The 185290-nt window shown below is 65.6% G+C and carries 158 protein-coding genes and 4 tRNA genes; 83 read left to right on the top strand and 79 right to left on the bottom strand.

Annotated features, from left to right (window positions below; genetic code table 11):
• The first annotated feature begins 888 nt into the window (after positions 1-888).
• On the top strand, positions 889-2115 hold the full coding sequence (locus tag IT430_16000) for a cell division protein FtsW (GenBank protein ID MCC6909444.1): 1227 nt from the start codon (positions 889-891) through the stop codon (positions 2113-2115).
• Between the two features lie 5 nt (positions 2116-2120).
• On the opposite strand, the gene IT430_16005 is transcribed toward IT430_16000, so the two are convergent.
• The 16 genes from IT430_16005 to IT430_16080 all read right to left on the bottom strand — a co-directional run bounded on the left by IT430_16005 (position 2121) and on the right by IT430_16080 (position 22152).
• On the bottom strand, positions 2121-3284 hold the full coding sequence (locus IT430_16005; GenBank protein MCC6909445.1) for a hypothetical protein: 1164 nt from the start codon (positions 3282-3284) through the stop codon (positions 2121-2123).
• Positions 3285-3317: 33 nt separating this feature from the next.
• Positions 3318-4475, bottom strand: coding sequence for a phospho-N-acetylmuramoyl-pentapeptide-transferase (gene mraY, locus IT430_16010; protein MCC6909446.1), 1158 nt, complete (start codon positions 4473-4475; stop codon positions 3318-3320).
• Positions 4476-4568: 93 nt separating this feature from the next.
• Entirely contained in the window at positions 4569-6050 is a 1482-nt protein-coding gene (locus IT430_16015) for a UDP-N-acetylmuramoyl-tripeptide--D-alanyl-D-alanine ligase (GenBank protein ID MCC6909447.1), read from the bottom strand.
• Entirely contained in the window at positions 6047-7585 is a 1539-nt protein-coding gene (locus tag IT430_16020) for a UDP-N-acetylmuramoyl-L-alanyl-D-glutamate--2,6-diaminopimelate ligase (GenBank protein ID MCC6909448.1), read from the bottom strand. Before IT430_16020 ends, IT430_16015 begins: the two co-directional genes overlap by 4 nt.
• An 88-nt stretch (positions 7586-7673) precedes the next feature.
• Entirely contained in the window at positions 7674-9761 is a 2088-nt protein-coding gene (gene thrS, locus IT430_16025) for a threonine--tRNA ligase (protein MCC6909449.1), read from the bottom strand.
• 234 nt (positions 9762-9995) lie between these two features.
• Positions 9996-10709, bottom strand: coding sequence for a signal peptidase II (locus IT430_16030; protein MCC6909450.1), 714 nt, complete (start codon positions 10707-10709; stop codon positions 9996-9998).
• An 83-nt stretch (positions 10710-10792) separates the two neighbouring features.
• Positions 10793-11650: a TraR/DksA family transcriptional regulator gene (locus IT430_16035; GenBank protein ID MCC6909451.1), complete on the bottom strand. Its 858-nt coding sequence runs from the start codon at positions 11648-11650 to the stop codon at positions 10793-10795.
• A gap of 144 nt (positions 11651-11794) precedes the next feature.
• On the bottom strand, positions 11795-12772 hold the full coding sequence (locus IT430_16040; protein MCC6909452.1) for an acetyl-CoA carboxylase carboxyltransferase subunit alpha: 978 nt from the start codon (positions 12770-12772) through the stop codon (positions 11795-11797).
• Positions 12773-12945: 173 nt separating this feature from the next.
• Positions 12946-13878, bottom strand: a complete 933-nt coding sequence (locus tag IT430_16045; protein ID MCC6909453.1) for a prepilin-type N-terminal cleavage/methylation domain-containing protein — start codon at positions 13876-13878, stop codon at positions 12946-12948.
• Positions 13879-14343: 465 nt separating this feature from the next.
• Positions 14344-15276, bottom strand: a complete 933-nt coding sequence (locus IT430_16050) for a prepilin-type N-terminal cleavage/methylation domain-containing protein (GenBank protein MCC6909454.1) — start codon at positions 15274-15276, stop codon at positions 14344-14346.
• Between the two features lie 471 nt (positions 15277-15747).
• Positions 15748-16911 (bottom strand): UDP-N-acetylglucosamine--N-acetylmuramyl-(pentapeptide) pyrophosphoryl-undecaprenol N-acetylglucosamine transferase, encoded by a 1164-nt coding sequence (locus IT430_16055; protein ID MCC6909455.1) that lies wholly within the window; start codon positions 16909-16911, stop codon positions 15748-15750.
• Complete coding sequence (locus tag IT430_16060) at positions 16908-17834, bottom strand: hydroxymethylglutaryl-CoA lyase (GenBank protein ID MCC6909456.1); 927 nt, start codon at positions 17832-17834, stop codon at positions 16908-16910. The genes IT430_16055 and IT430_16060 overlap by 4 nt, the downstream gene beginning before the upstream one ends.
• 27 nt (positions 17835-17861) lie before the next feature.
• A complete protein-coding gene (locus IT430_16065) occupies positions 17862-18749 on the bottom strand; it encodes a hypothetical protein (GenBank protein MCC6909457.1) in 888 nt (295 codons plus the stop codon).
• Entirely contained in the window at positions 18749-19315 is a 567-nt protein-coding gene (locus tag IT430_16070; protein MCC6909458.1) for a hypothetical protein, read from the bottom strand. Before IT430_16070 ends, IT430_16065 begins: the two co-directional genes overlap by 1 nt.
• A 7-nt stretch (positions 19316-19322) precedes the next feature.
• Positions 19323-20966: an FAD-dependent oxidoreductase gene (locus IT430_16075; GenBank protein ID MCC6909459.1), complete on the bottom strand. Its 1644-nt coding sequence runs from the start codon at positions 20964-20966 to the stop codon at positions 19323-19325.
• A gap of 34 nt (positions 20967-21000) precedes the next feature.
• On the bottom strand, positions 21001-22152 hold the full coding sequence (locus IT430_16080; GenBank protein ID MCC6909460.1) for a hypothetical protein: 1152 nt from the start codon (positions 22150-22152) through the stop codon (positions 21001-21003).
• 276 nt (positions 22153-22428) lie between these two features.
• On the opposite strand from IT430_16080, the gene IT430_16085 reads away from it, so the two are divergent.
• Genes IT430_16085 through IT430_16100 form a run of 4 tightly spaced genes read left to right on the top strand, consistent with a single transcriptional unit; the run spans position 22429 to position 26483 of the window.
• Positions 22429-24048, top strand: coding sequence for a cyclic nucleotide-binding domain-containing protein (locus IT430_16085; GenBank protein ID MCC6909461.1), 1620 nt, complete (start codon positions 22429-22431; stop codon positions 24046-24048).
• A gap of 2 nt (positions 24049-24050) precedes the next feature.
• Complete coding sequence (locus IT430_16090; protein MCC6909462.1) at positions 24051-24923, top strand: hypothetical protein; 873 nt, start codon at positions 24051-24053, stop codon at positions 24921-24923.
• A gap of 10 nt (positions 24924-24933) precedes the next feature.
• The gene (locus tag IT430_16095) at positions 24934-25482 is read left to right on the top strand and encodes a cytochrome c3 family protein (protein ID MCC6909463.1); all 549 of its coding nucleotides are present in this window, start codon (positions 24934-24936) and stop codon (positions 25480-25482) included.
• Positions 25479-26483 (top strand): hypothetical protein, encoded by a 1005-nt coding sequence (locus IT430_16100; protein ID MCC6909464.1) that lies wholly within the window; start codon positions 25479-25481, stop codon positions 26481-26483. Before IT430_16095 ends, IT430_16100 begins: the two co-directional genes overlap by 4 nt.
• Here the strand turns inward: IT430_16100 and IT430_16105 are convergent.
• Positions 26440-27594 carry an aminotransferase class I/II-fold pyridoxal phosphate-dependent enzyme gene (locus IT430_16105; protein MCC6909465.1) on the bottom strand — a complete coding sequence of 385 codons (1155 nt, stop codon included), beginning with the start codon at positions 27592-27594 and terminating at the stop codon, positions 26440-26442. The two genes, IT430_16100 and IT430_16105, sit on opposite strands and share 44 nt — an antisense overlap.
• 57 nt (positions 27595-27651) lie before the next feature.
• Here IT430_16105 and IT430_16110 point away from each other — a divergent pair, with 57 nt between their 5' ends.
• Positions 27652-29250, top strand: a complete 1599-nt coding sequence (locus IT430_16110; GenBank protein ID MCC6909466.1) for an N-6 DNA methylase — start codon at positions 27652-27654, stop codon at positions 29248-29250.
• Between the two features lie 20 nt (positions 29251-29270).
• Here IT430_16110 and rho read toward each other — a convergent pair whose 3' ends face one another.
• The 3 genes from rho to IT430_16125 form a co-directional block, all read right to left on the bottom strand.
• Positions 29271-30416, bottom strand: a complete 1146-nt coding sequence (gene rho, locus IT430_16115) for a transcription termination factor Rho (GenBank protein ID MCC6909467.1) — start codon at positions 30414-30416, stop codon at positions 29271-29273.
• A gap of 143 nt (positions 30417-30559) precedes the next feature.
• Positions 30560-34057: a hypothetical protein gene (locus IT430_16120; GenBank protein ID MCC6909468.1), complete on the bottom strand. Its 3498-nt coding sequence runs from the start codon at positions 34055-34057 to the stop codon at positions 30560-30562.
• A gap of 60 nt (positions 34058-34117) precedes the next feature.
• The gene (locus tag IT430_16125; GenBank protein MCC6909469.1) at positions 34118-34951 is read right to left on the bottom strand and encodes a hypothetical protein; all 834 of its coding nucleotides are present in this window, start codon (positions 34949-34951) and stop codon (positions 34118-34120) included.
• Between the two features lie 92 nt (positions 34952-35043).
• Here IT430_16125 and IT430_16130 point away from each other — a divergent pair, with 92 nt between their 5' ends.
• The 3 genes from IT430_16130 (at position 35044) to IT430_16140 (ending at position 37538) form a co-directional block, all read left to right on the top strand.
• Entirely contained in the window at positions 35044-35586 is a 543-nt protein-coding gene (locus IT430_16130; GenBank protein ID MCC6909470.1) for a UvrB/UvrC motif-containing protein, read from the top strand.
• Entirely contained in the window at positions 35583-36629 is a 1047-nt protein-coding gene (locus tag IT430_16135; GenBank protein MCC6909471.1) for a protein arginine kinase, read from the top strand. Before IT430_16130 ends, IT430_16135 begins: the two co-directional genes overlap by 4 nt.
• A 78-nt stretch (positions 36630-36707) precedes the next feature.
• On the top strand, positions 36708-37538 hold the full coding sequence (locus IT430_16140; protein ID MCC6909472.1) for a sugar phosphate isomerase/epimerase: 831 nt from the start codon (positions 36708-36710) through the stop codon (positions 37536-37538).
• Between the two features lie 91 nt (positions 37539-37629).
• Here IT430_16140 and IT430_16145 read toward each other — a convergent pair whose 3' ends face one another.
• From IT430_16145 to IT430_16155, 3 genes are all read right to left on the bottom strand, one after another.
• Positions 37630-38739, bottom strand: coding sequence for a hypothetical protein (locus IT430_16145; protein MCC6909473.1), 1110 nt, complete (start codon positions 38737-38739; stop codon positions 37630-37632).
• 354 nt (positions 38740-39093) lie between these two features.
• The gene (purE, locus tag IT430_16150) at positions 39094-39588 is read right to left on the bottom strand and encodes a 5-(carboxyamino)imidazole ribonucleotide mutase (protein MCC6909474.1); all 495 of its coding nucleotides are present in this window, start codon (positions 39586-39588) and stop codon (positions 39094-39096) included.
• 61 nt (positions 39589-39649) lie between these two features.
• Positions 39650-41068: a M28 family metallopeptidase gene (locus IT430_16155; protein ID MCC6909475.1), complete on the bottom strand. Its 1419-nt coding sequence runs from the start codon at positions 41066-41068 to the stop codon at positions 39650-39652.
• Between the two features lie 218 nt (positions 41069-41286).
• Between IT430_16155 and IT430_16160 the strand changes: the two genes are divergently transcribed.
• Complete coding sequence (locus tag IT430_16160) at positions 41287-42174, top strand: fatty acid desaturase (protein ID MCC6909476.1); 888 nt, start codon at positions 41287-41289, stop codon at positions 42172-42174.
• A gap of 54 nt (positions 42175-42228) precedes the next feature.
• Positions 42229-43077: a TVP38/TMEM64 family protein gene (locus IT430_16165; GenBank protein ID MCC6909477.1), complete on the top strand. Its 849-nt coding sequence runs from the start codon at positions 42229-42231 to the stop codon at positions 43075-43077.
• 28 nt (positions 43078-43105) lie between these two features.
• On the opposite strand, the gene IT430_16170 is transcribed toward IT430_16165, so the two are convergent.
• A complete protein-coding gene (locus IT430_16170; protein MCC6909478.1) occupies positions 43106-43429 on the bottom strand; it encodes a hypothetical protein in 324 nt (107 codons plus the stop codon).
• Between the two features lie 312 nt (positions 43430-43741).
• Between IT430_16170 and IT430_16175 the strand changes: the two genes are divergently transcribed.
• A complete protein-coding gene (locus IT430_16175) occupies positions 43742-44404 on the top strand; it encodes a PEP-CTERM sorting domain-containing protein (protein ID MCC6909479.1) in 663 nt (220 codons plus the stop codon).
• 100 nt (positions 44405-44504) lie between these two features.
• Complete coding sequence (locus IT430_16180; GenBank protein ID MCC6909480.1) at positions 44505-44999, top strand: DUF4920 domain-containing protein; 495 nt, start codon at positions 44505-44507, stop codon at positions 44997-44999.
• Between the two features lie 63 nt (positions 45000-45062).
• Here the strand turns inward: IT430_16180 and IT430_16185 are convergent.
• Positions 45063-45149 (bottom strand) — tRNA-Ser (locus tag IT430_16185).
• 199 nt (positions 45150-45348) lie between these two features.
• On the opposite strand from IT430_16185, the gene IT430_16190 reads away from it, so the two are divergent.
• A complete protein-coding gene (locus IT430_16190) occupies positions 45349-46380 on the top strand; it encodes a WD40 repeat domain-containing protein (GenBank protein MCC6909481.1) in 1032 nt (343 codons plus the stop codon).
• A gap of 39 nt (positions 46381-46419) precedes the next feature.
• Here the strand turns inward: IT430_16190 and IT430_16195 are convergent.
• Positions 46420-46493, bottom strand: a tRNA-Arg gene (locus IT430_16195).
• Positions 46494-46554: 61 nt separating this feature from the next.
• Here IT430_16195 and IT430_16200 point away from each other — a divergent pair.
• Complete coding sequence (locus IT430_16200; protein ID MCC6909482.1) at positions 46555-47757, top strand: MFS transporter; 1203 nt, start codon at positions 46555-46557, stop codon at positions 47755-47757.
• Positions 47758-47783: 26 nt separating this feature from the next.
• Here the strand turns inward: IT430_16200 and IT430_16205 are convergent, their stop codons facing one another.
• The 3 genes from IT430_16205 to IT430_16215 form a co-directional block, all read right to left on the bottom strand.
• Positions 47784-49121 (bottom strand): transglutaminase domain-containing protein, encoded by a 1338-nt coding sequence (locus IT430_16205; protein MCC6909483.1) that lies wholly within the window; start codon positions 49119-49121, stop codon positions 47784-47786.
• 105 nt (positions 49122-49226) lie between these two features.
• Positions 49227-49439 carry a hypothetical protein gene (locus IT430_16210; GenBank protein MCC6909484.1) on the bottom strand — a complete coding sequence of 71 codons (213 nt, stop codon included), beginning with the start codon at positions 49437-49439 and terminating at the stop codon, positions 49227-49229.
• Positions 49440-49536: 97 nt separating this feature from the next.
• Positions 49537-50325: an enoyl-ACP reductase gene (locus IT430_16215; protein MCC6909485.1), complete on the bottom strand. Its 789-nt coding sequence runs from the start codon at positions 50323-50325 to the stop codon at positions 49537-49539.
• Positions 50326-50550: 225 nt separating this feature from the next.
• On the opposite strand from IT430_16215, the gene IT430_16220 reads away from it, so the two are divergent.
• The 20 genes from IT430_16220 to IT430_16315 all read left to right on the top strand — a co-directional run bounded on the left by IT430_16220 (position 50551) and on the right by IT430_16315 (position 69241).
• A complete protein-coding gene (locus IT430_16220) occupies positions 50551-51525 on the top strand; it encodes a hypothetical protein (protein ID MCC6909486.1) in 975 nt (324 codons plus the stop codon).
• Between the two features lie 43 nt (positions 51526-51568).
• Positions 51569-52141, top strand: coding sequence for an RNA polymerase sigma factor (locus tag IT430_16225; GenBank protein MCC6909487.1), 573 nt, complete (start codon positions 51569-51571; stop codon positions 52139-52141).
• Entirely contained in the window at positions 52128-52649 is a 522-nt protein-coding gene (locus IT430_16230; GenBank protein ID MCC6909488.1) for a hypothetical protein, read from the top strand. The genes IT430_16225 and IT430_16230 overlap by 14 nt, the downstream gene beginning before the upstream one ends.
• 130 nt (positions 52650-52779) lie before the next feature.
• Positions 52780-53397: a YceI family protein gene (locus IT430_16235; protein MCC6909489.1), complete on the top strand. Its 618-nt coding sequence runs from the start codon at positions 52780-52782 to the stop codon at positions 53395-53397.
• Positions 53398-53421: 24 nt separating this feature from the next.
• Entirely contained in the window at positions 53422-54288 is an 867-nt protein-coding gene (locus IT430_16240; GenBank protein MCC6909490.1) for a hypothetical protein, read from the top strand.
• A gap of 85 nt (positions 54289-54373) precedes the next feature.
• Positions 54374-55261, top strand: a complete 888-nt coding sequence (locus tag IT430_16245) for a hypothetical protein (protein MCC6909491.1) — start codon at positions 54374-54376, stop codon at positions 55259-55261.
• A 104-nt stretch (positions 55262-55365) separates the two neighbouring features.
• Positions 55366-56508 carry a pyridoxal phosphate-dependent aminotransferase gene (locus IT430_16250; protein MCC6909492.1) on the top strand — a complete coding sequence of 381 codons (1143 nt, stop codon included), beginning with the start codon at positions 55366-55368 and terminating at the stop codon, positions 56506-56508.
• A gap of 46 nt (positions 56509-56554) precedes the next feature.
• Positions 56555-56962: a hypothetical protein gene (locus IT430_16255; GenBank protein ID MCC6909493.1), complete on the top strand. Its 408-nt coding sequence runs from the start codon at positions 56555-56557 to the stop codon at positions 56960-56962.
• 24 nt (positions 56963-56986) lie between these two features.
• Positions 56987-57766, top strand: coding sequence for an enoyl-CoA hydratase/isomerase family protein (locus tag IT430_16260; protein ID MCC6909494.1), 780 nt, complete (start codon positions 56987-56989; stop codon positions 57764-57766).
• A 30-nt stretch (positions 57767-57796) separates the two neighbouring features.
• Positions 57797-58609: an enoyl-CoA hydratase/isomerase family protein gene (locus IT430_16265; protein MCC6909495.1), complete on the top strand. Its 813-nt coding sequence runs from the start codon at positions 57797-57799 to the stop codon at positions 58607-58609.
• Complete coding sequence (locus IT430_16270) at positions 58609-59829, top strand: hypothetical protein (protein ID MCC6909496.1); 1221 nt, start codon at positions 58609-58611, stop codon at positions 59827-59829. The genes IT430_16265 and IT430_16270 overlap by 1 nt, the downstream gene beginning before the upstream one ends.
• 48 nt (positions 59830-59877) lie before the next feature.
• Positions 59878-61083, top strand: a complete 1206-nt coding sequence (locus tag IT430_16275; protein MCC6909497.1) for an acetyl-CoA C-acyltransferase — start codon at positions 59878-59880, stop codon at positions 61081-61083.
• A gap of 38 nt (positions 61084-61121) precedes the next feature.
• Positions 61122-62144 (top strand): 1,2-phenylacetyl-CoA epoxidase subunit A, encoded by a 1023-nt coding sequence (paaA, locus tag IT430_16280; GenBank protein MCC6909498.1) that lies wholly within the window; start codon positions 61122-61124, stop codon positions 62142-62144.
• Between the two features lie 16 nt (positions 62145-62160).
• The gene (locus IT430_16285) at positions 62161-62760 is read left to right on the top strand and encodes a hypothetical protein (protein MCC6909499.1); all 600 of its coding nucleotides are present in this window, start codon (positions 62161-62163) and stop codon (positions 62758-62760) included.
• An 8-nt stretch (positions 62761-62768) separates the two neighbouring features.
• On the top strand, positions 62769-63548 hold the full coding sequence (gene paaC / locus IT430_16290) for a phenylacetate-CoA oxygenase subunit PaaC (protein MCC6909500.1): 780 nt from the start codon (positions 62769-62771) through the stop codon (positions 63546-63548).
• Positions 63548-64060 carry a phenylacetate-CoA oxygenase subunit PaaJ gene (gene paaJ / locus IT430_16295; GenBank protein ID MCC6909501.1) on the top strand — a complete coding sequence of 171 codons (513 nt, stop codon included), beginning with the start codon at positions 63548-63550 and terminating at the stop codon, positions 64058-64060. Before paaC ends, paaJ begins: the two co-directional genes overlap by 1 nt.
• An 82-nt stretch (positions 64061-64142) precedes the next feature.
• Entirely contained in the window at positions 64143-65303 is a 1161-nt protein-coding gene (gene pdhA, locus IT430_16300; protein MCC6909502.1) for a pyruvate dehydrogenase (acetyl-transferring) E1 component subunit alpha, read from the top strand.
• A 61-nt stretch (positions 65304-65364) separates the two neighbouring features.
• Entirely contained in the window at positions 65365-66348 is a 984-nt protein-coding gene (locus tag IT430_16305; protein MCC6909503.1) for an alpha-ketoacid dehydrogenase subunit beta, read from the top strand.
• Between the two features lie 164 nt (positions 66349-66512).
• On the top strand, positions 66513-67817 hold the full coding sequence (locus IT430_16310; GenBank protein MCC6909504.1) for a 2-oxo acid dehydrogenase subunit E2: 1305 nt from the start codon (positions 66513-66515) through the stop codon (positions 67815-67817).
• Positions 67818-67861: 44 nt separating this feature from the next.
• A complete protein-coding gene (locus IT430_16315; GenBank protein ID MCC6909505.1) occupies positions 67862-69241 on the top strand; it encodes an NAD(P)/FAD-dependent oxidoreductase in 1380 nt (459 codons plus the stop codon).
• A 33-nt stretch (positions 69242-69274) separates the two neighbouring features.
• Here IT430_16315 and IT430_16320 read toward each other — a convergent pair whose 3' ends face one another.
• From IT430_16320 to IT430_16330, 3 genes are all read right to left on the bottom strand, one after another.
• Positions 69275-69871: a transferase hexapeptide repeat family protein gene (locus IT430_16320; GenBank protein MCC6909506.1), complete on the bottom strand. Its 597-nt coding sequence runs from the start codon at positions 69869-69871 to the stop codon at positions 69275-69277.
• 177 nt (positions 69872-70048) lie between these two features.
• Complete coding sequence (paaN, locus tag IT430_16325) at positions 70049-71722, bottom strand: phenylacetic acid degradation protein PaaN (GenBank protein MCC6909507.1); 1674 nt, start codon at positions 71720-71722, stop codon at positions 70049-70051.
• Positions 71723-71751: 29 nt separating this feature from the next.
• A tRNA-Arg gene (locus tag IT430_16330) sits at positions 71752-71825 on the bottom strand.
• A gap of 135 nt (positions 71826-71960) precedes the next feature.
• On the opposite strand from IT430_16330, the gene IT430_16335 reads away from it, so the two are divergent.
• The 4 genes from IT430_16335 (at position 71961) to IT430_16350 (ending at position 78467) form a co-directional block, all read left to right on the top strand.
• Positions 71961-72034 (top strand) — tRNA-Arg (locus IT430_16335).
• A gap of 65 nt (positions 72035-72099) precedes the next feature.
• Positions 72100-73293, top strand: a complete 1194-nt coding sequence (gene corA, locus IT430_16340) for a magnesium/cobalt transporter CorA (GenBank protein MCC6909508.1) — start codon at positions 72100-72102, stop codon at positions 73291-73293.
• Positions 73294-73326: 33 nt separating this feature from the next.
• Positions 73327-77007 (top strand): mechanosensitive ion channel, encoded by a 3681-nt coding sequence (locus IT430_16345; GenBank protein ID MCC6909509.1) that lies wholly within the window; start codon positions 73327-73329, stop codon positions 77005-77007.
• On the top strand, positions 77007-78467 hold the full coding sequence (locus IT430_16350; GenBank protein ID MCC6909510.1) for an NAD-dependent succinate-semialdehyde dehydrogenase: 1461 nt from the start codon (positions 77007-77009) through the stop codon (positions 78465-78467). Before IT430_16345 ends, IT430_16350 begins: the two co-directional genes overlap by 1 nt.
• Before the next feature lie 3 nt (positions 78468-78470).
• Here the strand turns inward: IT430_16350 and IT430_16355 are convergent, their stop codons facing one another.
• Together IT430_16355 and IT430_16360 are read right to left on the bottom strand one after the other, a co-directional pair.
• On the bottom strand, positions 78471-79979 hold the full coding sequence (locus tag IT430_16355) for a hypothetical protein (protein MCC6909511.1): 1509 nt from the start codon (positions 79977-79979) through the stop codon (positions 78471-78473).
• Complete coding sequence (locus tag IT430_16360; protein MCC6909512.1) at positions 79928-80740, bottom strand: glycosyltransferase family 2 protein; 813 nt, start codon at positions 80738-80740, stop codon at positions 79928-79930. The genes IT430_16355 and IT430_16360 overlap by 52 nt, the downstream gene beginning before the upstream one ends.
• Positions 80741-80837: 97 nt before the next feature.
• On the opposite strand from IT430_16360, the gene IT430_16365 reads away from it, so the two are divergent.
• Both IT430_16365 and IT430_16370 read left to right on the top strand, forming a co-directional pair.
• Positions 80838-81338, top strand: coding sequence for a transcriptional repressor (locus IT430_16365; protein MCC6909513.1), 501 nt, complete (start codon positions 80838-80840; stop codon positions 81336-81338).
• Between the two features lie 262 nt (positions 81339-81600).
• On the top strand, positions 81601-82251 hold the full coding sequence (locus tag IT430_16370) for a 3D domain-containing protein (protein MCC6909514.1): 651 nt from the start codon (positions 81601-81603) through the stop codon (positions 82249-82251).
• 35 nt (positions 82252-82286) lie between these two features.
• On the opposite strand, the gene IT430_16375 is transcribed toward IT430_16370, so the two are convergent.
• From IT430_16375 to rny, 4 genes are all read right to left on the bottom strand, one after another.
• Positions 82287-83609, bottom strand: coding sequence for a hypothetical protein (locus tag IT430_16375; protein MCC6909515.1), 1323 nt, complete (start codon positions 83607-83609; stop codon positions 82287-82289).
• A 206-nt stretch (positions 83610-83815) separates the two neighbouring features.
• Entirely contained in the window at positions 83816-84367 is a 552-nt protein-coding gene (locus IT430_16380) for a DinB family protein (protein MCC6909516.1), read from the bottom strand.
• Between the two features lie 24 nt (positions 84368-84391).
• Positions 84392-84784: a DUF1294 domain-containing protein gene (locus IT430_16385; GenBank protein ID MCC6909517.1), complete on the bottom strand. Its 393-nt coding sequence runs from the start codon at positions 84782-84784 to the stop codon at positions 84392-84394.
• A gap of 33 nt (positions 84785-84817) precedes the next feature.
• Complete coding sequence (gene rny, locus IT430_16390; protein MCC6909518.1) at positions 84818-86392, bottom strand: ribonuclease Y; 1575 nt, start codon at positions 86390-86392, stop codon at positions 84818-84820.
• Positions 86393-86924: 532 nt separating this feature from the next.
• Here rny and IT430_16395 point away from each other — a divergent pair.
• Positions 86925-87938, top strand: coding sequence for a membrane dipeptidase (locus IT430_16395; GenBank protein ID MCC6909519.1), 1014 nt, complete (start codon positions 86925-86927; stop codon positions 87936-87938).
• Positions 87939-87942: 4 nt separating this feature from the next.
• Here the strand turns inward: IT430_16395 and IT430_16400 are convergent, their stop codons facing one another.
• Complete coding sequence (locus tag IT430_16400) at positions 87943-88905, bottom strand: M48 family metalloprotease (GenBank protein MCC6909520.1); 963 nt, start codon at positions 88903-88905, stop codon at positions 87943-87945.
• A gap of 89 nt (positions 88906-88994) precedes the next feature.
• Here IT430_16400 and ubiE point away from each other — a divergent pair, with 89 nt between their 5' ends.
• Complete coding sequence (ubiE, locus tag IT430_16405) at positions 88995-89783, top strand: bifunctional demethylmenaquinone methyltransferase/2-methoxy-6-polyprenyl-1,4-benzoquinol methylase UbiE (GenBank protein ID MCC6909521.1); 789 nt, start codon at positions 88995-88997, stop codon at positions 89781-89783.
• Positions 89784-89957: 174 nt separating this feature from the next.
• Positions 89958-90659 carry a cobalamin-dependent protein gene (locus IT430_16410; protein MCC6909522.1) on the top strand — a complete coding sequence of 234 codons (702 nt, stop codon included), beginning with the start codon at positions 89958-89960 and terminating at the stop codon, positions 90657-90659.
• A gap of 63 nt (positions 90660-90722) precedes the next feature.
• Here the strand turns inward: IT430_16410 and IT430_16415 are convergent, their stop codons facing one another.
• Both IT430_16415 and IT430_16420 read right to left on the bottom strand, forming a co-directional pair.
• The gene (locus IT430_16415; GenBank protein MCC6909523.1) at positions 90723-91919 is read right to left on the bottom strand and encodes a hypothetical protein; all 1197 of its coding nucleotides are present in this window, start codon (positions 91917-91919) and stop codon (positions 90723-90725) included.
• Positions 91920-91993: 74 nt separating this feature from the next.
• A complete protein-coding gene (locus tag IT430_16420; GenBank protein ID MCC6909524.1) occupies positions 91994-94069 on the bottom strand; it encodes a hypothetical protein in 2076 nt (691 codons plus the stop codon).
• A 358-nt stretch (positions 94070-94427) separates the two neighbouring features.
• Between IT430_16420 and IT430_16425 the strand changes: the two genes are divergently transcribed.
• Both IT430_16425 and trmB read left to right on the top strand, forming a co-directional pair.
• Positions 94428-94958, top strand: a complete 531-nt coding sequence (locus IT430_16425) for a hypothetical protein (protein MCC6909525.1) — start codon at positions 94428-94430, stop codon at positions 94956-94958.
• A 58-nt stretch (positions 94959-95016) separates the two neighbouring features.
• Positions 95017-95688, top strand: a complete 672-nt coding sequence (gene trmB / locus IT430_16430; protein MCC6909526.1) for a tRNA (guanosine(46)-N7)-methyltransferase TrmB — start codon at positions 95017-95019, stop codon at positions 95686-95688.
• 10 nt (positions 95689-95698) lie between these two features.
• Here trmB and IT430_16435 read toward each other — a convergent pair whose 3' ends face one another.
• Complete coding sequence (locus IT430_16435; protein MCC6909527.1) at positions 95699-96361, bottom strand: hypothetical protein; 663 nt, start codon at positions 96359-96361, stop codon at positions 95699-95701.
• A gap of 246 nt (positions 96362-96607) precedes the next feature.
• On the opposite strand from IT430_16435, the gene IT430_16440 reads away from it, so the two are divergent.
• From IT430_16440 to IT430_16450, 3 genes are all read left to right on the top strand, one after another.
• Positions 96608-97591 (top strand): peptidylprolyl isomerase, encoded by a 984-nt coding sequence (locus IT430_16440; protein ID MCC6909528.1) that lies wholly within the window; start codon positions 96608-96610, stop codon positions 97589-97591.
• Positions 97592-97843: 252 nt separating this feature from the next.
• Positions 97844-99358, top strand: coding sequence for a hypothetical protein (locus tag IT430_16445; GenBank protein ID MCC6909529.1), 1515 nt, complete (start codon positions 97844-97846; stop codon positions 99356-99358).
• A gap of 227 nt (positions 99359-99585) precedes the next feature.
• Positions 99586-101106, top strand: coding sequence for a hypothetical protein (locus IT430_16450; protein ID MCC6909530.1), 1521 nt, complete (start codon positions 99586-99588; stop codon positions 101104-101106).
• Between the two features lie 596 nt (positions 101107-101702).
• Here the strand turns inward: IT430_16450 and IT430_16455 are convergent.
• Positions 101703-102584 (bottom strand): bifunctional 5,10-methylenetetrahydrofolate dehydrogenase/5,10-methenyltetrahydrofolate cyclohydrolase, encoded by an 882-nt coding sequence (locus IT430_16455; protein ID MCC6909531.1) that lies wholly within the window; start codon positions 102582-102584, stop codon positions 101703-101705.
• A 35-nt stretch (positions 102585-102619) separates the two neighbouring features.
• Between IT430_16455 and IT430_16460 the strand changes: the two genes are divergently transcribed.
• Positions 102620-103468, top strand: a complete 849-nt coding sequence (locus tag IT430_16460; protein ID MCC6909532.1) for an aminotransferase class IV — start codon at positions 102620-102622, stop codon at positions 103466-103468.
• A gap of 20 nt (positions 103469-103488) precedes the next feature.
• Here IT430_16460 and IT430_16465 read toward each other — a convergent pair whose 3' ends face one another.
• Positions 103489-106671, bottom strand: coding sequence for a response regulator (locus IT430_16465; protein MCC6909533.1), 3183 nt, complete (start codon positions 106669-106671; stop codon positions 103489-103491).
• Between the two features lie 223 nt (positions 106672-106894).
• On the opposite strand from IT430_16465, the gene IT430_16470 reads away from it, so the two are divergent.
• The 5 genes from IT430_16470 (at position 106895) to cls (ending at position 112407) form a co-directional block, all read left to right on the top strand.
• The gene (locus IT430_16470) at positions 106895-107653 is read left to right on the top strand and encodes a type III pantothenate kinase (GenBank protein ID MCC6909534.1); all 759 of its coding nucleotides are present in this window, start codon (positions 106895-106897) and stop codon (positions 107651-107653) included.
• A 68-nt stretch (positions 107654-107721) separates the two neighbouring features.
• Positions 107722-108645, top strand: a complete 924-nt coding sequence (locus IT430_16475) for a GTP-binding protein (GenBank protein MCC6909535.1) — start codon at positions 107722-107724, stop codon at positions 108643-108645.
• A gap of 82 nt (positions 108646-108727) precedes the next feature.
• Positions 108728-109639 (top strand): hypothetical protein, encoded by a 912-nt coding sequence (locus tag IT430_16480; protein ID MCC6909536.1) that lies wholly within the window; start codon positions 108728-108730, stop codon positions 109637-109639.
• A gap of 5 nt (positions 109640-109644) precedes the next feature.
• On the top strand, positions 109645-110892 hold the full coding sequence (locus IT430_16485) for an RluA family pseudouridine synthase (protein ID MCC6909537.1): 1248 nt from the start codon (positions 109645-109647) through the stop codon (positions 110890-110892).
• 66 nt (positions 110893-110958) lie between these two features.
• Positions 110959-112407 (top strand): cardiolipin synthase, encoded by a 1449-nt coding sequence (gene cls / locus IT430_16490; protein MCC6909538.1) that lies wholly within the window; start codon positions 110959-110961, stop codon positions 112405-112407.
• 15 nt (positions 112408-112422) lie between these two features.
• Here cls and IT430_16495 read toward each other — a convergent pair whose 3' ends face one another.
• Genes IT430_16495 through IT430_16505 form a run of 3 tightly spaced genes read right to left on the bottom strand, consistent with a single transcriptional unit; the run spans position 112423 to position 114530 of the window.
• Positions 112423-113379, bottom strand: coding sequence for an MBL fold metallo-hydrolase (locus IT430_16495; protein MCC6909539.1), 957 nt, complete (start codon positions 113377-113379; stop codon positions 112423-112425).
• Between the two features lie 40 nt (positions 113380-113419).
• On the bottom strand, positions 113420-113956 hold the full coding sequence (locus tag IT430_16500) for a class IV adenylate cyclase (GenBank protein MCC6909540.1): 537 nt from the start codon (positions 113954-113956) through the stop codon (positions 113420-113422).
• A 13-nt stretch (positions 113957-113969) separates the two neighbouring features.
• The gene (locus IT430_16505) at positions 113970-114530 is read right to left on the bottom strand and encodes a hypothetical protein (protein MCC6909541.1); all 561 of its coding nucleotides are present in this window, start codon (positions 114528-114530) and stop codon (positions 113970-113972) included.
• Positions 114531-114807: 277 nt separating this feature from the next.
• Here IT430_16505 and IT430_16510 point away from each other — a divergent pair, with 277 nt between their 5' ends.
• The 5 genes from IT430_16510 to IT430_16530 are packed head-to-tail and all read left to right on the top strand — an operon-like array spanning position 114808 to position 122433.
• Positions 114808-115761 carry an efflux RND transporter periplasmic adaptor subunit gene (locus IT430_16510; GenBank protein MCC6909542.1) on the top strand — a complete coding sequence of 318 codons (954 nt, stop codon included), beginning with the start codon at positions 114808-114810 and terminating at the stop codon, positions 115759-115761.
• Between the two features lie 46 nt (positions 115762-115807).
• The gene (locus IT430_16515) at positions 115808-116158 is read left to right on the top strand and encodes a DUF3467 domain-containing protein (GenBank protein ID MCC6909543.1); all 351 of its coding nucleotides are present in this window, start codon (positions 115808-115810) and stop codon (positions 116156-116158) included.
• Between the two features lie 41 nt (positions 116159-116199).
• Positions 116200-118083 (top strand): efflux RND transporter periplasmic adaptor subunit, encoded by a 1884-nt coding sequence (locus IT430_16520; GenBank protein ID MCC6909544.1) that lies wholly within the window; start codon positions 116200-116202, stop codon positions 118081-118083.
• Positions 118084-118141: 58 nt separating this feature from the next.
• Positions 118142-120367: a PqqD family peptide modification chaperone gene (locus IT430_16525; protein ID MCC6909545.1), complete on the top strand. Its 2226-nt coding sequence runs from the start codon at positions 118142-118144 to the stop codon at positions 120365-120367.
• Entirely contained in the window at positions 120367-122433 is a 2067-nt protein-coding gene (locus IT430_16530; protein MCC6909546.1) for a hypothetical protein, read from the top strand. The genes IT430_16525 and IT430_16530 overlap by 1 nt, the downstream gene beginning before the upstream one ends.
• Before the next feature lie 2 nt (positions 122434-122435).
• On the opposite strand, the gene IT430_16535 is transcribed toward IT430_16530, so the two are convergent.
• From IT430_16535 to IT430_16545, 3 genes are all read right to left on the bottom strand, one after another.
• Positions 122436-123680 (bottom strand): TlpA family protein disulfide reductase, encoded by a 1245-nt coding sequence (locus tag IT430_16535; GenBank protein MCC6909547.1) that lies wholly within the window; start codon positions 123678-123680, stop codon positions 122436-122438.
• A gap of 114 nt (positions 123681-123794) precedes the next feature.
• Positions 123795-124439, bottom strand: a complete 645-nt coding sequence (gene fsa / locus IT430_16540; GenBank protein ID MCC6909548.1) for a fructose-6-phosphate aldolase — start codon at positions 124437-124439, stop codon at positions 123795-123797.
• Positions 124440-124539: 100 nt separating this feature from the next.
• A complete protein-coding gene (locus IT430_16545; GenBank protein MCC6909549.1) occupies positions 124540-125424 on the bottom strand; it encodes an HAD-IIB family hydrolase in 885 nt (294 codons plus the stop codon).
• Positions 125425-125527: 103 nt separating this feature from the next.
• Here IT430_16545 and IT430_16550 point away from each other — a divergent pair, with 103 nt between their 5' ends.
• Entirely contained in the window at positions 125528-126310 is a 783-nt protein-coding gene (locus IT430_16550; GenBank protein ID MCC6909550.1) for a hypothetical protein, read from the top strand.
• Between the two features lie 11 nt (positions 126311-126321).
• On the opposite strand, the gene IT430_16555 is transcribed toward IT430_16550, so the two are convergent.
• Positions 126322-127611: a DUF1501 domain-containing protein gene (locus tag IT430_16555; GenBank protein ID MCC6909551.1), complete on the bottom strand. Its 1290-nt coding sequence runs from the start codon at positions 127609-127611 to the stop codon at positions 126322-126324.
• 12 nt (positions 127612-127623) lie between these two features.
• On the bottom strand, positions 127624-129123 hold the full coding sequence (locus IT430_16560) for a DUF1800 domain-containing protein (GenBank protein MCC6909552.1): 1500 nt from the start codon (positions 129121-129123) through the stop codon (positions 127624-127626).
• Between the two features lie 260 nt (positions 129124-129383).
• On the opposite strand from IT430_16560, the gene IT430_16565 reads away from it, so the two are divergent.
• The gene (locus IT430_16565; GenBank protein MCC6909553.1) at positions 129384-130355 is read left to right on the top strand and encodes an ROK family protein; all 972 of its coding nucleotides are present in this window, start codon (positions 129384-129386) and stop codon (positions 130353-130355) included.
• Positions 130352-132412, top strand: coding sequence for a glycogen debranching enzyme family protein (locus IT430_16570; protein MCC6909554.1), 2061 nt, complete (start codon positions 130352-130354; stop codon positions 132410-132412). The genes IT430_16565 and IT430_16570 overlap by 4 nt, the downstream gene beginning before the upstream one ends.
• Before the next feature lie 80 nt (positions 132413-132492).
• On the opposite strand, the gene IT430_16575 is transcribed toward IT430_16570, so the two are convergent.
• A complete protein-coding gene (locus IT430_16575) occupies positions 132493-133533 on the bottom strand; it encodes a MoxR family ATPase (protein ID MCC6909555.1) in 1041 nt (346 codons plus the stop codon).
• Positions 133534-133642: 109 nt separating this feature from the next.
• Here IT430_16575 and IT430_16580 point away from each other — a divergent pair, with 109 nt between their 5' ends.
• The 6 genes from IT430_16580 (at position 133643) to erpA (ending at position 137842) form a co-directional block, all read left to right on the top strand.
• Positions 133643-134029, top strand: coding sequence for an ATP-dependent Clp protease adaptor ClpS (locus IT430_16580; GenBank protein MCC6909556.1), 387 nt, complete (start codon positions 133643-133645; stop codon positions 134027-134029).
• 209 nt (positions 134030-134238) lie between these two features.
• Complete coding sequence (locus IT430_16585; protein MCC6909557.1) at positions 134239-134550, top strand: hypothetical protein; 312 nt, start codon at positions 134239-134241, stop codon at positions 134548-134550.
• A gap of 53 nt (positions 134551-134603) precedes the next feature.
• Entirely contained in the window at positions 134604-135494 is an 891-nt protein-coding gene (locus tag IT430_16590) for a hypothetical protein (protein MCC6909558.1), read from the top strand.
• Between the two features lie 166 nt (positions 135495-135660).
• On the top strand, positions 135661-136902 hold the full coding sequence (locus IT430_16595) for an IscS subfamily cysteine desulfurase (GenBank protein ID MCC6909559.1): 1242 nt from the start codon (positions 135661-135663) through the stop codon (positions 136900-136902).
• Between the two features lie 60 nt (positions 136903-136962).
• A complete protein-coding gene (gene iscU / locus IT430_16600; protein ID MCC6909560.1) occupies positions 136963-137427 on the top strand; it encodes a Fe-S cluster assembly scaffold IscU in 465 nt (154 codons plus the stop codon).
• 82 nt (positions 137428-137509) lie between these two features.
• Positions 137510-137842, top strand: coding sequence for an iron-sulfur cluster insertion protein ErpA (gene erpA, locus IT430_16605; protein MCC6909561.1), 333 nt, complete (start codon positions 137510-137512; stop codon positions 137840-137842).
• A gap of 592 nt (positions 137843-138434) precedes the next feature.
• Here erpA and IT430_16610 read toward each other — a convergent pair.
• The gene (locus tag IT430_16610; protein MCC6909562.1) at positions 138435-138911 is read right to left on the bottom strand and encodes a hypothetical protein; all 477 of its coding nucleotides are present in this window, start codon (positions 138909-138911) and stop codon (positions 138435-138437) included.
• A gap of 340 nt (positions 138912-139251) precedes the next feature.
• Positions 139252-140394, bottom strand: coding sequence for an aminopeptidase P family protein (locus IT430_16615; protein MCC6909563.1), 1143 nt, complete (start codon positions 140392-140394; stop codon positions 139252-139254).
• Positions 140395-140627: 233 nt separating this feature from the next.
• Here IT430_16615 and IT430_16620 point away from each other — a divergent pair, with 233 nt between their 5' ends.
• On the top strand, positions 140628-141086 hold the full coding sequence (locus tag IT430_16620; GenBank protein ID MCC6909564.1) for an STAS domain-containing protein: 459 nt from the start codon (positions 140628-140630) through the stop codon (positions 141084-141086).
• Between the two features lie 53 nt (positions 141087-141139).
• Here the strand turns inward: IT430_16620 and IT430_16625 are convergent, their stop codons facing one another.
• Positions 141140-141739 (bottom strand): hypothetical protein, encoded by a 600-nt coding sequence (locus IT430_16625; GenBank protein MCC6909565.1) that lies wholly within the window; start codon positions 141737-141739, stop codon positions 141140-141142.
• Between the two features lie 118 nt (positions 141740-141857).
• Entirely contained in the window at positions 141858-143087 is a 1230-nt protein-coding gene (locus IT430_16630) for a rhomboid family intramembrane serine protease (protein MCC6909566.1), read from the bottom strand.
• Between the two features lie 205 nt (positions 143088-143292).
• On the opposite strand from IT430_16630, the gene IT430_16635 reads away from it, so the two are divergent.
• On the top strand, positions 143293-144441 hold the full coding sequence (locus tag IT430_16635) for a citrate synthase (GenBank protein MCC6909567.1): 1149 nt from the start codon (positions 143293-143295) through the stop codon (positions 144439-144441).
• Positions 144442-145664: 1223 nt separating this feature from the next.
• Complete coding sequence (locus IT430_16640) at positions 145665-146195, top strand: hypothetical protein (GenBank protein ID MCC6909568.1); 531 nt, start codon at positions 145665-145667, stop codon at positions 146193-146195.
• Here IT430_16640 and IT430_16645 read toward each other — a convergent pair.
• From IT430_16645 to IT430_16725, 17 genes are all read right to left on the bottom strand, one after another.
• Entirely contained in the window at positions 146188-146922 is a 735-nt protein-coding gene (locus IT430_16645) for a prolipoprotein diacylglyceryl transferase (GenBank protein MCC6909569.1), read from the bottom strand. The two genes, IT430_16640 and IT430_16645, sit on opposite strands and share 8 nt — an antisense overlap.
• Complete coding sequence (locus IT430_16650; protein ID MCC6909570.1) at positions 146919-148298, bottom strand: radical SAM protein; 1380 nt, start codon at positions 148296-148298, stop codon at positions 146919-146921. The genes IT430_16645 and IT430_16650 overlap by 4 nt, the downstream gene beginning before the upstream one ends.
• On the bottom strand, positions 148295-148777 hold the full coding sequence (locus tag IT430_16655; GenBank protein MCC6909571.1) for a hypothetical protein: 483 nt from the start codon (positions 148775-148777) through the stop codon (positions 148295-148297). Before IT430_16655 ends, IT430_16650 begins: the two co-directional genes overlap by 4 nt.
• Positions 148778-148953: 176 nt before the next feature.
• Positions 148954-149424, bottom strand: a complete 471-nt coding sequence (locus tag IT430_16660) for a redoxin domain-containing protein (GenBank protein ID MCC6909572.1) — start codon at positions 149422-149424, stop codon at positions 148954-148956.
• A 171-nt stretch (positions 149425-149595) separates the two neighbouring features.
• Positions 149596-150516 (bottom strand): hypothetical protein, encoded by a 921-nt coding sequence (locus tag IT430_16665; GenBank protein ID MCC6909573.1) that lies wholly within the window; start codon positions 150514-150516, stop codon positions 149596-149598.
• A 298-nt stretch (positions 150517-150814) separates the two neighbouring features.
• Complete coding sequence (locus IT430_16670) at positions 150815-151729, bottom strand: hypothetical protein (protein MCC6909574.1); 915 nt, start codon at positions 151727-151729, stop codon at positions 150815-150817.
• 255 nt (positions 151730-151984) lie between these two features.
• Positions 151985-152788, bottom strand: a complete 804-nt coding sequence (locus IT430_16675) for a sulfite exporter TauE/SafE family protein (protein ID MCC6909575.1) — start codon at positions 152786-152788, stop codon at positions 151985-151987.
• On the bottom strand, positions 152785-154995 hold the full coding sequence (locus IT430_16680) for a heavy metal translocating P-type ATPase (protein ID MCC6909576.1): 2211 nt from the start codon (positions 154993-154995) through the stop codon (positions 152785-152787). Before IT430_16680 ends, IT430_16675 begins: the two co-directional genes overlap by 4 nt.
• A gap of 28 nt (positions 154996-155023) precedes the next feature.
• Complete coding sequence (locus IT430_16685) at positions 155024-155164, bottom strand: hypothetical protein (GenBank protein ID MCC6909577.1); 141 nt, start codon at positions 155162-155164, stop codon at positions 155024-155026.
• Entirely contained in the window at positions 155161-155499 is a 339-nt protein-coding gene (locus IT430_16690; GenBank protein ID MCC6909578.1) for a cbb3-type cytochrome oxidase assembly protein, read from the bottom strand. Before IT430_16690 ends, IT430_16685 begins: the two co-directional genes overlap by 4 nt.
• Positions 155499-156284, bottom strand: a complete 786-nt coding sequence (locus IT430_16695) for a cbb3-type cytochrome c oxidase subunit II (protein MCC6909579.1) — start codon at positions 156282-156284, stop codon at positions 155499-155501. The genes IT430_16690 and IT430_16695 overlap by 1 nt, the downstream gene beginning before the upstream one ends.
• Positions 156285-157742: a cbb3-type cytochrome c oxidase subunit I gene (locus IT430_16700; protein MCC6909580.1), complete on the bottom strand. Its 1458-nt coding sequence runs from the start codon at positions 157740-157742 to the stop codon at positions 156285-156287.
• Positions 157743-157784: 42 nt separating this feature from the next.
• Positions 157785-158891 (bottom strand): cytochrome c, encoded by a 1107-nt coding sequence (locus IT430_16705; GenBank protein MCC6909581.1) that lies wholly within the window; start codon positions 158889-158891, stop codon positions 157785-157787.
• A gap of 50 nt (positions 158892-158941) precedes the next feature.
• Complete coding sequence (locus tag IT430_16710) at positions 158942-159607, bottom strand: hypothetical protein (GenBank protein ID MCC6909582.1); 666 nt, start codon at positions 159605-159607, stop codon at positions 158942-158944.
• A gap of 177 nt (positions 159608-159784) precedes the next feature.
• The gene (locus tag IT430_16715; protein MCC6909583.1) at positions 159785-161146 is read right to left on the bottom strand and encodes a hypothetical protein; all 1362 of its coding nucleotides are present in this window, start codon (positions 161144-161146) and stop codon (positions 159785-159787) included.
• A gap of 9 nt (positions 161147-161155) precedes the next feature.
• On the bottom strand, positions 161156-162544 hold the full coding sequence (locus IT430_16720) for an MBOAT family protein (GenBank protein ID MCC6909584.1): 1389 nt from the start codon (positions 162542-162544) through the stop codon (positions 161156-161158).
• 86 nt (positions 162545-162630) lie between these two features.
• Positions 162631-163584, bottom strand: a complete 954-nt coding sequence (locus tag IT430_16725; GenBank protein ID MCC6909585.1) for a 4Fe-4S dicluster domain-containing protein — start codon at positions 163582-163584, stop codon at positions 162631-162633.
• Between the two features lie 243 nt (positions 163585-163827).
• Here IT430_16725 and IT430_16730 point away from each other — a divergent pair, with 243 nt between their 5' ends.
• Complete coding sequence (locus IT430_16730; GenBank protein MCC6909586.1) at positions 163828-164307, top strand: Rrf2 family transcriptional regulator; 480 nt, start codon at positions 163828-163830, stop codon at positions 164305-164307.
• Positions 164308-164330: 23 nt separating this feature from the next.
• On the opposite strand, the gene IT430_16735 is transcribed toward IT430_16730, so the two are convergent.
• Complete coding sequence (locus tag IT430_16735) at positions 164331-165203, bottom strand: alpha/beta fold hydrolase (protein ID MCC6909587.1); 873 nt, start codon at positions 165201-165203, stop codon at positions 164331-164333.
• Between the two features lie 114 nt (positions 165204-165317).
• On the opposite strand from IT430_16735, the gene IT430_16740 reads away from it, so the two are divergent.
• Positions 165318-166091, top strand: a complete 774-nt coding sequence (locus IT430_16740) for a hypothetical protein (GenBank protein MCC6909588.1) — start codon at positions 165318-165320, stop codon at positions 166089-166091.
• On the top strand, positions 166088-167086 hold the full coding sequence (locus IT430_16745) for an endonuclease/exonuclease/phosphatase family protein (protein ID MCC6909589.1): 999 nt from the start codon (positions 166088-166090) through the stop codon (positions 167084-167086). The genes IT430_16740 and IT430_16745 overlap by 4 nt, the downstream gene beginning before the upstream one ends.
• A gap of 146 nt (positions 167087-167232) precedes the next feature.
• On the opposite strand, the gene IT430_16750 is transcribed toward IT430_16745, so the two are convergent.
• Positions 167233-168138 carry a hypothetical protein gene (locus tag IT430_16750; protein MCC6909590.1) on the bottom strand — a complete coding sequence of 302 codons (906 nt, stop codon included), beginning with the start codon at positions 168136-168138 and terminating at the stop codon, positions 167233-167235.
• Positions 168139-168637: 499 nt separating this feature from the next.
• Here IT430_16750 and IT430_16755 point away from each other — a divergent pair, with 499 nt between their 5' ends.
• The 4 genes from IT430_16755 (at position 168638) to IT430_16770 (ending at position 173983) form a co-directional block, all read left to right on the top strand.
• Positions 168638-169351 (top strand): hypothetical protein, encoded by a 714-nt coding sequence (locus tag IT430_16755; protein ID MCC6909591.1) that lies wholly within the window; start codon positions 168638-168640, stop codon positions 169349-169351.
• A 413-nt stretch (positions 169352-169764) separates the two neighbouring features.
• Positions 169765-170931 (top strand): hybrid sensor histidine kinase/response regulator, encoded by a 1167-nt coding sequence (locus tag IT430_16760; protein ID MCC6909592.1) that lies wholly within the window; start codon positions 169765-169767, stop codon positions 170929-170931.
• Positions 170928-172736, top strand: coding sequence for an HDOD domain-containing protein (locus IT430_16765; protein ID MCC6909593.1), 1809 nt, complete (start codon positions 170928-170930; stop codon positions 172734-172736). The genes IT430_16760 and IT430_16765 overlap by 4 nt, the downstream gene beginning before the upstream one ends.
• 527 nt (positions 172737-173263) lie before the next feature.
• Positions 173264-173983 (top strand): hypothetical protein, encoded by a 720-nt coding sequence (locus tag IT430_16770; protein MCC6909594.1) that lies wholly within the window; start codon positions 173264-173266, stop codon positions 173981-173983.
• Positions 173984-174123: 140 nt separating this feature from the next.
• Here IT430_16770 and IT430_16775 read toward each other — a convergent pair whose 3' ends face one another.
• Entirely contained in the window at positions 174124-175959 is a 1836-nt protein-coding gene (locus tag IT430_16775) for an SLC13 family permease (GenBank protein MCC6909595.1), read from the bottom strand.
• Positions 175960-176128: 169 nt separating this feature from the next.
• Here IT430_16775 and IT430_16780 point away from each other — a divergent pair, with 169 nt between their 5' ends.
• The 4 genes from IT430_16780 (at position 176129) to truA (ending at position 182433) form a co-directional block, all read left to right on the top strand.
• Complete coding sequence (locus IT430_16780) at positions 176129-177352, top strand: amidohydrolase (protein MCC6909596.1); 1224 nt, start codon at positions 176129-176131, stop codon at positions 177350-177352.
• A gap of 30 nt (positions 177353-177382) precedes the next feature.
• Entirely contained in the window at positions 177383-179455 is a 2073-nt protein-coding gene (locus IT430_16785; GenBank protein ID MCC6909597.1) for a hypothetical protein, read from the top strand.
• A 57-nt stretch (positions 179456-179512) separates the two neighbouring features.
• On the top strand, positions 179513-181519 hold the full coding sequence (locus IT430_16790) for a hypothetical protein (GenBank protein MCC6909598.1): 2007 nt from the start codon (positions 179513-179515) through the stop codon (positions 181517-181519).
• 74 nt (positions 181520-181593) lie between these two features.
• A complete protein-coding gene (gene truA, locus IT430_16795) occupies positions 181594-182433 on the top strand; it encodes a tRNA pseudouridine(38-40) synthase TruA (GenBank protein ID MCC6909599.1) in 840 nt (279 codons plus the stop codon).
• Here truA and IT430_16800 read toward each other — a convergent pair.
• Together IT430_16800 and uvrB are read right to left on the bottom strand one after the other, a co-directional pair.
• Positions 182374-183018, bottom strand: a complete 645-nt coding sequence (locus IT430_16800) for a class I SAM-dependent methyltransferase (protein MCC6909600.1) — start codon at positions 183016-183018, stop codon at positions 182374-182376. The two genes, truA and IT430_16800, sit on opposite strands and share 60 nt — an antisense overlap.
• Before the next feature lie 66 nt (positions 183019-183084).
• On the bottom strand, positions 183085-185196 hold the full coding sequence (uvrB, locus tag IT430_16805) for an excinuclease ABC subunit UvrB (GenBank protein MCC6909601.1): 2112 nt from the start codon (positions 185194-185196) through the stop codon (positions 183085-183087).
• Positions 185197-185290: the final 94 nt, after the last annotated feature.

The raw sequence follows: 185290 nt of genomic DNA on the forward strand, positions 1-185290 counted from the left end.
ATCAGGTCTGCTCATGCCGTTGCCGCCTTCCGCGGCCGGCCGCGCCGCCGAAACGTGTGTTCCAAGAGCCAGCGCCGCCGTCCGCTTGACCAACGACGAATGGTAGCCGCCACCACCGGCGAAGGTGGCCCATGCGATCGATGCCTCGGTCCCTCCCTGCCTCGGTGCCTTTCCTCCTCACCCCTTCTGCCCGTCGCCCCTTCACCCCCTCATCCCCTCACTCTTCGTGCCCCTTCGTGCTCTTCGTGCCCTTTGTGGTGAGAGAATTCGCCCCCCGCGCGCCAGCGCACCGGGTCAGGAGCGACTTGTGCGCGACATCGCCAGAAACGCAAAAAAACGGATTAAAACTCACCTGCACCCCCTCCAGAAAAATGAAAATCGACGAAAATCGCCCAAAAGCCGCGAGCATTTGGCGCTCTGGGCAAAATGAGCGTCATGGCGCGCACAGCGCTGCTCGAAAACCAGCGCACAGAATCGCTCCCGTGCGCACGGCGCGCGCTTAACCCGGTGCGCGCCCGTGTTGGCACGCGATTTGCCTCGCACATTTCTGAAAATCGCGCCTGCCGCCCGCGCCACCCGGCACAATTCTTGAATGGCCGTCCACTGCGCCGCGCCTCGCCCCCGCACTCACATCGCAAAATCAAGCCCCGCCGCGCACGCCAGCGCACGCGTATCGGTATCAGGTGATGACGCGCTCCAACGCCCCAACCCGCCGCGACGGCGCCCCAGGCATGGCCATGCCCCGGCGTTGTTCATCCCCTCGCTGCCTCGATCACTCGATCTCTCGATCCCTTCCCCATCACCCACTCACCCCATCACCCACTCACCCGTCACCCCCTCACCCCTTCAGCCACCTCCACTCTTGCAGTCGCCCAAGCCGCCTTTCCGATGAACAGAGCAATGCTGCGCCCGGGTCAGACGATCATCATCTGCGTCATCGCGCTGCTCACGCTGGGCATCGTCATGGTGACCAGTGCCGGCCTGACCATCGACGCTGAGCGGGCCGTGTCCTTCGAGGGCATGCTCACCGGCCGGTCGATGATCTACGCCCTCGCGGCGGTGGGGCTCATGTTCGCCGCATCGTGCTTTCCCGTCCAGTGGCTGCGCGGGCCGACGAGCCGGGGCATCAGCCCGGCCAATCGCATCATCGCGACGCCCGCCACGTGGCTGCTGCTGCTCTCGATCGTCTGCCTCTGTCTCGTCTACGTCGGCGGCATCGGCAAGGAAGTCAACGGCGCCCGCCGCTGGGTCTATCTCGGCCCGGCGTCGTGGCGGCTGTCGTTCCAGCCGAGCGAACTGGCCAAGTGGGCGATGGTCATCGTCGTTGCGTCGTACGTCGTTCATCTCGGCGCCGAACGCATGCGGCAGTTCTGGTCCGGCCTGGTGCCGGCGCTGGTCATCACCATGCTCGTGTGCGGGTTGATCGTGCTCGAAGATCTCGGCACGGCGGTTCTCATCGGCGCGGTCGCCCTGTTTCTGCTGTTCGCCGGCGGGGCGAGGTGGTGGCACATCGGCATTCTCTTTCCGCTGCCGGTGGCCGGCGTCGCGGCCGCGGTGCTCACGAGCGAGTACCGCATGAACCGCATCGAGTCGTTCCTCAACCCGTACGCCGACCCGCAGGACACGGGCTATCACATGATCCAGTCGATGGTCGCCGTCGCCGAAGGGCACATCACCGGCCGCGGCCTCGGGCACGGCGTGTACAAGTTCGGCTACCTGCCCGAAGACACGACGGACTTTCTCTTTGCGGTGATCTGCGAGGAACTCGGCATCTTCGGCGCGGCGCTGGTCGTGTTCCTCTATCTCACCTTGCTGCTCGCTGCGGCGCAGGTCATTCGCAGGCAGAGCGATGCGCTGTGCCGATTCGTCGGCCTTGGCATCGCGGCGACCATCGGCATGCAGGCGGTGATCAACCTGATGGTCGTCACCGGCCTGGCGCCGACCAAGGGCATCGCGCTGCCGCTGCTCTCTTCGGGCGGCACGGGCTGGATGCTCACCGCTGCGTGTCTCGGTCTGCTCGTGGGCATGGACCGGCGGACGGCGCCGGACACCCAGCCGCAAGCATCGCGAGAGGATGTGCCGGCGGGGCTGCCTGCCCTCGGCTCGCCGGTGTGACTGAATCACTCGCCCGCGGCCGGGCCGCACCACCAGCGCCACGGCCACGCGTCGATGCGAGGCGGCTGAATGAGTTGCACCATGCCCGCGTGCTCATCGAAACGGATCTCCCGCGCAGCGCTTTCGACGCGGATGCTGCACCGGCTGATCGCCGTGATGCGACAAGGCGAGGCGTCGGCGAGGCGGTTGACGTGGTGCTCGACGGTTGCGGCCTGGCTCTCGCTGATCCAGCCCAGCAACAGCGGATAGCCCAGCAACCACGCCGAGCGCTGGAAGTCGGCGCGGGGCGTCCGGTCGCCGCGGATGATGCGCGGCGGCTGCCCGTCGGCGAAGATCATCAGCGTCGGAGCCAGTTGAATGTACTTGCGAATGATGACCAGTTCGCCCAGTGCCGCTCCGCCGGGCCACGCGGTTCGAGCGATGAAGTAGCGGCGGATGCCCTCGCCGATCGGACCCGAGCCGCGGAAGTGGTCGAGCGATCCGCCGGCGTTTTGCAGATCGAGCGAGCCGTTCTCGGTGCCGGACCATCGGATGTTTCCGCTGACGGCGGCGGAGGGGCAGGCGGGCAGCCACTCGTGCACGGCGCCGCTTGGAGAATCGGGCAGCAGGCCGCGCCAGAACGTCGAGGTGTGAAAGCGCGGCTGCAAGGAGATGTCGGCGGTGATGCGGCCGGCGGTGCGGGCCGGCCCGCCGAGCAGGAGGCGCCAGGCGGAGGTCGTCCGCGGGACGTCAAGGTGCAGGCGCCAGCCGTCTCCATCTGCGGCGAGCAGAGTGCCGCCCAGGCGCAGCGTCCAGCCGCGGGCGACGGGCGTCTCGCGCACGCCGGCTGGGTCGACGGCGACGTGGGATCGCGCGACGCGGCGGCCGTTTTGAAACACGGCGACGGATATCGCCGCCGTCGCGCTCTTGCGGCCGAGCGAGGCATCGATGAACCGGCCCGCGCGGAGTTGCCGCACGTGCCGGCGATACACAGGATCGAAGGCGTTGCCCAGGTGCAGCGTGCACAGCAGGCCCGATCCCTTCGCATCGATGGCGCTGATTTCCCACCACTCGTACGCGCCGGGTTCTTCGGTCCACGTCACGCCGTTATGCGCGTGGATCTCCTGCGTCGCGATCGGACGGAGCCGGAGTTCCGGATGCTGCTCGACGAGTTCGGCAACTTCGGGCACGGGTCAAAGGATAGGGGATGGCGATGCGCGAGTTCAGCGCAGTCGGATGGTCGCCAGCGCCAACGCAGCGAGAATCGCCGAAAGCAGCCAGAAGCGCACGACGACCTGCTGTTCGGTCCAGCCGCCGAGGTGGAAGTGGTGGTGGATCGGCGAGCAGCGGAAGATGCGCTTGCCGCCGGTCATCTTGAAGTAGCCGACCTGGAGCACGACGCTGAAGATCTCAAGGTAGAAGATGCCGCCGATAATGAGCAGCAGGAACTCCTGGCGGATGACGACGGCGATGTAGGCCATGAGCCCGCCCAGCGCCAGCGATCCGGTGTCGCCCATGAACACTTGGGCCGGCGAGCAGTTGTACCAGAGGAAGCCGAGGCAGGCGCCCGCCATGGCGCCGGCCATGACGGCCAGTTCATTGCTGAAGGGGATGTAGGGCATGAGCAGCTGCTTGGCGACGGGTTCCGAGCCCGCCACGCCGCAGAGGATCATGAGCGAGAAGGCACAGATGATCGAGATGCCGCTGGCCAGGCCGTCCATGCCGTCAGTGAGATTCACAGCGTTGGACGAGCCGGCGATCATCATCATCGCCAGCAGCGTGAAGCCCAGCGCGTTCATCTGAAAGAGCATCTCGGGCTGGTTCGTGCCGGGCGTGTAGGAACGCACCAGCGGCAGAGCCGGGAAACTGTGCGCCAGGGGCTCGGCACCGTTGCGGTAGACGAAGAATCCGGCGAGGAAGGCGAAGCCGAGCTGGAAGAGCAGTTTTTCCCACGCGTGCAGGCCTTCGCGGGCGCCCTGGCCGCGGCGGGCGTTGGTGAGTTTGAGCCAGTCGTCGATACCGCCGAGCACGGCCAGGCCGACGAGCAGCATGAGGCCGAGATTGATGTAGACGCTCAGATCAGCCAGCAGGACGGTGGAGATGAAGATGGAGCCGGCGATGAGCACGCCGCCCATGGTGGGCGTGTTGGCTTTCTGAGCCATGAGGCGGTTCAGATCGGCGTTGTAAAACTCGGGCGCGTCGCCAACCTTTTGGCGCAGCAGCCAGCGGATGACCGGCCGGCCGAGCAGGACGACGAGCAGGAAGGACACGATGACTGCGGCGATGGCGCGAAAGTCCACGCGATCGAAAATGCGCACGTAGCCGTAGAGGCCGTGCTCTTCGAGCCACTTTCGAATCAGGTTGAGCAGGGCGACGATCATGTTGAAGCGAATGGGCCTCGGTGGCGATCAGTGCTGATCGGGGTCGGCCGCAGGGGGTTTATCGACGAGGCGGGGCGACAGCCGTTGGGAATCTCACAATCGGCCGGCTCTGGCTGGAGCGCCCGGCCGGGGCACGAGCGGCGAGAACCGCTCGCGAATGGCCGCGGCGACGCGTTCGAGCCGCATGGCGCGCGAGCCCTTAACCAGCACGCGATCGCCCGGCTCGATGAGTTGCACGATTTCGCCAAGGCTCTGAGCGTCGATCTGTTCCACGTGGACGGCGGCAACGGCGGGGGCGTGCTCGCCGAGCCAGTCGAACGCGCCTCGCATGCGCGTCCCCACGAGAACCGCCAGATCAGGCAGCGCCAGGCCCTGCGACTCGTCGGCGATTTCTTCGGCCACCTGCACATGGGCCTGCTTGCTCAGCGCGCCGAGTTCGAACATGTCGCCCAGAACCACCACGGTGCGGCCGCCTGACGCGGCGGCGAGCGAGCGGAACGTCCGGATGGAGGCCCGCATCGAGTCGGGGTTGGCGTTGTATGAGTCGTCGAAGAGTTCGACGCGCTGGGCGAGTCGGTGGCGCGTGAATCGCATGTCGGGGGGCTCGAGCCTGAGCAGGCCGGACTGGATCTGCGCGTCGGCAAGTCCGCAGCGGCGGCCCACGGCGATCGCCGCCGTGGCGTTCGATGCGTGGTGCAGGCCGTAGAGCGTGATGTTCCATCGGCTGCGATCGTTGAGTGCGAACTCCGTGCCGTCTTGCCCGACGGAGCATTCGGCGATGCGCAGGTCGGCGTCGGTGGAGAAGCCGAAGGTGATGCCGCGCTGCATGTTCTCGACGTGGGGGAGGATGGCGGGCTCGTCGATGTTGACGGCCGCCCAGCCGCCGTGCGCGAGTGCCTGGAGCAGCGCTGCTTTCTCGTTGGCCACGCCTTCGATCGAGCCGAGCCCTTCGAGGTGCACGCGGCCGATGCCGGTGATCACGCCGATGTCCGGTTCGACGATGGCGGCGAGAGCGGCGATCTCGCCGGGGTGGTTCGTGCCGATCTCGCAGATGACGCACTGGTCCCGGGGCGCGGCGGCGAGCACGGTGAGCGGCACGCCGATGTGGTTGTTGAAACTCTTGGGGCTGGAGGTCACGCGGAACTTTTCGCCGAGCACTGCGCTGAGCATCTGCTTAGTCGTCGTCTTGCCGCTCGAGCCGGTCACGCCGATGAAGCGCGTGGACTTGAGGCTGCGGCGATACGAAGCCGCGAGGCGCGACAGGGCCTTGAGCGTGTCATCGACGAGCAGGACGTACGAATCCGCCGGCGCCATCGCGAGACTGGCCGGCGATTTTTCGATGATCGCCATGGCGGCGCCGCGGGCCAGAGCGTCGGCGAGGAACGCATGGCCGTCGAAGTTGTCGCCGCACAGCGCCAGAAAGACCTGCCGCGGCCCGATGGTGCGCGAGTCGGTCGAGAGGCCGGCGAGACTCGGCGGCTCGGCCGGACTGTTGACAGGTCGATGCAGCCAGCGCCCGCCGCCGGCGGCCACGCGAATGGCTTCGGGCGACCAGAAGGATTCGGCGGCGCTCATGGCACGGCCTCTTGCGGCTGCGCCGGCTCGCCGAAGCGGGCCTGCAGCGTGGCCCGCGCCACAAGCCGGTCATCGAATGGATGCTTGGTGCGCCCGATGATCTGGTAGTCCTCGTGTCCCTTGCCGGCGATGATGATCAGATCGTTGGCCTGCGCTTCGGCGAGGCAGCGCACGATCGCCTTGCGCCGATCGACTTCGGTGATCGTCTTCCCGGCCGCGTTCTCAGGGACGCCAGCGAGGATTTCGCGCACGATCGCCTCTGGATCTTCCGTGCGCGGGTTGTCACTGGTTATAACGACGCGGTCGGCCAGCCGGCAGGCTGCGGCGGCCATGCGCGGCCGCTTGGTGCGGTCGCGATCGCCGCCGCAGCCAAACACAACCGTGAGGCGGCCGCCATCGGGCACGATGGGCCTGGCCGCATTCAGGACGTTCTCGATCGCGTCGTCGGTGTGGGCGTAATCGACGAAGACGGTAAAAGGCGATCGAGGATGGCGCACCGGTTCGAGGCGGCCGGGCGGGGCCGAGCAGTGCGCGAGCGCCTCGCGGATGCAATCGACCGACACGCCGCACCACGCCGCCACGCAGGTGGCCTGAAGCGCGTTGGACACGTTGTGCCTGCCGATGAGCGGGAGGTCGATTTCAAAGGCGCCCCACGGCCCGTGAAACTCGGCGCTGGTGTGCGTGGGGTGCAGGGCCATCACTCGCGCCACGGCATCGCGGCCGGCCGGCGTCTCGGATTTGTCCGTCACGCGGGTTCGCCGGATGTCCGCACGACAGCCCTCGATCATCGCATCGGCCGCGGGATCGTCGGCATTGATGACCGCCAGGCCGCCAGGCGGCAGAGCGCGGAAGAGTCTGGCCTTGGCCTGCGCGTAGGCCTCCATCGAGCCGTGGTAGTCGAGATGATCGCCGGTGAGATTCGTGAAGACGCCCACGTCGAAGTGCAGCGCGGCAGCGCGACCCTGGTCGAGCGCGTGGCTCGAGACTTCCATCACCGCCTGCGAGCAGCGGTTGGCGACCATGCGGCTGAGCAGGCGACTCAGGTCGATCGACGATGGTGTGGTGAGCGTCGCCGGCTCGCGGGCGGCGCCGTCGTCGGTGATGACGGTTCCGATGAGGCCGCAGTGCCAGCCGGCGCTGGCCATGAGCTGCTGCAGGAGATGTGCCGTGGTGGTCTTGCCGTTGGTGCCGGTAACGCCGACGAGCGTCAGATGCGAAGAGGGCGACCCGAAGAAGCACTCCGCGGTGGTGGCGATGACTTCGCGGTAGGGGCGGCCGGAGTCGGCGGGCGCAAGCAGCGTGGCGGAGCCGACGTCGATGGACTCGTCTTCGCTGAGCACGGCCGTGGCGCCTTTGGCCAGGGCGTCGGCGACGAACTTGCGGCCGTCGGCCGCAGCGCCGCTGCGGGCGACGAACAGACACGAAGGGCTGGCGGCGCGGCTGTCTTCAGTGACGTCGGCCAGTTCCCGGTCGGCAGCGCCGCGGACGATGCGCAGCCCTGCCGCGCTGACAAGTTGATCGATCTTCACGCGCATGGCAATCCCGTCCGTGCAGACGGCAAAGGATATCGGGCAGCGGCGCAAGGGCGATGCACAAATGCAGCCGGTTCGTGCGCGGCGGCATTCACGCCCCGGCGCTGCGCGCCGCGGCGGCGATGGTGCTTCGCCCGTGGCTGGCGACTTCCTCGGCGAGCATGGCGACGAAGCGGTCCAGCGGCACGCTGCCGAGGTCACCTTCGGTGCGGTGGCGGATGCTCACGGTGCCGGCCTCGGCGTCTTTGCCGCCGACGACGAGCATGTAGGGCGTTTTCTCCTCGGTCGCCCGGCGGATCTTTGCCTGGAGGCGCTCGGGAGATTCGTCGAGGTGGACGCGGAACGCGCCGGCCGCGTCGATGGCGGCCTTGACCTTCCCGGCGTAGTCGGAGAACTTTTCGGAGATGCTGAGGATGCGCACCTGCTCGGGGCTGAGCCAGAGCGGGAAGTCGCCGGCGAAGTGCTCGATGAGAATGCCGATGAAGCGCTCGAGCGAGCCGAAGGGCGCGCAGTGGATCATGATCGGGCGGTGCCTTTCGTTGTCGGCGCCGATGTAGTTGAGCCCGAAGCGCTCGGGGAGGTTGTAATCGACCTGCACAGTGCCGAGTTGCCACTCGCGGCCGATCGAGTCTTTGGCGACAAAGTCGATCTTGGGTCCGTAGAACGCCGCTTCGCCGGGCTCGATGGTCATCGGAACGCCCATGCCCCTGGCCGCTTCGATGCAGATTTTCTCGGCCAGTGCCCAGTTCTCGGCGCTACCCACGTACTTGCTGCTGGCCGGATCGCGCAGTCCGACGCGCACGCGATAGTCGTTCAGGCCGATTTCGGCCAGAACCATTCGGGCGAGTTCGAGATCGATGTCGATCTCGCGGCTCAACTGCTCCGGAGTGCAGAAGATGTGCGAGTCGTCCTGGGTGAAGCCGCGCACGCGGGTCATGCCGTGGCACTCGCCGGACTGCTCATAGCGGTAGACGGTGCCGAACTCGGCGAGGCGGACGGGCAGATCGCGGTAACTGTGCTGGGTCGCCTCGTAGACTTTGATGTGGTGCGGGCAGTTCATCGGCTTGAGCAGGAAGCCGTCCACGTCGGGCGAGGCCATGGCGTTGGCAACGTCGGCGCAGCCGCAACCGCCACCGTGCGCCATGAGCGAACCGCTCAGCGCCTCGGCGTCTACGAGCGGCGGGAACTGCGAGTCGGCGTAGTAGGGGAAGTGGCCGCTGGTGCGATAGAGATTGAGTTTGCCGATGTGCGGCGTATTGACCCAGACAAAGCCGCGCTCGGTGCGAGCCTTGCGGAGGAACTCCTCGAGTTCGCGTCTGATGATGGCGCCGTTGGGCAGCCAGAGGACGAGGCCGGTGCCGACGTCTTCGCTGAGACTGATGAGGCGCAGCTGCTTGCCGATGACGCGATGGTCGCGCTTGCGGGCCTCTTCGAGCATCTTGAGGTGATGATCGAGGTCCTTCTGATTGGCGAAGGCGGTGCCGTACACGCGGGTGAGGCGGTCGCTGTTCTCGTCGCCGTGCCAGTAGGACGAGGCGAGGGACATGATCTTGAACGCGCCGATCCGGCCGGTGCTGGGCACGTGCGGTCCGCGGCAGAGGTCTTCCCAGTCCTGGCCGGGTTGGCCCGTGGCGTAGAAGGAGAGGCAGTCGGAGCCGGCTTGCACTGCTTTCTGGGCGTTGTCGATCTTGTATTTCGAGCCTTCGGCGTTGAGTTTGCTCATCCCGCGGTCAAGCGGCATCTCGTAGCGCGAGAACGGGCGGTTCTGCTTGATGATCTCGGCCATGATCTCTTCGACCCGCGCGAAGTCGTCGCTGCTGAGGCTCTGGCCGTCAGGAAAGCGCATGTCGTAGTAGAAGCCGTTCTCGACGGGCGGGCCGTAGACGAGTTGGGTGCCGGGCTTGAGGCGCTGAATCGCTTCGGCCATGACGTGTGCGGCCGAGTGGCGCAGCAGGTAGAGCGCATCAGGGTCGGGCTGACCATCGCGTGATTTCTCGGTCACGATCGAGACTTTGGCGTCGCGCTCGATGACGAAGCCGAGGTCGTGAAGTTCTCCGTCCACCTTGACGCCCAGGGCTGCCTTGGCCAGGCCCGGACCGATGGATGCGGCGATCTGCGCGCCGCTGACGGGCTCGGGGTATTCTCGAACGCTTCCATCGGGCAGTGTGATGCGAGGCATGGTCAAGGTCCTTCTTCAGTCTTCAGTGACCAGGCATGGCCATGCCTGGGCTTTGGGGCGTCGGGAGTGTGAGCGGGCGTCAAAACAAACAACGCACGGCTGGTATCGGCCGTGCGTCGCAAAAACTCTTCTTCGTGCGCACCAGCCGATTACCGCCGCGAAGGAGTCGCGGTCGTCGTGGCAGTCGTGGCGGTGGTGCGGCTGTCGAGCATGATGTACAAGCCTAGTCCGTCGTTACGTCCGGTCAATCGGTTCATCGGTCGCTGCGCTGGGGGAATTGAGCGCCGCTGCTGCGGCGGCGTCCTTGTCGGCAGGTGCGGCCTGGCGGTTCATTCGCAGCATGAGCAGGCCGATGCCCGTCAGCAGCAGCACATCGGCGATGTTGAACACCCATGGGAAGATCTCGGAGTTGCCGCCCGGCCAGCGCCAGCCCAGCGGCAGGTGGGTGTCGGGAAAGATCTTGAGGAAGTCGCGCACGGCGCCGAACATGATGCGGTCGAAGAGGTTGCCCCCCGCTCCGGCGAGGATGCAGCCGATGGCGATGTGGGCCAGCCAGTCGCCTCGACGGGTTCGCGCGGCGAAAGCGTAAAGCCCGATCGCGACGGCCAGCACCGTGAACACGACAAAGAACGCCCGCTGGCCTGGTCCGATTCCGAAGACCGCGCCGCGATTGAGTACGAGGTGCAGGTCAAGCAGGCGCGGCAGCACCTTGTAGTGCGCATCAGGCGGTGGATTCCAATGCGGGTTCGAGAGAATCACCTCGCGGTCCAGCACGACGGGTTCATCACCCACCAGCGCGAACGCGAGCTGCTTGGAGGCCAGATCGATCGAGAGTCCCAGCGCCACGACGATGATCAGCGCCAGCCAGCACGCCAGCGAACGCCCGGCCGGTGGCCGCGATGTGTCGGGGCACTGCGCCGCCGGGGATTGATCTCTGGAAGTGGCCATGTGAGACAGATGGTAGGGACGAAGGCTTGTCGGCATCGCCCGTCGAATTCCTGCAGCGATGCTTGCAGCGCGGGCGGCGGCAATCAGCGGCGGAAGCGATGGAAGCGGTCGCGCTCGCGAGCCACCTCGATGCACACCTTCGCCCACGGTTTGGCCTCGAGGCGCGGCAGACTGATCGGCTTGCCGGTGACCTCGCAGATGCCATACGTCCCGTCCTGGATGTTCTCAAGTGATTTGTCGATCTCTTCGAGCAGTTCGCGCTCGGTGGCGGCCAGTTGGAGAGCAAACTCCTGGTCGTAGGTGTCCGAGCCGGCGTCGGCCATGTGCATTGGAGCGTGGCCGGAGTCGCCCGATCCTCCGCCGCGCAGCGCGCCCGACTCCATGGCCTGCACGTCGCCGATCAGTTCGGCGCGGCGTTTGAGCAGCAACTCGCGAAAGTGATTCAGCTGCTTGCGGGTGAGCCGGGCGGGGGTGTTGCGGGCATTGACCTCGTCATTGGGATGGGTCGGCGTCGGGTCGAGCATCCCGGGCTTGCGCTCGCCGGTGGTCGCGGTGCGCGGCTTGGCCGACGCCGGGGCCGGCTTGTCGGCGCGGCTGACCTTGGCGCCGGGAGCCGTCTTTGGCGCTGCGGCCGGCTTGGCCTCCGCCGAACGCTTGCGGGGGGTCTTGGCTGCGGCGGGCGCCTTCGCCTTTGCGGCGGGCTTGCTGGACCGCTTTGTAGGAGCGCCGGCGGTCTTCTTGCGGGCGCCCGCCTTGCCCTTGGATCGCTTCGGGGCCTTTGCAGCCGATCGCGGCTTGCTGGAGGGTCGTCTTGACGCTTTGGCCTTCTTTTTCGTTGCGCTGGTCTTGGTGCGCTTGGTCGCAGACGCGGTCCGGCGGGATTTGGACTTGCTGGCTGGAGTGCGAGCCGTCTTTTTGCGAGTGGTCTTCTTCTTCGCCACGGCTGCCGCTCTCCAAGAGGTGGAAAAGCCCGCACTTCTGTGGATAAGAGCCGGGAAACCGGCCCCCGTTCCAGGCGGAGGCCGCAAAGAATAGACGCAGCGAAATCAGGGGTCAAACCAGCGCTACACCGGGCCGGGGCAGCCTCACGCGGCTCCGCCGGTTTCCTGCACCGAGCCGATCTGTCTGAGACGCTCGTAGCGGCGTCGGATCAGGTTCTCGATCTTGAACCGCTTCAGTTCGGTGATCTTGTCGATGATCCAGCGCTGCAGGATCTCCGCGGCCGCCTCGTGGTCGCGGTGGGCTCCGCCGACCGGCTCATCGACGATCTCGTCGATGGTGCCCAGCCGCAGATTCTCCTCGGCCGTGAGGTGCAGGGCGGTGGCGGCGGCGGCATTGGTGTCCGGCCGGGCCTGCTTCCACAGGATCGCCGCGCAGCCTTCGGGGCTGATCACCGAATACCACGAATACCGCAACATCCCCACCCGGTCGGCCACGGCGATGCCCAGCGCGCCGCCGGAACCGCCCTCGCCGATGATCACGCTCACGATCGGGGTGCGCAGGCGGCTCATCTCCCGCAGGTTCACGGCGATCGCCTCCGCCTGCCCACGTTCCTCGGCTCCGAGGCCGGGATAGGCCCCCGGCGTGTCTACAAGCGTGACTACCGGCAGGCCGAACTTCTCAGCCAACTGCATGTTTTTGAGCGCCTTGCGGTAGCCTTCCGGATGGGCGCAGCCGAAGTTGCAGAGCATGCGCTCATTGGTGTCGCGGCCTTTGCGGTGGGCCACCACCATGACTTTGAACTTGCCGATGCGGGCGAATCCAGTGAGAATGGCGGGGTCATCGCCGAAACATCGATCGCCGTGCAACTGGCAAAAGTCAGAGCAGATGCGGCGGAGGTAATCCGTTGACTGCGGACGCCTGGGGTGGCGGGCGACCCTGCTGACGATGTCCCAGGGCTCGAGCGCGGCGTAGATGGCGGAGAGCGAATCGCGGTGCTCGAGGCGCAGCGCCGCCAGGCGCTGGGCGCCCTGTTCGGACGTATCGCCTTCGAGTCGCTCGATTTCGGCTTCGAGCGGCAGCAGCGGCTGTTCGAATGGGGGGCGGTTTGGATCGTTGGCCATCAGACTCGGTCCGCCGGTGGTCCTGTGTTGGTGATGCAATCGTAGCGCGGCGCGGGGCGTCCTGAAGCTCCGGCGGCGGGAATGGAAAAAGACAGGCCCGGCGACGGATCGCCGGGCCTGGTGGTTTTCGCCTGCGCTTGAGTCCGCAGTCGGATCTCAAGACAAGTGAGGGATTACTGAATGGGATCCCAGAACTGGGTCGGGCTGGTGGTGCCGTCAGCGGACGTGCCCCACATGCACAGCCAGATGTCCTTGCCGCCACCGGTGCTGATGATCGGGTCCTGCTGCTTGAAGAGATTGTCAAGCAGGTCCTTCTGCACGTTGGTGTTGCGATAGGTCACGCCCGGAGGTGCGAAGGCCTTGTAGGTCTGGTCTTCGGTCTGGCCGGGACCGCCGTTGTCCAGGCCGGTCTGCTCCTGGGTGTTGGAGACGTGGCCGTCGTTGTAGCCGACGTTGCCGGTCCAGGTCGTGCGAGCGCCGTGGAAGAGATAGGTCGGGCTCTTCTTGTCCGGGATGCCGTCGCGCGGGCCGCGGTCGGAAACGACGGCGTAGTTCGCGTTAAGGCTGTCGGCCCACTCGGCGTTGTACCGGCTGCCGGCGGGGGCGAGAGTTGCGTAGCTCGCGTTGGCAGGCTTGCCGGTCGTCTGAACGTCACAACCGAACACCGGGTCCCAGAGCCACTGGTCGTTCCAACCCGGATCGTCCTGCGTGCCGTAGCGGTAGTCGGTCTTCAACTGAGTGTTGGCGCTGGAGTCGCCGGGGCAGAGCACGACTTCCGGCGAGTAGTACGTGTTGAAGATCATGTACGAGTAGAAGTTGGCCGACGAGTTGCCGGTTTGAGGCGTCCCGTTCAGCCCGCCAGTGTTCGCATTTGCCGTGATGAGGCTGATCTTCGCGGGTTTGGGATAGGTGCCGCCGAAGTCATTGGCGAACAACACCATTCCCTTGTGGACCTGGTTGACACGAGTCGAGCAGGTCAGGGTCTTGGCATTGTTGCGGGCACGGGCCAGTGCCGGCAAGAGAATGCCGATGAGCAGAGCGATGATGGCAATGACCACCAGCAGCTCGATGAGGGTAAACCCTCTGGAACGGAAAACACGATGCATGGCTTGCTCCTTTGAATGATGAATGGATGGAATCCAAAGCCAATGCCTGAACACGATGCTCCGGACCATCCGGTGCATCAGAAAACTCGAGGGATGAGGTGCTCATCGAGCCTCTCAGACTGCGGCACAGCAGAATCAGCGGAAAACACGCCGAGGCATGCCGAATCGCGGCAGCGAGTCAGAGAGAACGGCGGATTGTCGACGGCGGGGGTCAGGGAAGGGCGTGAATGTGTCCCTGAATGATGAAGAATGAATGCGGATGCTGCTGAGCCCCTGAACCGTCCAAACCGTTCGGATTGGGTCGTCCGAACAGATAACCATACGTCAAATATAGCGAATCTGTTGCGTGCGTCAAGGGAAAAACCTGTGCCGACGCTCAAACGAGGCCAGAAACGAGGCAGGCCGGGCGTCATAGCCCGGCCTGCCGTTGGTTGCATGAAAATCGACGTCGATGCGCCTTAGGGCTTACGGCTCCACGAGCGGATCGAAGATTTCACGAACGCGGAAGCGGTTGACAACTTCCTGGTCGATCCAGTAGCCGAGTTTGATGTCGAGATCCTCGTCGGTCTGGTCGAGCTTGAAGATGTTGTCCGGGACCTGCGCGCCTGCCGGGGGCGTGCCGCCGCCGAGGTTCGGGTCGAAGTAGTAGACGCCTTCCGGCACGAACGCCATATCCGCCTGGTGGTCGATGGTCTGGTTGTCGTTCTCGAAGCGCTCGCTCATGCGATCGACGTGATTGTCGTTGTAGGCGACATTTCCGGTCCATCGGCGATTGGTGCCGTGGACGAGGTGGGCGAGCGTGGGTTCGGAGTGCTTGCCGTCGCGGACGCCGCGATCGCTCAGAACCGCGTAATTGCCGTCCAGGCTGGAGGCCTTCCACTGGGTGCGGAGGCGCCTGCCGGTGAGCTGCATCATCGCATAGGAGTTGTTGCACTCGCGGAGGGCGGCCCAGTCGTCGAGATAATTGCCGCCGAAGGTCCGGTCCCACGCGCCCTTGGTTTCGGGGTCGTTCTTGTCGGTGGCGAAGTCGTAGCCCACCTTGGCGCGGATGTTCGGGTTGACTTCAGCGGGATCCACGGCGAACTTGGGATCGAACAGCTTGTTGAAGATCAGCACCGACATGATGTTGCCCACGGAGTTGTTCCCGTGGCCGAATTCGGCGGTGCTCTGCGCGTGCGCGAGGTTGATCTTCTCGGGCACGGGGTACTCATCGTTGTGGGCGTCGCCGTAGAAGACCATGCCCTTCTGGATGTCGCGCTGCTGCGAGGAGCACTGCATTGCGCGGGCGGTCTTGCGGGCACGCGCCAGAGCGGGCAGCAGCAGGCCGATGAGCAGCGCGATGATCGCGATGACCACCAGCAGCTCGATGAGTGTAAAGCCAAGTCGTTTCTTTGACATGCCCGGGTCTCCTTTGTCTTTGGTTGGGCGAAAGATCCGTGTCCATCTCTCCAGCAGCGTGCGCCTCGATGGAGCGGGGGCTTCCGATCGCGCAGGAACTGCATTGGTCCCGTACGGGCCACGATGGCCCGCAATCAAGCATGGAAAGAAGCGGCCGTCTTCGGAACCGCCATTCGCAGAGCTGAAAGCCGGTGCAAATCGGGTTCCGATGACGCACTGGTAATGCAGCGCGAAGACGGCACGAGTCGGATTGTCGGCGGGGGCTGGAGGGGTGACCGGGGAACCGGTCGATGATGGCGTCAGATCACAGGCGGAATAATCGAGGTATGCTCAGCCAGCGCCAAGTCGAATTGTCACGGACAAGAGTAATCGAATCTGAACCTCTTGTCAAGATAATTCTTCGTCCGCGGCCGAAGTTCGGTTGCCCCTTTTTTCAGTTCCGGCGCAGTTCGAGCCCCGCCCGGGCGCCCCTCATGGCCGTCCAACGGACTTGGCCGCCGCACAGAGCAGCGCCGCAATTTGCGCTGCAGCATCCGATGCGGGCTCGCTTCGGAGCCGCCAAACGACCTGCTCGCGCTGGGACGCGGCCGACATCAGTTCGAGGAGCCGGTTGCCCATGATCTCGAGATTGCGCGCCGGATCGATCGCATCGCCAACCAGCCAGGCCCGACCGGCTCGAACGTGCTCGATCGCGTTCAGTCGCTGGTGCTGGTCGCGGTGCCAGGGGTAGGGTGAAAAAAGGGTCGGTACGCAATTGGCGAGGGCTTCGGCCACGCTCGACGCGCCGCAACGCGACAAAGCAAGGTCCGCCGCGCCCCACGCCGACGCCATGTCGGTGGAGAACGGCAGCACGCGCGCCGGCACGCCAGCATGGGCGTACGCCTCTCTGACCTCGGCCTCGTCGGAGGCGCCGGTCAGATGGAGGACCTGCCAACCGTCAAAGGCGGACCGCCGGTGAGTAAGCAGGTCGATCAGAAGTCGGTTAAATGTTCCTGCTCCTTGACTGGCGCCGGTCACCAGCAGCGTGGGCGTGTCCGGGTGGAGCCCGAAGCGCGCCCGGCACTCAGCGCGGCTGTGCGTTGCCACAGCACCGCGGCGGATGGGCATTCCCATCACTGACTTGTTGAACTCCGGATAGTCCGGGCAAGGCACAGCGGAGATGATGCGGCTGGAGAAGCGAGCCATGAGCCGGTTGGCTTTGCCCGGCGCGACGTCGAGATTGACGAGGATCGACGGCACGCCGACCTTTGCTGCGGCTCGCGCGACCGGCGCCGCGACAAACCCACCCATCAGCGCGACTGCGACCGGGCGCGTTCGCGCCCGCTCTGTCAGTTCCGTCGCGGCCAGGCGGACGGACTGCCGCCAGCCGCGGATGAAGCGCAGCGGGCCGGCGGGAAAGGGCCGGAGCAGCATCGGCGCTGCCGGCAGGGGACGAAACGCGGCGCCCGCCTGCTCGAGGATGTCGCGGTCGATGGCCCGCTGCGAGCAGTAGAACTCCGCGCTCGCGCCGGGCGCAACGTCCATCAACCGCTCGGCGATCGCCAGCGACGGGAAGAGGTGCCCGCCGGAGCCCCCGCCTGCAAAGATGACCAGTGGTGCGGTTTGCGGAGCCGTGGTGTTGCGGGCCGGGTTCACGATGCGGCATTGCATCGGCTGGATGTCTCGGCCTGGAACACTCGTCCCGGCAGACGCCGCCCGAGAGGCCGCTCGATGATGAGGCCGGCTTCGATGAGTTGGTCGAGTCGAACGCCGGTTTCGAAACCCATCCGGTTGAGGCAGTAGACCACGTCTTCAGTCGCGGCGTTTCCGGCCGCGCCCGGAGCATACGGGCACCCGCCGAGTCCCCCCGTGGACGTGTCGAACGACATGACGCCGCGCTCGATGGCGCGAAGCAGGCAGGCCAGCGCCGTGCCGCGCGTGTCGTGGAGGTGCAGGGTGGTGTTGCTCGCGGGCACAAGCGATTCGATCGCGTCGTAGAGCGCATCGATGTCGGTGGGGGTTGCTACGCCGATCGTGTCGCCGAGATCGAGTTCATCCACGCCGAGATCGAGCAGGCGCTGCGCCACCTGCGCGACTGCCGCCGGCGCCACCGGCCCCTCGTAGGGACAGGCGACGGCGCAGGAGATGTAGGCGCGGACCTGCACGGATGCGGCGCGCGCGGTCTGCACGACCGGCTCGAATCGGGCGATGGACTCCGCAATGCCCGCGTTGGTGTTGCGCTGATTGAACGTCTCAGACGCGGCGGTGAAGACGGCGATCTTCCTCACGCCGCAGGCGAGCGCCGCCTCCATGCCCTTCATGTTCGGGACGAGCGCGCTGTACACGACTCCCGGGAGGCGCTCGATCGCGGCAAAAACCTCTGACGCGTCACCAAGTTGAGGAATCCACTTGCGACTGACGAAACTCGAGACTTCGATCTCAGCCACGCCGGAGCGCGAGAGCGCGTTGATAAAGGCGATCTTGTTGCGCGTGGAGACTGGCTGCTTTTCGTTCTGAAGACCATCGCGCGGCCCGACGTCGGTGATGCGGATGCGGCGCGGTGCGGCTGGTGCAGTCATCGCGAGCATGATAGTCCGCCGACGCCATCAGCCGGTCGCGGTGCGGCTCTGGCGGCGGTAGAGCAGCAGGCTCACCAGCAGCCAGAGGCCGACCCAGAACAGCAGCAGCGCAACCATGGCGCCCCGCGTCGGGCCGGTCATGGACATCGATCCCGATTGCGCGACACTCAGCGAAGCCAGCGACGGCGCCTGCACGGCTACCGCGATCGCAGGCCTGCCCAGCGGGTCGTGGCGAATGGAGTCGATCAGGCTCAGCAGCGGGGGAGCCAGTTGTCCGGCGAGACTGCCCGAGGCGGCGTCGAGCCACGCGCCCAGACGCGATTCATCGAGTTCGCTCAGGGGTCGAGCCTGCGAGTCGGCGGCGGTGCGCCAGGTGTCGGTGTCAAGATTAACGATCAGTTCCGCCACGGCCGGCGCGCCCGCGTTCGCCGGTGTGAAGAGCGCAAACCGGAGGGTGTCTGGCTTGTCGTTCCACGCGGTGGTGCCGGGCTGGCTCCATGGCCAACGCCAACTCGACGCAGAAGCCGTGAACTCAATGTGATCGACGCCGGCGCCCGCTGCCGGAGTGAGGCGCCACGCATCCTCGTACTCGTACCTTTCGGGCATGAGAAATGAGGCGAACACGCCGCTGATGACCAGCGCGGGCACCGGCAGCGCCAGCGTCCAGAGGATGATGGCGAGCCAGGGCCCGATGGGGCGGCGCATCGCCGGGGTGAGAATGCCCACTGTGCGCAGATCCGAACCGCACTCGGGGCAGGACAGCGAGGTCAGTCCCGCGACGGGGTAGAGGCAATTCGCGCAGCACGGCTGTGCTACGGAGCGCACGCGCGACCGGCGGCCGATCATGAACGCGACGAACCCGATGACCGCCACGAGCACCAGGACCAGGATGAGCAGGAGTCCTCCGGCCGCCATTATGCCTGCCCCTCCTGCGGCGGGAGCGCTCGCGTGGGAACGGGAGGCGCGATCGGCGCCGGCAGCGGCGCGCCGCACTCGGGACAGACGTCGGAGGCGAAGCCGCCGATGTTGTAGCCGCAATTGAAGCAGCGATCGCGGCGACCGAGGGCCACATCGGGCAGCAGGGTCGCCGCGAGTGCGAGCAGGGGAGGAACAACCGTCAGCGCGACCAGGCCCCAGATGAGTTCGCCGGATTGCATGGCTGCGATGGCCGCGACGGCGCCGCCGACGTAGACCGCGGGCAGCGCGATGGAGAACCGCTTGCCCGCGATGCATCGCGCCACGATGGGCGCCTGGGCCAGGCCGATGAACGTGCCGAACGCCAGGGAGAGCAGCACGGCGGGCCACAGGTCGATCGACGGCGACCATGAAATGCTGCCGAATTTGGCTGCGACAAACAGCGAACCGGTGCTCGCGGCGAGCGTCCAGAGCACGAGCCGGCCGCGCCGCTGCTCGAGTTCCACGGCGGCGGTCTGCGGATCGATCTCGACGGCGGAGGCGGGTGACGTGGTGGCGCTGGACATGGGACTTTCAGATCTTTGGGAGCGCGGTCGGTAATTTTGCAGGCGGCATCGGCTCGCGCCGGGCCTGGGCCGTCTGCTCGAACTGCTGGCGCAGGACATCGAGGTGGGTAATGAGCGAACCGAACTCGCCTTTTTCGATGCTGAGCACATCCATCGGCTCGACGCAGCGCACGGTGGCGTTGCGCGGGGCGCGGTTGAGCAGCGCCATCTCGCCGAAGTAGTGGCCCGCTTCGAGCGAGGCGAGAACCTGCGCTTGGCCGGATTGCTCATCGCGCCGCTCCACGTCCGCGCGGCCGCGGATGATGATGTAGACGCGATCGCCGAGGTCGCCCTGTTCGAACACGGCCTGGCCGGGTTCGAAGTGCTCGTGATTGATTCCGCTGCTGCGGCCGACGCGCAGCTGCACGATGTCGGGCGGCAGGAATAGATCGAGCAGCCAGGACAAGCCGACGCGCACCTTGCTCTGGATGCCCGGCAGTTTGCTCCAGTAGACGGTTCTCCAGAGGAACCACGCCGGAAAGCCGGCCAGACGCACGCCCATGACCTGAGCGACGCCGCGGCGATGACCCAGCGCGCACAGCGAGCCCAGACCTTTGAAGGCGAAAGGCTGCAGCGGGCGCTTGTTCTCGGCGGCCAGGATGTTGGCGGCCGCGACTCTTGCTTCGCGAATCGCGTGCTGGGCCGTGGGCGGCGCGTACGCCCGCTCGCCGACGGCGCCGGGCAGCGGTACCAGCGCGCAGTCGCCCAGCGCCCACACGCTGCCCTGCCCCTGCACGCGCAGGTGCTCATCGACGATGATGCGCCCGCGATCGCTGGGGAGATCGAGCGCTTCGCACAGCGGATTGGGATGGCTCGGCACCGTGGCCACGAGCGTCGCGCAGGCGAGCTTCGTGCCGTCTGCCAGCGCCGCGTGCTCGGATGTGGCGGCGGCAAGTCGCGCGCCGAGCATGATCTCGATGCCGCGCCGGCGCAGCAGGTTCTGCGCGTAGAGGGCCAGCTTCTCATCGACTTCGGGAAGGATGCGCTCGCGCGAATGGAGCAGGACGAAGCGGCACATCGCGCGCGTGATGGTGGGATAACTGCGCAGCGCGCGGCGGACGAAGTCGTGCAGTTCCGCCACGACTTCCACGCCGGAGAACCCGCCGCCGGCGACGACGAACGTCAGCAGCCTCGCTCGCCAGTCCGCACGCGTCTCCGCGTCGGCCTCTTCGAGGATGCGAATGACGTGATTGCGCAGGGCCAGTGCGTCGCCGTGCGTCTTGAAGGGCATGGCGTGTTCGGCGAGACCGGGCAGCCCGCGGAAGTCCGTCACGTTGCCCAGCGCGATGACGAGGTGGTCATAAGGCAGAACAAGCGGGCGCGGCTGAAAGCCGGGCGAGCAGATGACGTGCCGCTCGGCGAGGTCCACTCCCTCGACGTCGCGCATGTGCAGATGAGCGCGCGGGATGAGACGTCGGATGGGCGTGGTGGTGTCGGCAATGCCCACGCTGCCTGAAATGACTTCCGGCAGCATCGGCTGGAAGACGAGGTAGTTCTCGCGATTGACGAGATGCACCTGCACGCGGTCGCCGCCCAGACGCAGCAGGTGCCTGGCGGTGTAAACACCGGCAAATCCGCCGCCGAGGATGACGATGCGCGTGGGATGAGCCATGCCGGTCAACGCCTCGCGTGCTCGATGGCTTGCGTCACTTGCCGATGAGATCGGCCATCTCCTTGATCGCCTTCGTCCAGTCGTCGCCTTCCTGCCCGGCGGTTGCCGCTTTGCTGGCGGTGCGGAAGGCGGCGGGAACTTCACCTCCGGCCGCCTTGAAGCACGCCTCACCCAGCGCGACCAGGCCGAAGGCCAGGTTCTTGCGCTGCACCTGGCTGCTGGCGTTGGCAGCGAGCGCGGCGAGATCGGCCGCGGCGGCCTTGCACGCCTCGGCGCTGTACGTCGCTGCGGCGAGCGCGGCGGGGGTGTTGGCGCCGAAGTGCTTGGCCGCGATCTTCGCGCCGGCCTCGTAGATGGCGACCAGTTCGTCGGCCGCGGCGGTGTCCCAGCCCTTGCTCTTCCATGCGGCGGACTGAGCCTGCGCCGCCTCGAGCGACGCCGCCTGGCCGATCGCCCAGAGTTTGGCGTTGATCCACGGCACACTGGAGTCGTCCCAGTGAATCCTGCCGTGCTCATCGCCGTAGATGTAATGGTTGTACGAGTACAACTCGAACTGCAGCGCCGGGTGGCCCGCGTCGAGCAGGTCCTTATCGATCTGAAGATGGCACGAGACGCACATCTGGGCCCGAGCGGCGAGATCGGTCGTGTCGATCAGGCCGTACTCAGTCCGGAGCCCGGCGGCGCCGATCTTGCCGCGCTGCTCGTTGGTCCAGCCCTCCGTCGCGTGCGGCTCGAGGTACTTCTCGCCGGCGCCGTGGCAGGTTTCACAGCCGACGCCCTGCTCGACATCAAACGTCTCATCGCGTTGCGGCTCGGGCGGGTACGTGGTGTGACAGGAAAGACAGCGCTCGCTGGCGGCGGGGTCGGCGAGGCTGAGTTTCTCGGCGATCTCCGTCGACGCATCGTCGAAAAGCGTCTCGCACGCGTCCTTGTGCGGATCGTGGTCGAACCAGATGTTGTACTCGTCGCCGATGAGTTTGCCCGAGTGCTCGGTGGGCTTCTCATCATCGTGGCAGCCGCTGCCCATGCACCCGGATACGCCGATGTACGTAAAGCCGGGGAGGATCGGCGGCGCTGCGGCATCGGCCCGGCACAGGGCCTCGGGCGCGCCTTCGCTCAAGATCGCACATGACAAAGCCGTCTCGCCGCGCGTGCCCAGCGTGGCCGCGATGAGCGCTGCGCTCATGCCGCAGATCACGCAGCCTGACAGTCCGAACAGATGAGATTCCCGGCGTCTTGACGTCATTGCGCACCTCACTGAATACCTGAGTCACGTTACACAGCCCGGACAGGATACCAGCGCCGGCCGCGCCGGTCAGTCGCTGCGATCCGCGGCGGCGCGGGTTGCGGCGGTCAAGAACGCGCCCTCAACCAGCCGATGAGACCGACTGTCGGGCGGCGCCGCGGCGCTGTCGCCGATGGTCGCACGCGCTCTCCCACGCGCACACCAGGAGCCCTTCGGATGGCCAAGCGAATGCTCACGGCGAGACTCTCCGGAGATCGCAGCGCCATCCTCAGGGCGCCCGACCTGGTCGGCATCGACATTTTCGCCGATCTCGACCGCAAAGTGATCGACAAGTTTCCCGGCACGGTGGTGCGCCGCGAGTTTGCCGCCGGCGAGGTCATCTGCCGCGAGGGCGAAGGCGGCACCACGGCGTTCTATCTGCTCGAAGGTACGGTGAAGGTCTTCATCGCCCGGCGGCTGGGCGCGGCTGCATCCCGGCCGCGGCAAGGCTGGCGCGCCGCCATCGGCCGGTGGTTCGGCCAGAAGCCCCTCCATCCGCCCCGCCACAGCAGCGACGCCATCATCCCCATCGACGCCAACGTCGATCTGACGTACGGCCAGCCGCGGACGACGCTGGGCGCCGGAGAAGTCTTCGGCGAGATGAGTTGCCTCAACCTCGCTCCGCGCTCGGCCACGGTGGTGGCCGAGACTGACTGCGTCATGCTCGAAATCCTGCGCAACATGTACGAACAGTTGCAGCGCTCGCCCACCTTTCGCGAGAAGATGGATGCGAACTACCGCGCCCGGGCGCTGCAGGGGCACCTGCGCAACGTGCCGATCTTCCGCGACCTGCCCGACGACGTGCTCGAACGCCTGCAGAGCCGTGCTCAGTTGATCGCCGTCGATGCCGGCACGACCATCTTCCGCGAAAGCGACGAAGCCGACGGCGTCTATGTCATCCGCCTCGGGCAGGTGCGCGTGAGCCAGAAGTTTCCCGGCGGCGAGCGGACGCTGGCGTACCTCACGCGCGGCGATTTTTTCGGCGAGACCGGACTGCTTCGCCGCACCACGCGCAACGCCACCTGCCAGGCGGTCGATCACCCCATCATGGAGGGCGGGCGCAAGCGCAAGCCCGCGCGGGTGGAACTCGTGAAGATCGCGGCCGACGACTTCGCCGCCGTACTCGACGAGTTTCCGCGCATCAAGGGTCGGCTCGAGACCGTCACCCAGGAGCGCATCCGCCAGGGGCAGAGGGCGCGGGTGACGCTGACGGTCTCGGCGCCGTCGAGGCGGGTCGAAGAACTCGGCCTGCTGCAGGGGCAGAACCTCATGCTCATCGACCTCGAGCGCTGCACGCGCTGCGACCAGTGCGTCGATGCGTGCGTGTCGGCGCACGAGGACGGCATCAGCCGGCTGTTTCGCACCGGGCCGCGCTACGACAAGTACCTCGTGCCGTCGAGTTGCCGCATGTGTCTCGATCCCGTGTGCATGATCGGCTGCCCGGTTGGATCGATCCGCCGCAGCGAAGACCTGAGCATCATCATCGAAGACTGGTGCGTGGGCTGCGGCATCTGCGCCAAGCAGTGTCCGTACGAGTCCATCGTGATGCACGAACTCGAGGAGTACGGCGAGGACGTGAGCGAGCGGCTCATGCGCATCGCGGAATCCGGCGAAGTCATGGCCGTCACCGAGCGCGCGGCCGTGTGCGACCAGTGCGAAGATCTGCCCTCGGGCCCGGCGTGCGTCTACTCGTGCCCGCACGACGCGGCCCATCGCGTGAACGCGGCAGAGTTCCTCAGCGCGGTCGGGCTGTTCGCCGCGGCCGCCGATCGAGAAGAGCAAGGCGGGGCCTCCTGAGCATGCTCGTGGATCGAAAGCACATCCCGTGGGCGGGGGCGACCATCGCAATCGGCGCGGCGGCGAGCGCGTGGTATCTTTCCGATGCGCCGCGCCACCTCAACGGGCCGTCTGGATCGACGGTGGTGGGGCTGACGCTCGGTTCGGCCGCCCTGGCCATCATGCTCTTCTGCACGGCACTCTCGCTCAAGCGCAAGGTACCGCACTGGCGACTGGGCCGGGCGTCCACGTGGCTGCGCGGCCACATCTGGCTGGGGCTGCTCACGTGCCTGCTCGTGGGTCTGCATGCGGCGTTCCGTCTCGGCGGTCCGATGACGACGCTGCTGTGGATCGTACTGGCGCTGGTCACGCTCAGCGGGCTGCTGGGCCTGCTGATTCAGCAGTTCGTGCCGCGCCTGCTGCTGCACAGCGTGCCCGGCGAGACGATCGCGCAGCAGTTGAGGCGGCGGCTGAACGATCTGCCAATGCTGGCCGAGCGCGTGGTGGTGCAATACGCCGGCGCGATCGATACCGCCGCGCCGCCCTGGAACGATGGTGGGGACGTCGCCGGGCAGCCGCCGGCCGGGGGCGAGCCGATCCGCCGCTTTTACCTCGATCACTTGCGCGGGTACCTCGCCGGCGAGAATGGCGGCGATGTGCGCGACCCACACCGCGCCGAAAATCTTTTCAGCGCGCTGCACACGATGACGCCGGCTCACGCGCACGCCGGCATCGCCGAACTGAGTTCGATCTATCACCTGCACCGCGACCTGCTGCGCCAACGGCGTCTCATGCGCGTGCTGTTCGCCTGGCTGCTGTTTCACGTGCCGCTGAGTTGGGCGCTGCTGGTGCTCGTGGCGGCGCACGCGGTGATGGCGCTGCGCTTCTGGACCTGAGGAACCGTCGATGCCCGACAGCCGACCGATTGAAGAGCGATTCGACGTGACCTACGTCCGCCGCACGCACGGGCCGGACCTGGCCAATCGCTGGCTCGCGTGGCTGGTCGTGCTCGGCGGCGGAGGCTTGCTTGCCATGCTGGTGGCGCGCGGCGACAACCGCGCGTATTCGTCGGGCAGCCTGAGCACGGTGCACGCGAGCTTCGGCAATGACTGCGCACAGTGTCACCAGCCTGCCGCGGATGGCGCTTCCAATTTCTTCCTGCCCGTTGCCGATGACGCCTGCCTGCGCTGCCACGCCGCGGTTGAGCACGCGCCAAACCAGACGCAATTCAGCGCGGCGGATGCTGTCGTCATCCCCGGCCACCGCGGGCCGGTGCGGATGGCGGCGGGTTGTGCCGTGTGCCACGTTGAGCACCGCGGCCGCGATGCCGACCTCAACCTCATTCCCGATCGCCTGTGCGTGCAGTGCCATGCGAACCTGAGCCGCGACGGCCTGCACCCGGCCGAGGCGCCGCCGGCAATACCGGATGAATCAGTCGGGGAGGACCGGCCATGACGGCCCGCGGCGTTGCACTCATCCTCGCCGGCGGCTGCATGGCGCTGCTCGGCGCGTCGCTGCTCATCGCCCAGCCGCGCACCAGCCCGTCCGTTGAGCCGACGATCGTGAACATGATCTTCGACTTCGGGCAGAGCCATCCGGACTGGGCGGTGCTCCGCGGCGACCGCGAGGATGCCGCAACTGTGAAGTTCAACCACGCTCGGCACATGGACGCCGGGAACGCGAACGTGCAGGAGGCGCTGCAGGCGCATGGCCAGCAGGCCCGGGCGATCGAGCGGCTGGCCGACGGCCAGCTGTCGCTCACGTGCGCTTCGTGTCACCAACCGGATGCGCAGGGTCGGTACATGAAGCCGATTTCGTTCGAGCAGCACTGCGTCGCCTGCCACGAGCAGAACCTCATCCAGATCGGCCCGAGGCGAGCGGTGCACGGCAACGTGTCGGAACTCATCGAGCAAGTGAATCGAGAACTTCTGGCCAGCGTGCTCAAAGAGAATCTCCTGCATCCGCCGGACAAAGCCGTTGAGGAATCGGAGATCGACATCGACGGCGAGATCTCGCGCGATCGGCACAAGGAGTTCGACCGGGTTCTCAACGGGTGCGGCAAGTGCCATTACAGCGCGGCCATTGAGCGGCCCAAGCGGCCGCGCGGCGCGCCGTTTGAACTGGCGTCACCGGAGATTCCCCAGCGCTGGCTGGAGCGTTCGGTCTTCTCGCACGAAGCGCACCGCGCGCTGACGTGCCTGGAGTGTCACGCGCAGGCGACCACGGGGACGGAGACGTCCGACATCATGCTGCCGTCGATCGACTCGTGCCGCGCGTGCCACGCGCCCGAGGTGGGCGTGCGCTCGGATTGTGTGCTGTGCCATGTGTACCACCCGCCGCTGGAGCCGGCCCCGACGGGGACGCTGACGATCGAGGAGTACGCCGCAGCGGGCGGAGACGCTCCGGAGGCGACTACCGGGGCCGCAACTTCCTCAGCCGATCAATCGCGGCGTTGAGCGTTTCGAGCCGCTTGCAGAACGCAAAGCGCACCAGCGGCTTGCCGAACTCGACGTGGTCGTAGAACGGCGTGGGCGGGATGGCGGCGACGCCGATCTCGTCGATGAGGTGCGCGCAGAAGGCGCGGTCGTCGGCGAAGCCGAAGGGCGTGTGGTCGGCGAGGACGAAATAGGTGCCGGCCGGCCGGTACACGACAAAGCCGATTTCTTCCAGCGCTTCGCAGAGCAGGTCGCGGCGCTGCCGATACTCGCGCAGGAATGCGTCGAGGTATTCGCTTCCGGCGCTGACGGCAGCCGCGGCGGCGTGCTGAAGTGGCGTGGCCACCGAGTAACTCAGAAACTGCCGCCCCGAACGCACGCACCGGCTCAGGTCCGGCGAGGCGATCGCCCAGCCGATCTTCCAGCCGGTGAGCGAGAACGTCTTGCCGACGGAGGAGAGCGTGATGGTGCGCTCGGCCATGCCCGGCAGCGTAGCCAGGCGCACGTGCTGGCCTTCGAACACGAGATGCTCGTACACCTCGTCGGTGATGGCGATGAGATTGTGGCGGATGCACATCTCGGCGACGAAGGTGAGTTCGTCGCGGCTGAAGACCTTGCCCGTCGGGTTGTGAGGCGTGTTGATGATGACCGCGCGCGTGCGCGGCGTGATGGCGGCCTCGAACGCGTCGCGGTTGAGGCTAAACATCGGCGCCGCGAGCGTAAGCACGACCGGCACGCCGCCGGAGATCTCGATGCAGGGTCTGTAGGAGTCGTAGTAGGGCTCGAAAGTGATGACTTCATCGCCCGGATTGAGCAGGCCGAGGCAGGTGGCGGCGATGGCCTCCGTGCAGCCGTTGGTTACGCTCACCTGCGTGTCGGGGTCGATCGCTTGACCGGTGAGTCGCTGCCAGCGGCTGGCCAGCGCATTGTTCAGCGGCGGCACTCCGGACATGCGGGCGTATTGATTGTGCCCGGCGCGGATGGCGTCGATCGCGGCGTTGCGGACGAACTCCGGTCCGTCGAAATCGGGGAACCCCTGCGAGAGGTTGATGGCGCCCTTCTCATTTGCCAGGCGCGTCATCTCCGTGAAGATCGAAGTGCCGTAGGACGCGAGTCGGTGCGAAACGGGCATGGAGCAATCCGGGGAAGAATCGTGGTCGGGCGGCGCTTGTGACGATGACGACAGGGCATGATAGCGAAGCGGGCGCCAAACTCGCAGCGGACGGTTGGTGAGAGCGCTGCGGCTCGCCGCAAGCGGCTTGGCGCGTTCTACACGCCGCCTGATCTCGTGGGGGCCATTCTCGACGAGGCGATGGCGCCGATTCTTGAGCCCATGGTCGATGCGGCGTCGTGCCGGGCGCGCCTGGCGAGGCTGCGCATCATCGACCCGGCGTGCGGCAGCGGCCATTTTCTCCTCGGCGCCTGGCGGCGGCTGGCGGACCTCATTGAGCGCATCGCGGCCGTGGAGTCGCGTCGCGACTGTCTGCAACTTGCGGCGGCGAGCCTGCACGGCATTGACATCGACCCGCAGGCGCGTGCCGCGGGCCGGCCGCTGCTTGAAATGGAGTGTGAGCGGTGGGGGATGGAGCCGGGCGATTTTGCTCACTGGTGCCGACTCGGCGATGCGCTGCTGGGGGAGCTGATCGAGCCGGGCACATTTGGTCTGGTCGTGGGCAATCCGCCGTTCGTGGATTCCGAGTCGATGTGTGCCGGGAATCTGTCGCGCCGGCGTGGGCTGGCGGGCCGATACGCCACGGCGCGCGGCAACTGGGATCTGGCATCGCTCTTCGTCGAACTGGCGCTGCGGCTCGCGCGGCCGGGTGGGCGCGTCGGCCTCGTCCTGCCACGGAGGCTGCTGGCCTCCGACCATGCCCGGCACGTGCAGGCGCTCCTTCTAAAACAGACGATCGAATCAATTCGCGTCAACCGGCTTGATGCCTTCGAGGAAGCCGCGGTCGAGACGGTGAGCGTGGTCATGCGTCGCGGTCGCGGCGGGGACGGTCAACTGATTCGAATCATCGACGGACCAAGTTGCTGGTCCTTTGCTCAGCGTGATCTGGCGCCCCTGCCGCCGGGGCACTGGTCGGCAGCGCTGGCCGGCCGCGGGAGCGCCCTGTCGACTGCGATCAATCCGGCGGCGCTGCGCGAGCGGCCGCGCCTCCGGGAGTGCGCCTTCGTGGGCGATGGGGCGACCACGGCCGAGGCATACCGCCTGCGCGAGGCGATCGTCGAGCGGCGCGATGCGACAGACGCCTTTGTGCAACTGATCAATACCGGCACGATCGATCCGTACCAGTCGCACTGGGGCACGCGGCCGACGCGCTATCTCAAGACGGCGTGGATCGAGCCGGTCGTGCCGCTCGGTTGGCTCGAGAGCCATATGCCGCGCCGCGCTGCGCAGGCGTGCTCCGCCAAGGTGCTGGTGGCCGGGCTGGCGGGCCGCATCGAAGCCGTGGTCGATGACGGTTCAGCGCTGTGCGGCAAGTCGGCGGTGCAGGTGATCCCGCTTGAGCCGGTGCTGTGTCACGCGCTGTGCGCCTGGCTCAATTCAACGCCCGTCAATGATTTCTACCGCGTGCTGTTCGGCTCGCGCGGCTTCGGTGTCAGGTCCATGCACATCGGCCCGCGGCAGCTCGAGCAGTTGCCTACGTGGCGGCTCAATGATCGTGCAATCGCGGAGGAACTTGCTGAATTGAGCAGGGCGCTGCATTCCCGAGAAGTTCATTCCAACCAGAGCCGACGCCTGCACGCGCGCATCGACGCAATCGTCTCAGAATTGCTCGCGTGAGCCGCTGGCGCCTTCGCCTCTCACTCGCCGACCAGTTGCGCGTTCGTCGGCACGCGCTCGATGGCGGCGAGCAGTCGCTCGATCTGCATGTCGGGACGCATGTTGAGCAGTGAGCGGCGCAGGGCGGTGATGGTCGTGAGTTCCTTGGGGGTGAGCAGCAGGTGCTCTTTGCGCGTGCCCGAGGCGGCGAGGTTCATCGCGGGGAAGATGCGCTTTTCGGACACGGAGCGGTCGAGGATGAGCTCCATGTTGCCCGTGCCCTTGAACTCTTCGAAGATGATCTGGTCCGCCTGCGACCCGGTATCGACCAGGCACGAGGCGATGATCGTCAGCGAGCCGCCCTCTTCGGCCTTGCGGGCGGCGCCGAAGAGCCGCTTGGGCACTTCGAGGGCTCGCGAGTCGAGGCCGCCGGACATCGTGCGGCCCGAACTGGCGTGCTGGCGCGAGGCGTTGAACGCCCGGCCCATGCGCGTGAGCGAGTCGAGCAGCACCACGACGTCTTTGCCGGCCTCGAGCATGCGCTTGGCGCGCTCGATGGCGAAGATGGCGAGATTGACGTGCCGCTCGGTGTCCTGGTCGTTGCTGGACGCGAGGCAGAGGCAGGGCACGTTGCGGCGGAAATCCGTCACTTCCTCGGGTCGCTCGTCGATGAGCAGGGCGACGATGTGAACCTCGGGATGATTGCGCTTGATGCCGTGGCAGATCTGCTGGAGCAGCGTGGTCTTGCCGGCTTTGGGAGGCGACACGACGAGCCCGCGCGTGCCATAGCCGATCGGGCAGAACAGGTCGATGAGCCGGTTGGCCGGCGGGCAGCCGGGGTATTCGAGCGTGAGGCGCGGCTGCGGGTCGATCGAGGTGAGTTGGTCGAACGGCAGGCGCTTGGCGTAACTGTCGGGATCGAGGCCGTCGATGGTGAGGACATTCTCGACGATCGGCCGGGCTTCGCGCGGCGGAGCGTTGGGCCCGCGGTTGCGGCCGCGGCGGCGGCGGGGTCGGCGCAGCGAGACTTCGACGGTCAATTCCTGCGCCGCGCGCAGTGGGAAGCGCTGCGCAAGAACGTTCGGAACGATCGGATCGTCCGGCCGCTCCAGCAACATCCCGTTGAGTTGACGGATTCTTCCATCACCTCGCTGGGGCCATTCAAGAATGCCCGTCAGGGTCGTCATGAAACCGCTTGCCGATTTGACATGAAAGCCGATCGTCATCTGCGGATTCGGCGCCCTCGCGGGCGTCATCCGTCAAACCGATGCGATCAGAACTCTGCCCTTTTCGAAGAGCAGATCGCCAGATGATAGCCGCCCGGAGCCGGTCAAGTGTGAAGACCCGCTTCATCTTCCGCTTCATCGGCGGGCGGCAGGGGAGCGAGCGGGCCGGCCTCGGCCGCGGCGGGGCGCGGTCCGGCGAGTTCGAGCATCGACTGGACGGCGGTGCGCACGCGACGGATGCGCACATCGCGCCGCACGCCATAGCCGCGCACCCGCGTCAACTGGCGGAAGATTTCCAGCCAGAGCGAGGAGCGCTCGGGCAGGTCCTCGGCGCAGTTTCGCGCCAGGTTGATGATCCAGGCGCGGTACTCGCGGTCCCGCCGGTGCCAGGTGCTGATGAGGCGCGCGTGGCGCAGCAGCGCGAGCAGGCGCAGCCCGGCCCCGCCGAGCGACCAGTAGCCCCCGATGACGGATCGAAGCGGCGCCTGGCGCACCTGGCCGCGAACGCGCAGCGTCATGGTGTCGCCGCCGGCGCGGTCGGCGCCGAGTTCGCGCATGATGCGCCGCTGCCGATCGACGCGCAACGCGGTGCGGGCGACAAAGGGGGTATCGGCGATGAGCAGGCCGCGGGCGACTTCGTCGATGGCCAGACGCGTGAGGGGGTAATTCGCCGCGGAGCGTTCCGCGGCGTAGATGCGGCTGATGAGTTCGGCGTAGGTGCGCGCCAGCGGCAGGCCGCCCCAGTATTCGCAGTCGATCAGCCGCGCGATGAAGCGGCGTTCGGCCAGGCGCGAACCGTCGCCGCGGCGCAGGCCGGTTACGGCGTCGAGGGTTCCGAGGGCCAGCTGACGGAACAGCGCCGCCTGGGGCTTTTGCCTCCAGCGCTGGCGCGACATCACCGCCGCGTGCAAGCGCACGAGCGACTCCGGGCTCATCGGCGCGGGCTCTTCGAGCGGCATCTGATCGGGCGCGGTCGAGGCGAGCGACCGGCCGAAGGTGACGGCGTCCGGGTGCCGGCCAAGACCGTGGTCGTCCAGCGCTGCGGCGGCGTCGTCGAGTGAGGTGGCGCTCACGGGGATCAGGCCGCGCTGAAACGCCGCCCCGACCAGCACCGACGCCACGTGCTGGCGCGACTTGAGCCGACGCTCGCACAACTCGCTGGCGCGCAGCACCAGCCGCTCGACGGGCGGGATGATGGCGTTGAGTTCGCCCGGCACGATGTAGCGCGGCTCGAAGGATCGGTCGTCGAACGAGGACGCGACCGCCGGCGAAAGGTCGAGGACCAGTGAAGTCTGCTCGGGCGACGCCACGGCCAGGCGGCTCTCGGCGTCGATGGAATCGACCAGCGATTCGAGGTCCATGGCGATGATGACGTGCGCAGCGCCGTACGGGATGCGCGGCGTGATCGGCTGGACCGGCTCGGTCGGGCGCGGGTGTGTGAAGGCGATCTGTCCGATCCACGAAGCGCCGGCCCGGCCAAGCAGCGCCTGTACGCGATAGCCCATGCGCCGTCCTGCGGAATCAATCAGGCGCAGCGCCTGGAGGACGTCGGACTCGGTGCGGCCGCAGAGGTGGGCGTTCCAGATGGGTACGTGGGGGTGGCGAAGTGTCGGTTCGGGCAGCGCCGCCGCCTGTGCGCCGTCGCGCCGCGGCGCCGAGCGCCGCTGAAGGCGATACTCCTCGAAACCCGGCCAGCCGTCCAGCGGTGTGGTCAGCGGATCGGCGGGGTGCGCCATGAGCAGGCGCGGGCCGTGCACCCCATTGAGCATCGGCGTGCGCGTCCAGCCCCGGCGCACGAGCCACGCGTACGCGATCGCGGCCAGGGGTGACGAGGGCACCACCGTCGCCTCGACGGGTGCAAAGCCGCGCTCGGACCAGACGCGCGGCGGGCCGGCGACGTGCTCGGGCTCCGATTCGGTTCGCGCATCGATGATCACGACGGCCACGCCCGGCCCGAGCAAGGCGCTGCGCAGATCGTGGGCGAAGGTGGTCAGGTCCGTCGGGTCGGTGCGGATGATCCGAAGTTGCCGGATCTCGCGCTCGCTGACCATGCTCCGCGCGAGGCGATCCACGTCGGCGGGCTCGATGCCGCTGAGTCGATCCGGCGGATCGGGCAGCACGAGAAAGGTCGTGTCGTGCCGGCGCAAAATGGCGTGGGTGATGGCGCTGCGGCCGACGGTCGGCACGCGTCGCCGCTCCATTTCGATGATCTGTCGCTCGCCCTCCTGGCGTTCAAGCGTGGCAGTCTCAAGGGACTCGACGCGCAGTTCGCTCGCCGGGCGATCGGGCGCCGGCAGACTGAGTTCATCGCGCAACTGCTCGATCATCGCGTCGATGAGGGGTCGGATGAGGCTCTGTTCGCGCGGCTCGCGGCGATGTCGCTCGAGGGAAATGCGCGCGCCGATGGCGCGCGCGGCGGGAAGTGACGCGAGGCGCTGCGCCACGGTCTCGTGCCCTGTCGTCGTGCGCCGTTCGGCCAGGAGTTCGCCCAGTGCGGCCGCCAGTTCCGACGGGTGCAGTTCGGGATCGCTCGACACGCCCGGCTGATCCGGCTTGTGCCCCGGAAGCACTTTGCCGAACACTTCCGCAGCGCGCTGGCCCGAGCGCCGCAAACCGTCGGCCAGCACTCGAATCGACTGCTCGATGAATGGTCGGCCGTTCTCGACGACGATCATCTGTTCGCAGCGGCTGAGCATCTGCTCGACGGGCCGGGGATCGAACGGATTGATGCACCCGAGGCGAAGAATCGGCAGCCGGCCGGTAAGTCCGAGCAGCGCCAGCGCGTGTCGTAAAGACGCGTGCGCCGAGCCGAAGGTGATGAAGCCCATCGGCACGACCTCGCCGGGCAGCGGCGCGTTGAAGACCTGGTCAAGCCGCCGACGGCGCAGTTCGGTCTGCAGGGGGGTGCCGCGATCTTCGGTGCGCGGGTCACCGCTCGAGGGCGCGCCGCGCACGGCGGGATCTTCGGCGTGCAGTTCTGTCTCGCCGCCGCCCATGATCATCGGCGTGAGATAGACCATCACCAGGGTGCCCGCGGCCCGCGAGAGGCGCATCGCCTCGTTGAGCAGGCGGGTTCCTTCGTAAGGCGTCGAGGGCGCGAGGATGGGGACGTCGAGATAGGCCGCCAGGTCGCGCGGGTCGGCGAGCGTCGGCCGGTGCACCGTCTGCCAGCCTGCGCTGATGCTGTCGGTCTCGGTGGGGGCGCCGAAGTTCCAGCGCGAGTGGCACACGACCAGCACGCCGCCCGAGCGAGGGCTCACGCGGATCTGTCCGGCATCGAAGAGCGCATCGACCGCCTGGCGGAATCCGCGCAACTCGTAGAGCCCGACGACGCGCCGCCGGGCGAGCAGCGCCGCGCGCATCAGACCTGCGGTGATGGTGTCGCTTTCGGCCATTTCGGTGGCGACGCCGGATTCATCGAGTTCGCCGGCAAAGCGCGACCACGAAGCGAGCAGCCCGGGAATCGGTTCGGCCTTGGACGCCAGCAGGAGATCGACCCCCGCTTCGCTCTCGAGGACGCCGCGCAGCACCCAGTGGATGCCGAGATTGAGTTCGCGCTCCCTGCGCGAGCGGGCTTTCCAGTTGGCGGCGGCCTGACTCACGATTGTCCCCACAGCGCCGGATGCATGGTGGGTGATGGTATCGTGCGGCCGGCGCGGAGGTCAGAAGGGCAGTCCATGCGCCGTCGCCAGCGAGAGGGCGACGAACTCGCCGATGAGAATCATCGTGCTCGAGACGTAGAGGATTCCCGTCGCCGACTGGTTCGAGCGGATGCGCACGCACTGCAGCGCCATCCAGGTCATGATGAGCGGGACGACCAGGCCGACGAGGAATCGAGCGCACAGCAGCAGCACGGCCATGGTGAGCGAGCCGCGCTGAGGCTCGGCGCCATCGCGCATGAGCCACCACGGCAGCAGGGCCCCAAACAGCGCCAGCGCGAGGCGAAGGGCCAGCGCGAGGAGCAGCAGGCGCACGAGGCGCAGGAAGGGCTGCTGGGTCATCTCGCTGCCGGAGGTGAGGTAGGCGTGTCCGAGGAGCATGGCCATGAGCGAGCCACCCGTGAGCCAGCCGGTGAGCGCCAGCGCCGGTCCGATGAACCAGATCGGCCAGTGCATGGCGCGCTGGCTCGCGCTGGAGTCGATCGCCAGCGGCTGCATCCACGCGAGCGGCTCGGCGACGTAGCCAAGAGATAGCGCCAGCACGACGGCGGCGCAGCCCACCGAAACGACGAGGCGCTGCGAGCTTCGCCAGCCGGACTGCACGAGCATGAGGTGCGCCAGCGCCGTGACGACGAGGATCGCGCCGACGAGGTGAAGTGCCGCTCTGCTCTGCTCCGGCGGGTCAATGAGCATCGCCGCGCCTCCGATGCCCAGAAGACTCAGCGCGATAAGGTCCCCGAGTCGCAGCCACTGGAGCGTCACGGCACGCGCGGCGCAAGCCGCTTGACTCAGGGCGATGCCAAAAGCGAGAAGCGCCAGAACCAGCGGTAGCGACATGGCGCATTATTGCCGGCTCCGGGGCCGCGGATTCGATTCGTCGGCACACGGAGGATGGCAGCCCGATTCGGCGCTCTGTATAATCCGCCGACATGAACGGACACAGGTGCGATCGGTGTGGCGAAGAGGCCACGATCCACGAGTACACCCCGTCAAAGGGAAAGGTGCTCTCTGAGACGCACCTGTGCGAAAAGTGCGCGCAGGAACTGGGCATGGAAGGAAAAGTGGTCAAAGGGTCACAGGAATTGCTTCAGCAGTTGATCCTCGCCAAGGCCGGGCGGCGCAAAGCGCCCGTCAGCACGACCTGCCGTTCTTGCGGACTTTCTTGGGGCGAGTTCCGCGAGCACAGCCTGCTGGGCTGTCCCGACTGCTACGCGGTCTTCGAAAATCAACTCGGCCCGCTGCTTGAGCGCATCCACGAAGGCGCCACGCACCACGTCGGCAAGACGCCGGTCAATCAGAATCTCGATCTCGCGCAGCGGCTGACCCACCTGCGCAAAAAACTTGCCGAGGCGCTCGCCGCCGAGCAGTACGAACGGGCGGCCAAGATCCGCGATGAACTGCTCGATCTCGGCTCAGGCGAGTCGCCGCCGCCGGCCGAGGGCGGCGAATCGGCCGGGAGCCTGCGCGCATGATCGGCCTGGACTTTTCATCCACCGGCGAGTGGCTGCGCGGCTCGGGCCCCGATTCGGACGTCGTCATCTCGACCCGCGTGCGCCTGGCCCGCAACATCGCAGGCTTCAACTTCGCCAACCGGGCCCAGTTGAGCGAGCACCAGCAGGTCCTCGCCCTGGCTCGGGAGCACATCACGCCTGCCTGCGACCGCTCCGGAATGCTGTGGGTGGATGTCGGCGCGCTCGAGCCGCTCGAAGCCACGCTGCTCGTGGAGCGACACCTGATTTCCAAGCACCTGGCCAAGAGCGATCGGCCTCGCGCTGCGGTCATGCACCCGGACGAGTCGCTTTCGATCATGGTCAACGAGGAAGATCACCTGCGGATGCAGGTGATCCGCAGCGGGCGGCAGACGGGGGCCGCGTTTGCGGAGGTCAACCGCATCGACGATCGCCTCGGCCAGCGCCTGCCGTTCGCGTTTCACAAGCGGTTCGGCTACCTCACCGCGTGCCCGACCAACGTGGGCACGGGGATCCGCTTCAGCATCATGCTGCACCTTCCGGCGCTGATGCTCACCAAGGAAATCGAGCGGGTCCGCCGCGCCGCCCAGGACATGCAGCTGGCCATCCGCGGGTTCTACGGCGAGGGCTCGGACGCGCTGGGCGACATCTTCCAGATCTCCAACCAGACGACGCTGGGCAAGACCGAAGAGCAGTTGATGCGCGAGTTTGACGAAGGCGTTATGCCGCGCGTGGTCGAATACGAACGGCGGGCGCGGCAGGTGCTCGTCGAGCGCCGCAAGTCGCTGCTCGATGACCGTTGCTTTCGCGCGCTGGGCATCCTCCAGAACGCGCGTCTGCTCAAACTCGACGAGTCGCTGCGACTGCTCAGCCACCTGCGCCTTGGCGTGCAGGTGGGGCGCATTACCGGCGTCGATCCGCAGACGATCGACCGGCTGCTCGTTCTCGTGCAGCCGGCCCACCTGCAGAAAGCTCTCGGCGAGTCGCTCCACCAGGCGGAGCGCACCGAAGCCCGCGCCACGCTCATTCGTCAGCACCTGTCCTGACCACTTGCATCACCCCCACGGACGACACTACACTGGATCGGCTGCTCGCCCGCAGCCTCCTCGCGGAGATCGCACCCAGTGGCACGGTTGGCGACCATCGCTCCGTTCAACTTTGAATTCGATACCGTCCGGTTCCTGCGCGCCTATCGCCGGGCCGGGTGCAGCCACGCTCAGTTCTATCGCAACGACAAGGCCCCGTTCGAGCCGGCGAAAGCGATCGACTGCGCCCGCGAAGCGGGGCTGGAGTTCGATTCGATCCACGGGCTCTTTGGCGCATCGCTTGACCCTTCAGCGCCCGATAAGAACACGCGTCTGGCGAGCGTGGACGTCTACGAGCGCGAAGGCGAACTCGCCGCCGAACTGGGCGGACCGATGGTCGTCGTGCATCCGTCGTGGATGAATCCCGAGGGTTCGCCGATTTCCAGGCCGCCGGGGGCCGACCGGCTGGCCGCGCTGCGCGCTTCGATGGAGAGCTTGGCGCGGATCGGCGAGCGCCTCGGGGTCGTGTACCTGATGGAGAATCTGCCGGGCTTCTTTCCCATCGGCCACGATGCGCGCCAACTCGCCGGCTGGGTGCGCGACCTGGACTGCCCAAACGTGCGGATGTGCTTCGACACCGGTCACGCGCACATCGAATCAGGATTCAACGGCTCGGTGGCCGATCAACTGCGGCAGTGCATCGACGTGGTGGCGTACATCCACGCTCACGACAACGACAGCGTGAAGGACAACCACCGCATGCCAGGCGAAGGGTCGATCGACTGGGACGCCGTGGCGGCCGTGATCGCCGATGGCGCACCGGCCCAACTGCCATGGATGCTCGAGGTGTTCTATCCCGAGGCCGAGGTCGAAGCGCTGGTGGACGGCGGCCTCGGTGCGCGGCTGGCGCGCTGCTCGGTGAGCCGCTGACACTTGCACGCAAGCGGAAGAAAAAGCCAGGCTCCGCGCCGAAGCGCGGAGCCTGGTCGATGTGCAGTGCCATCGTCAGATGGCTGACGAATCACGGAACCTGAGCGACGTTGCTCGTCTTGCAGGGCGTGTCGACAGCGACGAGCTGGACGAACCCGCCGCATGCGCCGGAACTCGCCTGCGCGTTGACGCTGCCGGCACCATTGCCGGTGTTGATGGTGTTGTAGAGCTGCAGCTGGTTCGTGCCGAGGCCGAGTTGCGTGCCGGCGCACGGACCGCTTCCGATGGTGAAGTTGCCGGTGTTGCGGGCGAAGACGATGCCCATCGGCTTGTTCGCCGGACCGCCGCTCCAGGAGAGGTTGACCTGGCCGGGGCAGGTGCCGGTGATCGTGCAAGCGAAGCCTGCCGTCGCCGGGGCGATGTTCATGTTGTCGAACGCCGCGATGTTGCCGACCGCGCCGCCACCTGAGAACATGCGGAAGCCCGTGGGAAGCGGCCGTCCGCCTGCCGAGCCGCCTTCGAGGTAAGCTCCGCTGACGGGAGCGGTGGTGGTCTGGTTGGTGGTGAGGTCAGTGATCGAGGCTTCGACGATCTGGTTGGTCGCGAAGTCGATCTTGGTCCGGAAGCGGTACCAGTGGTTCATCGAGAGGTTGGTCCACTCCGGGCCGGGCAGAAGTCCGGGCGCGAGCAGGGCCACGCCGTTGGCGTCATAGGCGAGATAGCCGCACTGCCAGCTCGTCGGGTTGTTGACGTCGCCATAGGTGAACAACTGGATATAGCTCGCGCTGCCCGGATACGGTTGGGCGGAGAATGATCCGATGTTGTTCGATGCCGGCGGTGCGCCGGTGTAGAGCGCGGCGGCGTCGAAGGTAACGGTCGCCCCGCCGGTGTTGCCCCAGTTGATGTCGCGCTGGGCGCGGCCGTAGATGCCGCCGCCGGGTCCCTGGACGGCTACGAACTGGCTGCCGCCCTGTGGATTGGATGCGACGCCGTAGCTGTTGCCCGCGTAGGTGAACGCGAGGTAGTCAGTTCCGGAAGGCAGGTAGTAGGAATCTTGTCCGGTGAGCACCGTGCCGCCCGAGGAGGCGTTGATGCCGTCGGACACCTCGAACCCGGTCGAGTACTGCGCCAGGGCGCCGCTGGCCAGTGCCAGCACCGATGCGGCGCAGGCTGAAGAAACAAACGCAAAACGCTGGATCATGTCTCAATCCTCCTTATGAGGGCCGGCGTGCTCCGTCTGGCGGCGCGCCGGTTCGAGTGACCGAGCGGCCGGGCGAACACCATGTGCGACCGCCCGCTCGACAATGGGACTGTCGCGCCGCATCGGGGAGGTGAATTGCAGACAGGTCTGGCCCACGAATAGGCCCAAATCGGAAAGCGGCCCAACCCCTTGGTCGCTTCTCACCCCCAAACACGGTCCGCGAACGGCGTATTGGAACACAATCCATCTGCCGTGTCAATGGTAAAAACGTCAATCCACCAGAAACGGACCAGATTCCTACGAACGGAATGCGACCGACGGGCGCTGCAGCGGCGCCGACTCGTGGGAGCGCGATCAGCCGGCGCGCGGATCGGGATTGGCTAGCACCTTTTCCGTCTGCTTGCGGCGGTAGTCTTCCAGCGCCGGCAGGTACTCCGGCCGGGCGTGGGAGACGATGGCTGCGGCGAGCAGGCCGGCATTGGTCGCGCCGGCATTGCCGATGGCCAGCGTCCCCACGGGAATGCCTGCAGGCATCTGCACGGTCGAAAGCAGCGAGTCCATCCCGCCCAGCGACTTGGTGAGCATGGGAACGCCCAGGACCGGCAGCGTGGTGTGAGCGGCGGCGACGCCTGCGGCATGCGCCGCGCCGCCGGCGCCGGCGATGATCGCCAGAATACCGCGCTCCCGGGCCGTCGAGGCGAACTCAGCCAGTTGGTGCGGGGTGCGGTGTGCCGAGAGAACGCGCACCTCGAAGGCGATGCCCAGCGTCTCGAGCGCCGCAGCGGCGTTGGACATTGTTTCCCAGTCGGATTTCGAACCCATGACGATGGCGACCAGTGGTGTGCTCATGGGCCGATTCTTCCCTCCTGCATTCCCCAGGCAACCCGAGACCCGCCCTTATTGACGCGCCTCATCGCGGCGCATCGGTGCAGAACGTCACCGGGCTGCGATAACCGTCCGAATCAAAGGCGCGCACGCCAAAGAAGTAGTTGTCCTTGTTCAGTTTAAGGTTCAGTTCCGTGGCGTTGCCGGCGTCGCGGCTGTCGGTCCACTCGTGCTCGGTCGTCAGGCGCCACACGACTTCGTAGCCGGCGACATCCGGCTCCGGCGACGCATCCCAGCGCAGCAGCGTGTCGTTGCCGAGATTCGCCGTGACAATCCGGGCGTTGGCTGGCGCGGAGGGTGCGTTGGCCAGGCAGGCCAGGGCGGCGCCATTGACCCGCGCGACTCCGGCGAGATAGTTCGCATCGACGAACTCGGGCAGGTCGCCGAAGCGCACGCCGCGTTCCTCGCGCACGTCCTGGTGCTGGCGGTCGTAATTCTCTTCGACGATGGTGAAGCGCACGGCGGGGAAGCCGGCTTCGTTGAATGATGTGTGGTCGCCGCCGCGCAGGAAGCGGTCGGTGCGGTTGACGAGCATGGGCTGCACGGCCAAGCCGTAGTGCCGGGCCGTTTCGGCGACGTAGCGGGCCAGTTGGCGCGAGGGGGAATCATTCTCCATTCCCAGCCGACGAATCTGCGCGAGCTGGGCGACGTCGATGGTGCGCGGCAGTGCTTCGGAGAAGACGCGAATCTGACCGTCGTAGACGTTGCCGGACGGTCCCTTGGGGTCGCCGACGATGTCGTTGCTGAGCACGGCGCGAATGTCCGAGCCGGCGTCGCGGGCGTTCATGGCGTGCAGCCGCGCGCCGAGCAAGCCCTGCTCCTCGCCGGCGGTGGCCATGAAGACAATGGTCGAGTCGTAGCGGCGCTGCGACATCACGCGGGCCAGTTCCATCACCACCGCCACGCCCGAAGCATCGTCGTTGGCGCCGGGGGCGTCGGATTCACCGTCCAGCGCTTCGCTGGCGCGCGAGTCGTAGTGGCCGATGACGTAGTAGCGCCGGCCGCGCGCCTCGGGCATCGCGCCGGTCAGTTCGGCCACGACGTTGACAATCTGCGTCTCGACGGGCACGCGTCTGCGGTCGGGCCCGTAGGTGTGCTCGTCGAAGTAGACCTTCATCGTCTCGGCGCCGCTGCGGCCGCTGAGCATGGCGGTTTTTTCGAACTCGGCGAGGATCCAGCGGCGAGCGGCGCCGATGCCTCGCGTATCTGACTCGGTATCGCTGAGTGTGTGTCGCGTGCCGAACGAGACGAGCGAGTCGACCACGGCCTTGGCGCGCTGCGGCGAAACTTCGGCGAGCATTTCGCGCACGGCCGAGCCCCGGGCACCGGCCGCAGAAGTCGCCGGTTCGGGTGATGTCGAGGTGGTGGCGCAACCGTTCACGAGCATTCCTCCAATGGCGGCCGCGACGGCCAGGACGCGCGATATTCGGATGGGTCTGATCATGATGGGCAGTGTAGACGGACCCCCCGCGCGCCGCAGCCCCGACACCGAATTGAGGTCCGCCAGCAGCGTCTTTGCGGTCGCACGGCCACCGTTCGCCTGAGGCGTTTGGATCGGTCAGGCCGACTATCATCACGGGAGATCGCTCGCGCCACCGTGGCCCCGGGCATCGCGCCTGAAACACCCCCGCGCTGCAGTCGCGGCGCCTTGCGGAGTTGTTCATGTCGGATCTGGTTGTGGATGGGCAGAAGTTTTCGTGGAAGTATCTTGACTGGCCGGTTTTCGCAGCCATCCTGGCGCTCCACGTCGGATGTGTGGCGGCGTTCGTGCTGCCGTTCAGGTGGGAAATGCTGGGCCTGGCGTTGGTGCTGTGGTGGATCTGCGGCGGATTGGGCATCTGCCTCTGCTATCACCGGCTCCTTACGCACAAGAGCTTCAAGACACCCGACGTTGTTAAGTACTTTCTCACGATCCTGGGCAATCTGAACTGGCAGGGGAGTCCGATCCACTGGGTCGGCATTCATCGCCTGCACCACCATCATTCGGACGAGGAGCACGACCCGCACTCGCCCCGGCACGGCTTCACCTGGGCCCACATCCTCTGGTGCATGGTGAAGGACCCCAATGGCAATCACGCCCGGGCGGCGGCGCGCGATCTGCAGCGCGACAAGGTCATGGCATTTCTCGACCGGTACTACTTCGTGCCGCAGTTCATCCTTGCGGGGCTGCTCTTTGTCGCCGGGGCCTGGAACTGGGGCGGCGGGTGGTCGTGGCAGTACGGCCTGGCGTGGGTGGTGTGGGGGGTGTGCATCCGCACCGTCTTCGTCTACCACTCGACGTGGTTCGTCAACTCCGCCAGCCACACGTGGGGCTATCGCAACTTCCAGACCACCGACAACTCGCGCAACACCTGGTGGGTGTCGATCCTCGGCTTTGGCGAGGGCTGGCACAACAACCACCACGCACTGCAGCGCTCGGCGGCCCACGGCATGAGATGGTGGGAGTTCGATCTCACGTATCTGACGATCCGCCTGATGGCGCTGCTCGGCCTGGCGTGGGACGTGGTCACTCCGGACAAAGCCGCCGTGGGCACGGGAAACTCGCATTGACTTCGGCGGGGACCTCGCTGTGGAATGGCCGCCCTGCAAGGCGGTCGGTGCGCCGTGCCTTCTGACGCGACATCTCACCAGCGTGCGCCCGATCGCGGCGACGGCAACGCGTCCGCGCCGGCGGCGGGCCGGCCCAGCGCCGGGGAAATCTGGCGCCGCCTCGGGCCGACGCGCTGGGTGGGCCTGCTGTGGGCCACGGCGCCGGCGCTGATGGGCTTTGCGCTACTCGCGTCCTTTGGCCCCGTCTCCGACTGGTTCGGCTCGTGGGGCGCTTCGGGCATCTACGTTTATGCGATCATCTTCGCGGCGGCGGCGGGCTCGGGCATGCTGCCAACCTATGCGCAGTCGCTTCTGGGCGGCTGGGTCTTTGGATTCTGGTATGGGTGGGCCGGCGCGATGTTCGGCTTTACCGCGGCGGCGGTCATCGGCTATTTCATCGCGCAGCGAGCTTCGCATCATCGCGTCGAGCGCCTCGTCGAGTCGGATGACCGCGCCCGCGCCGTGCGCGATGCGCTCGTCGGCCGCGGCTGGTTGCGCACGCTGGGGATCGTCGCGCTCATTCGCGTGCCGCCCAATTCGCCCTTTGCGCTGACGAACCTGGCGATGGCGACAACGGGCGTGCGCCTGGCGCCGTACACGGTCGGGACGTGCATCGGCATGGCGCCTCGCACCGCGGTGGCGGTGTGGTTCGGCGCGATGGCCCAGGCCAGCGGCGCCCGCGACATCCAGGAGTACATCCACGAGAAGGCCGGCTGGTGGTACGCACTGGGCAGCTTCGCGCTGATGTTCGCGATGCTCGCGATCATCGGCGCCATCGCCAATCACGCGCTCAAACACGTCACCGGTCAGCGCAGCGGGTGCGGAATTGAAAACGAGCCCGACCGACCGGCCGGGCTCGAGTGAATTTGAGAGCGCGAAGTGCGAGACTGGGTCAGTGGCCCGGGTCTTCTTCCGGGGCGACTTCTTCCAGCTTCTTCTTGGCGGCGGCGACGAACTCGTCCTTCTTGCTTTCGGGCCATTCGTTCCAGGTCTTGATGCAGTCTTCACAGCAGAAGGCGACAGCCACGCCCTTGTACTCGACGGTGGGCGATTTCAGGCTGACGGCCTGACCAGTGTCCACCGGGCACGATGCATTAAATGCGAGTTTCGCCGGGGCGCCGTTCCCCGATGACGATTCCTGCTTCTTGCAGCCGCCCAGCAAGGCGACGCCAAGCACTACGGTGATTCCAATCCTGCAGCCATGCTTCATCAACATATCGGTCTCCTTGTTCGGTTAGAACTTGCTTCGATCCTAGGGATAGTCTCTGGCACCCAGCAGGTTAATTCTATCCTTTCCGATTTCCATCGGGCTTTACCCTTGATTCGTCGCCGCGATTGGCGTTATGATTCGCGGCATTTGGCGGGGCGGTCGTGTGCCGGCTGCCTCGGAAGGTGAGGGGAGTTGGTTCAACCCAACTCGGCAATCCACTCCCGTTGAAGTCATCGCCGCCTCGGCGCCGATGCTGTGGGTTGGTGCAACCCGCCCTCGTTGCTTCAGACACGAGGTGCACTGAATGAGGAACGACTCATGCGCGTCCGCGGACAGAACGCAGCAAAAATCCTAGGCACCGCCCTCGCCGCGGTGCTGCTCACATCAACTTCCGCCGCCCTGGCCCAGGCGCCATATCGCGCGGTGTCTTCGACGCGGCCTGGAACCATCGACTTCACCGACTTCGTCGGCCGGAGCGTCCAGACCAACGGCCCGGTGGATCTCGGACAGGGCGTCACCTGGTCGGTTACTTCGGAAGGCTGGATCGGCGACATGCCCTTCGGCCTGCGCACCAACGGGTACTGGGACTCGGGGCGCGCGGGTTTCGCCGGACTGAACATCGACAACAGCGCCATGCTCTTTGAATTCGACGCTCCAGTCGCCAGCGTCGGCGCGTTTGTCAACTACGCACCCGTTACCGGACAGGGACCGATTCCCACCATCGAGGCGCTCGATCGTTTCGGCCGAGTGTTCGACTCGTTCACGCTCGACGTTCGCACGCCCAACGCAGTGAACGACGGCCAGTTTCTCGGATTCGAGCACGAAAGCAACGACATTCACTCGTTTCGATATCGCGCCCGCTATGGGGTGCTGGATGATCTGGAATGGTCGCGCCGGGGCCTGATCCCCGCGCCCTCGTCGCTGGCCATGCTGGCCGTCGGCGCCCTCGGATTCGCGCGGCGGCGCCGTCGCGAGTCTTGATCCGCGATCGCGGCTTTCATTCAATGACCATTCGCCAACGACCGGCGCCGTCTCGGCGCCGGCGTTGGCATTCGCGCCCTCGGCGCAAGGAGTGAAAGCCATGTTCAGGAACGCCTTCTTTGCTGCGATTCTTGCCGCCGCGGCGGTGACTGGCGGATGTCATTCGACGGGCGGCGACGTCGCTTCGTGGAATCACTACGGCCCGGCGGATCTCGACTCTGATACGCCCGTGCCTCTGGGGGCGATCGACCAGACGCAGGCCGGCCCCGTCGTCGTACGCGGCACCATCGACGAAGTCTGCCAGACCAAGGGGTGCTGGATGGTCATCGTGGACGGCGACCGATCCGCTCGCGTGAAGTTCAAGGACTACTCGTTCTTCGTGCCGCGCAATGCCGCCGGCCGGCAGGTGGTGGTCAGAGGGTGGGGCGAGCCGACGCTGATCGACGTACAGTGGGCGCGGCACATGGCGGAGGACGCCGGCCGCAGCCAGGCTGAGATCGAGGCGATCACCGAGCCCGTGGCGGTCTACGAAATCACAGCCATCGGCGTGTACATCTCCGGCTCCGGCCTCGAGGAGCCGCACACTGGCGGCTGATCTGAACGGCCGGTCAAAAAGCAGACGCCCCGCGATCCGATCGCGGGGCTTTTTCGCTGAAAGCGGAGAGGGTGGGATTCGAACCCACGGTGGCCCGAAGGCCACACCGGTTTTCGAGACCGGCCCATTCAGCCGCTCTGGCACCTCTCCGGAAGCGTTCGCGGAAGAATACCGCCCGCAGGTGCGATTGCAAGCGCGAAGTTCATGTCATGCCGCCGGAGCGGGGCGCAACGGGCGTGTAACAACTTGCGAGGCGATGCGGGAGGAGCGCGCGGAGGCGTTATGATGCGAAAGTGACGGGGGCCCTGACCAGCCGCGTCGATGCAGCTGAGCACGAAAGGAGTACGCCGTGAACCGATCCGCGTGTCTGTGCCTGATGCTCGCCTGTTCGATGATGACCGGAGCCGAAGCGCTCGCGCAGCGCGAGGATGACAAGGTCGCCAGCAGCCTGGCGGCGCGGCCGATTTCGACCCAGGTGCCCTTTGCCATCGAGTTCAATCCCGGCGGCGATGCGGTCGCCATCGGGACCGGCGACGGGCGCCTCATCGTCTGGTCGCCCCTCGACGGGCGCGAGTTCTCCATCCAGGATCATCGCTTCTGGACCTTCTGCGCCGCGTGGTCTGCCGATGGCTCGCGCCTCATCACCGGCGGAGGCGACGATGTGATCAACATCAGAAACGCGCGCACGCTCGATCTGGTCGGGACTCTCGAGGGCCACGGAGACGATGTGCACGGCATCGCGCTCTCGGCTGATAACCGCGTGCTCTACTCCGTCGGCGATGACATGATGCTCTTCGCGTGGGACATCGAGCGCGGCTCGCCGATCTACCGCATCAAGGCGCACGATGAGCAGATTCCATGCATCGCCATGAGCCCCGACGGCAAGACGCTGGCGACCGGCAGTCGCGACGACACGGTGAAGCTCTGGAACGCCGCGGATGGCAAACTGCTGCACACGTTCACCGGCCACCTCAACGACGTGCTCGACGTGGACTTCGGCCCTGATGGGCGAACGCTCGCGTCGGCCAGTTATGACACGACCATCATGCTCTGGGATGTTCCCGGCCGGTCGCGCCAGAGTGTGATCCGCGAGCACAAGGACCGGGTGTTTGCGGTGGAGTTCAGCCCGGATGGCAAGTCGCTCTGGTCCGGCGGCGAGGACAACGCGCTCGTTCAGACGCAACTCACGGGGGGCATGGCTTCGAGCCGCATCGTCGTCGGCGGCGACATCGCGCGCCTGGCCATCAGCCCGGACGGCAGCGCGCGGGCGTACACCTCCAGCGACGGCTACGCGCGCTGGACGACGCAACTGCCCGGGCAGGAGCAGTACACGCTGCACCAACTCCGAGTGGACCCCACGTCACCGCTGCTCGACCAGTAGCAGGATCGAAGCCAGCGCGAACAGTCAGATGAGGGGAAGCGTCCGCGGCAGGATTCGAACCTGCAACCTTCTGCTCCGGAGGCAGATGCTCTATCCAATTGCGCTACGCGGACACGCGGGCGGCCGATGCCAACTTGCTCGCCGCCTCAACCGGCGAGTATACGATCCGCCCCGATGACTGGCAAGGACCACACGCCCTCGCGCGTCGATGCACTGCTCCTGTCCGTCCTGGCCTACGCGGGAATCGCCAGCGTCGGCACGGGCGTGATGCTCAGCGGGGTGTTCTTTATCACCCGCGAAGCGTTCGGATTCAGCGATGGCCGCAACCTGCTGCTCGGTCTCGTTGTGCAATTGCCCTACATCCCGGCGGCGCTGCTCTCGGGCCCGCTGTGCGCGCGGCTGGGCGCGCAGCGCGTGCTGCTGATCACGGTGCTGGGCATGACGCTCGCATGCGCAGCGCTGGCGACGATGCCGCCGGTGTGGATGTGGTGGTGGCTGGCGCCGATGTACAACGCGTTCGCCGGCATGCAGTGGCCCATCGTCGAAAGTTACATCGCCAGCGGCCGGCACGGGCGCGACATGCGCCGCGCCATCGGGCTGTTCAACATCACCTGGGCCGCGACCATTGCGCCGGGTCTGTGGCTCATCTCGCTGGCGCACGGCCGGCCGCAGGTGACGTTCATCGTGCTGGCGATCATCCACGCCGGGACGTTCCTGCTGGTGCGCGCCTGGCCGATCCAGCCGCGCACGCACGATGTCGAGGCGGGACGGCAACACACCGGCGAGGCGTATCCGAACCTGCTCCGCGCCTCGCGCGTGCTGCTGCCGACCGGGTACGTGCTCATCTACATGCTCGGCCCGCTGCTGCCGGGCATCTGGGACCGCCTCGGCGTCGATGCCGCGCTGGCGCCGACGCTGGCCAGCACGTGGATCATCGTGCGCGTCGGCGTGTTTGCGCTCATGTTCTGGTTTCCCGGCTGGCACGGCAAGTGGTGGATCCTCGGCGTCGGTGCGACCCTGCTCTGCGGCGGGACGGTGCTGACGCTGCTTGAGATTGCGGTGTGGGCCGGCGTGCTCGGCCTGGCGCTGCTGGGCTTCGGACAGGGGATGATCTACTACGCCGCGCTCTACTACGGCATGGCGGTCGAGCACGCCGCGGTCGATTCAGGCGGGCGCCACGAAGCGATCATCGGAGTGGGCTACATCCTCGGCCCGACGCTCGGCCTCGCCGGCGCGCAATTGTCCATCGGCGCGGCGGCCACGGGCGGCGCGCTGCTCATGACCGGCGTCGTGTCTACGGTCGGCGCCTCGCTGGCCGTGCACTTCTATCTCAACGCCCGCCGGGCCCGCGCGGCGCTCCGTGCGCCGCCGGGGTAGCGATCGAGCGCAGCGGCGCGGCGCCGCTACGAGCCTTTCCGCGAGAAGGAGAACACCGGCTTGATGGGCACGGGCCGGCCCTCCACTTCGAGCACGGGGTACGCGAGATAGTTGATGGGCCCGCTGACCGGTCCGGGATCGACGACAAGGTCGCGGCCCCGGCTCAACTCAACGCGATTGGCGGGATGGTGCCCGAAGTAGTAGGTGGACAGTGGCGCGTACTTGTCGGCCTCGCTGATGTCCACGGGCCACCACTTGCCCTCGGCGTAAAACTCCGCCCAGCAGTGGTAGCCGTCTACGCCGCCCTCGTTGCGCTCGGAGGGGATGGCGGCGCCGATGGCGAAGCGTGCCGGGATGTCCGCCGCCCGGGCCAGCGCGATGAAGTACGAGTGAAAGTCGGTGCAGTTGCCCGTCGCGCTGTCGCATGCGTAGGTCGCGTCGCCCTGGCCGAAGCCTTCGCCGTAGCGCATGTAGCGCATGCGGTCGATGGTGTGGTCGTAGAGCAGCCGGGCTCGCACGAGATCGCCCTGCCGGTCGCCGAGCACTTCCTTGGCGATGCGCTTGAACTCATCGCTCTCAGGCACGAGCCGCTCGGCGGCCAGCGATTCCTGCGGATTCTGGCGGTCGTCTTCGTAGGCCGACTTTTCGGTTCGCTGCACTTCGAAGCGCAGTTCGACCGCCTCGCCGCTGTCATCAGGCGTCAATTCGAGGAAGAGCACCTGGTTGCCGAATCGCGCATCGGTGAGTTGCCGGCGCTGGCCGGGCGCCTTGATCTCGTCGACGGTGACGGTCTGAAAGGCGTCGCTCTGGGGCAGGGGGATCCACATCCGCGCATCGCCGTCCAACTGCGGCAACTGCACCTGGTAGACAAACTCGAACGAGTCGCGGCCCTCGATGACGCCCAGCAGCGTGCGATCGGCCTCGTCCACCGACTCGCGCACCCACGTCTTGTCCTCTTTCTGCTTCCAGACGTAGAAGGGTTGGCCGTTGAGTTTGTGGATCGTGGTCTCGGTGACGGTCATCTCGCCGGGATCGCCCGAGAGAAAGAAATCGACGTCGTAGACATCGCCCTGCGTGCTCGCCAGATCGACGCAGGCAAAGTGCCGGCGGGGGCCGAGGTTGGCCAGGTATTCGAGATGGACGCGGACGAGTTTGAGTTTGAGCACGCCGCCCTCGTAGGGCAGGGTGAAGTAGCCGCCGTGTTGTTTGGACTGCTCAGCGATGTGGTTTTCAATTCCCGCTGCGATGTCCGCGGTGACGACGTGCGGCACGGGGCTGAGGCCCGACTGGGCGGGCTGCTGATTGGCACTGCAGCCTGCGGTCGCGAGCAGGCCGAGCATTGGCGGAATGACGGAGAAATGCATGATCGACTCTCCCTTCGAGCGCATGCGTTCACATGGGCGTCGGCCCGGTGGCCGAAATCGCGGGGACTCCAACAGGGGTGATACGCCGACGCGAGCGGCTGGTTCTCAGTTTCGCGAGGGATGTTCGCTTGAGGGGTGCTCGTTCGAGGGATGTTCGCCTTGAGGATGCTCGGCCTGCGGGTGCTCGCCCTGAGGATGTTCCGCCTGGGGGTTCTCACCGGCGCGCACATCCGCCTCGTCGGTCTTGCAGCCGGTGAGGGAGATGGACGGGCCCGCAATGAGCGCGAGGCACAGTGCGGACATTCGCTTGCCGGGCATGACGTTTTCCTGACGGGGTTGGCGTTGGCACAGGCCCGGGCGCCAACCGAACCGGGCTGCTCACCGAGTATAGCCGGCGCGGCTGGCGCGCTGCCGCTCACATCCCCATCACGCAGTAGCCGGCATCGACGTAGATGGTCTGGCCGGTGACGCCTGAGGAGAGATCGCTGAGCAGCCACACGGCGGTGTCGCCGACTTCGCCGCCTTCGATGTTGCGGCCCAGGGGCGCCTTGGACGCGACGTGATCGAGCATCGTCGAGAAGCCGCCCACGCCCATGGCGCTGAGCGTCTTGAGCGGACCGCCGGAGATCGTGTTGATGCGGATGCCCTTGCCGGTGCGGCCGAGTTCGGCGGAAAGATAGCGGCAGGTGCATTCGAGCGCGGCCTTGGCCACACCCATGACGTTGTAGCCGGGCACGACTTTTTCCGCGCCGTAGTACGTCATGCCCAGGATCGACCCGCCGTCGGTCATGAACGGCCGGGCGGCGCGGGCCATCGACACGAGCGTGTAGGCGCTGATCTCCATCGCCTGCAGGTAGACCTGCTTGGGCGTCTCGATGAACTTGCCCAGTTCGAGGTAGGTTTTGTCGGCGAAGGCGATCGAGTGGACGATGAAGTCCAGCCGGCCGCCGGCGTGCTCAGCCGCCTCGGCGAAGACTTTCTCGACTGCGGCATCGTCGCTGGCGTCCAGCGGGCGCACCCAGGGGTCGGCGATGCCGAGTTCGTCGATGGCCGAGCGGACGCGCCGCTCCATCTTCTCGCCGGGCAGATTGGTGAACATGATCTCAGCGCCGTGGCTCTTGAGCGAGTGGGCGATGTGCCAGGCATAACTGCGGTCGTTGGCGATGCCGATTACGAGGCCCTTCTTGCCGGACATCAGCGCCATGCGCACCTCCGTGGGTGAAGACAGGTGAGGAATACAGGTCCCGCGGGAAAGGCGGGGCCGGGGAAGCCAAGGGTAGGGGAGGGCGGCGAGGGTGAAAAGCGAACGGGCAAATGGAGTGATTTCGCCGGGCCGCGCGAAATGATCGCGGCGGCGGCGTTTGAGTGGTGTTGCAGCGCGATCGGCCGCGCTGGAGAGTTTCGAGCAGATCCACCAGGGAGTGTGAACATGAACGCAGTGAGCGCGATGAATCGTCTGGGACTCGCCTTGATCCTGGCGTGCGGGCTGTCGATGGCGGCCACGCCGCTGTGCCGGGCGCAGGCGCAGGGCGAGGTGAGCGCATTCGTCGGTGGTCCCGGAGATACGGAAACCAGCGCGGTGGACGTGGATTTCAACGGCGGGACGGCGGTGGAATTCCTCGACGCCATTCGCGCCGCGGCCGGCGGCAAGGTCAACATCGTCGCCATGCCCCACGTCGGGGAGGTCATGATTCCGGCGATGAAACTGCGCAGCGTGGATGCCATCGCGGCCATCAGGCTCCTGTCGGGCGAAGGAATCCAGACGCCCGGCAGAGTCGTGCGGCTTGACGTGGAGATCGTCGCGCCGCCCCGGCTCAACAAAGCGGCGCTGGTGAAGGTGAACGCCGACGTGAAGGAAGCCGGCGGCTACGTCGGCCCGCAGCGATCGAACATCTGGTCGGTCGCTGACCTGATCAACGGCGGCATGTCGCCGGACAACATCGTCACGGCCGTGAGCGCGGCGCTCGAACTGCTCGGCCCGGACTCGAGCAAGGCGCAGGTGCGCTTCCACAAGGAAACCTCGCTGCTGCTGGCGCGGGCGACGGTGGAGCAGATCGAGATCATCAACAGCGTGATCAGCGAACTCCGCGCTTCGAGCGCGCAGCAGCGGGCTCAGTCGATGAAGCCGATTCAGGAACGCGTGGCGCAACTCGAACGCGAACTGGCCGAATCGCGGTCGATGCTGCAGTCACGCGAAGTCGAAGCGAGCGATCGCCTGCAGATCGCCGAGATGTCGCGCGCCAGGGCCGAGGCGATGGAGCGGCATGCGGCTGAACTCGAAGCGATGACCTCGAAGCTGCGCGATGAGCTCATGCAGCGCGAGAGCCAGATCCGCGCTCTGCAGATCGAGCTGGACGAGATGCGGGCGCAGCTGCAGAAGTCGCGGGGCGGCGGCGGCGGATAAAGTTCATGAGTCGACGGGACCGGCGCTTTCCCCGGAGCAGCAGGTGGACGAACCGGCCACCGCACAATCTCTGTCAGAACTCACGCAGGCGATCGCCAGGGGCGATTCGTCTGCGTTCGGGTGGTTCTACGACCAGTGGTTTGACGCACTGTTTCGCATGGCCCGGAGCAGCACCGGCCGCGACGAAGCCTTCTGCCTCGACGTCGTACAGGACGCGATGCTCAAGGTGATGCGCTCGATGAAGCGGTTCGAAAATGAGAACGAGCTGCGGGCCTGGCTGCGCGTGATCGTGATGCGCTGCGCGCTCGATCAGATCCGCTGCGAGCGGCGGCGACGGGCGCGCGAGTCGGCGCATGGCGGCGACCGGGCGCCAGGCGCCATTCAGCACGATTCGCAATGCGGCGAAGACGAGAGAGCCGCGTGGCTCGAAGCGCAACTGGCCGGGTTGGACGCCCATCGCTCGCTTCTCGTGGCGATGCGCTTCCGCCTCGGCGCCACGCTTGAGCGGATCAGCCGGATCGTCGGCCTGGCGCCGGGGGCTGTGGACGGTCGCATCAACCGTTCACTGGCGCAGATCAGGGCCGCAGCGCAGGAGGAATTCGATGAACACGCATGAACTCAAACTCAGTCCGCAAGCCGCGCAGCGGCGCGATGCGATGCGCGAAGAGCTCGTGGATGCGTTCGTGTCGATGCACCGCACGCGCCGGCGCGTGCGCCGGATCGCGGCGCCCGCAGCCGTGCTTGTCATCGCAGCGGCAGCGACATGGGCGTTGCGGCCAACACCTTCGGCAACCGAGTTGCCCATCACCGCCGCCGCGGCGCCGCTGGTCGAGGTGATCGATAGCGCGGCCTCGGGTCGCACGGTCGACTTTGATTGGGTCGCTTCAGGGCACGCGCCACTCGTTGAAATCGTTGAGTCCCATGCGACGCTCGTGCAGGTGATCGACGATGAGCAACTCGTGCAGACGCTGGCGCAGATGAACCGGCCTGCCGGGCTCATCGAGACAGGCGGGACCGTGCGCCTGACGCGCAACGTGGTGGATGAGGGCGACAGTCTCGATGATCGCGATTCCCGCCTCGGTGAGCCGCGCCTGCGGAATACGCCACCCGCGCACGGCGTCTGATCCGCCAACGGGCCTGCTGATCGCGTCTCGATCGGTTCGGCGAAACCGCCGCCGGTGCGCCGTGTACAATCGGCGGCTCCGTTGGTCCCGCAACCACGTCTCGAAAGGACTTTTCCTCATGAGGAAGTTGATGATCCGAACCGCTTGTTTTGCTCTTCTGGGCGCTTCGGCGCTGGCCCTTGCGGGCCTGGCCCTGCCGCGCGCCGAGGCGACTGGTTCGCCCGCCGCCGAAGCGCGCCGCGCGGAAACGTTCAACATCGACCCCGCGCACTCTTCGGTCGTCTTCAAGGTCAAGCACATGGGCGTCGCGTACGTCTATGGCCGGTTCAACGACGTGACCGGTGAAGTCGTGTGGGACTCGGACGATCCGCACGGGCATTCGATCAAGGCGGAAGTGAAAGCGGCCAGCGTCGATACCAACGCCAAGGGGCGCGATGAGCATCTGCGCGGGCCGGACTTCTTCGACACGGCAAACTTCCCGGCCATCATCTTCGCCAGCACGGCGGTGAAGGAATCCGGCACGGACAAGTACGAAGTGCAGGGCACACTGTCGCTGCACGGAGTCGAGAAGCCGATCACCGTCATCGTCGAGAAGACCGGTCTCGAGAATCTGCCGCGCATGGGCAAGCGCCTTGGCCTGGCGTGCGAATTCACCGTCAAGCGCAGCGAGTTCGGCATGACGTACGGCATCGACGGCGCCGTCAGCGACGAAGTGACGATCATGCTCGGCTTCGAGTGCGGCAAGTAAGGGCCGCCGGCGACCTACCGGCCGATGCAGGAGTTCATCGAAAAGCAACTGGTGTGGACGGTGGCGATGCCCCTGGGCATCGCCATCGTCTGCATGTTGATCGCGTGGCGGCCGTGGCAGCACCAGCGCGAGGCGGTGCGCGGCTGGTGGGGCGGGGCGCTGGCGATCGGACTGGCTTACCTCGTCGGCCACGTCGCGATTAATCGCTGGCCCGCCATTCCGCCGGCCAGCACGGATGACGTCCTCTTTCTGCTGGCGGTCGCCGCGACGGCCGTCGGGTTGCTCGAATCGATGCGCATGCCGGCGTGGCTTCGCTGGAGCATCCGCGCCATGCTCGCCGCGGCCGTGTCCTGGTTCATGCTCTCCATGGGCTTCAGATCATCGAACTCAGCGGGGGCACTCGCGGCGTGGACGGTCGGCCAGGCGGCGGTGATTCTCATCGTCTGGACGCTGCTCGAGCGGCTTGCCGAGCGGCGCACTGGCCCGTCGATCCCGTTGGCGTTTTCGCTCATGATTGCGGTCGCGAGCATCTACTTTTTCAAGGGCGGCAGCGGAAAGGTGGCGCAACTCTCGGGGTTGCTCGCGGCCTCGCTGGGCGGCACAGCGCTGGTGGCGATGTTTGTGCCGCGCGTATCGGCGGCCCGGGGCATGCTTGCCATCGCCGTGCCGCTGTACATGGCGCTGATCCTCTACTCCTGGCAGTATCCCAAGCCGCTGGGCACGCCCGTGATCCTGGCCGCCGCGCCGCTGGCGCTGTGGCTTGCGGAGTGGCGCGAGTCGGTGACGGCGGTCGCGGCACGGGTGCTGCTGGTGGCGGCGCCGGCGCTGGTGGCCCTGACTCTGCTGCTGGCGCACCTGCTCGACGCGGCGCGGGGCGAATCGCTCTACTGAGTCCAATGGGATCGCCGTTGGGGGTGAAACCCCGGCGGATAGACTCCGTACAAGCGGTGGGTGGGGTTGCGCAAGGAGCGAAGTCATGCCGGCACACCTGATCGTCGCACTCTCCCTGGCGGCGCTGCCGCACTTCGAGCCGCCTCCGGCCGTCGGACCCGAGGCGCGCGCGCCGCTGGCCGGGCCGGTGGTGGCCGCTGCGGCCAGTGCTGAAACGCGGTCACTCGTGCGCCGCGGATTCAACGGCGAGGTGGCGATCCTGCCGGTTGAAGCGGATGAGGCGGCCATCGAGTTGCTCGACCTCTCGCCTCAGCAGCGCCAGCAGTTCGACCGGCTCAAGGCGGAGCGCGGCGCCATCTTCAGCCGGGCGATTCGCGAGAACCTCGAAACGCTGATGAAGTTCGCGGGAGTGAATCCAAAGGAACAGCCGGCGGAATTTCTCGAACTGATGCGCACCATCGGGCAGGCGCTCGGCACGTATCGCCAGCGGGGCACGATGCTCCGCGAGATGTCATCCGTGCTCACCGCGGCGCAGAGGCGGGAAGTGCGGTCTCTCGTTGCCGAATACGTGCAGGCGCGGACTGAAGCCATCCGCCGCGAGGCCGGTTCTGACCTGCCGGCGGGCGAGGTCATGGTTCGCATGCACTTCGAGACGCTGGGCGAGATGGCCAAGGCGTCCATTGAGTCGGCCGTGGCGATGGGTACGGCGGAGTTTGAACTCATCGCCCAGCGCCTCAGGCTCACACCCGAGCAGAAGACCGGGATCGAGAAGATCTTCGAGCCGATAGCGATCGAGGAACTGCAGGGCAAGGCCGTTTCCCCGATTGTGAAAGTCCGCGCGTTCTTTCAGGTTTCGCACCTGCTCACCGACGAGCAGGTGAAGGCGCTGGGTGAGTACCTGCGCGAAGAGCGCCAGGCGAGCGAATCGGCCGAGCCGAGCGGGCCGGCGGCCCCGATGCGTGAGCGCAAGTGAGCCGGCGGCGCGCTGCGGCACTATGATGCGTTGTCATCGGCGCGATCCGTGCGATCGCGCAAGACGGGGAACGCATGGCCACCTCCGGGAATTCCATGATCGACATCGAGGCACTGCTCAGCGCACGAATGCAGGCGATGGAGCCTTCGGGCATCCGCCGCGTCTTCGAGATGGCGGCGAAGATGACCGACCCGATCAACTTCTCGATCGGTCAGCCGGACTTTGACGTGCCCGAACCCATCAAACAGGCGGCGATCAAGGCGATCAGCGCCGGCCGCAACGGCTACACCGTCACGCAGGGCATCCCGGAACTGCGGGCGGCGATCGCTGAAAAGATCTCCGGTGAATTCGGCTGGAGCGTCGGGCCCGGGTGCGAGTGCGACGTGCTTATCACCAACGGGACCAGCGCGGGCCTGCTGCTGGCGTACATGGCGATGGCCGAACCGAGCGATGAGATCGTCATTCCCGACCCGTACTTTGTCTCATATCCGCAAGTGGCGGCGATGGTCGGCGCCGGCGTGAAGTACTGCGACACCTATCCTGACTTTCGTATGACGGCCGAGCGCATCGAGCCCCTCCTGACGACGCGCACCAAGTTCGTGGTGCTCAACTCGCCCGGAAACCCGTCAGGCGTGGTGCTGAGCAGCGATGAACTGCGCGACATCGTCGAATTGTGCGAATCGCGCGGCGTGCTGCTCATCAGCGACGAAATCTACGATGAGTTCACCTACAGCGACGGGCGTGAGAGCGGCGTCTTTCCCACGCCCGCCCGATTCTCCAGCCAGATCCTCGTACTGCGCGGCTTCAGCAAGACCTACGGCATGACGGGTTGGCGCCTCGGCTATGCCGTCGGGCCGAGCCAGCTCATCCGCGAGATGACCAAGGTCAACCAGTACTCTTTTGTCTGTGCGCCCAACATGGTCCAGCACGCCGGCGTCGTGGCGCTGCAGACTGACGTTTCGCACCACGTCCACGCCTATGAGCGCAAGCGTGATCTGGTCGTCGAGCGCCTTGGCGGGCTCACGGAGCTGGCGCATCCCGCCGGCGCGTTCTACGCCTTTCCCAGGGTTCCCGAGCATCTCGGCCTGACGGCGTCACAGTTCACCGAGACGGCGCTCGAGAAGAACGTGCTGGTCATCCCCGGCAACATCTTCTCGCTGCGCGACACGCACTTTCGCATCAGTTACGCGGTGGATGATGAGCGGCTGGCGCGGGGGCTCGATGCGCTGGCGGGGTTGATGCAATAGCCGTCGGCGCCAGCCGATCGGTTCACGCCCCGTCTACACTGCTGCCATGAAGCCCGAACTTCAGGTCGGCAATCGCGCGGAAGTCGTCATCACGGTGACCGAAGACATGTGTCCGGCCTTTGACGATGTCGTGGTGCATCGGGTCTATTCGACGTGGTCGATGGCGCATCACATGGAAATCGCCGCGCGCAAGGTGCTCATGCCGCACCTTGAGGAGCACGAGGAGGGGATCGGCTCGCACCTTTCCATCGACCATCTGGCGCCAACGCCGCTGGGGCACGAAGTGCGCGTCGAGGCGGTGGCGGTGGAACTGGGCCCGAGCACGCTGGTGTGCGAGGTGACCGCATACCATGTCCGCCCCGAAGGGGATAAAGTGGTCGGGCGCGGCCGGCAGGTGCAGCGCATCCTGCCCAGGGCCAAACTGGCCGCGCTGATCGAACGCGAATCGCGCTGACCATTCAACCATCCGGATTCCATCATGAGCAACGACGACGCACTCATCCTGACCGAAACCGACGGCCACGTGGGCATTATCCGGCTGAACCGGCCCAAGGTGCTCAACGCACTGAATCCCGAACTCATGTCGATGCTTGCCGCCCAGATGGAGGCGTACGACAAGGATTCGAACATCCACGTCATCCTGCTTTCGGGCAGCGAGAAGGCGTGGGCGGCGGGGGCCGATATCGGCGACATGGCCGAGCAGTCGGCCATCAGCATGTACGAGCGCGACCAGTTCGCCACGTGGGAGCGCATCAAGCGAGTCAAGAAGCCGATTGTCGCGGCGGTGAGCGGCTGGTGCCTCGGCGGCGGGTGCGAACTGATGATGCACTGCGACGTGATCATCGCATCGGAGACGGCGCAGTTCGGCCAGCCGGAGATCAACATCGGCGTGATGCCCGGCGCGGGCGGCACGCAGCGCCTCACGCGCGCACTGGGCAAGGCGCTGGCGATGGATGTGATTCTCAGCGGGCGGTTTCTCAGTGCGTCGGAAGCCGTGCATCACGGCCTGGTGAGCCGCGTCGTGCCCAAGGAACACTTCTACACCGAGGCGCTCAAGGTGGCGCAAGTGATCGCGAGCAAGGGGCCGATCGCGCTGCGCCTGGCCAAGGAGGGCGTGCTCAAGGCGTTCGAGACGCCGCTTTCGGAAGGACTTGAGTACGAGCGCAAACTCTTCTACACGCTTTTTGCGACCGAGGACCAGAAAGAAGGCATGCGGGCGTTCATAGAGAAGCGCAAGCCGGAGTTCAAGGGCCGCTGAGCGCGGCGCCGCAACAATCGGAGCATCCTTATGACCACTGCCACTGCACCGGCATTTGAGACCGTTCAGTTCGAAGTCGCGGATCACGTTGCCGTGATCACGCTCAACCGGCCGGACGTGTTCAACGCCTTCAACGACCAGTTCAGCAAGGAGCTGCTCGGGGCGCTCAAGGAAGCGGAGCGCAGCGCCGAGGTGCGCGCCATCATCCTCACCGGCGCGGGCAAGGCGTTCAGCAGCGGCCAGGATCTGGGCGATCTGAAGAAGAAGTACGTGCCGGGCCACGTGCCGCATCTCGGCGAAGATCTGCGCCGGCGCTACGACCCGATCATCAAAAAAATCTGCGAGATGGACAAGCCCGTCATCGCGGCGGTCAACGGGGTGGCGGCGGGCGCCGGCTGCAGCCTGGCCCTGGCGTGCGACCTGCGCGTCGCCGCCGACTCCGCCACGTTCATCGAGGTATTCATCAACGTCGGGTTGATTCCCGATTCTGCGAGCACCTTCTTCCTGCCGCGGCTCATCGGGCTGGGGCGGGCGATGGAATTGTGCTGCACCGGCCGCAAGGTCGATGCCGCCGAGGCGCTGCAGATCGGGCTGGTGAACCAGGTCGTGCCGGCAGGCGAACTCATGACCGCCGCCCGGGCTCTCGCGGGCCGGCTGGCATCGCTGCCGGGCCGCGGCATCGCGCTGACCAAGCAACTTCTTCGCAAGTCGTTCGAGAACAGCCTCGACGAGCAACTCGTTGCCGAGGCATTTGCGCAGGAAACGGCCGGAATGACGGCCGACCACTCCGAGGGCGTGATAGCCTTCATTGAGAAACGCAAGCCGAATTTCACGGGTAAGTGATGCACACCAGCACCGTCGGCATCATCGGGGGAGGCACGATGGGCGCGGGCATCGCGCAGGTCGCCGCGATGAACGGCTGGATGGTGGAGCTGCGCGAGGTCGATGAACCAACCGCCCGGCGGGCGATCGACGGCATCGTGCAGCGACTCGATCGCCTGCTCGAAAAGGATCGCATCAGCGCTGAGGACCACGACGATGCGGTGTCGCGCCTGTGCGTGGCAACGTGCCCCGACTGCCTGAGCGAGTGCGAACTGGTCATCGAGGCCATTGTCGAGCGGCTGGACGTCAAAGCGGCCGCCTTTCGCGAGGCGCTGCCGTCGTTGCGGCCGGATGCAATCCTGGCGACCAACACTTCTTCGCTTTCGGTCACGAAGCTCGGCGAGGCCGTGGGCCAGCCGCAGCGCCTGGTGGGCATGCACTTCTTCAATCCGGCGCCCGTGATGAAACTCGTCGAGGTGATCGCCGGCAAGCAGACCGATCCGCTCGTCGTTGATCGAGTGGCCCAGATCGCGCATCAGTGGGGCAAGGAAGTGGCGCGTGCGTCGGATGCGCCGGGCTTCATCGTCAACCACGTGGCCCGGCCGTACTACCTTGAGGCTTTTCGCCTGCTCGAGGCGGGCCTGGCGGGCGTCGATGAGATTGACGCGGCCATGCGCGAGGTGGGGGGCTTTCGCATGGGGCCGCTTGAACTGGCGGATCTCATCGGCATGGACATCAACACGGCGGCGGCCCGGTCCGTCTGGGAGCAACTCGGCCGCCCGGCGCTGCTCGAACCCAGCGCCCTGCAGGAGCGCATCGTCGCCCAGGGCCACCTCGGCCGCAAGAGCGGGCGCGGCTGCTACGACTACTCGACGGAGCCGCCGAGACCGGCGATCGAAGTGCAGCGCCGGCCCCTGGCGCTTTCAGATTCGCAGCGCGATCTGTTCGGGCGATTCGCTCGGCGCGGCGGGCAGCGCGTGGGCTCGGAACTGCAGAACTACATCTTCGCCCGCATTCTCGTGTGCATCTTCGCCCAGGCGACCCAGGCGCTGCGCCGGGGCGTGGCGCAGCGGGAAGACATCGACACGGCGATGCGCTTCGGCGTGAACTATCCGCGCGGGCCGTTCGAGTGGATGCGCGCCATCGGACCGGATCTCTGCGATGAGGTCCTCGCCATGCTTGCCGAATCCTCCGATAGCGACCGCTATCGCGCCCAGCCGCTGGCCGAAGTCGCATCCTGAATTGCCCGCGGTTCGCCGCCTTCGCTCTGCATTTCGCTATCATCCGCCATGCGAAGAGTCGCGATCATTGACGCCGTCCGCACGCCCATCGGCCGCTACGGCGGGGCGCTGGCGTCGATCCGGCCCGACGACCTGGCCGCGCTAGTCATTGGCGAGGTGGTGAAGCGCACCGGCGTCGATCCGGCTCTGGTCGAAGAGGTCTATTTCGGCGCCGCCAACCAGGCCGGCGAGGACAATCGCAACGTCGCCCGCATGGCGGCCCTGCTCGCGGGCCTGCCCGACACCGTGGCTGGCTGCACGATCAACCGGCTGTGCTCTTCGGGGCTTGATGCGATCAACATCGCCGCCCGCATGATCGAGAGCGGCGCCGGAGATGTGATGATTGCCGGCGGCGTCGAGTCGATGAGCCGGGCGCCGTTCGTCTTCGGCAAGCACGAACATGCGTGGGACCGCACGGCCCCCGAAGTGTTCGACACGACTATCGGCTGGCGCTTCACCAACCCGAGGCTGGCCAAGGCGTACTACCCGTTCTCAATGGGCGAGACGGCTGAAAACGTGGCCCGCAAGTACGAGATCAGCCGGGCCGATCAGGATCGATTCGCACTGGCGAGCCAGCAGAAGTGGGCTGCGGCAAACGCAGCCGGAAAGTTCTCCGATGAGATCGTCCCCGTGGAGATCGCGCAGCGCAAAGGGCCGGCGGTAGTGGTGGATACTGATGAGCATCCGCGCCCGGAGACCACGCTCGAGGCGCTGATCAAACTGCGGCCGGCGTTCGCCAAAGACGATCAGGGCACCGTTACGGCCGGGAATTCATCGGGCATCAACGACGGCGCGGCAGCGCTGCTGCTCGTCGAGGCAGGCCGGGCGACAGAACTCGGCTTGCGGCCGCTGGCGTTCGTCGGCCCCAACGCCGCGGCGGGCGTCGATCCCGCATGCATGGGCATCGGCCCGGTTTCGGCAACGAAGAAGGTGATGCAGCGCTACAACAAAGGACTCGGATGTCTGGATATTATTGAGTTGAACGAGGCGTTCGCGGCGCAGAGCCTTGCCGTCCTGCGGCAGTTGGGCCTGGAGAGAGCCAATGTAAACCCCAATGGCGGGGCCATCGCCATGGGCCACCCGCTGGGCTGCTCGGGGGCGAGGCTGGTCACGACTCTCGTTCACGAGATGAGGCGGACGAAGGCGAGGGTCGGCCTGGCGACATTGTGCGTCGGAGTCGGCCAGGGTGTGGCGACGATTTTTGAGGGCGCTTAGTCACACGACCCGGATCGTGTCTACAGAAGAGGTATCTGATGTCAGGCAGTGCAAACATCGGTGTTCACGTCGACCACGAATCGAAGGAAGATCCGCAACTCCTGGCGGAATTCCAGGCGAAGATTGACGCCGGACAGCTCATCGAAGTGGATGACTGGATGCCTGCCGCGTACCGCAAGGGCATGCTCATGATGGCCGAGCATCACGCCAACAGCGAGATCATCGGCGCGCTGCCCGAGGGCGAGTGGATCACCCGCGCCCCGTCGCTCAAGCGCAAACTCGCGCTGACCGCCAAGGTACAGGATGAAGTCGGGCACGGCCAGATGCTCTACCGCGTCTCGCAGGATCTCGGCAAGTCGCGGGATGCCATGCTGCGCGACCTGATCACCGGCAAGACGAAGTACCACAACTGCTTCAATTACCCGGCGCCGCAGTGGGGCGACATCGCCATGATCCAGTGGCTCATCGACGGGGCCGCGATCATGAACCAGAAGACGCTGGCCGACGGCGGCTACGGCCCGTACGTCCGCACCATGCGGCGCATCAACATGGAAGAGGCGTTCCACTTCAAGAGCGGCGAAGACATGGTGCTCACGCTCATGAGCGGCACGCCGCGGCAGAAGGAGATGGCCCAGGACGCCTTCGACCGCTGGTGGGGCCCATCGCTCATGTTCTTCGGCCCGCCGGACAAGCCCAACGCACACCAGTTGCCGCCGATGCGCTGGCGGATGAAGACGGTCACCAACGACGAACTGCGCCAGCGATTCGTCGATCGATTTGTCCCTGCCGCGATCGATCTCGGCCTGAAGATCAACGTGGTCGAGAAGGACGAAAACGGCTTGGTCACCGCCAGCCGGCCGGATGACAAGATCGCATTCAACAAGCAAACCGGTCACTGGGAGTTCACCCAACCGGACTGGGATGAGTTCTTCCGAGTCATTCGCGGCAACGGGCCGTGCAACGCCAAGCGGCTCGCGCTGCGGCGGATGTCGTATGAGCAGGGCCACTGGGTGCGCCATGCGATCCTGAACGGTTCCACGTCGCTGCCGCCGGCGGCTTGAGAGAGGGCACTGCCGCATGTCCAAGTTGCGCGATGAGGTTGAACTGATCAGCGGCGAACTGACGACGCCGCCCGAGGAGGATCTGCGCGGCTACGTGATCTTCACGCAGCTGAAGCCGGGTCAGCCGCATCTGTACGCCGGCTACCTCGACGCGGCCGACGATGACATGGCGCTGATCTTCGCGCGCGAGCACTACGGCCAGGATCAGGAGTGCGTGGCCATCTGGGCCGTGCCTGTCGAATCTGTTTCAGGAACCGACGCGGCGCATCCCGCCAGCCGCGACGTCGGCGCCGTGGAGATGTACCAGGTGTTCGTTCAGCCGCGGCGCGGGGCCGGGCACGTTTCGGCCGAGACGGTGCAGGCGCGCAGCCCGGCGGAGGCGATCGATCAGGCGCGGCGAATTCACTCCGATCCGCGAAAGTACTACTCGCTCTGGGTCGTGCCGCAGCATCTCATCGCCAGCACGGGCCCCGGCGACGTCATCTGGCGATTCTCCGATCAGAGTTACCGCCTGGCGCGCGGCTACAGCAAAGACGTGCGCGAGAAGTGGACGCGGTTCCGCGATGAACACTCGCTCAAGGAATATGAAAAGGACGATCTCAAGGAAGCGTTTTGAGCACTCCCATGCCCGATCTGCCCGAACATCTTCGCAAGCCGCTGGTCAATCTGCTGCTCGCGGCGGCTGATGACAAGCTCTTTCTCGGCCACCGCAACAGCGAGTGGACAGGGCTGGGTCCCATCCTTGAAGAGGACATCGCGTTTTCTTCGCTGGCCCAGGATGACATGGCTCACGCTGCCGCTTTGTACGAACTGGCCGGCTCGATCGACGGCCGCAGCGCCGATGAACTCGCCTTTGGGCGCACACCTGAGCAGTACCGCTGTGCTGCGATTGTCGAAGTGCCCGATGAGTTCGATTGGGCGACGGCGATTGTTCGGCGGTTCTTCTGCAATCATTTCGACCTGCTGCGCCTCACGCGATTTTCGCAGTCGGCGTGGAAGCCGCTGTCCGACCTGGCCCGGCGGCTTGTCGCCGAGCAGCAGGTGCACGTGCAGCACGTCGATGACTGGATGGTGCGCCTCGGCACGGGCACGCCGGAATCGCACCGCCGGATGCAGGGAGCGATCGACGCGATCGGCCCGCTCGCCACGGAACTCTTCGAGCCGCTCGACGAGCTCAAGTCGCTCGTCGATGCGGGGCTGTATCCGGGCAGCGACTTCACGATGTACGACCAATGGACCGGCGCCGTTCAACACGTCCTCGGCCAGAGTCACCTGACGGTGCAGTTCGATATCGGATCGCCTGACGATCGCGGCGGGCGGCGCGGCGTACACACGCAGTACCTCGCTCCGATGCTCGAAGAGATGTGTGAGGTCTACCGCCTCGAACCTCGGGCCGCGTGGTGATGATGATCAATCGCCAGGCCATCTTCGACGTGCTGCGCTCGATCCCTGATCCGGAGATGCCCATCAGCATCGTTGATCTCGGGCTCATCGAGTCCGTCGACGTGTCCGGCAGCGCAATAAACGTCGTGGCGCTTCCCACCTTTGTCGGCTGTCCAGCTCTGGAGATGATCTCGCGCGACATCGAGATGCGCCTGGGCCGCCTCCCGGGGGTCGCCTCCGTGAACGTGCGGTGGGTGAACGATCCGCCATGGTCGGTGCAGCGCATTACCGACGCCGGCCGCGCAGCGCTGCGCGAGCACGGCGTGACGGTGCCCGAGACCGGGAGTCGACTGGAGGTGCACGGCGCGGCCGGCGCGACCGTGCCGCTGACGGTGGGTGCTGCGGCCGTGCCCTGCCCGTTCTGTGGCTCGACGAAGACGCACCTGGACAGCCCATTCGGCCCGACCCGCTGCCGCATGATCTACTACTGCGACGCCTGCCGCAACAGTTTTGAGCATCTCAAGAACGTGTGATCGGCGCGCCGTTCTGGCGAGCGCGTTGCCGCTCGCGTAGGATGCTCCGAACCTGCTGTCCGCTCGGAGACCTGCTGCCGCCATGTCGCCACGTTCGGCCAATTCGACCGCCTCGACCGCGCCGGTGGAGAACCGGCCCGTTCGCGTCGATAGCAATTCCGTGGAGACGATTGATCTTGGCCGCGTGGAAGTGATTCGCGTGCTCGACGAGAAGGGCCGCGTCGTTGACGCCGCGCTCGAGCCCGGCCTGCCCGATGATGAACTGCTGCGCCTCTACCGCGGTATGGTCCGTTCGCGGCGCTTTGACCAGCGCATGCTCGCCATGCAGCGCCAGGGCGAGATGGGCACCTTTGCGCCGGGCCTCGGGCAGGAGGCAACGCAGATCGGCCAGGTCTATCCGATGCGGCCGACCGACTGGTATTCGCCTTCCTATCGCTCGATCGGTGCGCAGGTCTGGCGCGGCTGGACGATGGAGCAGTTGCTGCTTCTGTGGGCGGGTTACTTCGAAGGCTTCGCGATCCCGGAAGTCGCCAACGAGCTGCCGTTCTCGATCGTCATCGGTTCGCACGTGCCGGTCGCGACGGGCGTGGCGATGGGAATCAAGGTTCGCAAGGACGACGCCGTGGTCGTGACGAACTTCGGCGACGGTGCTTCTTCGCAGGGAGTCGTGGCCGAGGCGTTCAACTTCGCCGCCGTCTACAAGGCGCCGATCGTGTTCATCGTCGAGAGCAACGGCTGGGCGATCTCAACTCCGCTTGAGAAGCAGGCGGGCAACACGGTGCTGGCGGCGCGCGGCGTGGGGTTCGGCATCCCGGCCGTGCGCGTGGATGGCAACGACGTGCTGGGCATGATCGCTGCGTGCACGCGCGCCATCGATCATGCACGCAGTGGTCGCGGGCCATACCTCGTCGAGGCCGTGACCTACCGCATGAGTCTGCACACGACCGCAGATGACCCGAAGGTGTACCGCAAGGACGAAGAGGTCAAGACGTGGGAGGGCAAGTGCCCGATCCTCCGCTTTGAGTCATACCTGAAGAGCAGGGACGTGCTCGATGATGATGCGATCGCGCGGATCAACGAAGAGATCGAGGCTGAAGTGATCGCGGCGCGCGACCGGTTCCGCGAACTGGCGGTCGCACGGCCGGAAGAGATATTCGATTTCGTGTACGAACAGTTGCCCGCAGAGTTGCGCGAGCAGAAGGCGGAGTACCTGGAGCGCCTCAAGCGCAAGGGCGTGCAGTAGCGCGTTGAATTTTAAGCTGCGACCCGAAGGCTGTGCGAAGGGGAGCATACTGAGACCCACCATGTCGCAACTCACAATGGTCGAGGCACTGAATCTGGCGCTTGGCGAGTCCATGGCCGCCGACGATCGCGTCTGCATCATGGGCGAAGACGTCGGCGTGAACGGCGGCGTGTTCCGCGTCACCAAGGGCCTGCTGGAGCGCTTCGGCGCTGATCGCGTGCTCGACACGCCTCTGGCGGAGGATTCGATCATCGGCACGGCGGTCGGCATGGCGGTGTACGGCCTCAAGCCTGTTGCAGAGATTCAGTTCTCCGGTTTCACCATGCAGGCGTTCGACCAGATCGAGCAGAACATGGCCCGACTCCGCAACCGCTCGCGCAGCCGCTATCCGATCTCGATGGTGATGCGAGCGCCCTACGGCGGCGGCATCCGGGCTGTCGAGCATCACAGCGAATCGCGCGAGGCCTACTGGGCCCACACGCCCGGCCTCAAAGTGGTCATTCCATCCGGGCCCCGCAACGCGCGGGCTCTGCTGGCGGCGTCGATCGCCGACCCCGATCCTGTCGTCTTCTACGAGCCTAAAGCCGTCTACCGCGCCTTTCGCGAGGAGGTGAGCGAAGAGCCGGAAGTCATGGAAATCGGCAAGGCGCAGGTGGTCCGGCCCGGCGCCGACGTGACGCTCATCGGCTATGGGGCGATGATGCGGCCGGTCCTCGAAGCGGCCGATGATCTGGTGGAGGAGCACGGCATCGACGTCGAGGTCATCGATCTCCTCTCAATCAAGCCGATGGATACGCAGACGCTTGTCGAATCGGTCAGCAAGACGGGGCGCTGCGTCGTGGTGCACGAAGGGCCGCGCATGTGCGGCGTCGCGGCGGAGATTATCGCGCGCCTCAACGAGCATGCATTCGAATACCTGCTTGCGCCGATCAAACGCGTAACGGGCTTTGACATCCACTTCCCGTACTTCCAGGTTGAAAAGCATTACCTGCCCGACAGCGATTCGATCGTCGTCGCGGTGAAGGAAACCATGCAGTGGACATGAACTGGCTTCGGAGGAACAGCGCTTACCACGAGGGACACGACGTCAAAAAGGAGGCACGAAGATCATGTCGAGGCATCGGCTCGGATGACCGGGGGCAACTCCAAGTTCTGCTTTGTGACCTCTTGGTGACTTCGTGCCCTTGGTGGTGAATGTTGGACGAGAGCATGGCAACGAGAGATTTCAAACTCCCTGATCTTGGCGAAGGTGTGCATGAGGGGCAGATCGTGCGCCTGATGGTCAAGGCCGGCGAGGCGATTCGCGAAGATGAGCCGCTGATGGAAGTCGAGACGGACAAGGCATCCGTCGAGATTCCCTCGCCTTTCACCGGCACGATCGCGAAATGGCACGTGCAGGAAGGACAGCTCGTGCACGTGGGTGACGTGATGGTCACCGTCGGCGACGCCGCGGGTTCGTCCGCTGCCGAGGTCGAATCAAAGTCGAGTGAGTCGGCGGCGCGCGCACGCAGCACTCACCCGCCGGCTCCGCATTCCGGCAACGGCGGGGTGGCGACAGCCGCGCCTCCGGTGCGAAGGGCGCCGGCTTCGCCCGCCGTCCGCAAGCTCGCGCGCAAGCACAGCATCGACATCGAAACCGTGCAGGGCAGCGGGCCCAACGGTCGCATCACCCGCGCCGATGTCGAGCGAGCCGCGTCCGGCGCTTCGCCTGTTCGCTCAGCTCTGCCCACCGGAGTTCGATCGAAGGCTTCGCCTCCGCCGGCGCCCGCACTTCATGCCGCCGTCGAACCTCCGGGTGAGGACGGGCATGACAACTGGGGGCCGATCCGCACGCAGAAGAACTCGCGGGCCCGAAGCACCATCGCAGCCAACATGACGCAGTCGTGGTCCACGATCCCGCACGTCACCGACAGCGACGACGCGGACGTTACCGAGCTCGACCGCCTGCGTCGCGGCTACCCGGCGGCCGAGAACGGTCATCGGAAGATCACGATGCTCGCGTTCATCATTCGCGCGGTGGCCCGCGCGCTGACGATGCATCCTGAGTTCAACGCTCAGTTCGACGCCGAAAACGACCAGATCATCTACCGCCGCTACATCAACATCGCCGTGGCGGTGCACACGGAGCGCGGTCTGATCACGCCGGTCATTCGCAACACGGATCAGCTCGGGATCGTGGCCATCGCCGACGCGTTGAACGAACTTGCGGACAAAGCGCGGAGCGCCTCGTTTACCGTCAACGACACGCGCGGCGGCACGTACACGATCTCCAACCCCGGGGCGCTGGGCGGCAGCCGCTACTCGACGCCGATCATCCCGCCGGGCCAGGGCGCGGTCATGGCGCTGGGCCGCACGAGGCAGATGCCATGGGTGGTAGATGGCAGCGTGCAGCCGCGTCTTATTCTGCCCATCAGTCATTCGTTCGATCACCGCATCGCCGACGGCGGGCACGAAGTCGCCTTCATGCAGCAGGTCATCGGCGGACTCGAGAATCCGGCCCGACTGCTCCTCTAGACGGCATGAGTCGGAAGGATGCGCTCTCCACGAGAGGCACGCAAATGGTTGTCGGCGAGTTCACGCAGGAAGCGAATCTGGTCGTCATCGGCTCCGGACCCGGCGGCTACAGCGCCGCGTTTCGCGCTGCCGAACTCGGCATCCAGACGATCATCGTTGACAGCCGCAAAGACCTTGGCGGCATTTGCCTGCACGCGGGCTGCGTGCCAAGCAAGACGCTGCTGCACATCGCCGAGATCATCGGGCTGGGTCGCCGGGCCGCGGCGTTCGGCGTCGAGTACGGGCAGCCGCGGATTGATCTGGAAATGGTGCGCGCCTGGGTGCATCAGTCCACGGACCGGCTGTCATCCGGCCTGGCGAGCCGGGCGAAGAAACTCGGCGTCGAGGTCATCGCGGGCCGGGCCTCATTCGACGACGGCAAGAACCTCTCGATCCACGGCGGGTCGATCCCTCGCCTCAAGTTCCGCAAGGCGATCGTCGCGGTCGGCGCGCGTCCGGCCGGACACCCGCTCATGACTTTCGACGAGCGAATCGTCATCAACCCGTGGCAAGCGCTGCAAATTGAATCGATTCCTGAGTCACTGCTGGTGCTCGGCGGCGCAGCGCAGGCCATTGAACTGGCCATGATCTACGCCGCACTGGGCAGCAAGGTCACGCTCGCTGCGACCGAGGCGCAGATCCTGCCTGCGGGAGATGTGGACATCGTGCGGCCGCTGCACCGCGCGCTCGTGGAGAATCTCAACTCAGTGCTGCTCGGCGCGACCGTGACTTCCGCGAGCATCGGAGCATCGAGCGCACAGGTCGGTGTCGAGACGAAGGAAGGCCAGCGCCAGTTGGAGTTCGATCGGGTGATCATCGCGGTCGGGCAGACGGGCAACACGCGCGACCTCGGTCTCGATCGCACGAAAGTGGAGTGCGATTCGGCGGGGTTCATCACCGTCGATGGGCAGATGCGCACGAGCGAGTCGCGCATCCTGGCGGTGGGCGATGTCACGGGGCCGCCGTGGTCGGCGGATCGCGCGCTGGCGCAGGGGCGCGTTGCGGCTGAAGTCGTCGCCGGCTGGAACAGCGGGTTTGACTCCCTGGCGGCGCCGCGCGTGCTGTTCACGGATCCGAATGTCGCGTGGTGCGGCCTGACGGAGTCTCAGGCGAACGAACAGGGCGTTCCGCACAAGGTGGCCAAGATCCCCTGGGGCGCCTCGGGGCGGGCCGTGGGCATGAATCGCGTGGACGGCCTGACCAAACTCATCTACGACCCCGACACCAAGATCGTGCTGGGCGTGGGCATCGTCGGCGCCGGCGCTGCTGAGATGATCGGCGAAGGCGCGCTGGCCGTGGAGATGGGCGTCGAACTCGACGACCTCGCCGGCACGGTGCACCCGCACCCATCCATGTGCGAACTGCTCAGCGACGCGGCGCGGTGAAGCTCAAAGCGCCGCGCGGGGCGGACGTGCGTTTCACTTCTGCTCGTGCTTGGGCGCGTAGTCGTGCAGCGGCACCTTCGGCCGGTCGGACTCGATCTCGCGCAGCGGCGGCACTTCCCTGAAACTCGCACTGTAGTTGCGCGCGAGCTGCTGGTAGATGCGCGTGCCCTCGGTCTTCCACCGCACTTCATCTTTGCTCAGTTCGCGGATCGGCTTGGCGGGAATGCCGGCCACGAGCGTGCGCGTCGGCACGATCATCCCGGCCCGGACGAAACTCAGTGCCCCGACGAACGCCTCTTCGCCGATGACCGCGTCATCCATGACTACCGCCATCATGCCGACCATGGCGTTGCGCTTGATCGTGCAACTGTGCAGCACGGCGCCGTGGCCGATGTGGCCGTCTTCTTCGACCACGACATTCTTACCGGGAAAGCAGTGGAGCGTGCAGTTGTCCTGCACGTTGGAGCCCGCCTTGAGTACCAGTTGACCGATGTCGCCGCGCAGCGAAGCGCCCGGCCCGACGAGACAGCCGGGGCCGACGATCACGTCGCCGATGAGCGAAGCAGTGGGGTGGATGAACGCCGTCGCATCCACCACCGGCCGAACGCCCATGAATTCGTAACACGGCATGCGATGGCACCCTGGACCTTCAACACAAAGTCACAACAGAGACACGAAGAGATTCAGAATAGCCGCAAAAAGGCGCAGAGGTCTCAAAAGGGAAGATACCCAGGAATCGAGAATTCGCAATCTGTCCATTCCCCCTTTTGCGCATTCTGTGCCTCTTTGCGGCTAAGTCTTTCCATCTCAATTTGCGACCGGCATGCGGCTCTGCACGATCCGGAAGCGGCCGGCGACGAACGCGCTGTCGCACAGTGTGGCGTTGCCCGACGGATTGGCGCCTGAAACATGGAAGTCGCTGAACGCCGCGGCCTGGTTCACCCAGATTGAGCCCGTGAGATTCGTCGAGAGCGGTACGCCGGCGTCGGCCGTCGCCTCCTCGGCCCGGTGGATGACTTGCGGGTCCGTCGAATACAGCGCGCAAGTGATCGCGCCCTGGTTTCGCGCGACCTCGGTCGCGAGCCGGATGCTCTCATCCGTGTTGGCGGTTGCGACGACGTATGCGATCGGGCCGAACATCTCGCGGGCAAACTTGTCGCGGTCTCGGCTGTCGGCCTTGAGAATGAGCGGACTGCGGATGCGAGCCTTCGGGAACGCTTCGTTGTTCACGGGCGTCGACTCGCGCAGCACCGCCAGCCCCTCGTCTTTGGCCTGATCGACCCGGCGGGCGGTGTTCTCGTTCTGAATGGCGCCGAGCACCTCCGCGGCTCGCTTCGGCTCGCCGAGGAACCAGTCCACCGCCTTCACCAGCGCTCCGGCGACTTCATCGAATGACTTGTGCCCTTCGCTCGTCTCGATCCCCTCGCGCGGAATGAAGATGTTCTGACTCGTCGTGCACATCTGGCCCGAATACAGGCTCAAGGTGAAGGCGAGATTGCCCGTGACGGCCTTAAGGTTGTCCACGCTGTCGATGATGACCGAGTTCACGCCCGCCTTTTCGGTGTAGACGATCGCCTGCCTGGCGTTCTGTTCGATCCACTCGCCGAACGCGCTGCCACCGGTGTAATCGATGATCTTTATCTCGGGCCGCTGCACGATATCTCTGGTGATGGGGGCGCTGAGTTCATCGGCGGCGAGGGTGATGACATTCGGGTCGAAGCCGGCCTCTGCGAGCACTTGCCTCGCGACTTCAACGGTGATCGCCAGGGGCAGAATGGCCCCCGGATGCGGCTTGACGACGACTGCATTGCCGGTGGCGAGGCTCGCGAAGATGCCGGGGTAGCCGTTCCACGTCGGGAAGGTTGAGCAGCCGATGGTCAGCGCAATGCCGCGCGGCACGATCCGGAAGGTCTTGCGCAGCGTAACAGTCTCGTCTTTGCCGACGCGCTTGGACCAGATCGCCTGCGCGGGCGTGCGCTGCATCTCGTCCCAGGCGTAGGCCACGGCTTCGAGGCCGCGATCCTGGGCGTGCGGCCCGCCGGCCTGGAAGGCCATCATCCAGCCTTGGCCGGTCGTGTGCATCACAGCCAGGGCCATCTCGAAACTGCGCCGATTCAGGCGGTGGAGAATTTCGAGACAGACGCCGACGCGGTCCTCGACGCTGGCCTTCTTCCAGCCTTGCTCTGCTGCGCCGACCGCGGTAAAGAGACCGTCGAGTTCGACCTTTGGATAGGTGATGCCGAGATCAAAGCCGTATGGCGACGCCTCAGCGCCGACCTGACCGGCGCCCGGGTGGCCGGGCAGGTCGAAGGGGCGGTTGAGCCGCGACTGGAACGCCTTTTCGCCGTCGTCTTTCGCTGTTTCGCCGTAGACTTTGCCGCTGGGGACTTCGGGGTAGGCGCTCCAGTAGGCGCGGCTGTGGATGGCCTCGACAGCCTTGGCCAGTGCGTCGCGATGGGCTTGGAAGAATGGATGGCTCACGGTCGTTCCTTGGAATTTGATGTCTGAAGCGCACCCGGGAGGATTCGAACCTCCGACCTGCGATTTAGGAAACCGCTGCTCTATCCTGCTGAGCTACGGGTGCTCGCCGGCGGCCGCGCCGCCGAGCAAAGATACGACCGACGCGCGGCGTAAGCCAGCACTGATGGCGATTGCCCGTTCGGAGATGGGTGCTACCCTCATTTTCCGTGGTTGGGGCCACTGTGCCTGGCCGCGTGTTGCGCCCGTAGCTCAATTGGATAGAGCATCGGTCTTCGGAACCGAGGGTTGCAGGTTCGAGTCCTGCCGGGCGCGTTGCCGATAGTGTCATCGACCGGGCTCGCGCGGCGCCCAGCGGCGCCGAACCCACAGGAGCGTCGATGAGCCGCATTGGCCACAAGCGTCGCAAGCATGCCCAGCGCCGCACGAAGCGGCCGCCTCCCGGCGCCAAGCCCGGCACGATTGCCATCGATCCGGCCGCCACCCCGTCGCTCATCCGCGTGATGGCCTGCTCGCCAACGGCGTGCAGCGACCTCGTGATCCAGAATCCGGCGGAGCTCAGTCTCGACGCCGTCAAGGGCGGCACGAGGTGGATCAACGTCGATGGCGTGGGCAGCAGCGCGTCGATTTCGACGATCGGCTCGATGATCGGCCTGCACATGCTCACCGTGGCAGACATCTGCAACGTGTACCAGCGGCCCAAGGTCGAAGAGTACGACGATTACATCTACCTCGTCATTCGCGAGCCGCACGCCGACGGCGCGCTGACGACCGAGCAGATCAGCATCTGCCTCAAGGCGGACCTGGTGGCCACGTTTCAGGAGCGGCCGGGCGACTGCTTTGATCCGATTCGCGCCCGTATTCACGAGACCAACAGCCGCATCTGCGCCCGCGGGCCGGATTACCTTGCATACGCCCTGATCGACGCAATCATCGACTCGTACTTTCCGATTCTTGAGGGGCTCGGCGACCGGCTGGAACTGCTTGAGGAGCGTGTGTTTTCCGCCGCGGACGAACAGGTGCTCACGGAGTTGCACTGCATTCGGCGCGACCTGGTGACGCTGCGGCGGTCCGTCTGGCCGCTGCGCGACCCGCTCAACCTGCTGTTGCGCAGTGAGACCAAGCTCGTGTCCGCCGAAACGCGAATCTACCTGCGCGACTGCTATGACCACGTCGTGCAGATCATCGATCTCATCGAGACGCACCGCGAGATCTGCAGCAGCCTCATGGAGGTCTACCTCTCGCAACTGAGCCAGCGCACCAACGAGGTCATGAAGGTGCTGGCGATGATCGGCACCGTGTTTCTGCCGCTGACCTTTATCGTTGGCGTGTACGGCATGAACTTTGACACGAGCGTCTCGCCGTGGAACATGCCCGAACTGAAGTGGCGGTGGGGGTATCCCGCCATCTGGGCCGTCATGATCGCGGTCGGTGGCGGCACGCTGTGGCTCTTCCACCGATTCGGATGGATCGGCCGCCGTCGGCGCCACGCCGCCAATGGCGCCAATGGCGCTTCAAATCACGCGGCAAGCGGTGCGAACCGTGCCAATGGGAACGGACACGGCCATTCATAGCGGCTCTCGCTGTGCCGGCCCTACTATCACCGCATGCTGCGGTGGAGCGATCGGCACGGCGTTGCGATGGGCGGAGTGAAGCGAGCGGCGCTGCTGCTTCTGGTCGTGGCGGCATGGTTGTCGCTTGCCGCTCCGCTGGCCGGGCAGGATGCGCAGCCGCCGGCCGCACCGCCCGACATTCGCACGCTGGTTGAGGAGATTCTTCCCAAACTCACGGAAGCTGAGCGGGTGCCGTTCGGCGATGCGCTCGAGTCGCTGGCCGGGCTCGAGGAGTCGCGCCGGGCCGACGCCCGCGAGCGGCTCAGCGCCATCTCCGCCGACCTCACGAGCATCCAGACCTCTTTGAACAAGATCGAGGACCTCAACCAGCGTATCGCCAATGCTCCGCTGCTACTCGAGCAGATCCGAGGTGAATTGGCGTTGCCGCCTGCCGCGATCGAGATCCCTGCAGGCCAGAGCATTCAGCAGCTCGAGCAGGGCGTGTCGCAGGCGGAGGCGGAACTCAAGGCCGCCCGCGAAGACGTGACCAACCTCGAAGATGAGGCCAGGAAGCGAACGCTGCTTCGGGAGGAGATCCCGACGTCCATTGCGCGAGCGAGGCAGGAAATCGAGACGGTCAACGACGAGATCGAGAGCGGCCGCGCGCTGGGCGCGATCGATCCACTCTCGCGCCTGGAACTGCTCCAGCACATCGTGCATCGCCGGGCGCTCGAGCAGCGGATCACTGAGCTGGAAACGGAGCAGCAGTCGATCGAGGCTCGCCGTGAGGCGCTTCGGGCCCGGCAGGACCGCGCCGCCCGGCGCGTCAGCCAGGCGGAGAAGCGTCTTGAGGCCTGGCGGCAGACTCTTAATGAAGCGCGCGAAGTGGAAGCGCGCCGGGTGGCCGACGAAGCGCGTCGCGCGCTGCAGCAGGCCGCCAACGAGCACCCGGTGATCCAGGACCTGCTCAAAGAGCGCACCGAACTCGCCAGCCGACACGAACAGCTCATCGGGCAGCATCAGCAGGCGCAGAAGAAGCGGCAGGCGCTCGAGGCGGAGGTGCGCGACGTGCGCGCTCAGTTCGCGCGCAGCTTTGAAGAGATCGAGCGAGCGGGCCTCACCAACACGGTGGGCATGATCCTCGGCCGGCGCCGCGGCGATCTGCCCAATGTTCGAACGTTGCGCCAGGAGATGCGGCAGCGGCAGCAGCGCCTTTCCGAAGCCCTGGGCGAGCAGTTCAAGTTCGAGCGCGAACTCGATGAAATCCGCGACATCGGCGCCGCCGTCGAGCGGCGCATGGAGTCGCTCGACAGCGCCATTCCGCGCGAGGAGCGCGAGGCCGTGAGCCTACGGCTGACCGAAGAACTCCGCGCCCAGAGCGCGCTGCTGGCGCGTGTGGTTGAAACCCTGCGCGACCTGAGTGAGGAGTTCTCCGAGGCGGACACGGCCGAGCGGGCGCTGCTGGGGGTGACGGAAGAGTACATCTCGTTCATTGACGAGCGCATCCTGTGGATCCGCAGCACGTCGCCGCTTCGCTGGTCGGACCTGCGGGCCGCCGGCGAAGTCCTGTCGCGCTTCGCGGATCCCACCATCTGGCGCAGCACCTACGACGCCTTTCGCATCGGAGCGCAGCGGGATCCGGTCCCGTATGTTGTCCTGATCGTCCCTCTGGCGGCGTGGTCTCTGCTGCTGTTCTCGGGTCGACGCATCGGGCGGGTGCGCGAAGCGCTGGCCGAAGAACTGAACCGCGACCGGTTGAGGCCGTCGTTCCGGCCAACGGTCAAGGCGATCGGGCTGCTGCTGCTCGGGTCGCTTCTGTGGCCGCTGCTCATGCTGCTCGTCGCGCAGATTCTGGCGGTCAGTCCCGATGCGCCGCCGGCCATCCAGTCGCTTGTGGAAGCGCTTCGCGCCACGGCCGTCGTGTGGCTGGCGCTCGAGGTCGGGCGGCGCGCCTGCCGCAGCGGCGGGTTTGCCGAAGTGCACCTCCGCTGGCCCCGCGAGTCGGTTGCAGCGGTGCGGCGGCAGATTTTCTGGCTGGAGTGCCTGGTCGTGCCGCTCGACGTGCTGTTCCGCGTCGTGAGCAGCGACGGCCACGAGTGGACCAGCGAGTCGCTGGCGCGGCTCGCGTTCATTGCAGGCATAGTCGTGCTGGCGCTGTTCATCCAGCGCACGCTTCGCCCGCACGGACCGATCCTGCGCCCGTATTTCGCGCCGCTGCGCGGCAGTTGGCTGGCGCGGCTGAGCGGGCTGTGGTTTCTTGTTCTGGTCTGCCTGCCGCTGTTCCTGGCGGTGCTGACGGGGCTGGGCTACTTCTATTCCGCCCAGCGCCTGCAGCAGGGGCTCAGCGCGACGCTGCTGCTGGGCCTGCTCATGATCATCGTCTCGGCGCTGTTCTACCGCTGGCTCTGGGTGACGCGCCGCCGCGTGGCCATTGACCAGGCGCTCAAGCGCCGTGCAGCCGCACAGGAGCAGGCGGAGAGCGTTGAGCAGACGCCCGCCGAATCGGCCGCGATCACCGAAGAGGAAATCGACCTGCCCGCGGCCAATGCGCAGACCCTGCAACTGTTCCGCAGCGCCGCGGTGCTCGTGATGCTCGTCGCGCTGTGGGGGATCTGGAACAACGTCCTGCCGGCGCTGGGGCTGCTCGACCAATTCGAACTCTGGCCGCATTTCGGGCCGGTCGAACGAGTCAGCGAGCGCCCCGAGAGCCTGCGGACGATGGAAGTTGAACCTGCCTCGCCCGCGGTGCAGCCGGCCGGCAATGAAGGCGCCAGCCAGGGCAACGGCGCTTCCACCGGCGGCGGCAATCTCTCGCTGCCGCTGCCCGGACAAGCCTCAGATCGCGGTGCGGCGGGCGCATCGGAGCCGGCGGCCGCCGTGCAGCGCGTGACGATCGCCGACCTCACCATGGCGATCATCATCGGCATCACAACTCTCATTCTCACGAGAAACATCCCCGGGCTGCTCGAGATCGCGCTGCTGCAGCGCCTGCCTCTTGATGCGGGCAGCCGGTACGCCGTCTCAACGATTGTGCGCTATGTCATCGTCATCGTCGGCGTGATGGTGACGTTTGGAGCGGTCGGCATCGGCTGGTCGCAGATCCAGTGGCTGGCGGCGGCGCTCACCTTCGGCCTCGCATTCGGTCTGCAGGAGATCTTCGCGAATTTCATCTCCGGACTGATCATTCTCATTGAGCGGCCCATGCGCGTCGGCGACACGGTGACCATCGGCGACATCTCCGGCGAGGTGTCGCGCATCCGCATGCGGGCCACAACGATCACGCAGTGGAACAAGAAGGAACTCATCGTTCCCAATCGCGAGTTCATCACCGGCCAACTGGTGAACTGGACGCTGACCGACCAGATGCTGCGCCTTGAGATCGCCGTCGGCATCGCATACGGCTCGGACACGCGGCTGGCGCGTTCGCTGCTGCTCAAGGTCGCCAACAAGTGTGAAACGGTGCTCAAGGATCCACCGCCGCGCGCTCTGTTCCTGGCGTTTGGCGACAGCGCGCTCAACTTCGAACTGCGCGTTTTCATCTCCGGACTGAACAACTACCTCGACACCGTCACGACACTCAACTTCGGCATCGACGATGAGTTTCGCAAGGCGGGAATCGAAATCTCGTTCCCGCAGCGCGACATCCACATCCGTACAATCAATGGAGTGCTTCCGGTTCAGCAGATCGAGAAAGCGGCGGACGCGGGAGAGCAGGGCCGCGGATCGGAGGAATGATGGATGTCCGCGAGCTGCACATTCAGACGCGCAACCTCATCGGCGGACAGTGGGTGAGCGCGGCCGACGGCGGCACGTTCGAAGTGATTGACCCGGCGACGGACCGACCGATCGCAGAGGTGGCCGACTGCGGCGCCGCGGAGACGGGTGAGGCCATTGGCGCCGCTGCGCGGGCCTTTCCGGAATGGAGCAGCCGCACCGCCGAAGATCGCGGCACCCTCCTGCACCGCCTGGCGGATCTGATGATGCGCGACCAGCAGCGGCTGGCGCATCTCATGACGCTTGAGCAGGGCAAACCAATCGCCGAGGCGCGCGGCGAGATCGCCTACGCCGCGGCGTTCATGTACTGGGCCGCGGAAGAAGGCAAGCGGCTTTACGGCGAGACCATTCCGGCCTCAAGCCCCGCCAAGCGCATCCTGGTGTTGCGCCAGCCCATCGGCGTCGTCGCCGCCATCACGCCGTGGAACTTCCCCAGCGCGATGATCACGCGGAAACTCGGGCCCGCCCTGGCGTGCGGCAATACGTGCGTCATCAAGCCGGCCGAGCAGACGCCGCTCTCGGCTCTGGCCCTGGGTGAACTGGCGATCGAAGCCGGGCTGCCCTCGGGGGTGGTCAACATCATCACCGGCGATGCGCCGACGATCGCGGGCGCGCTCTTCGCCGACACGCGCGTGCGCAAGGTGTCATTCACGGGCTCGACGGAGGTCGGCAAGATCCTCATGAAGCACGCCGCGGACCACGTCGTGCGCCTCTCGCTCGAACTCGGCGGCCACGCGCCGTTCATCGTTTTTGAAGACGCCGATCTCGAAGCGGCCGTGGCGGGCGCGATGGCAAGCAAACTGCGCAATTCGGGCCAGACGTGCGTGTGCGCCAACCGTTTTTTCGTGCACGAGGCCGTGTATGACGATTTCGCGACGCGCCTGGCCGCGGCGATGCAGAGTCTCAAGGTCGGCTGCGGCTTTGACGAGGGCGTGCAGGTCGGCCCGCTCATCGACGACAACGCGATCGCCAAGGTGCAGAGCCACGTGAGCGACGCCGTCAGTCGCGGCGCCCGCATTCGCACCGGCGGCAATCTGGCCGATCTTGGCCAAGGCTACAGCCGGCGCTTTTACGCGCCGACGGTCATCGATGGTTTCACGCCGGACATGAAGGTCAATTGCGAAGAGACGTTCGGCCCGGTGGCGCCGCTGCGGCGGTTCAGTTCCGAAGATGAAGCCATCGCCATGGCCAACGACTCGCCCTACGGCCTGGCGGCGTACTTCTACACCCGCGATGCATCGCGTCTCATGCGCGTCGCCGAGGCGCTCGAATACGGCATCGTCGGCGCCAACGACGGCCTGCCGTCAACACCGCAGGCACCCTTCGGCGGCGTCAAGCAGTCCGGCTTCGGCCGCGAAGGCGGTCGCCACGTCATGCACGAGTACACGAACATCAAGTACGTGTCGTGGGGGCTGGGCTGAGGACTACTGGTTGAACGCCGCCTGGATCTTCGCGCGCAGTTCGGTGACGGCGTCGAATGCGTGCAACGGAAACGCCCAGGTGCGGTCATTGAGCAGGTCGCGCTCGTGCATGCGGCGCTCGGTGAGGCGCAGGTTCGTTTGCGCCGACTCGATCAAGTCGGGATGGTCTTCCACGAGGCGCCGCTGTTGCCGGCGGATGGCGTCAAAGAGTTCCCGCCGTCGGACTGAGCCGCGCGGCTGCGCCTCGATCTCTTCAATGAGCCGCGAGCGCTCCCGCAGCGCTGCATCATCATCGAGAAAGCGATCAAGGTTGTAGGGCAGATGGTGGATGAGCCACTTCGCCCGCGCCAGTTCCCGTTCCTGAACCGGCTCGCGATCGAGGTCCAGCGTCATGGTGGCCGTCGCCATGGCGCGGGGCGAGAGATCGCATCCAAGCCAGTCGGCGAACCAGCGCTCGGTGACGACGTCATACTCAGCGCCGCTCAGGCCGTGGATGAACAGGTTCGCCAGCGCCAGTCGCACGAGGCCGGTCATGAGCAGGGCGCGCGGTAGCAGTTGGGCGTCGGGTCGTCGGAGGTCGTGTTCGAAGGCTCGATGCCGCTGCCGATCCGGAGTGACGAGCCAGCACGGCACTTCGCAGCCACCGCTCGGACGGTGTTCCAGCGGCAGCATGCCGGCGCCGGGCGACTGCGCGACGGCCTGGTTGTAGGCTTCCCACATCGCGCGTGGATCGGCGCGCATCCGCGCAAGAACTTCCCGCCAGAGACTCGTGGTCGTGAGCGCGGACGCCGGCACCAGGAACCGGCGCTCGCGCAGCGGGTCATTCACGTCGGCGCCGACGGCGGCCACGCGCCGGTTGGCGAAGCGCACTTCCCGCAGCATCGCCGCTGCCAGCGCGAACTGCTCCGCCCGCGACGCGGCGTTGCGGTGCAGCAGCAGAGCGCGCCCCATGATGCGGCACGCCATGTAAATGCCGGCGCCCGCGAACAGATGGCCGTCTTCCAACTCCCAGGCTCCGGGTTCGGCGAGGATCGGCGGCAGCACGCCCGTGGGGCTTTGCCGCTCCCGCTCGGGCCAGTAGGTCCAGGGCATCGACTGCGCCACGAGCACGCCCTGGGCATCCAGCGCCGGCACGCGCAGGGCGCGCAGATCATTCACATCCTGATCGACGACGAGTTCAACGACGGCGTCGGCGCGCATCGCCGCCGCAGCCGCATCCATGGCGAGGTACTTGGCAAGGATGCCCGGATGCCAGAAGCCGGCTTGGTGGCCCGTGGCGACGATGCGTGAAAAAGATCGACCGAGCAGTTCGCGGCGGGTGAGTTCGCGCCACTGTGCCAGCGGGGCGCCGAGGAATTCAGCCGGGGTCTGCGACTCGATCAGGCCCGGCCATTGCGGTGGCGGGGGCTCGATCCGGATCGATTGCAGCATGAGGCCGGCCCTCTCCGCGGCGAGCGGCGTTAGTGTCCGCAGGTGCAGCAGGCCGCCTCGGCGGCCGCGAGATCGCGCCATGCCGATTCGCGCAGCATGCGCCGGCAACGGATGAGTTCGCTGTGCATGGTCCGGCGATACTGGGCCAGGCGCGCTGCCGGGTCATCGAGCGGACCGCCGAACGAGCGGTTCGGATCGTTGTAGATGAGGCGGATGGGCAGTTCTCGAATCCGCAGGCCGTGCGCCACCGCCTGCACCCAGAACTGCATGGGGAAGTCGTAGCCGTCCACGTCGAGATTCAGCCGCCGCACGGCCGACACGCGATAGGCCTTGAAGCCGCAGAAGCCATCGGTCAGTTGAAGCCCGAGCCGCTCGTTGAGTTCGGCGGTGATTTCCGAGTTGATGGCGCGGCGGTCGGAAGGCGGAGTCGAGTCGCCGTTGCTTGGCGCGAGGTATCGGCTGCCGGAGATCACGTCGGCGTCGCCGTCTTCCATGGCGCGCAGGAAATCGGGGATCGATTCCGGCTCGTGCTGTTCATCGCAGTCCATGGTGATGACCCACTCCTGCCGATCGACCGCCGCCCAGCGGAAGGCGTCGAGCATCGACCGCCCGTAGCCTCGGTTCTCGGCGTGGCGGATGACTTCAACCGGATGCATGGCCAGCAGGGTGGGGGTGTGGTCGGTGGAGCCGTCGTCGATGGCCAGCACGTTGGGGGCGAACTGCCGCACGCGGCCGAGCACATCCGCGACGTGCCGCTGCTCGTTGTAGATGGGAATGGCGACGAGGGTGCGCTGCAGGAGCGTGCGCTGCGAGTCGGTGCAGGACAGCGGTTTACACGTCATGCCGGATGTTACACGTTGGTGAGCGAGCCGGCCAACGCGGAGCGGACGGGGCGGCGGCGTCGTGGCGGCGGGCCGTGCGGTTCTGTAGAATGAGCCGATGTGCGCCGTCTCCAACGCGACCTCGGCCCCCCGGCCCAGCGACCAGCCGCTGATTGTGCCGCTCTGCGCCGTGTTTCGCCGGCACCTCAAGCAGGACGGGCAGAAGTTCACCGCCGAGCGGGCCCGGGTGCTCGACACCGTGATCCGCATGGAGCGCGTTTTCGAGCCCGAGGAACTGCTCGACGAACTCCGCCGCCGCCGCATGCGCGTGTCGAAGGCCACCATCTACCGGACGCTTAAACTGCTGCAGGACGCCGGCATTATCGAGCCGGTGCTCTACGACCAGAAACAGACGCACTATCAGCTCGCCTACGGCCAAGGCCCCAAGGACCAGATGATCTGCATCGAGACGGGCCGCATTGTCGAGATCTCGGTTCCCGAGATCGTCGAGCTCCGCCGGCAGGTTGCCGAGCGGATGGGGTGGGCGGCGGTGGGGCATCGGCTGCAGATCTTCGCCGTGTCGCCCGAGGGCGCGGAGTCGGCGGAGGCGGAAGATTGAGCCGTTGTACGTCCGCATAACGGCCCGGCGAGTTCAGGATTTGCCTCACTTGTCCGCCTCGGGTCGGGGCCGTATATTCAGCCATCGCTACAACCGTGTCAGGCGGCTTATCCGGCCCTCATCGATCGTGGAACAGGCTCTGATTTCTGGCCCGCATGCCTCGTTGTGGTAGTCTTGGTCACTCACCGACGGACTGGTGTGTTTCTCGCCGCCCAAGGATGGGTTCGGCACTGACCGCTGGTTGGATTGCGGAGTGACAAAAGTGAAGACAAGCACGAAACCGTGGCTGCGCCGTCAGTCTACTCATGCCGCAGGAGTGGTCCTTCCCGCCATCTGCGCGTTGACCGCTTTTGTCGGCGTCGGACTTGGCCTGCTCGTCGTGCAGGGCGCGCAACGCTCGCCCGGCACGGGCTTGCTCCAAGTCACCACCACGGGCGCCGCAGCCGTCGTGCGCGAAGTAGCTCCAGCCGCGCCGGCGCTACCTGTCGCCGCTGATGTCGAAGCGCCGGCACCGACGATCACGGTGATCGAAGAGCGCCCGGTGGATGCGACGCCCAGCGACATCCGATACTTCGACGGCCGGCCGATCCGCCCGGTCAAGACCATCAGCATGATCGTGACCGCCTACAGCCCCGATGCGCGGAGCTGCGCGCCGTTTGCCGATGGCATCACGGCCAGCGGGAAGTCGGTCGTCACGAATGGCGGCAAGTTGATCGCCGCCGACAAGCGCTTCAAATTCGGCTCGCTCCTCAGCGTGCCCGGCTACAACAACAACCTGCCCACGCCGGTGCTCGATCGCGGCGGGGCGATCAAGGGCAACCGCCTCGATGTGCTCTACCCGACGCACGAGATCGCCCGCAAGTGGGGCCGCCAGCGCCTCGACGTGGTCGTCTGGGAATACGTGGACGGCTGAGGCTAGCCGCGTCCGCCGCCGTCGCGGCTGGTGTCTCAATTCACCATCTTGAACAGCGCCCACGCGGGCGGGCTGACTTCGCAGGTCGTGTGGTCCACAGCCTGGAAGATGTAGTTGCCTTCGACATTGGCGGGGACGTTGAGAGTGATCCGCGCGACGCCGTTTGCATCGGCGACGCCAACGGCGGCCAGGCGCGGGTCGGCGAGATCGATCATTGCGCCGCTGCACTGCTCGAAGGGTTGCGGCTCGCTGCGCGTCGTGCCCCAGAGCAGGATGACCCGGCCATTGGGCGAGACGTGATGAATCTCAATGGTGTTGCGCCGGCCGGGTCGCGAAGGGTCGATGCCCCAAAGCGTGAGGCCGGTGTCAACGGGTTCGAGACGCACTGGTTTGCCGCCGACTGAGTGCCGCCCGATGAGAGTGCCGATCTGTCCTGAGTCGTTGATGCGTGTATCTCCCCAGACGTACCACTCGTCTTCAAGCGGCTCGGTGAGCAGGTCGTTGAGGTCCATCATGAGGTTGTGCCGCCAGATGCAGGCGCGGGTTACCGTGATACCCGATGGTTGGATGAAGTACTGCCCCGCCATGTCGCCGCTCTCGTTGATGGAAATCGCCCAGGCGCCAATGCCGAAGTGTGGCAGTTGACGGATCTCACCATTCTCCCAGATCACTGGGAAGCCCTCGATGCCTGACGAGCCGACAATCTGCCCTGCGTCGTTGATGTCATTGGCCCAGTCGGAGCCGCCGAGACTGGGAAGCGAGGTGATCCTTCCGTTCTCCCACACGACCGCCTTGGTGTAGTTGCGTCCGATGATCTGTCCGCGGTTATTGATGTCGCCGGGCGACGAGAGTGGAGCGAGCGGCGTGAGCACTCCGTTCTCCAGTCGGAACGCGCCAAAGTTGGAGCCGACGATCACACCCAGGTCATTGATGGCTGTGGCACGACTCTGGTAACTGTCGAAGAGTCTGGTCACGCGGCCGTCGCCAGGCCACAATACCGCCTGTTCACCGAGCGAGCGATATTCGGATGTTCCGACGATCTGCCCCAGTTCATTGATGCCCCACGCCGCACCTGAGTTGTCGTGTTGCGTCGCCCAGCCGTACGGCTCGGAATCGAGTATCGGCAGGCCGATCGCCTCGCCATCGCGCCAGAGGAACGGCAAGTTGAGCGTGCTGTAGCGGTGATAGCCGGTGCCGACCACGTCACCGCGATTGTTGATGTCCCCGATCTCAAGACCGCTGAAGCCGGGCGGGAATTCCAGGTATGTGATGTCGTAGCGCTGGGCAAGGGCTGCGGTGGCTGCGAGCGCCATGGTGCAGCCGGCTGCATGCGCGACCGACCTGATGGCCTTGGTCATGGCTCTACTCCTTGGCTGTTGTAAGAGCCGCACGCTGTTGCGTTGGGCAGGAAGGGGATTCCCGCCGCTGGACTCTCAGTTGTAGTATACCACAAATCGCAGCGCCCGCAAGCCATCTTGCCGGGAAGGCACGTACATTTGAGGCGGCTTCCCTGTCCGCCGGGCACCGTCCGTGCGGTGCGGTTCCTCGACCTGAGCTGCGCCGCTTACGCCGTCGCTGCGGCCGCCTCGACGTAGCGCTTCAACTGGTCGAGATGCCAGAGGTCGTGGCCGGCGAGGAGCAGGCGGATGTGCCGCTGCGATTCGTCGCCGCGTTCGCTGTGCACGCCGCAGCGGTCGAGTTCGGCGTCGGTCATCCCGTTCCAGAACCGCAAGTTGATCTCGCGCATCGCGCGAAAGTCGGCGGCGAGATCGTGTGCGCTCCGCTTGTTGTAACGCTGAGCCGCGACCCAGAGATCCTGATCCATGCCCAGCAGGGTGGGGCGGTCGTGGGCGGCGATCATCCGCGTACGAAAGCCGTAGGTCCACTCGACGTCGATGAGATGGCCGATGATCTCGGTCGGCGTCCACTTGCCTTCGAACGGCCGGCGCTGCAGGACAGCCGCGCTGCGGCGGGCGATGAGTTCATCGATCCGGCCGGGCGTGCTCGCCAGCACCGCCATGGGATCGCGATCGCCGACCAACCCGACCTGGCGCTTGATGTAAGCATGGGGGTCGGCGAGTTCGAGGCGCGTTTCCGATTGTGCCGTCTGCGACATGGTTCTCTCCCTCTGCTGGTTCGGTCAGCCGCTGGGCGCGGTGGCCCAGGACCAAAATGCGTACAGCACGATGCCGATCTGGATGCCGACGATGATGCCGAGCATGAAGCGGAACTGGGGGTCGATGGTCTTGTGCCGCCGCCCGAGCATCACGATGATCCCGCCGACGCTGCCGCCGATGAGGCACAGCCAGAGCAAGGTGAGTTCGGGTATGCGCCGACCGGGGTCGTTGAGCCGGCTCACGCGCTTGTCCCAGTAGAAGACCGCGGCGGTGAGCCCGGTGATGGTCATGAACCACACGAGCATCGGCCGTTCGGGAAAGAGCAGAAAGTGCAGGGCGGTGGCGATGATGAGAGCCGCGACGGTGAAGACCGCGGCCAGGATCATCGCCTTGCGGTGCCGATCAATGATTCGCATGCACGCGCCTTTCGCCGCACGGGCCGCCGTACCTCAGGTGGCAAATTCGATCGCCCGCGTCTCGCGCAGGACGGTGACCTTGATCTCGCCGGGGAAGGTCATCTCCGCCGAAACGCGATGGGCGATGTTACGCGCGATGCCGAACGCGTCGGCGTCGCTCACTCGCTGGGCATCGACGATGACGCGCACCTCCCGGCCCGCCTGAATGGCATATGCCTCGGCGACGCCCTCGTTTTCTTTGGCGATGCCTTCGAGCTGTTCGAGGCGCTGGATGTACTGCTCCATCGAGTCGCGCCGCGCGCCGGGGCGGGCGCCGCTGACGGCGTCGGCGGCCATGACGATCGGCGTATAGGGGCTGGTTGCGGGGATGTCGCCGTGGTGCCCGCCGACGGCGTTGAGGATCTCCTCGCGCTCGCCGTACTTGCGGCAGAAGTCCATGCCCAGCTTGGGATGCGTTCCCTGCTGCTCGTGGTCCATCGCCTTACCGATGTCGTGCAGGAACCCGCACCTGCGGGCGAGTTCGCCGTCGAGCCCGAGCTGGTCGGCGATGATCTGGCTCAGGAAGGCGACTTCGATCGAGTGCTTGAGCATGTTCTGGCCGTATGACGTGCGGAAGTGCAGTTTGCCCATAGCCTCGATGATCTTGGGATGCAGGCCGCCGAGTTTCACTTCGTTGGCCGCGTCCCGGCCGTGGCGGATGATCCGCTCTTCGACGTTTTTCTGCACCGAAGCGACGATTTCATCGATGCGGGTGGGGTGAATGCGTCCGTCTTCGAGCAGCTTCTGCAGTGACTCGACGGCGATGGTCTGGCGCACCTTGTCGAAGCAGGACACGCTGATGACCCCTGGGGTGTCATCGACGAGCACATCCACGCCCGTGGCCCGCTCGATGGCACGGATATTTCGGCCTTCGCGACCGATGATGCGGCCTTTCATGTCGTCGCTGGGGATGGCGACGCTGCGCACCGTGGTTTCGGTGGTGAATTCGCCGGCGTAGCGCTGCACGGCCTGGAGGAGGATCTCCTGGCCACGCGTGCGGGCGCTTTCCTCGATCTCCGCGTAGCGTTTCAGGGCGATCTGGTTCACTTCCTGCTGGCATTCATCTTCAACGCGTTGCAGGAGCATGTCCCGGGCCTGGTCGCGGGTCAGGCCAGACACCTGCGCCAGCCGGTTTTTCTGCTCTTCAAGAGTGTGCTGGGCCTCGGCGACGGCCTGAGAGGCCGCTTCTTCCTGCCGGGCGACGGCCTTGGCGCGATCGTCGAGGTGCCGCTCCTTGACGTCGAGCGTCTCCAGCTTGCGGTCGAGCATGTCCTCGCGCTTGGTGAGGCGGCGCTCGTGGTCGCGAAGTTCCTCACGGGCCTTGTTGGCTTCGGCGTCGGCCTGCTGGCGGAGTTCGATGGTCTTGCGCTCGGCTTCGAGAATGATTTTCTCGCGAGCGGTCTCGGCCTCGCGCTGGGCGCTTTCGGCGATGCGCCGGGCCTCCTCGCGCGCGGCGCTGATGGTGCTGCGCGTGAGAATCTGGACGGCCACGGCGCCGATGGCGATGCCGGCGATCAGCGCCACGACCGCGCTGACGATCGTCGTCGCCGTGATTTGCGCCAGAGTCAAGAGATGTGGTCCCACCTTGAGTCCTTTCAGCCGGCCTTTCGCGGCCTTCGAGGGCGCGCGAAAACTTGCCGGAAAGACGCCGGGTGGTCATCGGGGTTGGCTGGTCGACGGTCGCCCAAAGACGACCTGTGCAGGGGGACGAGAATTGATTCAGCCTTGATCGGCGACGTTCATCATCTCATCTGTCTCGCTGATCCTCGTTCAAAGCCGCTTGCCGATTGCGCTCATCGTTCCGAAAGGAGGCGCCCGGTTGCGTCAATTCAGACGCGAGCACCCGCTGCAACAGGATTCTTCAGGCTGTCGTCGCTCCTGGCGCAGCGCCATGGAGCCGGCCGACCGGCCACTCAAGTAGACTGACCACCAGGCGATGTGCCTGGTTGCGGGCCGTGCGTCCTTCCAACTCACTCGACACGACCTTACACAAATCTAGGCAATCTTCCTGAAACCGGCAACTCGTACCGGGTCATGTTTCTATGCTTGCCCGTTCCGCAGATGCCTGCGGCCGCCGCGATTGCCCCACCCCGAGCCGCTCATGAGCCTCAGCCCCGGTCCGTGGTTTGACGGACATCTCGATCTGGCCTGCATGGCCCTGGACGGCCGCGACCTCATGCAGCCGCTGGATGCCGCCTCCGGGCCGCCCCAGCCGGCGGCGATCACACTGCCGAGCCTTGCGCAGGGCCGCGTCACGCATTTCCTCGCGACGCTATACACCGGGCTGGGCACCGAAGGCCCCTGCGGCTACTCCGACAGCAGCGACCTGGAGACGCCGCATCGCGCCGCACAGGCCCAACTGGAGGTGTACCAGACTCTCGCAGCCGCGGGCCGGCTCCGGCTGATCCGATCCGCCGGCGACCTCGACGAGCCCACTGGCCTGCCCGCGGCGGTGCTGCTCATGGAGGGGGCCGATCCGATCCGCACACCTGACGAAGCCGACTGGTGGTTCGAGCAGGGCGTCCGCGCCGTCGGCCTCACTTGGGCTCGCGGCACCCGATACGCCGGGGGAAACGCTGCGCCCGGCCCGTTGAGCCCGCTCGGCCGGACGCTCGTCGAGCGACTGGACCGTCTCGGGGTGATCCACGACCTTTCGCATCTTGCCGATGATGCCGCCCGGCAACTGCTCGATCTCGCCACGGGGCCGATTGTTGCCAGCCACTCGAACGCTCGGGCTGTCTGTCTCGGTCACAGTCAGCGGAACCTGCCGGATGAGTTGATCGCGGCGATCGCCGAGCGCGGCGGCGTCATCGGTCTCAACCTCTTCAGCCTGTTTCTGATCAGCGACGGCGACCGGCGGCGGGCGACGGTGGACGAGACGGTGCTCCACATCGAACACATCGCGCAGACCGCAGGCCGCGGCGACGTCGTCGCCTTGGGAAGCGACATGGACGGCGGCTTTGGGGCGGATCGCCTGCCGCGCGGCATCAACTCCCCGGCCGATCTGCACTTGCTGGCTGACGCCCTGAGCAGCCGCGGCTGGAACGACGAGGCCATCGCGGGCTTTCGCTTCGACAACTGGCGGCAATTCCTGAATCGCAGCCTGCCGCAATAAACCGTCAGTTCTGCTCGGCCCGGCAGTGGGCGCACCAGGTCTCGGGGTGCGCGAGCAGGGCCGCGAGCGTCTCCGTCCCGGCGCCTGTTCCACCTGCCTGTTTCCGCTCACGGGCAAGGGCGTCCAGACGAGGTACGGCGATGCGCTGGAAGCGTTCTTCGTGGAACGACAGGTTCGGGTTGTTGTCCGCGTTCGAGTAGATGTCGCGCATGTCTTCCTTGATGCGCTCGATGCGGGTATCCGGGTACGGGTGGGTGCTGAGGAACTCGGGCGCGGTGGCGCCTCCTCCTTCGTTCATGGCGTCGAGCAGAATCTGCATCACCTGCATCTGGGCCCGCGGGTTGTAGCCCGCCCGCGCCATGTAGCGCATGCCGAGATGATCGGCTTCGCTTTCCTGGTCGCGGCTGAACTTGAGCAGGAAACCCTGGCCTCCCACGCCGACGACTGCGGGCAAGGCTTTCGCCAGCAGATTGTCGCTCTTGCGCGTGCCCAGTGCAGCACTTGTGACGACCCCCTGCAGGATCAGTGCATCAGCCATGCGATCATTGACATGCTGTGCCGTGACGTGGCCGACTTCGTGGCCGAGCACGCCGGCCAGTTGGGCCTCGTTGGTCATGCGCTCCATCAACCCGCGCGACATGAAGACCTTGCCGCCGGGCAGCGCAAAGGCGTTGATGACGTCGCTGTCGAGCAGCGTGAACTCCCACGGATTGCTTGGGTTGTCGCCTTCGGTGTGCGGCGTAAGTTTGCCGCCGACTTCGCTGACGTATTCGCGGAGCACCGCGTCAGGCACTTCCCCGCCGTATTCCTTGACGAGTTCAGGCATCGCCTCTTCGCCGAGTGCAATTTCCTGCTCGTGCGAGAGCACGATCAACTGCGAGCGGCCGGTGGCTTCGTTCGTGCGGCAGCCGGTCAGATTCAGGGCCGTCATCAGCGCCAGGCCGGCCAGTACGTTCAGAATGCGCATGCTCATCCTCCCTGAGGGTTGTCCGCTTCGATTCTAAGCGCGGCAGGCGGCCGGCGGGCGCACCGCGCCGCCCAACACTATGATCTCGCGTGCCCACGACCGCCGAGCCAACTTCCGAGCCCGTCGCCTGGGATGAGACGCATCTGGCCGATCCGCATTCCGAGGCGGACAAGGCTCAGCGCGTCAACGCGATGTTTGACGCCATCGCTGACAGTTATGACCTTAACAACCGGCTGCACTCGCTCTGGCGCGACCAGGCATGGCGACGAAAGGCAGTGCGGCTGGCCGCCGTGATTCCGGGCCGCGACGATGTGGTTGACGTGGCCTGCGGCACCGGCGACCTGGCGTTCGCCTTCGCGCGGGCCCGGCCTCGCAGCGTGATCGGCATCGACTTTGTTCCGCGCATGATCCGCCTGGCTCAGGAGAAGGCGGCGAAGCAGGATGGTCCGCTGGCACCCACGTTTCGCGTCGGTGACGCCATGAGCCTGGATCTGCCCGACGCCTGCTGCGACATTGTGTCGATTGCGTTCGGCATCCGCAACGTGTCTGATCCACAGAGGGCGATCGACGAGTTCCGTCGAATTCTGCGCCCCGGCGGGCGGCTGGTCATTCTCGAATTCAGCACGCCGACAAACGCGCTGATGCGCGGGCTCTACAACTTCTACTTCCACAAGGTGATGCCGCGCACCGCGACGTGGATCAGCCGGGATCGCACCGGGGCCTATAGGTACCTGCCGCGCTCGGTTTCGACGTTTGTGACGCGGGAGCGGATGATGGAACTGATGCGCCATGCCGGTTTCGAGGGAGTGAAGCCGCATCCGATGACGCTGGGCATCTGCGTGGCCTACCTCGGCCGGGTGCCCGCAACGTCCGCCTAACACGTTCCCGCCGCGCCCGCCATCGCCGTTACCGGACACAATTCTGCCCTGTCCAGAAGGGCCGGCGTTTGCGTCGATGAACCTGTCTCCAGGCGGGGCGGCGTCGCGAGAGCGCACGTCGCATCAATGGTGGGCCCGCCAGATCGAACGGACGGCTTCACAGGAGACACGGCAGTGAACAAGGAAGTACTGATTGAGCGCCTCTTCCAGACACTCATCTCGGGCGATCGAGCCGGGTCGCGCGGCATCGTGAACGAGACCATTGAGATGGGCGTGCCTGCAGAAGAACTGCTCTCGGAAATCTTCTGGCCAACGCTGAATCTCGTTCAGAAGCTCTTCCGCGCCGACCAACTCTCCTGCCTGTCGCATCACTTTGCGACGCGCATCATGCGCTCACTCGCGGACCAGGCGCAGACGCGGCTGAGGGTCTCGCCGTCCAACGGCAAGCGCATTCTTGTTGCGTGCGGCGGCACCGAGCAGGATGAACTCGCCGCGTCGATGGCCGTCGATCTCATCGAAGCGGGCGGCTTCGAAGTGGCCTTCGCCGGCGGCGGCGTGCCGTTCGACGAGATCATGGCGCGAGTGGGGGAGGACCGCCCGGACATCCTGCTGCTCTTCTCTTCAGCCGCGAAGGACCTGCCCGAGATCCGGCGCCTCATCGACGAACTGCACGAAGTGAATGTGTGCCCAGAGATGCAGATCGTCGTCGGCGGCGGCGTGTACGGCCGGGCCGAGGGGCTGGCCGAAGAGATCGGCGCCGATCTCTACGTTCCCGAACTCGGCCAGGTCGTCGATCTGCTGCTCGATCAGAACACCAAGCGGGCCCGGAGCGATCAGCGCACGGTCGGCCGCAAACGCCGCGCAAAAGTGGCATGACGCGGAATTTATTCGCCAGCAGCCGGAGCCGCGGATCGTCAAGGTCCGCGGCTTCGTTCTCTTTCAGGCGTCGACGGCGAGTCGAGGCGTGCGAAGCCTGGGTCCGCCAATGCGTCCATGCAGCGCTATGTTCGCCGCCGTGATGGGGCTGGCCGTCAGCACGCGCGCAGCGCGCCGCGTGCTCACATTCGCCACCGCCGTGGCGACGACGGTGAGGCGCTCGCCGGCTTGCTGCGGCTGGCTCACGTCGCCGATGGCGTTGACGCACGCCGCGCAACCGGGCAGGCCGAGGTCGCAGCCGGCCTCGCGGAACACTGTCTCCAGATCGGGTCCGTCATCGCCGAGCCGCACCTGTTTCAAGAGTTGAACATCGCGCATCGAAGCGGGCGCGATCACCGTGGGCACGTGCACGCGCTGGCCGGCAAGCACCTCCGCCGCCAGACGCAGGTCGGCGACCGAGCCCGTGGTGCAGGAGCCGATGTAGACGCGATCGACGTCGGTGGGCTCGAATGATCCGAGCGCGTGCACGCTCTCGTCCTCGCCGATCACGGGCGACAGGTCCGGAGCGTTGACACGAGTCGCGTTCAGATCATCGATCCCGTGCGTGACGGTGATGTTCTGCGCGGGGCTGTCGCCCAGCAGCAGGGCGCACAACGCGCAGAGCGATGAGTCGTCGCGGTGCTGCGGCCAGTCGAGACACGCCCACACGCCGCGGCGAATCAGGGGCCGCAGCGTGATGGCCAGGTCGTGCACCGCAGCGCCGGGGGGAAGGTCACCTTCGATGATGATCTGCTGCACGGGCGGTCGGCAGGCCCAGGTGCGCCCCTTGGCCAGCAGCGCCGCCACGTCCATGGGTTGGACCAGAACGGACACGCAGCCGCGTGCGGCCGCAGCCGCGTCGGCTTTGCGCGTCGTCGCGATGAGCCACTCGCGCCCTGCGGGGGCCAGTGGCGCACAGCCGTCGTCGCAGCCGCCGATCTGGTGGGTAAAAATCAATCCGTGCTGAGCCGCGAAGGCCTGCAGCGCCTCGTGCGCGGCGACGCGATCGGGCAGGGCGGACTCCAGATCGATGCCGGAAACGACATGAACGCGGTCGGGCCGCGCCAGCGGCGCGTGGGCGCCGAAGTGCTCGACGAGCAGCCGCAGCGCCGCCGGGCCGTGCAGGTCATCAACGATCACGAGATCCGGCTCGACCCAGACCGCCGGCGCCGGCTCGTCGCGCGGGCCCGACTCGAACAAGGTGCGCAACGCTTCGCTCATGCGCGGGATTCTATCGCGCCGCGATGAGGCGCGGGGCAAGACGAGCCGGGAAACTGCGCAGCCGTTCGCCAGCCTCAGCCCTTCGTGTCGCCGCGCGCAAAGATACTGGCGACGTAATTGAGCACGTCGGTGGCCGACTGCTCGTTGTAGCCGAAGTTCTTGATCATGCGCTGCTTGACCACGTCGATCTTCGCCTGCGTCTCGTCATCGACGACGCTGGAGACGAGGTTCTTGAGCTTGATCGTGTCGCGCTGGTCCTCGAAGAGTTTGAGTTCGAGCGCCTTGTAGAGCCGGGCGTTGGTGTTGTATTCGAACTTCTTGTTGTCCAGCGACAAGGCGCCGATGTAGTTCATGATCTCCTGGCGGAAGTCGTCCTTGCGGCTTTCGGGGATTTCGATCTTCTCTTCGATGGAGCGCATGAGGCGCTCATCCGGCTCTTCGTCGCGGCCCGTATAGCGGTTCTTGACGCGCTCGCGCTGCGTGTAGGCGCGGACGTTTTCAAGGTAGTTGGCGCACAGGCGCTTGATCGCCTCTTCGTCGGCGGAAATGGCCCGCTGCACCTCGCTCTTAATGATGTCCTCGTATTCGTCCTTGACGACGGCGAGCATTTCGCGGAAGCGCTTCTTGGTTTCCTCATCCGTGATGAGCGAATGGTTGTCGAGGCCCGATTCGAGCGCGTTCATCACCATAAACGGGTTGATCGTCTTTTCGTGGAGCGCCTGCTGGGACACGAGCGTGTTGGAGATCTTGTCCTGGATGTAGCGCGGGCTGATGCCGACCATGCCTTCGCGGCCGGCTTCTTCCATGAGTTCCTGCACGCTGTCCTCGGTGTAGCCGGGAATCGCCTTGCCGTTGTAGAGCTTCATCTTCTGCATCGGCGTCAGGCCGGCCTTCTTGGGCACCTCGAGGCGCGTGAGCACGGCCCACATCGCCGCGACCTCGATCGTGTGCGGCGCGATGTGGATGTGCTTGATGCGGTGCGGGCCGAAGTCCTTCTGGTAGATCTTGATCTCGTCGTCGAGGCGGATGTTGTAGGGAATGTCCACCTTGATCGTGCGGTCGCGGAAGGCCTCCATGAGTTCGTTGTTCTGGAGTTTCTTGTATTCCGGCTCGTTGGTGTGCCCGAGGATGACCTCGTCGATGTAGGTCTGCGCGAACTTCTTGGGCTTGATCATGTGCTCCTGCGACGCGCCGAGCAGGTCGTAAAGGAACGCCACGTCGAGCTTGAGCACCTCGATGAACTCGATGATGCCGCGATTGGCGACGTTGAACTCGCCGTCGAAGTTGAAGGCGCGCGGGTCGGAATCCGAGCCGTAGAGCGCGATCTTCCGGTAGTTGATGTCGCCGGTGAGTTCGGTCGAATCCTGGTTCTTTTCGTCCTTGGGCTGGAAGGTGCCGATGCCGATGCGGTCCTTTTCGCTGAGCATGATGCGGCGAACGACGATGTGGTCGATGACCTTGCGCCAGTCGCCGCCGTAGTGCTGCATGAGATCGCCCGAGACCTTGCGGCAGAAGGGGCACAACTCGCCATCGAGATGCAGCGTCCCCGTGCCGCCTTGCGAGCGGTACTTCTGATTCAACTGCTCGAGCAGGTCAGCCCGGGCCTCGCGCGGCACGAGCATGAGCGGCTCTTCGTGCATCGGGCACGGGTAGAGGTGGTCCGGCTCGCCCTCGGCCGATGCGGCGGCGTCGAGTTTCCAGGAGAACGAATACAGCGCGCCCGCGTCGGTGCGCGTGTAGTGCTCGAGACCCTTCTTGAGCAGGCGCGCGATCGTCGATTTACTCGATCCGACCGGGCCGTGCAGCAGGAAGATGCGCTTGTCCGTGCCGTAGCCTTCGGCGGCGCTGCGCAGGACATCCACCAGTTGCATGAGTTGCCGGTCCAGGCCGTAGATCGCATCGCGATGCCCCCCGGCCGGATCAGAGAAGAAGTGGTAGCGCACGAGGTCGCGCTTGAAGGCGCGGTAGCGCTCGTGGCCAAAGGACATGATCATGTCGTAGACGCGCTGGTACGCCGAGCGGGCTGCGGCCGGGCGCTCGGCCACCGTGTCGAGGTACTGCCAGAACGTCCCCTCCCAGTGCAGGTGCTGGAAGTGCGCCTGATCGATGCGTGAATTGATAAGATCGACGAGTTGCTGGCGCTGCTGCACGAAGGCACCTCCATCCGTGGATTGAATCGCCTGACGTTCAGGTCAGTGAACGCCGACGCTCAGGCCGCTGGCGGGTCGAGGCAACAGCCCGGCCGGAGTCAGATCCCGATCCTCATGGATGCCACGTCCCCCGCACGAGGCTGGATGCGCTGGATCGCCCCATAATTATTCGTCATCCGGCGCATCGTGGTTCAGCCTGATTTTGAATCTATCGGCACAAGGCCGCGCCAGGCGGGATCATCTCAACGAGCGGGCCGGAAATGACGCAGCCGGCCTTAGATTATTCCTCACGACCGGCCGTCTGGTCGGGTATGCTTGGCTGACGGCAGGACGCGATATTCATCCCGAGGAGCCCCTTTTGAGCGCGCCATCGCCGATGCACTTCGGAGCGAACGGCCAGCACCCGCCACTGCCAGGCGTGGCCGAGCGCCTCGTCGCCCGGCGTTTCGGCCGCACGGGCGGGTTTCATCCCGGCACCGGCGCCGCACTGCGATTGACCCACCGCCAGCGCGACCTGCTCCGAAAGGGGATGGCTGAACTCCACTCCGCGTGCGGCGATGAGGCGACGTGGCGACTCGCGGCCGACGAGGCTGAGGCCGCCCAGCGTGAACTCCAAATCGCCGATCTCGCGCCGGGGTTCATCATGTGGGCCACGAACACCGCCGCCATCGCCAGCGGCGCCTGGTGGCTGCTCCTGCCCGGCTGCGGCGCGCCGGCGCTGCAGTCCACCATCTGCGCCTACCTCCGCGTGCCGTGGATCGAGCGCCGGCCCGAGTACGCGCGACTCGCCGAGGCCATCGCGCAGGGGCGCTACCCGACGATGAAGCGGATCATCGAGTGGGCCGAGCGCGTGCGCTGTGCGCTCATGATCAACGTGCGCGACCGGTAAGGCATCGGTGATGAACTGAATCGGCCCGGCCCCGTCGGGCCGCGCGTACCATCCCGCCATGAGTTTCGGTCTGGCTCGCGGCAAACCGCTTGACATCACCGGCGTCGGCATCCAGTCGGCCGACCTGCCTGACTTCGACGCCGCGCGGTTCATCGACGTGCGCGAGTGGTTCGGCTCGCGCGCGCACCTCCCGCTCGAAATCGAGATCGGCTCGGGCAAGGGCACCTTCCTGGTTCAGCAGGCGCCGCGGCAGCAGGATGTAAATTTCCTCGGCATCGAGTGGGCCGGCGAGTTCTTTCGCTACGCCGCCGATCGCGTGCGCCGAAATGAGATTTCCAACGTGCGGTTGCTGCACGGTGATGCAATCGAGTTCATCCGCCACCGCTGCCCGGCGGAGATCTGCCGCGTGATCCATCTCTACTTCCCCGACCCCTGGCCCAAGAAGCGCCACCACAAGCGGCGCAGCGTGCAGGACCAGTCGCTGCGCGACTTTCACCGTATTCTTGAACCGGGCGGCGAGGCCCGGATCGTCACCGACCACGACGAGTACTGGCAGTGGATCGAAGAGCACGCGCTGCGGGCTGAGTCGCTCTTCGCCCGCGAGCCGTTCGCGCCGCCGGGCGATGGTGGGGCAGACGGCGGCGAACTCGTGGGCACCAACTTTGAGCGCAAGTACCGCCGCGAGGGCCGGCCGTTCCACGCGATGACGCTGCGGAAAAAAGTGACATGAGCCGCGAGGCTCACGGGCCCGATTCGAGCAGGCGGCACAGCTTCTTGACGCTGATCTTGCGTGCGATCGCATGTGATGAGCCGCGAAGTGATGCGACCGCGCGGGCAATTTCGTCAGAGGTCGGATTCAACGGATGCAGCACCCGCACCAATCGCGGATAGACCTCGCGATTCATGAACCGCGGAACGTCTGTCGCGACCAGAGCCAGCAGAAGGGCGAGACTGGCCAGCCCGCCGTAGAGCAGCACGTCGTCGGTCCCGGCGGCCCCTCCAGCAATCCACCCGTTGGCGCGCGCGAGTCCGATGACGAGCGGTGTGAGGACCCCCAGCAGCGCCAGGCCGCTCCATGGGTCGAGTCGCACCTGGATGACGCGCTGATCCAGTTCGCGGCTGGCGCGGAGGAGAATCTGTGCGATGCAGTGGATGCGCGCCTGCGGCATCGCGCCGGGACCACGAGCCGAGGCGGCGGCGGCGATTTCGCGGCTTCGGCGTGCGAAGACTTCCGGATGTGTTTCGTCGATGAGGCGCTTGATCGTTGACGATGAGGCAGCCCAACGAGCCACGCCCGCATAATCCTCGCGCTGCGTCTCCATCTCATTGCCGCACTCTTCGCAAATCACGGAGTCATCGAGCTTGACGCCCAGGCCGGTGGGGATTCCCCAAAGATGGTCCATGTTGCGGCGCCGGCAATAGCGCATCGGCTGCACTTGACCACAGTCGAGACAGAAGTCCGCCACGTGCCCAATGCGTCGACGGCGGACCTTTCTTGTGATCACAAGGACGCCGAATGGTGTCATGACTGTAGATCCAGATGCGGCCGAGGCTCCAGCGATGGCGTGACGACCCCTATACTAGCAAACGGTCGCTGGTTCGCGGGATGGTCCGCTTCTGCGCGACGCGTATCCAAGGAGTTTTCTGCAATGATTCTCGCACTGGCAGTTTCAGTCGCCCTCTCCGCCACGCCCCTCACGCCTGAGCGGCTCTATTACCAGATCGACCGGGCCATGCCCATTGCCGTCGAGGCCGGCGAGAGCCGCGAACTGGCGCTGCTCAAGCCCGACAACACGCTCATCACGCGCGTCAACGTGCCCAATGACGCCACGGCGGTCGATCTCAACATTCTCATTCCCGATCTCTACTCAAATACCGAGGTTTGTTACCTGCAGCTGCTCGAGCGCGGCGAGCCGACCGGCGCAGCGCTGCTGCTCGAGCCGCTCGTCGAGCGGCCCAAACCCGTGCTGCGCTACGGCGAGCGCGGCCCCGTCGTGGACAACTGGATGCGGCCAAGCCCCGATCAACTCTCCATGGCGGGCTTTCGAGTCTCCGTCGAGCGCGATGTCGTGCTCCACACGACCATGGGCAACATCCGGATGGTGATGCGGCCCGACATGGCGCCCAACTCGGCGTGGAACTTCACCAGCCTCGTCGACGGCGGCTTTTACACGCACATACCCTTCCACCGCATCATCGGCAACACGCCCAGCGGCAAGGGCTTTGTCATCCAGGCCGGCGATCCGACCGGCACCGGCACCGGCGGCCCGGGCTACAGCATCGATCTCGAACCCAGCACGCTGCCTCATGATCTCGGCGTCATCAGCATGGCGCGCGAAGGCGGCAACGTCGATACCGGCGGCAGCCAGTTCTTCATCTGCCTCTCGCGCGAGATGACCGCCAGGCTCGACGGGCAGTACACCTCATTCGGCCAGACGATCGAAGGGCTGGACGTAGTGGGCAAACTCGGCGCTGTGCCGACGGGCGCCGAAGACCGGCCGCTCACGATGCCTTACATCGAGACAGCCGAACTCGTGCCGGCGTCCCCGCGGTCGCCCGGCGTCAAGCCGAGTTGGATGGCCCAGAAGGCGGAGTCTAAGCCCGAGCCGCCGCCGGCGAATCCGCAGCGGTGAACGTAACGGCTCGCCCTGCATCTAGTTCACCTTCCTCTGTCCCTAGCTTGTTTGCGCCAAGGTGTCAAAGCAGTCATGGCATAGCCACTACCTCTCCAACAGACTGAGGGCCCCGTTGCGGCCGCTTGAGTGCCGGCAGGTGACTTTCTGGAACTACTTGATTGTCGCATGCGAAAGCGCATGTGCCTTCAAGTGAAGTTCCGAGGCCGCGAGCCCGGTTGCACGAAGGGCACAGCGAAGAAGGAGAGTGTCATGAGTTCCGTTCGGACTGTTGGTCTCGCTGCTTTCGCAGTCGTCGCGTTGTTGGTTGGTATCGCTTCTGCGCAGCCATGCGCCCCCGGCTGGGACGCGGCATTTGCCGAGAAGGGCGCCGACAGAAAGGTGTGGGCGTTCCTGGAGTTTGATGACGGGTCGGGCCCGGCTCTCTACGCCGGAGGTGATTTCACCACGATCGGCGGCGAGCTCGCCTCGGGACTGGCCAAGTGGGATGGTCATCGTTGGACCGAAGTTGGCGACGGCGTGAGCTTCGACGGTTCGCCCGGGCAGGTGCGCAGCCTGGCCACATGGGACGATGGAAGCGGGCCGGCGATCTACGTCGGAGGATGGTTCGACCACGCCGGAGGCGTCGCCGCGAACCATGTGGCGAAGTGGGACGGCCGTGAATGGTCGGCACTTGGTGGCGGAACTGGCGGCTACGTCCAGTCTTTCGGTGTGTACGACGACGGACGCGGCGAAGCGCTCTATGCAGGAGGCTTTTTCCGAAGCGCCGGCGGCATCGCTGCAGAGCACATCGCGCGCTGGGACGGGCAGAGATGGGAAGCGCTGGGTGAAGGTCTGACGTTTGATGCCGTCGGAGTGCTGACGATGGCAGTCTTCGAGGATTCCCAAGGTCGCGGGCTGTTTGTCGGCGGCGGATTCACATACGCCGGCGCGGTTGCCGCACACTACTTCGCTCGATGGGATGGTCGTGAATGGTTATCGCCAGATGGCGATACACTGCGACGTCGGTCGGAGGGCCAGATCGGGCACGTCGATCAACTCGTCGTCTGGGATGACGGGAACGGGCCCGCGCTCTATGTCGCAGGTGAATTCCAGGATCAGGAGGGCAACGTCAGCCTGTTGCGCTGGGACGGAGCGTCGTTCACGGCTCTTCCCGGCATCGAGATTTCACCTGCATCGCACATCGCTGAATTGGTCACTCGTGTCGAAGACTCGCGAGAAGTTCTCTACGCCGGAAGTAACGGCACCATCGTGCTCCTCAACCCCAGGCGGGCAACTTGTGTTGCCCGCTTTGACGGTCGAGCGTGGCTTGCGCCCCTTTCCTTCCCTGTGCCGAACGTGTTTGCCCTGCAGTTCTTCAACGACGGGTTTGGCGAAGCCCTCTATGTCGGCGGCGATTTGCGCCTTATGCAGCCCGAGAGTACATTTATCCACAACATCACGCGCTGGAGCGCACCGCACATGGCGCTTCAGCACACGGCTCTTCGCGCCGGGCAGCCGGCGCGTTTCAGCACGACCTGCGCTACACCCGGCGGCCGGGTCTACTTCACCTACAGCACGACGGGCCTGGGTTCGTTCTTTGTGCCGCAATTGAATGTGACGCTTGATCTCGACGCGCCGCACCTGGCCGGCAGCGGGGTGGCCAACCAGGACGGCAGGGCGGAGCTGATCCGCAGGATTCCGCCTGATGCCTCCGGGCGAACCGTCTATCTCCAGGCCGCCGAGCAGGGGCGCAAGAGCGAGGTCGTCGAAGCGATGATTAAGTAGCGTCAGTTCGACTCCTCCCGTGCGACGCATCCAGGGTCCGCGACGCGCAACCCGGGCTCTGTTTCCGTTCTGGCAATTTGCCCTTGCAATCCGGCTCAGGATCTGTTAGACTGATGTGATAGCTCCACGAGCCGCGCGAGGTCGCAATGACCCGCCCGAAAGCCGCTTCGTGGCGCCGGCTTGCCCCCGCGAGTCTGATGAAATCTCTCACCGAATAGGAGGCTGGTATGGCGTTTCTGCTTCGGCCCATGGTGTTTTGTGCGGCAGCCTGCAGCCCACTCGTTGCACTTGTGCAACCCACATTCGCCCAATCGTGCGAGCCAGGTTGGGACGAATATTTCAAGGGGTCAGGTACAGTCGTCGAGGATTTGAAAGCGTTTGACGATGGAACCGGAGCGGCGCTTTATGTTGCAGGGCCATTCATTGAAATGCAAGGCCAGAGAGCATGGGGCCTCGCCAAGTGGGACGGGCACGAGTGGAGCGAAGTCGGAGGCGGACTTCAAAGGGATGAATTGCCGGGATTTGGATATGCGCTTTCGGTCTGGGATGACGGGCGCGGACCAGCGCTGTACGTCGGTGGGTCCTTTTCATCTGCTGGAGGAGTTGCCGCAAGCAACGTGGCCCGCTGGGATGGTCAGCATTGGGAGCCGCTGGGCGCCGGCACAAATGAGACTGTATTTTCTTTTGGCCAATTCGATGATGGACGTGGTCAAGCCCTCTACGTTGGTGGCCGGTTCGAACGTGCTGGCGACGTCGACGCGTTATCGATCGCGCGCTGGAATGGCGCGGAGTGGGAACCGCTTGAGAGCGGGCTTCCGAGCATCCCGCGTTGGCGGGGTGTGCGCACTATGACTGAATTTGATGATGGAACTGGTAATCGCCTGTACGTCGGGGGCGACTTCTACAGGAGCGATCCCGTCCGAACGCCTGGCGGCGGATTCCAGAAGGATCTTGCACGATGGGACGGGCGCGAATGGTCCAGCGTTCCCGGTGCTCCGCTGCGATCGCTGGGAGGTGGCTACGCGACCCATGTCGATCAATTGCTTGTGCACGACGATGGATTCGGCAAGGCTCTGTTCGTCACCGGGGGGTTTCTCACGCCGCTTGGCTCTCAGTGGGCAACCGGCTTCCTGCGATGGGATGGGATCAATTGGACCGTGCCTGGGGGTGGGTTCGTCCAAAGCTACTCGCACCCCGACGCAATGGCCGTATTTGACAGTGGGAGTGGACCAGAGCTCTGGATTGGCGGCGGTAGTATCGGATTGATGAAATCGCGAGAATACGGCTACGTGTTCCGGTGGAATGGTCTGGAGCTGACGCGAGTCAAGCCGTACCCCAGAGTTCAGTGGGTTAACGTGCTGTTGCCTTTCAATGACGGCTACGGGCTGGCGCTTTACCTGGGAGATGAGTACTCGGCAGTTCAGCGCTGGGCCGTGCCGCATATGACGGTGCAGCACACGCCCCTTCGCGCCGGGCAGCCGGCGCGTTTCAGCACGACCTGTGCCACACCCGGCGGCCGGGTCTACTTCACCTACAGCACGACGGGTCTGGGCTCGTTCTTTGTGCCGCAACTGAATGTGACGCTTGATCTCGATGCGCCGCACCTGGCCGGCAGCGGGGTGGCCAACCAGGACGGCAAGGCGGAGCTGATCCGCAGGATTCCGCCTGATGCGGCCGGGCGAACCGTCCATCTCCAGGCCGCCGAGCAGGGGCGCAAGAGTGAAGTGGTTGAAGCGGTCATTGAATAGCAGTGGCCGGGACGCTGGATCGGCTTCTGGGTTAATTTTTGCCAACTTCCCGGATTTTGCTTGCAATCCCGGCGGGCTGCAGGTTATTCTGAACGCAGCCATTCGATTGCGCAGATTCGGGCACGCACAGGCCCGGGCGCAGCCGGATGAAGTGCACCGGGAAATTGCCCGCTCCGCCCGCGAGGCAGGGCCGCGCGAACATCCTGCAAATAAGGAGGTTGCCATGGCTTCCGTTCGACATGTTGCGCCAATGGCGATGGCCGCTCTTGTCGTGTTTGCTTACCGTCGCGTCAGCCGAGTCGCGCGCCCGGTTGCGTTGCGACGTTTCCTGGACAGGCGGTGCCGACAGGACCGTGTCAGCGCGGCTGATCCGCAGGATTCCGCCAGATGCGGCCGGCCGGACCGTCTATCTCCAGGCCGCCGAGCAGGGGCGCAAGAGCGAAGTGGTTGAAGCGATGATCGAGTAGCGTCAGCGCGACTCCCCCCCGCGCGGCGCACCTAGCCCCGGGTCTCCGGGCCCGGGGCTCCCTCTTCAGATGGCGGCAATGCACCGGCGCGAAGTCGCCCATCTTAACAAAAGGTGCCAGGTACCTTTTTTATGGCCGGGCGGCGTCGACCGTGTTGCGCAGCAGCATGGCAACCGTCACCGGGCCCACGCCGCCGGGGACGGGTGAGATCCAGCCCGCCACGTTGCGCACCTCGTCGAACGCCACGTCGCCGACGACGCGCTTCTTACCGGTGGCCGGATCGAGCTGCCGGTTGATGCCGACATCCACGACCACCGCGCCGGGCTTGACCATGTCTGCGGTGATGAGCGCCGCTTTGCCGGCGGCGGCGACGAGCACATCCGCCTGCCGCGTCATGGCCGCCAGATCTTGCGTGTACTTGTTGCAACTGTGCACCGTCGCCTCGCGCTGCATCATCAGGATGGCGACGGGTTTACCGACGATGTTGCTCGCGCCAACGCAGACCACTTCGCTGCCGCGCAGTTCGACGCCCGTCGATTCGACCATCTTCATCACCGCCAGGGCGGTGCAGGGCACGAGCGACGAGCGGTCGTAGACGACGTTGCCGATGTTGGCGGGGTTGACGCCCTCGACGTCCTTGGCCGGGTCGATGAGCGACTGGACGCGATAGGGGTCGATGCCCTCGGGAAGGGGCATGTGCACCATGATGGCCGTCACGCGTTCATCGGTGCTGAGCAGCAGCACGCGGCCGGCGATGTCCTCGTAGGTGGCGGTGTGCGGCAGGACGTGCAAGCGATATTCGATTCCCAGTTCAGCGCAGCCGGCTTTCTGGTTTTCGGCGTAGATGCGGCCGCTGCTCTTGACGCCCGGCTCGCCATCGACGAGCACGGCGTCGAGCGAGACGGCTCGGCCACGGGCAATCGACTGCTCGACATCGCGCCGGATTTCGGCGCGGAACCGGTCCGCCAGAGCCCGCCCGTCGATGATTTGTGCGCCGCCAGAGCCGCTCATCGCCGACATGATAGCGGGAGGTCTACACTGCGCACATGCCGACCGTCTACCTGAACGGCCAGTTCATTTCACCCGACGAAGCGCGCATCAGCGTCTTCGATCGGGGCTTTCTGTTTGGCGACGCGGTCTACGAGGTCATCCGCTACTTCAACGGCCGGCCCTACGCCATGGACCTGCACGTCCAGCGCCTGCAGCGCACCTTGCGCGAGGTCCGCTTCGGGCATTTCGAGGCTGCGGAGATCGTGCGCCTCGGCGAAGAACTGCTGGCCCGCAACGACCTGCGCGACGCGTGCGTCTACTGGCAGATCACGCGCGGCACCGGCCAGGGTCGCTCGCACTTGCCGCCGGCGGACCTGCGGCCGACCGTGTTCGGCTGCGTCGATCGCACGCCGCCGCTTTCAGAATGTGCGACGCCGGCGGAGACGACCGCAGCGCTGCATGAGGACTGGCGCTGGGCCCGCTGCGACATCAAATCGACGAATCTGCTGCCCAACATCCTCGGCAAGATTGCCGCGACCGACGCCGGGGCGCAGGAGGTCATCTTTCATCGCGGCGGCCGGGTCAGCGAGGGCGGCTCGACGACGGTGCTCATCGCGCGCGGCGGTCAACTCATCACGCCGCCGATTGATGACCCCGACCTGAGCATCCTGCACGGCGTGACCCGGCGCGCCATCGCCGCGCTGCCGAACGTGAACCTGATCGAGCGGCCGCTGACGGTTGAGGAACTGCGCCGCGCCGACGAAATCATCCTCGCAGGGACGCGCACGCTGCTGGCGGCGGTGGTGAGCCTCGACGGGCGGAAGGTCGGTGACGGCCGCGCCGGCCCGGCCGTCGGCAGGCTGCTGACCGCCTTTGTCGGATCGATTCGCGCCGCCACGCACTGATCGCCTGATCAGACGCGATTTCACGCTGAGCGTGCCGCCGGGCGCGATCCGCTGCGGGATCGCTGTATCCGTTCACGAATGAGCGTGAGCAGTGCGGTTCGGTCGATGGGTTTGGTGGTGTAATCATCGCAGCCTGCGGCGAGGCATTTCTCGCGGTCGCCGAGCATGGCGTGCGCGGTGATCGCCACGATGGACCCCGTGTAGCCGCTCGAGCGCAGGAAGCGGGTCGCGTCGTAGCCATCCAGTTCGGGCATCTGCATGTCCATGAGTACGACGTCGAACGGGGCCACATCGAGCGCTGCGAGCGCCTGCTCGACCGCGGCGCGCCCGTTGTCGGCGATGGTGACTGCGGCGCCCGCTTTGCGCAGATGGAAGCCGATGAGGCGCTGGTTGTCGGGGCCGTCTTCGGCGAGCAGAATGCGCGCCCCATCAAGGCGAACCGCCGGTTCGGCCGGCTCGGCGTGGTCCGGTTTCAGCGCGCACAGCTCGGTCGGCGGGAACGTGAGCCTCAGGTTGGTCAGCGGCCCGGTGCTGATGCGAACGGTGAAGGCGCTTCCTTCGCCGGGAGAGGAGCAGACGGTAATGTCGCCGCCGAGCATGCGAGCGAGGCGCCGAGAGATGGTCAGGCCCAGTCCGGTGCCGCCGAAGCGCCGGGCCATGGAGGTGTCGGCCTGCGAGAAGGACTCGAAGATGCGGGTCATCTGCTCTTGGCTCATGCCGATGCCCGTGTCCACGACCTCGACGCTCAGCGTGCCTTCATCGGCGTCATCGCGGCGCGCGAAGCGGGCGATGAGCCGCACGCCGCCGCTCTCAGTGAACTTCACGGCGTTGCCGGCCAGGTTGAGAAGGATCTGCCGCAGTCTTGTCGGATCCGAGTGAATGGTTTCAGGAATCTTCGTTGCGTACTCCACGCCGAACCGCAGTCCCTTTTCATCGGCGCGAAGGCGAAGTAGCGACTCGACGTCGGAAAGCACTTCACGCGGCGAGCAGGCGATCCGCTCGAGGGTCATGCAGTTGGCTTCGATCTTGGAAAGGTCGAGGATGTCGTTGATGAGTGCGGTGAGGTGCGCGCCGTTGCGACGAATGGTCTGGATGCACTGCAGGCGCTCCACGGCCGACTGCGTGGGGTCGAGAAGCAAGTCGGCAAAGCCCAGAATTGCCGTCATGGGCGTTCGGATTTCGTGGCTCATGTTGGCGAGGAATTCGCTCTTGGCGCGGTTGGCGGCTTCGGCCTCGAGCCGCGCCGCCTCCAGTTCGCACGACTTGATCGCGAGTTCAGCGCTGTGCTGCTCGATCTGCTCCTTGGTGGTGATGAGATCCACCAGCGAGCGGGCCAGATTGTCCTCGGCGACGCGCCGCTCGTGGATGTCGGTGATCGACCCGGCCATTCGCTCGGGCGAGCCGTCGGCGCTCCAGACGGCCTGCCCGCGCAACTGGAACCATCGCGCCTCGCCGCCGGCCGCAGTCATCCGGCACTCAACCGAGAGCGGCTCGCGCGTCGCGAGGTGGTGCTCAATCGCCTCGATGACCTGGGCGCGGTCGCTTTCCGCGACAAATTGCATGAGCGAAGTCATCGGCGCCGCGGAAGGCCAGGGCCCGGCGCCGAGGAGTTCGCGGAATCGATCGCTGCAGAAGACCTCGTCGTGGTGGATGTCCCAGTCCCAGATCCCGCTGTCGGCGCCGCGCACGACGAGGTCGTAGCGGCGTTCGCTGCGATAGAGGAACGCGGCCCGCTCGTTGGCCGTCTGCCAGAGCATCAGCGTCAGCGGCACGAGACCCGAGAAGAGCAGTCCCAGCGCCAGCGTCGAACCGGGCATGGGTGATTGCAGCAGCGCCAGCGTCCGCCTCGAAGGCAGCACGGTCGCCAGCCATTCGAACTGGAAGGCGCTGAACCGGCTCGTGTACTGGTACCGCTCGTCGCAGTCGTCCACCATCCGCTCGTAATGAATGTCCGAGTCCGCATCAGCGCGCAGCGCGATGTTGTAACCGGGAGCGATGTGCTGCGCTGTGAGCGTGCGCTGCAGGAGCCTTGAGCCGCTGAAGATGCCCACGATGCGCCGGCCTTCCTGCGCCAGAGGCGCAGGCGGCAGTACGGCAATGATCTCCTCGCCCTGCACCGTCAGCGACACGAAGCGCGAAGGCAAGAGCATTCGCGGCGGCGTCGCATCGGCCGGCAGCCAGACAATCCCCTCATCGGTCACTCGAGCGAGGACGCGACCTGCGTCGTCGATCCACTCTGCGGCTTTGAGAATCGGTTGATCGGCGATCAGCCGCTGGGCTCGCGCCATGCCTGAGGCGCTCCGGGCTTCTTCGTCAGACAGGTGGTCGGCGAGGTGCCGGAGCAGTTCGACCTGGTGCTCGACTTCGATCTGAAACGCGCTTTCGATCGCAGCCGCCTGGGCCGCGGTGATCTGCCTGATGTGCTGATCGTCCGACGCCTCGGCGGCCTGCCAGGCGACGACGGTGGTCATGGCCAGCGCGACGCCCACCACCGCCGGCGCCCATTGCGGAAGTACGACCGTGCGCGGATTGGAGTGGCCCCACACCAGGGCGATAAGCGCCGCCCCCAGACAGCCGAACATGATGAGCGAACCCGTCGAAATCTCGCCGAGGTGCTCCCAGCCGACGGCCAGTTGCAGGTCGATGAGCTTGGCCACCGCCGGCAACCCGACCAGTCCAATGAGAATGGCGCCCAGCACCGCCGTCGCGCCGTCCGGCCGCGCCTCGCTCCGCCGGTTTGCCTGAATCAGCAGCGCCGTGCCGGCCAGCGTGAGGCATGCCCCGCTGAGCACCGACAGGCGCACGACCCGCTCCGACGACGATGAATGGCGAAACGGCAGATTGGCCAGCCAAAGGTGAGCCTCGGCGAACACATCAACTCGTCCCAACAGGAGCAGCACGCCAAGTACGGCGGTCGCAGCGCCGACGATGAGCGTGCCCACCCGCTTGCGCCTCGCCGCCAGGCACACGCCGACTGCGGCCAGCGCTCCGCCCAGCGCCGTGGTCCACGGCGTCGGATCGCTGTTGGGCACGAGCCTGATCAGTTCGACGCGGTCCGTAACCGTGCCGAAGGCAATCAGAGCGCTGACACACAGCACCGCAGCGCATGCGAAGTTCATGACGAGCCGGCCGGGCGGGGGTGCGGCGTCAGGAAGCCCAGCGCACTCATCGACCGCAGGAGTTTGACTCTGCTCGAGGGACATGTCTCGAACCCGTCACGGGTGATTGCCACGCGGGCGGCTGGAGAGAACTCCCGCCGCCTCTCTGGGTCGCTTTCCGTCACCCATTCCGGAGGGACCCCTGTCTGTGCATCGGTTGCCCGGCGGGGCTTCTTTATCGCCCACACAGGCGGGTGATCGGCTGACGGACATTGCCCGTTGCCCGCCTACCCTTACCCACATGGTGAGTGAGTTATCGATCCTTCTCGTGAGCGTGGGCAACACGCGCACCGCCGTCGGTCAGGCCGAGGGACAGCGACTGCAGGGCGTGCAGCGGCTTTCCAACGATGATCCGGTCCGGATCATGGAGGCGCTGCGGGCGATGGCGGCGGACGGGCCGGACGAGCCGCTGGTACTCGTCGCGTCGGTCAACCAGCGCGTTTCGCGCCCGCTCATCGCGCAGATCGAATCGCAAATCGGAGCCCGTGTGATGCGTCTGGGCGATGATCTTCCGATTCCCATCGGCACATGCATCGACCCGGACGCTCGGCCGGGCCAGGACCGCCTGCTCAATGCGGCGGCGGCGTTTGACCGCTTCCGGCAGGCGTGCGTGGTGATCGACGCGGGCACGGCCGTGACGGTGGACTTCGTCGATGGCGAAGGCACGTTCCACGGCGGGGCGATCGCGCCCGGCGCGCAGATGCAACTCAACGCAATGCACTCTGGCACCGACGCGCTGCCCCAACTTGAGATGCGCGCTCCGGAGCCCGAGCCCTTTGGCGCCAACACGACGCAGGCGATGCTGCACGGGGTGTACTACGGCATTCGCGGCATGGTCCGCCACATCGCTGAGCGCTACGCCGAAGCGTACGGGGCCTATCCGGCGATCATTGCCACCGGCGGCGATGCACATCTCCTGTTCGATGAGGATGAACTCGTCGAGCACATCGTGGATGATCTGACGCTGCACGGGATGATCGCCGCCCACAAGCTCGCGTCTGAAGTGTTCGGCAGCCGCGAAGAGTGATCGTAGTGGCAGTGGGGCCGCCATCCGGAGCCGTCTTTCGACTCGCGACACCGCGCGGCCCGGGACCTGTGGCCATTTTTGAACTCGCCGCCGCGCCCGGAGTGAATCTTGAAGCAGCGCTCGGTCTGGCGCCGCGCCCGGCGGGCGTCGTGCGGCTCGAGCGTCTCGCCGACATCGATACCGCGCTGGTCGTGCGCTTGAGCGATTCACTGCTTTGGCTGATGCCGCACGGCGGAACCCGCATCGCACAGCGCGTTGCGCAGTGGCTTGCGTCGCTGGGTTTGCAGGCGCAGAGAGATCCCGATCCTCAAACGGCGTGGCCCGAAGCCAAGTCGCACGATGAAGCGCTGGCGCTGGACGCGCTGGGCCGCGCGGCAAGCCCGCTGGCGGTCGATCTGCTGCTCGACCAGCGCCGGCGCTGGCAGGAGCATCGACTGCACCCTCGTGAGACGCTGCAGGAAGTCAGGCGCCGTTCGCGCCGCTTGAATCGGCTGCTGGCGCCGCCGCTCGTGGTCGTCGTCGGCCGGCCAAACGTCGGCAAGAGTACGCTGACCAACGCACTGCTCGGACGCGAGGCGGCGATCACCTCCGACGCGCGAGGCACGACGCGCGACTACGTGATGACGCAACTTGATCTTGCCGGCCTGGTCGTGCGCTGGTGCGACACGCCCGGCCGGCGGGACACGGCCGACCACATCGAGCGCGAGGCGATAGAAATCGCCGCAGAACTGATCGAATCCGCGGACTGTCTCATCAGCGTTGCAGCACCTGGGATCGACTGGCCCGAGCTGTCGCGGAGCGAGGATATTCGAGTGCAACTCAAGGCCGACCTGCCCGGCAGGGTTTCGGCCGATGCCCTGCTCCGCATCAGCGCACGCCAGGGAACCGGGCTGGGCGAACTTGTCGCGAAAGTCCGCGATTTTCTCGTGCCGCCGGCCGATCTGGCGCACCCGGGACCGTGGCTGTTCGACGAAAGGCTCGTCTCAGGCTGATTCGCAACCCTGCGCTTTGCACCCTATCATCAACGCCCTGCGTTGCGCAAGCGCCCGCAGGGATTGAAAGGGAACCGGCGACATGGCAGATAAACGACTGCAGGACATCCGCACGAGCGACGACGCTGAATCGACCGTCAACGTCGAACTCATCGAGTGGCTCAAGACCAGCGGTGTCAATTACCTGCTGTTCATTCTCGTGATCGTGATCGTCTTCCGCGGCTGGTTGTGGTGGGGCGAGCGCCGCGAGCGCATCAGCGACGAAGCCTGGGCCGACTTGGCCGGGACCGACACTGCGGCGTCGCTCGAAGCGCTGGCGGATCGCGCTGCCGGGATCGACTCGGTGCCCGAACTGGCGCTGCTTCGCGCGGCAGACCTGTACCAACTCGACATCCTGCGCGACCAGACGCTCGATCTCGTCCCCGACGAGCCGGCGATGGACGATCCGAACAATTCGGACGCAGGATCGACTGACGATGAAGCGAAGGTTACGCCGCGCATGACCGAGCAGGAGCGGACTCAGACGCTCGATCGCATGCAGCGCATCTACCAGCGCGTCTATGACTCGACTGCCGAACGGGGAAGCGGCGCCAACTGGAAGGAACTGCTGCACATCCGGGCGATGTTCGGTCTGGCCGCCGTCGCCGAGATGCGCGGGGAGGCGGATGAGGCGCAGGAGTGGTACGCGAAGATCGACGCTGCAGCCAGCCCTCGCTACGCGGAGCTGGGCAAAGTCGCGCTCGCATGGCGCGACCATCCTGAGGGTCTCACTCGCATCGAATTTCCGGAGGAGTCGGTGGTGAACGAGGCGCTGCGTGAGCCGCCCGCAGCCGCCGCGCCGGCCGGAGACGAATCGACGGACAAACCGACCGAGGCCGCGCCGGATGATGCGACAAAGACCGAGCCGGCGGGAGACTCGACGGGCCAGCCCGCCGAACCGCCTGCAGACGAACCGGCCAAGCCGGACGAACCGGCGCCCGGCGACGGCGGCTGAAGCGCGTGCCGCTCGATCCGCGCCACATTCGCCCGCAAGAGCGCGCGCCTGCCGGATCACGTGGTGCGACACCGAATCCAGCGGCGCCACCGGTCGATGATCCTGCGCCGGACCTCTCGCTGCTTACCGGCGGGGGCAAGGTCGATCCCGACCTGGTTCGCGCCGCGTCGGCGGGCGGCGACGAAGACAACACCGACGCCGCGCTCACCGTCACCTTTCGCCTGACGCGCGACCTGCGCAAGCGGCTGGACAAGTACCTCCAGGACCGCATTCCGTTCATGAGTCGAACGCAACTGCAGCGCCTCATCTCCGAGCGGGCGGTTACGGTGAACGACCGCCAGCCGAAGGCTTCGACGACGCTGCGCATCGGCGATGTGGTGACGGTCGTCGTGCCGCCGCCGCCCACCAAGGACATTCCAGCCGAGGACATCCCGCTGCAGGTGCTCTACGAGGATGATGACCTCATTGTCGTCAACAAGCAGCCCGAACTCATCGTTCACCCCGCGCGGGGCAACAAGCGCGGCACGCTCATCAACGCCCTCGTCTGGCATTTCACGCACCGGACCGCCGGGGCGCTCTCGAGCGTCGGCGCCGATGATGCGCGGCCGGGCGTGGTGCATCGGCTCGATCGCAGCACGACGGGCGCCATCGTCGTCGCCAAGACCGACATCGCCCACTGGCGGCTGGCGCGGCAGTTCGAGAATCGCACCACCGACAAGCGTTACCTGGCCGTGGTGCACGGCCGCGTCGAGCCGGTGGCTGACATCATCGATCAGCCGATCGGCAAGCACCCGATCCACCGCGAACTTATGGCCGTGCGCTACGACGACGCGGCCAAGCCGTCGCAGACGCTCTATCGCGTGCGCGAGCAGTTTGACGAGTTTGCGCTGGTCGAACTCGAACTGCACACCGGCCGCACGCACCAGATCCGCGTGCATCTCGCGCACCTCGGCTGGCCGATCGTGGGCGACGAGCCATATGGCGGCCAGGGGGCGAGCGAACAGCAGATCGCGCGTGGCGGCGGAAGCGCCGAGCCGGTAATCACCCGCCAGGCGCTGCACGCGACGAGTCTGGCGGTCCGTCACCCAATGACGGGTCAGCCGATGGAGTTCATCGCACCGCTCTGGCCGGACATGCGCTGGCTCATCGATCTGCTTCGCCGGCATCGGCGCACGACTGGCCCGATTGCGCCGGCCGGATCGCGCGTCGATGTCGAAGCGCTTCTGAATCAGCCGACCTCGCCTGCAGGCTGAAGCGGCCTGCGACTCCGCCGCATGCTGCACCAGTCGCGCCGCGGATACACTCAGGCGATGTCATCGATGAGTTGGTTCGCCATCCTGCTGTTCTCGGCGGATTGGATCGTCCGCATCGGCCTGGCCGTGCGCGTCATCCTGGGCCGCTCGACGGTGCCCGTTACGCTGGCCTGGCTGCTCATTCTGCTGTTCTTTCCGTTCGGCGGAATTGTGCTGTACCTGCTCATCGGCGAGAACCGCCTGGGCCAGTGGCGGGTCGAGCGCTACAACCGGCTGTCATCCGAGATTGACGCCGAGACGGTTTCGATGTGGCGGCACCACCACCTCGACTGGGACAAGGAGCAGGATGCTTATCGCCAGGCGGCGCGCATGGGCACAGCCGTGTCCGGCTTTCCACCCGTGGGCGGCAACGCGCTCGAACTCATCTCCGAGTCTGACCGGATGATCGATCGTCTCATCGGCGATATCGACAGCGCCAAGCACCACTGCCACCTGCTTTACTACATCTGGATGGAGAGCGGTTGCGGCGTGCGCGTCGTCAGCGCCATGGTGCGTGCGGCACAGCGCGGCGTGCAGTGCCGTGTCATTGTGGACTCGGTCGGCAGCCGGCCGTTCCTGCGCAGCCCGCTCGCCGCGCAGTTGCGCGACGCCGGCGTGCAGGTGATCGAAGCGCTGCCGGCGAACCCGATTCGCATGCTCTTTGCCCGCATCGATCTGCGCAATCACCGCAAGATCGCCGTCATCGACGGACGCGTCGGCTACGCCGGCAGTCAGAACATCACGGATGACACGTTCAAGTTCAATCCGCGCTACGGCATCGGGCCTTGGGTGGACGCGACGCTCCGGCTCGAGGGGCCGGCCGTGCACGCGCTTCAGACGATCTTCCTGCGCGACTGGATCCTGGACAGTTACGACGAGTTTGCTTCGTTTGAAGAATTCTTTCCGGAGTTTCCGCCGGCCGAAGGCGGCTCGATCGTTCATGTCATCCCCTCGGGCCCGGGCACTCAGCTCGATGCCGTCCACCAGTCGTTTCTTTCAACGATCTACGCGGCTCGCGAGGAACTGGTCATCACCACGCCCTACTTCGTTCCCGACGAGGCGACGAAAGCCGCGATCTGCATGGCGGCGCTGCGCGGCGTCGACGTCACGCTCGTGGTGCCCAAGGAGCCTGATGCGCCCCTCGTCGCCGCGGCGGCCCGCTCGCATTACCTTGATCTCCTTGAGGCGGGCGTCAATCTCTACGAGTTCCACGCGGGCCTGCTGCATTCCAAGACGATGACCACCGACCGGAAACTCGCCATCATGAGTTCGGCCAACGTGGACATGCGCTCGTTCTGGCTCAACTTCGAAGTGACGCTGTTCATCTACGACGACGACTTCTCCAGCCTGGTGCGCTTCATGCAGAAGGACTACCTCAACCAGGCGCGCAAAGTGAAGCGCGAAGACTGGAGCAACCGCAATATCTTTCAGCGCTTCGGCGACAACTGCGCCCAACTCGTCGGGCCGCTGCTCTGACCTGACCAGCAGCAGTCAGGATGCGGCCGAGGGCTCGCGCAGCGCCGCCTGCCACCAGACGTCGCCGGGCGCGCAGCGGATGATCTTTCCAAGCCCATCGTCGCCGGCGACCGCGATGAGCCGCTCGAGCGGTTCGTCGTGGTGCTCGTCGCTCAGTTTGAATGTTGAGTGATGCACCGGCAACAGCAGGCGCCCGCCGCACGAGTTGAACATCGACCACACCTGCTCGGGCGTGGCGTGCGCTTCCTCCCACGGGTCGTAGGCGCCGATGCCGAAGATGGCGAGATCCACGTCGTTGAGGTGACTGAAAGCGGGGGTGAGCGCCGTGTCGCCGGCGTAGAGCACACGGCGCGGATCCGATTCGATGAGGTAACTGTTGTAGCCGCGATGCTGGTCCCAAGCCGATCGGGCGCCCCAGTGGCGTGGTCGGATGGCGGTGAAGCGCAGGCCCTGCACGGTGATGGCACGATCCCAGCCGAGTTCGATCACGCGGCGAAATCCCTTGGGGATGAGCCGCTTGGTGTGCCGGGCCGTGATGACAGTGGTCTGCGGACTGACCAGACGCGCCAGCGTGTTCTTGTCGAGGTGATCAAAGTGCGCATGCGAAATGGCGATGATGTCGATCGGCGGCAGGTGCTCGGGTTCGGCGGGCAGTTCGCACAGGCGGGAGATGCCGACTTTCATCTTACCTACGCACGGGCCGATTCGATGCGAGAGGACCGGGTCGGTCAGAATGGTCTTGCCGTTGAGGCGCAGCAGAACCGTTGCATGACCGAGCCACGCCGCAGCGATGGGCTGCTCCTCAAACTCCGTCGGCACCGTCCACGACGCCACTGCATCCACCTGCCGGTATCGCGGGCGGACCGACTGCCAGAGTTCGCGCGGATAGCGCCGCATGCCTGATCGCATGACCTTGACGGCGTTGCGACTCCGGCCCGGCTGCGGCGCTTGACGATCTTGCGGTCGATTCATCTCACCCTTCCCAACGATGCTGGCGTGCGATCACGCAATTCTATTTACGATCCGGTTCGTCAACCGGTTCATGCCTCAGCCGATCGAGCAGATTGGCGTATCCGCCGGCGATTGCTTCACCGAGAATCGGCGAAAAAGCGGAGCGCAATTCCGCAATCCGCTCATGGCACGCCTTGACGTGGTTCTTGCGGCTGACCTGCGCTTCGAATTCGATGAACGTGCCGAGTTCCTCCACGCGGTCGAGATGGATGCGCACATGGCCCAGCAGCCACAACTCTCGTGTTTTTCGGACCACGAGCCACTCGCGCAGGGGCAGCACGCCCCAGCGGGCTTTGGCCTGCTCATCCGAGTAGAGCATGAAGTGGCTCATCTTGGACGTCGGCCGGTCGTTGCGATGGTAGAAGATCCACTCGACCGGCTCGCCCGGCACCACCCGCTTCTTAAGCCGGCCGTCGGGAATCCTGAAGTACGTGTCGGTCTGGGCGAGCACGCGGACAAAGCCGGCGCCCAGCGCGCGGCACTGCGATCGCGCCACCTCGAGATCGCGCAATTCGGCTTTGAACTCGACGTTCTGCATGGAGACGGCAATTCTAGCGGCCCGGCATCGCCTTCAGACAGGACGCAAGCCCGCCTGCGGCCACAACGTCGAGCATGACCCCGGTTGGTGCGATTTTCAGCCGCTGGTCCGGGGCGGCAAGCGTCAAGGCGGTCAGGTCGATTTCCACGCTCATGCCAGTTTCGAGCCGGCGCTCGCCGGGGCCGGTGGCGAACCGGAGGCAGTGCAGCCAGCCGCCGTTGACCGCCGAGCGGAGAAATCCCGGGGCGTAACTGTCGGCCACGACGCAGCGCACGCCGGCTTCGTGCAGGGCGATGGCCGAGTGCTCCCGCGCGCTGCCACGGCCGAAGTCCCGGCCGGCGGTGAGAATGCTGTAGGCGGACTGGAACTCTCCGACGGGAACAAACGTACCAAAGGAGTCGGCGAAGCGCGCCAGCGCGTAGGCCCCCAGCCATCGCCGCTCAGCGGGATCAGACAGATCGAACGAGAGGTATTCCGGGGCGAGGATGTCGTCGGCCCCCACGCCGTCACCCACGCAGTAAATGCGGCCGCGTAGAGGCGTCAATGAGGCGGTTGGCGGCGGGTCGGCTGGCACGGGTCGTTCCGATAATGTGGAAGTCGTTTGACGTTCTTTGAGGCCGGTCGCAAAATTGATTCGAAATCAAGCCGGGGCAGGCTATATTCATAGGAGCAGTTCGCCCGCCGGACCCGCGACGCCGCCAGGCGCCGCCGCAGGCGACTGAACCCGATGGACTCGCGTCGAGCGGATTTGTGGATGAACGCCAGGCGAGGTGGTCGGGGCCGCATCGAAACAAGAGTTCCCGCCAGCGGGATGCGGTCGGCAAGCCCAGAAGATGTCAAGGAGCCTCGCGATGGAGATGATGCGTCGCCCGGAAGTTGCGTCCCCAGCCTCGCCGCGCCGTCGGCGCGCCGTGTCGCCGCGCCTGGTCGGCGCCGCCTGTCTTGCCGCCGTGGCGACCGTCACCTGGCTCGCCGGCGCTTCGTACTCGCAGTCGAGCGGGCGAAGCGCGCCGCCTCTGTTCGAGGGATACCGGCCCGAAGGCTACCCCGCGATCTCCACGCCCAGCCGCACCATTACTCTGGCCTTCACCCAGTCGGGGACTGTCGAGCGCATTCCCGTCGTCGAGAGCCAGGTCGTAGCGCCCGGCGATGTGATCGCACAACTTGATGACGAGGTGCAGCGACTGCAGGTGCAGGCCCAGCGCCTGACTGCGGAAGACAATTCCGCCGTGGCCGCCGCCGAACGCCAAGCGGAACTGGCGCTGTACGACCTCGAAAACGTGAAGGAACTGACGGCACTGGACTCGGCCGCTCCCCGCGAACTCAAGCGAGCCGAGGCTGAGTACGCGCTGCGGCAGATCGACGTCCAGGCCGCCAAGCGCAACCACGCCCAGGCGGGGATCATCCTCGAGCGCGAGACGGCCGCGCTCAACGACATGACGCTGCGCAGCCCGATACACGGGATCGTGGCGCGTGTGGCCGCGCAGGAAGGCGAGACGCTTGAGGGCCTTGAGCCTGTGGCCCACGTCGTGTCGATCGATCCGCTGTGGATGGATGTCTCCGTGCCGGTGCGGCTTGGTCTGCTCGTCGAGCCGGGCAGCATCGCGGACATTCACTGGCGCGACGTGCCCGGCGACATGCGCTTCGAGGGGCGCGTGCTGTGGGTCTCGACGGTGGCCGACGCCGCATCGAGTTCGATCGTCGCGCGGGTCGAAATCGACAATCCCAATCGTCTGCCGGCCGGTCTGCACGCCCTGGTGCAGTTTCCAGAGGCTCAGGACGCCCTGCTTCGATTGAATCCGTAACGCTCACCTACCATTGACCTGCGAACCACCAACGAAAGGACACGAAGTGGCAGAACAGAAACCGCAATTGACCGAGACGCAGACCGGCCCCGAAGGACAGCGCCGCGAAGTGACGCTGCGCATCGACGAGTCGGACATGAGTTCGGCGTATTCCAACACGTTCCGCACCGACGGCTCAGCCGAGGAAGTGATCCTCGACTTCGGCCTCAATCGCATGGTGCCGGGCCGGCAGAATGAGATGGTCTTCAAGGTGCGCAACCAGGTCATTCTCAACTGGCGCAACACCAAGCGCCTCGCGCTCACGCTGGCCAACATCGTGCGCCAGCACGAGGAGCGCTTCGGCGAAATCGACATCAAGCAGGGTCAGGCGCAGCCGCAGTCGGGCCAGCAGGGCTGAATCGCGCCGAGCACCTCGGCGCCTGAAGCAGAGGTCTTCACATGGACGAACAGGTCGTCTCCATTTCCGCATCGACCTCCGCCGAGGTGGAGGGTTCGGGGCCGCTGCGCCCCGGCCATGGCGTTGATGCGTTTTTGAGCGACCTGATCAAGCGCCAATGCGGGCTTGTCCAGGCGGTCGCCGGCGTCGTTCTGCTTCGACCGACGCGCGAGCAACCTTCCGGCGCGACGATTCGGCACGAGGTGGACGGGCGCTTCAACATCACGCCGCGCCACTACCGACGCCTGACCGAGCTGGCCACGCGCGCCGCGCAGCAGAGCAGGCCGCTCATCGACCACATCGCCGCGGATACCGGCCTGCTCTCGGCCGCGCCCGAGTACCGCGTGCTGGCGGCGCCGCTCATGCTCGCGGGCCGGCCGCACGGCGCCTCGGTCTGCATTGTGCCGGATCGATCCGAGCGCGAACTTGAGGAGAGCCTCAAGCGGCTCGAACTGAGCACCATCGCCTTCGAGGCGTTTCTCTGGCGCCAGCAGGCGTTCATCGAGGCGGAGTCGAAGATCCAGTTGCGTGAAGCGCTCGACCTGCTCGACAAGTCCAACCAGGGGCACGACACGAGCGAAATGGCGGCGATGTTCTGCAACGAACTGCAGCGCCGCTTCGGCTGCACGCGCGTCTCCATAGGGCTCATTCACGGCCATGCCGTGCGCGTCGTCGCCATCGGCGGGAGCGAACACCTCGACAAGCGCAGCGAACTGGCCGAGGCGCTCGAAGCCGTGATGGAAGAGTGCGCCGACCAGGACACCGAAATCCGCTATCCGCAGCCTCCCGACGCCGACGCGTCGGAGCGGCGCGTGGTCCGCGCGCACGCCTCGCTGAGCGAACGCTACGGCCCGTGCTCGATTGCCAGTTTCCCGCTGCGGATTGAAGATGGCCTGATCGGCGTGGTCGTGATGGAGCGCGATCCGAGCGATCCGTTCAATGATTCGACGCTGCGCCTGCTGCGCCTGATTGCCGAGTACATCGGGCCCACCGTTTGGACGCGGCGCATGGCCGACCGCGGCGTGCTCGCCGTGAGCCGTGACCGCGCCATCGATCTTTCCGAGACGCTCGTCGGGCCGCAGAAGACCGGGCCGAAGGTGTTTGCGCTGGTGGCGCTGCTCGTGCTGGCGATATCGTTGCTCGTCCCGGTGCGCGACCGGGCGGTGGGCACCGGCCGCGTCGAGGCCGACCTGCGCCGCGAGATCGCCGTGCCCTACGCCGGGCGGCTCGAGGAGGTTTTTGTAACTCCCGGCGATCGCGTCGAGGCCGGCGTGACGCCGCTGTTCCGGCTCGACACGCGCGAGGCGAAACTGCAGCTGCAATCGACCATCGGCGAGGTGCAGCGTCTGCGCACGCAGGCGGATGATGCGCGCTACCGCGGCAAGATGGCCGAGGCGGCTCAGTTTGATGCGCGAATCCTCGCCGCCCAGGCCGACATCGATCTCTACCGATACCAGATCGACAGCGCCACCGTCGTCGCGCCCATCAGCGGCATCGTCACCGTCGGCGACCTGACGGACCGGCTCGGGCAGATCGTGCAGCCGGAGCGGCCGATCATGGAAGTCGCCCAACTCGATTCAATCACCGCCGTGGCGATGATTCCCGAGAGCGGCATTGCGCGGGTGGCCGTCGGTCAGCGCGGCGCGCTGGCGATTACGGCCCGGCCCGGCGACAAAGTGGGATTCGAGGTGGTGCGGATCACGCCTGCCGCCGAGATGTTCGAGCAGAAGAACGTCTACCGCGTCGAAGTCGAACTCATCGACCACCCCGAGTGGCTCCGGCCCGGCATGGAAGGCCAGGCGAAGATCTGGGGCCAGCGAACCAACCTCTTCACGATCTACACCCGGCCGCTGTTTGATGCGCTGCGTCTGCGCTGGTGGTGGTGAACCGGCCGCCGCAACGGAGGCCCGGCCGATCGTGATGAACTGCATACGTTGAGCGACCATGGCTGAGATCAGCAGGACATTCAGCGAACTCTGGTACCGCGTGGCGGACTTTCGTCCTCGCCTCAGCGCCCATCTTGTGGTGCGCCGGCACACGTACCGCAGCCAGACCTGGTTCGTGCTGGGCGATCCCACGAGCACCAAGTTCTACCGCTTCAACGCCGCCGCCTACCGGTTCCTCGGCCTGCTCGACGGCCAGCGGACCGTGCAGGAAGCGTGGGACGTCTGCAACGCGCAGCTCGGCGATGACGCGCCGACGCAGCGCGACTGCCTCGACCTGCTCGCCCAACTCCAGATGTACGGCCTGCTCCGCAACGACCTGCCCGTGGATGTGCAGCGCCTGCGCGAACGCATCGTGCAGATTCGCGAGCAGCGCTACCAGGAACTCACGGGCAAGTACCTCTTCTGGACGGTGCCGCTGTTCAACCCTGAGAGATTCCTCGCGAAGTTCGCCAACGTCGCGCGCGTGGTGTTCGGCAGATGGGGCTTTGCGGCGCTTGGCATCCTGCTGCTGCTGGCGATCCGCGCCGTCGTGCCGCGCTGGGAGGAGCTGACGGGTTCGCTTAACAGCGTCATCGCCATCGACAACCTCTTCTGGCTCTCGTTCACGTTCCTCGTGCTCAAGGCGATCCACGAACTGGGCCACGGCTTTGCCTGCAAGGCCTATGGCGGGCGGGTGACGGAAATCGGCATCATGTTCATGATCGTGCTGCCGATTCCTTACTGCGACGCAACGACCAGTTGGGCGTTCGCCAACAAGTGGCACCGCATCCTGGTGAGCAGCGCCGGCGTCATGTCCGAACTCGCCGTCGCGTCGATTGCGGCGATGATCTGGGCCGCGACTGATGCCGGCTTCGTCCACACGCTGGCGTACAACGTCATGTTTGTCGCGTCCGTCGCCACGGTGGTGTTCAACATCAATCCACTGCTGCGCTACGACGGCTATTACATCCTGGCGGATCTGACCGAGATACCCAACCTCGCCACGCGCTCGCAAGAACTGCTCAAGTGGATGACGCGGCGCTATCTCTTCGGCGTCAAGGGCGAACCGTGCCCGCCGCTGCACGACCGCACCGAGGGCGCGATCATGGTCACGCACGCCGCTCTCGCGTTTCCCTACCGGCTGGTGGTGATGGTCTCTATCGTGGCATTCGTGGCCCAGAAGTACTTTGTCTTCGGCCTGCTGCTGGCGCTGTTCGGCACGATCATGTGGCTGGCCGCGCCGATCGTCAAGGGACTCAGTTACGTCCTTTCCGAGCCGACACTGCAGGTGGTGCGCGTCCGGGCGGTGGCGGTGTCGTTCGGACTGGTGTTGGCGGCCGTCGCGTTCGTGGGGCTGGCGCCGATGCCGGCGCGCGTGGCGGCCCTGGGCGTCGTCGAGCCGCTGGATCGCAAGACCTACCGGGTCCCGCACGAGGGGTTCCTCGATCAATTCTTCGCCGTAAACGGGCAGCGCATCGCCGCGGCCGAACCGCTGTTTGCCATGTCCAATCCCGAGATGGAGCAGCAGCACAAGCGAGCCGTGGCCGGCGTGGAACTCGAGCGGCTGCGCCGCGACGCCGGCTACGCCAGCAGCGCCGCCGAGGGGCAGGTCGGCGAGTCGCTCTACCACGACGCAGTCGATCGACTCGACGCCATCGAAGAAGCAATGAGCGAGATGTACGTCGAGGCGCCCTTTGACGGCTACGTCATCGCGCCGGACCTCGATACGCGCGTCGGCTCCTACTTCAAGGCCGGAGACACGCTGCTGCTGCTCGCCACGCTGGACGACATGGTCATTCGCGCCTACGTGGACGATCGTGACTTTGCCTGGCTCTTTCCCGACGGACTCACGGAGGGCGCGACGGCGTCCGTGCGGGTCAAGGGGCGCCTCTATGACTCGCCCGACCAAGTCGTCGAGTTTGACATCGACGTGCAGCGCTCGGGGTACACCGGCGAGCGCAGCCTGCCGTTCCAGTCGCTCGGGCTGAACGTGAGCGGCGGCGGCATCGCGGTGGATCCGACGGACAACCAGGGCCAGCGCACGCTCAGCCCTCAATGGCTGGTGACGCTCCGCCCGCGCACGCCGCTGGTCGAGCGCGGCTCGGGTGAGGTCGAGCCAGGCAACGCCATGGCGGCCCTGCCGGGCACCCGGGCGCGCATCCGCTTCAGCCGGCCCGCCGAACCGCTCCTGACCCAGTGGGTGCGCCGTCTGCGCCAGGCGCTCACGCGGAGGTTTGAGATCTGATGGCCGTGCGCGCCAAGGCTCATTCCGACGGCGGCGATGGCCCCGGTGGCGCCACATCCGCCGCGGCCGTTGCCCTCGAGCCGGCCAGCACGCAGCGCCTCTGGCGGCCGTTCTCGTATCGCCCCAGGCGGCCGCGCGAACTCAAGGAACTCGATCGCTACAACGAGTCGATGCTCGGGGCCGTGCAGCGCCTGTACTGGGCGCACCGCCGGCTCCGTGCCTCGGCCGAGCGCGTCGTGCGCCTCAGCGACGCCATGATGCGACTGTCCGAAGCGGTGTTCGATGACGAGATCGAACAGGCGCGCGAGATGGCGCGGCGGGGCCGGCGCGATCACGAATCGCGCACCCATGCGTTTGCGGTCGTGCGCGAAGCCGTCCGCCGAACCACCGGCCTGCGCCTCTTCGCCGAGCAGGTCATGGGCGCGTGGGTGATGGAGGATGGCTGCCTGGCGGAAATGGCTACTGGCGAAGGCAAGACGATCACCGCTTGCCTCACCGCGGCCGTACAGGGCTGGATGGGCTACGGCGCCCACGTCGTCACGGTCAACGACTACCTCGCCCGTCGTGATGCCGAACTCAACGGTCCGGTGTATCGGCGCCTGGGCCTGAGCGTGGGCATCGTGCAGGACTCAAGCCAGCCGCCCGAGCGGCTCGAGGCCTACTCGCGCGACATCACGTACATCACCGACCAGCAACTCATCTTCGATTACCTGCGCGACAAACTGCACGCGCCGCTCCAGCCGCGCGTCTCGTCGCTGCTGCTCGATGAAGTGACGGATACGGCAATGGCGGGGCGGCGCGAGCTGTGGACCAGCCGCATTGTGCAGCGCGGGCTGTACGCCGCAACGATCGACGAAGCCGACAGCGTCCTCATCGACCAGGCAACGACGCCGGCGATCATCGGTTCGGAGGGTGGCGAAGACAAGGCGGCGCAGTATTACTTTACCGCCGCCGAACTTGCGGCGTCGCTGCGCGGCGGCGAGCACTACGTCGTCGATGTGCCCCAGCACCGCGTGGACCTGACCGAGGAGGGACTCGAGCGGCTCAAGACCGTATCCGATGCACTGCCGCCCTTCTGGGCCGGGCCGCGCCGGCGCGCCGAACTCGTCACTCAGGCGCTGGTGGCCAAGGAACTCTTCCACAACGAAGATCACTACATCGTCCGCGACGGCGACGTGCACATCGTCGATCCGCAGACGGGGCGCATTCTCGACGGCCGGCAGTGGCAACTCGGCCTGCACCAGGCTGTTCAGGCCAAAGAGGGGCTCACTGTCACTGGCGCACGCGAGACGATGGCGCGCATCAGTTACCAGCGCTTCTTTCAGATGTACCGCCGGCTCAGCGGCATGACCGGCACGGCGTGGGAAGTCCGCAAGGAGATGTGGAGCATCTACCGCCTGCCTGTCGTGCGCATCCCGACGCACAAACCGATGATCCGCAAACAAGCGCGCGACCGCGTCTATCTCGATCGCGCCGCCAAGTTTGAGGCCGTGGCCGATCGCGTGGCTGAGTTGCACCGGCAGGGGCGGCCGGTGCTCGTCGGCACGCGCAGCGTCGATGCGAGCGAAGCGATGGACCGACTGCTCGAGGAGCGGAACATTCCGCATCGCGTGCTCAACGCCGTGCGCCACGAACAGGAAGCAGCGATCGTTGCGGCGGCCGGCAAGCCGGGTTCGGTCACCGTCGCGACGAACATGGCCGGACGCGGCACGGACATCATCCTCGGCCCGGGCGTGGCGGAAAAAGGCGGCCTGGTTGTGATCGCGACCGAGCGCCATGAGTCGCGCCGCATTGACCGGCAACTTTTCGGTCGCGCCGGCCGCCAGGGCGATCCCGGTCTGGCGGAGGTTTATAAGTCGTTCGACGACGCCTTGATTAAGCAGAGCGGCATCAAGCCTCTGGCGCGGCTGCTGCGCCGCTCGGCGCTGGCCCGGCGCCTCGGCCTGGAGCGATTCCTGTGGTGGCACGCTCAGCGAGCCGCCTCGCGCCGCCAGTCGCTGAGCCGCCAGATGATCGCCAAGAGCGATCTGTGGTTCGACCGGGCCTTGTATTTCGAGAACCGGTAGACTCAGTTCCGCGCTGTGCCCGCGTGCTCCTGCACGTACTTGAGAATGTCGCCCTTGAGCGCGTGGCCGTTGCCGGCGTAGATGATTTTGCCTTGCCGATCAATGAGGACGCAGAAGGGGATGCCCTGCACGCCATAGGTCTGTGTCACCGCGCCTGCTGCGTCGTGCACCTTGATCCACGAGCACTCGCCGCGCGTGTGATTGCCGCCGCGGATGACCGGCTCGTCTTTCGCTTCCGCCCAGGCGAGTTGCATCTGGGCCGTTTCGCCGCGCCAGTTCGTGCCGACGCCGAGGATGACCAGGTCCTTGTCCTTGAAGTCGCGGTGGAGATCGACCAGAAATGAGTCCATCAGGCTCACGCACGGCCCGCACCACGTGGCCCAGAAGTCCAGGAGGACGATCTTGCCGCGCAGGTCTTCCAGTTTCACTTCCTTGCCCGTGTGGATGTCATTGAGCCCGAAGACCGGAGCGATCTTGCCCGGGGCGATTTCACCGGCGCCTGCAAGGGCCTCGGCGCGGCTGCGCAACTGCATCTGCGCGCGCAGGACGTTGGCCGACTGCACGCCCAGCGCCTGAGCCTGCTCGACGAGCGTGCCGGCCTCCTTGAGATTCGCGTCGCCGCCTTGCTCGATGAGAAGCATCGCCTTGGCGCCGAGCGCATCGGCGCGGAGGTCGGCGGCGTCGCCCGCCAGCGTCAGCGCCTGTTCGATGGTCGCCAGACGCTGCTCCATGCTCTGGCCTTCGATGCCGGTGCGCACCAGCAGCAGCCTGACCTGCCTCGTCTGCGCCGATGCGATGGCGCGATCGATCTCCTTCAACGCGCCCTCGGCGCCGTGCACTTTGACTGCAGCCAGGGTCCGCATGTTTAGCGCGCGATCAAATTCGGCCGGCGTCAGCACATCCGCGTCCAGCCAGCGATCCACCGTATCGATGACCCTCTGCGGCGCATCCATGCGCGCCAGGCACGAGAGAAGCGTCGATCGAGCCATGACCGCCTTGTCGCCGCGCGGAAATGCGTCGCCGTATCTGGCGCACGCATCGGCGTAGGCGCTGAGAAGCTCGGGCGGAGACGTGCCGCCGCGCGGCGTGGCGTCAACCAGAGCCTGACGCGCTGCATCCATTGCCGAGACGAGTGAGTCCTGCGACGCCGGGGGCTCGTTGCTCTGCGCCAGGGCGACAGGCGCGTGCAATGCTGCAACCAGAGCGACGCATGCGGCCGACGCTCGCCAGAGACTCAGTGCATTCATTTCAGTTCTCCTGAAGAGGGAGAGGCGACGATAGAGCTGCGCCTTCCCCGGCACGGAGTGCCGAGGCTTTGCCTTGCCTCGTTGCCTTGGTCCCTGGTTGGCTGCCGCCTTCGCTCACCCCTGACCCTTTTTCCAGTCGGCCAGGAACTTCTCCAGACCGACGTCGGTGAGCGGGTGGCTCATCATCTGCTTGATCACGCTGAATGGGACGGTCGCGACATCGGCGCCGGCCTTGGCGACGTCCACGAGATGTTTGCTGTGCCGGATCGACGCGGCGAGAATGCGCGTGTCGTAGCCGAAGTTGTCGTAGATGGTGCGGATTTCGCTGATGAGATGCACGCCGTCGCCGGCAATGTCGTCGATGCGCCCAAGAAACGGGCTGACCAGAAACGCCCCGGCCTTGGCCACGAGCATTGCCTGCAGCGACTGGAAACACAGCGTCATGTTCACTCGCACGCCGCGGTCGCTGAGCGTCTTGCAGGCCTTGAGGCCCTCGACGATGCACGGCAGTTTGATGACGATGTTGTCGGCGATTTTCGTCAAGGTGTTCGCTTCGCGGATCATGCCGTCGTGGTCGACGCTGACGACCTCGGCCGAGACGGGTCCGGACACGATTTCACAGATCTCGCCCAGCCGCTTGTGGAAATCGACCTTTTCTTTGGCGACCAGCGACGGGTTGGTGGTGACCCCATCAAGGACGCCCATGTCGTTGGCCTGGCGAATCTCGTCGAGGTTGGCGGTGTCAATGAAAATGTCCATATCGATTCATCCTTCCCGATGGGTGTGTCGCGTGCGTCGCCCTCACTCAAAGCGTAGGCCGGCCGGGGCAGCAGAAAGACGAGCGATCGTCATGTGGCGTTCACCACGCGCCCGCGAGGATCTGCTCGATGGCGTGGGCAACGCCGTCCTGTTCCTGGGGGAGCGTGACGCGGTCGGCGACCTGCTTGATCGGGTCGATCGCGTTGCCCATGGCGATGCCGAGTCCGGCGTGACGGATCATCGCCACGTCGTTGATCTCATCGCCGATCGCGGCGACCTGCGCCGGTGTGAGGCCGCGATCGGCCGCCAGAGCCGCGATCGCCGCCCATTTGTTCGTCTGGGCGTTGAAGATCTCCATGAGGTGGATCGCGTCGTCGTGGAGGTGCCGGCCGTTGCCGTCGGCAGAGATGACGGGGAAGTGATGCACGAACGTGCGCCGGGCAAAGTCCTGCACGACGCGGGCGCCCAGCTTTTTCATCTCGCGCGCCGTCGTCACGATCCCCAGCCGCACCGTTTCATCGGGATAGGGATCATCCTCAAACCGCTCAGCCCGCGTGACGATCACCGGCACCTGGCGGAACCACCATTCGCTGGCGGCATCCACCTTGCCGTTGCCCAGCAGCACATAATCCACGCCCGTGCTCGAGCGATCCTTGAGCAGCAGGACGTAGTGACCGGTCGCATCGTTGAGAATCCGCGAAAGATCGCGCACGAGATCGCCCGGCATGGCGCTGCGGTGCACGGTCCTGCGCGAAGGCAGCTCGACCGTCATCGCCCCGCCCGCAACCACCGCAGCGCCCGCCAGGTCGAGCTGCTCGATGACGTGGCTGCACTCGGCCAGCCCGCGACCCGTACAGACCACGACTTCGATCCCCGCCTCGACGGCTCGGGCGACGGCATCGCGATTGGCGTTGCTCAGCACGCCACCGGGGTCGAGCAGCGTCCCGTCGAGGTCGATCGCGAGCAGTCGGTAAGAAGAGGCCATGAGTGGGTGATTCTAACGCCCCGGGCAAGCGCCGCGAAGCCCCGAAGGCTCGGCAACATTCACGGCTCGCCGGGCGTCTCGTCGATACGGAGTGGAACTCGCGATGAAGAAGGCAAGCGCGTGCCAGGCCGGTCTGAGACGTCTGGACGCCGGCTGGCTATACCTGCTGGCCGGCGCTGCTCTCGTTTCGTCCATGGTGCTGATCGGTCCGGCAGACGATCTCGCCCAACTCCGTCACCGCCGAGACCGCCTGGCCGGGCTCGAGTCAGACGCCATCACCCGGCTGCAGGCGTACGAGACTTTCCTCGAAGCCCTGGACGACGCCGACCCCATGCTCGTGCGCCGGCTGGCCGCAGCCCAACTCAACCTGATCCCGGAATCCGTCAAACCGATCGGACTGATCGGCGTGGAACTCGACGCCCACGTTGACGACTGGATCCACGAAGCGCTGCCACCTCCGACGGTCGTCGATCCGCCACAGGTGAAGGACTCTTGGCTGCGCCGCCTGGCGTCCGGTCCGACGCGGCTGTGGACGATGCTCGCCGGCATGCTGCTCATCTTCATCGGCCTGCTGCCGCAGGCGGACGCGGCCGCCCCCGCAGCCGATCCACTTGACGAGCCGGCGGAAGCTCAGGTCCCAAATGCATGGGCGGTTGAGATCGAAGATGACCTGACGGAGGCCGGGGAATTCGACGACGATTGGCCGGCGGATGACGAGGAGCACCGGGATGCGCTCGAGGAAGTGGAGAGCGCACCACACCATACGCGGCGACAGCTGATCGTCTCAGAAGACGGCGAACTCATCGACGCCGATGACGAGCAGGATGACGATGCGCCGCCGCGCGTGCAGGTTGTGTCAGTCTCCGCGTCTTCAGCAGCAACGTAGCCCGGCGGCGATCAGACGCCCTTGTTGAAGATCGCCGCGGGCCGGAACGCGCCTTTGAGCACCTTCCTGCTGTCGGCCTTGAGCCAGGATTCGAGGATCGCGGCGTAAACGCAGCGGAAGTCGATGCTGAACTTGAGATCGCCCTGATCGAGATCGGTCAGGGATGGGTGAGGGCCGAGCACGCCAGGCCGGACCATCGGCCCGAGCAGGAACATGGGCGCTGCCGTACCGTGGTCAGTGCCCTGCGAGGCGTTCTGCTTCACGCGCCGGCCGAATTCGCTGAAGGTCATCGTGAGCACGCGGCCGTCGTTGCCTTGCGCCTTGAGGTCCTTCTGGAACGCGAGCAGAGCCGAACCGACCTGTGTCATCAGATTGGCGTGCGCACCCTGCTGACCTGCGTGAGTGTCGAAGCCGCTGATGGTGACGTAGTAGACGCGCGTGGGCAGTTCAGCGCGGATCATCGAGCCGACCATCTGCAGCTGCTGGCCCAACTGGTTGCGCGGGTACTCCACCAGCGGCCGCACGCGCACGGCGTTGCGGATCTGTTCGCTGGCGATCTGGGCGTTGAGCGCGGTGCGCGTGAGGAACTCCAGTTGCGTCCCGCTCTTGACGCCTTCGACGCGGTCGCCGCCGCGATTGATTTCCTCGTAAGGTTCGCCGAGCGAGTTGTGCAGGTCTTCACCGATCCAGCGGAACAGGTCCGCGGTTTCGAACGAGACGGGCTTGTTGAGATCGCCCATCATGGCCTTGGGCGCCTCGCGGCCGATGGCGATTTCGGCGTTGGGCTCAGGCGTCCCGTTGCAGGTGTTGTCGAAGTAGCGCCCGATCCAGCCGTTGCCCGAGGGCTGCTGGGGGTTGGCGGTGTGCCAGATGTCCATGGACGTGAAGTGCGAGCGATTGGGATTCGGGTAGCCCACGCCCTGGACGGTGGCGAGCAGGCCTTCGTCGTGCAGTTGCTTGAGCCCGGCGAGGTTCGGGTGCAGGCCGAGCCCGTCGGCTCCGCCGCCCAGGCGCAACACGTTGTTGGCCGGGATGCCCAGTTGGGGCCTCGCGCGGTAGTACTGATCGTCGCCGAAGGGGATGACGGTGTTGAGCCCGTCGTTACCGCCGCCGAGTTGAACGACGACCAGAATGCGGTCCTGCGGCTTGCCGGCGATTGAACTGGTCTGGAGGAGATCGAACGGGTCGGTGAGGCCGAACGCCGAAGATTGAATGAAGTAGGGGACCGTCGCCGCGGCCGAGACCATGGTCAGCCCCTTCTGCAGAAAGACGCGGCGCGTGTAGGCATGTTCGTTGCACATGGCGTTTATCCCTCAGCAGAGTTGATACTCGGGCATCGCGGTGATCAGGCACAGCATGCCGATGACCAGTTCGTTGTTCACGCGCCCGCCGTTGCCTTTCGCGAATTCCAGCAGGGTCTCGCGCCGCGCTTCGAGCGGCTTGGCGCCCAGGCACGACTTGATCAGGAAGTCCACGGCGTCGGTGATCGCGTATTCGCCGTCGTCGCCTTTGGTCAGGTGCGCGAGCAGGTGCATGGCGTCGTACGTTGATCGCGTGGAAGAGCCGCGGAAACCGCTGGGCAGCCGGCCTGTCAGCAGGTGCGTGAGCAGATTCTGACGCACGAAGAGCGTGGAAGTGTTGATCCACGAGCGCCCGCCGACCCAACCCTTGACCGACGGCGGAAAGAAGATGTCCTGGCCCATGAGTTCCAGCGCATCGACGAGGATGTTCAGATCGAGAATCGGCGTCTTGAGCGAGCGCACCGCCTCGACGACCAGTTGCACCGGCGACTTGATCTCCGCGGCGATGTTCGCGTTGTCGTAGAAGTGCTCGCTGCGAAAGAGCGTGCCCAGGACCGGAGCGAGTTCGTACTTGCTCGATCGCATCTCTTTGGCGAGGTTCAGGATGAACGTCTTTACGGCGGGCTCGATTGGTCCCGGCAGGTCGTTGACCAAGAAGCGATACAATTTCAGCGAGATGAACTCGCTGCACTGCGTCTTGCCGAGAATCAGGCGCACGAAGTCGTCGCCGTTGTACGTGCCGCGCTTGCCGAAGATGACCTTCTGTCCCTCGTCGTGGAAGTCCTCCCGGAAGAGGAACTCGTTGCCCTCGAACGAATAGCCCGTCAGCGCCCGCGCGCCCTCCTTGATGTCGTTCTCGGTGTAGCCATTGCCCTCGCCAAGCGTGAAAAGTTCCATCAATTCGCGAGCAAGGTTTTCATTGGGCTGGCGCTTGTGCGATTCGTTGTTGTCGAGGTACACGAGCATCGCCGGATCGCGGATGATCTGGAAGCACAACTCTGCGAAGTTCCCCACCGCGTGCTTGCGGAACATCTGGTTCTGCAGAAACAGGTGGTAACTGTTTTCGATCGTGCGATAGCCGGTCGCGAAGTGGCCGTGGAAGAAGAGCGTCATCTTCTCTTCGAGGGGGCGCGGCGTCTCGATCATGCGCTTGAGCCACCACTGTTGCATGGCCCGGACCTGCTGGCGATCCTGCCGCTGCCGTTCCTGGCGCAGCCGCCGCAGCCGCTCGAGCGTGACTTCGTCCTGCGCCTCCTGCGCTTTGCGATAGGCCAGCCGCTCTTCGGGCGAGGGTGGCGTCATGATGTCGCCGCGGAAGTCGTCGGGCTTGATCGCCTCAGTCGGAATCTCGCGATAATTGATGAGGTAATCGACGCTGCGGTCCAGGCCCCACTCGACGAGCAGGCGCACCTGGTCGGGCGTGCCGCCGAAACCGGCCCGGCGGAGCAGGTGGTTGGCCTCCCAGTGGCCGAAGGCGTCGGGTCGCAACGGCTTGAGCGTGGCAGTAGGCATGGCGTCACCTCATCGACTGACCGGCCGGGGACTGATACCCGCACAACGCCTCCGGCGACAGCGACATTGCCGGCGGGCGGCGACGAGAGGCCGCCCCGGCCTCTTATTGGATGGTCTCGCTTGAATATACCGGCAAACGGATCGCGGCGGCATGAAAACTCGCCGCAGAAAAGGCGCCCGGCGTCATTTCCTCGGATTGACCTAACCCATCGGCGCGACCATCATCGTGGGGTGGCGAGCACACGGGGTTGGATGATTCAATGGCAAAGGCAGCCGCATACGTCGTCGGCGTTGATCTGGGCGGCACGTACACCCAGGTCGGAGTCGTTGACGCCCGAAACCGGATCGTCGGCCAGGCCCGGCCGCGCACGCTTGCCGACGAGGGCATCGAGGTCGTCATCGACCGCCTGTGCGAAGGAATCGAGGCCGCGTGCCGCGATGCCGGGGTGGCGCCGGCCGAGCTCGGCGGCATCGGCGTGGGTGCGCCCTCACCGATCGACGCCGACTGCCGCATCATCATCAACGCCGTGAACCTGCGCTGGACGAACGTGCCGCTGGCGGATCTGGTCTCGCAGCGGCTCAGCGGCGTGCCGACTACGCTCGACAACGACGTCAACGTGGCCGTCTGGGGAGAGTACATCCTCGGCGCGGGCCGGGGACATCGAAATGTGCTGGGCATGTGGGTCGGCACGGGCATCGGCGGCGGCCTGGTTATCGAGGGCCGGCTCCATCACGGATCGTTCGGCACCGCCGGCGAGATCGGGCAGGGCGTCATTCTGCCCGGAGGCGGTCCGGCGTCGGAGAAACTCGAAGAGCACGCCGCGCGTTCGGCGATGGAGCGCCGGGCCGTTGCCCTGCTGCGCGCCAATGAGCCCTCGTCGCTGCGCGACGCGGTGAACGGGAACGTCGATGACGTGCGCATCGACCACATTGCCGAAGCGATCGAGGCGGGCGATGCGCTGGCGCTGCGCATCGGCCGGCATTCGGCTCGCATGGTCGGCATTGCCGCCGCCAACGCCGCCACGCTGCTCAGTCTCGATTGCGTGGTGCTCGGCGGCGGCGGGGTGGAAGCGCTCGGACAGTGGTATCTCGATGAGGTGCGCCGCGTGTTCGATCGTGCCGTCTTCCCCGATACGCTGCGCCAGTGCGCCGTGGTCGCCACGCAACTTCGCGAAAATGCGGGCCTGCTCGGCGCCGCGCTGCTGGCGCGGCAGCGGCTGTGCTCGCCATGAATGTCGAGCATGATCCATCCTCCTTCGACCGCACTCATCTCATCCGCTTCCGCGGCGAAGGGGATGTTCGGCGATTCATTGACACGGAATGGCTCCTCAGCGACGGCCTGGGCGGCTTTGCCATGGGCACCGCGCTGGGACTCAACACCCGCCGGTACCACGGCTGGCTCATCAGCGCCCGCAAACCTCCTGTCGGCCGGGTCATGTTGCTCAGCACCTTGCTCGAGCGGCTGACTTGTGCCGAGCCCGGCGGCCGGGAAGAGACGGTGGAACTGAGCAACTTCGAGTTCGTGCCGCACCACCTCGCGCCGCGCGGCTATCGGCATCTCCAGCAGTTCGAGCGCGGCGTGAACGCCTGCCGCTGGATCTACCGCACCGGCCCGTTCACCTTCGAGCGCACCATCAGCCTGCGCTGGCGCATCGGCGGCGCGGATGTGACGTACCGGATATCCGGCCCGGCCGGCTCGACCATTCGGCTCGCGCTGCTACCGCTCCTGCGCTGCCACGATTTCCACCATCTCATCCGCTGCGACGGCCGGCGCTTTCGCGTGCGCGGCACGCGCGAGGGCATCGCCATCGCCGCACCGGATGGGCACGAAGTGCATCTGTCTACGTCGGACGGCCAGTTTCACGCGCAGTCCGACTGGTGGTTCAACTTCCACTACCAGCAGGAGGCCCTGCGCGGCCTCGACCACATTGAAGACCTGTTTACGCCCGGCGAGTTTCGTCACGAGTGCACGATCGAAGGCGCGGGCTGCTGCGAGTTTGCACTCCACGCCAGCGCCGACGGCGAGGGACCACGCACCACTGCTGAGCAGGCGGAGGAGAATCGCCGGGGGCATCTTGCGCGGCACGCGGCGTCGGTCCGGCCGAAGGCGCCGTCGCTGGCGGCGCGTGTGGACCTGCTCGCTGCGGCCGATGACTTCGTCGTGCCGCGCCGCGTCGGCGACGAGTCGCTGATGACCATCCTCGCCGGCTATCCGTGGTTCGGCGACTGGGGGCGAGACACGATGATCGCGCTGCGCGGCCTGCTGCTGGTGACCGGCCGCCTCGATGAGGCGCTGGCCACGCTGCGCGCCTTTGCGGCGCACCGCCGCCACGGCCTGATTCCCAATCTCTTTGACGACTCCGGCGAGGCCGCGCACCACAACACCGCCGACGCCAGCCTCTGGTTCATCGACGCCGCGTGCAAGTACCGGGCCGTGTCGGGCGATGCGGCCGGGTTCGATCGCGATCTGCGCGATGCATGCCTTGACATCATCGACTGCTATCGGCGCGGCACCGACTTTGGCATTCGCATGGACGAGCGCGACGGGCTGATCGCCGCCGGCGACCCGTCAACGCAACTCACCTGGATGGACGCCAAGCGCGATGGGGTCGTCTTCACACCCCGCTTCGGAAAGGCTGTCGAGATCAACGCGCTGTGGTACAGCGCCCTGCGCCAGATGGCGCAGGCTGCACCGCAGCGAGCTGCGGAACTCGGGGCGCTGGCCGATCGCGTCGGCGAGTCCTTTACCGCCCTGTTCTGGTGCGACGAGATGAACTGCCTAGCGGATGTGCTCGTGCCCGACGGTAACGCTTGGGTGCAGGATCGCTGTGTGCGACCGAATCAGATCATTGCGTGCGCGCTCGCCCATAGTCCGCTGGATATCGAGCGCCGCCGGCGCGTCATCGCAGTCGTCGAAGAGCACCTGTTCACACCCGTGGGGCTTCGCACGCTCAGCCCACGCGATTCGCGCTACGTCGGCCGCTTCGAAGGCGGCATGTTTGAGCGCGACAAGGCGTACCACCAAGGCACCGTCTGGCCCTGGCTCATGGGGCCGTTCATCGAGGCGGTGCTGCGCGCCGATGAATTCAGCGACGCAGCCCGCCGCCGCGCCCGTTCGCTTCTGCAGCCGCTCATCGAACAGACGATCGTCGGCCGCAGCCTGGGGCAACTCGCCGAAGTCTACGACGGCGATGCGAGTCCCGATCGCCCGCGCCTGCCCGGCGGCTGCATGGCCCAGGCGTGGTCTGTGGCCGCGATCCTCGATGGACTGGCGCTGACGGAGCAATAGCCTCGTGTTCGACCTCGGCGCGACTCAGCCGACGTCGTCTCTTGCGGCTGTGAGCAGCTTGCTCCATCGCCTGGCGCCTACTACTCGTACTTCGGCTCATCCACCGCGTCGAGCAGGCGCGTGACGATCTCGCGCGTCGTGATGTTTTCACCAGTGGCGGTGTAATTGAGCACGAGCCGGTGTCGCAGCACCGCCATCGCCACGCGGCGCACGTCGGCGGCCGATGGCGTCGGCCGACCCTCCAGAAGGCACAGGCAGCGCGCGCCGATGAGCATGTGCTGCGCCGCGCGAGGTCCGGCGCCCCATGACATGTACGGTCGTACCGTGTCCGGGCAGGTCGCGTCCTCCGGTCGAGTCGCCCGCGCCAGGTCGACGGCGTGGTCGATCACGTGATCGCTCACCGGCACCTGGCTGATGAGTTCGCGGCAGCGGAGCAGATCCACCTGCCCGAAGACCGGCCGCACCGCCTGGCGCGCAATGCGATCGGATTCCGCCGCGATGATGCGCTCTTCCGCTCGCGCGGGATAATCCATCCACAGGCTGAACATGAAGCGATCGAGTTGCGCCTCGGGCAGCGGATACGTGCCTTCCTGTTCGATGGGATTCTGCGTGGCGACGACGACGAACGGCTCGGGCAAATGACGCGTCTGGCCACCAATGGTCACCTGGTGCTCGGCCATGGCTTCGAGCAGGGCCGCCTGCGTCTTGGGCGGCGTGCGGTTGATCTCATCGGCCAGCAGCACGTTGACGAAGATCGGCCCGGGCAGGTAGCGCAGATGCCGCTGTCCGCTCTGGCTGTCGGTCTCGACGAGTTCGGTGCCCAGCACGTCTGAGGGCATCAAGTCGGGCGTGAACTGGATGCGGTTGAACTCAAGGTCCACGCTCCGCGCCAGCGTCCGCACGAGCAGCGTCTTGGCCAGGCCCGGCACGCCGACGATCAGCACGTGCCCCTGGCAGAACAGGGCGATGAGCAGTTGTTCGACGATCTCGTGCTGGCCGACGATGACCTGCCGCACCTGCTCGCGCAACTGGGCAAAGCGGCGGGGGAGGTTGTCGAGATCAGCGGAAAGGCCCGCTGCCCGCGATCCGGCGTCGTTTGTCGGGTTTCCTTCCGCATTCATCGTGATCGCATCATATACTTGGAGCAAGGCCCAGCCGCGTCTCACGCTCCCGCGTGGGTCGGGCCGAAGAACGATCAACTCGAGCGCCAGTTGCGAGGATGCATCGCCGATGCGTGAGCCAATCATGACCGACGGACAGACGAACCAGCCGCAAGTGGACCAGCCCCGCGCCGATGAGCCCGCCGGCGGTGACGAGCAGCGTGGCGGCGCCGCCACCGCAACGAAGACCCGGCCCGCCAGGCCCAGCCGCAAAGTCGAGCACCTGCCGCCCTGGCGGGTGCTGCTGCACAACGATGATGTGAACGACCAGTTGTACGTCGTGGAGTCGATCACCAAGATCACGCCGCTGGGATTGCAGCAGGCGGATCGCTGCATGCTCGAGGCCCACATCACCGGACTGTCGATGCTCCTGGTCACCCACCAGGAGCGGGCGGAACTCTACAGAGACCAGTTCCACAGCAAGGGCCTGACGGTCACCATCGAGCCGACGGAGTAACGCCGGCGCGCTGCCGCCGCCGACGACCGCACCCTCACCTTACACCAACCGGCCGCGGCTGTGCGCCTTTCGTTCGGGGTGGTTTCCCTCCCTCGAATCCCCGATTTTCTCGGACATTTCGACCGGGATTATGCTACACTTGAAACATCGCCGATCTTAAGCGATGATTCACGGTTCCGAACCTGGTCCCCACTCGAAAGGGCCGGACCATGACCGACGCTCTTGATCTCTCCATCGACGAACTCTACGGCACCGGCTGGTCCGCTCTCGATTCCACCGGCTGCGAACACACGCGCGACGGGCGGGCCTATCCGGGCCTCGTGCGCATCCAGCGCGAGTTCGCCAAACTGGGCTACGAACTGCGCCTGCGCTTCGTGCAACTGTTCGACTGCTACCGCGCCGAATGGACCGATGCGCAAGGCAAGGCCGCCGGCGCCGTGGTCGGCTCATCCGAGATCGAAGCCGCCATCTACGCGCTGGCCCAGGTGCGCCAGACGACCAAGACCGGCGTGCGGCCCTGAGTCCAGCCGCCTCCCGCCGCCTCCATCCACACGCGCATACACTGCCCGCGATCATGTCGTCGCCGCCTCCTGTCCACGTCATCATCCCGACGCACACCGATCGCTACCTCGACTTCGTTCTCGTCGGCCTGGCCCGGCAGACGGTTGCGCCGGCGTCCATCACCGTCACCTGCGACGTCGTCGATGAGCGCATCGATCAGATGATCAGCCGCTGCGCCGACTGGCTCGGCCTGTCCATCCGCCACGTCCGCCGGGCGCACACCGGCGCCGAGCGCCTGGCGCAGGTGCGCAACAACGCGGTGCGCGCGCTGATTGATGCGGGCGTCACCTCCGGCAGCCTGCTGTTTCTTGATGGCGACACGTACCCATCCGACACCTGCATCGCGCAGCATGCGCGGCTGGGTGAAGGCGTCGATCTCGTCCTGCCTCACCGAATCTATCTGTCGGACCAGCAGACGGCGGCGCTCGACGCCGGCGCTCTGCTGCGTGGCGAGCAGGTGATCCAACCCAAGGCCGAGCAACTCGCCGAACTCGCTCGCCTGCACCGGCGTTACATGGTGCACCAGCGCCTTCGGCGCGTCCGCCTGACCAAGTCGCACAAGCCCAAGATGCTCGGCGGGCACCACAGCGTAACGCTTGAGATGTTCCGCCGGGTCAACGGCCACGACGAGCAGTACCACACCTGGGGTACGGAGGATGATGACTTCTGCCGCCGCGTGTACCAGGCGGGGGGCAGCGGCCGCGTCGCGGTGCGCGACATTCTGGTCTATCACCTGCACCATCCGACCCGCGCGCCCGGGGAGTGGTCCGACCGGGCCAACGCCCGGCGGTTTCTCCGCCGCGACCTGCCGATGCGTTGTGAACACGGTCTGGAATCGCCGCTTGACCAGCCGCCCGTGCAGGTGGACCTGGTCGCCCCTGCAGTGGCGTCTGGTCGGGGATAGGGCCGTGGCTCGTTCAGCGGCCGGATCCGAAGCCTGCGGAGACTGCCCCAAACCCGCGTTGCCGGTTGGCCGTACAGAGATTGAACCCTAGAATCATTCTAGAGAAAGCTGCAATCCGGCCCGGCTCAGCCCCCTGCGGCAGGCCAACGATGGAGACCGAATCGAAATGCCTGTAAAACTCCCGATTTACCTCGACCACAACGCCACAACGCCGGTCGATCCTCGTGTGCTCGAGGCCATGTTGCCGTACTTCACCAACAAGTTCGGCAACGCGGCTTCGCGTAACCACTCCTTCGGCTGGGAGGCCGAGGCGGCCGTGGACAAAGCGCGCGAGCAGGCCGCGGCACTGATCAACGCCTCGCCCAAGGAGATCATCTGGACGAGCGGCTCGACGGAGAGCAACAACCTCGCCATCAAGGGCGCCGCCGCGATGTACGAGAAGGCCCCGCGCACGGCCGAGAGCGGGCGCGGCCACATCATCTCCTGCACCATCGAGCACAAAGCCGTGCTCGACCCGATCAAGCGGCTCATGCGCGAAGGCTACGACGCGACGTTCATCGATCCGCCGCGCGATGGCGTGATCCGCCGCGAGCACATCGAAGCCGCGCTGCGGCCGGACACGATCCTCGTCTCCATCATGTGGGCCAACAACGAAATCGGCACCATCAACGAAGTGCCCGAGATCGGCGCGCTCTGCCATGAGCGCGACATCATCTTCCACACCGACGCCACGCAGTGGGTCGGCAAGATGCCGACAAACGTTGAAACCGACAACATCGACCTGCTCTCGTGGTCCGGCCACAAGATCTACGGGCCCAAGGGAGTGGGGGCGCTTTACGTTCGCCGCCGCAAGCCGCGCGTCCGCCTCGTGGCCCAGCAGGATGGCGGCGGGCACGAACGCGGCTTCCGCTCGGGCACGCTCAACGTGCCGGGCATCGTCGGCTTCGGCGCTGCCTGCGAATGCTGCAGCAAAGACATGGACAAAGACCGCGAGAGGCTCCTCGCTCTGCGCCAGCACCTGGAAGAGAGTATCAGCCGGCAACTCGACGTGGTGCAGATCAACGGCCATCCGACGCGCCGCCTGCCTCACACGACCAACATCTCCTTCGGCTTCGTCGAGGGCGAATCGCTCATGATGGGCATCAAGGAGATCGCGGTGTCATCCGGCTCGGCGTGCACGAGCGCCAGCCTCGAGCCGTCATACGTGCTCAAGGGCCTGGGCGTGGGTGATGAACTGGCGCACTCTTCGCTGCGCTTCGGCCTCGGCCGCATCACGACGCGCGAAGAGATCGACTACACCATTGAGCACGTCGTCAAAGCCGTTAAGCACCTGCGCGACATGAGCCCGCTCTACGACATGCACAAGGAAGGCATCGACATCAGCAAGATCGAGTGGGCCCAGCACTGAACCGATAGAATGATCTGAAAGCCCGGGCATAGTCATGCCTGGGCGTTGAAAGGCAAGCACATGGCATACAGCGACAAAGTCATCCGGCACTACGAACAGCCCAGTAACGTGGGCTCGTTCGGCACCACCTCTGATGTCAAGAAGAAGAAGGACATCGGCGTGGGCATCGTCGGCGCGCCTGAGTGCGGCGACGTCATGCAACTGCAGATCAAGGTCAACGACAAGGGCGTCATCGAGGACGCGAAGTTCAAGACCTTCGGCTGCGGCTCGGCCATCGCGTGTTCGAGCCTCGCTACCGAGTGGCTCAAAGGCAAGACGCTCGATGAGGGCGTGGCGATCAAGAACACCGAACTCGTGCAGGAACTCAGCCTGCCACCGGTGAAGATTCACTGCTCGGTGCTCGCCGAAGACGCGATCCGGGCCGCGGTGAGCGACTACAAGAAGAAGAACGGCCTCGAGCCGGCCGACGACGACCACCAGCACGGCAAGATCGAGGCGATCGCCTGCAAGACGAACGCGAACTGATTCAAGCACGTATAATGGACGACGACGCCGCGGCTCCGAGCGACGGACCGCTCCACCAGGGCAAATCTCAAGGGTCAATGACATGGGCATTCAACTCAGCGAAAAGGCCGCACGCGAAATCAAGACCATCATCGAGCAGCAGGAACTCGACGCCGAGAAGATCCGCCTGCGCGTGGGCGTCAAGGGCGGCGGCTGCTCAGGCTTTTCCTATGTCCTCGATCTCACCGAGAACGAGCGCGACACGGATGAAGTCGTCGAGCAGCACGGGGTGCGCATCGTCTGCGACCCCAAGAGCCTGATCTACCTCGACAACACGACGATTGACTTCAAGGACGAGATCATGGGCCGCGGGTTTGTCTTCAACAACCCCAACGCAACCAGCAGCTGCGGCTGCGGCAGTTCGTTCAGCGCGTAAAAGGCGCTGGCCACGAAGAGGCACAGAAGGCTCAATGAAGTGAATCAACGCCCACCCTCCGCCGAGGGTGGGTTTTTGTTAGCGGCGCGGCACGGCCTCGCGCGTTGCTGCGCGGCCAGTGCAGTTTCGAGCGCGTGTGGCCGGCGCGCCACGTTCGCCATCATCATCACCGATGAGTATCCGGCACGTCGCGGATCGCTCGCTCGAACCACTCTAAGAAGCTCCTCGCCTTCGGTTCGAGGCGATCATCCTCCGGCGCATCGTGGCGCCAGCGGAAGATCGGCCAGCCTCGACACACTCGAATCGCCGCAACGACTGAATGAGGTTGTGAACGGGCGGCTCGCTGAACATGGGTGAGGGTCCGATTTCGACCTCGGGGAGCACAGAATGTAGCACGGGCGCAGCGTTTGGTCAGCGTCGCGCCGCTGGCGCGCTGCCCGACAAGTAACGCCTTGACGCCTCCGCCGCCCCTCTGGGGCGGAATGAATCTCAACTCACCCATCCACGGGTTCCGCTCGCCGGGCTGCGCCCGCGCTTCGCTCCACCCGTGGCTACACTCGCGCGCCCCTCCGGGGAGAAGGGAGCCGGGCGCTTATATCGACATCAAGATCAACACCCACAATACTCGGTTTAGAAACCAACCCGCCGCAGAGGCCAGCAGTACAAACCCCACGGCCAGCCACAACAGCAGGGGAATTCGCTTCTGCGTCAAAAGAATGGCGCCCAACAGCAACGCACCGACGCCGACGCACTGCCAGATTCGCATGAACGATTCTGCCACCTCATGGGGCATCTGGCCCGTCCACTCTGTTTGCTCAAGTAGCACGGCATTCGAGATCAACAGCGAAAAGACAACGACTGGACAAGCCGCGGCAAGCGCGATGCGGCATTTGGTCCAGGTGGCCTTTGACCGGAGCAACTTGAAACGAATGCTCGTCGAGCATTCGGGGCATCGGGTGCCCTCAACAAGCCCTCTGACGTTGTAGCCACAATTCTGGCAATAAAGATCGACATCGATCGGAAACGGATGGCGGCCTGACGGGGGAGAGTTTGAGGAAGATGCTGGCATCTGCGTTCTACCAGACTCTAGTCCGAAACGCCGCACTCGTATTCGACCCCGAAGGGGTCGCGGACTGTAGCCACGGGCGCAGCGATGCGCCAGCATCGCGAAACCCGTGGAACGTGTGCCTTCGATCATCAGCACCCCGGCAGGGGTGCCGGAGGGGTTCGACCCGCGATTTGACGCATCTCGCGCTTTCCCCAACAGAACGACGCCTCGCCCGCCTCCGCCGCCCCTCCGGGGCGGAATGAGCCTCAACTCAACTATCCACGGGTTCCGCTCGCGGGGCTGCGCCCGCTTCGCTCCACCCGTGGCTACACTCGCGCGCCCCTCCGGGGCGAAGCCAAAGTTATCCCCACCACAACCCCTCCGGCAACGAATTCAGATTCTCACACCCGTCCGGCCTCGCGATCACCATGTCCTCCACGCGCACGCCGCCGATCGCCTTGCAGTACAGCCCCGGCTCGATCGTCAGCGCATCGCCATCCACCAGTTCGCCGCACAGCAGGTCGAGAATCGGCGGCTCGTGGCATTCGAGGCCAATGCCGTGGCCCGTGCCGTGCGGGTAGAAGATGAGGTCGTCGGGCGCATCATCGGGCGGCATGCCGATGTGATACTTCTCGCGCGTGAACACGTCGAGCACTGCCTGGTGCACGACAGCGCCGCTGCGGCCCGCGCGACAGGCTTCGATCGCCCGAAGTTTCGCCTCCACGACGTGGCCGTGCATCATCGACAGCGTCGGGTGCGGCGCGCCGCGGCAGATGGTGCGCGTGCAGTCGCCCCAGTAGCGGCTCTTGCCGCTCATGGGAAACACGTCGATGATGATCGGCTCGTTGAGGCGCAGCACGCCCTCGCCGCGGTGATGGCAGTCGGCGCCGACTTTCCCCGGCGCCACGATGCAGTCGTTCGGATTCGACAGGCCGCGCTGCAGCAGGAAGATGATGATCATCGACCGCAGCCGATCAGCCGTGAGCGCTGCGCCATCGTGCTGGAGCACGCCATCGACGACGTCCGCGCGCGCGATGGTCTCGTAGGCATGGCGGATCGCCGCTTCGGTGTGCTGCTGCGCTTCGCGCAGCTGCTGCACTTCCCAGTTGTCCTTCATTCGCCGATCGACGCGGCCGAGATCGGGATCGAACTGCACCTTGACGCCGCGCCGGCCGAGCACATCGACGAACAGCAGCGGCAGCAGGTAATCGCCCCGAATCTCGGCCACGCCCTCGCGGCTGAGCAGTTCCGCCGCGGCCTGGGCGAAGGAGGTGTCGCGGTCGCTGGCCAGCCCGCCCGCCGGGGCGAGGTCTTCCGGGCACCAGATGTGCCGAGCCCGACCTGCCTGGCGGGCCCGGGGCAGTTCGATGTTGCGGACGATCAGGTGCGTGTTGCCGCCGCCCAGATCGAGAAAGACGGTCATGTCGCCACAGAGGAAGCGGATTCGGTGGTAGACGCCGGGGAAACGGTCGGGATACCCGGCGAGAATGAATGGCGTGGCCATGAGTTACTCCAAAGGGTTCAGCGCCGCGGACAAACGGCAAGGTACGATAAGCCGTCTCGGGGCCCTTCCCACTCCCACCGGCCGTCAAACTAGCCGGACTTTTCATACGATACCGGACTCGGGTCAGCCTCTTTGCGGGATCAGCCTTGAAAGCCGCCCAAGGTGATGCACAATACCCTTGACGTGGGCGAGGCATTCGCCGCGACGACGAGACGTTGGAAAGCGAGCAACGGATGCTGAAGTGGCTCAAGGCATGGAGGGACCGGGCCCCGCAGTTTGTGCGGCGGGAGCCGGTGTTCCGCGCGCTGCCCGACATGACCACCGACGCCCACATCCGCGCGCTTGTCCGCTGGGGCGAGAACGCCCTCGAGCAGGGCTACAAGGTGCTCGTGCTCGATCTGTCGGACGCCACCAGTGTGGACAGCGGTCTGGTCGCGGGTATCATCCTGCTCAGTCGCCGCGCGCGGCCGATGCGGGCCACGCTCAAACTCGTGGGCTACTCCGAGCAGTTCGAATCGCTCATGAAGATCTACAAGGTGTGGACGCCCCTGGCTCAGTCCGGCGTCATTCTCCAGCCCAAAGAACACGAGCCTGGCGAGCACGTCGCTCCATCGTCCGCTCAGGCCCGGCCAGGCTCATCTGAACTGCCCGCCGCCAAGACCGACCGCGTCCGCCCGCACCCTGCGGTGTGACGGCGCGCTTGCGGCGATTCGGAATGGTGATAACTCGTCGCTCGCGATTTGGCTCATCCGGCCGCCGCTCGGGCCTTGGCTGAATGTCGCTCGCCGAGCCATTGCCGCAATTCAACGGGCGCGCGGGCCGCATCTGACGCATCGACGACGAGATGTTCATGCGGACGTTCGATCGAGCGCGCAAAGCGCAGCCACTGCTCGTAGCGGCCGTGGATGTAGTCGTCGTCGCGGTACCGCGCACGGATGGTCCTCATGCGGCGGTTTCGCATCCACCAGTGGACCGGCGCAGAGACCCCAGTGGATTCTCCGGTGGCGCGCCGGGCGCACTTGAACGCCGCGTGTCGGCGCAACAGGTCGGCATCGCCCCACATCGTGCACAGGCAGAGTTGCGGCGAAGTCAGCGCCACCACGAGCCCCGGATCCTCGCCAAAGGATCGCACCCGCCACTCCATGAGCGGGCGAAGAATATCGTAGTGAAGCACCAGTCCGTGCGCGTCTGCGGCAGCGGCCATGCGCGCGCTGCGGCGCGCGGTCAGGTATACCCAGCGCTCCGGATCGCCCAGCTGCAGCGCAGCGGCGAGGGCGGGCAGTTCACCATGGCGCAGCCGGTCGATGAGCGTGGATTTTCCCACGCACGACGGACCGGCGATCACGATGGCTCGATCCAGCGGCGACAAAGGCAGACTCCCGTCCAGTGGTACGGGTAAATCGGATCATTTCCGGTTTAACACTACTCCGCCGCACGATTGGAAGTGGCGGAATTCCCGGGAGTTATGAGGACTTCTCCACCTCGGCGAGCAGTTCGTGAGCCAGATCCCGGTCAGGACCGGCGGCAAGGTGCTCGATCGCTTGCTGGAGCGGCTGTTTCGCCTCCTGGGGCCGATCGAGGTATCTTGCCAGCGCCAGGCCCATGAGCAGCCGCAGCCGGCCGCTCGGATCGCTCGTGGGATACTGCCTCAGCAGCGCGCGGTAGGCTTCGACGGCGGCGGCGTAATCCTGCCGGCTGTAGAGGTGGTTGGCGACGTCGAGTTGAGCGGGAGCGCCGAGCACGAAGCCCGGCCAGCGCTGTGTCGCCTCCAGGTACTGCCTGGCCGCTGCGTCCAGATCGCCGGCGATCGCCAGATCGGCGACTCTCTGCCGCGCTTCGAGCTGCGCCTGTTCTTCAGGCGGCGCGGCTGGCGCGGGGCTCGAGTCTTTGCGCGGCTTGTCGTTCCCTTGCCGAAAGGGGCTCTTGCCTCCGGTGCGCCGCCCGGCCCATGGGTCGTAGCCGCGATCTGTGACGGACCGGAACTGCCGCCGCCGATTCCACTGGTTGATCATGCTCAGCAGGTCGTAGGGGTCGCGCGGCACGAGCCGCAGCCAGAGCAGCGACATTCCCAGCGCAAAGCCGAACGCGTTGCCGCCGAGGTGGGCGAAGTACGCTACGTTGCCGCCGCCGCTCAGGGCCCGCCAGATGTCAACGGCGATGCTGAAGCCGATGAACCAGAGACTCGGGATCTCGTAGACCGAGATGATGAGAAACAGCCAGATGACTTTGATCCGCGTTTGGGGAAACAGCGCCAGGAAGATACCGGTGATCGCCGAAACCGAGCCGCTCGCCCCGAGCACCGCCGCGTCGGACGTCAGGCAGTGCATCAGCCCGGCCGCCACGCCGCCGGCGAGGTAGAAGCACAGGTAGCCCAGGTGCCCGATCTTGTCCTCGATGGCGTTGCCGAACACCCACAGGAAGAGCATGTTGAAGGCGATGTGGCTTATGCCATGCGGGTCGTGGAGGAACTGGTAGGTGATGAACTGCCAGAGGTGCGGGGCCAGCACCGCCTGAGAGCCATCCGGCAACTGGTACCAGGCGACCTTGGGAAGCAGCCGCAGGTGCTCGGCGGTGAACATGAGCACCTGGTCCGAGGCGGCGACGGCCAGGGCGATGAGGACGTTGACGACGATGATCGTCACGTTGATCACCGGTGTGCGGCGGATCGGTCTGTCGGTGCTCAATGGGATCATGCGCTGGCCCGCCTGGCGCGGTGACTTCCTCGATCAAAAGACCCTGATCTTCGTCCAGGGGCCCGAAAAAGCCACCTCTTGCTCCGCTGCAGCGTTTGTTTCGCTTGCGGGCCATCGCGGCCGGTCATAGTATCCCTTCCCGATCCTCAACACTTTTTTGATCGGGCGTTCGTCGGCTGAAACTCATTCCGGACAGGGAGTTGCCATGACCACCGCTACTGCACCATCCACTGCGTCAAAAGGCCTCGAGGGCGTCGTTGCCGCCGAGACGAAGATGTCCTTCATCGACGGCGCCAAGGGCATTCTCGAGTATGTCGGCATTCCCATCGCGGCGCTGGCTGAAAACTCGACGTTCGAAGAGACCGTGTACCTGCTGTGGAATGGCCGGTTGCCCAGCCGCACCGAACTCGACGGCTTTGTCAGCGAGATTCGCGCCCAGTACGCGCTGCCTCAGCAGCTCATCGACATCATCACGTCATTCCCTAAAACCGCCGAGCCCATGCACGTGCTCCGCACCGGCGTGAGCGCTCTTTCGCTGTGGGATGCCAAGCCTGACTCCATCGAACCCGACGACGTGCACACCAAGGGCATCTCGATGATGGCCAAGATGCCGGCCATCCTCACCACGTTCGACCGCTACCGACAGGGCAAGCCGATCGTCGCGCCCGACGCCTCGCTTTCGTTCGCCGCCAACCTGATGTACATGCTCAACGGCGAGAAGCCGACGCGGACGATGGAGCGGGCCCTGGATGCCTGCCTGATCCTCCATACAGACCACGGCCTGAACGCATCGACGTTCACCGCCCGCGTCATCGCCTCGACGCTCAGCGACGTGTACTCGGCCATCAGCGGCGCCATCGGCGCGTTGCGCGGGCCGCTGCACGGCGGCGCCAACGAGGGCGTCATGCACATGCTCAACGAGATCGGCACGCTCGAGAATGTCGAGCCGTTCATCCGTCACAAACTCGAGACCAAGGACAAGATCATGGGCTTCGGCCACCGCGTGTACAAGACCCGCGACCCGCGCGCCATGTTCCTCAAGAACTTCAGCAAGAAGCTCGCCGAGCAGACCGGGAACTCGAATCTCTACGAGATGAGCCGCCGCATCGAAGACATCATGGAGCAGGCCGTCGCGGCGCGCGGCATCTATCCCAACGTGGACTTCTACTCCGCGACGACGTACCACTGCATCGGGCTGAAACTCGATCTTTTCACGCCGATGTTCGCGATCTCACGCATCGGCGGCTGGCTCGGACACGTGATCGAACAGCAGGACGGCAACCGGCTCATCCGACCCAAGGCCGACTACATCGGCCCGCACGAACAGCCGTACATCCCCATCGACGAGCGCTGAGCCGGCGCGTCGTCGTGTGTGGCCCGCCCTCGCGCCTCGCGTGGTTATGCGAAATCGCGCTGCGCCCTCGCATCTCCCCTCGCGCCCCGCGCCCACCCCCTTGGGCTCGCGCCTGACCCTTGCGCCATCGCGTCATTGCCACGCCGCGCGTGCATAGCCCCCTGCCGGGGACGTTGCGACGCACTCGGCTCAGTGCCGTGCGGTCGCTGCCATCCGCATTAGAAGCATAGTCGGCCCCGCCTCACCTCATTCACCTCCAAGCGCCGTGGTTGATCCCGCGTGCGCTCTATGCTCGATCGCGAGAATCGCAGGCGCGAATTGGAGAGGGAGTTCCCGCCGACGGCGAGACGTCCGCGCCACACTCGGGGCACCTGTCACTCTTCAGGCCGTACAAGCGATATCCACAGGCGGCGCACTTTCCTTGAACGCGGCGAATTCGACCGCGCGACCAAGAGAGCATTCCGAGCAAACCCCACCAGGCTGCCGCATAGACGAGAACATTGGAAAGCAGCCCCTTCCAGAGAGGCCAGCAAGGAAGAGACTGATCGAAGAACCTCGATGAGAGGGAGATTGCCCCGCCAATTTCGTCGGGCTCTGCTTTGAAGGACAGCATCTCGGCTCGGAATGCGAGCCAGGGCCAGCCGCGAGCCACGACTTCCTTTTCCCACGGGCCCGACTCCTCGGCGCGCGAGAACTCCATGGGGGCCCACGCTGGAAGCCGCTCGGCAAACGCGCGCCACTCCGTGCCGTCTTTGTCCAGCACAGGAGGATCATTGCGATAGTCGCTGAACCACAGAGGCGGATGCCGTTGGCGAAACGCCGATAGCAGGCACGATCCTGTGGCATGGTAGTGCGAAACAACCCAGCGCCATTTCAGATCAGGAACTATGGGAGAAGTCGCCTGCTCAAAGGGCAAGCCTTGCATCGGGATGCAGACGGCCAGCCCCCACGCGACAAGCCATGTCGTCACGCCCGCGAGCGCTACACTGAGCAGGATCCGCCTACGCACTCCGTCCGCTCCTTCTATCCGCTGGTAATCCCAACGCTTGGAGCGCTGTGTGCTCTCCCGGACTACATCCTAATGCTACATGAAAAGCGCCGGCGTGGAGAATTGACCCGATGGGCCTTCCATCCACAGCAAAAGCATAGCAGCCCGCATGCCTAACTTCATTGCTCTGAGGGCACCGCAGCCTGCTACCCTGTCCGCAAGGAGGATCCCGGCCATGCCGCGCAAGAAGACTGAACAGAGCCCATCGACGCTCCGCTGGATCCCGGCCAAGGGTCTCAAGCGGGCCTATGAACTTCGCGATGCCGGCGAGACGCTCGGCTCCATCCGCTGGCGCGGACTGTTCGGCTCCATCGCCGAAGCACAGTACGGCGATCAGCGCTGGACCTTCAAGCGCGGCGGCTTCCTGCGCCCCCGCGTCACCGTGCGCGAAGCATCATCCGAAACTGATCTCGCAGTTCTCGAATTCGGCTGGAACGCCAGCGGCGTGCTCACGACCAGCGACGGCGCGCGGTACCGCTGGCAGCGCGCGGGCTTCTGGTCGCGGCGCTTCGTCTTCACCGATGACCAGGGCCTCGAACTCATCGGCTTCGAAACGGCCTTCGGAATCGTCCGCCGCACCGGCAACGTGCAGGTCCACGGCCAGGCCCGGAAGATGCGCGACTTCGGACTGCTCGTGACGCTCGGATGGTACGTGCTCATGCTGATCACCGACGACGAATCGAGCGCAGGCGCCGCGGTCATCTGACGCTGCTGACCATGGGCCGCTTCGCCGACGCCTCGCGTGTTTCCTTCGCGCGCCGCACGAACCGCTCGATCCCAAAGACGGCGATCGCCAGCGCAATCACTTGATACGCGCTGAAGGGCGTCTCGCCGATTCGCGCCGTGTCGCGCGCGATTTCTTCCACAAACCGGAACAAGCCGTAGGCGATCAGGTACACGTGAAACTGGTTGCCGCGCAGCCACCTGAACCGCCGCGCCGCGAGAGCCCACGTGAAGAATGTGGCGTTGAACGCGATCTCCAGCGGCACGACCGGCCAGCGCGACAGATCCGCGCTGTCGTTGAGCGACCACCAGTGCTCGGCGCATAAAGCGCCCTGGCAGCAGCCTTCGATCCAGCAGCCCAGGCGACCGAGCATCAATCCGATCGGCACGATGAGGGCAAACGCATCGCCGGTCGCCTGGCGATAACCAGTGCGCCACTTGACGAACTCCACTGCGGCGTAGCCGCCGAGCAGGCCGCCGGTGATGCTCCTGCCCGTAAGCAGCGCAAGCCAGTTGTCGCGGTAATGCCATCCTTCAGCGAGCAGAAAGGCCAGTTTGGCGCCGATGATCGCGCCGAGCAATGCGGCGATGTAAATGATCGTCAGCCGCGGATCCCGCCGGCGCTGCTGCCCGGTGATGCGGCTCCACAGCCACGCTCCGAGCACAATGCCGGCGATCATGAGCACGCTGTACGCGCCGCCAAAGGTCATCGCAATGCACTCGCCGCGCCCGCCGCCTCCGCCGCCCGGCCCCCGCTGAGGTAGTACCGGCAGAACGAATCGAGTCTGCCGTCGCGCCGGATCACGTGCGTACAGCAGCGGTCGATCCGATCCTGGTCGAACGTCCACGCATCCATGAACGGCTTGATGAAGATGCGAAACGGCTGATCGGGTCCGATCTCGAGTTGCTTGAGCACAGCGCCCAGCGGCTCGCTCTCGCAGCCGCATTGCGCGAGATCTTCGAGCCGGTAGTCGAGCCGATTGGACAGGAATCCCTGAAGCGATGCGAGGTCGATGAACCGGCTCAGGCCGACCGGCCCGCTGTCGGTGCGGATCAGGTAACTCATCGTGTGGCAGTTCGGATCGCCGCACGGCAGGGGGGTGAAGTCTTCGATCGTCAACTGCCCCGCGCTCTGGCTGACGAGATCGACGATGACATCGCCGACGGAGATCGGTTCGTGGGCGTGACCCGCCATCGGCAGCGACGTCTCGACGGCCGGCACGCGACCGGAGCCGAACATGGGCTGGAGCGTGATGCCCCGGCAGTGTGGCCGCTCGAGCCCGAATCGCAGCGCCTCGCCCAGATGCCGTCGCGTCTGCTCGGTGACGACCATTCCCAGCGTGGTCGGGACGCCGGCCCGGCCCGCCAGGTCGATCGCCTGCTCGCGCAGGGCTCGCAGATCGGCCCCGCGCAGCTCGACCTGCCCGGCCTGCTGGGTTCCGTCGAACTGCAGGTACAACTCGAACTTGCGGTGCAGTTGTCGCAGGCGACCGAGTTGTTCGCGAAATGCCCCGTCGCGCGCGATGCGCACGCCGTTGGTATTGATGAGAACGTAGCCGATGTCGCCGCGCTGCAGAGCCCACTCAAGCAGCCGGAAGAACTCCGGGTGAATGGTCGGTTCGCCGCCTGAGAGTTGCAGGATGTCGATGAAACCTTTGCGTGTGAGCACCTGCTCGACACAACGCACGTACTCGTCGAAGCTGATGCACTCGATGCGTTCATCGACGCCCAGGGGTGAGGCCGCAAAGCACGTCGGACACGTCAGATTGCACGTATCGACAATCTCAATGAGTGCGACGCAGGTGGACAGCACGTCGAATGGATCCGTCGCGGCCCGCGCGGCGCCGGCTTCTGCCGATGCGCATCCGCAGCCGGAGCCGCACGCGCCGCGCGAGTCGTAGTAGAACCGCGCATCGCGGGCGAGGAGTGTTTCGAAATCGCCGTGGATCTCGCAGCGTTTGGTCATGAACACACCGCCGCCGCGCTCGAATACACTGGCGTCGATCTCTGCCAGGCACACGGGGCAGCGGCTTCGCGTGGTCTTGATCGGTTGTGCGCCGTTCAGAATGGAGAGCGAAACGCTCATGCGCCCGTCATCACCACCCAGACACAACCGCCGAACACCAGGAACGGCCACAGGATCGACAGCACGCCAAGCGTGACCATCAGGCGGCGGTTCTGCTCAGCGCGCGGGCCCAAGTTGATGTCCTGACGGTTGAGCAGCCTGAACTGGATCGGGACATTGAAGATGCACGCCAGGAACGAGGCGCCAAGGAGAATCAGAGACAACGGCAGGACAAAGTTGCCGTCGCCCACGCCCGTCATTGGCACGACCGTGAAGAGCAGGTAAAGCGCCATCGGCCAGCCGAAGCGCAGCACCAGGTTCAGCGTCATCGGCGCCGGCTCTTTCGCCACCGAGAGCGGGTCGTATTCCTCACCGCACTCAGGACACGCGCCATCCTGGGGGAGCCCGGAGAGCCGATAGCCGCATTTGATGCAGTACGCTCGCTCGCCAAGCGTCGCCGGTTTCACGCCAGGATTTGCCGATTGCGGCTGCTCACTCACGCACAAGCATATCTCACGTCATGATGATGAGACACGCCCCGAGCAGCAGAAACGGCACGAGAGACGCCGAGGACACCACGCCGGGCAGCATGATCCCCATCATTGCGCAAGAAAAGCCCCGGCCGCGCGCCGGGGCTCGCTGGAAATCGGATGGTGCGGCCACTTCGCCGCGCGATTCACGCCGCGGTCTGCACGGCCTTCTGCACTTCGTCGTAGTTCGGCTCGATGCCTGGGTTCTCGGCGACCCATGAGTACGCAACCTTGCCGTTGCGGTCGATGACGAACGCGCTGCGCATCGCGACGTTCTTGAGGCCGATGAGATCTTCCATGAGCACGCCGTACGCCTTTGCCGCTTCGCGGTTGAAGTCGCTGAGAAGGGCGAACGGGAGCTTGTTCTCCTCGGCAAACTTCTTGTTCACGAACGGGCTGTCCACGCTGACGCCGTAGATCTTGGCGTTGAGCCCGCTCCACTTGCTCCAGTTGTCGCGCATGGTGCAGAGTTCCTTGGTGCACACGCCGGAGAACGCGAGCGGGAAGAAGAGCAGGACGATCTTGTTCTTGCCGATCTCATCGCCGAGATCAATCCACTGCTTGGGTTCGGGTGAGAGTTTGACCGCTACGGCCTTATCGCCGACCTTAAGTGCCATGATGTGCTCTCCATGTTGATGGTTCAGGTGTGAATGCAAGGGTATGTCGCGGCGATGCGCCGGGCACACGGGCATTCGAGCATTCGGTGATAGGCTCTAGAGGCAAAGAAAAAGCATCGCGGCGCCCGCACGGGCGCCGCGATCCGATGCAATGGCATGTTCGTTGGGCGCTTATTCTGCCCGCGCCACGTTGCTCGTCGTGCACGATGCCACGTCGAGCAATTGGAAGTACCCGCCGCACACGCCCGAGCCGACGTTGGCATTGAGCGTGCGACCGCCGTTGCTGTCCGAGTTGCCCTGGAAGGCGATCTGGATCTGGTTCGAGCCGAGGCCCAGCTGCGTCCCAGCGCACGGGTAACCGTTGGGGATGCGGAAGCTGCCCGTGTTGCGCGCGTAGATCAACGCCGCGGTGCGGCTGGGTGTCGCGCCGGTCCAGGAGATCATGATGGGACCTCCTCCTGGGCAGGTGGCGTTCACGGTGAGGCTTGGTCCGCCGCCTGGCGTGACCTCGAGGTAGAACAGTTCACTGTGATACCAGCCGTCGCGCTGCACATCGCGCCCCACGAGCGCGAACAGGAGCAGGTAGTATCCGGGCGGCGTGGCGGCATCAACCTGAATGTCGTAGGTGACCTGGGTCGGGTCGCTGGTGCCCCAGTCGTAGCCGTCGTATTCGCCGTCGGCGCGGACGAAGTAGGTCGGCCAGTTGGCGCCGCGGAAGACGAGCCAGGCCGGGTCGTCGTCATAGACGAGCGTGCCGCCCTGTGTCACTTCCTCGTCGTCGAAGCCGATGATCTGGAACGCGTAGTTCTCGGTGCCGTCGATGGCGCGCATGCTCATGCCCACGCTGCCACCAGCCGGCGCGGAGTAGTACTTGAGTTCGCCCTGGTCGGGCACGCCCTGGCGCTCAACAGGATCGACCAGCCCGGTGTAGTCGAGCAGTTCCATGCGGTCGTTGACGATCGTGGAGTGGCAGAAGTAGCAGTTGCCATCCACGCCGGTGCCGAACGCCGGGTAGGCCCAGGCGCTGCCGGCCGCCGAGAGAACAGCCAGGCAGAGTGTGAGCAGTCCGATACGCAGTTGCGCAAGGTTCATTTCTCTCTCCTCATCAGGATTACCGGCCTCGTCGGCCGCACATCCGCTCGAACGGCCCCCCCGATCCACCGGCAGTTTAGGGTACACCAGGAATGTGCCGCAGGCGGAAAAAACTCGCACAAACCAGCGAAGAAAGCGCAGATGTTTCGTATCTCATCGCACGCCGGCGGCCTGGCGCTGTGGCGCGTGCCCCGCGCAAAAAGCCGCGACGCCAGTGAGGCGTCGCGGCGCTTCGTCGCAGGATGTCAGGCGCCCTGACGGCCACTTGGGCGTGTCGCCGGGCTCTTTGAACGCGAGGTTATTGCGCCTGGACCACGTTGCTCGTCGCGCACGTTCCGCCGTCAACGAGCTGGAAATAGCCTCCGCAGACTCCAGGGCCCGCATTCGCGTTGAGAGTACGGCTGCCGTTATTGCCGGCCGGCCCCTGGAACGCCAATTGCAGCTGATTCGGCCCGAGGCCGAGCCGGGTGCCGGGACAGGGGCTGCCGCTGGGGATCACGAAGTTGCCCGTGGTGCGGGCGTAGACGAGGCCGACTTGGCCACCGGGCGTCGCTCCGGACCACGAGATGACGATCGCTCCGCCCGACGGGCAGGTGGCGTCCACCGTCAGCGTCGGGCCGGTGCTTCCCGTGACTTCGAGGTAGAAGAGTTCGTCCTGATACCACTCGCCGTTCTGCTTGCCGGCCAGCGCATAGCGCATCAGGTAGTACCCGGGCGTCGCCGACTGATCGACTTGGATGTTGTAGGTGACGCTGGTCGGATCGCCGGTGCCCCAGTCGTATCCGTTGCGGCCACCGTCTGCGCGGCAGAAGTAGGTCTTGAAACTGCCGCGATATGCGAGCCAGGCGGGGTCGTCGGTGTACACGAGTGTCCCGCCGTGCGTCACATCGGTCGCGTCGAAACCGGTGATCTGAAACGCGTACTGGTTGGCGCCGTTGATGGCTCGGATGGTCATGCCGACGTTGCCGCCGGGCGCTACGGAGTAGAACTTGAGCGAACCCTGATCGGGGACGCCCTGCATCTCGACCGGATCGACCGTGCCGGCGAAGTTGAGCAGTTCCATGCGTCCAGTCTGGATGCTCGTGTGACAGGAGAAGCAGTCGCCGTTCGTGCCCACGGCGAGATCCGGGAACGCGAGCACCGGCGAGGTCGCCGCCGAGACAAACATGAGACCGAGAAGGGAAAGGCCATAGAGGTATCGCTGAGACGCCATTGTCAACTCCTTTTGTAGAAATGGGTCTGTCGTCATCGCGCGGCGCCTGAGGCGTGCACCGTCGTGTGGGACTGAGCACAAAGTAACTCATTTTTCAATGGTGGTCAATAAAAACGAATGCGATGCGCGAGCAATCAGGGAAGCGGCCCTGATCATCTCTGCAAGTGGCAAAAATTTCCGCGCAAGGCTGTCAGTGTTCGCAACTCGTTGCGGGGATGAGTCGGGGCGCGAGCCGCTGAGCTGATGCACGCTGCGTCAACGTTGATCGGACGCTTCGACACCCGCTGGCGCATCACTGCAGAGCGGGCATGCGGCCTCGCTGAGCGGCGCTTCGGCACGCGCCGCGGTCGGCCACGATCGCCAGAGGAAGACTGAGCCGACGACGACCGCCATGAGCATGCCAGCCTGGTGGCCGTGCCGGCGCCACCGGATCGGAATCAGGCGCACGGCCAGCACCACACCGGTCAGCGCCGGCACTGTGCCCAGGCCGAATGCGATCATGCCCAGCGCCGCGGCGAGCGGATCACCCGTCGCGCTGACGGCGGCGAGCATCACGTACACGAGACCGCACGGAATGAACCCCATGACGGCGCCGAGCAGGAATCGTGCGGTAGGAGAACTCTGCTGCGCCAGGCCGCGCAGCAGCGCGGTGATCGCCGAGAGAGAGCGACTCGGGGCGCCCGATTCAAACACGCCGGCGCAACTCGTTACAGGCTTGAAGAGCAGCGCGATGCCAACGACGATGGCAAGCACGCCGGCACCGACTCCAAGCCAGTTCTGGATCTGACCGAGCCACAGGGCCTCGCGCAGCCCGGCGCCGAGTGCGCCGGCGACCGCGCCGAGCAGCGCATAGGTGCTCACGCGGCCGGCGTGGTACCAGAGCAGCTCGCCCGCCGCACGCCGCGTTGTTTGTGAGATGCTTACCCCGTTCACGGTGATCTCGGCGGGCCGCTGGACTCCGGCGATCGCGGTGAGAATCGGGCCGCACATGCCGATGCAGTGCAGGCTGCCCGCGAGCCCCGCAATAAAGAACCCGAGCCAGGTGAGTGCGAGCGTCATGCCGGGTGCACCTTCGGGACTTTCAGAGGCGCGCTGGGGTCGCCTGTCGCGCCAAGCGCAGGACCCCGCCATGTGCGAGGCTCGGCGACAGCGGGATTGGATCGAAGTGTGACGGTTCGGGACGCGATGATGATCGTGATCGCGCTCGAGAGCACCATGGCGATGGCGGCAAACGCCGGGGTGAGCATCCCCAGCGCGGCCAGCGTCAATCCGACGGTGTTGTAAGCGAATGACCAGCACAGCGCCATCGCGATGCGGCGCCGGGCGACACGGCCGGCGCGCAGCAGCAGCGTCAGCCGGTGCAGATCGCCCTCCAGCAGGCTGACCTGCCCTGAAGCGTGGGCCAGGTCGCTGCCCCCCGCGACGGTGATGCCCAAGTCGGCCTCGGCCAGAGCGAGTGCATCGTTGATGCCGTCCCCGGCAAACGCGACCGGCCCGCGAGCTTCAATGCGGCGCTGACGGATTGCCTCTCGCTTGGATTCGGGCGTCTGCAGACTGTGCACCGGCAAGGCGAGAGCCTCGGCGAGTTGGCCTGCGCGGACCGGCGAATCTCCCGTGAGCACTTCGGCTTGAACGTGCATCGCATGCAGTTCATTCAGCACGGCGGCGGACTCGGATCGAATCGACTCGGCAAGCCCGAACCACGCGACGAGTTCATCATCGCGCATGAGCGCGACGGGCAGAAGGCCGTCGAGTTCGGGGGGAGGCTCGATGCATGCAGATCCAGCAGCCGAACCGTTCGCCCCGATGCGGCCGATGAACCAGCGCCGGCCGCCGATGATGCCGCGCACGCCCACGCCGCTGATCGGTTCGAGTTGCGCGACGTCTGGCAGCGAAGCGCAGTCGCACTCGGACCAGGCGCGCGCAATCGGATGCCTGGAGGCTCGCTCAAGCGCCGCGGCGATCAGGATCGGCTCCACCGCCGGGTCGAGGCGGATCGTGCGCTGCACACGGAAATCGCCGGTGGTCAGCGTGCCGGTCTTGTCAAAGAAGATGTGGCGGACGGTGGCGGCGAGTTCGAGCGCGCGGGCGCTGCGCACGACCACGCCATGGCGCGCCAGGTGTGATGCGACTGCGGAAATCACCAGCGGAGCAGTGAGCCCCAGCGCGCATGGGCAGGCGATGAGCGCGACGGCCAGGCCCCGCATCACGCCCTCGACGGGATCGCCATGGCGCACCCACTGGAAAGTCAGCACCCCCAGCGCCAGCACGATGGTTGCCGGGATGAACAGCGAGGCGACGCGGTCGGCAAGGCGCTGAACTGCAGCCGGCTCGCGCTGAAGGTCGTGGAGCTGGCGAATGATCGTCTCGATGCGGCGCTGGGAGGCGCCCGAAGTGGCGCGCACCCAGATGAGGCCATCGAGCACCAGCGAGCCGGCAAACACTGCGGCGCCCGGACCGCCGCGCTGAGGTTCCGATTCCCCCGTCAGCAGCGACGCGTCGATCGTCGCGTGCCCGCGTTCGATTTCCCCGTCGACGGCAATCGCCTGCCCGGCTGCGATGCGCGCGATCTGGCCAGGTCGAACGTTGGCGACGCGGATGGTCTGGTCTCCGGCGGGAGTTTCGATGGTGACTTCATCGGGAACATTGAGCAGCCTTCCCTCGGCGCTGCGCACGGCGGCGGTCTTCATCTTCGCTTCGAGGTACTGGCCGATGGTGACGAGCAGAAGAATCATCGAGGCGGAGTCGAAATAGAGCGGCCCGGCCCCGCGCAGGACGGATGCAGCGCTGACGACGTACGCGGCAAGGGCGCCGCCGGCGATGAGCAGCGCCGCCTGAAGCCTGCCGCGGCGGAGGTCTTCCCAGGCGCCGCGCGCTATGGGTATCCACAGCGTGAGCATGACGCCCGACCCAAGCAGCAGCAAAAGCCAGCGAAACAGGCCTTCGAGTGCCGCATCGGCGCGCGTCGATGTCGCGGCCCCGGCGAGCGCGTCGGCGCCGTAAAAGCAGAACGAGAAGACCATGAGATTCATGCCAAAGAAGATGCCCAGCCCGATGCGCAGCATGGCTGAACTGACGGACTGATCGGCCTCGCGGCTGGCCAGCAGCGCGTGGACGAAGCGGCATCCGCTGCAGCAGAACAGCGGTTCATCGGCGCCGGCGGCGGACCCTCGCCGCGGCAGCAGCGAAGGCGCTACGGGCAGGCCGCAGTGCGCGCATGCACACTCTCCGGGCACGTGCAACGAGCTTTCAGGCGGTAAACTCATCTTCTGAAGTTCGCCCCATCGTCCTCGCTCAGTCCGGCCCGCTGAGCAGCAGGAAGCGCACGAGGTAGATGATCGCAGCCGTGAAGAACGTGATCCACATCAACGTGAGAAACCACGGGAAGTGATATCCCTCGTAGGTATGCGCCAGGTGACGACGGAACACTCTCACTGGCGACCTCCTCGCGCATCGATTTCATCCTGCAGTTCAAGCATGCGATATTTGGCTCGTTCGACGTCTCGGTACTCGCCGCGGTTGAACGACCAGGCGAAGACGCACAGGAACCCTGCTGCGACGGCCAGGTACGAAACCACCGGTACGATCGCAAACGCGGCGGCGCCTCCGTGCGACCATGCGAGCGTGAACTCGATGAGTTTGAAGATGAAGCCTCCCCCGGCCAGCACGATAATGGACCAGACAAAGATCCACACCCAAAGCGGGTTCTTCTGTCTCGCTCGGGGCGCGGCGCGGGAGGTCGGCGGATTTTCAGGGTGTTCGGTGCGCATCAATAGTCCTCTTCACTGCTGCCGTAGGGATCTTCTTCGGCGTAGGGATCGCCATCTTCGCCCGGCTGCACTTCCGGCGGCACGTAGGGTGGGTACCAGGATTCGTCGAAGTGAATCCGGGGCAGGTCTTCGTATTCACTTGGTGCAAACTGGGTGTGCCACGATCCAAGCCACTGCAGATAGGTCACCATTCCCAGGCCGCGCGCGTTGGGCACCTTGCCCTGATCGTCATCAAAGAACCAGGTGTAAGGCGGCATGACCGAGTACGGGGAGGTTTCGCGCGGGTTCCACAGGTGCGCGAGATGCCAGTCGTTGCTGTGCCGCCCTGAACTGCGAATGAGGTCCGGCCCGACGCGGCGGGTGCCGAACAGGTGCGGATAGTTCATCGCGTTGTGGTACTCGTCGGCTTCAGATTCCAGGCGCGTGTCGGGGGCCCAGCGACTCACGTCGTGACCGACTTCGGTCCCGTCGTTTGGATCGATGCGGCGAATCTGCTGCGTGTGGCAGTGCCAGCAGGCTTCGGCGATGTAGGCCTGCCTGCCGGCCTCGAGCGCCTCCTTGAACGCTTCCGCGGTCGGCTCCGTCGTGCCGAAGGCCTTTTCGAACGCTTCGGGATAGTCGCGGGCGAGTTCATCGAACTGGTAGGGGATGTTCGTGGCGATCTGATCCATGCTGACCACGTCGATGCCCTGGTACTGCGCCAGCGGCAGGGCGCCCATGATGACGAACGCGAGCGTGAAGAACAGAATGCCTGCAACGATGAAAATGAAATTGAATCGTTCCATTTAGCCATTCACTCCCGTTGGGGCGGCCTCGGGGAATTGCCCGGCGTACACGGTGTCCACGTGATCCTGCCGGGAGACAAACGACATGAGCATGTTCACCGCGAGGCAGACAAAGCCGACGAGGATCATCCAGCCTGAGATCATGCGGAAGAACCAGCCGATTTCGGAGTAGCGGATCGACTCCTCCCACGGCCGCAGGCTGTCCCAGAGCAGCCCCTGCACCACGCCGATGATGGTGAGATCGGTGAACATGAGCGCGACGCCCAGCGTCCAGAGCCAGAAGTGCCAGAGGTTGAGGCGGCGCGACCACCACTCGCGGCCGGTGAGTTTGGGCCAGAGGTGCTCGATGACGCCGGCTATCCAGAATGAGAAGACGCCGAACATGACCAGGTGCGAATGGCCGACAACCCAGTCGGTGAAGTGAATGACCTTTTGCATCGTGAGCGTCGTCTGGAACGCGCACTGGAAGCAGGTGATGAAGTAGCACGTCATGCCGACCATGAACCAGCGCAGCGCGATCGACTCTCTCAGGCGATACCACTCGCCGCGCATCGTCAGGACGAAGTTGATCACGACCGTGGTGACGACGATCTCGACGGCGATGGTCGAGATCACCGCGCCGTACTGCGCGAACATCGGAATCGGCGACCAGAGGAAGTGGTGCACGCCGTTGAGCGGATAGAAGAACGCCAGACCCCAGAAGCCGACCAGGCTGATCGCGTGCGAGTAAATCGGCTTGCGGGAGATCACGGGGACGAAGAAGTACATGAGTCCCCAGCCCATCGGCGTGACGAACAGGCCGACCAGGTCATGGATGTACAGCCCCACGAGCGCCGCGCCGCCCGTGCCGGGCACGAGCGTCTGGGGCAGGTAGTTGCCCATAATGTAGACCAGCGGCGTCCAGACGAACGCGGCCGTGAAGTACCACAGCGTCACGTACATCGACTTCTCGCGCGAGCGGATAATCGACCACGTGAAGTTGATGACGACCAGCGCGACGCCGACGACGACGAGATGATCAGACCAGAAGGGCGTTTCGCCCCATTCGATCGCCTGCGCTTGGCCGGTGAGAATCCCCCACATGGCGGCCGCCACGATGGCGTTCCACGCGATCCAGATGAGCTTGGACAGCGCGTGGCTGAGGACGGGTTCACCAGTGAGGCGCGGCACGACCCAGTGCAGCATGCCGATGAACGCGTTGGTCAGAAAGCCGTACGCCATGAGGTTCGTGTGCATCATCCGGATGCGACCGGCACTGAGCACCTCGATGCCTTCGTGCGGGTAGAGCCGCAGGAAAACGAACGAGTAGAGCAGGCCGGCGACGATGCCCACGCCGATCCACGCGACCGCTGCAATGAAGTGGAGTTTGGCCGAAGTCGTGTCAACCAGAACGCGCGTCTCGCCGCGACTGGTGACGACGGTGGGTCGGATGAGTGGAGTTGTCGCTGTCTGGGTCATGCGGCTGTATTCCGTCGAGAAAGATGCATGGATGCCGGCAGTTCAGTTGCCGTTCGAACCGCTCTTGTCCGGTGTCGTCGTTTCTTGTGCGGGTGCAGTTTCCGTTCCGCCGTCGGCCGGCGGCTGTGCCGCGGACTCTTCGGCGTCGGCGCGTCGGCGCTCCGGCCAGATCGCTGCGCTGTGCTCACCGACCGGCTTGCTCTGTTCGCGCAGCCAGAGCGTGTATGCCACCAGATCCCACGCGCGTTCGTCGCTGTATTGCTCGTAGCGTTCGGGCGCGGTCATCGACCACTGCTCGACTTCCGCCTGGGTCGGCAGTGAATCGACATAGGGCGCGATGAGCGCCTGCTCTTCGGGCACGAGCGAACCGAACACGGCCGGCTTGAGGTCGCGAGTCACCAGGCCCAGCGTGCTCGATTGGTAATTGGGCATCGGCGTCACGCCCGTGCGAAAGGTGCGGTAGATGTCCATGGGCGTGGCGCCGCCCTTGGGCGCGCCGCGGTGGTAGTTGTACGGACGCACCGGGTTGTTCCAGTCGTCGCGCAGGGCGAACGCGCTGGCCCCATCGCCGCGCCCGGTCATACCGTGGCAGTGCTGACAGCCCATGCCGACGTACGCATAGCGGCCGCGCCAAACGCGCTCTTCCGTCAGCAGGTTGTCCGGGGCGGCGCTGGGCAGAATGACGCGCTGGCGATTCTGAATCTCCGTCTTCCACTTCGGCGAGTAAAGTTTGATGAAGGCGATAACCGCGCTGCGCTCGCGCTCGGGCATGAATTCGAATGCGGGCATCGAGCTGCCCTTGAGCCCCAGCTTGATCGTGCGGTGCAGGTCTTCGTCGAGGGGCAATTGCCCGTTGGGAGTCGAGCGGAACTTGAACACCCCGGTGGTGAAATTGCGCGGCGCGATGGTCAGCCGGTCGGCGGCCGGGCCGGCGCCGTCACCCTTGATGCCGTGGCAACCCACGCAGTTGCGCGAATAAACGGCGAATCCCAGCTTGAGGTCCGGCGACTCGAGCACGGCATCTCGAATCTCCGAGGGCAATTCGTCCATGGTGGCGATCGTCTCGGTCGGTCGCGTGTCGCGCGAGCAACCGATGATCGCCGCACACGCAAGCGAGCAAACACTCAGCAAAGCCAACGGTTTGGTCATGATCTGCATCCGGATTGAGCGGGCATTGAAGGTCGGCGCCGGGCGGTCCATCACTCTTCCTCAGCTTGTCCGCGGCGCGCCGGATCCACCCACGGCGCCAGCACGCGGGCCCGATCGAAGCGGCCCCACGATGAGAAGAGGAAGTAAGACATCGAGAACACGAGATGGGTTGACAACCCGACGTACCACGGCGTCTCGTCCGCGATCCAGTTGCCGCCGAACGCGGCCGGCTGAATCCACGGCAGGAGCACCAGGAAGTTCAGCGCCCACAGCCCCGCGCCGAACGCGGCGCAGATCAGCGCCCGCACCATCGCGCCGGTGCGGCTGAAGAAGCCCTGCAGAATAAACTGAAGCAGGATGCCAAAGAGAGCGCCGGTCGCGAGGTAGAGGACTGAGCCGGCAAAGAGCAACAGCCCGCGGTTTGGTCCGGGCTCCAGGTCCAGCGCCTCTTCGCCCATGCCGAACGTGAGATACACCTGGATGATGCGCAGCGGATGCTTGTCGGGCAGCATGAGCGTGGCGCCGAGCACGTTCCACAGCAGGCTGACGGCGGCTGAAACGCCGCCGATTGTGATGCCCGCCATGATGTGGTACAGCGTGTAGAACCCGCTCGGCCTCCAGTCGTGCGCGACAGCGCTGTCGATCTGATCGCGCAGGCGATGCGCTTGAGCCACGTGAAAGTCAAGTTCGCGGAGCAGGTCGTCGCGTTCATTCATGAACGGCAGCCTCCGGTGCGGCATCGGTTGAGCGTGTGCTGTGGATTGGTCTACCAGCCTCGCAGATGTGCGATGATTGTCGATCTATCGCCTCGATTCAAGCGATCCACCCCGGGTTGATTTCCCTGTTTTGCATGGCGCCTGGTTCGGGGTTTGCACACAGCGGAGCTGGAGCCATCAGCGGGGAATGCGGAACCGGATCGTGTAGGTGCGGCCGTTCGTATTCGGGTCGGTGCCGTCTGAAGACGAGAAGTAAATGGAGTTCTGCCAGTGCGTGAATCGGCCGGCACCGTTGTCAGCAACCTCGGAGGTGCGGGCGACGGAGGGTCCGAGAGGCACACCGTCTTCGAAGACCTCGAGAATCGATCGGTATGGGTCTCCAGGCCCGTTTGCGTAATCCTTGAATTCCGACGCGGGAGCCATCCATGCGAACGGCGGCTTGGCCTGAAAGGGGCCTTTAAGCACAACAGGTTGCTCGAGATCTCGCAGTTCTGCGAATGGAGTGCGCGACGATTTCGGGGAGGGGAGCTGGCCTCGCAAGCGCTCGGCAAGGAGTCGGGTGAAGATCAGCCGACCCTCAAAGCCCAGGTGATCACCGTCCGCGAAGTGTTCCACCTTGAGTTCAAGATCTGTACTGAAGTCGAGGAAGCCGGCGCCCTGTGATTCGAGGTAGCTCCGCAGGTCGGTCATGTATTGCGTCAGGTAAGGGCTGTCGTGCGAAGGCTCTCCGGCCTCCTGCGCCTCCGCGTCCAGCACGCGCTTGATGCGGACGTACACTAGACGGATATCGGCATTGCGAGCGATCTCGAGTTCGGCGGGCAGGAACGAGAGTTCGACCAGAGCCGAGAAAGCTTTGCGGTCGCTGGACTTCGTTCCCATCGCTTTGAGTTGCGCCTGGCCGAAGAGTTCCTTGTTGAGGTTGTGATCGGCAAAGGTGCGTGCGATCGCTGCGTTGACCGCGTCGGTCCCTTCCAGGTCGAGCGCATCGCCCACCTGTCTCTTGACCCAGTTCTCGACCAGCGGCTTGACGATTGGCCGCTGCCGCGGAAGCGACCAGTGCTCGCTGACCAGGTAGTCGAGCGGATCGCGGTTCTGTCCGTATGCGAGCCGATCGAGCACCGGCTCGGTGGTATGGCGCAGGACGTCGATGCAGGGTCGGTACACTCCGTCCACGCGAAACGTCGGTTCGGTGATGTAGTGATCGGTGAAGAACACGATGACCAGTTCCGGCTTACCCGGACTTGGGATGATCAGGTTCTTGAGCGTCATGTAGTTCCAGGCGGACATCACGCCGCCATCCCAAATCTTCACGATCGGGAGACCAGTGCGCATCGCGAAGTGGATGACGTTGACTCCGTGTCCGAGCATCGAATTCCCCAGCAGCACGACCTGGGGCCGTTCCAACTCAAGCGTTTCGCGTCTGAGCTGGGCGTCGCGTACGGCTCGCTCGCTGATCGGTGGAGCCGGCAGATGCACATATCGCGTGACGATCCCGATCGTCGCTGCAAAGAGCATCAGACTGAGGATGGGGTGTCGCACGTCTCGTTCTCAGAACTGGAAGTAGATGAAATCCTGTCCGCTCTCCTGCGCGAAGAGCACGATGATGCAGATCGCCAACGCATATGCCACCGCCGACACCGGCCCCGACTTTTCCTTTCGGCGGGACAGGATGAGAGAGACGATCAGCGGCGAAGAATAGAGTCCGACGAGCGCCGTTATCGCCAAAGCGGCAACGAGTGAATCTCCGGAGATTCCCATTGACATGTCCGTCGCCGCAGCGGCGAGCCAGCTCATGCTGGACGTCCGGAAGATGGCCCATCCGGTGAGGGTAAGAAAGAACATCAGCGCCCAGGAGACCAGGAGCCCCAGGCGCGTCGCTGGTTTCCACCGGCCGGAGAAGCCGAACTGTCGATAGACGATGAGCAGGATGGCGTGGTAAATGCCCCAGGCCACGAAGTGCCATGCGGCGCCGTGCCACAGGCCGCTCAGGCCCATCGATATCAGCACGATCACCGCGCCGGCTGTCGCAGTCTTCACCCGCGAGCCGCCCAGAGGAATGTAGATGTAGTCGCGAATCCACGTGGAGAAGGAGATGTGCCACCGCCGCCAGAAGTCCGATGGTGAGACGGCCAGGTACGGCGAATCGAAGTTCTCCATGAGTTCAAAGCCAAGCAGTCGCGCCGATCCGCGCGCAATATCCGTGTACGCCGAGAAGTCTGCGAGGATCTGCACGGCAAAAGCCAGTGTACCCGCAGCCAGCAGCAGGGCCGTGGGATGATCGAGCATGTACACCTTGTCTGCATAGACCGATACGTTGTCAGCAATGACGAGCTTCTTGAGGTAGCCGCGAATGATCAGCGGCCAGCCGGAGATGAAGACGTCGGCATACCACTTGCGCTCGCTTTCGATCTGCGGTAGAAAGTGCGTGGCTCGCTCGATCGGTCCGGCGACCAGTTGTGGAAAGAACGACACGAACAGAGCGAAGTCGATGAAATTGCGGCGCGGCTCCATCTCGCCGCGATAGATGTCGATCGTGTAACTGAGCGTCTGGAAGGTATAGAACGAAATGCCGACGGGCAGGAACAGCCGCACGGCGATGGGGTCCATCTGGAATCCAAGAGCGTGCACGGCAAGGGCGAAGTTGTCTGCGAAGAAGTCGAAATACTTGAAGACGCCCAGCATTCCCAGGTTACCCACGAGACTCGCCAACAGGAGCCACTTGCGCTGCGCCGGGAAACGCTGCATGCCCAGCCCGCACAGGTAGTCAAGAACGGTCGAGCCTGCGATCAGGTAGCAGAACCAGGGGTGCACGTAGCCGTAGAAGACATAACTGGCGATCAGGAGCAGCATGTTCTGCCACATCCTTCGCCGAAGCAGCCAGTATCCGGCCACGACGAACGCCAGGAAGTACACGTAGGCGAAACTGGTAAAAATCATCCGTGAGTTGCCGGTGAACGGATCGCGCCGGCGGCGCTCCGAACAGGATGGGCCGCCGCCAATACTCTGCACTTCAGCGGCGAAGATCAAGCATCACGCGGTGAACTCGCATCGGCGGTGTCCCGCACGACAGGCGCGACCCGCCCGATTCGCTGTTCGCCCTTGTAGAAGCCGAACTGCAGCGGAACTTCGGTGATGCCGCGCCGGGCTGCGGCGAGGTCGATCATCATTTCGCACGCCTGGATGCAGTCGCCGCACTTGAGGCAGTGGTTGTTGGCCGGTGCATCGGCGACGCTCACGCCGCCGCGCGCTGCAATCGGCTGGGCCAGGTCCATTGGGTTGAGATCAACGGGGCAGACCTTGATGCACGCGTTGCAGTGCAGGCAGGCGTCCTTCTGGCCATCGCTGGTCGCCTCGCGGAAGTAGATGCCAAACTCCTTGCTCGGTGCAATGAACGAGTAGTAGAGCCCGATGGGGCAGGCTCGCATGCAAAAGCCCCAGCGCCACCACCAGCCCAGCGAAGCCAGCGCCGCGATCGCGCCCAGCGAAAGTCCCCACACCCACGCCAGCGCCTCGGGCGAATCGAACGCCACGAACGCAGCAGGGCTGGTCCACCACAGCATGCACGAGACCACGAGCAGAGCGCTGTGGCCCAGCGGCCCGGCCAGATCGCGCCAGCGCCTCCAGCGCGCGTAACGCTTGTCAGGCTTGAGGTTTGCCACGTCGGCGAGGCGATTGAGAAAGCCCACCGGGCAGCCCCAGCCGCAGAACATCCGCCCGCAGGCGAAATTGATCAGAAACGTAACGATGTACAGCGCGGCGATCCCGAGGATGACCGCCGCGAGCCCCTCTTTGAAGGTCGCTTCCTGGTAGAGCATCCGGTGCTGGCCGCTGTACAGATCGACCCGAGCCAGGCCTGAGAGAGGGATGACGAACAGGATGCCGATGGTGATGGCCTGCGTGAGATAGCGAAGCCAGACGTAGCGGTGGCCGCGCTGCTCGACGCGGGGAAGCACTTTGAGTCGAACGTCGGTGGCCAAGGCGTCTCCAGAGGGCGGCGGCATTTCAGCCGACCCGGTTGGCAAGCGTAGTTGGTCAGCGCACCCAACGACTCAATTCAGGGTCGGCTCCAGCGGCAATTGAGGGCTCACCCCGGCCCGCCAGCGGGATTGGGGGCAGAATCCCCGAAGTGGCTGCCAAAGCGGGGGAAGTGGGATAAAGCAGATTCATTTGTCCGATTTCGCCGGTATACTCACATGACTTCCTACCCTCGGGGGCCGGACATGCTTTCCACCACCGCTGAATACGCCCTGCGCATGATGATCGCCCTGGCCGAAGCTGAAGGCCGGCCTCTGACCAGCGAACAGCTCTCACGGCGCACCGATGTCTCGCCCGACTACGCCGTGAAGATCCTCCAGCAACTCGGCCGGGCGAAGTTTGTTCGGGCCCAGCGCGGCCGCGGGGGCGGGTTCCGTCTCGCCTGCGACCCGACGAGGACCACGCTGCTCGATCTGGTGCGCGTCATCGATCCGCTCGATCGCATCAACCGCTGCCCGCTGGGCCGCGTCGAACACGAAGGCCGACTGTGCGCGCTGCACGCGAGCATCGATCGCGCCATCGAAGTGCTGCACGAGCAGTTGCACTCCTACACGCTCGCCGATCTTCTCGAAGACGAACGCGGCACGATGTGCGCGTCCGATGAAGAAACCGTGCAGGTCAGCATCGAGCGCACCGGCAACGGCGCCGTGCCTCGATCAAACTGAACGCACTCGGCCCGGCCTGACGACTACCGCTCGGCGCCGAGATGCGCGCTGAAGAAGTCGACCATCATCTGGTCGATCTGCGGGTGGCTTTCGCGCAAGGTGTTGTGCCCGCCGCCGGGCAGGATGATGAGTTCTGCGTGGCCCGCTGACGCAGCCTGCAACCGGCGGCTGTGGCTGGCCGGCACGACGACATCCGCATCGCCATGGAGCAGCAGCATCGGTCGGTCGATGTGCGCGATGGCGTCCACAGGTCGCGCATGATCGGGAATGCAGATGGCCGCCAGCCATGCGGCGCCGAAAAACGGCGGATCGCCTCCCACCGCGCTCGCTGCGGCGTCGCGCCAACTCGAGAACGGCGACTCGAACACCGCGCAGCGGATCTCGCTTCGCTGCGCCATGACGTTCGGGCCGATCGCCCCGCCGAGCGACTGGCCGTACATCCCGATCCGCGCCGGATCGACATCATCGCGCGACAGCAGCGCATCGAGCGCGGCGTTCGTGTCGGCAATGAGATCGTCACGATGCTGCGCCGCTCCCTCGCTCTGGCCATAACCTCGGAAGTCGAAGAGAAAGACGTTGAAGGCCGCGCGCGGCAGGTGTTCGGTGAAATAGGCGTGGCTGAGGATGTTGCCGGCATTGCCGTGCACGTGCAGAATCGTTGCGTGCTGCCGCCGCTGCTCGGCCGTCGTCGCGCCGCGCGCCGGGATGAACCAGCCGAAGAGGCGGGTGCGGTCGGCCGAAGCAAACTCCACCGCTTCGCTCCCAGGCGGCGCCTCGGTGACCGGCGTCAGTCCGACCTGCGGGTAATAGAACATCCGCTCCATGCAGCCCGTGCTCCAGAGAAAGAACGCAATGAGCGGCAGCAGAATCGACCAGCGGATGACGGCGTTCCGCACGCGGCGCATCCGGGTTTTCGGCTGCCTGACCATCGCATGAGCGTAGCGGGGGAGTACCACGGTGACCTGCCCGGTGCGCAGGCGGACGGCGGCAGCGGCTACGCTTGAGCGGCGATGCGGCGATTCATCCTGCCCATTCTCGTCTACCTCGTGATCGGCGCGGTCGTCAACGTCGGCGTGGCGTGGTGGCTCGCCGCACGGCCGGAGGTGCCGGCGCCGCAGTTCATGTTTCAGCCGCAGGCGAAACCGGTCGTCTGGTCGCGCGTCTACGGCGAATCATTCCGACACGAGGCGCGGGCGTACATACGCCGCGGCGAGGTGCGCGTCACGGAATACTACGAATCCAATCCGTGGCCCGGCCTTGACCTCTCTTTTCTTCCGGAAGACACTCCTGAGGCACGCCTGCTCCAGTTGCTTCCGAGCATGTCGCTCCACCACCGCGGCGATCCGCTCGATGCGCTGCGCAAGCAGTATCCGCAGCGCGATCTCCAGTCGATGGAGCATTACACTGGCTGGCCGCTGCTATGTTTCGCGATTCGAAGGCTCGAAGTCGCCGAGATCGGCTTCAGTTCATTTCCAAAATCACCAACCTTTCGCACGCTCGATTCCACCGGGATCATGCAGGTGAAGAAGGACTGGCTCCCCGAAGGCTGGCGGCAGGAGATTCCGACGCGCATCAACTGGCCCGGCCTGATCACGAACACCGCCTTCTTTGCTGCCTGCTGTTGGCTGCTCACCTTTGGGCCGGTGCGCCTGCATCGTCGCACGCGCACCCGGCGCCGGTCGCGCCGCGGACTCTGCATCAATTGCGGCTACGACCGCCGCGGCATTGCAGGCGACTCGCGCTGTCCGGAGTGCGGCGCACCGCACGCGAAGGGAGCCTCGTGACCACCGAGACCACCCCGGATCATCCAAAGATCCGCAGCACCGCACGGACGGCGCTCCTCGTGTGCGTGCACCTGGCCGGGCTCGGCGTCGTTGCCGCGAGCCTGCTCGGACATCTCGGCCGGCATGGGCTCATCTTCGAACTCATGTCCCACTTTCGCGTGCAGTATGCGCTTTTGCTGCTCGCGGGCGCTGCGACTCTGCTCGCGCTGCGCTCGCGGCGCCTGGCGATTCTCACTGCCGCCGTGGGCATGATGGATGTGGTCGCCGTCTGGCCCTATGTCATGCCTGCACGCTACGCAGCGCTCGCGGCGGTCGAATCGAGACCATCGTTGCGAGTACTGAGCCAAAACGTCAACACGGCCAATGATCAGTTCGCGCAGGTGCTCTCGCTCGTCGAGGCCGAGCAGCCCGATGTGGTGCTGCTGCTCGAAGTCAATGCACGCTGGATGGTGCAGATGCGGCCGCTCGACGCGTCATATCCCTATCACATTTCAAGTCCGCGGAGCGACAACTTCGGCATCGCGCTGTGGAGCCGGTTTGAACTGCTCGAGCCGCGCATCGAGCCGATGACCGAGACGGCCGTCCCGACGCTCATCGCGCGGATCAACGCGCCCGGCGGCGAGCTGCGTTTCATCGGCACGCACCCGCTGCCGCCGGTCAGTTCGCGTTACCTGGCGCTGCGCAACGAACAACTCGGTCTCATCGCCGCGGAAGCCGCGCGCAGCGATCTTCCGACCATCGTCGCAGGCGATCTGAACATCACACCCTGGTCGCCTGCCTTCGCCGATCTGCTCCGAAACGGCCACCTCCACAACACCTCGCGCGGCCACGGCCTCCAGCGCACCTGGCCCGCGTCAAACTGGCTCATGCGCATCCCGATCGACCACGTGCTGGTGAGCAGCGCCGTTCACGCGACATCGCGGCGAGTCGGCCCAGACGTCGGATCGGATCATCGCGCGGTGATCGCGGATCTGCGAGTGAGCAACAGACCCTGAGAGTTGAGGCAAACCCATGCGCGGTCGCTGCCGTGTCTGCCGCTACAACTTGCGCGGCAACACGACCGGCATCTGTCCCGAATGCGGTACGCCGACAAAGGCGCGCTACGCAACTCGCGAAAGCGCTCCCTGACGAAACAGGTGATTCACTGCATCCGCGTCGCGACGACGTTGGTCGTCATGCCGTACTGCGCTGCCTGGAACCAGATGTTGTGGCCGCGCCCGCCGGGCGGGATGGGTAGCGCCCACACGGCGTGGCCGTTGCTGTTGGTCGTCTTAAACGTCCCGGCCTGTTGCGGCTGGGCGAGATCGAGCGTGACATTGAGTTGGCCCACATACGTGCTCCCCACGCCGCGCAGGCTGTAGATGAGATACGTGCGCGTCGCAGGCGTCATGAAGTCCACGGTGAACGTGCCATTCTGGCCGGCGACGAGCGGGTCAGGTGAGACGGATAGTGTGGGGACGTGGCTCAGGCCCAGCAGCGTGACCGCGCGCTCATCGCCCAGGCGCGTGTAGCGGCCGCCGTCGGCGCGCTGCCAGTAGAACGTACCCGTCCCCGGGCCGATCCCCTGCGCCCATTTCCACTGCAGATAGGGCTGCGGCGTCAGGCCGATGATCGAGACAAAATATCGCGTCGCGGCGAGCAAGGATTGCGGCAGAGCGATCTGCACTTCGAGCGAATACAGCCCGTTGCCGATCGCCGTCTGCGTCACGCTCGGGTAGTCATGCTCATCAAACGGGCCGGTAAAGATATCCGGCTGGATCGAAGTCGTGTTCGGGTCCTGGTTCCAGAACCCGATGCGAAATCCGTGCACTGGCGCCGCCTCGCCGATCCAGTGCACCCGGGTGATGGTCGCGTCGGCAGGCAGTGTGAAGTCTTCCCACGCGATGGCATCGAGATCCGAGTCATTGCCGTTGGGGTCCTGCCACAACTGGCTCGGGCGCAGCGTGCCGCCGGTGTTGAACAGCGGCTGGTCGTAGAGCGGGGTCTGGGCGAAGGCAGAGGAGGTGCAAAGCGACACAACCAACAGAATCAGGCAAGGGGCTTTCATTGAGTCTCTCCAGGTACAGGTGGCTGCACCACGTGCAGGACACGGGAGGCGCGGCGGCGAACGTGCAGCCATAAGCCGTTGGGCGGGAGCGTCATTAATGCAGATGTCAACATCCATTTTACGCACGCGGGCACACACGGTTCGCTGAATAGCGCCGGCACATCATGCCATTGGCCGACGCGTGAGGTAACTACTCGCCGCACGGTTGGCCAGTCGCATCGAACAGAGACCGCTCTGGCGGCGCTTTGGTGGTTCGCACGTTTCACCCGCGGCGGACGTTATCGGACGAACTGGCCATGCCTGCATTCACGCGGAGGCGTGGCCCCGGGCGCGGCTCCCCACGCGCCGGACAAAATCTGGCGATTTTTTCGTAATTGGCGTTTGAATGCTTGCGTATGTCGGGGAGATGAAGTATTCTTTACCTCCGGCGGCGACCGGTTAATCCTCCCTGGTGGCGGGGCGGCCGCTCGCGACCGGGACCGAAGTCGAGGAGAGACAGATGGTGATGACCCCTTCAGCAATGCGCCTGCTCTGCGCCGGTCTAGGCACGATCCTGATCGCGCCGGTGGCTTGGGCGGATTCCGTTTCGTACTCGTTCTCCAATCGCACGAACAACTACCTCGATCTTTCTTCGCAGTTCAAGATGACGGCGAGCGATGACGGAGTGGGCGCTGGCCAGGTCGGCCTGCTCTTCGAGAACTTCCTCGGCGGCTCCTCCGCGTCCATCGCCAACATTTACTTCGAAGATGGCACCGTCTTCAGTTCCTTCCACTCGATGACCCACGGCGGTGGCGTGGAATTCGGTCATGACGCCGGCGCGCCCCACGACCCGCCGGGTATCAACGATTTCGACAGCACGCAGTCGTTTTCGGTGAACGCGGACAACCCCAAGCCGGAGAATGGAATCAATCCCGGCGAGTGGCTGCGCGTGGTGTTCAACCTCCAGACAGGCATCGACTTCAACGAAATCATTTCCGCCCTGGCCAACGGCTTGCTCAAGACCAACGGCGATCCCGGCTATAACTCGCAGGTGCCGTCGCTGCGCGTTGCTTTCCACGTGATCGATCTGCCGCTGGGCGAGAGCGATTCATACATGTCCGAGGGCCCACAAAACATCCCGCTGCCGGCGCCGCTCGGTCTTGGCCTCGCGGGTCTGGCTGGCGTGTTCGTCATGGCGCGCAAGAGCCGCCGATCCGCCGCTGCGCCGCTCTGATCATCCATCTCTTTGATTCACACTTCCCAGCGCCGGGGCCGGACCTCGGCGCTGGTTCACTTTTCTGCGCTGCCGGACATGGCCCCGAGCCAAAACGGCCGCTCGAAGTGCCGGCCGTCGAGCCCACTCCCTGCCCGATATGCCCCGCCCTCGACGTCGCAACAACAGGCAGTAAAGGTGAAGCGCCATATCCCCGATCTGACCGAAGCCGGCGCAGAATCGAACGGGAGATCTTGCATCATCAGGTGCATCGGCGAGGCGAATCGACCGATATTCGCGGGGCGGGTCCTTTCCGACCAAGGTCGTCGGGGGAAGCGAGTCCACGAGTGCCCAGATCAAGCGGAGCAGGCAAGAGCGGCCGTCGAAGCGTTCGGACCTTCGCGGCTCATCAAAGAGCAAACTGGATTCGACGTATGAAGGTGCTCATCGTTGAAGACGACCCAGGGCAGATACGGCTGGTTAAACACTTGCTCGAACGCAGCGGGTTCGAGTTCAAGGTGCAGTCGGCCGACTCCGTTGCGGCCGCGCTGGCGGCGCTGAAGAAGACCCCGCCCGATGTCGTCCTACTCGACCTGACACTCGGCGACTCCGTCGGGCTGACGACCGTCCGGACGATGGCCCGCGCGGCTCGTGACGTTCCGATCGTGGTTGTCACTGCCTCGGACCGGCCCGAGATCGGGCTGGAGTCGTTGCGACTCGGAGCCCAGGACTTCCTCCGCAAAGACGAAATGGATGGTGCGGTCCTGGTGCGCAGCATGCAATTCGCGCACGAGCGCAAGCGCGTTCAGCTCGCGCAGCGGGAGCGGCGCCATCTGCGCGAAGCCGTTCGCGAGGCCGAGCGCGTGTTGGGGATCGTGGGACACGAGCTGCGCACGCCGCTGGCGGCGCTTCGGGCCACGACGGAGTTTCTGCTCTCGCCGGAGGCGAAGGAGTCCGCTGAATGGGACGTTTTCCTGCACGCCCTGCACAACGAAGTCATCCGAATGGCCGAGCTCGTCAACAACATGCTCGAAGCCGCGCGGCTCAACAGCAGACGATCAATGTGGTGCTGGGGGCCGGTCAACGTCACCGAGGCCTGTGACGCGGCGCTAAACGTGCTGCGTCCCCTGGTCGCTCACGGGCGGGTCGAATTGCGATGCCGGCACGAGCGGGAGAACCTGCACCTCCGCGGCGATGCGAACGCCATCCAGCGGCTTGTTCTCAATCTGGTGAGCAACTCCGCGAAATTCACGCACGATGGGTTCATCGAGCTGCGCACCCGGCAGTACCTCGAAGGCGGGCGCTCATGGGTCGAATTGCGCGTCGAAGACTCCGGCACTGGAATCTCGGAGGAGGTCGTGTCGAAACTCGGCGATGCGTTCGTTCTCAGCGCCGGCGCGCTTGGGTCAGATTATGTGAAGGGAACCGGACTGGGCCTGGCCATCTGCAAGGCCATCGTTGACGTCCACGGAGGCGAACTGACCGTCGCGTCCGACGCCGGAAAGGGCACGGTCTTCACTGCGAGTCTCAGAGCGGATCTCGAGCGGCCGATGCGCGGGTCACGGCGCATCCGGCGCGAAGGTGAAAGGCGGGCCGCATGACGGCGATACTGCTCGTTGACGACATGGAACTCTTCCGCGAGCCCATCGCCGCTGCCTTGCGTTCGCGCGGCTTCGATGTTTGTACCGCCGGAGACGGACACGCCGCGCTTCGACTTGCCCGCAACCAGCCTCCGGATCTTGTCCTGCTCGACCTCGCCATGCCGGGCATGGACGGGCTGAGCGTGCTGGGAGTGATGCGAGGTGATCCTCGCTTGCACGATCTGCCCGTGATTCTGCTCACCGCCGTGGCCGACCGTGACTACGTGATTCGCGCCGCCAAACTCGGCGCCAAGCATTACCTGCTCAAGACACAGTTCTCGATCGACCAGCTCATCGCCCGCGTCAAGACGGTGCTCGCCGAGCGCGCCGTTGCGTTGGAGCAACCCTCTCAGCCCCCCGGGGATTGTGAGGCCGCCGGCGGCGCCGTCACCGGCGCGACCAAGTCGCGCACGCCGGCCGAGTCCACTGATGACGCCCGTGAGGCGGACCGTGAAACGCTCGACAGCCCGGCCGCCCGCCTCAAGACGATGCGACCTCTGCTCAAGCGGTCGGAGATGTACGATCGAATTGACGGCACGGGAGAACTGCATGCGCTGTCGCCGACCGTCTCGAAGGTGATCAGACTCACCGAACAGGAAAGCAGCACCGCCGAGGACATCGCCAAGGTCATCAGGCAGGATTCCGCCGTGGCGATCAAGATCCTTCGACTGGCGAACTCAGTCGCGTTCAGTCGGGGCCAGTTGGTCGACACGCTCGACAAGGCCGTGGCGCGCCTCGGCATTGCCGCCGTGCGCCAGGCCATGCTCAATCTGAACGTCATCGAGAAGTTCGGCGCGACGAATCTCTGCGGCGATGTAAACATCGGCCGATTCTGGGAGCACTCGATCGGCTGCGGCATCATCGCCGCTCAACTTGCACGCCATCGCGGTGAGGAGGAATCTGAACTCGCCTTCACCATGGGCCTCGTGCACGACCTCGGCCGGCTGCTCTTCATGCAGGAACTGGGCGAAACGTATGGCCAGGTGCTTGAAACGGCCCGAAACCTCGGCCTGCCGCTCGAGCAGGTCGAGTCTCGTCTGCTCATGGTGACTCACGCCGAGGTGATGGACCGGCTGCTGCATGCCTGGCACTTCCCGAAGGAACTGATCGATCCGGTCGTGTTTCACCACCTGCCCGTCGCAGACATTCAGCACATGGCGCCCAAGCGCTCCAACGAAGTGGTGGCGCTGGCTCTCGCCGACCGGCTCTGCCACGCACTGCTGATTGGTGACAGCGGCAATCGCGTGCTCTATCCGATCGCTGAATACTGCGGTGCGCTCGGGCTGGATGGCGAAGCGATCTCGAATGTCGTAGAGACCGCGTCGAATGAGACGAGCGAACTCAAACTGGCGCTGCTGGCCGAATCATCCGGTGGCGCCTGGGCCGATGCGCGTGAAGAGGTTCGCGCACAACTGCCCGGTGAATTCCATCCGCTGGTGGTCTCCGAACAGCCGGTCTTCGATCCGATCCGCATCTGGTGCGGCCAGCTTGGGGACGGAGTGTACGAAGCCCCGAACCTGGCCATTGTGCACGCGTCCTCGCCGGAAGCAGTTCCGATGCTGCTCGACCGCCTGGGGCAGTTGGAGCGTGAGGAAGGCGTCAGCGGGCTGCCGCTGCTGATCCTGCTGCCGGAGGGCGCGGCTCAGCTCGACGCCCGGCTCATGCGGCGGCAGCACAAGCAGCTTCGAATCCCACTTCTCGAATCAACGCTTGTGGAATCCATCAAGAATCTTCTCGAGCCTTCGGCCAGCAATCAGGCAGCTTGACGAGCAGCCCCGCGGCTCGCGCCGGCGTGCCGGCCCTTGCGCCCGGCCATGCCTTATTCGATGCGCGCCAGGTTACTTGTTGTGCAGGTGGCGAGGTCAAGCAGTTGCATCAGCCCGCCACAGGCTTGTCGCCGTGCTTCACCCATGACGGTGGCCGAGCCGCTTCACGCTGGCTCCGATAAACCGAGCCGGTTCGCCACTTTTGGCGAATTGCCGAGCAAATCGCTCATATTTCGTTGCGATTCCCTTGACAATCGGGCACTTGGGCACAAACTAACTTCTTGCCAGCACAGTTCTTAAGGCTGCTGCGTGGGAAGAGAGACACCGGTCGCGCCGGCTGACTTCGTCGCCGGGCGACCTGCCTTTGCAGACGAGCGCGTTCTAAGCCCTTTCCCGGGGTGGCGCGCGTAGACGTGGTCACCGCCTGATGGTTCAGGTGGGGCCGACTCCGCCAGACCGGGCTCGGCACGGGGATCGGAAGCAAGACCAGTCCTGCAGCACGCCAGGACTCCGAGGAGAGGAAGAAGATGAAGTTGCGTTCGCTCTGCGCCGCCATGGCGCTCACTGCTCTCACAGCCGTCACCCAGGTGCAAGCCGGGCCGGTGTACGCCGGAAAAATGCGATTCGATTCGCTTCTTGCCGGCAACGGCACGGGCGGCGAGTTCGCCTGGACCAATGTCTCGCTGAACTTCACGCCCGCAGGTCAGGGCGATGCGAGCCGCGGCCTCGGCGCCAGCCAGTTCATCACCTTCTGCGTCGAGAAGAATGAGCACGTCGGGTACGGCCAGACGGCTCATGCCTTCCTCAACACCGAATCGGTCCACACCGGCGTGCCTCTCAAGGCCCAGACGGCGTTCCTCTACACTCAGTTTGTGCAGGGATCGCTCAGCGGCTACACCTACAACGCCAACGCGAGCGCTACGTCGTTGCAACTGGCCATCTGGTTTCTCCAGGAACAGATCGCGAGCCTCGGCGGCGATGTGCAGGCGCAAGCCTGGGTCGATCTTGCGGATGACGAGGTCAATCTCGTGGACGGCGGCACGTGGGGCGACACGATCGGCAACGTGCGCATCGCCAATCTCTGGAGTGGCATGAGCGGCGGCAATCCGTCGGGAACGGCGCTGCAGGATCAACTCGTGATGATTCCGCTGCCGGCGCCAATCTGGCTGGGCGGATTGGGTCTGATCGGGGTGATCGGCGGCAGCGCGTATCGCCGCCGGGCCGCGCGTTCGGCCGAATCGATCTGAACTTGAAGCGCCGGCGGATTCGATCCGCCATGAGAAGAATCACGCGCGACCTGGCGGGAGCACCGGGACACGCCTTTGCGAGGCGGACGCCCAGTCGCCTTTCCCGTGGCAGGTGAAACTGAGCCGTCGAGCGGCCGCGATCATTGGTGGAACGGCCAGATCACCGGCGCCAGGCACGAGGTGATCGCCCACATCGTGAGGTTCAGCGGGATGCCCACGCGGAAGTAGTCAGTGAACTTGTACCCGCCCGGTCCGAGCACCATGAGGTTGGTCTGATAGCCGATGGGCGTCGAAAAACTCGCGGACGCCGCCATCATGACCGACATGGCATATGGCGTGAAATCCACATTCAACTGCTGCGAGATTGAATGGGCGATCGGGAAGATGAGCACCGCCGCAGCGTTGTTTGTGATCAATTCCGTAAAGAGCATCGTCACGCCGTAGATGATGATGAGCGTGGCCCACGGGTTGTCCGACGCCAGCCCGACGAGAGTGTGAGCGATTGACTGCGCGGCCCCGGTCACTTCAAGGGCGTTGCCCAACGCGAAGGACGCGGCAATCACTACGAGCACCTGCCAGTCCACGCTCTTTCGCGCGACATTGCCCGGCACGCAGCGCGTGATGATCATCAGTCCCGCCGCGGTCATGGCGCCGACGAGAACCGGCACGCCGAGCAGGGTAATCGCGGCGATCATCCCCACGAGGATGAGCATCGCCAGCACGGCCTTCTCGTGTCGCGGCGGGTTGGAGTTCTCGATCTTGCTGACGAGGTAGAAGTCGCGGCTGTTGCGCTGCTGCTCGGCGAAATTCGGATGCGCTTCGAGCAGCAGCGTATCGCCGGCGCGAAGCACGATGTCGCCGATCTTCTTCTTGATGCGCTCGCCGTTGCGGGCCACGGCAATGACCACGGCGTTGTACACCGTGCGAAACTGGCCGTCTCGGATCGTCTTGCCCACCAGGCCGCAGGTGTCGGAGACCACCGCTTCGATGAGGCAACGCTGGACTCGCGGCGCGTCGAGTTTGAACACCTGGTCGCTCGCGGGAGTGAGACCGCGAACGCGATGCAGGTCGACGATGGAATCCACAATGCCCACGAACACGAGGCGGTCGCCGGCCAACAGCCGCTCCTGCGGCCCCACGGCGGGCAGCACCTGTCCCTGGCGATCGATTTCGGCGAGGAACAGGCCCGTGAGTTGCCGCAGTCCGGCTTCTTCGATGGTCTTGCCGATAAGCGGACCGTTTGCGTCCACGGTCATCTCCACCGTGTAGGCGCGCGGGTCGTCCTGCGGGCTCAGCGGCGGCTTGCGGTCAGGCAGCAGCCACCGGCTGAACACGAGCAGATAGGTGATGCCCACGGCACAGCACGGTACGCCGAGCCAGGCGATGTCGAACATACCGATCGGCTCGCGCTCCGGGAAACTCTCAAGCCACAGGCCGGCGACAACGAGGTTCGTGCTCGTGCCAATCAGCGTGCACGTGCCGCCGAAGATCGCGGCGTAGCTGAGCGGGATCATGAGTTTCGAAACGCTCAGGTGATGCTGCTTGGCCCATTCGGAGACGGCGGGGATCAGCATTGCCACGAGCGGCGTGTTGTTCATGACCGCGCTGAAGCCGGCCACGGGGATCATGAGCCGCATCTGCGCCGCGATGATGTTCTTTGGCCGGCCGAGGAGGCGCTGTCCCAGCCACGTCACCCCGCCGGTCTCCTGCAGGCCGGCGACGACCACGAAGAGCACTGCGACGGTCAGCATGCCCTCATTGGCCATGCCCGCCACCGCTTCCCTCGGCGTCAGAATGCCCATGAGCACCAGCAGCGTTACACCGCCGACGATGAGCACATCGGTGCTCACGCGATTCCAGATGAGCATGACGAGAATGAGCAGGATGACGCCGACCGTGGCCCACGCCTGCCACGACGGAGGCGCCGGGGGCTGGTCGCCGGCCTGCGCGAGCATGGTCAGAGCGGTATGAATCACGATCGAAGCGTTCCCATCCAGTCGCACGATCCTGCCGGGGCAGGGCCGATAAGGATAGCCGGGCACATCGTGCGGTTTGTGCTCTACATCGGCCAGCTCGTCGATCCACAACACAGTCGGGCGCGCCCACTCGGTTGGGTGGAGGAATCGGGTGCAGTACAATGCCCACATGGCCACAAACACCACCAGCCTTGCGAGCCGTGTCTCTGAACTGATCGCCCAGGATCTCGATTACCTCATCAGATTTCGCCACGACCTGCACGCCCACCCTGAACTTAAGTACGAAGAGCGGCGCACCAGTCGGCGCGTGCGCGAGGAACTCGCTGCGGCGGGCATCGAGTTCGTCGGCGATCTCGCGGGCGGAACCGGCGTGCTGGCGCATGTGCCCGGCAGCGGCAATGGTGACGCTATCGGATTGCGCGCCGACATGGATGCCCTGCCCATCGTCGAAGAGAACGAGATCGAGTACCGGTCCACCACTCCGGGCGTCATGCACGCCTGCGGCCACGACGGGCACACGACGATCTGCCTCGGCGCTGCGCGCGTGCTCAAACGGCTTTCCGAGGAGGACGGACTGCCCCGCAGCGTGAAGTTCGTCTTTCAGCCGGCCGAGGAAGGCGGGGCGGGCGGCCGGCGCATGGTCGAAGACGGCTGCCTGACGGACCAGGTGCTCGGGCCGCGCATTGGCGAGATGTTCGGCCTGCACTGCTGGCCCGTGCTGCCGCTGGGAACAGTCGCGACGCGTCCGGGCCCGCTGCTGGCCGCGACGGATCACTTCACCGTGACGATGCGCGGCAAGATGGGTCACGCCGCGAGCCCGCACTTCTCGCATGACCCCATCGTCGCGGCGTCTGAACTGGTCATGGCGCTGCAGTGCATCGTCAGCCGCAACGTCGATCCGCTCGAATCGATGGTCATTTCAGTCACTAAGTTCCACGGCGGCAGCGCGTACAACGTCATTCCCGAGGAAGTCGAGATCGCCGGCACGATGCGCACGCTGACCGACGAGATGCGTCGATTCGGCCGCACGCGCTTCTACGAAACGGCGCTGAACGTGGCTGCGATCCACCGGTGTGTGGCAGAGATTGAGTGGGAACAGGGATATCCGGTGACGCGAAATGATGCGGGTGCGGTCGAGGCGTTCTTCAAAGTGGCGCGGCAGGCGGTGGGGGAGGAGCGGGCGACGCTGTATCCCGTGCCGTGCATGGGCGGCGAGGATTTCTCGTACTACTGCAACGAGGTGCCATCGTGCTTTTTCCTGCTCGGCCAGCAGCGCCGCCCCGATGAGCCGTACCCCATGGTGCACACGCCGCGGTTCAATTTCAACGACGATTCAATCGCCCTGGGCGTCGAGATGTTCTGCCGACTGGCGCTGGGGATTGGGAGGGATTGAGGCTGTCGGTCCGAGTCGAAGGAGCTTCTCATGTACGGGGACGATCGCTGGCAGTACCACATCTGTGGGTCCCTGTTGGCCGCGCTGATCCTCGTCTGGGGACTCTGCTCGGTCGCTCGCGCCCAGAGTGACGACACCAGCAATGCGGCAGTGTGGTACCAGCGAGCGTGGGAACAGCAGTGGAACCTCTCGAAGGACGAGATTCTCGCGGTTGAGTTGTATCGCAAGCAGGCCGGGCAGCCTTCGGCGGAGGTGCGCGAGATCATGCGCAAGGCGGCGCCGATGCTTGCCGACATCCGCCGAGCGACGAACATCGCTTATGCTGAGTTTGACGTACTTCCGGGTGTGCCGGAGGGCGGTAGGGTTGTGCAGGTCGGGAAATTGCGCGGCTTAGTCCCCTGGATCGACGCGGACACCAAGATCAGAATCGCCGATGGCGACGGCGCGGGGGCGGCATCGCAGATGGCTGCGATGTATCGAATCGTCGCGCATGCAGGTGATGGCCGCAGCCCGATGAGTGCGCTCTATTCTGCGGCATTGGGCAACTTCCTCGAGTCCACACTCGACTACGCGACAGAGGGCCAGTCACTGGGTGCTGGTGACCTGGCGGTCGTGCTCAGCGCCATGGATGCACTCAATCCGCATGATCCGTTCCAGTTCGTCGATGGATTCGCAAGCGAGCAGGCGTACGTTGATCAATTGCTTGACGCGGCCCGCCAGCCAGGATCTGCACTTCAAGTCTCCAAGGTCCTTCAGGAGATTGGCTACGAGCCGGAGCATGTTCCGGGTCTGGCAGATCTGAACGAAGGCGAGCAGTGGGCCGAGATCGCGGCCTATCGCGACCTTCTCGGCACGTTCACAACGATCGAAGACAGTGATGATCCGCAATGCGCCGCCGAGCAGGTCAGGTTGTTGCAGGACGCAGCCGGCAGCGGCGAACTTGGGCCGTTGGTGACGGCGGCGCTCGAGGCGCTGATCGGCTTCCACGAAACCAATACCAGAATCAAAGCGGCGCTGGCGGCGCGTCGATTGCAACTGGCCGGGCTCGTGCAGGGGGAGATCGAGCCGGTCGAACTGGCCAACGCGGCCGTCTACTACCGGCGTGGCATTGAGCATCTCAACTCTGTCAGCGTGCCGTGGCCCGATATGCTCGCGCGAATCGAAGCCGGAGGCTCAGCAGCGGCGGGTGAGCTGACGCAGGAGCAGTGGGAAGAGATTCAAACGATCATTGAGAAGGCAATGGAGCAGTTTCACGCAGGATCGCTCATTCGGCGCTGCGACTTCTCGACCCGGCGGCTGCAAGAAGAGGTTTTTCTGCCGGACTATGCGGGGGGCATGCGGCTTGGCCTGGCGGTGTGTGGGGCGCGGGTGCACGGGCTGTTGGAATCGGGCCGCTACGACGACGCCGCGGCGCATCTGGCCACCTCCTTTCGCATCATCGGCCACCTCGGCGGCGACGGCGTGGTCTTGTCGGCGATGGAAGCGCACGATGCGTACCAGCGCGGACTTGGACTTGTGCGCGAGGTGCTCAGCGCCGCGTCAACGGCTGGCGACGACGCAGCACAGTCGATCGAGGCGGCGCGCCTCGCCGAACTCGCCGCCGCGATCCGCCGCACCCGGCCGCACGATCCGTTCGGCTATCGGGCCGCTGACCAGCTGATGAGTGAAAAGAGCGCCTCTTGGATTCGCGCCGAAACTTCATTGGCGCTTCAGCGGTGGAAGCCCGACGCAGCCGCTGGCGAGCATAAGGCGATGGACGAGCGAGCATTGCGCTGGATTGCGTCGCTCACGCCTGCCCAGCGCTGGTACGCGTTCGGCGCGATGTCGCTCAATTCGGATTGGGATGAGCATCTCGTCGACCGGATCCAGGAGCGGGCGGACTCGTACAGTCGTCGCGGGATTGCGTCCATCGTGTCGATGGCGGCTTCAGACTCATCGAAGATCAGAGCCGCCTGCCGCACGGGAGAGTTCAAGGCGCTGGAACTGCCGGATGTCGAGTACTGGCTGAACCTGTCGGGGCGAGTGCGTGACGCGGCAACCGATCAGCGGGCCGGCGACCGGCTTGCCGAAGCGCTGGTGGAGGTTGCTTCGGTGGAACCGTAGCCGCGTCGCACGCGTAAACTGGCGGCGGCAGCGCATGATCCGCAGCGGGAGGTCTGATTGAGAGAGCAATTCCTTCTGACGCTGGTGGCCACCTGGCTCAGCCTTATCGGCAGCGCCGCCCTCGCCCAATCCGACAGCACGCGCAACGCCGCGATGTGGTATGAGCGTGCGTTCGAGCAACTCGAGCAGTTCACGCCCGAGGAGATGGAGGCGATCAACAACTATCGATCGAGCCCCGGCCAGCCGCCTTCGCCGGAGGTGCGGGCCCTGCTCAACCGGGCAGCGCCGATCGTGGACAACGTGATCCGCGCCTCGCAGCAGGGGTACAGTGACTTCGGCCTGGACTATTCGCAGGGCTTCGACATGCTGCTGCCGCACCTTGGCCCTATGCGCAACCTCGCGCGGCTCGTGCAGGCTGATTCAGCCATGCGGCTGCACGATGGCGATGGCATCGGCGCCGCCGAACGAATCGGCGCGCTCTACCGAATCGCCGACCAGGCCGGCGATGATCGCATTCTCATCAGTTCGCTCGTCGGCCGGGCGGTGTTCGAAGTGGCCGAGCAGTCGGCCGAGATGGGTTTCGATCGCGGGGCGTTCGATCCGGCGGCCGCGTCGGTGCTGCTCAAGGCGACCCGGGCTTTCGATCAGGATGATCCATTCCAGACCCTCGACGCCATTCTCATGGAGCAGACCCTGTGCGTCGACATGATGCGCGATCACTTCCTCAGCGGCGATCCCGAGAAGCGCTCGGAGATCCTGACTGACCTGGCCAGCGACGCGGGCCTGGGCGAGCAACTGGCCCAACTCTCGCCCGAAGAGATCGAAACCAGCCTGAATCAGTACAGCGATCTCATGGAGCAGTTTGTCGTCGCGTTTTCGCAGGAAGATCGCGAGGTGGCACGCGCTCAGCTCGACGCCATCGCCAAGGGATTCGAAACCGGCGAGTACGGCCTGGTCGCGCAGATCCTCACGCCGGCACTCGGCCGCGTCTACGACCTGACCATGGAAGGCAAAGACAAACTCCACGCGCGCATTGAACTGCTCGAAGGCGTGACGCGCGGCGAGGTGGATGTCCGCACACTCACCAACGCTGCCGTGTGGTACCGGCGCGGCATCGAACAACTGCCGGCAATCGATGACGCGTGGAAGCAGGCGATCCGCACCCTGGACGCTGCCAAGCCGCTGGAGCCCGAACGCCTTGAGGCGCTGGGCGCCACGGCCGATTCCATCCGCGGCGCACTGGACTGCTTCGTGACGGGGTCCACAATTCCCCGTTGCGATTTTGCGACGGAGCGCGATCCGCGTGAGATGTTTGTGCCGCGCTACGCCGACGGCATGCGCGATGGGTTTGCCCTGCTCATCATCGAAGCCCTGCGGCTGGCGGCGGGAGGGGACATCGAGGCGTCAGCGCAGATGCTCGCCGCGGCGTTCAGGATCAACGCGCATCTCTCGGACGATCACCTGCTGGTCAGCGCGCTGGTGGCTCGGGAGGGCTTTCTTCGCGCCGCCCAGGCGGCGGCCGGGGTCGAGCAGCGCCATCACTTCAGCGAGGCCGCCCGAGAGGAACTCGCCGCAGCCATTCGCCGCTGCGGGCCGGGCGATCCATTCGGCTTCGTCGGCGCGATGAGCAAGTGCCGCGAGTACGTGCACAAGTCGCTCATCATGCCAGCGCCGGGCGAGACGCGTGAGCTGCGCGAGGCCCGGCTGCAAGAGTGGCTCAGCGAACTCGACGCCGACGCGTTGATCTATCTGATGGCCATGGCGGACGTGCTGGACTACGACCTGTCGCCCCGCGAGCCGTTCAACCGCGATGGCGCGGCGAGGCTGGGCGACTATCTGCTGGCCGAGACGATGGATCTCGCGGCGATCGACGCTCCGGCGCTGGCCTCGCTGTGCCAGGAGGGCCGACCGGAGGCATTCCAGATTCCCGAAACGGCGCAACTCGTCGGCGCCTCGACGCGCATGGCCGGCGCCCGCAGCGAACAGTGGCCCACCATCACCTGGGCCCTGCAGCGGGCGCCGAAGCAAGGTGACGGCGCGGCGGGTGAATCGGCCCGCCCCTGAAGAGCGGCGCAAGCCGCCGTTCCGCGTGCACCACGCGTCGCCAACCTCTCCGCAGCGCCCGCTACGATCAATCGATGCAGCGGCGATATCGGCTGACAGTTCGATACGACGGCTCGGAGTTCCACGGCTGGCAGAAGCAGGAGCGGCCAGGCGAGGAGGCACTGCGCACCGCGCAAGGCGTGCTTGAGTCGGCCGTAAGCCGCGCCGTCCGGCAGCCCGTGATCCTCATTGGCGCCAGCCGCACCGACGCCGGCGTGCACGCGCTGGGGCAGGTCGCTGCGTTCAACGCCGAGACGACGATCCCAGTTGAGCGGCTGCATCACGCCATCAATCGCTACCTGCCCGACGACATCGCCGTGACCGAGGCGAGCGAAGCGCCGGCGGCGTTTGATCCCATCACCTGGGCCATGCGCAAGGCGTACGAATACACGATTCACAACGCGAGCGTCAAACCCGTGTTCGAGCGCCACCGCGTGTACCACTGCTGGCACACGCTGGATGCCGCCGCCATGCACGAAGCCGCGCAGCGGATCATCGGCGAGCACGACTTTGCCTCCTTCGCCAACACCCACCACGGCCGCAGTTCAACGGTGCGCACGGTGTTCAGTTGCGCGGTGCGGCGAGGCGGCGAGCGCATCGTCATCGAGATCTGCGGTTCAGGCTTCCTCTACCACATGGTGCGCATCATCGCAGGCACGCTCGTCGAAGTCGGGCGCGGCGCGATGAGCCCGGATGACGTTTCGCAGGTTCTGGCAGCGCGCGACCGGACGGAGGCCGGGCCGACGCTCGACGCCGCAGGCCTGCGGCTCATGTGGATTCAGTATGCCGGCGATGATCCGGCCGAAAGAGCAGTTTCAGGCGCGCTGCACGGCGATCCACGGCTGGCCGTTGACGATGGGACGATCGACGCGTGACGCCCACAGCCCGCGCTGGCGGCAGGCGCTGGCGATCCACCTGAAACTGTGGCAGATCATCCCCGACTGGTCCGACTCGTGGCTGCGCCCCACCCAGCCGACCCCGTTGTAGTCGTCGCCCTTGTACCAGCGCGCGGGCCGGAAGCTGGCGAGCAGCACGGCCTCGGGCGCGCCGCACTGCGCCACGCCGTCGAGCATCGCGCCGATCTGCGCTTTGTCTGCGTGTGTCCAGACGCTCCGCGCGATGAAGTGCGTGAACTTGTTGCCGAAAACGGAGAAGTCGAAGCGGTCGTTGGGATCGAAGCGCGGCTGCTTGATGCGGATGATCTCAGGATCGACGATTGACTTGAGCCCATACGCAAGCATCTCGGTGTTGGGTTCGATGCCGCAGTAGTGGCCCGGTTCGAGCAGCGGGATGATCCACCGCCCGCCGCGCAGACAGCCGCATCCGATGTCGAGAAGCATGCTCTGCGGACTCAAGCCAAAGTCGAGCAGGGCCGCGAGTTGTTCGCGTCCGACGGCGTCGAACACTTCAGGCGGGCCGCCGAGGAACTGCTGCTCTTGCGCGCTGGACGGTTCATTCATGTGACGGCGACACGGTAGTGGGCCGGCGCCAGCGCTTCAAGCGCTGCGGCTCGCCGTTTGGGCTCGCTACTTGCGCGCCCGGCGGCGCTTGTGAGGCTTGGCCACGCCGGGCGGCGCCTGGCCGGGCTGGCGCCCGGGCGCTGCGGTGCGCCGCTCCAGGTCCGACCGGCGCACCATTCCGTCCTCGCCCGATGTCTTGAGCGACTTGATCTGGTCTCGCAATTGCGCCGCTCGTTCGAAGTCCAGACGCTGGGCAGCCTCGAGCATGTCCTTTTCGAGTTCGACGACGAGTTCGGTGCGCTCGTATTCTGGCTCGGCCTCGTGGATGGCTTCGCGCACGGTGCGGTTGGCGCGGACCTCAAGCTCAATGCCGCGCCGAATGGCCTTGACGATCTGCGTCGGCGTGATGCCGTGCTCGGCGTTGAACGCCAGCTGCTTCTCGCGGCGCCGCGTGGTTTCGTCGATCGCTTCGGCCATGGCGGCGGTCATCTTGTCGGCATACATCACGACCTCGGCGTTCACATTTCGGGCGCAGCGGCCGATCTGCTGGATCAGGCTCGTCGCGCTGCGCAGGAATCCCTCCTTGTCGGCGTCGAGAATGGCCACCAGCGACACCTCGGGTAGGTCGAGCCCTTCGCGCAGCAGGTTCACGCCCACGAGCACGGAGAATTCGCCTTCGCGCAGGGCCCGCAGAATCTCCCAGCGATCAAGCGTTTCGATGTCGCTGTGCAGGTAGCGCGTGGCCAGGCCCTTCTCCGTCAGGTAGCGGGTGAGATCTTCGCACAGCCGCTTGGTCAGGGCGGTGACGATGACGCGCTCGTTGCGGGCGGCAATCTTCTCGCACCGGGCGATGAGATCGGGCACCTGGCCGTCGGCCGGGCGAATGGTGATGACGGGATCGACCAGACCGGTGGGGCGGATGACCTGCTCGGCAATCTGTCCGCCGCTCTTCTCCAGTTCGTACGGTCCGGGAGTGGCGCTGACGTAGACGACGCGCGGCACCATCTTCTCGAACTCTTCAAATCGCAACGGCCGGTTGTCGAGCGCGCTGGGCAGGCGAAAGCCGTGATCGACCAGCACCTGCTTGCGCGCCTTGTCGCCGTTGAACATCGCGCGCACCTGCGGAATCGTCACGTGCGATTCGTCGATGAGCAGCAGCCAATCGCCTTTGGAGCGGCCGGGCACGTGGTTGAAGTAGTCGAGCAAGGTGTACGGAGTCTCCCCCGGCCGGCGGCCGTCGAAGAATCGTGAGTAGTTCTCGATTCCCGAGCAGTAGCCGACTTCTTCGATCATCTCCAGGTCGTACTTCGTGCGCGACATGAGGCGCTGGGCCTCGAGCAGTTTGCCCTCGTGGCGCAACTGCATGACGCGCACGTCCAGTTCGTCGCGGATCGCCTGCAGGGCATGCTTCATCTGGTCTTCGGGCATGACGTACTGCACCGCCGGGAAGATGAAGTAGCGATCGACGTCGGCAATGAGTTCGCCGCTGGTCTGGTCGATGATCTGCAGCGTCTCGATCTCGTCGCCGAAGAGCTCGATGCGCACGGCATGCGTTTCATTCGCGGGGTGGACCTCGATGACATCGCCGCGCGCGCGAAAAGTGCCGCGGGCCCGTTCGTACTCGTTGCGCTGATACTGCATGTCCGCCAGGCCGTGCATGAACTCGCGCCGGTCGAGAATTCCGCCCTTCTGGAGGTGCAGCACCTTGCGCTTGAACTCCTCGGGCGAACCGAGGCCGAAGATGCACGACACCGACGCCACGACGATGACGTCATCACGACTGACAAGGTGGCTCGTGGCCGCCAGGCGCAGGCGGTCCAGGTCGCTGTTGCGCGAGGCGTCTTTTTCGATGTAGATGTCGCGCTGGGGGATGTACGCCTCGGGCTGGTAGAAGTCGTAGTAACTGACGAAGTACGACACGGCGTTGCGCGGAAAGAGTTCCTTCATCTCCTCGTAGAGTTGGGCCGCGAGCGTCTTATTGTGGCTGAGAATGAGCGTGGGCTTCTGGAGACGCTCGATGACATGCGCCATGGTGAAGGTCTTGCCGGTGCCGGTGGCGCCAAGAAGCGTGATGCGATCCTGGCCGCCCTGCAGTGCGCTGGCGATCGTCTCGATCGCGGCGGGCTGATCGCCGACGGGCTTGAACGGGCTGACGACCTCAAAGGGGCGAAAGGGCATGAAGCGATTGTAATTGACCTGCGGGGGAAAGGCTTGCAGTGCCGAATCGCGAGGCAGAAAGCGAGCGTCGCGCGGCCGATTGACGGCCGCGCGA

It is taken from the genome of Phycisphaerales bacterium (assembly GCA_020852515.1).
Classification (GTDB): domain Bacteria; phylum Planctomycetota; class Phycisphaerae; order Phycisphaerales; family UBA5793; genus UBA5793.

Bases quoted from the DNA above. Each gene is read 5' to 3' on its own strand.
- IT430_16000 (MCC6909444.1), top strand. From the start codon at position 889: ATGAACAGAGCAATGCTGCGCCCGGGTCAGACGATCATCATCTGCGTC.
- mraY (MCC6909446.1), bottom strand. From the start codon at position 4,475: ATGATCGTCGCCCTGCTCAACCTGATTCGAAAGTGGCTCGAAGAGCAC.
- IT430_16015 (MCC6909447.1), bottom strand. From the start codon at position 6,050: ATGAGCGCCGCCGAATCCTTCTGGTCGCCCGAAGCCATTCGCGTGGCC.
- IT430_16020 (MCC6909448.1), bottom strand. From the start codon at position 7,585: ATGCGCGTGAAGATCGATCAACTTGTCAGCGCGGCAGGGCTGCGCATC.
- thrS (MCC6909449.1), bottom strand. From the start codon at position 9,761: ATGCCTCGCATCACACTGCCCGATGGAAGCGTTCGAGAATACCCCGAG.
- IT430_16030 (MCC6909450.1), bottom strand. From the start codon at position 10,709: ATGGCCACTTCCAGAGATCAATCCCCGGCGGCGCAGTGCCCCGACACA.
- IT430_16040 (MCC6909452.1), bottom strand. From the start codon at position 12,772: ATGGCCAACGATCCAAACCGCCCCCCATTCGAACAGCCGCTGCTGCCG.
- IT430_16045 (MCC6909453.1), bottom strand. From the start codon at position 13,878: ATGCATCGTGTTTTCCGTTCCAGAGGGTTTACCCTCATCGAGCTGCTG.
- IT430_16050 (MCC6909454.1), bottom strand. From the start codon at position 15,276: ATGTCAAAGAAACGACTTGGCTTTACACTCATCGAGCTGCTGGTGGTC.
- IT430_16060 (MCC6909456.1), bottom strand. From the start codon at position 17,834: ATGACTGCACCAGCCGCACCGCGCCGCATCCGCATCACCGACGTCGGG.
- IT430_16065 (MCC6909457.1), bottom strand. From the start codon at position 18,749: ATGGCGGCCGGAGGACTCCTGCTCATCCTGGTCCTGGTGCTCGTGGCG.
- IT430_16070 (MCC6909458.1), bottom strand. From the start codon at position 19,315: ATGTCCAGCGCCACCACGTCACCCGCCTCCGCCGTCGAGATCGATCCG.
- IT430_16075 (MCC6909459.1), bottom strand. From the start codon at position 20,966: ATGGCTCATCCCACGCGCATCGTCATCCTCGGCGGCGGATTTGCCGGT.
- IT430_16080 (MCC6909460.1), bottom strand. From the start codon at position 22,152: ATGAGCGCAGCGCTCATCGCGGCCACGCTGGGCACGCGCGGCGAGACG.
- IT430_16085 (MCC6909461.1), top strand. From the start codon at position 22,429: ATGGCCAAGCGAATGCTCACGGCGAGACTCTCCGGAGATCGCAGCGCC.
- IT430_16090 (MCC6909462.1), top strand. From the start codon at position 24,051: ATGCTCGTGGATCGAAAGCACATCCCGTGGGCGGGGGCGACCATCGCA.
- IT430_16095 (MCC6909463.1), top strand. From the start codon at position 24,934: ATGCCCGACAGCCGACCGATTGAAGAGCGATTCGACGTGACCTACGTC.
- IT430_16100 (MCC6909464.1), top strand. From the start codon at position 25,479: ATGACGGCCCGCGGCGTTGCACTCATCCTCGCCGGCGGCTGCATGGCG.
- IT430_16105 (MCC6909465.1), bottom strand. From the start codon at position 27,594: ATGCCCGTTTCGCACCGACTCGCGTCCTACGGCACTTCGATCTTCACG.
- IT430_16110 (MCC6909466.1), top strand. From the start codon at position 27,652: ATGATAGCGAAGCGGGCGCCAAACTCGCAGCGGACGGTTGGTGAGAGC.
- rho (MCC6909467.1), bottom strand. From the start codon at position 30,416: ATGACGACCCTGACGGGCATTCTTGAATGGCCCCAGCGAGGTGATGGA.
- IT430_16125 (MCC6909469.1), bottom strand. From the start codon at position 34,951: ATGTCGCTACCGCTGGTTCTGGCGCTTCTCGCTTTTGGCATCGCCCTG.
- IT430_16130 (MCC6909470.1), top strand. From the start codon at position 35,044: ATGAACGGACACAGGTGCGATCGGTGTGGCGAAGAGGCCACGATCCAC.
- IT430_16135 (MCC6909471.1), top strand. From the start codon at position 35,583: ATGATCGGCCTGGACTTTTCATCCACCGGCGAGTGGCTGCGCGGCTCG.
- IT430_16145 (MCC6909473.1), bottom strand. From the start codon at position 38,739: ATGATCCAGCGTTTTGCGTTTGTTTCTTCAGCCTGCGCCGCATCGGTG.
- purE (MCC6909474.1), bottom strand. From the start codon at position 39,588: ATGAGCACACCACTGGTCGCCATCGTCATGGGTTCGAAATCCGACTGG.
- IT430_16155 (MCC6909475.1), bottom strand. From the start codon at position 41,068: ATGATCAGACCCATCCGAATATCGCGCGTCCTGGCCGTCGCGGCCGCC.
- IT430_16160 (MCC6909476.1), top strand. From the start codon at position 41,287: ATGTCGGATCTGGTTGTGGATGGGCAGAAGTTTTCGTGGAAGTATCTT.
- IT430_16170 (MCC6909478.1), bottom strand. From the start codon at position 43,429: ATGTTGATGAAGCATGGCTGCAGGATTGGAATCACCGTAGTGCTTGGC.
- IT430_16175 (MCC6909479.1), top strand. From the start codon at position 43,742: ATGCGCGTCCGCGGACAGAACGCAGCAAAAATCCTAGGCACCGCCCTC.
- IT430_16180 (MCC6909480.1), top strand. From the start codon at position 44,505: ATGTTCAGGAACGCCTTCTTTGCTGCGATTCTTGCCGCCGCGGCGGTG.
- IT430_16200 (MCC6909482.1), top strand. From the start codon at position 46,555: ATGACTGGCAAGGACCACACGCCCTCGCGCGTCGATGCACTGCTCCTG.
- IT430_16205 (MCC6909483.1), bottom strand. From the start codon at position 49,121: ATGCATTTCTCCGTCATTCCGCCAATGCTCGGCCTGCTCGCGACCGCA.
- IT430_16210 (MCC6909484.1), bottom strand. From the start codon at position 49,439: ATGCCCGGCAAGCGAATGTCCGCACTGTGCCTCGCGCTCATTGCGGGC.
- IT430_16215 (MCC6909485.1), bottom strand. From the start codon at position 50,325: ATGGCGCTGATGTCCGGCAAGAAGGGCCTCGTAATCGGCATCGCCAAC.
- IT430_16220 (MCC6909486.1), top strand. From the start codon at position 50,551: ATGAACGCAGTGAGCGCGATGAATCGTCTGGGACTCGCCTTGATCCTG.
- IT430_16230 (MCC6909488.1), top strand. From the start codon at position 52,128: ATGAACACGCATGAACTCAAACTCAGTCCGCAAGCCGCGCAGCGGCGC.
- IT430_16235 (MCC6909489.1), top strand. From the start codon at position 52,780: ATGATCCGAACCGCTTGTTTTGCTCTTCTGGGCGCTTCGGCGCTGGCC.
- IT430_16240 (MCC6909490.1), top strand. From the start codon at position 53,422: ATGCAGGAGTTCATCGAAAAGCAACTGGTGTGGACGGTGGCGATGCCC.
- IT430_16245 (MCC6909491.1), top strand. From the start codon at position 54,374: ATGCCGGCACACCTGATCGTCGCACTCTCCCTGGCGGCGCTGCCGCAC.
- IT430_16255 (MCC6909493.1), top strand. From the start codon at position 56,555: ATGAAGCCCGAACTTCAGGTCGGCAATCGCGCGGAAGTCGTCATCACG.
- IT430_16260 (MCC6909494.1), top strand. From the start codon at position 56,987: ATGAGCAACGACGACGCACTCATCCTGACCGAAACCGACGGCCACGTG.
- IT430_16265 (MCC6909495.1), top strand. From the start codon at position 57,797: ATGACCACTGCCACTGCACCGGCATTTGAGACCGTTCAGTTCGAAGTC.
- IT430_16270 (MCC6909496.1), top strand. From the start codon at position 58,609: ATGCACACCAGCACCGTCGGCATCATCGGGGGAGGCACGATGGGCGCG.
- IT430_16275 (MCC6909497.1), top strand. From the start codon at position 59,878: ATGCGAAGAGTCGCGATCATTGACGCCGTCCGCACGCCCATCGGCCGC.
- paaA (MCC6909498.1), top strand. From the start codon at position 61,122: ATGTCAGGCAGTGCAAACATCGGTGTTCACGTCGACCACGAATCGAAG.
- IT430_16285 (MCC6909499.1), top strand. From the start codon at position 62,161: ATGTCCAAGTTGCGCGATGAGGTTGAACTGATCAGCGGCGAACTGACG.
- paaC (MCC6909500.1), top strand. From the start codon at position 62,769: ATGCCCGATCTGCCCGAACATCTTCGCAAGCCGCTGGTCAATCTGCTG.
- paaJ (MCC6909501.1), top strand. From the start codon at position 63,548: ATGATGATCAATCGCCAGGCCATCTTCGACGTGCTGCGCTCGATCCCT.
- pdhA (MCC6909502.1), top strand. From the start codon at position 64,143: ATGTCGCCACGTTCGGCCAATTCGACCGCCTCGACCGCGCCGGTGGAG.
- IT430_16305 (MCC6909503.1), top strand. From the start codon at position 65,365: ATGTCGCAACTCACAATGGTCGAGGCACTGAATCTGGCGCTTGGCGAG.
- IT430_16310 (MCC6909504.1), top strand. From the start codon at position 66,513: ATGGCAACGAGAGATTTCAAACTCCCTGATCTTGGCGAAGGTGTGCAT.
- IT430_16315 (MCC6909505.1), top strand. From the start codon at position 67,862: ATGGTTGTCGGCGAGTTCACGCAGGAAGCGAATCTGGTCGTCATCGGC.
- IT430_16320 (MCC6909506.1), bottom strand. From the start codon at position 69,871: ATGCCGTGTTACGAATTCATGGGCGTTCGGCCGGTGGTGGATGCGACG.
- corA (MCC6909508.1), top strand. From the start codon at position 72,100: ATGAGCCGCATTGGCCACAAGCGTCGCAAGCATGCCCAGCGCCGCACG.
- IT430_16345 (MCC6909509.1), top strand. From the start codon at position 73,327: ATGCTGCGGTGGAGCGATCGGCACGGCGTTGCGATGGGCGGAGTGAAG.
- IT430_16350 (MCC6909510.1), top strand. From the start codon at position 77,007: ATGGATGTCCGCGAGCTGCACATTCAGACGCGCAACCTCATCGGCGGA.
- IT430_16355 (MCC6909511.1), bottom strand. From the start codon at position 79,979: ATGGCGCGATCTCGCGGCCGCCGAGGCGGCCTGCTGCACCTGCGGACA.
- IT430_16360 (MCC6909512.1), bottom strand. From the start codon at position 80,740: ATGACGTGTAAACCGCTGTCCTGCACCGACTCGCAGCGCACGCTCCTG.
- IT430_16365 (MCC6909513.1), top strand. From the start codon at position 80,838: ATGTGCGCCGTCTCCAACGCGACCTCGGCCCCCCGGCCCAGCGACCAG.
- IT430_16375 (MCC6909515.1), bottom strand. From the start codon at position 83,609: ATGACCAAGGCCATCAGGTCGGTCGCGCATGCAGCCGGCTGCACCATG.
- IT430_16380 (MCC6909516.1), bottom strand. From the start codon at position 84,367: ATGTCGCAGACGGCACAATCGGAAACGCGCCTCGAACTCGCCGACCCC.
- IT430_16385 (MCC6909517.1), bottom strand. From the start codon at position 84,784: ATGCGAATCATTGATCGGCACCGCAAGGCGATGATCCTGGCCGCGGTC.
- IT430_16395 (MCC6909519.1), top strand. From the start codon at position 86,925: ATGAGCCTCAGCCCCGGTCCGTGGTTTGACGGACATCTCGATCTGGCC.
- IT430_16400 (MCC6909520.1), bottom strand. From the start codon at position 88,905: ATGCGCATTCTGAACGTACTGGCCGGCCTGGCGCTGATGACGGCCCTG.
- IT430_16415 (MCC6909523.1), bottom strand. From the start codon at position 91,919: ATGAGCGAAGCGTTGCGCACCTTGTTCGAGTCGGGCCCGCGCGACGAG.
- trmB (MCC6909526.1), top strand. From the start codon at position 95,017: ATGAGTTTCGGTCTGGCTCGCGGCAAACCGCTTGACATCACCGGCGTC.
- IT430_16435 (MCC6909527.1), bottom strand. From the start codon at position 96,361: ATGGACCATCTTTGGGGAATCCCCACCGGCCTGGGCGTCAAGCTCGAT.
- IT430_16440 (MCC6909528.1), top strand. From the start codon at position 96,608: ATGATTCTCGCACTGGCAGTTTCAGTCGCCCTCTCCGCCACGCCCCTC.
- IT430_16445 (MCC6909529.1), top strand. From the start codon at position 97,844: ATGAGTTCCGTTCGGACTGTTGGTCTCGCTGCTTTCGCAGTCGTCGCG.
- IT430_16450 (MCC6909530.1), top strand. From the start codon at position 99,586: ATGGCGTTTCTGCTTCGGCCCATGGTGTTTTGTGCGGCAGCCTGCAGC.
- IT430_16455 (MCC6909531.1), bottom strand. From the start codon at position 102,584: ATGAGCGGCTCTGGCGGCGCACAAATCATCGACGGGCGGGCTCTGGCG.
- IT430_16460 (MCC6909532.1), top strand. From the start codon at position 102,620: ATGCCGACCGTCTACCTGAACGGCCAGTTCATTTCACCCGACGAAGCG.
- IT430_16465 (MCC6909533.1), bottom strand. From the start codon at position 106,671: ATGTCCCTCGAGCAGAGTCAAACTCCTGCGGTCGATGAGTGCGCTGGG.
- IT430_16480 (MCC6909536.1), top strand. From the start codon at position 108,728: ATGGCAGATAAACGACTGCAGGACATCCGCACGAGCGACGACGCTGAA.
- cls (MCC6909538.1), top strand. From the start codon at position 110,959: ATGAGTTGGTTCGCCATCCTGCTGTTCTCGGCGGATTGGATCGTCCGC.
- IT430_16495 (MCC6909539.1), bottom strand. From the start codon at position 113,379: ATGAATCGACCGCAAGATCGTCAAGCGCCGCAGCCGGGCCGGAGTCGC.
- IT430_16500 (MCC6909540.1), bottom strand. From the start codon at position 113,956: ATGCAGAACGTCGAGTTCAAAGCCGAATTGCGCGATCTCGAGGTGGCG.
- IT430_16510 (MCC6909542.1), top strand. From the start codon at position 114,808: ATGGAGATGATGCGTCGCCCGGAAGTTGCGTCCCCAGCCTCGCCGCGC.
- IT430_16520 (MCC6909544.1), top strand. From the start codon at position 116,200: ATGGACGAACAGGTCGTCTCCATTTCCGCATCGACCTCCGCCGAGGTG.
- IT430_16525 (MCC6909545.1), top strand. From the start codon at position 118,142: ATGGCTGAGATCAGCAGGACATTCAGCGAACTCTGGTACCGCGTGGCG.
- IT430_16530 (MCC6909546.1), top strand. From the start codon at position 120,367: ATGGCCGTGCGCGCCAAGGCTCATTCCGACGGCGGCGATGGCCCCGGT.
- IT430_16535 (MCC6909547.1), bottom strand. From the start codon at position 123,680: ATGAATGCACTGAGTCTCTGGCGAGCGTCGGCCGCATGCGTCGCTCTG.
- fsa (MCC6909548.1), bottom strand. From the start codon at position 124,439: ATGGACATTTTCATTGACACCGCCAACCTCGACGAGATTCGCCAGGCC.
- IT430_16545 (MCC6909549.1), bottom strand. From the start codon at position 125,424: ATGGCCTCTTCTTACCGACTGCTCGCGATCGACCTCGACGGGACGCTG.
- IT430_16550 (MCC6909550.1), top strand. From the start codon at position 125,528: ATGAAGAAGGCAAGCGCGTGCCAGGCCGGTCTGAGACGTCTGGACGCC.
- IT430_16555 (MCC6909551.1), bottom strand. From the start codon at position 127,611: ATGTGCAACGAACATGCCTACACGCGCCGCGTCTTTCTGCAGAAGGGG.
- IT430_16560 (MCC6909552.1), bottom strand. From the start codon at position 129,123: ATGCCTACTGCCACGCTCAAGCCGTTGCGACCCGACGCCTTCGGCCAC.
- IT430_16565 (MCC6909553.1), top strand. From the start codon at position 129,384: ATGGCAAAGGCAGCCGCATACGTCGTCGGCGTTGATCTGGGCGGCACG.
- IT430_16570 (MCC6909554.1), top strand. From the start codon at position 130,352: ATGAATGTCGAGCATGATCCATCCTCCTTCGACCGCACTCATCTCATC.
- IT430_16575 (MCC6909555.1), bottom strand. From the start codon at position 133,533: ATGAATGCGGAAGGAAACCCGACAAACGACGCCGGATCGCGGGCAGCG.
- IT430_16580 (MCC6909556.1), top strand. From the start codon at position 133,643: ATGCGTGAGCCAATCATGACCGACGGACAGACGAACCAGCCGCAAGTG.
- IT430_16585 (MCC6909557.1), top strand. From the start codon at position 134,239: ATGACCGACGCTCTTGATCTCTCCATCGACGAACTCTACGGCACCGGC.
- IT430_16590 (MCC6909558.1), top strand. From the start codon at position 134,604: ATGTCGTCGCCGCCTCCTGTCCACGTCATCATCCCGACGCACACCGAT.
- IT430_16595 (MCC6909559.1), top strand. From the start codon at position 135,661: ATGCCTGTAAAACTCCCGATTTACCTCGACCACAACGCCACAACGCCG.
- iscU (MCC6909560.1), top strand. From the start codon at position 136,963: ATGGCATACAGCGACAAAGTCATCCGGCACTACGAACAGCCCAGTAAC.
- erpA (MCC6909561.1), top strand. From the start codon at position 137,510: ATGGGCATTCAACTCAGCGAAAAGGCCGCACGCGAAATCAAGACCATC.
- IT430_16610 (MCC6909562.1), bottom strand. From the start codon at position 138,911: ATGCCAGCATCTTCCTCAAACTCTCCCCCGTCAGGCCGCCATCCGTTT.
- IT430_16615 (MCC6909563.1), bottom strand. From the start codon at position 140,394: ATGGCCACGCCATTCATTCTCGCCGGGTATCCCGACCGTTTCCCCGGC.
- IT430_16620 (MCC6909564.1), top strand. From the start codon at position 140,628: ATGCTGAAGTGGCTCAAGGCATGGAGGGACCGGGCCCCGCAGTTTGTG.
- IT430_16630 (MCC6909566.1), bottom strand. From the start codon at position 143,087: ATGATCCCATTGAGCACCGACAGACCGATCCGCCGCACACCGGTGATC.
- IT430_16635 (MCC6909567.1), top strand. From the start codon at position 143,293: ATGACCACCGCTACTGCACCATCCACTGCGTCAAAAGGCCTCGAGGGC.
- IT430_16640 (MCC6909568.1), top strand. From the start codon at position 145,665: ATGCCGCGCAAGAAGACTGAACAGAGCCCATCGACGCTCCGCTGGATC.
- IT430_16645 (MCC6909569.1), bottom strand. From the start codon at position 146,922: ATGACCTTTGGCGGCGCGTACAGCGTGCTCATGATCGCCGGCATTGTG.
- IT430_16650 (MCC6909570.1), bottom strand. From the start codon at position 148,298: ATGAGCGTTTCGCTCTCCATTCTGAACGGCGCACAACCGATCAAGACC.
- IT430_16660 (MCC6909572.1), bottom strand. From the start codon at position 149,424: ATGGCACTTAAGGTCGGCGATAAGGCCGTAGCGGTCAAACTCTCACCC.
- IT430_16665 (MCC6909573.1), bottom strand. From the start codon at position 150,516: ATGAACCTTGCGCAACTGCGTATCGGACTGCTCACACTCTGCCTGGCT.
- IT430_16670 (MCC6909574.1), bottom strand. From the start codon at position 151,729: ATGGCGTCTCAGCGATACCTCTATGGCCTTTCCCTTCTCGGTCTCATG.
- IT430_16675 (MCC6909575.1), bottom strand. From the start codon at position 152,788: ATGACGCTCGCACTCACCTGGCTCGGGTTCTTTATTGCGGGGCTCGCG.
- IT430_16680 (MCC6909576.1), bottom strand. From the start codon at position 154,995: ATGAGTTTACCGCCTGAAAGCTCGTTGCACGTGCCCGGAGAGTGTGCA.
- IT430_16690 (MCC6909578.1), bottom strand. From the start codon at position 155,499: ATGCGCACCGAACACCCTGAAAATCCGCCGACCTCCCGCGCCGCGCCC.
- IT430_16695 (MCC6909579.1), bottom strand. From the start codon at position 156,284: ATGGAACGATTCAATTTCATTTTCATCGTTGCAGGCATTCTGTTCTTC.
- IT430_16700 (MCC6909580.1), bottom strand. From the start codon at position 157,742: ATGACCCAGACAGCGACAACTCCACTCATCCGACCCACCGTCGTCACC.
- IT430_16705 (MCC6909581.1), bottom strand. From the start codon at position 158,891: ATGACCAAACCGTTGGCTTTGCTGAGTGTTTGCTCGCTTGCGTGTGCG.
- IT430_16710 (MCC6909582.1), bottom strand. From the start codon at position 159,607: ATGAATGAACGCGACGACCTGCTCCGCGAACTTGACTTTCACGTGGCT.
- IT430_16720 (MCC6909584.1), bottom strand. From the start codon at position 162,544: ATGATTTTTACCAGTTTCGCCTACGTGTACTTCCTGGCGTTCGTCGTG.
- IT430_16730 (MCC6909586.1), top strand. From the start codon at position 163,828: ATGCTTTCCACCACCGCTGAATACGCCCTGCGCATGATGATCGCCCTG.
- IT430_16740 (MCC6909588.1), top strand. From the start codon at position 165,318: ATGCGGCGATTCATCCTGCCCATTCTCGTCTACCTCGTGATCGGCGCG.
- IT430_16750 (MCC6909590.1), bottom strand. From the start codon at position 168,138: ATGAAAGCCCCTTGCCTGATTCTGTTGGTTGTGTCGCTTTGCACCTCC.
- IT430_16755 (MCC6909591.1), top strand. From the start codon at position 168,638: ATGGTGATGACCCCTTCAGCAATGCGCCTGCTCTGCGCCGGTCTAGGC.
- IT430_16760 (MCC6909592.1), top strand. From the start codon at position 169,765: ATGAAGGTGCTCATCGTTGAAGACGACCCAGGGCAGATACGGCTGGTT.
- IT430_16765 (MCC6909593.1), top strand. From the start codon at position 170,928: ATGACGGCGATACTGCTCGTTGACGACATGGAACTCTTCCGCGAGCCC.
- IT430_16770 (MCC6909594.1), top strand. From the start codon at position 173,264: ATGAAGTTGCGTTCGCTCTGCGCCGCCATGGCGCTCACTGCTCTCACA.
- IT430_16780 (MCC6909596.1), top strand. From the start codon at position 176,129: ATGGCCACAAACACCACCAGCCTTGCGAGCCGTGTCTCTGAACTGATC.
- IT430_16785 (MCC6909597.1), top strand. From the start codon at position 177,383: ATGTACGGGGACGATCGCTGGCAGTACCACATCTGTGGGTCCCTGTTG.
- truA (MCC6909599.1), top strand. From the start codon at position 181,594: ATGCAGCGGCGATATCGGCTGACAGTTCGATACGACGGCTCGGAGTTC.
- IT430_16800 (MCC6909600.1), bottom strand. From the start codon at position 183,018: ATGAATGAACCGTCCAGCGCGCAAGAGCAGCAGTTCCTCGGCGGCCCG.
- uvrB (MCC6909601.1), bottom strand. From the start codon at position 185,196: ATGCCCTTTCGCCCCTTTGAGGTCGTCAGCCCGTTCAAGCCCGTCGGC.